The sequence below is a fragment of the Saccharopolyspora sp. NPDC050642 genome, from assembly GCF_040654735.1.
In the GTDB taxonomy this organism is placed as follows: domain Bacteria; phylum Actinomycetota; class Actinomycetes; order Mycobacteriales; family Pseudonocardiaceae; genus Saccharopolyspora; species Saccharopolyspora elongata.
This window is the reverse complement of sequence record NZ_JBFAIN010000017.1, coordinates 1-162,337: the sequence shown is the minus strand read 5'-3', so window position 1 is coordinate 162,337 and position 162,337 is coordinate 1. Positions and strand designations below refer to the sequence as shown.

The 162,337-nt window shown below is 70.7% G+C and carries 141 protein-coding genes, 4 tRNA genes, 1 pseudogene and 2 riboswitches; of the genes and pseudogenes, 83 read left to right on the top strand and 63 right to left on the bottom strand.

Translation table 11 applies throughout. The features are described 5' to 3' along the window. A partial coding sequence (locus AB0H93_RS25260) for a DUF222 domain-containing protein (RefSeq protein ID WP_358575616.1) occupies positions 1-1,263 on the top strand: 1,263 nt, incomplete at its 5' end. A 23-nt stretch (positions 1,264-1,286) separates the two neighbouring features. On the opposite strand, the gene AB0H93_RS25255 is transcribed toward AB0H93_RS25260, so the two are convergent. Both AB0H93_RS25255 and AB0H93_RS25250 read right to left on the bottom strand, forming a co-directional pair. Continuing rightward, positions 1,287-2,453, bottom strand: coding sequence for an FAD-dependent oxidoreductase (locus AB0H93_RS25255; protein WP_358575614.1), 1,167 nt, complete (start codon positions 2,451-2,453; stop codon positions 1,287-1,289). Further along, positions 2,450-2,764, bottom strand: a complete 315-nt coding sequence (locus AB0H93_RS25250) for a bifunctional 3-phenylpropionate/cinnamic acid dioxygenase ferredoxin subunit (RefSeq protein WP_093261410.1) — start codon at positions 2,762-2,764, stop codon at positions 2,450-2,452. Before AB0H93_RS25250 ends, AB0H93_RS25255 begins: the two co-directional genes overlap by 4 nt. A gap of 282 nt (positions 2,765-3,046) precedes the next feature. On the opposite strand from AB0H93_RS25250, the gene AB0H93_RS25245 reads away from it, so the two are divergent. Then, complete coding sequence (locus AB0H93_RS25245) at positions 3,047-5,485, top strand: FAD-dependent oxidoreductase (protein WP_358575613.1); 2,439 nt, start codon at positions 3,047-3,049, stop codon at positions 5,483-5,485. 10 nt (positions 5,486-5,495) lie between these two features. Beyond that, positions 5,496-6,617: an aromatic ring-hydroxylating dioxygenase subunit alpha gene (locus tag AB0H93_RS25240; protein WP_358575611.1), complete on the top strand. Its 1,122-nt coding sequence runs from the start codon at positions 5,496-5,498 to the stop codon at positions 6,615-6,617. A gap of 1 nt (position 6,618) precedes the next feature. Here AB0H93_RS25240 and AB0H93_RS25235 read toward each other — a convergent pair whose 3' ends face one another. Next, entirely contained in the window at positions 6,619-7,266 is a 648-nt protein-coding gene (locus AB0H93_RS25235) for a DedA family protein (protein ID WP_358575610.1), read from the bottom strand. 99 nt (positions 7,267-7,365) lie between these two features. On the opposite strand from AB0H93_RS25235, the gene AB0H93_RS25230 reads away from it, so the two are divergent. Both AB0H93_RS25230 and AB0H93_RS25225 read left to right on the top strand, forming a co-directional pair. Continuing rightward, positions 7,366-8,520 carry a histidine kinase gene (locus tag AB0H93_RS25230; protein WP_358575609.1) on the top strand — a complete coding sequence of 385 codons (1,155 nt, stop codon included), beginning with the start codon at positions 7,366-7,368 and terminating at the stop codon, positions 8,518-8,520. Continuing rightward, complete coding sequence (locus AB0H93_RS25225; RefSeq protein ID WP_358575608.1) at positions 8,511-9,152, top strand: response regulator transcription factor; 642 nt, start codon at positions 8,511-8,513, stop codon at positions 9,150-9,152. The genes AB0H93_RS25230 and AB0H93_RS25225 overlap by 10 nt, the downstream gene beginning before the upstream one ends. A gap of 8 nt (positions 9,153-9,160) precedes the next feature. Here the strand turns inward: AB0H93_RS25225 and AB0H93_RS25220 are convergent, their stop codons facing one another. The 4 genes from AB0H93_RS25220 to AB0H93_RS25205 form a co-directional block, all read right to left on the bottom strand. Next, entirely contained in the window at positions 9,161-10,543 is a 1,383-nt protein-coding gene (locus AB0H93_RS25220) for an amino acid permease (RefSeq protein WP_358575607.1), read from the bottom strand. 210 nt (positions 10,544-10,753) lie between these two features. Further along, complete coding sequence (gene glyA / locus AB0H93_RS25215; RefSeq protein WP_358575606.1) at positions 10,754-12,034, bottom strand: serine hydroxymethyltransferase; 1,281 nt, start codon at positions 12,032-12,034, stop codon at positions 10,754-10,756. Positions 12,035-12,059: 25 nt separating this feature from the next. Continuing rightward, complete coding sequence (gene gcvT / locus AB0H93_RS25210; protein WP_358575605.1) at positions 12,060-13,163, bottom strand: glycine cleavage system aminomethyltransferase GcvT; 1,104 nt, start codon at positions 13,161-13,163, stop codon at positions 12,060-12,062. A 115-nt stretch (positions 13,164-13,278) separates the two neighbouring features. Next, positions 13,279-13,379: riboswitch (glycine riboswitch) on the bottom strand. Continuing rightward, a riboswitch (glycine riboswitch) is annotated at positions 13,380-13,479 on the bottom strand. Between the two features lie 76 nt (positions 13,480-13,555). Beyond that, positions 13,556-14,182, bottom strand: coding sequence for a TetR/AcrR family transcriptional regulator (locus AB0H93_RS25205; protein WP_358575604.1), 627 nt, complete (start codon positions 14,180-14,182; stop codon positions 13,556-13,558). Between the two features lie 101 nt (positions 14,183-14,283). Here AB0H93_RS25205 and AB0H93_RS25200 point away from each other — a divergent pair, with 101 nt between their 5' ends. From AB0H93_RS25200 to AB0H93_RS25160, 9 genes are all read left to right on the top strand, one after another. Continuing rightward, entirely contained in the window at positions 14,284-15,462 is a 1,179-nt protein-coding gene (locus AB0H93_RS25200; RefSeq protein ID WP_358575603.1) for an acyl-CoA dehydrogenase family protein, read from the top strand. A gap of 61 nt (positions 15,463-15,523) precedes the next feature. Further along, entirely contained in the window at positions 15,524-15,679 is a 156-nt protein-coding gene (locus tag AB0H93_RS25195) for a hypothetical protein (protein WP_010306908.1), read from the top strand. Positions 15,680-15,786: 107 nt separating this feature from the next. Beyond that, on the top strand, positions 15,787-16,089 hold the full coding sequence (locus tag AB0H93_RS25190; protein ID WP_358575602.1) for a YbaB/EbfC family nucleoid-associated protein: 303 nt from the start codon (positions 15,787-15,789) through the stop codon (positions 16,087-16,089). An 83-nt stretch (positions 16,090-16,172) separates the two neighbouring features. Further along, on the top strand, positions 16,173-17,375 hold the full coding sequence (locus AB0H93_RS25185) for a Tm-1-like ATP-binding domain-containing protein (protein WP_358575600.1): 1,203 nt from the start codon (positions 16,173-16,175) through the stop codon (positions 17,373-17,375). Between the two features lie 8 nt (positions 17,376-17,383). Beyond that, on the top strand, positions 17,384-18,214 hold the full coding sequence (locus AB0H93_RS25180) for a phosphoenolpyruvate hydrolase family protein (protein WP_358575598.1): 831 nt from the start codon (positions 17,384-17,386) through the stop codon (positions 18,212-18,214). Between the two features lie 9 nt (positions 18,215-18,223). Then, complete coding sequence (locus AB0H93_RS25175; RefSeq protein WP_358575596.1) at positions 18,224-18,661, top strand: SRPBCC family protein; 438 nt, start codon at positions 18,224-18,226, stop codon at positions 18,659-18,661. A 50-nt stretch (positions 18,662-18,711) separates the two neighbouring features. After that, complete coding sequence (locus AB0H93_RS25170) at positions 18,712-19,665, top strand: NAD-dependent epimerase/dehydratase family protein (RefSeq protein WP_358575595.1); 954 nt, start codon at positions 18,712-18,714, stop codon at positions 19,663-19,665. Beyond that, positions 19,662-21,083 carry a hypothetical protein gene (locus AB0H93_RS25165; protein ID WP_358575594.1) on the top strand — a complete coding sequence of 474 codons (1,422 nt, stop codon included), beginning with the start codon at positions 19,662-19,664 and terminating at the stop codon, positions 21,081-21,083. The genes AB0H93_RS25170 and AB0H93_RS25165 overlap by 4 nt, the downstream gene beginning before the upstream one ends. A gap of 3 nt (positions 21,084-21,086) precedes the next feature. Beyond that, positions 21,087-21,902 carry a glycosyltransferase family 2 protein gene (locus AB0H93_RS25160; RefSeq protein ID WP_358575592.1) on the top strand — a complete coding sequence of 272 codons (816 nt, stop codon included), beginning with the start codon at positions 21,087-21,089 and terminating at the stop codon, positions 21,900-21,902. Here AB0H93_RS25160 and AB0H93_RS25155 read toward each other — a convergent pair. Then, the gene (locus AB0H93_RS25155; RefSeq protein WP_358575591.1) at positions 21,809-22,276 is read right to left on the bottom strand and encodes a GtrA family protein; all 468 of its coding nucleotides are present in this window, start codon (positions 22,274-22,276) and stop codon (positions 21,809-21,811) included. The genes AB0H93_RS25160 and AB0H93_RS25155 overlap by 94 nt on opposite strands. A 165-nt stretch (positions 22,277-22,441) precedes the next feature. On the opposite strand from AB0H93_RS25155, the gene AB0H93_RS25150 reads away from it, so the two are divergent. After that, entirely contained in the window at positions 22,442-23,611 is a 1,170-nt protein-coding gene (locus AB0H93_RS25150; protein ID WP_358575590.1) for an NAD-dependent epimerase/dehydratase family protein, read from the top strand. Positions 23,612-23,886: 275 nt separating this feature from the next. Here AB0H93_RS25150 and AB0H93_RS25145 read toward each other — a convergent pair whose 3' ends face one another. Beyond that, positions 23,887-24,792 carry a sulfite exporter TauE/SafE family protein gene (locus AB0H93_RS25145; protein WP_358575589.1) on the bottom strand — a complete coding sequence of 302 codons (906 nt, stop codon included), beginning with the start codon at positions 24,790-24,792 and terminating at the stop codon, positions 23,887-23,889. A 771-nt stretch (positions 24,793-25,563) separates the two neighbouring features. Between AB0H93_RS25145 and AB0H93_RS25140 the strand changes: the two genes are divergently transcribed. Continuing rightward, positions 25,564-26,328 (top strand): M23 family metallopeptidase, encoded by a 765-nt coding sequence (locus AB0H93_RS25140; RefSeq protein WP_358575587.1) that lies wholly within the window; start codon positions 25,564-25,566, stop codon positions 26,326-26,328. A gap of 75 nt (positions 26,329-26,403) precedes the next feature. Here the strand turns inward: AB0H93_RS25140 and AB0H93_RS25135 are convergent, their stop codons facing one another. The 4 genes from AB0H93_RS25135 to AB0H93_RS25120 form a co-directional block, all read right to left on the bottom strand. Then, on the bottom strand, positions 26,404-27,222 hold the full coding sequence (locus tag AB0H93_RS25135) for a SigB/SigF/SigG family RNA polymerase sigma factor (protein WP_358575585.1): 819 nt from the start codon (positions 27,220-27,222) through the stop codon (positions 26,404-26,406). Beyond that, positions 27,219-27,659 (bottom strand): ATP-binding protein, encoded by a 441-nt coding sequence (locus tag AB0H93_RS25130; RefSeq protein WP_358575584.1) that lies wholly within the window; start codon positions 27,657-27,659, stop codon positions 27,219-27,221. The genes AB0H93_RS25135 and AB0H93_RS25130 overlap by 4 nt, the downstream gene beginning before the upstream one ends. A 94-nt stretch (positions 27,660-27,753) precedes the next feature. Then, positions 27,754-28,383 (bottom strand): vitamin K epoxide reductase family protein, encoded by a 630-nt coding sequence (locus AB0H93_RS25125; RefSeq protein WP_358575583.1) that lies wholly within the window; start codon positions 28,381-28,383, stop codon positions 27,754-27,756. Next, on the bottom strand, positions 28,380-29,126 hold the full coding sequence (locus AB0H93_RS25120; RefSeq protein ID WP_358575582.1) for a thioredoxin domain-containing protein: 747 nt from the start codon (positions 29,124-29,126) through the stop codon (positions 28,380-28,382). The genes AB0H93_RS25125 and AB0H93_RS25120 overlap by 4 nt, the downstream gene beginning before the upstream one ends. A gap of 178 nt (positions 29,127-29,304) precedes the next feature. Here AB0H93_RS25120 and ligD point away from each other — a divergent pair, with 178 nt between their 5' ends. Beyond that, positions 29,305-30,300, top strand: coding sequence for a non-homologous end-joining DNA ligase (gene ligD, locus AB0H93_RS25115; protein ID WP_358575580.1), 996 nt, complete (start codon positions 29,305-29,307; stop codon positions 30,298-30,300). Positions 30,301-30,546: 246 nt separating this feature from the next. Here the strand turns inward: ligD and AB0H93_RS25110 are convergent, their stop codons facing one another. Beyond that, positions 30,547-31,284: a GntR family transcriptional regulator gene (locus AB0H93_RS25110; protein ID WP_358575579.1), complete on the bottom strand. Its 738-nt coding sequence runs from the start codon at positions 31,282-31,284 to the stop codon at positions 30,547-30,549. 80 nt (positions 31,285-31,364) lie between these two features. Between AB0H93_RS25110 and AB0H93_RS25105 the strand changes: the two genes are divergently transcribed. Then, complete coding sequence (locus AB0H93_RS25105; RefSeq protein WP_358575578.1) at positions 31,365-32,213, top strand: acyl-CoA thioesterase II; 849 nt, start codon at positions 31,365-31,367, stop codon at positions 32,211-32,213. 35 nt (positions 32,214-32,248) lie between these two features. Continuing rightward, positions 32,249-33,457 carry a helix-turn-helix domain-containing protein gene (locus AB0H93_RS25100; RefSeq protein ID WP_132492089.1) on the top strand — a complete coding sequence of 403 codons (1,209 nt, stop codon included), beginning with the start codon at positions 32,249-32,251 and terminating at the stop codon, positions 33,455-33,457. Here the strand turns inward: AB0H93_RS25100 and AB0H93_RS25095 are convergent. Further along, complete coding sequence (locus tag AB0H93_RS25095; protein ID WP_358575577.1) at positions 33,454-34,488, bottom strand: Lrp/AsnC family transcriptional regulator; 1,035 nt, start codon at positions 34,486-34,488, stop codon at positions 33,454-33,456. The two genes, AB0H93_RS25100 and AB0H93_RS25095, sit on opposite strands and share 4 nt — an antisense overlap. A gap of 105 nt (positions 34,489-34,593) precedes the next feature. Here AB0H93_RS25095 and AB0H93_RS25090 point away from each other — a divergent pair, with 105 nt between their 5' ends. Both AB0H93_RS25090 and AB0H93_RS25085 read left to right on the top strand, forming a co-directional pair. After that, the gene (locus tag AB0H93_RS25090) at positions 34,594-35,868 is read left to right on the top strand and encodes an MFS transporter (protein WP_358575576.1); all 1,275 of its coding nucleotides are present in this window, start codon (positions 34,594-34,596) and stop codon (positions 35,866-35,868) included. Between the two features lie 18 nt (positions 35,869-35,886). Next, a complete protein-coding gene (locus AB0H93_RS25085; RefSeq protein ID WP_358575574.1) occupies positions 35,887-37,092 on the top strand; it encodes a M20 family metallopeptidase in 1,206 nt (401 codons plus the stop codon). A gap of 32 nt (positions 37,093-37,124) precedes the next feature. On the opposite strand, the gene AB0H93_RS25080 is transcribed toward AB0H93_RS25085, so the two are convergent. Further along, positions 37,125-38,165, bottom strand: a complete 1,041-nt coding sequence (locus AB0H93_RS25080) for an Lrp/AsnC family transcriptional regulator (RefSeq protein WP_358575573.1) — start codon at positions 38,163-38,165, stop codon at positions 37,125-37,127. 115 nt (positions 38,166-38,280) lie between these two features. Here AB0H93_RS25080 and AB0H93_RS25075 point away from each other — a divergent pair, with 115 nt between their 5' ends. From AB0H93_RS25075 to AB0H93_RS25050, 6 genes are all read left to right on the top strand, one after another. Then, a complete protein-coding gene (locus AB0H93_RS25075; protein WP_358575621.1) occupies positions 38,281-39,570 on the top strand; it encodes an MFS transporter in 1,290 nt (429 codons plus the stop codon). Beyond that, on the top strand, positions 39,567-40,790 hold the full coding sequence (locus AB0H93_RS25070; RefSeq protein WP_358575571.1) for a M20 family metallopeptidase: 1,224 nt from the start codon (positions 39,567-39,569) through the stop codon (positions 40,788-40,790). Before AB0H93_RS25075 ends, AB0H93_RS25070 begins: the two co-directional genes overlap by 4 nt. Before the next feature lie 326 nt (positions 40,791-41,116). Then, positions 41,117-42,577, top strand: a complete 1,461-nt coding sequence (gene lpdA, locus AB0H93_RS25065; protein ID WP_358575570.1) for a dihydrolipoyl dehydrogenase — start codon at positions 41,117-41,119, stop codon at positions 42,575-42,577. 22 nt (positions 42,578-42,599) lie between these two features. After that, positions 42,600-43,700: a pyruvate dehydrogenase (acetyl-transferring) E1 component subunit alpha gene (gene pdhA, locus AB0H93_RS25060; RefSeq protein WP_358575569.1), complete on the top strand. Its 1,101-nt coding sequence runs from the start codon at positions 42,600-42,602 to the stop codon at positions 43,698-43,700. A gap of 111 nt (positions 43,701-43,811) precedes the next feature. Next, a complete protein-coding gene (locus AB0H93_RS25055) occupies positions 43,812-44,810 on the top strand; it encodes an alpha-ketoacid dehydrogenase subunit beta (protein WP_358302905.1) in 999 nt (332 codons plus the stop codon). A gap of 25 nt (positions 44,811-44,835) precedes the next feature. Continuing rightward, positions 44,836-46,101 carry a pyruvate dehydrogenase complex dihydrolipoamide acetyltransferase gene (locus AB0H93_RS25050; RefSeq protein WP_358575568.1) on the top strand — a complete coding sequence of 422 codons (1,266 nt, stop codon included), beginning with the start codon at positions 44,836-44,838 and terminating at the stop codon, positions 46,099-46,101. Positions 46,102-46,222: 121 nt separating this feature from the next. On the opposite strand, the gene AB0H93_RS25045 is transcribed toward AB0H93_RS25050, so the two are convergent. After that, on the bottom strand, positions 46,223-47,614 hold the full coding sequence (locus AB0H93_RS25045) for an aspartate aminotransferase family protein (RefSeq protein WP_358575567.1): 1,392 nt from the start codon (positions 47,612-47,614) through the stop codon (positions 46,223-46,225). Between the two features lie 139 nt (positions 47,615-47,753). On the opposite strand from AB0H93_RS25045, the pseudogene AB0H93_RS25040 reads away from it, so the two are divergent. Further along, positions 47,754-48,152: pseudogene (locus tag AB0H93_RS25040) on the top strand (aldehyde dehydrogenase family protein); the annotation flags it as partial. A 24-nt stretch (positions 48,153-48,176) separates the two neighbouring features. Here the strand turns inward: AB0H93_RS25040 and AB0H93_RS25035 are convergent. Together AB0H93_RS25035 and AB0H93_RS25030 are read right to left on the bottom strand one after the other, a co-directional pair. Further along, positions 48,177-48,671, bottom strand: coding sequence for an Lrp/AsnC family transcriptional regulator (locus tag AB0H93_RS25035; RefSeq protein WP_132492105.1), 495 nt, complete (start codon positions 48,669-48,671; stop codon positions 48,177-48,179). Positions 48,672-48,720: 49 nt separating this feature from the next. Continuing rightward, positions 48,721-49,749, bottom strand: a complete 1,029-nt coding sequence (locus AB0H93_RS25030) for an iron-siderophore ABC transporter substrate-binding protein (protein ID WP_358575566.1) — start codon at positions 49,747-49,749, stop codon at positions 48,721-48,723. A gap of 205 nt (positions 49,750-49,954) precedes the next feature. On the opposite strand from AB0H93_RS25030, the gene AB0H93_RS25025 reads away from it, so the two are divergent. From AB0H93_RS25025 to AB0H93_RS24990, 8 genes are all read left to right on the top strand, one after another. After that, positions 49,955-50,173, top strand: a complete 219-nt coding sequence (locus AB0H93_RS25025; protein ID WP_132492109.1) for a hypothetical protein — start codon at positions 49,955-49,957, stop codon at positions 50,171-50,173. A gap of 79 nt (positions 50,174-50,252) precedes the next feature. After that, positions 50,253-51,020: an EI24 domain-containing protein gene (locus AB0H93_RS25020; RefSeq protein ID WP_358575565.1), complete on the top strand. Its 768-nt coding sequence runs from the start codon at positions 50,253-50,255 to the stop codon at positions 51,018-51,020. A 36-nt stretch (positions 51,021-51,056) separates the two neighbouring features. Further along, positions 51,057-52,370, top strand: a complete 1,314-nt coding sequence (locus AB0H93_RS25015) for a M20 family metallopeptidase (RefSeq protein WP_358575564.1) — start codon at positions 51,057-51,059, stop codon at positions 52,368-52,370. 195 nt (positions 52,371-52,565) lie between these two features. After that, positions 52,566-53,543, top strand: coding sequence for a LacI family DNA-binding transcriptional regulator (locus AB0H93_RS25010; protein WP_358575562.1), 978 nt, complete (start codon positions 52,566-52,568; stop codon positions 53,541-53,543). Between the two features lie 49 nt (positions 53,544-53,592). Beyond that, entirely contained in the window at positions 53,593-54,300 is a 708-nt protein-coding gene (locus AB0H93_RS25005) for a M50 family metallopeptidase (RefSeq protein ID WP_358575560.1), read from the top strand. 46 nt (positions 54,301-54,346) lie between these two features. Next, positions 54,347-55,249, top strand: a complete 903-nt coding sequence (locus AB0H93_RS25000) for an oxidoreductase (protein ID WP_358575559.1) — start codon at positions 54,347-54,349, stop codon at positions 55,247-55,249. A 146-nt stretch (positions 55,250-55,395) separates the two neighbouring features. Continuing rightward, entirely contained in the window at positions 55,396-56,205 is an 810-nt protein-coding gene (locus tag AB0H93_RS24995; protein WP_358575557.1) for an SAM-dependent methyltransferase, read from the top strand. An 89-nt stretch (positions 56,206-56,294) separates the two neighbouring features. After that, on the top strand, positions 56,295-58,454 hold the full coding sequence (locus tag AB0H93_RS24990) for an EAL domain-containing protein (RefSeq protein ID WP_358575556.1): 2,160 nt from the start codon (positions 56,295-56,297) through the stop codon (positions 58,452-58,454). A 64-nt stretch (positions 58,455-58,518) separates the two neighbouring features. Here AB0H93_RS24990 and AB0H93_RS24985 read toward each other — a convergent pair whose 3' ends face one another. Further along, positions 58,519-59,964 (bottom strand): hypothetical protein, encoded by a 1,446-nt coding sequence (locus AB0H93_RS24985; protein ID WP_358575555.1) that lies wholly within the window; start codon positions 59,962-59,964, stop codon positions 58,519-58,521. A 143-nt stretch (positions 59,965-60,107) separates the two neighbouring features. On the opposite strand from AB0H93_RS24985, the gene AB0H93_RS24980 reads away from it, so the two are divergent. Together AB0H93_RS24980 and AB0H93_RS24975 are read left to right on the top strand one after the other, a co-directional pair. Next, positions 60,108-60,737 carry a DUF305 domain-containing protein gene (locus tag AB0H93_RS24980; protein WP_358575554.1) on the top strand — a complete coding sequence of 210 codons (630 nt, stop codon included), beginning with the start codon at positions 60,108-60,110 and terminating at the stop codon, positions 60,735-60,737. 184 nt (positions 60,738-60,921) lie between these two features. Then, positions 60,922-63,072 carry a WD40 repeat domain-containing serine/threonine protein kinase gene (locus AB0H93_RS24975; protein WP_358575552.1) on the top strand — a complete coding sequence of 717 codons (2,151 nt, stop codon included), beginning with the start codon at positions 60,922-60,924 and terminating at the stop codon, positions 63,070-63,072. Positions 63,073-63,255: 183 nt separating this feature from the next. Here AB0H93_RS24975 and AB0H93_RS24970 read toward each other — a convergent pair whose 3' ends face one another. The 7 genes from AB0H93_RS24970 to AB0H93_RS24940 form a co-directional block, all read right to left on the bottom strand. Further along, the gene (locus AB0H93_RS24970) at positions 63,256-64,458 is read right to left on the bottom strand and encodes a cytochrome P450 (RefSeq protein WP_358575551.1); all 1,203 of its coding nucleotides are present in this window, start codon (positions 64,456-64,458) and stop codon (positions 63,256-63,258) included. Between the two features lie 305 nt (positions 64,459-64,763). After that, on the bottom strand, positions 64,764-65,963 hold the full coding sequence (locus AB0H93_RS24965; RefSeq protein WP_358575550.1) for a cytochrome P450: 1,200 nt from the start codon (positions 65,961-65,963) through the stop codon (positions 64,764-64,766). Positions 65,964-66,115: 152 nt separating this feature from the next. Next, positions 66,116-66,472, bottom strand: coding sequence for a GntR family transcriptional regulator (locus AB0H93_RS24960; RefSeq protein ID WP_358575548.1), 357 nt, complete (start codon positions 66,470-66,472; stop codon positions 66,116-66,118). Between the two features lie 116 nt (positions 66,473-66,588). Then, complete coding sequence (gene meaB, locus AB0H93_RS24955; RefSeq protein ID WP_358575547.1) at positions 66,589-67,575, bottom strand: methylmalonyl Co-A mutase-associated GTPase MeaB; 987 nt, start codon at positions 67,573-67,575, stop codon at positions 66,589-66,591. A 2-nt stretch (positions 67,576-67,577) separates the two neighbouring features. Beyond that, positions 67,578-69,782 carry a methylmalonyl-CoA mutase gene (gene scpA / locus AB0H93_RS24950; protein WP_358575545.1) on the bottom strand — a complete coding sequence of 735 codons (2,205 nt, stop codon included), beginning with the start codon at positions 69,780-69,782 and terminating at the stop codon, positions 67,578-67,580. Next, a complete protein-coding gene (locus AB0H93_RS24945) occupies positions 69,779-71,644 on the bottom strand; it encodes a methylmalonyl-CoA mutase family protein (protein ID WP_358575544.1) in 1,866 nt (621 codons plus the stop codon). Before AB0H93_RS24945 ends, scpA begins: the two co-directional genes overlap by 4 nt. Positions 71,645-71,764: 120 nt before the next feature. After that, entirely contained in the window at positions 71,765-72,703 is a 939-nt protein-coding gene (locus AB0H93_RS24940) for a hypothetical protein (RefSeq protein ID WP_358575542.1), read from the bottom strand. A 345-nt stretch (positions 72,704-73,048) separates the two neighbouring features. On the opposite strand from AB0H93_RS24940, the gene AB0H93_RS24935 reads away from it, so the two are divergent. After that, positions 73,049-73,996, top strand: a complete 948-nt coding sequence (locus AB0H93_RS24935; protein WP_358575541.1) for a M23 family metallopeptidase — start codon at positions 73,049-73,051, stop codon at positions 73,994-73,996. A 60-nt stretch (positions 73,997-74,056) separates the two neighbouring features. On the opposite strand, the gene AB0H93_RS24930 is transcribed toward AB0H93_RS24935, so the two are convergent. From AB0H93_RS24930 to AB0H93_RS24920, 3 genes are read right to left on the bottom strand one after another with little or no spacing between them, the layout of a single operon-like run. Further along, positions 74,057-74,317, bottom strand: a complete 261-nt coding sequence (locus AB0H93_RS24930) for a type II toxin-antitoxin system RelE/ParE family toxin (RefSeq protein ID WP_358575540.1) — start codon at positions 74,315-74,317, stop codon at positions 74,057-74,059. Continuing rightward, entirely contained in the window at positions 74,314-74,595 is a 282-nt protein-coding gene (locus tag AB0H93_RS24925; protein WP_358575539.1) for a type II toxin-antitoxin system prevent-host-death family antitoxin, read from the bottom strand. The genes AB0H93_RS24930 and AB0H93_RS24925 overlap by 4 nt, the downstream gene beginning before the upstream one ends. Before the next feature lie 46 nt (positions 74,596-74,641). After that, a complete protein-coding gene (locus AB0H93_RS24920) occupies positions 74,642-74,839 on the bottom strand; it encodes a hypothetical protein (RefSeq protein ID WP_358575538.1) in 198 nt (65 codons plus the stop codon). Between the two features lie 145 nt (positions 74,840-74,984). Between AB0H93_RS24920 and AB0H93_RS24915 the strand changes: the two genes are divergently transcribed. From AB0H93_RS24915 to AB0H93_RS24905, 3 genes are all read left to right on the top strand, one after another. After that, entirely contained in the window at positions 74,985-77,513 is a 2,529-nt protein-coding gene (locus AB0H93_RS24915) for a DUF3516 domain-containing protein (RefSeq protein ID WP_358575537.1), read from the top strand. 101 nt (positions 77,514-77,614) lie between these two features. Next, entirely contained in the window at positions 77,615-78,028 is a 414-nt protein-coding gene (locus AB0H93_RS24910) for a universal stress protein (protein WP_358575536.1), read from the top strand. A gap of 37 nt (positions 78,029-78,065) precedes the next feature. After that, positions 78,066-78,653 carry a DUF1349 domain-containing protein gene (locus AB0H93_RS24905; protein WP_358575620.1) on the top strand — a complete coding sequence of 196 codons (588 nt, stop codon included), beginning with the start codon at positions 78,066-78,068 and terminating at the stop codon, positions 78,651-78,653. Here AB0H93_RS24905 and AB0H93_RS24900 read toward each other — a convergent pair whose 3' ends face one another. Both AB0H93_RS24900 and AB0H93_RS24895 read right to left on the bottom strand, forming a co-directional pair. Next, positions 78,654-79,508 carry an SAM-dependent methyltransferase gene (locus AB0H93_RS24900; protein ID WP_358575535.1) on the bottom strand — a complete coding sequence of 285 codons (855 nt, stop codon included), beginning with the start codon at positions 79,506-79,508 and terminating at the stop codon, positions 78,654-78,656. A gap of 65 nt (positions 79,509-79,573) precedes the next feature. Next, on the bottom strand, positions 79,574-81,472 hold the full coding sequence (locus AB0H93_RS24895; protein ID WP_358575534.1) for a heavy metal translocating P-type ATPase: 1,899 nt from the start codon (positions 81,470-81,472) through the stop codon (positions 79,574-79,576). A 98-nt stretch (positions 81,473-81,570) separates the two neighbouring features. Here AB0H93_RS24895 and AB0H93_RS24890 point away from each other — a divergent pair, with 98 nt between their 5' ends. From AB0H93_RS24890 to AB0H93_RS24870, 5 genes are all read left to right on the top strand, one after another. After that, positions 81,571-81,915 carry a metalloregulator ArsR/SmtB family transcription factor gene (locus tag AB0H93_RS24890; RefSeq protein ID WP_132483370.1) on the top strand — a complete coding sequence of 115 codons (345 nt, stop codon included), beginning with the start codon at positions 81,571-81,573 and terminating at the stop codon, positions 81,913-81,915. 373 nt (positions 81,916-82,288) lie between these two features. Then, positions 82,289-83,653 carry an MFS transporter gene (locus AB0H93_RS24885; protein WP_358575533.1) on the top strand — a complete coding sequence of 455 codons (1,365 nt, stop codon included), beginning with the start codon at positions 82,289-82,291 and terminating at the stop codon, positions 83,651-83,653. 126 nt (positions 83,654-83,779) lie between these two features. After that, positions 83,780-84,550, top strand: coding sequence for an IclR family transcriptional regulator (locus AB0H93_RS24880; RefSeq protein ID WP_358575532.1), 771 nt, complete (start codon positions 83,780-83,782; stop codon positions 84,548-84,550). Then, entirely contained in the window at positions 84,547-85,773 is a 1,227-nt protein-coding gene (locus tag AB0H93_RS24875; protein ID WP_358575531.1) for a CoA transferase, read from the top strand. The genes AB0H93_RS24880 and AB0H93_RS24875 overlap by 4 nt, the downstream gene beginning before the upstream one ends. Continuing rightward, complete coding sequence (locus AB0H93_RS24870; protein WP_358575530.1) at positions 85,770-86,618, top strand: citryl-CoA lyase; 849 nt, start codon at positions 85,770-85,772, stop codon at positions 86,616-86,618. The genes AB0H93_RS24875 and AB0H93_RS24870 overlap by 4 nt, the downstream gene beginning before the upstream one ends. A 4-nt stretch (positions 86,619-86,622) precedes the next feature. Here AB0H93_RS24870 and AB0H93_RS24865 read toward each other — a convergent pair whose 3' ends face one another. The 5 genes from AB0H93_RS24865 to AB0H93_RS24845 form a co-directional block, all read right to left on the bottom strand. Next, positions 86,623-88,320: a formate--tetrahydrofolate ligase gene (locus tag AB0H93_RS24865; RefSeq protein WP_358575528.1), complete on the bottom strand. Its 1,698-nt coding sequence runs from the start codon at positions 88,318-88,320 to the stop codon at positions 86,623-86,625. Then, on the bottom strand, positions 88,317-89,159 hold the full coding sequence (locus AB0H93_RS24860) for a methylenetetrahydrofolate reductase (RefSeq protein WP_358575527.1): 843 nt from the start codon (positions 89,157-89,159) through the stop codon (positions 88,317-88,319). Before AB0H93_RS24860 ends, AB0H93_RS24865 begins: the two co-directional genes overlap by 4 nt. A gap of 16 nt (positions 89,160-89,175) precedes the next feature. After that, the gene (locus tag AB0H93_RS24855) at positions 89,176-90,369 is read right to left on the bottom strand and encodes a glycine cleavage T C-terminal barrel domain-containing protein (protein ID WP_358575526.1); all 1,194 of its coding nucleotides are present in this window, start codon (positions 90,367-90,369) and stop codon (positions 89,176-89,178) included. Positions 90,370-90,470: 101 nt separating this feature from the next. Continuing rightward, the gene (locus AB0H93_RS24850) at positions 90,471-92,942 is read right to left on the bottom strand and encodes an FAD-dependent oxidoreductase (RefSeq protein ID WP_358575524.1); all 2,472 of its coding nucleotides are present in this window, start codon (positions 92,940-92,942) and stop codon (positions 90,471-90,473) included. Between the two features lie 333 nt (positions 92,943-93,275). Continuing rightward, positions 93,276-93,932 carry a GntR family transcriptional regulator gene (locus AB0H93_RS24845; protein ID WP_358575523.1) on the bottom strand — a complete coding sequence of 219 codons (657 nt, stop codon included), beginning with the start codon at positions 93,930-93,932 and terminating at the stop codon, positions 93,276-93,278. Between the two features lie 96 nt (positions 93,933-94,028). Here AB0H93_RS24845 and AB0H93_RS24840 point away from each other — a divergent pair, with 96 nt between their 5' ends. The 4 genes from AB0H93_RS24840 (at position 94,029) to AB0H93_RS24825 (ending at position 99,030) form a co-directional block, all read left to right on the top strand. Continuing rightward, positions 94,029-95,249, top strand: a complete 1,221-nt coding sequence (locus AB0H93_RS24840; protein ID WP_358575521.1) for a sarcosine oxidase subunit beta family protein — start codon at positions 94,029-94,031, stop codon at positions 95,247-95,249. Positions 95,250-95,313: 64 nt separating this feature from the next. Next, complete coding sequence (locus AB0H93_RS24835; protein WP_132483390.1) at positions 95,314-95,580, top strand: sarcosine oxidase subunit delta; 267 nt, start codon at positions 95,314-95,316, stop codon at positions 95,578-95,580. Continuing rightward, positions 95,577-98,429 (top strand): 2Fe-2S iron-sulfur cluster-binding protein, encoded by a 2,853-nt coding sequence (locus tag AB0H93_RS24830; RefSeq protein ID WP_358575519.1) that lies wholly within the window; start codon positions 95,577-95,579, stop codon positions 98,427-98,429. The genes AB0H93_RS24835 and AB0H93_RS24830 overlap by 4 nt, the downstream gene beginning before the upstream one ends. Continuing rightward, positions 98,416-99,030 (top strand): sarcosine oxidase subunit gamma family protein, encoded by a 615-nt coding sequence (locus AB0H93_RS24825; protein ID WP_358575518.1) that lies wholly within the window; start codon positions 98,416-98,418, stop codon positions 99,028-99,030. The genes AB0H93_RS24830 and AB0H93_RS24825 overlap by 14 nt, the downstream gene beginning before the upstream one ends. Positions 99,031-99,040: 10 nt before the next feature. Here the strand turns inward: AB0H93_RS24825 and AB0H93_RS24820 are convergent, their stop codons facing one another. After that, positions 99,041-100,213 (bottom strand): FAD-dependent oxidoreductase, encoded by a 1,173-nt coding sequence (locus AB0H93_RS24820; protein WP_358575517.1) that lies wholly within the window; start codon positions 100,211-100,213, stop codon positions 99,041-99,043. A gap of 219 nt (positions 100,214-100,432) precedes the next feature. Here AB0H93_RS24820 and AB0H93_RS24815 point away from each other — a divergent pair, with 219 nt between their 5' ends. Next, the gene (locus AB0H93_RS24815) at positions 100,433-101,176 is read left to right on the top strand and encodes an IclR family transcriptional regulator (protein WP_358575516.1); all 744 of its coding nucleotides are present in this window, start codon (positions 100,433-100,435) and stop codon (positions 101,174-101,176) included. A 17-nt stretch (positions 101,177-101,193) separates the two neighbouring features. On the opposite strand, the gene AB0H93_RS24810 is transcribed toward AB0H93_RS24815, so the two are convergent. Continuing rightward, positions 101,194-102,759, bottom strand: coding sequence for a Na+/H+ antiporter (locus AB0H93_RS24810; protein WP_358575514.1), 1,566 nt, complete (start codon positions 102,757-102,759; stop codon positions 101,194-101,196). A gap of 106 nt (positions 102,760-102,865) precedes the next feature. Here AB0H93_RS24810 and AB0H93_RS24805 point away from each other — a divergent pair, with 106 nt between their 5' ends. Beyond that, the gene (locus AB0H93_RS24805; RefSeq protein ID WP_358575512.1) at positions 102,866-103,129 is read left to right on the top strand and encodes a UBP-type zinc finger domain-containing protein; all 264 of its coding nucleotides are present in this window, start codon (positions 102,866-102,868) and stop codon (positions 103,127-103,129) included. 67 nt (positions 103,130-103,196) lie between these two features. Here the strand turns inward: AB0H93_RS24805 and AB0H93_RS24800 are convergent, their stop codons facing one another. From AB0H93_RS24800 to AB0H93_RS24780, 5 genes are all read right to left on the bottom strand, one after another. After that, a complete protein-coding gene (locus tag AB0H93_RS24800) occupies positions 103,197-104,696 on the bottom strand; it encodes an amino acid permease (protein ID WP_358575511.1) in 1,500 nt (499 codons plus the stop codon). A 111-nt stretch (positions 104,697-104,807) separates the two neighbouring features. After that, on the bottom strand, positions 104,808-105,374 hold the full coding sequence (locus AB0H93_RS24795; protein ID WP_358575509.1) for a TetR/AcrR family transcriptional regulator: 567 nt from the start codon (positions 105,372-105,374) through the stop codon (positions 104,808-104,810). Between the two features lie 40 nt (positions 105,375-105,414). Beyond that, entirely contained in the window at positions 105,415-106,431 is a 1,017-nt protein-coding gene (locus tag AB0H93_RS24790) for an ABC transporter permease (protein WP_358575507.1), read from the bottom strand. Next, positions 106,428-107,342 (bottom strand): ABC transporter ATP-binding protein, encoded by a 915-nt coding sequence (locus AB0H93_RS24785; RefSeq protein ID WP_358575506.1) that lies wholly within the window; start codon positions 107,340-107,342, stop codon positions 106,428-106,430. Before AB0H93_RS24785 ends, AB0H93_RS24790 begins: the two co-directional genes overlap by 4 nt. A gap of 78 nt (positions 107,343-107,420) precedes the next feature. After that, complete coding sequence (locus tag AB0H93_RS24780) at positions 107,421-107,843, bottom strand: hypothetical protein (protein WP_358575505.1); 423 nt, start codon at positions 107,841-107,843, stop codon at positions 107,421-107,423. Positions 107,844-108,259: 416 nt separating this feature from the next. On the opposite strand from AB0H93_RS24780, the gene AB0H93_RS24775 reads away from it, so the two are divergent. After that, on the top strand, positions 108,260-108,664 hold the full coding sequence (locus AB0H93_RS24775) for a hypothetical protein (RefSeq protein ID WP_358575504.1): 405 nt from the start codon (positions 108,260-108,262) through the stop codon (positions 108,662-108,664). Here AB0H93_RS24775 and AB0H93_RS24770 read toward each other — a convergent pair. Further along, positions 108,612-109,391 (bottom strand): cupin domain-containing protein, encoded by a 780-nt coding sequence (locus AB0H93_RS24770; protein ID WP_358575503.1) that lies wholly within the window; start codon positions 109,389-109,391, stop codon positions 108,612-108,614. The genes AB0H93_RS24775 and AB0H93_RS24770 overlap by 53 nt on opposite strands. 241 nt (positions 109,392-109,632) lie before the next feature. On the opposite strand from AB0H93_RS24770, the gene AB0H93_RS24765 reads away from it, so the two are divergent. After that, entirely contained in the window at positions 109,633-110,979 is a 1,347-nt protein-coding gene (locus tag AB0H93_RS24765) for an MFS transporter (RefSeq protein ID WP_358575502.1), read from the top strand. A gap of 82 nt (positions 110,980-111,061) precedes the next feature. Here the strand turns inward: AB0H93_RS24765 and AB0H93_RS24760 are convergent, their stop codons facing one another. Next, entirely contained in the window at positions 111,062-111,622 is a 561-nt protein-coding gene (locus AB0H93_RS24760; protein ID WP_358575501.1) for a TetR/AcrR family transcriptional regulator, read from the bottom strand. Between the two features lie 71 nt (positions 111,623-111,693). Here AB0H93_RS24760 and AB0H93_RS24755 point away from each other — a divergent pair, with 71 nt between their 5' ends. Beyond that, the gene (locus tag AB0H93_RS24755; protein WP_358575499.1) at positions 111,694-112,554 is read left to right on the top strand and encodes a hypothetical protein; all 861 of its coding nucleotides are present in this window, start codon (positions 111,694-111,696) and stop codon (positions 112,552-112,554) included. A gap of 96 nt (positions 112,555-112,650) precedes the next feature. Here the strand turns inward: AB0H93_RS24755 and AB0H93_RS24750 are convergent, their stop codons facing one another. Continuing rightward, complete coding sequence (locus AB0H93_RS24750) at positions 112,651-113,697, bottom strand: LLM class F420-dependent oxidoreductase (RefSeq protein WP_358575497.1); 1,047 nt, start codon at positions 113,695-113,697, stop codon at positions 112,651-112,653. A gap of 252 nt (positions 113,698-113,949) precedes the next feature. On the opposite strand from AB0H93_RS24750, the gene AB0H93_RS24745 reads away from it, so the two are divergent. The 6 genes from AB0H93_RS24745 (at position 113,950) to AB0H93_RS24720 (ending at position 119,758) form a co-directional block, all read left to right on the top strand. Beyond that, on the top strand, positions 113,950-114,915 hold the full coding sequence (locus AB0H93_RS24745; RefSeq protein WP_358575496.1) for an exopolyphosphatase: 966 nt from the start codon (positions 113,950-113,952) through the stop codon (positions 114,913-114,915). Between the two features lie 93 nt (positions 114,916-115,008). After that, positions 115,009-115,398, top strand: a complete 390-nt coding sequence (locus tag AB0H93_RS24740) for a phage holin family protein (protein WP_358575494.1) — start codon at positions 115,009-115,011, stop codon at positions 115,396-115,398. Positions 115,399-115,491: 93 nt separating this feature from the next. Next, positions 115,492-116,232, top strand: a complete 741-nt coding sequence (locus AB0H93_RS24735) for an ESX secretion-associated protein EspG (RefSeq protein WP_358575493.1) — start codon at positions 115,492-115,494, stop codon at positions 116,230-116,232. 54 nt (positions 116,233-116,286) lie between these two features. Further along, on the top strand, positions 116,287-117,024 hold the full coding sequence (pepE, locus tag AB0H93_RS24730) for a dipeptidase PepE (protein WP_358575491.1): 738 nt from the start codon (positions 116,287-116,289) through the stop codon (positions 117,022-117,024). 127 nt (positions 117,025-117,151) lie between these two features. Next, the gene (locus AB0H93_RS24725) at positions 117,152-119,302 is read left to right on the top strand and encodes a nitrate- and nitrite sensing domain-containing protein (protein WP_358575489.1); all 2,151 of its coding nucleotides are present in this window, start codon (positions 117,152-117,154) and stop codon (positions 119,300-119,302) included. Between the two features lie 30 nt (positions 119,303-119,332). Next, positions 119,333-119,758, top strand: coding sequence for a roadblock/LC7 domain-containing protein (locus AB0H93_RS24720; RefSeq protein WP_358575487.1), 426 nt, complete (start codon positions 119,333-119,335; stop codon positions 119,756-119,758). Between the two features lie 421 nt (positions 119,759-120,179). On the opposite strand, the gene AB0H93_RS24715 is transcribed toward AB0H93_RS24720, so the two are convergent. Together AB0H93_RS24715 and AB0H93_RS24710 are read right to left on the bottom strand one after the other, a co-directional pair. Beyond that, a tRNA-Val gene (locus AB0H93_RS24715) sits at positions 120,180-120,251 on the bottom strand. A gap of 58 nt (positions 120,252-120,309) precedes the next feature. Beyond that, positions 120,310-120,699 (bottom strand): TIGR02611 family protein, encoded by a 390-nt coding sequence (locus AB0H93_RS24710; protein ID WP_358575619.1) that lies wholly within the window; start codon positions 120,697-120,699, stop codon positions 120,310-120,312. A 951-nt stretch (positions 120,700-121,650) separates the two neighbouring features. Here AB0H93_RS24710 and AB0H93_RS24705 point away from each other — a divergent pair. The 7 genes from AB0H93_RS24705 (at position 121,651) to AB0H93_RS24675 (ending at position 126,015) form a co-directional block, all read left to right on the top strand. Beyond that, positions 121,651-122,076: an SsgA family sporulation/cell division regulator gene (locus AB0H93_RS24705; RefSeq protein WP_093261194.1), complete on the top strand. Its 426-nt coding sequence runs from the start codon at positions 121,651-121,653 to the stop codon at positions 122,074-122,076. Positions 122,077-122,216: 140 nt separating this feature from the next. After that, positions 122,217-122,289, top strand: a tRNA-Gly gene (locus AB0H93_RS24700). Between the two features lie 47 nt (positions 122,290-122,336). After that, positions 122,337-122,408, top strand: a tRNA-Cys gene (locus AB0H93_RS24695). Between the two features lies 1 nt (position 122,409). After that, positions 122,410-122,484 (top strand) — tRNA-Val (locus AB0H93_RS24690). Positions 122,485-122,806: 322 nt separating this feature from the next. Further along, positions 122,807-124,642 carry a glycoside hydrolase family 15 protein gene (locus tag AB0H93_RS24685; protein ID WP_358575486.1) on the top strand — a complete coding sequence of 612 codons (1,836 nt, stop codon included), beginning with the start codon at positions 122,807-122,809 and terminating at the stop codon, positions 124,640-124,642. Further along, a complete protein-coding gene (locus AB0H93_RS24680; RefSeq protein ID WP_358575485.1) occupies positions 124,639-125,121 on the top strand; it encodes a hypothetical protein in 483 nt (160 codons plus the stop codon). The genes AB0H93_RS24685 and AB0H93_RS24680 overlap by 4 nt, the downstream gene beginning before the upstream one ends. A gap of 114 nt (positions 125,122-125,235) precedes the next feature. Next, positions 125,236-126,015, top strand: coding sequence for an enoyl-CoA hydratase (locus tag AB0H93_RS24675; RefSeq protein ID WP_358575484.1), 780 nt, complete (start codon positions 125,236-125,238; stop codon positions 126,013-126,015). Positions 126,016-126,020: 5 nt separating this feature from the next. Here AB0H93_RS24675 and AB0H93_RS24670 read toward each other — a convergent pair whose 3' ends face one another. From AB0H93_RS24670 to pruA, 5 genes are all read right to left on the bottom strand, one after another. Then, positions 126,021-126,797: an SWIM zinc finger family protein gene (locus AB0H93_RS24670; RefSeq protein ID WP_358575483.1), complete on the bottom strand. Its 777-nt coding sequence runs from the start codon at positions 126,795-126,797 to the stop codon at positions 126,021-126,023. Positions 126,798-126,849: 52 nt separating this feature from the next. Next, positions 126,850-129,705, bottom strand: a complete 2,856-nt coding sequence (locus tag AB0H93_RS24665) for a DEAD/DEAH box helicase (RefSeq protein ID WP_358575482.1) — start codon at positions 129,703-129,705, stop codon at positions 126,850-126,852. Between the two features lie 283 nt (positions 129,706-129,988). After that, positions 129,989-130,792, bottom strand: a complete 804-nt coding sequence (locus AB0H93_RS24660; RefSeq protein WP_358575481.1) for an alpha/beta hydrolase — start codon at positions 130,790-130,792, stop codon at positions 129,989-129,991. A 139-nt stretch (positions 130,793-130,931) separates the two neighbouring features. Next, entirely contained in the window at positions 130,932-131,861 is a 930-nt protein-coding gene (locus AB0H93_RS24655; protein WP_358575480.1) for a proline dehydrogenase family protein, read from the bottom strand. Between the two features lie 167 nt (positions 131,862-132,028). Continuing rightward, complete coding sequence (pruA, locus tag AB0H93_RS24650) at positions 132,029-133,657, bottom strand: L-glutamate gamma-semialdehyde dehydrogenase (RefSeq protein WP_358575479.1); 1,629 nt, start codon at positions 133,655-133,657, stop codon at positions 132,029-132,031. 205 nt (positions 133,658-133,862) lie between these two features. On the opposite strand from pruA, the gene AB0H93_RS24645 reads away from it, so the two are divergent. After that, positions 133,863-135,473: a helix-turn-helix domain-containing protein gene (locus AB0H93_RS24645; RefSeq protein ID WP_358575618.1), complete on the top strand. Its 1,611-nt coding sequence runs from the start codon at positions 133,863-133,865 to the stop codon at positions 135,471-135,473. Between the two features lie 3 nt (positions 135,474-135,476). On the opposite strand, the gene AB0H93_RS24640 is transcribed toward AB0H93_RS24645, so the two are convergent. The 4 genes from AB0H93_RS24640 to AB0H93_RS24625 all read right to left on the bottom strand — a co-directional run bounded on the left by AB0H93_RS24640 (position 135,477) and on the right by AB0H93_RS24625 (position 139,110). Continuing rightward, positions 135,477-136,049: an SMI1/KNR4 family protein gene (locus AB0H93_RS24640; protein ID WP_358575478.1), complete on the bottom strand. Its 573-nt coding sequence runs from the start codon at positions 136,047-136,049 to the stop codon at positions 135,477-135,479. Positions 136,050-136,182: 133 nt separating this feature from the next. After that, positions 136,183-136,350: a hypothetical protein gene (locus AB0H93_RS24635; protein WP_358575477.1), complete on the bottom strand. Its 168-nt coding sequence runs from the start codon at positions 136,348-136,350 to the stop codon at positions 136,183-136,185. Between the two features lie 63 nt (positions 136,351-136,413). Continuing rightward, on the bottom strand, positions 136,414-137,346 hold the full coding sequence (gene coaA, locus AB0H93_RS24630; RefSeq protein ID WP_358575476.1) for a type I pantothenate kinase: 933 nt from the start codon (positions 137,344-137,346) through the stop codon (positions 136,414-136,416). 312 nt (positions 137,347-137,658) lie between these two features. Next, complete coding sequence (locus tag AB0H93_RS24625; protein WP_358575475.1) at positions 137,659-139,110, bottom strand: amino acid permease; 1,452 nt, start codon at positions 139,108-139,110, stop codon at positions 137,659-137,661. Between the two features lie 337 nt (positions 139,111-139,447). Here AB0H93_RS24625 and AB0H93_RS24620 point away from each other — a divergent pair, with 337 nt between their 5' ends. The 6 genes from AB0H93_RS24620 (at position 139,448) to AB0H93_RS24595 (ending at position 148,327) form a co-directional block, all read left to right on the top strand. Continuing rightward, complete coding sequence (locus AB0H93_RS24620) at positions 139,448-139,900, top strand: universal stress protein (RefSeq protein WP_093275862.1); 453 nt, start codon at positions 139,448-139,450, stop codon at positions 139,898-139,900. Further along, positions 139,881-140,858: an adenylate/guanylate cyclase domain-containing protein gene (locus AB0H93_RS24615; RefSeq protein WP_358575474.1), complete on the top strand. Its 978-nt coding sequence runs from the start codon at positions 139,881-139,883 to the stop codon at positions 140,856-140,858. The genes AB0H93_RS24620 and AB0H93_RS24615 overlap by 20 nt, the downstream gene beginning before the upstream one ends. A 234-nt stretch (positions 140,859-141,092) precedes the next feature. Further along, complete coding sequence (locus AB0H93_RS24610) at positions 141,093-142,472, top strand: FAD-binding oxidoreductase (protein WP_358575473.1); 1,380 nt, start codon at positions 141,093-141,095, stop codon at positions 142,470-142,472. Positions 142,473-142,491: 19 nt separating this feature from the next. Further along, the gene (locus AB0H93_RS24605; protein ID WP_358575472.1) at positions 142,492-143,721 is read left to right on the top strand and encodes a cyclopropane-fatty-acyl-phospholipid synthase family protein; all 1,230 of its coding nucleotides are present in this window, start codon (positions 142,492-142,494) and stop codon (positions 143,719-143,721) included. Positions 143,722-143,878: 157 nt separating this feature from the next. Then, on the top strand, positions 143,879-144,361 hold the full coding sequence (locus AB0H93_RS24600; protein WP_358575471.1) for a VOC family protein: 483 nt from the start codon (positions 143,879-143,881) through the stop codon (positions 144,359-144,361). Positions 144,362-144,439: 78 nt separating this feature from the next. After that, complete coding sequence (locus AB0H93_RS24595) at positions 144,440-148,327, top strand: tetratricopeptide repeat protein (protein ID WP_358575470.1); 3,888 nt, start codon at positions 144,440-144,442, stop codon at positions 148,325-148,327. Here AB0H93_RS24595 and AB0H93_RS24590 read toward each other — a convergent pair whose 3' ends face one another. Further along, positions 148,328-149,740 carry a lipase maturation factor family protein gene (locus tag AB0H93_RS24590; protein WP_358575469.1) on the bottom strand — a complete coding sequence of 471 codons (1,413 nt, stop codon included), beginning with the start codon at positions 149,738-149,740 and terminating at the stop codon, positions 148,328-148,330. It abuts the gene before it with no gap. A gap of 64 nt (positions 149,741-149,804) precedes the next feature. Here AB0H93_RS24590 and AB0H93_RS24585 point away from each other — a divergent pair, with 64 nt between their 5' ends. Next, entirely contained in the window at positions 149,805-150,629 is an 825-nt protein-coding gene (locus AB0H93_RS24585; protein ID WP_358575467.1) for a putative RNA methyltransferase, read from the top strand. Between the two features lie 68 nt (positions 150,630-150,697). On the opposite strand, the gene AB0H93_RS24580 is transcribed toward AB0H93_RS24585, so the two are convergent. Further along, the gene (locus tag AB0H93_RS24580) at positions 150,698-152,167 is read right to left on the bottom strand and encodes an aldehyde dehydrogenase (NADP(+)) (protein ID WP_358575466.1); all 1,470 of its coding nucleotides are present in this window, start codon (positions 152,165-152,167) and stop codon (positions 150,698-150,700) included. Positions 152,168-152,470: 303 nt separating this feature from the next. On the opposite strand from AB0H93_RS24580, the gene AB0H93_RS24575 reads away from it, so the two are divergent. Next, positions 152,471-152,767, top strand: a complete 297-nt coding sequence (locus AB0H93_RS24575) for a hypothetical protein (RefSeq protein ID WP_358575465.1) — start codon at positions 152,471-152,473, stop codon at positions 152,765-152,767. Positions 152,768-153,015: 248 nt separating this feature from the next. Here the strand turns inward: AB0H93_RS24575 and AB0H93_RS24570 are convergent, their stop codons facing one another. Then, a complete protein-coding gene (locus AB0H93_RS24570) occupies positions 153,016-154,365 on the bottom strand; it encodes an FAD-dependent oxidoreductase (protein ID WP_358575463.1) in 1,350 nt (449 codons plus the stop codon). 342 nt (positions 154,366-154,707) lie between these two features. On the opposite strand from AB0H93_RS24570, the gene AB0H93_RS24565 reads away from it, so the two are divergent. From AB0H93_RS24565 to AB0H93_RS24550, 4 genes are all read left to right on the top strand, one after another. Continuing rightward, the gene (locus AB0H93_RS24565) at positions 154,708-155,514 is read left to right on the top strand and encodes an SAM-dependent methyltransferase (RefSeq protein WP_358575461.1); all 807 of its coding nucleotides are present in this window, start codon (positions 154,708-154,710) and stop codon (positions 155,512-155,514) included. 5 nt (positions 155,515-155,519) lie between these two features. Further along, positions 155,520-157,634, top strand: coding sequence for an EAL domain-containing protein (locus AB0H93_RS24560; RefSeq protein WP_358575460.1), 2,115 nt, complete (start codon positions 155,520-155,522; stop codon positions 157,632-157,634). Positions 157,635-157,901: 267 nt separating this feature from the next. After that, positions 157,902-159,917, top strand: coding sequence for a threonine--tRNA ligase (gene thrS, locus AB0H93_RS24555; RefSeq protein WP_358575617.1), 2,016 nt, complete (start codon positions 157,902-157,904; stop codon positions 159,915-159,917). After that, entirely contained in the window at positions 159,914-160,489 is a 576-nt protein-coding gene (locus AB0H93_RS24550; protein ID WP_358575458.1) for an HIT domain-containing protein, read from the top strand. The genes thrS and AB0H93_RS24550 overlap by 4 nt, the downstream gene beginning before the upstream one ends. An 89-nt stretch (positions 160,490-160,578) precedes the next feature. On the opposite strand, the gene AB0H93_RS24545 is transcribed toward AB0H93_RS24550, so the two are convergent. Further along, positions 160,579-161,106 (bottom strand): YceI family protein, encoded by a 528-nt coding sequence (locus AB0H93_RS24545; RefSeq protein WP_358575457.1) that lies wholly within the window; start codon positions 161,104-161,106, stop codon positions 160,579-160,581. A 184-nt stretch (positions 161,107-161,290) separates the two neighbouring features. Between AB0H93_RS24545 and pgsA the strand changes: the two genes are divergently transcribed. Beyond that, a complete protein-coding gene (gene pgsA / locus AB0H93_RS24540; RefSeq protein WP_358575455.1) occupies positions 161,291-161,896 on the top strand; it encodes a phosphatidylinositol phosphate synthase in 606 nt (201 codons plus the stop codon). A gap of 45 nt (positions 161,897-161,941) precedes the next feature. Here pgsA and AB0H93_RS24535 read toward each other — a convergent pair. After that, on the bottom strand, positions 161,942-162,337 hold a 396-nt coding region (locus tag AB0H93_RS24535), incomplete at its 5' end, for a transposase family protein (RefSeq protein WP_358575454.1).

The following is a 162,337-nucleotide window of genomic DNA, read 5'->3' as shown; positions in this document are numbered from 1 at the left end:
ACCCGCATCCAAGAACTGGAGAAGGAGATGCGGGTGCTGCTGTGGGAGCAACTGCAATACATCGCCGAAGCCGACCACCGCGCCATCCACACCGACACCACCGCCCGATCACTGCAGGTCTGGTTGCAAGGACTGCTCAACATCGACCCGCGTGACGCGAAAACCCGCGTCACAGTCGCCCGCAACATCGAAGACCGGCAAACCTTCCACGGCGAGCTCATGCCTCCTGACCTCCCTGACACGGCAGCCGCTTTGGCTGAGGGTGCGATCGGGCTGGACCACGCGCGTGTCATCGTCAACGGAATCCGACGCCTGCCCGACTACGTCCGCTGCCACCAGGTCGCCGAGGTCGAATCAACTCTCGCCGGGTTTGCGCGGACGATGTCGCCGAGGGAGTTGGAGAAACTCGCCGAACGCATCCGCTACCTGCTCGACCAAGACGGCGCCTACCGCGACGAAGAAGCCCAACACGAGGCAAGGGAGTTGTACTACGCGACCACCCGGGACGGGATGACCGTCATCAAAGCGAAGCTGGACCGTGAAACCGGGGCGAAGTTCGCCGCGCTCATGCAACCCCTCGCCGCGCCCCGACCCGAGATCGACGGAGAGAAGGACCCGCGCACGGTGGGGCAGCGGAACGCCGACGGGTTCGCCGCATTGCTGGATCTGGCGCTGGACCACGACGGAATGCCGCGCACCAGTGGACAGCGGCCGCAGATGACCATCGCGATCGACTTCGACGACTTGAAGCAGGGCCTCGGGCTCGCCGACGAGGACCGCATGCCCGGCACACTGAACACCGAACGCGCCATCACCGCCCAGAACGCACGCAGGATCGCCTGCGACGCCGAAATCCTGCCGATCGTCCTCGACGGTGACAGTCTCCCGTTGGATGTGGGCAGGGCGAAACGAACCGCGCCCACGCACATTCGAGCCGCGTTGCTTCGGCGCGATGGGGTGTGCGCGTTCCCGGGATGCGACCGGCCGCCGGGGACACCGGAAGCACACCACGTCCAACACTGGGCCGACGGTGGTGCCACTGACTTGGCCAACATGGTCATGCTCTGCGGTCACCACCACCGCACACTCCACAACCAACGCTGGGACATCGCCATGCGCGACGGGCGGCCCGAGTTCATCCCACCATCCACAGTGGACCCCAGGCGAATACCACGACCAGGCGGCAGAGCGCTACCCGCCCAACACCGCGAGTACCTCCGGGAGCTCATCCCCGCACCACGGGGCCCGGCGGGCGATTCGTGACGCCCGGATGTGGCGGTGTGAGGTCAGCCGACCGGTGTTGTGGGTTTTGCGGTTAGTTTTCTGCGGTGTTTGGTGAACAGCTTCGGGTTGTTCATCGCTAGGAATGCCGTGGTTTCGTTCGCTCGGTGGAACCGGGCTACGAAGCGGCGGTCGTCCGGTGCTCCGTCGACTATTTCCACTTCGTCCTTCGGGCTCGTGTGGCCCGCGAACTGGATTCGTACTCCGTACTGCTCCGACCAGAAGTACGGCACCGTCGTGAAGTTCCGCGCCGTGCGTCCTGCGAGGAGGTTGTGGATCGCCGTTGCCGGTTGTTCCAGCGCCGTTGTCCAGTGCTCGAACCGTTGCGCTCCGTTCGGCGAGCCGTAGCTGGCCACGTCGCCGACCGCCACCACGTTCGGCAGGTTCGTGACTCCGCCTGCGTCGCACTGCACGCCGTTCGACACCGTCACGCCCGAGCCGTGCAGCCAGTCGGTGTTCGGACGGGCTCCGATGCCGATCACCACCACATCGGCCGGGAGGACGGTGCCGTCCGTCAGCTCGACCGCCGTGACCCGGTGCTCCCCGTGCAGCCGCTCGACGCCTGCTCCGCAGAGCAGTCGCACGTCGTGGTCCGCGTGCAGGGCTGCGCACACCGCGCCCAGTTCCGGGCCCACGACGTGCGCGAGCGGGACTTCGAGCGCCTCCACCACCGTCACTCCGAGGCCGAGCATTCGGCAGGTCGATGCCACTTCGGCGCCCACGAACCCGGCGCCGACGATCACCGCTCGCGCTCCCGGGCGCAGGTCGTCGCGCAGGGCGATCGCGTCGTCGAGGGTGCGCAGCGTGTGCACTCCTGCTGGCGTTGCGGGCAGCGTCCTCGGGGTTGCGCCGGTTGCGATCACCACCCCGTCCGCCCGGCAGCGGGTGCCGTCGTCCAGTTCGATCGCACCGTCCGCCGTCGACAGGGCGACTGCGCGGCGGCCCAGGCGCCAGGTCGCGTCCACTTCGGCGAGGTCCGGTTCCTCCGCCAGCGCGAGGTCGCTCGCTTCTTGCTTTCCGGCGAGGAAGTCCTTCGACAGCGGCGGTCGGTCGTACGGCCGGTGCGGTTCGTCTCCGATCAGCTCCATCCGGCCCTCGAAGCCCTGCGCGCGCAGTTCCTGCGCCGCTCGCCAGCCTGCCAGGGACGCGCCGACGATCGCGACCGCCCTCATGCGACTTCCTGCGCTTCGGTCTCGACGTAGATCGTTCCGTCCGCGACCTGCACCGGGTACGTCCGCACCGGGCGCTTCGCCGGCAGACCGCACGGCAGGCCCGTGCGCAGGTCGAACGCCGCCGCGTGCAGCGGGCACTCGACCCGGCAGTCCTCCACCCAGCCCTCCGCCAGCGAGGCGTCCTGGTGGGTGCAGGTGTCGTCGATGGCGTAGAGGTCGCCTTCCACGTTGAACACCGCGATCGGGACGTGCGCCTCGATGCGGACGGACTCGCCGGGCGGCAGATCGGACACTCGGCAGGCTTCGAACATCTTGGACCTCCGTTGCGCTATCCAGAACACGGAGTGCGATGCGCAACAATGTGCGGCTTCGGTCCCGGGCTCGTCAAGGGGTTCGGTCGGCACATCGTGCGCGGCCTCCATTCGTGTTACACGGCCGAAAAACCCGTCGCGCGCTCTTGACGGCCCCCGGCGCTACCGGCGACGGTGTTGCTCTCATCGAAACTTGGCGCGCATAGCGCAACAAAATCCCTGCTGCTTCTTGAGCCGGTGACCCCGTGCTGCCGGCTTCGACGCACCCACCCAGGAGGCCTCATGGGCAACCAACCCCGCGTGGTCGTCATCGGAGCCGGAATCGTCGGCTGCTCGCTGGCCGACGAGCTCACCGAACGCGGCTGGACCGACGTCACCGTCCTCGAACAGGGCCCGCTGTTCGCCACCGGCGGCTCCACCTCGCACGCCCCCGGCCTGGTGTTCCAGGCCAACCCGTGCCGGACCATGACCCGGTTCGCGGCCTACACCGCCGCCAAGTACCGCAGTCTCGACCTCGACGGCGAGTGGTGCTTCCGGCAGCTCGGCGGGCTCGAGGTGGCCGGTTCCGCGGCGCGCTGGGACGAGGTCGAGCGGCGGCACGGCTGGCTCACCTCGTGGGGCGTCGAGAGCCACCTGATCGGCCCCGACGAGTGCGCCGAGCTGCACCCGCTGGTCGATCCGGCGCGGATCCGGGGCGGGCTGCACATTCCCACCGACGGGCTGGCCAAGCCGGTGCGCGCCGCCGAAGCGCAGGCGCGGCGTGCGATCGTTCGGGGCGCGCGGTTCCTGCCCGGGCAGCGCGTCGTTTCCGTCGAGCGCGGCGGCGGGCGGGTGACCGCCGTCGTGACCGAGCAGGACCGGTTTCCCGCCGATGTCGTCATCTCCTGTGTCGGCATGTGGGGGCCTCGCATCGGTGCGCTGGTGGATCTCGACGTCCCGCTCGTGCCGATGGCGCACCAGTACGCCAAGACCGGGCCGGTCGCTGCCATCGCCGGGCGCAACGACGAGCGGACCGAGGCCGGGCTGCCGATCCTGCGGCACCAGGACGGCGACCTCTACTTCCGGGAGCACGTCGACCGCATCGGCATCGGCTACTACGGGCACCGCCCCCTGCCGATCGACGCCGCCGACATCCGCGCCCCCGGCCAGACCGCTGAGATGCCGTCGATCGAGCCGTTCACCGCCGGCGACTTCCGGCCCGGCTGGGAGGAGGCCGTTTCGCTGCTGCCCGCGCTGGCCGGCACCGAGGTCGCCGAAGGGATCAACGGCCTGTTCTCCTTCACCCCGGACGGGATGCCGTTGCTCGGCGAGCATCCCGACCTGCGCGGGTTCTGGCTGGCCGAGGCCGTGTGGATCACGCACTCCGCCGGGGTCGCCCGGGCGATGGCGCAGTGGCTCGTCGACGGGCAGCCCGCGGAGTCCCTGCACTCGTGCGATCTCAACCGGTTCGAACCCGCGCAGCGCAGCCCCGAATACGTGCACGCGCGCAGTTGCCGCAGCTTCGTCGAGGTCTACGACATCCTGCACCCGCTCGAACCCGGGCAGGAGCCCCGGCCGATGCGGACGAGCCCGTTCTACGAGCGGCAGCAGGAGCTCGGCGCCGAGTTCCTCGAAGCCGCCGGGTGGGAACGCCCGCACTGGTACGCGGCCAACGCCGGGCTGCCGGAGGTCGAGGAGGTGCCCGGTCGTGGGGGCTGGGCCTCGCGGTTCTGGTCGCCGAGCGCCGGGGCCGAGGCCCTGGTCACCCGCAAGCGCGTCGCGCTGTTCGACATGACCCCGCTCAAGCGGCTGGAGGTGACCGGCCCCGGGGCGCTGGAATTCCTGCAGTGGCTGACCACCAACCAGCTCGCGAAGAAACCCGGTTCGGTCACCTACACCCTGTCCCTGGACGCCGCCGGCGGGGTGCGCAGCGACCTCACCGTGGCCCGGCTGTCCGAGCAGCGCTTCCAGGTCGGCGCCAACGGGAACCTCGACCTGGCCTGGATGCGGCGGCAGCTGCCCGACGACGGCCGGGTGCAGGTCCGGGACATCACCGGCGGGACCTGCTGCATCGGCGTGTGGGGCCCGCTCGCGCGCGCCCTCGTGCAGCCGCTGACCAGCACCGACTTCTCGCACGAGGGCTTCGGCTTCTTCAAGAACAAGCGTGCGTTCGTCGGCGGCGTTCCGGTGACCGCGATGCGCCTGTCCTACGTGGGCGAGCTCGGTTGGGAGCTGTACACCGACGCCGACCAGGGGCGCAGGCTCTGGGACGCGCTGTGGGACGCCGGGCAGCAGCACGGGATCATCGCCGCCGGTCGCAGCGCCTTCAACAGCCTGCGGCTGGAGAAGGGCTACCGGTCGTGGGGCGCGGACATGACCACCGAGCACGATCCGTTCGAGGCAGGTGTCGGGTTCGCCGTCCGGATGGACAAGGACTTCCTCGGCCGCGAGGCGCTGCAGCGGCGCGAGCCCCGCCGCCGGCTGAGCCCGTTGTTGATCAAGGACCGGGAGACCGTGGTCATGGGGGCCGAGCCCGTTCATGCCGACGGCGCTCCGGTCGGCTACGTCACCAGCGCGGCCTACGGCTACAGCATCGGCGAGAGCATCGCGTACGCCTGGCTGCCCGGCTCGCTCGCCGTGCCCGGCAACGCCGTGGAGATCGAGTACTTCGGTGAGAAGGTGCCCGCGGTGGTCGCCGAGGAGCCGCTGTTCGACCCAGAGATGAAGCGTCTGCGCAGCTGAAAGGGACACCATGACGACCACGGACCAGGAGTCCAGCCTCATCTCCACGCTGCCCGGCCACTACTACACCGACCCCGAGCTGTTCGCGCTGGAGCAGGACCGGATCTTCGGCGCGATGTGGTTCTGCGCCGTGCGCGCCGCCGACCTCGCCGCGGCCGGGCAGTTCCAGACCGTCCAGGTGGGACGGGAGAGCGTGCTGATCGCCAGGGGCCGCGACGGCGCCCTGCGGGCGTTCCTGAACATCTGCCGCCACCGCGGCGCGCGGCTGTGCGTCGCGGACGCCGGGCAGGTGAAGCGGTCCTTCCAATGTCCTTACCACGCCTGGACTTACGGCACCGACGGCAAGCTGATCGCGGCGCCGAACCTCACCTCGATGCCGGACGTCGACCGGACGCGGTACGGGCTGATCCCGGTCGCGCTGCGCGAATGGCTCGGCTACGCGTGGGTCTGCCTGGCAGACGAACCGCCGTCGTTCGAGGACACCGTGATCGAGGCCGTCTCCGGGAGGCTCGGCGGCGACGACGTGATCGGCGGCTACGGCGTCGACGGGCTCGCGCTCGGCCGCCGGATCAGCTACGACGTGCGGGCCAACTGGAAGCTGATCATCGAGAACTTCATGGAGTGCTACCACTGCGCGACGATCCACCCGGAGCTCACCGAGGTCCTGCCGGAGTTCGCCGACGGCTACGCCGCCCAGTACTACGTCGGCCACGGCGCCGAGTTCGGCTCGGACGTCGAGGGGTTCACGGTGGACGGCAGCGGCGGGTTCGGGCGGCTGGACGGCGTCGGCGACGAGCACGACCGGCGGTACTACGCGATCACGGTCCGGCCCCAGGTCTTCCTGAACCTGGTGCCGGACCACGTGATCGTGCACCGGATGTTCCCGCTCGCGGCCGACCGCACGCTCGTCGAGTGCGACTGGCTGTACGCGCCGGAGGTGGTCGAGCAGGGCCACGACGTGTCGCGCTCGGTCGAGCTCTTCCACCGGGTCAACCAGCAGGATTTCGACGCCTGCGAGCGCTGCCAGCCGGCGATGAGCTCCCGCGCCTATGCGAGCGGTGGCGTGCTGGTGCCCTCGGAACACCACATCGGCGAGTTCCACGAGTGGCTGCGCGCCGAGCTCGAACCGTGAGTCACGCCCGGGCCTTGCGCATCCGGACGACCCGCGCGGCCACGAACCAGACGACCGCGACGACCACCGCGACGACGACGACCTTCTGGAAGATCCCCACGTAGGACTCGACGATCCACCAGCTCTGCCCGAGCAGGTAGCCGGCGAGCACCAGCGCGGTGTTCCAGATCAGGCTGCCGAGCGCGGTCAGCACCAGGAAGGCCGGCATCGGCATCCGCTCCACCCCGGCGGGCAGCGAGATGAAGCTGCGGAAGATCGGCACCATCCGGCCCAGGAACACCGCTTTCGTGCCGTGCCGGGCGAACCACGCCTCGGTCCGGTCCACATCGGACACCTTGACCAGCGGCAGCTTCGCCGCGATCGTGCGGGTGCGGTCGCGGCCCAGCCACGCGCCGAGGTAGTACAGCACGACCGCGCCGGCCAGCGAGCCGAGCGTGGTCCACAGGATCGCGCCGAGCAGGCTCATCGTGCCCCGGCTCGCGGCGAATCCGGCCAGCGGCAGGATCACCTCGCTGGGGATGGGCGGGAACAGGTTCTCCAGTGCCACCGCCAGCCCCGCGCCGGGGCCGCCGATGGTTTCCATGAGCCCGGTGATCCAGCCGACCAGTCCATCGGTCTGGGCGGTGCCGGGCTGCGCGAGGACGTTCATGATCCGAACGCTAGGAATCCGCGGCACCGCGCGGAATGCGGTTTCCCGGCGACTCACCTGTGGAAAACCGCAGGTTGCCGCCGTGGCTAGGCTCGGATCATGCGTCGATGGCTGCGAGTGCTCCTCGGCGTCGTGCTCGGTGCGGGCACGGCGCTGGCCGAACTCGTCTTCGTGCTGTCGGCCGGTCTGGCGCTGACCGCACTGCTGATCTTGCCCCGGCTGCGATCCCGGGTCGCCTCGCTGTCGTTCGCCGGCGCGCGGGCGCTGACCGAACTCGAACGGTGGCGCCTGGCGAAGTACCTGGACAGCAGCCATGCAGGCCGACCCGGCGGCGCTCGGGCGCTGCGGTACCTGGCGGTCCGCTGCGCGGTCGGGCTGCTCGGTGGCATCGTGCTCTTCCTGATCGCCTACGGCGCGGTCGGCATGCTGGTCGAACTCGTCGAGCTCTGGACCACCGTCGGGGATCCGCTGGAAGGCCGTTCCGGCACCGAGAAGTTCTGGCTCACGGTCTACCTGATCGTTTTCTGCTCGGTGCTCGGTTTCCTGGCGTTGACCGGGCTCGCTGGCGTCGCGGTCATGGACCGCGCGCTCGGCGAGCGGTTCCTGGAACCGGACCGGGCCGAGCAGCTCCGGCAACGGGTCGAACAGCTCTCCACCACGCGCTCCGATGTGGTCGCCGCGATCCACGAGGAACGCCGCCGCATCGAACGCGACCTGCACGACGGCGTGCAGCAGCGGCTGGTGGCGCTGGGCATGCTGATCGGCCGGGCCCGGCGCGCCGGCGACGGCGACCGGGCCGCCGACCTGCTGCGCCAGGCGCACGAGGAATCCCAGGAAATACTCCGGGATTTCCGCGATGTCGCGTGGCGGGTCTACCCGGCCGCGCTGGACGCCGGGGGCCTGCACCCGGCCCTGGCGGCGCTGGTGGAGCGCGCCGGGATGCCGGTCGAGCTGCGGTACGAGGTGGCGCAGCGGCCGGCCGTGGAGGTCGAAGCCGTGGCGTACTTCGTGGTTTCGGAGGCCGTGACGAACGCGGCCAAGCACTCGGGCGCGGGTATCGTCACCGTCCGGGTCGAACGGGAAGAGGGGTGGCTCGTGGTTCGGGTGGACGACGACGGTGCCGGCGGCGCATCGGTGCGCGGTGCCGGGCTTTCCGGCCTGGCCCGGCGCGTCGCGGCGCTGGACGGGAAGTTCACAGTGGACAGTCCCGTCGGCGGCCCGACGACGATCGTCGCGGAGCTGCCGTGCGGGTGATCCTGGCCGACGATTCCACCCTGCTGCGCGAAGGCCTGGTGCGCCTGCTGGCGGAGGAGGGGCACGACGTGGTGGCCGCCGTCGGGGACGCGCCGAGCCTCCTCTCGGAGGTGGCGGCGTGGCAGCCGGACGTGGCCGTCGTCGACGTCCGGATGCCGCCCACGCACACCGACGACGGCCTGCGCGCCGCGCTGGAGATCCGGCGCCGGTTCCCCGCCGTCGGCGTGCTGGTGCTCTCGCAGTACGTGGAGAAGCGCTACGCGGTCGAGCTGCTCACCGGCGACACCGCGCGGGTCGGCTACCTGCTCAAGGACCGGGTGGTGCAGGTCGACGAGTTCCTCGACGCCCTCCAGCGGGTGGCCGACGGGGGAGTGGCGTTCGACCCGGAGGTGGTGCGGCGCCTGCTGTCCGGCAGCGACCGCGATCCGCAGTCGCTGCTGACGCCCCGCGAACGGGACGTCCTCGAACAGATGGCGCAGGGCCGCACCAACGCCGGCATCGCCGCGCACCTGCACATCTCGCAGAGCGCGGTGGAGAAGCACGCGAACGCGATCTTCGACAAGCTCGACCTCGCCCGCGCCACCGGCTACAGCCGCCGGGTCCTCGCCGTCCTGCACTACCTGGAATCCTGATCAGGCGTTCACCTGTTCGCGGACTCCTGCTGCGGCTGCTTGTTGCGCACCGCGAGGTAGCCGATCACCATCGCGATCGCGAGCACCGGGGTGATGTACAGCGCGATCCGGGTCTCGGCGTCGAAGGCCAGCAGCACCACGACGAACGCGAGGAAGGCCAGCACGACGTAGTTGGAGTACGGGGCGAGCGGCATCCGGAACGGGCCGGCCGGGAGTTCGCCCCGGGCGACCTTGCGCCGGTAGACCAGGTGCGCGATCACGATCATGCCCCAGGTGAAGATGGCGCCGGCGGTGCTGGCGCTGGTGATGTAGGTGAACGCCTGCTCCGGCACGAAGTAGTTGAGCACCACGCCGATCAGCATCGCGCAGAACGTGATCCCGATGGCCCGCGCGGGCACCGCCCGGCCGCTGAGACGTCCCACCGAGCGCGGCGCCTGGCGGTCCTCCGACAGGGTGCGCAGCATCCGCGCGGTGGAGTAGATGCCGCTGTTGCAGGACGACAGCGCGGCGGTGGTCACCACGAAGTTGATCACGCCGGCGGCGGCCGGGATGCCGATCAGGGTGAAGGCGTGCACGAACGGGCTGCCGGTGGTCGGGAACTGGTTCCACGGCACCAGCGCGGTCAGGGCGATCAGCGCGCCGACGTAGAAGATCAGGATCCGCCACATCACCGAGTTGATGGCCCGCGGCAGGACCTTCTGCGGGTTCTTGCTCTCGCTGGCGGTCTGGCCGACCATCTCCACGCCGACGAAGGCGAACATGACGATCTGGAACGCCAGCAGCGACGACGCCGCGCCGTTGGGGAACAACCCGCCTTGGGACCAGATGTTGCTCAGCGACGCGGTGTCCCCGAGGTCGCTGAAGCCGAACACCAGGATCGCGGCGGCGAGCACGATCAGGCCGATGATGGCCAGCACCTTGATCAGGGCGAACCAGAACTCGAACTCGCCGAAGAGCTTCACCGCGATCAGGTTCACGCCGGAGAGCACGATCAGCGCTCCCAGGGCGGGGATCCACTGCGGCACGTGGGGGAACCAGAACTGGAAGTACTCGCCGACCGCGGTGATCTCGGCCATGCCGGTGACGATCCACACCAGCCAGTAGCCCCAGCCCACCGCGAACTTGGCCCACGGGCCCACGAACTCGCCCGCGTACTCCGCGAACGACCCGCTCACCGGGCGGTACATCAGCAGCTCGCCGAGCGCCCGCATCACGAAGAAGATCATCAGCCCGGCGATCGCGTAGATCAGGATCAGGCCGGGCCCGACCTGGTGCAGCGCCTTGCCGGAGCCGAGGAACAGCCCGACCCCGATCGCCCCGCCGATCGCGATCATGTTGATGTGCCGGGTACTCAGATCCTTCCGGTACTCCTCGGCCTCTGGTTGGCTCATCGAAGCGTGACTCCTTAATCGCCAGCGTGTTTCGCTGAAACTGCGCAGATAATCCGGCATTCGGGCAGTGCTGGCAAGCGATTGGGCACAGTTGAAATCGAGCCTTTTCCCAGTTCCAACATAGTCCACTTAGGACGCAAACATGAAACGCCGCATTTCGGTCATTGCGGACCGAAATGCGGCGCTCGGGGGCTGCCCGTCGATCACATGTCAGAGGTTCGGGTACAGCGGGTGCTTGGCGGCCAGGGCCTCCACCCGCTCCCGGAGCTTCGCGCTCGCCGATTCGTCGAAGCCCGGCTTGAGGGCCTCGGCGATGACGTCGGCGACCTCGGTGAAGTCCTCCTTGCCGAAGCCGCGGGTGGCCAGCGCCGGGGTGCCGATGCGCAGCCCGGAGGTCACCATCGGCGGCCGCGGGTCGTTGGGCACCGCGTTGCGGTTGACCGTGATGCCGATCTCGTGCAGCCGGTCCTCGGCCTGCTTGCCGTCCAGCTCGGAGTCCCGCAGGTCCACCAGCACCAGGTGCACGTCGGTGCCGCCGGAGACCAGCTGCACCCCGGCCTTGGCGGCGTCGTCGGCGAGCAGCCGCTCGGCCAGGATCTGCGCGCCCTCCACGGTGCGGCGCTGCCGGTCGGCGAACTCCGGCGACGCGGCGACCTTGAACGACACCGCCTTGCCGGCGATCACGTGCTCCAGCGGCCCGCCCTGCTGGCCCGGGAACACCGCCGAGTTGAACTTCTTCGCGAACTCCGTGTCCGCCGACAGGATCACGCCACCGCGCGGACCGCCGAGCGTCTTGTGCGTGGTGGTGGTGACGACGTGGGCGTGCGGCACCGGGCTCGGGTGCAGCCCGGCGGCCACCAGGCCGGCGAAGTGCGCCATGTCGACCATCAGGTAGGCGCCGACCTCGTCGGCGATCTCCCGGAACCGCTTGAAGTCCAGCTGCCGCGGGTACGCCGACCAGCCGGCGATGATCAGCTGCGGCTTGTTCTCCCGCGCCAGCTTGGCGACCTCGTCCATGTCGACGCGGTGGTCGTCCTCGCGCACGTGGTACGGCACCACGTTGTAGAGCTTGCCGGAGAAGTTGATCCGCATGCCGTGGGTCAGGTGACCGCCGTGCGCCAGGTCCAGGCCCATGATCGTGTCACCCGGCTTGAGCAGCGCGAACATCGCAGCCGCGTTGGCCTGCGCGCCCGAGTGCGGCTGCACGTTGGCGAAGCTCGCGCCGAAGAGCTCCTTGACCCGGTCGATGGCCAGCTGCTCGATGACGTCGACGTGCTCGCAGCCGCCGTAGTAGCGGCGGCCCGGGTAGCCCTCGGCGTACTTGTTGGTCAGCACCGAGCCCTGCGCCTCGAGGACGGCCTGCGGTGCGAAGTTCTCCGAGGCGATCATCTCCAGCGTGCTCTGCTGGCGGTTGAGTTCGGCGCCGACCGCCGCCGCCACCTCGGGGTCCACCGCGGCCAGCTGGTCGTTGAACAGGTCCGGTGTCGACATGGTGTTGCCTCCTGTGTATTTCTCTTCAGGCATTGCGGCGGTAGAACGGCAGCTCGACGACCTGCACCGCGACGGCCTTGCCGCGGATGTCGACCTGCAGCTGCGTGCCGGGTTCGCTGTGGTCGCGGTCCACGTAGGCCATCCCGATCGGGTGGCCGAGCGTCGGGGAGGGGGCGCCGCTGGTCACGACGCCGATCTCGGCGCCGTCGGCGTCCAGCACGCGGTAGCCGTGCCGGGGCGCCCGGCGCTGCTCGGTGCTCAAGCCGACCAGCGTGCGCTCGGTGGGCTTCTCGGCCGCGGCGGCCAGCGCGTCCTTGCCGACGAAGTCGCCGGCCTTGTCCAGCTTGACCACCCGGCCGAGGTTGGCGTGGAAGGGCGTGAGCTCGGCGGACAGCTCGTTGCCGTACAGCGGCATGCCGGCCTCCAGCCGCAGCGTGTCGCGGCAGGACAACCCGGCGGGCTGCAGCCCGTGCTCGGCGCCGGACTCGGTCAGCGCCTGCCAGACCGCCTCGGCGTCGCCGGGCTCGGTGAACAGCTCGAAGCCGTCCTCGCCGGTGTAACCGGTGCGCGCCAGCAGCACGTCCTTGCCCGCGACCCGGCTGCGGTAGCCCGCGTAGTACTTGACCTCGGCGAGGTCGGTGTCGGTCAGCGGCGCGAGGATCGCGACCGCGTTCGGGCCCTGCACCGCGATCAGCGCGTAGTCGTCGGAGACGTCCTGGTGCTCGGCGTCGAAGCCGCCGATGCGCTCGGCCAGCTCGGCGGAGACCACGGCGGCGTTCGCCGCGTTGGCCACCACCAGGAACTCCTCGTCGCCGAGCCGGTAGACGATCAGGTCGTCGAGCACGCCACCGGCGGCGTTGCAGATCATCGTGTAGCGGGCGCGGCCGGGCTTGATCGCGGACGCGTTGGCGACCAGCGCGTAGTCCAGCGCCGCGGCGGCCTGCGGCCCGCTGATCCGGATCTCACCCATGTGGGTCAGGTCGAACAGGCCGGCGCCGGTGCGCACCGCGTTGTGCTCGGCGGTGTCGCCCGAGTAGCGCAGCGGCATCCGCCAGCCGGCGAATTCGGTGAACGTCGCCCCGAGGGCTTCGTGCACGTGGTGCAAGGGCGTCTGTCGTGGCGACGACATGGTGAGACTCCTCCTGGTGGGCGCCGGTCGGCAGTCGAGGGCCGGTCAGCTCACTGAGTCCAACCTTATCGGGGATGCCTCGACCTCGACCTGCGCGGGCTTGCGCTGGTCGGGCGGTCTCCCCGGAGTCATTGGCCTGAGAGTTTCGCCGCCCGCGAGGGGGCGGCTTGCACCGTGGGCGAGAAGCGGGCGCTTCTGCTTTTCTCCGTGTTCGCCTGGTGCCGTGCGGTGCCGGTGCCTGAGAGTTTGCTGGGGAGAATTGCTCCTTCGGCGCTCCGGTCCCGGAACGGGCCGGAGTCTCTCCCGCACGACGTCGTGGGCGCGGTATTCGGTTGTGCGAACAGGACGCTACGAACCGGCGTGACCCACGTCAACCGGGCGGGTGAGTGATCTCAGGCGGAGAGCTCGCCGTACTGCTTCTCCAGGCCGTCGACCAGGGCGGCCAGGGCCAGCTCGAAGCTGTCGGCGTCGATCTCCGCCGCGTGCTCGCGGAGCAGGTGGGCCTTGTTCAGGTGCGGGAAGCGGTCGCCGTAGAGCGCCGCGTCGTCCGGGAAGCCGCCGCTGAAGGAGCCCATCGCCGAGCCCACCACCAGGTACTTCGTCGAGGCGCCGATCATCGTGGCGTAGCGCTGCGGCCAGCCCGCCCTGGTCAGGCCGCCGTGCACCGCGTCCGCCCGGCGCAGCGCGTTCTCCCGGCGGGCCGGGCCGTAGGCCAGGAACGGGACCAGGTTCGGGTGGGCGATCAGGGCGGCCCGGTAGGAGCGCGCCCAGGTGCGGAGGCCGGTCGTCCAGTCCGCGTCGAAGCCGGAGACGTCCACCGCGGTCATCACGTCGTCGGCGATCTCGTGCAGCAGCTCGTCCTTGGTCGACACGTGGTTGTACAGCGACGCCGCGCGGACGCCGAGCCGTTCGGCCAGCCGCCGCATGGACAGCGCTTCGAGACCGTCGGCGTCGATGATCTCCAGGCCGATCCGCCGGATGCGTTCCGGCGACAGCCGGGGGGTGGTCGGTCTGGGCACGTCTTCTCCTCGTCGGATCCCTTGCGGCGGTCGCCGGGACCGCCTTAGGCTGCCACAAAACTAACGACGTTAGTTAGCTGGCCGCAGGAAAGGATCCGGCGATGGTCGACTTCTCGCTGTCCGACACAGAACGCGACATCCGCGACTGGGTGCGCAACTTCGTCCAGCGCGAACTGGTGCCGCTGGAACAGGAGGTGCTGCGCCGCGAGCGCGCCGGGGAACGCGGCCTGACCAAGGACGAGCAGCGGGAACTGCAGGACAAGGCGAAGCAGGCCGGGTTCTGGGGCGTGCAGACGCCCGAGGAGTACGGCGGCATGGGCCTGTCGGCGGTGATGACGGCGCTCATCGAGGTCGAGCTCGGCCGCACCTTCGTGCCGTTCCGCTTCGGCGGCTACGCCGACAACATCCTGTACTACGCCAACGACGACCAGAAGGAGCGCTACCTGCTCCCGACGATCGAGGGCACCCGCAAGTCGTGCTTCGCGATCACCGAGCCCGGCGCCGGCTCGGACGCCAAGAACCTGCGCACCACCGCCGTCAAGGACGGCGACGAGTGGGTCATCAACGGCGAGAAGACCTTCATCACCGGCGGCATCGACGCCGACTTCGTGATGGTCTTCGCCGTCACCGACCGGGAGAAGGGCGCCAACGGCGGCGTCACCTGCTTCCTGGCCGACCGCGACGCGGGCTGGAAGTCCGAGCCGATCGACATCATGGGCCCGTGGGAGCGGCAGCCCGCGGCGCTGGTGTTCGACAACGTGCGGGTCCCGGAGCACAACGTGCTCGGCGAGGTCGGCCACGGCTTCAAGCTCGCCATGCAGTGGATCGGCCGCGGCCGCTACCTGCTGCCCGCGCACGCCCTCGGCGCCTGCGAGCGGCTCGTCGAGATGGGCATGGAATATGCCAAGACCCGCGAGACCTTCGGCAAGCCGATCGCCGAGCGCCAGGCCATCCAGTGGATGATCGCCGACTCCGCGGTGGAGATCGAGGCGCTGCGCTGGCTCGTGCTGCAGGCGGCCTGGCAGGTCGACCAGGGCATGGACTCCCGGCACGCGCAGTCGGTGGCCAAGCTCTTCGGCGCCACCCGCGCCAACGAGATCGTGGACCGGGTCCTGCAGATGCACGGCGGCATGGGCTACACCAAGGAGCTGCCGGTCGAGCGCTGGTACCGCGACCTGCGGCTGCTGCGCATCTTCGAGGGCACCGACGAGATCCAGCGCCGCACCGTGGCGCGGAACCTGCTCAAGGGCCACGCATCGATCAGCGGCGTGCTCGGCTGATTCGTGACCGATTTGTCGGTAGCCTGGTGGTAGCCGTGACTCCGAACCGCCGGGAGCGACGATGTCTCTGTTCAAGAAGGTCGCCGATTTCGCCAGCAGCCCGCAGGGCCGCAAGGTGATCGACCAGGCCAAGAAGTACGCCTCCGACCCGAAGAACAAGGAGAAGATCGACCAGGTCAAGAACAAGTTCTTCGGCAAGGACGGCAAGAGCCACTGACCGAACGGCGAAACGGCCCCCGGCGATCCCGCCGGGGGCCGTTCTCGTGCGCAGCGATTCGCCGGTGTGAGATGGTCGTGGAGGGTTCGGACTTGGGAGGGCACGTGATGGCGGACGACGTCCGTGGCGAGGGCAGTGCTGCCGGGGGCGCCGTGCGGGTGACCGTCGGTGCCGACGGGAAGGTCGACGAGCTGCACCTGGAGCCGCGGCTGCTGGGCAGCGGGGTCGAGGCCATCGCGGCCGCCGTTCGGGAGGCGGTCAACGCCGCTCTCGACGACGTCGCCGGGAAGCCGGATCGCACGATGCAGGCGTTCGAGACGGAGCTGGACAAGCTCAGCGACGGCTTCGAGCGGGCGATCGAGAAGGTCACCAGGAACCTGGCCGAGGCGCAGAAGCGGCTGGAGCAGTAGTCGCCTGATCTGCCGACTGTGCGAGGGCGGCGCCGCCAGTAGAGTTTCGCGGGGTTGACTCGATTCCGAGCCGCGGAGGGCCAATGGGCAGCGCGTACGTCGTCGGGACCTTCGACACCAAGGGCGCCGAGCTGCACTACGTCGCCGCGCTGGTCGCAAGCGGGAATCCCGTGGTCACCGTGGACCTGTCCACCACCGGCGGGAATTCCGACGCGGACGTGCCGGCCGCCGAGGTCGCCGCGCACCACCCGGGCGGGCCCGACGCGGTGTTCACCGGGGATCGGGGCTCGGCGGTCGCCGCGATGGCCGTGGCGTTCGAGCGGTTCCTGGCCGCGCGGGACGTCGCCGGGATCATCGGGCTCGGCGGCTCGGGCGGCACCGCGCTGATCACGCCCGCGATGCGCGCGCTGCCGGTCGGCGTGCCCAAGGTCATGGTGTCCACAGTGGCCTCCGGTGATGTTTCGGCCTATGTGGACGCCACCGACATCGCGATGTTCCCGTCGGTCACCGACGTCGCCGGGCTGAACCGGATTTCCCGCCAGGTGCTGGGGAACGCTGCGAACGCGCTGCTGGGCGCCGTGACGCGTCCGGTGCCCGCGGTCGAGGACAAGCCCGCCGTCGGGCTGTCCATGTTCGGAGTGACCACGCCGTGCGTGACGGCCGTGGCCGAGCAGCTGGCCGCCGACTACGACCCGCTGGTGTTCCACGCGACCGGAACCGGCGGTCGCGCCATGGAGAAGCTCGTCGACGACGGCCTGATCCGCGCCGTCGCGGACATCACCACCACCGAGGTGTGCGACCTGATCGCCGGCGGCGTGATGAGCGCGGGGGAGCAGCGGCTGGACGCCATCGCCCGCACCGGCGTGCCCTACGTCGGCTCGTGCGGCGCCCTGGACATGGTGAACTTCGGCGCGCTGGACACGGTTCCGGCGCAGTACCGGGACCGCAACCTCTACGTGCACAACCCGCAGGTCACGCTGATGCGCACGTCCGCGGCGGAATGCCGGCGCATCGCCGAGTTCATCGCCGCCAAGCTCAACGCCTGCGACGGCCCGGTGCGCTTCCTCCTCCCGGTCGGTGGAGTGTCCATGTTGGACGCCCCGGGGCAGCCCTTCCACGACCCCGAGGCGGACGCGGTGCTGTTCGAGACGTTGGAGGGCCAGGTGCGGCAGACCGGGGACCGGCGGGTCGAGCGGGTGCCGCACAACGTCAACGATCCGGAGTTCGCCGCCGCGCTGGTCGCGGCGTTCCGGGAAGTCGCCGGATCCGCCGGGAGAACCAGGTAGGAGAGAGCATGAGCCGATTCGACCGGGCCGAACTGATGCGCCGGTTCCGCGCCAAGGTCGAGCGCGGCGAGCCGATCGTCGGCGGCGGCGCGGGCACCGGCCTGTCCGCCAAGTGCGAGGAGGCCGGCGGGATCGACCTGATCGTCATCTACAACTCCGGCCGCTACCGGATGGCCGGGCGCGGCTCGCTGGCCGGCCTGCTGGCCTACGGCAACGCCAACGACATCGTGGTCGAGATGGCCCGCGAGGTGCTGCCGGTGGTGCGGCACACCCCGGTGCTGGCCGGCGTCAACGGCACCGACCCGTTCATGCTGCGCGACCGGTTCCTCGGCGAGCTGCGCGACCTCGGGTTCGCCGGGATCCAGAACTTCCCGACCGTCGGGCTCATCGACGGCACCTTCCGGGCGAACCTGGAGGAGACCGGCATGGGCTACGACCTGGAGGTCGAGCTCGTCGCCGCCGCGCGCGAGGCCGACCTGCTGACCACGCCGTACGTGTTCTCCAGCGCCGACGCGCGGGCGATGACCGAGGCGGGCGCGGACATCATCGTGTGCCACCTGGGGCTGACGACCGGCGGCGCGATCGGCGCCGAGACCGCCAAGCCGCTGGACGAGTGCGTGGCCCTGATCGACGAGTGGTCGCAGGCCGCGGCCGAAGTGCGCGACGACGTGCTGGTGCTCTGCCACGGCGGGCCGATCTCGACGCCCGAAGACGCCGCGTACGTGCTGTCCCGGACCAAGCGCTGCCACGGCTTCTACGGCGCGAGCAGCATGGAAAGGCTGCCGACCGAGCAAGCACTGACCGAGCGGACGAAAGCCTTCACACAACTGAAGTTCTGAGGAGGAACGGTGGCGAAGTCCTATACCAGCGCGGTGATCGAGGCCTCTGCCGAGCAGGTGTGGCAGGTGGTGCGCGACTTCGACGGCTTGCCGCGGTGGCACGCGGCGATCGAAGGCAGCGAGATCGAGGGCGGCGGCGTCGCCGACGCGGTGGGCTGCGTCCGGCACCTGACGCTCGCCGACGGCGGCGTGGTCCGGGAACGGCTGGTGTCGCTGGACGACGCCGAGCGCAGCTACACCTACGACTTCGTGGAAAGCCCGTTCCCGGTGCGCAGCTACCGCTCCACGATCCGGGTCGCGCCGATCACCGACACCGGGCACAGCTTCGTCGAGTGGTATTCGCACTGGGACGCCGACGCCGCAGACGAGGAGAAGATGGACAAGACCTTCGCGCACGGCGTCTACCGGACCGGGCTGAACGGGCTCCGGGAATTCCTGGCCCAGTAGTGGGAAGGGTGTGAACCGGGGCGAATTCGGCGGCGGTTAGAGTCGGGCGCGTGCCAAGCAGCGCCACTACTCCCGAAGCAGACACTGCCCAGGCCGATCGCGTCGTCGTGACCGGTGGCACCGGTTTCGTCGGCAGAGCCGTGGTTCGTGCCTTCCTGGAGCGCGGCACGCCGGTCACCACCGTCGGCCTGCAGGACCCGCCCGCCGAGTTGCGCAGCGAGCTGCTGACCCACGTCGACGGCGATCTGCGGGATCCGGCGGTGCGGGAGGCGGCGGTCCCGGCCGGCACGGCGGGGATCGTCCACCTGGCCGCGATCACCTCGGTGCTCCGCTCGGTGGACCAGCCCGCCGAGACCTACGCCAGCAACGTCGCGGTCACCCAGGAACTCCTGGAACTGGCGCGGATCCGCGGCATCGGGCGGTTCCTGCTCGCTTCAACCAACGCGGTGGTCGGCGACATCGGCCGCGGCACGATCTCCGAGGCGCTGCCGCTGCGCCCGCTCACGCCCTACGGCGCCACCAAGGCGGCGTGCGAGATGCTGCTCTCCGGCTACGCCGGGGCGTACGGGCTGGCCACCTGCGCGCTGCGATTCACCAACATCTACGGGCCCGGCATGGGGCACAAGGACAGCTTCATCCCGAGGCTGATGCGCGCGGCCGCGGCCGGCAGCGGCGTCGAGGTGTACGGCGACGGCTCGCAGTCGCGGGACTTCGTGCACGTCGACGACGTCGTGCAGGGAGTGCTCGCCGCGTGGGACAAGCAGTACACCGGCACCGTGGTGATCGGTTCGGGCCGCTCGATCTCGGTGCTGGAGCTCATCGACGCGGTCCGCGCGGCCACCGGCGAGGACGTGCCGGTCACCCACGTGCCGGCCAAGAACGGCGAGATGCCCGCGGTGATCGTGGACGTGTCCAAGGCGCAGCGGGAGCTCGGCTACCGCCCGAGCGTCGAGCTCACCGAGGGTCTGCGCACGGTCTGGGCGGACTTCCGCGGGGCGCGATGAGCGCAGCGCTCGCGCGCGCCCTCCGCCGGCACTGGTTGCTGGCGCTGTTCCTGCTCGCCGGGCTGGCCCTGCGCATCGTCGTGCAGCTGGCCTACCGGCCCGCGCTGCTCTACATCGACTCGTTCCGCTACCTCGACGACGTCGGCGCGTTCTTCCCGGGCGGCATCAACCCGATCGGCTACGAGCTGTTCCTGTGGCCGCTGCTGGCGATCGGCGGACTGACCTGCGTGGTCGTGGTGCAGCACCTGCTCGGTCTCGGGCTCGGCATCGGGATCTACGCGCTGCTGCGGCGTTTCGGGGCCCGGATGTGGCTCGCGGCGCTGGCCGCCGCGCCCGTGCTGCTGGACGCCTACCAGCTGCAGATCGAGCAGCACATCATGTCCGACCTGCTGTTCCAGGTGCTGCTGCTGTCCGCGATCTACGTGCTGACCTGGTGGGGCGCGCCCGGCCCGAGGCTCGCCGCGCTGGCCGGGATCGTGCTCGCCGCGGCGGTGATGGTGCGCGTCGTGGGCGTGACGCTGGTGGTTCCCGCCGCGGTGTTCGTGCTGCTGGCCACCGGTTGGCGGCCGAGGGAGGGCTGGCCGCGGCGGCTGATCGCCGCTGGCGCGCTCGTCGGCGGGTTCGCGGTCGGCGTGTTCGGATACTCGCTGTACCACCTGACGTGGACGGGTTCGCTGGGCCTCGGCGGCTCCGGGGGCGGTGCGCTGTACGGCCGCGCCGCGGCGGTCGCCGAGTGCGAGGACCTGGACCTGACGGTCGAGGAGAAGCTCGTCTGCCCGAACGAGCCGCTGGAACGCCGCGCCGCCAACGGGATCGACTTCTACATCCACTTCTGGAACGTCCAGGAGAACGTCGAGAAGTTCCTGCCTGCGGACATGGACGTCGCCGCCGCGCAGGGCTCGCTCACCCGCAAGGTCCTGCTGCACCAGCCGCTGGACGTGCTCGGCGGGATGGCCGGGGACTTCCTCAAGGGATTCGCCCCGACCCGCACCCAGACCCCCGGCGACGTGCCGCTGGACCGCTGGCAATTCCAGCCGGACTACCCGATGTTCGCCCCCGACTGGTACGTCGCGGAGTGGACGGAGCTCTACGGCGACGGCACGTACTCAGTCGACCCGGCGCTGGCCGGGTTCCTGCGCGCCTACCAGCTCGGCGGCGGCTACACGCCGGGCATCGTCCTGGGCGGCGCGCTGGCGGTCGCGGCGCTCGCGGTGCTCGGCGTCGGCCGGGCCCGCGGCTCCGGGCTGCGGGCGGTGTGCCTGCTGCCCGCCGGATTGGCGATCACCGTGCTGGGCACCGCCGCGGCGATGGAGTTCTCCTGGCGCTACCAGTTGCCCGGCTTGATCCTGATCCCGCTCGCGGGTGCGCTCGGCGTGACCGCCCTGATCGCGCGCCCCGAATCCCCGAAGGAGAGTTGAAGAATGCCCACGACCTTCCCGAGCGAGGTGGACCGGGCGGCGCTGGAGGACTACGCCGCGCGCTACGGCGACCAGCCGTTAGCGCCGGCGGTCGTGCTGATCGCCGCCTACAACGAGGAGGAGTCGCTCGGCGAGGTGCTCGACGGGATCCCGGCCTACAGCTGCGGCCTGGACGTGGACAAGCTGGTGGTGGTCGACGGCGCGACCGATGACACCGCCAAGATCGCGCTGAAGCACGGCGCGCAGACCTGCGTCGTCCCCACCAACCGTGGGCAGGGCGCCGCGCTGCGGCTCGGCTACCACCTGGCGGCCGAGCGCGGGGCGCGCTACATCGTCACCACCGACGCCGACGGCCAGTACGACATCGCGGAGCTGCCCAAGCTGCTGCGCCCGCTGATCGACGACCGCGCCGACTTCGTCACGGGATCCCGCCGGCTGGGCAGCAACGAGCGGCCGGCGCTGGTCCGCCGCGTCGGCACCTACGTGTTCGCCTGGCTGGTCACCGCGCTGACCGGGCAGCACATCACGGACACGTCGTTCGGGTTCCGCGGCATGCGGGCCGAGGTGCCCAACTCGGTGACCCTGGAGCAGCCGCAGTACCAGTCGTCCGAGCTGCTGGTCGGCGTGCTCAGCCGCGGCTACCGGGTGCTGGAGCAGCCGATGCGGATGCTGCCGCGCACGGCCGGGGTGAGCAAGAAGGGCAGCAGCTTCCGCTACGGCTACCGCTACGCGCGGGTCGTGCTCGGCACCTGGTGGCGGGAACGCCGGAACACCAGCCGGTCGATCAGGAAGAACTTGACCACGAACATCACCGCGTAGGTCGCGACGAACGCGCCCCAGACGACGGCGACCTGCCCGGCCCGGGCGTGCGGGAACAGCACGTTCGCCAGCGACTCGGCGTGGTGCGTGGCGAGCGCGGCCAGCAGCGCCGTGCCCACCGAGATCGCGCCGTAGCGCAGGATCTCGCCGCGCAGGGCGGCCCGCCCGCCGCCGCCCCAGGTCCGCCGGTTGAGCACGAAGTTCGGGATCGCGCCGGACAGCCACGCCAGCACGGTCGACGCCACCGGCGTGGCGCCGAGCGAGTAGGACAGCAGGAAGACCAGTTGGCTGATCCCGGTGGCCACCACCGACGCGGCCGCGAAGCGGCTGAGCAGCCGCCAGTACCGGCTCCTGGTGGTGGTCTGCTGCGCCATGCGGTCTCCGTTCCGGTGCGATTCGGCCAGGTCGCACCATACCGAGTCCGGTCTCAGCGGATTCTCAGTGCGGGGCAAGGGAAAGGGGAGTCGGTCATGGAATGGTCACGAGATGAGACCATGCCCGGTGTTTGTATCCAACGGGTGAACTGGAGGAGTTAAGGCGTGCGAATCCTCGTCCTCGGAGGGGACGGCTACCTCGGTTGGCCGACCGCTCTGCACTTGTCCGACCGCGGTCACGAGGTCGCGGTCGCGGACAACTACGCCCGCCGGGGCTACGACCACGAGCTGGGCGTGGACAGCCTCGTGCCGATCGAGCCCATGCAGGTCCGCCTCGATGCCTGGCGCGAGGTCTCCGGGAAGTCGATCAAGTCCTACTACGGGGACCTGGTCGACGGCGAGTTCACCGAGGCGATGATCGCGGACTTCCGGCCGGACGCCGTCGTGCACTTCGCCGAACAGCGGGCCGCGCCGTACTCGATGATCGACCGCCGCCACGCGGTCTACACCCAGCAGAACAACGTGATCGGCAACCTCAACGTGCTGTTCGCGATCCAGCAGGTCGACCCGGACATCCACCTGGTCAAGCTGGGCACGATGGGCGAGTACGGCACGCCGAACATCGACATCGAGGAAGGCTGGCTGGAGGTCACCCACAACGGGCGGACCGACCGGATGCTGTACCCGAAGAAGCCCGGCTCGTTCTACCACCTGAGCAAGGTGCACGACAGCCACAACATCGAGTTCGCGTGCCGGGTCTGGGGCCTGCGCGCCACCGACCTCAACCAGGGTGTCGTCTACGGCCAGGAGACGCCGCAGACCGCGCGCGATGCCCGGCTGGCGACCAGGTTCGACTACGACGCGATCTTCGGCACGGTGCTCAACCGGTTCGTCATCCAGGCCGTGCTCGGCCACCCGCTGACGGTGTACGGCACCGGCGGCCAGACCCGCGGCCTGATCGACATCCGCGACACCGTCGAATGCATCCGGCTGGCCGCGGAGAACCCGGCCGACCGCGGTGAGTTCCGGGTGTTCAACCAGATGACCGAGAGGTACTCGGTGGGGGAGATCGCCAAGATCGTGGCCAACGGCTACGAGGGGCCGACCGAGATCGAGTACCTGGACAACCCGCGGGTCGAGCAGGGCGAGCACTACTACAACGTCCGGCACACCGGCCTGGTCGAGCTGGGGCTGGAGCCGCACCTGCTGTCGAACACGCTCATCGAGTCGCTGTTCCGGGTGGCGGACAAGTACAAGGAGCGGGTCGACATCGCCGCCATGCGGCCGACGGTCAACTGGCGCCACGCCGCGAATCCGCTGCGTGCGGATCGCTGAACGAAGGGTGCTGCAACTGCGCCCACGACTGCGCCGCGTGGCGGCTGGAATATACCAACGCGGCCGGGCACACTTGGGCACTAACGCCGCGGTCGCCGCCGTCGATCGCGGCCGGTAACGGGGAGCGGTGCCCCGGGCGCGGAGCGTGACTTCGCACCCGGGGCGCCTACCGTGTGTCGGGGGGCTTCCACACGGTCTACCGAACAGTAACTCGTTCGGTTGATCTCGGCGATACGGCACGTGGGTAAACCTTCACCGTCCGAAGGCGGATCGGGTCAGTGCCCGACCGGCTCGGCCGCCTGCTCGTCAACCTCGGTAGTCGACCGCCGCTCCGCCCGGATCACGCGGACCGTGTACGCCAGTGCCGCGACCCAGGCCACGACGATCACCGCGTAGATGATGGCCGGCGACGGGGTGGGCAGCTCGAAGTTCTTGATCAGCGTCCGGGCGTTGGTCAGCACGATCAGCCCGCCGGCACCTACCCCGATCAGCCGCATCGGCACGATGCGCACCAGGTAGGCCGCCAGCGGCGCGGCGAGCACGCCGCCCAGCAGCAGCGCGCCGACCGTGGTCCAGGACAGCTCCTGGTGCGACAGCGAGGTCAGGAAGCCCAGGCTCGCCGCGGCGGCGATGAGGAACTCGCTGGTGTCGACGGAACCGATCACCTTGCGCGGCTCGACCTTGCCGGTGCTCAGCAGCGTCGGCGTCGCCACCGGGCCCCAGCCGCCGCCACCGGTGGCGTCCACGAACCCGGCCACCAGGCCGAGCGGCGCCAGCAGCTTCGGGCTGACGCCGGTGAGCTGGCGGCGCTGCAGCGGGCGGATCGCGAACCGCAGCAGCACGTAGAGGCCGAGCGCGAGCAGGATCGTGGACATCCACGGCTCGGCGGCCTCGGTGGAGAGGTTGCTCAGCGCGGTGGCGCCGAGGAACGCGCCGACGGCGCCCGGCACGCCGAGGGTGAGCACCACCTTCCAGTCCACGTTGCCGAACTTCCAGTGCGACAGGCCGGAGGCGACCGAGGTGCCGAGCTCGGCGAGGTGCACCGATGCCGACGCCAGGGCCGGCGTCAGGCCGGCGGTGAGCAAGATCGTCGTGGACGTCACCCCGTAGGCCATGCCGAGTGAGCCGTCGACCAGCTGCGCGACGAAACCGCCGATGGCGAAGATCAGGAATGCTTGCACGATGTCTCCGTAGGTGCGTGCGTGAGTACCGGGGTGGGCGCGCGACGGGCCGCGATGCGGCGCTGCGCAGCCGGGCGAGATCCGGTTCGGGGTGGGGCGATGAGGCGACGGGCGGGTCTACCGCGCGCACCGACACCCTGCGGAGGTGACGCGGAGCAGGTCGACGTGGAGGCGCTGCACGAGCAGCCGCCACTGATCACCAGGCGTCATGCGGGACAGTGAAACAGATCCCGCGATCGAGCGGCACTGCTCTCAAACTGCGGGAAGGTTGCGGCACGGTTTCGCGCTTCGTGTGCCGAAGGCCACTTTCGGGGTCGATTGATCTTGTCGATCGGGTGATCGCGGTAGTTCAGGTGCCGGCGCGGCGCGGTGTCCTTTGTGGACTCGATGGGACGGGTGCCGGGGTGGCGTTGCGGGCGGTGCGCGTCGGCCGGGCCTGATCGTTTCATCCTGGACCAGCGGAAACGATCGGCGCCTTGATCGTTTCGAGTGGGGCGCCCGGCGGGTTCGGGCCGAATCGGTGATCTCTGGATCGGCCGTTATCGAATGGTCATCTTCATGAACCACTCAGTGTTACTGATCGGGTGGCGTTAGTGCCGGTATTTACCGTCAAACGGGTCAACGGTTGCGTCTCTTGATAACCCTCAGCTACGTTCGCGGCTCGTACGTCACGGTTCGGTCACAGGGCATGCCTCATCCCCCGAAGAGGCGGCCACCCCGCAATCCCCCGGCGGGGCAGCGACCGGATCCCCCCCGAGACGGAAGGTGAAGATGGGCAAGCACCGCAAGGAGGGCGGCCATCCCCCGAAGGCCGCCCTCCCGGTTCGCAGCAAGGTCGTCGCGGCCGTCGTCGCCGGCGGCGCCTTCGCCGCGGTGGGGCAGCCGATGGCCGCCAGTGCCGACTCCGAGGTCGACCAGCCCGTGAAGCGGCTCGTCGGTTCGAAGAACCTGAGCCTCGCCGTCACCGGGACCACCGAGAGCCCCGCCGCGGTCCGGCTGCTCGCCGCCGAGTCCCCGATCGACTCGGCCGAGGAGAGCGAGAAGATCGACAAGAGCGAAGCGATCGAGCAGGAGCGCGAGGCCGCCCGCGCGGAGGCCGAGCGGGCCGCCGCCGAGGCCAAGCGAGCCGAGGAGGAGCGGCAGCGGAAGGCGCGCAGCTTCGTCAAGCCCGCCGAAGGCACCTTCACCTCCGGCTTCGGCGCCCGCTGGGGCACCAGCCACCGGGGCGTCGACATCGCCAACAGCATCGGCACCCCGATCCGCTCGGTGGCCGCGGGCAAGATCATCGAGGCCGGCCCGGCCAGCGGCTTCGGCCTGTGGATCCGGGTCCAGCACAACGACGGCACGATCACCGTCTACGGGCACATCAACACCATCGACGTCAGCGTCGGCCAGCAGGTCGATGCCGGTGACAAGATCGCCACGATGGGCAACCGCGGCCAGTCCACCGGCCCGCACCTGCACTTCGAGGTCCACGTGAACGGCACCAAGATCAACCCGCTCCCCTGGCTGAAAGAGCGCGGCATCTCCCTGTAGTGCCCCCCCCGAGCAGCCGCCCGGGACCCGAAACCCCCGACGGGTCCCGGGCGGCTTCCCCATTTCCGGGCCCGGCTACTGCTCGGCGGCGGTTTCGGCCGGTTGGTCTTCCTCCAGGCGTTGCCGGAGGAAGCCGAGCGTTCGCGCCAGCAGGCGGGAGACGTGCATCTGCGAGATGCCGATCTGCTCGGCGATCTGCGTCTGGGTCATGCCGCGGAAGAAGCGCATCACCAGGATGCGGCGCTCCCGGTCCGGTAGGTCCTGCAGGAGCGGCCGGACCATCTCGCGGTTCTCCACCTCGGCCAGCTCGGCGTCGTCGGAGCCGATGGCGTCGCCGAGCGGGATCTCGTCGGTGTCGGTCAGCAGCTCGTCGAGCGAGGCGCTGCGGTAGGCGTTGCCCGCCTCCAGGCCGCGGTAGACGTCGTCGGTGCCGATCCCGAGGTGCTTCGCCAGCTCGCTCGGCGTCGGCGCGCGGCCCAGCTCCTGCGACAGCCGGGCGATCGCCGCCGACACCGACAGGTGCAGTTCCTGCAGCCGGCGCGGCATCCGCACCGCCCAGCCGGTGTCCCGGAAGTGCCTGCGCACCTCGCCCATGATCGTCGGCACCGCGTAGGACAGGAAGTCCACGCCGCGCTCCGGGTCGAAGCGGTCCACCGCGTTGATCAGCCCCAGCGTGGCGACCTGGGTGAGGTCCTCCTGCGACTCGCCGCGGTGGCTGAAGCGGCGGGCGATGTGCTCGGCCACCGGCAGGTGCTCGGTCACCAGCGTTTCGCGGAGCGCGCTGCGGCGCGGGTCCTCCTTGCCCAGCTTCGCGAGCTCGCGGAACAGCGGCGCCAGCCGGTCGTAGCGCTCGTTGCGCGAGTGTGCCGTCGGCTTGGAGTCCGCTCGTTTCACACGTGGGCCGTCCGTCCCTTGGTCAACTCGATCCGCACCAGGTGGCTGCCGTTGACAGCCGGATCCGACTCGACCGAGGTTGACACAACGTCGGCCAACGCGCTCAGCACGCGCCAGCTGAAGGTGTCCTTGCGGGGCCCGAACGCATCGTCGCTGATGACCTCGGCGGTGACCGACAGCCGGTCGCCGGCGAGGCGGAACCGGCAGACGAGCGTCGCGGCCGGGGCGGCCAGCCGGACCAGCGACGAGCACGCTTCGTCCACGGCCAGCCGCAGGTCGGCGATGGTGTCGACGTCGTAGTCGGCGCGCATCGCGAGATCACCGACGACGGCCCGCATGACCGCCAGCTGGGCGGGCTCGGCCGCGATGCGGACCTCGACCAGATTCGCCGCGGCTGTCTCCGGCTCGACGTGCGCGAGCTCGCGTTCCACGCTCATCCCGGGCCACCTCGTCTCGGTCGGTGCGGCGCACACCTCACTCACAGTCACCTGGTACCCGAGGCCCGGACCGAACAAACGGACGGCCCGCCGGTTACACCAGGGTGGTCCAGTAGTCCCAGAACCGCTGCAGGATCAGGACCACGATGACCAGATACCACACCGCGAGCACCACGCTGTGGAACCGGCGCAGCGCCACGCCGATGGATTTGCCGCCGCCGAAGTTGCCCGCCTCGAGGTTGTGCAGCGTCGTGTACCAGAACAGCGGGATGGTCACGACCCACACGACCATGCAGTACGGGCACAGCGCACCGATCTCGTAGAGGCTCTGCACCACCAGCCAGTGGATGAAGCCGACCGCCAGCGTGGTGCCGAGCTGCATGCCCAGCCAGAACCAGCGCGGCGGCCGGAACCCTGCCAGCGCCGCGACCCCGGCGGTGACCACCACCGGGAACGACGCCACCCCGATCAGCGGGTTCGGGAAGCCGAGCACCGCCGCCTGGGCGCTGTCCATCACCGAACCGCACGAGATGATCGGGTTGATGCTGCAGGTCGGCACGTAGCCGGGGTTCGCCAGCTTCTGCAGCTTCTCCAGGATCAGCGCGAACGATCCTACGAAGCCGATGAGGCCGCCCACGACGTACAGCCAGCCCAGGCCGCGCGGCGCGCCGCCAGGGTGCGATCGCTCGGCGGGCGCCGGCTCGACGGCGTGGGCGGTGGTCACTTCGCGAGCTCCTTGTCGACCTCGCCGCGGAAGGCGTCGTTGAGCTGCTGGAAGGTCTGGATGTTGCCCGCGTCGAACTCCTTGCCGTTGATGAAGATCGTCGGCGTGCCCTGCACCCCGGCCTTCTCGCCGTCGGCGACGTCGGCGTCGATCTTGGCGTTGACCTGCGGCGAGTTCATGTCCTGGTGGAACTTGTTGAGGTCGAGGCCGAGCTGCTGGGCGTACTGGTCGAACAGCCCGCGCGCCTTGGCCTCGTCGGTGCTGATGTTCTGGCCGTCGGGCGCCACCGCCCACGCGTCGTAGTTGTCGTAGAGGGCGTGGTACATCTCCTTGTACTTGCCCTGCACCGCCGCGGCCTCGGAGGCCTGCGCGGCCGGCCTCGCCAGCGGGTGCATGCCGAGCGGGAAGTTGCGGGTGATGAAGGTGATCTTGCCCGCGTAGTCCTTCTCGACCTGCTTGGTCAGCCCCGAGTAGTACGAGTGGCAGCCCGGGCACTGGTAGTCGAGGAACTCGACCACGGTGACCTTGTTGTCCGGCGCGGAGGTCAGCACGTGGCTGTCGGGCTTGCGCAGGATCTCCGCCGCCACCGCGGGCCCGCTGGACGCGTTGTCCTCCGAACCGCCGCGGCTGAACAGCAGCACGCCTCCGATCACCACGACGGCTACGACAACCACCACGATGGTGAGGATGACGTTCGTGGACAGCCCGCTCTTCTCGGTCACGGGATTCTTGTTCTTCGACATCGCGTGCTTTTCACCTTCGGCGGTCGGGCCCGCTGGTATTGCGGGTGAGGACGGCGCGTCCAGTTTCGCGCATTAACCCGATTGGGAACTCTCGCGGGGTCCAACTCACAGGCCGTTCACAGCTGGCTCTCAGCTGAACCGGTTTGCGCCGACGAATTCGGCGGGTATTCCGCAAACGATGAACGATCCGCTGCGCCTCCTGGACGATTCCGAACGCGGCCTGCTGCGGTCCTGGCCCGGCGGGACCTGGCACGAGCCGGCCCTGGCGACCCTGACCCACCACCGGTTCTCCGATCCGGACTGGATCTTCGAGCGCAAGCTCGACGGCGCGCGGGTGATCGCCGGCTGCGACGGCGACCGGCCGGTGCTGTGGTCGCGCAACCACAAGCGCGTCGACGCCTCCTACCCGGAGATCATCGACGCGCTCGCCGCGCAGGGCGCCGACCGGTTCGTGCTGGACGGCGAGATGGTCGCCTTCGAGGGCGACCGGACGAGCTTCGCGCGGCTGCAGAAGCGCCTCAACCTCACCGATCCGCGGGCGGCCCGCCGCACCGGTGTCGCGGTTCACTACTACGTGTTCGATCTGATCGCATTCGGCGGCGTCGACCTGACGAGGCTGTCGCTGCGCTCCCGGAAGCGCCTGTTGCGCGAGTGCTTCGACTTCACCGACCCGCTGCGGTTCAGCGCGCACCGCGCGGGCGACGGCGAGGCGTTCTTCCGCGAAGCGTGCCGCCGCGGCTGGGAGGGCCTGATCGCCAAGCGCGCCGACCGGGCCTACCACGGCGGGCGCAGCCGCGACTGGCTGAAGTTCAAGTGCGTCGCCGATCAGGAATTCGTCATCGGCGGCTACACCGACCCCAAGGGATCCCGGTTCGGTTTCGGAGCGTTGCTGGTCGGCTACTACCAGGAATCGCGGCTGCGCTACGCGGGCAAGGTCGGCACCGGCTACGACGAGCGGACGCTGCGGGACCTGCGCGGCAGGCTGGACGAACTGGCCCGCGAGCGCTCACCGTTCGCCGACCCGGTGACCGAGCCCGGCGCGCACTGGGTGGCGCCGGAGCTGGTCGCGCAGATCGGGTTCACCGAGTGGACCGGGGACGGGAAGCTGCGGCACCCGCGATTTTCGGGGCTGCGCAACGACAAGCGCCCGCAGGACGTGGTCCGGGAGACCTAGTGGTCCAGGACGATCGTGGCCTGGTTCGCCGCCGGATTTACCTGTGTTTCCGATTGCGGGGGGCTCCACGTAGCGAGCAGAACGGTCGTCACGACCATCATCACCGTTCCGACAACCGACACGAAGGTGCGGCTGTTGCTCTGCATGGCTGGGGCCCCCGGATTCTCGCGTAGGAACAGAAAAGGCGAATGCGGCGAACGCCACGTTTGGCGTCTCACCTGGGTGTCGCCACGAGGGGGTTTAACGTTAGCGACCTTCGCCATGTTCCAGGTGTGATGCGGAACTCCCTGGTGGGGGTGGGTTTTCGGGAGCCTCGGACCACAAGCCCAGTTGCTGCAGGTGATGGATCAGTAACTGTCCGGTATGGGTGATGTGCTGGTGCATCGCGGCGCGGGCGCCGGCGGGGTCCCGGTGGCGCAGCGCGGTGAGCAGGTTCTGGTGGTCGGCCACCGCGATCTCCCGCCAGCCGGGCACGTCGGCGGTGGTGTTGCGCGGCGTGTAGCGCACCGCGATGCCGAGGAACCAGGCCAGCTTCGGCGACTCGGCGGCCCGGCAGATCACGGTGTGGAAGCGGGCCACCGGCTCGCCCATGTCGAGCAGCGCGAACCGGCTCGCCATCTGGATTTCCTCCAGCAGGGCACCGAGTTCGGCGAGCCGCTCGGCGTCGATCTGGCGCGCGGCGCGGGCCGCGAGCTCGCCCGCGATGGTGGCCTGCAGGCGGTGCGCGTCCTCGAAGTCCTGTCGGCTCAGCGGCGCCACCGTGAACCCGCGGCGCGGTTCGAGGTCGACGAAGCCCTCGCCGCGCAGGGCCAGCAGCGCCTCCCGGACCGGTGTGACGCTGACGCCGAGCTGCTCGGCGAGCCGCTCCAGGTGCAGGTGATCGCCCTGCCGCAGCCGGCCCGTCATGATCCCTTCCCGCAGCCGGCCGGCCAGCTCGTCGGGAAGCCGGGGGGAGCGTGCGCGCATCGCAGCCTCGATCACCACTCGGCCGCTCCTGATCCGCCGGTTGTGTCGCCTGTCACGTGCAACTTGATACCACCCGTTGTGCGTAGTTGATTCGGGTCATGGACGTACCCCGCTTGCAGGACCTGCTCGACCTGGCCGAGCTGGACGCCGACCGGTTCCTCGGTCGCACCCAGCCGATGCCGAAGCTCCGCCTGTTCGGCGGGCTGCTGCTCGCCCAGTCGATCGCCGCGGCGGGGCGCACGGTCGCCGACGACCGGCCGGTGCACTCGATGCACGCGCTTTTCGTCCGGCCCGCGGACCCGACCGACCTCGTCGAGTACACAGTGGACAGAATCCGGGACGGCGGGGCCACCTCGGCGCGGCGGGTGATCGCCCGCCAGGGCGGGGTCGAGGTGTTCACCGCGCTGGTCTCCTTCCAGCGCGGCCGCGACGGCGTGCGGCACCAGGCGGAATTCCCGCGGGCCACCGAGCCCGAGGAGCTGCTGCCGCTGCACGAGCGCTTCGCCGACTCCGACGTGCCGGTCCCGGACTGGTGGCGCAAGCCCCGCGCGATCGAGCTCCGCCACGTCGACGACCCGCCGTACCCGCCGCCGGTCGAGCCGAGCGACGCCTCCCGGCACCTGGTGTGGATGCGCGCCCCGGAGAAGCTGCCGGACGATCCGCTGCTGCACGCCTGCGCGCTGGCCTACGCCTCGGACATGACCTTGCTGGAGCCGGTGTTCCTGCTGCACGGCGTCGACCGGCACGCCAAGGGGCTGCAGCTGGCCAGTCTGGATCACGCGATGTGGTTCCACGAAGACCTCCGCGCCGACGAGTGGCTGCTCTACGACCAGGACTGCCCGGTTGCGGCGGGCGGTCGGGTGCTTGGACGCGGCAACGTCTTCGACCGTTCCGGCCGCCACGTGGCGACGGTCGCCCAGGAAGGACTACTGCGGATCGAGCGGTGAAGAACAGCAGCGGGTGGCCGGTATCGTTCCTGGGTGTGGTAGCAGATCCTGCCGACTCCGCCGCCGAAGTCACCCACGCGCTGGCCCGGGCCCGCCTCGCCGACGTGCCCGCTCTCACCGAGCGGTTGATGGCCGCGATCTTCACCGACAACCCGGAGTGGACCGACTACAGCCCCGTTCCCAAGGAGGACCTCTGGGAGGGCTGCCGGCAGTACCTCGAACGCATCCTGCAGATCCTCAGCGGCGAGGTGTCCGGGCCGGACGGCGACGACGTGGCGGCCGCGATCGGCCGCCGCCGCGCCGAGCAGGGCGTGCCGCTGGAGGTGATGCTGCGGACGTTCCGGTTGGGCGGCCGGATCGCCTGGGAGGCGCTGGTCGACCAGGCGCACCAGGACGGCGCCGACCCCGACTCGGTGCTGGGCGTCGCGACGTCGATCTGGACGGTCATCGACGGCCTGTCCTCGACGCTGTCGACGTCCTACCGCAACACCGAGCTGGAGCGGCTGCGCCGCGACGACCAGCGGCGCCACGCCATGGTCGAGGACCTGCTCGCGGGTCGCGCGCGCGACATCGCCTTCGCGCAGCGCACCGCGAAGGAGCTCGACCTGCCCACCGGCGGGCGGTACCTGGCGATCGTCGCCGACCTGACCAGCGACGGCGGCTTCGCGCTGCGCGGGCACCAGGACGCCTTGAGCGCCCTGCACTTCCGCTCCGTGTGGCAGGTGCGCGCCGATTCGCTGGTGGGCCTGGTGGCGCTGGAGCAGCGGAGCAAGGACCTCGCGCTGGACGCGCTGCGACCGCTGGCGCGCGGCCGGGTCGCGGTGTCGCCGCCGGTGCGCGGTCTCGCGGAGGTGGGGCTCGCCCACCAGCTCGCGCTCACCACGCTGGGCACCTCGTCGTACGGCGCCGCGGAGCTGGTGACCCTGGAGGAGCGGTATCCGGAGGCGCTGCTGGTGCAGTCGCCGGACCTGGCGCAGCGGATGCTGGAGTCCCAGCTCGGCCCGATCCTCGAGCTGCCGGTCAAGGAACGCGACATGCTGCTGGACACCCTGGCGGCGTGGCTGGAGGAGAACTGCTCGACGGCCAACGCGGCGGTCCGCCTCCACTGCCACCGCAACACGGTCCTCAACCGCCTGCACCGCATCACGTCGCTGATCGGCCAGCCCCTCTACGGCCGCTCGGCGTACGTGTCGCTGTCGCTGGCGCTGTCCGCGCTGCGCCTCCGCGACGGCCTCCGCGACTAGGCGGCGGGCAGGGACTTCGGCGGCAGCCAGGGGTCGATCGGGACGCAGCCCCCGGCGTGGCCGTCCTCGTCCAGGAGCCTGCCCATCAGCTTGACCTGCCGGAGCGCCACCGCTCGGTCGACCAGCTGCAGTTGGGGGAGGCGCTCGCCGAGTAGCGCTTCCAGGCGGCCCACGTCCGCCACCGATTTCAGCCACACCGTGAACAGCAGGTTCTGCGGGCCCGTGACGGATGCGCACAGCCTGAGTTCGGGCAGCGCCCGCAGGCCTTGCACCACCTTGTCCAGCTGTCCCGGCGGCACGCTCGCCCACAGGCTCGCCGAGACCGGCCAGTCGGTCAGGTCGCGCGCGATCTCGCAGCGCAGCGACAGGCCGCCGTTGTGCGTCATCCCGGCCAGCCGCCGGCGCACGCTGGGCGCGTTCAGGCCGGTCTCCTGGCCGAGCTCGACCGCGGTCGCCCGGCCGTTGCGGGACAGCGCGGTGATCAGCCTTCGGTCGCGTTCTTCGAGGTCGGTCGCGGGCGGCAGGTCCGTCGCGGTCGGGCGGGCCAGTCGGCGCTGCTGGGACGGTGTCAGCGCGCGGAGCCGCCAGCTGGATCCCTCGGTGAAGACCTTGGTGCCCAGCGCGGCGCGGGTGCGCACGACGCCCGGCAGCGGCGAGATGCGGTCGGACAGCAGTTCGGAGAGCGCGCCGAGATCCCGGATCATCACGGTGATCAGCAGGTCCCGGCCGCCCGCCATGTGCTCGACGGTGATCACCTGCGGGTAGGTCGCGAGCTCGCGGCCGACCGCCACCTGCTGCCCGGACTGCACGTCGATCTCGATGAAGGCCATGCAGATCGAGCCGGCCAGCCGCATCCCGGGGTAGCAGGTCGTCCAGGCGAGACCCGCCGCGTGCAGCCGTTCCCAGCGCCGCCCGACGGTGGCTGAATCCACGCCGAGCACGCCGCCGATCTCGGTCCAGGTGGCGCGCGGCGAGATCTGGAGCGCGTGCAGGATCGAGCGGTCCAGCTCGTCGAGTGACGTTTCGTGCATCCGGACCTGCCCTTCGAGCTTTTCCGTGCATTCTCGCGCGGGTTTCTATCGATCTTCGCCGCCGGGTCGCACGCTGCTCCGAACGAAAGCACCTCGGAGGTGAGCGTGACGCAGGTGGACGAAACCCTGGCAGCGCGACCAGGGAGATCGGCGGCCCCGGCGAAGGGGCGCCGGGAGCTGCTCGCCGGCACGGTGGGCGGCGTCGTCGAGTCTTTCGACTGGACGATCTACGCGGTGCTGGCGCCGTACTTCGCGTCGCAGATGTTCGCTGGGAACAACGAGCTGATCAAGCTGCTGGCCGCCTACGCGGGCTTCGCGGTGAGCTTCGTGGTCCGGCCCTTCGGCAGCTACCTGCTGGGGCGGCTCGCAGACGTGCGAGGCCGCCGGTTCGCGCTGATGGTCAGCATGATCGCCATCTGCCTCGGCAGCCTGCTGATCGCGCTGCTGCCCACTGCGGCGTCGATCGGCGTCGCGGCTCCGGCGCTGCTGGTGCTGCTGCGGGCGCTGCAGGGCGTCGCGATGGGCGGGGAAGCGCCCAGCGTGGCCGCGTACATCAGCGAGACGGCACCGTCGAACCGCAAGTTCTTGTTCAGCGCCCTGTCCTACAGCGGCGTGATCATCGGCAACGTCCTGTGCTTCGCGGTCGTGGGCGTGCTGCTGCTCGTGATGGGCAAGCCCGGCGTCGTGGACGGCGGCTGGCGGATCGGGTTCGTCATCGCGGCGGTGTTCGGCGTGCTGGCGTTCTGGGTGCGCAGCATCGCGGCGGAGAGCGGCGAGTTCGAGAGCGGCAAGCGCGAAGCGCAGCGGCCGAAGCTGGCCGGGCACATGCGGAACATGGTCGCGGTCTTCCTGATGACCACCGGGGTGACGGTCGGCTACTACCTGGGCACGACCTACATGCCGGAGTACGCGACGCAGGTCGGTGCGGCGCCGGCCGCGAGCTCGAACCTGAGCATGATCCCCAGCCTGCTGCTGCTGATCGCCGCGATGGCGTTGTTCGGGATCCTGGGGGACCGCTTCGGTGGCATGCGGGTGTTCCGGATCGGGTTGGTGCTGCTGGCGTTGTGCACGGTGCCGCTGATGACGGCGCTCGCGCAGGGCTGGTTGCCGGTGTGGGCGGTGACGACCCTCTACCTGGTGCTCGGCGTCGCGCCGACCATCGCGCTGGCCAACGTGCTGTCCGCGCGTGGATTCCCGGTCGAGGTACGGGTGGTGTGCATGGGCGTCCCGTCCACCCTCTCGATCGCGTTGTTCGGCGGCACCTTCCCGCTGCTGGCGCAAGGCCTCGGCGCGGCCGGGTACCTCGCCGCGGTGCCCTGGGTGGCCGCCACCGTCGCCGTCATCGCGCTGGTGGGCACCGCGCTGTTCAAACAGGACTGAATTCGGAGAAGGATTGCCATGACTTCCTTGTCGACCTTGCTCGACGACGCCCGTGCACTGCACCCGGATCTGGTGCAGATCCGCCACGGCCTGCACCAGATTCCGGAGCTGGGGTTGCAGCTGCCGCGCACCCAGGAACGGGTTCTGTCCGAATTGGATGGTCTGGGGCTGGAGGTGTCCACCGGGGAATCGGTCAGCTCCGTCACGGCGGTGCTGCGCGGAGCCCGACCCGGCCCGACGGTGCTGCTGCGCGGGGACATGGACGCGCTGCCCGTCGCGGAGGAGACCGGGCTGGACTTCGCCGCCGGCGACGGGCGGATGCACGCCTGCGGGCACGACCTGCACACCACGATGCTGCTCGGCGCGGCGAAACTGCTCGCCCCGCGCCGGGATCAACTCTCAGGCGATGTGGTGTTCATGTTCCAGCCTGGGGAGGAGGGCTACGACGGCGCGGCGCGGATGATCGAAGAGGGGCTGCTCGGCGCCAGCGGCCGCAAGCCCGACGCGGCCTACGCCCTGCACGTGATGTCGTCGTGGATCAAGCGCGGGGTGTTCACGACTCGCGGCGGGCCGATGCTCTCGGCGTCGAACCGGTTGCGGGTGACCGTCCGCGGGCGCGGCGGCCACGGTTCGGCGCCGTTCCGGGCGGTGGACCCGGTGCCGGTGGCGTGCGAAATGGTCACCGCGCTCCAGTCGTTCGTGACCCGCCGGTTCGACATCTTCGACCCGGTGGTGCTGACGGTGGGCATGATCCACGGCGGTACTCAGGAGAACGTCATCCCCGACGAGGTCACCTTCGCCGCGACGGTCCGGTCGTTCTCGCCGCAGGCGCAGGCGGTGGTCAAGGACGGCTCGATCCGGGTGTGCGAAGGCATCGCGGCCGCGCACGGAGCCGAGCTGGACGCGGAGTTCGTCGAGTTGTACCCGGTGACGGTCAACGACGTGGCCGAGACGTCGTTCGTGACCGACACCCTGCGCGAGTTGCACGGCGAGGAGCGCTTCGCCCCGGCGCCCAACCCGGTCGCCGGTTCCGAGGACTTCTCCCGAGTGCTCGACGAGGTGCCGGGCGCGATGATCGCCCTCGGCGCCTGCCCGGACGACCTCGATGTGGCGAACGCGCCGAACAACCACTCGCCGCGAGCCCGATTCGACGACGCAGTCCTCGGCGACGGAGCCGTCGCATACGCGGCGCTGGCGGTGCAACGCCAGCAGTCGGGCGACTGACCCGCAGGGGCGGTGCCGATTCGGTGCCGCCCCTACCCGCGGGGATCCGGCAGCTGCTTCGGCGGGGACCACGGGTCGATCGGGACGCAGCCGGACTCGTGGCCGTCCTCGTCCAGGAGCCGGCCCATCAGCTTCACCATGCGCAGCGTCACCGCCCGGTCCACGAGGTGCAGCTGGGGCAGGCGGTCGGCCAGCAGCGCTTCCAGGCGCGCCAGGTCGGCCACGGACTTCAGCCACAGCGTGAACAGCAGGTTGTGCGGGCCCGTGACCGATGAGCACATCCGCAGTTCGGGTAGCGCGCTCAGGCCCTGCACGACCTTGTCGAGCTCGCCGGGCGGGACGCTGGCCCAGAGGGTGGCGGCGATCGGCCAGCCGGTGAGGCCGCGGGCGACCTCGCACCGCAGCACGGCGTCGCCGTGGTGCGCCAGCCCGGCGATGCGGCGGCGGACGTTCGGCGCGCTCAGCCCGGTCTCCCGGGCCAGCTCGACCGCGGGCGCCCGGGCGTCCCGGGACAGGGCGGTGATCAGCCGGTGGTCGTGCTCGTCGAGGTCGGCGCGCGGCCGGTCGGCGGCCGGTCGGGCCAGCTGCCGCTGCTGGGCGGCGGTGAGGCTGCGCAGTCGCCACCGGGAGCCTTCGGTGAACACCCGGGTGCCCAGCGCGGCGCGGGTGCGGGCGACTCCGGGCAGCGCGGAGATGCGCTCGGACACCAGCTCCGACAGCGCGCCGAGGTCCTGGACCAGCACCATGATCAGCAGGTCCCGCCCGCCGGCGAGGTGTTCGACGGTGGCCACCTGCGGGTAGTTCGCCAGCGTTCGGGCCACCTCCATCGCCCGGCCGGACTGCACGTCGATCTCGACGTAGGCCGTGAAGATCGCGTCGATCAGCCGGACGCCCGGGTAGCAGGTCGTCCAGGCCCGGCCGGTGCCGCGCAGCCGGTCCCAGCGCCGCGCCGCGGTCACCGCGTCCACGTCGAGCACCCGGCCCACCTCGGTCCACGAGGCGCGGGGTGCGATCTGCAGCGCGTGCAGGATCGAGCGGTCCAGCTCGTCCAGCGCCTTCTCCTTTTCCTGCATCGCCCTCCAGTCCTCGCGCTTTTTCCTGCATTCTCGTCCAGGTTCCTTTCGGTGAACTACACCGGATCGCACTCTGCTCGGCACGAACACACCTCGGAGGTGAGTGTTGGCGCAGGTGGATGGGGCCCTGGCAGCGCGGCCAGGGCGAGCGGCGGTTTCCCCGAAGGGGCGTCGCGAACTGATCGCCGGCACGGTCGGCGGGATCGTCGAGTCGTTCGACTGGACGATCTACGCGGTGCTGGCGCCGTACTTCGCATCGCAGATGTTCGCCGGGGACGACGAGCTGACCAAGCTGCTCGCGGCCTATGCGGGCTTCGCGGTGGGCTTCGTGGTCCGCCCGATGGGCAGCTACCTGCTCGGCCGGATCGCCGACGTGCGCGGCCGCCGGTTCGCGCTGATCGTCAGCATGGGCACGATCTGCCTGGGCAGCCTGCTGATCGCGGCGCTGCCCACCGCGGCGACGATCGGGGTCGTGGCTCCGGTGGTCCTGGTGCTGCTGCGCGCCCTGCAGGGGATCGCGATGGGTGGGGAGAACCCGAGCGTCGCGGCCTACATCACCGAAACCGCGCCGCAGCACCGCAGGTTCCTCTACAGCGGCCTCTCCTACTGCGGCGCGTTCATCGGCAACATCCTCTGCTTCGCCGTCGTCGGCGCGCTGCTGCTCGTGCTGGGCGAGCAGGGGGTCGTCGACGGCGGCTGGCGGATCGGCTTCGTCGTCGCGGCCCTCTTCGGCGTCCTGGCGTTCTGGGTGCGCAGCACTGCCGCCGAGAGCGAGGAGTTCGAGGCGGGCAGGCGCGCCGCGGCACCGCGGCCGAAGGCGCTCGATCACGCCCGGGGCATGCTCGCGGTGTTCCTGATGACCACCGGCACCACCGTCGGGGTCTACTTCGGGACCGTCTACCTCCCGGAGTACGCCGCGCAGGTCGGCGTCGCGCATTCCGCGGCGTCCAACCTGGAGATGATCCCGAGCCTGCTCGCGCTGATCGCCGCGATGGTCGTTTCCGGGCTGCTGGCCGATCGTTTCGGCGGCATGAGGGTGTTCCGCATCGGGGCTCTGCTGCTGGCGTTGAGCACGGTTCCGCTGATGACCGCGCTCGCCCAGGGCTGGCTGCCGATGTGGGCGGTGGCGACCTGCTACCTCGTCCTCGGCGTCGCACCCACGACGGCCGTGGCGAACGTGCTCTACAGCGAGGTCTTCCCGGTGGCCGTGCGAGTGGTGGCCATGGGCGTGCCGTTCACCCTCGCGGTGGCGCTGTTCGGCGGCACCTTCCCGCTGCTGGCGGAGGGGCTCGCGGCGTTCGGGCACCTGCCCGCGGTTCCGTGGTTCGCCGCCGGCACCGCCGTCATCACGCTGCTGGGGACCGCGGTGCTCGGTGCCCGTTCCCGAGAGAAGGGACTGTCATGATCGCCCTGCCGGCGTTGGTGGACGACGCCCGCGCCCTGCATCCGGACCTGGTGCGGATTCGCCATGATCTGCACCGGTTTCCGGAACTGGGGTTGCGGCTGCCGCGCACCCAGGAACGCGTGCTGTCCGAATTGGACGGACTGGGCCTGGACGTGTCGACGGGGACCGGGCTCAGCTCGGTCACCGCGGTCCTGCGCGGCTCGCGACCGGGTCCGACGGTGCTGCTGCGCGGGGACATGGACGCGCTGCCGGTGGTGGAGGCGACCGGGCTGGATTTCGCCGCGGACGACGACCGGATGCACGCCTGCGGTCATGATCTGCACACGACGATGCTGCTGGGCGCGGCGAAACTGCTGGCGCCGCGCCGGGATCAGCTCGCCGGCGACGTGGTGTTCATGTTCCAGCCGGGCGAGGAGGGCTACGACGGCGCGGCGCGGATGCTCGAGGAGGGCCTCCTGTCCGCTTCCGGGCGCAAGCCCGACGCGGCCTACGCGCTGCACGTGATCTCCTCGTTGCGCCGTGGTCTCTTCACCACCCGCGGCGGGCCGATGCTCTCGGCGTCCAACCGGCTGGTGGTGACCGTCCGGGGGAGGGGAGGGCATGGTTCGATGCCGTTCCGGGCGGTGGACCCGGTGCCGGTGGCGTGCGAGATGGTCCTGGCGCTGCAGGCCTTCGTGACCCGCCGGTTCGACATCTTCGACCCGGTGGTGCTGACGGTGGGCATGATCCACGGCGGTACCCAGGAGAACGTCATCCCCGACGAGGTCACCTTCGCCGCGACCGTCCGGTCCTTCTCCCCGCACGCCCAGTCGGTGGTCAAGGACGGCTCGGTCCAGGTCTGCGAGGGCATCGCCGCGGCGCACGGGGCGGAGGTGCGAGCGGAATTCGTCGAGCAGTACCCGGTGACGGTCAACGACGAGGCGGAGGCGGAGTTCGTCGCGGACGCCCTGCGGGAGCTGCACGGCGAGAACCGCTTCGCCCCGGCCCCCCAGCCGCTCGGCGCTTCGGAGGACTTCTCCCGGGTGCTCGACGAGATCCCCGGAGCGATGATCTCCCTGGGCGCCTGCCCGGAAGACCTCGACCCGGAGCAGGCGCCGAACAACCACTCGCCGCGAGCCCGGTTCGACGACGCGGTGCTCGGCGACGGCGCGGCCGCGTACGCCGCGCTGGCCGTCCGGAGGCAGCAGGCCGGTCGAGATACCACCGGGTCGGGCGCTTGACTGTGCAAGCGTGACATCCGGTCAAAACGCAAATTTCGGTCTGCTGATGGCGGCGTCGACTTCGAGTCGGCGCCGCCGCTTGCTTTTTCGTGCCTAGGTGTGTCTCGAGTCATGTGATCGGCGTCTCGAGTACTGTCGGTGATGATCGCGTTACATGTTGTGTGTGTCACGCGTGGGAATGTGCGGTTTGCACATCCGTTGTCCGAGAAGTCTGGGCGAGCGGGCATAGCGCGGGAGTGGTCGTGCTCACGACACTCACAGTGAGAATTGCCCGCTCGATCCGGGCTTTCCGTAACCGGCGCGTGCAGTCAAAGGAGCACAGCGAAGTGCAGGAGTTCGACCTTCTCGTGGTGGGCGGTGGCCCCGGCGGATACGTCGCCGCGATCCGGGCCGCGCAGCGCGGCCTCGCGGTCGCCGTGGTGGAAAAGGAGCGGCCCGGCGGGGTCTGCCTGAACTGGGGCTGCATCCCCACCAAGGCGATGCTGCGTTCGGCCGAGGTGTACGAAACCGTGCTGCACGCGGCCGATTTCGGGGTGAACGTCGAGAACGTCACCGTCGACTACGACGCGATCACGCGTCGCAAGAGCGCCGTCGTCAAGGGCCTCACCGACGGCGTCGCCGGCCTGCTCAAGAGCAACGGCGTCACCGTGATCAACGGCCACGCCCGGTTCACCGGCCCGACCACCGTGGACGTCTACGCCACCGGTGAGTCGCCGCTGGGCGCCGACGGCCCGCGCTACGCCGCCGAACCGGCCGGCGCGCAGCCCATCGAGCAGGTCAAGGCCCGCGACGTCATCATCGCCACCGGCTCGGTCCCCGTGCAGCTGCCGCTGCCCGGCGCGGACCTGCCCGGCGTGATCACCTCCGACGGCGCCTTCGGCCTCACCGAGGTGCCGAAGCGCATCGCGATCATCGGCGGCAGCGCGGTCGGCGCCGAGTGGGCGACCCTGTTCGCCACCCTCGGCAGCGAGGTCAGCATCATCGAGATGCAGAAGACCCTGGTGCCCGCCGAGGACGTCGAGGTCGGCAAGGCGCTGGGCCGCTCGTTCACCAAGCGCGGCATCAAGGTGCTCACCGAGGCGACCGTGTCCCGCGTCGACCAGGCCGCCGACGGCCTGAAGGTCACCGTGGACGGCGCCAAGCCGCAGCAGATCGACGCGGACGTGGTGCTGGTCGGCGTCGGCCGCAAGCCCAACACCGCCAACCTGGACCTGGCGAAGACCGGCGTCGCCACCAGCGAGCGCGGCTTCATCACCGTCGACGACAAGCTGCGCACCAACGTCGAGCACGTCTACGCGATCGGCGACGTCACCGGCAAGGCGCTGCTCGCGCACGTCGCGTCGCACCAGGGCGTGGTCGCCGCCGAGACGATCGCCGGGCACCACGCCGCGATCGACTACAACGTCATCCCGGCCGCCACCTTCACCCACCCGGAGATCGCCAGCGTCGGGCTCACCGAGGCCAAGGCGATCGAGGCCGGGCACGAGGTGGTCGCCGCCAAGTTCCCGTTCGCCGCGCTCGGTCGCGCGCAGAGCTACGGCGACACCGAGGGCTTCATGAAGATCGTCGCCGGCAAGAAGTACGGCGAGGTGCTGGGCGTGCACATCATCGGGCACTCCGCCAGCGACCTGATCACCGAGGGCGCCCTCGCCATGGCCCTGGAGGCCACCCTCGACGAACTCGCCGAGACCATCCACGCGCACCCGACCCTGGGCGAGATCGGCATGGAGGCGGCGATGTCCGCGCTCGGCCTGCCGGTCCACGTCGCGCCGCCGAAGAAGCGCTGAGCGAACGAGAAGGGGATCTGTGATGGCACAGACTGCTACCCGCACCAAACCCGCCACTCGCGCCGCCAAGTCGCGCCGCGCCGGTTCGGTACGCGGCTCCGGCGGCGGACGGTTCGCCGGTGAGTCGCCGGAGCTCCTGAAGGACTACTTCTACGAGATGACCCTGATCCGCCGCTTCGAGGAGCGCGCGGCCCAGGGCTACACGCAGGCCAAGATCGGCGGCTACTGCCACCTCAACCTCGGCGAGGAAGCCACCGTCGTCGGCCTGATGCGGGCGCTGCGCAAGAGCGACCTGCTGTTCACCAACTACCGCGAGCACGGCTACGCGATCGCCAAGGGCATCGAGCCCGGCCGCGTGATGGCCGAGCTGTACGGCCGCACCACCGGCACCTCCAAGGGCTGGGGCGGCTCGATGCACATGTTCGACGTCGAGGCCGGGCTGCTGGGCGGGTACGGCATCGTCGGCGGGCAGGTCCCGCTGGCCACCGGCGCGGCGATGGCCATCGACTACCGCGGCGGCGACCAGGTCGTGATGTGCCAGATGGGCGACGGCACCACCAACATCGGCGCCTTCCACGAGGCGCTGAACATCGCCGCGCTGTGGAACCTGCCGGTGGTGTTCGTGGTGATCAACAACCAGCTCGGGATGGGCACCACGGTCGACAAGTCCTCCGCCGAGCCGGACCTGTTCAAGCGCGCCGCCGCCTACCGGATGCACGGCGAGCGGGTGGACGGCAACGACGTGCTGGCCGTCCGCGACGCGGCGACCCGCCTGGTCGAGGAGGCCCGTGAGAACGGCCGCCCGGCGCTGCTGGAGGCGGTCAGCGAGCGGCTGAAGGGCCACTCGGTGGTCGACCCGGCCAAGTACCGCAGCGAGGACTCGATCGAGAAGGCCAAGCAGGCCGACCCGGTGGCGAACTTCCGGGCCGAGCTGATCGAGGCGGGCATCCTCGACGAGGACGCCGCCGTGGAGATCGAGCGCAAGGCGCAGGCCGAGGCCGACGCGGCGGTCGCGTTCGCCGACGACAGCCCGCACCCGGACCCCTCGACGCTGTTCGACTACACCTACGCCACCCCGGTGGCCAACGACTCGCGGCGCCTGCCGGCCGACCCGGTCTTCTGAGGCTTCTGCCCCGCGAATTCGCGACACCCCGCCACAGATCCCGTGGATCTCCCCGACGCCAATGGAGAGATCCACGGGGTTCACCAATGCTTTTGTGCAGGAGAAAAACCCTTGGCCGTCATCTCTTATCGCCAAGCGTTGCACGACACGCTTCGCGAAGAAATGCTGCGCGATGAGGACGTCTTCCTCATCGGCGAGGAAATCGGGGTCTTCGAAGGCTCCTACAAGATCACCGCCGGGCTGCTGAAGGAATTCGGCGAAAAGCGCGTGCGCGACACCCCGATCGCCGAAGAGGGCTTCGTCGGCGCCGCGGTCGGCGCCGCCATGCTCGGCCTGCGGCCGGTCGTCGAACTGATGACGATCAACTTCTCGTTGATCGCGCTGGACCAGATCGTCAACCACGCGGCCAAGATCTACGGCATGTTCGGCGGGCAGACCAGCGTGCCGATGGTGCTGCGCACGCCGGGCGGCGGCGGCCAGCAGCTGGGCGCCACCCACTCGCAGAACATCGAGCTGTACTACGCGTTCGTGCCGGGCCTGAAGGTCGTCGCGCCGAGCACCCCGGCCGACGCCAAGGCGCTGCTGCTGGCGTCCATCCGGGACAACGACCCGGTGCTGTTCCTGGAGAACCTCGCGCTGTACAACACCAAGGGCGAGGTCCCGGACGTCGTCGAGCCCGCCGAGATCGGCAAGGCGAAGGTGACCAAGCAGGGCACCGACATCACCATCATCGGCTACTCGCGGATGGCCATGGTCGCCCAGCAGGTCGCCGAGAAGCTGCAGGCCGAAGAGGGCATCAACGCCGAGGTCGTCGACCTGCGCAGCCTGCGGCCGCTGGACCGCGACACCGTCGTGGAGTCGGTGCGCAAGACCGGCTGCGCCGTGATCGCCGAGGACGACTGGCTGACCTACGGCATCGGCGCGGAGGTCGCGGCGTCCATTTCGGACGGTGCATTCGACTACCTGGACGCCCCGGTGCGTCGCGTCGCTGCGGCGGAGGTCCCGCTGCCCTACGCCAAGCCGCTGGAGCGGGCCGCACTGCCGTCCGCCGAGTCCCTCACGACCGCTGTCCACCAGACGCTGGACGCCGTCGGCCGCCGTCGCCGCTGAGGCCTGTGCTCACCCGAGGAAGACCATGACTGAGATTCAGATGCCGAGGCTCTCCGACACGATGGAGGAGGGCGTGATCTCGACCTGGCGCAAGAACGTCGGCGACCAGGTCAGCCGCGGCGAAGTGATGGCCGAGATCGAGACCGACAAGGCCATCATGGAGCTGGAGGCCTACGACGACGGGGTGCTGGAGAAGATCCTCGTCGAGGCGGGAGCGACGGTGCCGATCGGCACCCCGATCGCGATCCTCGGCGACGGCTCCGGTGCCGCGGCGGAAGCCGCCCCGGCCCCCGCGCCCGCCGCTGCGGCTCCGGCCGCCGAGGCCCCGGCCGCTGCGGCCCCGGCCCCGGCCGAGCCCGCCGCCGCTCCGGCGCCCGCCGTCCCGGCCGCGCCCGCCGAGCAGGGTGCGAAGCCGAAGGCGTCGCCGCTGGCGAAGGCGGTCGCCAAGGAGAAGGGCGTGGACCTGTCCACGGTGCAGGGCACCGGCCCCGGCGGGCGGATCATCCGCGCCGACATCGAGGCCGCCGCCTCGGCCGCCCCGGCCGCCGCTGCTCCGGCTCCCGCCGCCGCGCCGGCCGCCGCTCCGGTGGTGTCCAATGAGGACGTCGAGGAGATCCCGCTCAGCAACATCCGCAAGGTGACCGCGAAGCGCCTGACGGAGAGCAAGCAGCAGGCCCCGCACTTCTACCTGACCAGCGCCATCGACGTCACCGACCTGATGGCGTTCCGGGCGACCCTCAACGAGCGCCTGCAGGCCGCGGGCGGCCCGAAGGTCAGCGTCAACGACCTGATCGTCAAGGCGGTGGCGACGGCCCTGCGCGCCAACCCGGCGGTGAACGTCTCGTTCGCCGGCGACAAGATGCTGCAGCACAAGCGCATCAACCTCGGCGTCGCGGTGGCAATCGACAACGGCCTGGTCGTGCCGGTGATCAAGGACGCCGACCGCAAGAGCGTCTCGGAGATCGCCGCGGAGAGCCGGGAGCTGGCCGGGCGGGCCCGCGAGGGCAAGCTGAAGCTGGACGAGATGTCCGGCGGCACCTTCTCGATCTCCAACCTGGGCATGTTCGGCATCGAGCAGTTCAGCGCGGTGATCAACCCGCCGGAGGCGGCGATCCTGGCGGTCGGCGCGGCCCGCGACGAGGTGCAGGTGCGCGACGGCGAGTTCGTGGCCCGCAAGATCCTGCGGGCGACGCTGTCGGCGGACCACCGGGCGGTGGACGGCGCGGTCGGCGCGGCGTTCCTGCAGCTGCTGACCGGGCTCCTGGAGGACCCGATCCGCATCATCGCCTGACGATCGGCGACGACTTGGGCCCCTTCCGCGACGACACGGTCTCTCGCGGAAGGGGCCTTTTCACGCCCGCACGAGCCGACGGGAAAGGGCGCCTTCCGGTGTGGAAGGCGCCCTTTCGTCGTCAGAGCTCGGCCTGGGCTTCGGTGAGGACCGCGCGGAGGATCTGCTCCACCTCGTCGAAGTGCTCCTGGGTGGAGATCAGCGGCGGGGCCAGCTGGATCACCGGCTCCGCCCGGTCGTCCGCGCGGCAGTACAGGCCGGCTTCGAACAGGGCGGGGGAGACGTGGCCGCGCAGGACGCGTTCCGCGTCTTCCGCCGTGAAGGTCGCCTTGGTCGCCTTGTCCTTCACCAGCTCGATGCCGTAGAAGTACCCGGCGCCGCGGACGTCGCCGACGATCGGCAGGTCCAGCAGCTTCTCCAGGGTGGCGCGGAAGTTCGCCTCGTTGGCCCGGACCCGGCCGTAGAGGTCCTCCGACTCGATGAGGTCCAGGTTGGCCATGGCGACCGCGCAGGCCACCGGGTGCCCGCCGTAGGTCGAGCCGTGCGTGAAGCTGCTGCCGTCGACCAGGAACGGCTCCATCAGCCGCTCGTCGGCGATCATCGCGCCCAGCGGCGCGTACCCGGAGGTCAGGCCCTTGGCGACGGTGATGATGTCCGGCTGGTACCCGTAGCGGTTGGCGCCGAAGTCGTGCCCGAGCCGGCCGAAGGCGCAGATAACCTCGTCGGAGACCAGCAGCACGTCGTGCTCGGTGCAGATCTCCCGCACCCGCTGCCAGTAGCCGGGCGGCGGCGGGAAGCAGCCGCCGGTGTTCTGCAGCGGTTCCAGGAACACCGCGGCGACGGTCTCCGGGCCTTCCCGCTCGATCGCGCGGGCGATCTCGTCGGCCGCCCAGGCGCCGAACGCCTCGTAGTCGTCGGCGTGGACCGGCGCGCGGTAGAAGTTGGTGTTGGGCACCTTGATCGCGCTGGGCACCAGCGGCTCGAAGTCCTGCTTGGCGCCCGGGATGCCGGTGATGGACAGGGCGCCCTGCGAGGTGCCGTGGTAGGCCAGCGAGCGGCTGATCACCTTGTGCTTGTTGGGTTTTCCGGTCTTCTTGAAGTACTGCTTGGCGAGCTTCCAGGCGCTCTCCACGGCTTCGCCGCCGCCACCGGTGAAGAACACCCGGTTGAGGTCGCCGGGGGCCTGGGCGGCGACCCGCTCGGCGAGCTCCACCGCGCTGGGGTGCGCGTGCGACCACAGCGGGAAGTACGCGAGCTGCTTGGTCTGCCGCGCCGCCGCCTCGGCCAGTTCGTCGCGGCCGTGCCCGACCTGGACCGCGAACAGGCCGGCCAGGCCGTCGAAGTAGCGCTTGCCGTGCTCGTCGTAGACGTAGGGACCGTCGCCGCGCACGATCACCGGGATCTCGGTGTCGGCGTAGCCGCTGTGGTCGGCGAAGTGCAGCCACAGGTGGTCGCGGGCTCGGTCGCCGAAGGTGCGGGCGCCGGTTGCGGCGGGCTTGTCCGTCGCGCTCATGATCAACCTCACGCTAATCGGTGTATGCGGAATCCATTGTACTGAGTGTCATGGACAACGGAAAGCGTTGTAAATACCATCTACGGCGATTGATCTAGTGGTCAAGTGCAGTCGATCAACGGAAGAGGTGTCGCGTGGCGGCTCCGTGCGCGCCGGCGTCGAGGTCGCCGGATCGGCGGCGCAGGACCTCAAGCGCGTGCACCTGGAGCTCGGCGGCAAGGCGCCGGTCGTGGTCTTCGCCGACGCCGACGTCGCGGCGGCCGCGGAGGGCATCGCCGCCGCGGGCTTCTTCAACGCGGGCCAGGACTGCACGGCGGCGACCCGCGTGCTGGTGCAGGAAGGGCTGCACGACGAGTTCGTGGCGGCGCTGACCGAGCAGGCGCGCGGCACCCGGACCGGCCCGCCCGGCGACGCCGACGCGGACTACGGCCCGCTGAACAGTGCCGACCAGCTCGCGAAGGTGGCCGGGTTCATCGGCCGGCTGCCCGATCACGCCGTCGTCCACTGCGGCGGATCACGGGTCGGGGAGCGCGGGTTCTGATGTCCAGCCTGGGGTGAGGCCCTACCGGGTGCCCCAGGCGTAGGTCTGCTTGCGGAGCTTGAGGTAGACGAAGGTCTCGGTGCCGGTGACGGCCTCCAGGCTGCGGATGCGGCGGTTGATCACCTCCAGCAGCTGGTCGTCGTCCCGGCACACCACCTCGACGAGCAGGTCGAACGAGCCCGCCGTGATCACGACGTACTCGATCTCCGGCAGCTCCGCGAGCCGGTCCGCGACCTCCTGCACGTCGCCGGACACGGTCACGCCGATCATCGCCTGCCGCAGGAAGCCGAGCTGCAGCGGATCGGTGACCGCGACGATCTGCACCATCCCCGAGTCCAGCAGCCGCTGGACGCGCTGGCGCACCGCTGCCTCGGACAGGCCGACGGCCTTGCCGATCGCGGCGTAGGACCGCCGGCCGTCCTGCTGCAGCTGTTCGATGATCCGCTTGGACAACTCGTCCACGTGGACGGGCGATTTCGCGTCCGGCGAGTCCTGCTCGTGGGGCTTGCGTGTCACAGCGACGTATCGTTGCCGCCGCGCGGGCCGGGTGCAAACCCGGGGTCCGTCAACTCAGCGCGTCGACCAGCTTCGGCGCCAGCCGCTCCAGGGCGAACGGGATGCTGGAGACGGTGGCCGAACCCAGCGCCATGGTCAGGTCGTAGTCGTCCAGCAGCACCAGGGAGCCGCGCTTGGCCGCTGGCAGGTTGTTCAGCAGCGGGTCCTTGCGGACCGCGTCCACGTCGGCGGCCTTGGCGGTCGTCACGATCACGACGTCCGCGTCCAGCAGCCCCACCTGCTCCTTGCTGACCTTGACGTTGAACTTGCCGCCGCTGTCGAGGTTCTCGATGGCCGGCGACAACCGCAGCCCGAGCTGTTCCAGCAGCGCGGTGCGGGCGTCCTGCTTGGTGTAGGCGGCGTAGGTGCCCGCCGAGTCGGTGCGGACCGTCACGTGCGTCTTGCCCTCGAACAGCGGGTTCGCCCGGCGGGTCTGGTCGATGCGCTCCTGGGTGTCGGCGAGCAGCTTGGCGACCTCGGCCTGCTTGCCCAGCGCCTGGCCGATCGTCTCCGCCTGCACCCGCCAGTTCACCCCGTAGTCGATGGAGTTCGGCGGCTGCGCCACCACCGGGTTGAAGGTGCTGAGCCGGTTGTACTGCTCCTGCGTCAGGGCGCTCTGCAGCGCGATCATGACGTCCGGGGCGAGCGCGATGACGCCTTCCACGTCGACCTCGCTGCCGAACACCTTGGGGCGCTGGCCGCCCAGGAACGGCTCCGCCCACGGGCCGACGCCGCTGTCCCACGGGCCCCACTTGGTCAGCCCGGCCGGGATCACGCCCAGCGGCAGCAGCACGTCGTGGTCGGTGATGCCCAGGGTGACGAGGCGCTGCGGCGCGGCCTTGATCTCCGCCGCGCCGTACCGGTTCGGGATGTTCGCCGGGAATCCGGGCCCGGCCTGGGCGTTGCCGGTCCCGTCCGGTCCGCCGGAGCCGCCGCAGGCCGTCAGCCCGGCGGCGAGTCCGGCGGCGAGCACGCCGGTCGTGCCGATCAGGAAGCCCCGACGGCCGAACCGGGCACCAGCTGCTGGGGGAGGCGTCATCACCGAAGTCCTTCGTCGTCCGGTTCGGGCCGACCGCCCGAAGTTCTGGCAAGAAAGGCTAACCTAAGTTGACCTCTTCCGGTCGGGCAACCGCGGACCGCGGCCCGGTGAGACGGATCACCGAAGGTCGTTCGCGGGGTATGGTGTACGGGGAGAGATCGCACGTGCACCATGCGTGAACAGCCGCGGGGATGCTGGAGCCGCCATGAGTGACGATGATGTTTTCGGCCGTCGCTGGGTGCTCGCCGAGGACGAGCTGCTGAGGATGCTCTGGCGCAGCCACGCCGGGGAGAACCCCGACGTCCTGCTGGTGGAGCTGCACGCGAACCACCAGGAGGACCGCCGCAATCCCGGGCCGGCCGACGGTCGGCGGCCCCGGTCGGTGCCGCACCCGCGGCGCAACCGGCACCGCGTGGCGCGCTGATCCGTCGTTTCCCGTCCGGCCGCCGAGCCGCGGCCGATACGGTGGGCGTCGATCGCCACCGCACGGGAGACCAATCCTGATGAGTTCGTTCCTCTCCGGTGTCCGCACGCTCGGCACCGGTTTCGGCATCATCCTGCGCAATCCGAAGCTGCTGTTCCTCGGCGCGCTGCCGGCGCTGATCAGCGCCCTGCTGCTGCTGGGCGGCCTCGGCACGCTCATCTACTTCACGCCCGACCTGGTCAGCTGGATGACGCCGTTCGCCGACAGCTGGGGCGACGCCGCCCGCCAGGCGCTGCGCATCCTGGTGGGCGTGGCGCTGGTCGGCGCCGCCGGACTGCTGGCGTCGGTGTCGTTCATCGCCGTCACGCTGCTCATCGGCGGACCGTTCTACGAGCACATCGCCGAGCAGGCCGAGCAGAAGCTCGGGCTGGACGCCTCCGACGACGGCGCCGGTTTCGCGCGGCAGCTCGGCCGCGGCGTGCGGGATTCGCTGAAGCTGGTGGGCGTGGCGCTGGTCGGCGCGATCGTGCTGTTCGGCATCGGGTTCATCCCGGTGGTCGGGCAGATCGCGGCGCTGGTGCTGGGCGCGTTCTTCGGCGCGTGGCTGGTCACGCTGGAGATGGTCGGCCTGGTGTTCCAGCGGCGCGGCCTGACCTTCCGCGACCGGCGCCGGGCCCTGCGGCAGTACCGGGCGGTGGTCTTCGGCTTCGGGCTGCCGACCTACCTGCTGTGCCTGATCCCGGTCGCGCAGCTCGTGGTGATCCCGTCGGCCGTCGTCGGCGGCACGCTCCTGGCGCACCGGGTGCTCGGACCGGTTCCCCAGCAGGACGGCGCCGCGCGGCGGTGATTCGCCGCGCAACACGTTCGGCCTAAAGTTCGGGGTGTGACACAGCCTACGCAGCCCGATGACTCCTACCTCCGCGCCGTTTCCGCTGCTACCGAGCGGGCGGTGGCCGCCGCCGAGCCGATCCGCTCCGAGTTCGCGGGCGCCGACGAGGCATTGCGCGCCGACGTCGAGCGATGGGTGGACGACAACGCCGACGATCTCGTCGCGCTGAGCCGGGACCTGCACGCGCACCCGGAGGAGGCGTTCGCCGAGCACCGGTCCGTCGCTCAGGCCGCCGAGCTGTTGCGGCGCCACGGGCACGACGCCGAGGTCGGCGTCGGCGGGCTGGACACCGCGCTGCGCGTCGAGGCCGGCGGCGACGGCCCGCACGTCGCGGTGCTGGCGGAGTACGACGCGCTGCCGGGCATCGGGCACGGCTGCGGTCACAACATCATCTGCTCGGCGGCCGTCGGCGGGTTCCTCGCCGCCGCCACCGCGGTGTCGGCGACCGGCGGCCGGGTGAGCCTGGTCGGCACGCCGGCCGAGGAGGGCGGCGGAGGCAAGGAACACCTGGCCAGGGCAGGGCTTTTCGACGACGTCGACGCGGTCGTGATGCTGCACCCGTTCTCCCACGACATCGCCGCGCACCCGTTCCTCGGGCGGCGCCAGCTGGAGGTGGTGTTCCACGGTGTCGCCGCGCACGCCGCCGCGCAGCCGTTCATGGGCCGCAACGCGCTCGACGCGGTCGTGGCGACGTACCAGGGCGTCGCGGCGATGCGGCAGCACATGCCGTCGACGGACCGGGTGCACGGGATCATCACCGACGGCGGCAAGCGGCCCAACGTCGTGCCCGACCGCGCCGCGGCGGTGTTCTACGTCCGGTCCGCCGAGCCGGGCTCGTTGCAGGACCTCGCCGCCCGGATCGAGGCGATCGCGCACGGTGCGGCCTCGATGACGGGCTGCGGCGTCGAGCTGAACTGGGACAACAACCCCGCTTACCTGCCGATCCGGCACAACGACGCGCTGGCGGCCCGTTGGGCGCAGCACCAGGCCCGGCGCGGCCGGACGTCCCTGCCGCGCGGCGTCGTCCCGGAGTACCTCACCGGCTCGACGGATCTCGGCAACATCAGCTACCGGCTCCCGGCGATCCACCCGATGATCGGCCTGGGCGACCCGAACCTCGCCCTGCACACCGAGGAATTCGCCGCCGCGGCGGCGACCCCGGCGGGCGACCGGGCGGTCCTCGACGGCGCGATCGGCCTGGCTCTGACCACAGTGGACTACCTGGCCGACGCGGATCTCCGGCGGGCGGCCCGGGACGAGTTCGAGGCCGCGGGAGGCGCCTTGGACGTCGCCACCTACTTCGGCTGACCGGTCACCGGCCGGCGAGGAGCGCGTCCGGCCGGCATTCGCCGACCCGGTCCGGGTCGCTGGTCAGCACCGGCATCCGGCCCGTGGAATCGGTTTCCGCGAATCGGCGGAATCGAGTTCGGGAATCCCCGATCCTGTGGAGAAAACAGCGCGAAATCGATTACGCTCCAGGCGGTACGAGACCGAGGAGGTGGCGTGGGCGTCACGATCCACGACGTGGCGGCGCGGGCCGGCGTGTCGGTCGCGACCGCGTCACGCGCCCTGTCCGGGCAGCGCGGCGTGCGAGCGGAGAACCGGGAGAAGGTCCTCGCGGCCGCGCGCGAGCTCGACTACGAGCCCAACGTCGTCGCCGCGTCACTGCGCAGCCGCACCACGCACACCATAGGCATGGTCGTGCCGCGCATCGGCAACCCCTTCTTCGCCACGCTCGTCGAATCCGTGGAGAAGCAGCTGCAGGGCGGGCAGCGCAGCCTGCTGCTCGCGAACTCGCACTACGAGCCGGAAACCGAACAGCGCCAGGTCCGCGCGCTGCTGGATCGCCGGGTCGACGCGCTGATCATGATCCCGTGCCACCGCGAACGCAGCGGCGAGGTGCTGGCGGCGGCCGCCGCGCGGGTTCCCGTCATCCAGCTCGACCTGCGGGTGGACGGCTTCGCGGGCAGCTGGGTCGGGGTCGACAACGAGGCCGGGATGAGCCAGGTCGTGCGCCACCTGCTGGGGCTCGGCGCGAACCGCCTGGTGTTCGTCGGATCGCGGCCGACCGACTCGTCGGCGCAGGCCCGGCTGGACGGTTTCCGGCGCGCCGCGGGCGACGGCGCCGACGTGCTGCTCGGCGACTTCAGCAAGGAATGGGGCCAGCAGGCCGGCGAGCGCCTGCTCGCACAAGGCTCGCTGCCGGACGGCATCGTGTGCGGCAACGACACGATCGCCCTGGGTGTGCTGAGCGAGCTGGCGCGGCGGGGCGTCCGAGTGCCCGAGGACGTCCGGGTCACCGGCTTCGACGACATCCCGTACGCCGAACTCGCCCAGCCCGCGCTGACCACGGTGCGGCAGCCGCAGGAGCAGATCGCGGCGGAGACGGTCCGGGTGCTGGGGGCGCACCTGGCCGGCGACGAGGGCGCGTCCCGCAGCGTCGCCATCGCCCCGGAGCTGGTCGTCCGCGCCTCCGGCTGAGCGGCGGCTACGCTGGGCCGCGGTCTGTCGCCGACCTTGGGTGTCTACTGTGGACGATTTAGTGCGGGAATGGTCCGCGCAACTGCTGGATTCGGGCAACGTCGCCGCGCTGGTCGCGGGCGTGCTCTCGCTGCTCCTGGTGCTCAGCCGCAACACCTGGCTGCTGCTGCGCAACGTGGTGACGATCGCCCACGAGGGCGGGCACGCGGTGGTCGCGCTGCTCAGCGGGCGCAAGCTGAACGGCATCCGGCTGCACTCCGACACCTCGGGGCTGACGGTGTCGACCGGCAAGCCGACCGGGCCGGGCATGGTGTTCACGCTGCTGGCCGGATACCCGGCGGTGTCGCTGCTCGGGCTCGGCGGCGCGTGGCTGGTCACCGTCGACCTCGCGCACGTGATGCTGTGGGCGTGCATCGCGCTGCTCGTCGCGATGCTGCTGGCCATCCGCAACGCCTACGGCGTGCTGTCGATCGTGCTCACCGGCGGCGTGATCTTCGCGGTGTCCTGGTTCGCGACGCCGGCCTGGCAGGCGCTGTGCTGCGCGTTGTTCAGCTGGTTCCTGCTCTTCGGCGGCCTGCGGCCGATCGCCGAGCTGCGCCGCAAGCGCTCCGGCGGCCGCGCCCCGAACTCCGACGCCGACCAGCTCGCCCGGCTCACCGGGCTGCCCGCCGGGATCTGGCTGGCGACCTGGTTCCTCGCCGGGCTCGTCGCCTTGGTGATCGGCGGGACCTGGCTGCTCCTGATGCCGCAGATGTGAGCAACGGCTTGTTGCCGTGGCCGGGGTTTTCTAGCAGCATCGCGGCGTGACGAGTGCTTCGACCGCCCTGGGTGGAAAGTTCCCGCTGACCGCGGAGTTGACCGTGAGCCGGCTCGGTTTCGGCGCGATGCAGCTGGCCGGGCCCGGCGTGTTCGGCCCGCCCGCCGATCGCGAGCAGGCGATCCGGGTGCTGCGCCGCGCCGTGGAGCTGGGCATCGACCACATCGACACCAGCGATTTCTACGGGCCGTGGGTGGTCAACGAACTGATCGCGGAGGCGCTGCGGCCCTACCGCGACGGGCTCGTGCTGGCCACCAAGATCGGCGCCTACCGCGACCACGAGGCGGCGTGGCTGCCGCTGAACCACCCCGACGCGCTGCGCGCGCAGGTGCACGACAACCTGCGTCGCCTGCGGCTGGAGACCCTGGACCTGGTCTACCTGCGGCACACCGTCGACCGGGGCATCGCGCTGGCCGACCAGCTCGGCGCGCTGGCGGAGCTCCGCGAGCAGGGCCTGCTGCGCGCCATCGGACTGTCCAATGTGTCCGCCGCGCAGTTCGAGGAGGCACGGCGGCACACCGAGATCGCGTCCGTGCAGAACCTCTACAACGTGGTGAACCGGACCTCGGCCGACCTGGTCGAGCAGACCGCGGCGGCCGGCGCCGCGTTCGTCCCGTTCTTCCCGCTGGGCTCCGGTTTCGCCGACAGCCGCGCCCGCCAGGACGACGTGCTGCGCGCGGTCGCCGAGCGCCGCGGCGCGACCCAGGCCCAGGTGTCCCTGGCCTGGCTGCTGCAGCGCTCGCCGAACATCCTGCTGATCCCGGGCACCTCCTCCCTCGGCCACCTCGAGGAGAACACCGCGGCCGCCGGTGTGGCGCTCACCGCCGAGGACGTCGCCGAGCTGGACGCCCTGGTCGCCGACGGCGAAACCCTCGAAGAGGCGCACTGACGCTCACCGCGGCTGCCTGCGCGATCCTGCACCTGCAGCCGATCTCGATCGATACGGATGGTCGCGGCATGGTCACGCCCGTCAAGCTGTTTGGTGTCACCCAGTAGTCTGGCCGACACGTAACGGCGCGAGAAGTGAGGCGAACCGTGACCGAACAGGCGACGTGGGTACCCCAGGATGTCGACGAGGAGATCCCTAGCGCGGCGCGGCTCTACGACTACTTGCTGGGCGGCGCGCACAACTTCGCCGCCGACCGGGTGTTGGCCGAGAAGTTCCTGTCCGCACTGCCCAGCGCGCGCGACGTGGCGCGGCTCAACCGGGCCTTCCTGCGGCGCGCCGTGGTCCACATGGCACAGCAGGGCGTGCGGCAGTTCCTCGACGTCGGCTCCGGCATCCCGACCGTGGGCAACGTGCACGAGATCGCCCAGGCCGCCGACCCGCACGCGCGCGTGGTGTACGTGGACTACGAGTCGGTCGCCGTCGCGCACAGCCAGCTGCTGCTGGATGGCAACGACAACGCCACCATCATCCAGGCCGACCTGGTCGAGCCGGGCGTGATCCTGGAGCACCCGGAGACCCGGCGGCTGCTCGACTTCGACGAGCCCATCGGCCTGATCATGGCCGGGGTGTTCCACTTCGTGTCGCACGAGCTGGACGCCCCGGCGATCATCGCCCGCTACCGGGACGCGCTGGTGACCGGCAGCTACCTGGCTCTGTCGCACTTCACCGCCGACATCAGCCCGGACGAGATGGCCGGTGTGGTGGAAGTCATGCGGCGCAGCTCGGACCCGATCCACACCCGCACGCACGCGGAGATCACCGAGCTGTTCACCGGATTCGAGCTGGTTGAGCCGGGTGTCGTCGGCACCGCGCTGTGGCGGCCGGACCGGCCCGAACGGGCCGCCGACGAGCCCGGCGGCTCGCAGATCTACGCGGGGGTGGGACGCAGGCTATGACAGGTCACGGGGGGCGTGGCGCTGATTTCCGATGATGCTAGGAAGGTGTGCGACCAGGGCGATTCGCCGAACGTTGACGGACGGGTGAGATGAGCGACGGAACTCCGGACGCCCCGCGCGGGATGCCGGACGTGCTGGACCCGAAGCGGTACGACGCCGACTGGCGGGCCGAGGTGGCGCGCCGCTGGGCGGCGGAGCTCAGCACGGCGTCCTACATCCCGCTGGCCCGCGAGACAGTCGAGGAGACGCTGCAGGAACTCGTCGACCGCGTCGTCGGCGCCCTGGACGATCCGTCCGCGGTGGACGAGGTGGGTCGCACCGTCGGCAGCAGGCTGGTCGAGATGCACGCCACCGGCGAGGACAGCCTGCCGCTGAGCCTGAACCTGCTGCGCGACGAGCTGGTCCAGCTGCCCGGGAACGACGCGGTGCGCCGGATCCTCGGGCTGGTCACTGCGGTCGCGGCCGGCTACGCCGCCGCCGACCGGGAGAGCACCTTCGTCCAGCAGGAGACGCTGAAGAAGGCGCTGCTGCGCTCGAAGCTGAAGGCCGACCGGGAGCTCGCGGCCAGCGAGGCGCGATTCGGCGAGGTGTTCACGACGACGCCCATCGGGGTCGCGATCTGCGACCTGGAGGGGAAGTTCGTCCAGGTGAACCCGGCGTTCGAGAACACCCTGGGCTACCAGGCGCACGACCTGGCGGCGATGACGATCCACGACCTGTTCCACCCCGACGACGCCGAATACCTGGCGGCCGCCTACCGCGAGCTCGCCGAGGGCGGCAGCTCGAAGCGGCTCGGCGACCGCAAGCGCCTGCAGCACGCCACCGGCGAGGAGGCGTGGGTCTACCTGGCGGTGTCGGTGCTGCGGGGCGCCGACGGCGCGCCGCGGCACTTCGTCACGATGGTCGAGGACATCACCGAGCTGCACCTGCTGCAGGACCGCTTCCAGTACCAGGCCCTGCACGACGCGCTGACCGGGCTGCCGAACCGGCAGTTCTTCCACACCCGCCTGGAGACGGCGCTGGCGAACCTGCCGGGCGACACCCGGCTCGCGCTCTACCACCTCGGCCTGGACGGCTTCGAGCTGATCAACGACGGCCTCGGCTACGAGGTCGGCGACCGGGTGATCAAGGCCGTGGCCCGGCGGCTGGAGCAGCTGGTCGAGAACGAGGAGGCGATCGTCGCGCGGTTCGGCGGCACCGAGTTCGCGATCCTGCTCTGGCAGCAGGAGAAGACACCGCCGGTGACGACGTTGACCCAGCAGATCAACGACCTGCTCGCGGAGCCGGTCTACATCGGCGACGACCAGGGCATCGCGGCGTCGGCCGGGATCGGCGTGGTGGAGCGGATGGCGGCCGACGCCGACGCGGCGAACATGCTGTGGGCGGCGGACGTCGCGCTGCGCCGCGCGGAGGCCGCGGGCAAGCGGCAGTGGGCGCTGTTCGACCCGGACACGGCGCCGGAGGAGCGGATCGAGTCGAAGCTGGCCGCGGTGATGCCCGGCGGGCTGGAGCTCGGCGAGTTCGAGGTCCTCTACCGGCCGCTGGCCCGCATGGACAACGGTGCGCTGGTCGCGCTGGAGGCCGAACTCCGCTGGGAGACGAGCGAATACGGCACCCTGGAGCACGGCGAGTGCCAGCGCCTCGCGGAGCGCTCCGGGGTCACCCTGTCGCTGCGGGACTGGATGCTGGAAACCGCGTGGCGGCAGCTGTGCGAGTGGCACACGGCCGGGTACCCGGTGCAGCTGCAGCTGTCGCTGAGCCCGAACCAGGGTCAGGACCCGGACCTGGCGGCGGTGATCCACCGGGTGCTGGACTCCTGCGACATCGACGCGACCTGGATGCGGCTGTGCATGCCGCTGGCCGCGATCAGCGGCGACCACGAGGAAGCCCGGGACAACGTCCGCTACCTCAACAGCCGCGGCATCAAGACCTCGCTGCACAGCTTCCGCGGCTCCGCAGACGAACTGCGCCTGCTGCGCGACCTCCCGGTCGACTCGGTGCGCCTGTCCGACGACCTCGTCGACCTGGTGCACGCGGCGGAGTCCGCGGACGTGCCGGAGGTGCAGGCGATCCGGGCCCTGGTGCCGCTGGTCGACGCCTGCGGAGCCCGCCTGTGGGTGGACGGGATCGACACGGCGGAGCAGGCGGCCATCTGGCGCGAGATGGGCTGCGAGGTCGCCGCGGGAGCCCACTTCGGAGACCCGCTGTTCGCCTTCGACGTCCCCGACTTCCTCGGCGCGAAGGACTAGCCCGGGAACGTGGAACGGCCCCCGCCGGAGGTTCCGGCGGGGGCCGCATCACGTCGCTACCGGCTCAGTTCTGGTACACCGGCTGGGTTTGCGGGTTGAACTCCTCGAAGCGGACCTTCTTCGCCGGGTCCGTCCGCTTGTCCTTGATGTCCAGCACGTCCAGGCCCTCCTGGATGCCGCTGGAGTAGATGTAGCCGTTGTAGTAGTACGCCGACCAGGCCCCCGCCGTCTGCAGCTTCGCCGGGTCGAACGCGCTGCGGTCGAAGAAGCCGATCTCCTCCGGCTTGGTGGAGTCGGTGAAGTCCCACACCGACACGCCGCCCTGGTACCAGGCCTGCACCATGATGTCGCGGCCGTCGACCGGGATCAGCGAACCGTTGTGCGCCACGCAGTTCTCGGTGTCGGCCTGGTGCCGCGGGATCTTGAAGTAGTTGCGGAACTCCAGCTTCGAGTCCGCGCCGGAGCCGACGATGTCGTAGACGCCGTTGGCGCCGCGGGTCGGGCCGGTCGCCTCGTTGCAGGTGGCCGCGCTGCCGCCGCCGAGCTCGTCGGTGAAGACGACCTTGGTGCCCTCGTTGTTGAACGTCGCCGAGTGCCAGAACGCGAAGTTCTCTTCGTCGCGGACCTGGTTGATCACCCGCGGCTGCTCCCGGTCGGAGATGTCCAGCAGCACGCCGTCACCCATGCAGGCGCCGGCGGCGAGGTCCTTCTCCGGGAACGCCGTGATGTCGTGGCAGCCGGTGGTCGCGCTGGTGTCCGGCGTGCCCGGGTTGCCGCCGTCCGGGAACAGCACGGGCGCGTCCACGATCACCGGTTCCGCCGGGTTGTCCAGCGGCACCTTGATGATGGAGATCTTGTCGTGCGGCGGCTGGCACTTCGGGAACTCCGCCCGCGGGCCGTACGACGAGATGTACAGGTACACCGCCTCGCCGGCCTTGTCCGGCACCAGGGTGTGGGTGTGCGAGCCGCAGTCGGTGGCGATCGCCGACACGTAGCGCGGCTTGGCCGGGTCGCTGATGTCGAAGACCTTCATGCCCTCCCAGCCGTTGGGGTCCTTGGCGTCGGTCTTCTCGCTGGTGCACGTGTTGTTCGTGCGCGGGTAGTCGGTGGAGACGAACAGCAGGTCGCCGGAGACGGAAACGTCGCCCTGGCCGCCGGGGCAGAGGACCTGCGTGACGATCTGCGGCTTCTTCGGGTTCTTGATGTCGTAGACGACGAAACCGTCGTAGTTGCCGACGTACGCGTAGTCCTGCTTGAAGGCGATGTCGGTGCCGAATGCTTCGAGCGTGTTGAACGGCGCCTGCTTCGGCAGGTTCGTGACGTGCTCGATGTTCTCGCTCTTGCTGACGTCGCCGGCCGGCGCGGCGACGGTCTGCGCGGAGAGTTCCTCGGGGCCGTTGTTCGGGGGCGTCGCCGCGGATGCCGGGGCGAGCGCTAAGCCGAGAGTCAACACTCCGAGCGCGGCGCCCAGCACGCGCAACCTTCCCCTGGGGCTCGGTTTCAAGACCATCCACTCCCATGCTCGTCGCTGCCCTGAGTCCGGGCAGTCGAAATGGGCGGTACCGAGTACCGCTGGAGATCAGTATTGTTATGTCCGGATCGTGGCCCTATCGGCCAATTGGCCGCAATTGCCTGCAACACGAGGAGGAATCGATGCGCCGGTTAACAGCCGCGTTGCTTCTGGCGGTGGGCGCGCTGGCCGGTTGCGCGACGGAGCAGGCGTCGCCGCCGGTGGTACTGCCGGGTGCGCCGGGCGACCAGCCGCAGGTGGTGGCGAGCGTGGCGCCGGAGCGGAGCACGCCGGTCGAGGTCGAGGCGGACTACGTGCGCATGATGATCGCGCACCACCAGCAGGCGGTGGAGATGACGTCGCTGTCCCCGGAACGCGTGCAGAATCCCAAGGTTCGCGCGCTGTCGGAGCGCATCGGCGGCGCGCAGGGCCCGGAGATCGGCGCGATGCAGGGCTGGCTGGCCACCCGCGGCCTCGACGAGCAGACCGGCCACAGTGGACACAGCGGCCACGGCGGCGGGCACGATCACGCGAGCATGCCGGGCATGGCGACCCCGGAACAGCTGGCGCAGCTCGAGAAATCCAAGGGGGCGGACTTCGACCGGCTGTTCCTGCGGCTGATGATCGCCCACCACGAAGGCGCCCTGACGATGGCCACCGACGTCATGGCAGGCGGCCTGGACGAGCAGGTCCACGCGATGGCCCAGGACGTCCTGGTGACCCAGCAGGACGAGATCAACACCATGCGAGCCCTGCAGGCCGAAGTGGGCTGAGCCGCCCTGTCCTAATTGGGCGGACGGGGTCGCGCAATGCGCCGTTCCGCTTCCAGGCAGGGGGCCTTCCTGGGAAGATCCATGATCTGGATCCGCGCGATCCTGGAGAGGGGATCATGACAGGCGATGCGATGTCCGGCGGTGTTCCGGCCGCCATTTCGGCACTGACTGGAACGGGGTCGTCGTGCGGCCGTTAGGTCTGTCGGGCCCGCGCGAGGTCGGGCAGTACCGGGTGCTCGCGGAGCTGGGCCGGGGCGGGATGGGACGGGTGCTGCTGGGAAGCGGCCCCGATGGCCGGCTGGTCGCGCTGAAGCTGGTGCACGAGCAGTTCGCCGAGGACGACGGGTTCCGGGAGCGGTTCCGCCGCGAGGTGGAGGCATCTCGCGCGGTGTCCGGCGCGTACACCGCCGCGGTCATCGATGCCGACCCGGACGCGCCCACGCCGTGGCTGGCATCGGTTTTCGTGCCCGGTCCCTCGCTGCACGAGACGGCTGCGGCCATCGGTGCGCTGCCGGAGGATTCGGTGCTGCGCTTGGCCGCCGGGCTGACCACCGCGTTGGTCCAGATCCACCGGGCCGGGCTGGTGCACCGGGACCTGAAGCCGTCCAACGTGCTGCTCGCCGACGACGGTCCCCGGGTCATCGACTTCGGCATCGTCCGGGCCGTCAACGGCGACCGGGCCGGCGACCTGACCCGGGCCGGCTGGCTGGTCGGCTCGCCCGAGTACATGTCTCCCGAACAGGCCAAGGGCGAGCAGGTGACCTCGGCCAGCGACGTGTTCTCCCTCGGCTCGGTCGTCGTCGCGGCCTGCACGGGTGCCAGCCCGTTCACCGACACGGCGACCCTGCAAACCCTGAACAACGTCGTGCAGGTCGACCCGGACCTCTCCGGGGTTCCCGGCGCGGTCCGGCGCATCGCCGAGCCGTGCCTGGCCAAGGACCCCGCCGCGCGGCCGACCCCGGCCGAGCTGCTGGAATCGATCGGCCAGATCGCGCCGTCCGCGCGGCCGTGGCCCGCCGGGGTGCACCGGTTGATCGCGCAGCGCAACGCCGACATCGCCCGGCTCCTCGACGCGTCGCAGGCACCGACGGCGATCACCGGCACGCCGACGGTGGTGTCCACCCGGGTGGACACCGGTCCGACCCGCCAGGCCACCGCCGAGGAAACCCCGCCCACGCGCACCGAGCCGACGGCCGACCGGTCCGGGGGGAGTGCCCGGCGGCGCTCGCTGGGCCTCGGCATCGCCGCCGTCGCGCTGGCGCTGGTCGGCGTCCTGATCTGGGCGCTGCAGCCGCCGCCGCAGGTCGCCGCGCCGCCGCCGCAGGTTCCCCAGGTCGGTTCGATGGCCGCTGCCGTCCCGGCCCGGCGTCTGTTGTTCAGCCCGGACGGCCGGACCCTGGCGACCGTCCACCAGGACAGCACCGTGCAGCTGTGGAATGTCGCCGAACAGCGTCAGGTCGGCCAGATCATCGGCCCGCTCGACGGTCTGAACGACCTCGTGTTCAGCCCGGACGGCCGCACCCTGATCGCCGCGATCTACGCCGACGCCAACGGTTCGGTGCGCCAGTGGGACGTGGCCAGCGGCGCCCAGGTCGGCCAGCACCCGATCGTCGGGGTCGGCGAACTGGCCGAGTGGTCCGAGTGGCTGGTGTTCAGCCCGGATGCCCGCTACCTGGCCGTCGGCTACGAGGACAACGAGGAAGGGGACGAGGCCGTGGACCTCGTGCGGCTGTTGGACGTGGCCAGCGGTCAGCCGATCGGCGATATCACCGTCCGGAACGAGGGGTACAGCGGTGGTCCTGGGATCACCTTCAGCCCGGACGGCCGCACCGTCGCGATCAGCGTGCAGTGGTCCGACGAGTCCGGGTCCGAGAACGACGTCAGCGCCGTGATCCTGTGGGACTTGGCCAGCCGCCAGCAGATCGGCGACCCGATCAGCCTGCCCCGGGCCGAGAGCCTCAGCACCACCGCGTTCGGCCCCGACGGCCGCGTCCTGGTGACCGTGGGCACGGCCACCGAGACCACGTCCGACGACGAGACCGAGAGCACGTCCACCGAAACCAGCTGGCTGCGGTTGTGGGATCTGTCCAGCCGCAACCAGATCCGCCAGCCCAGCGTCATTCCGGACGGCTCCTGGCAAGTGCCCAACCCGGACGGAAGTGTGCTCGCCATCGTGGACAACAGCACCGTGCGGCTGTGGAACGTGCCCGGCAACGAGCAGATCGGCTCCTCGATCGACCGCATCACCACCATGTCGTTCAGCCCGGACGGTCGCACCCTGGCAACCGCGGGTGAGGACGGCGTAGTGCGACTGTGGAGCATCCCCGCCAGCTGACCTGGGCTTCGAGTGGGACAAATTCGATGGCTGCGGTGTGCGGCGAAGAACTCAGTGCTGCTCGGCGAGGGGAGACCGATCCGGGTGTAGGCACGGCTATGTGCGCATGATGATCGCCCGCCACGAGGTGCCCTGGTGCAGGACGTCCTGGCCACCCCGCGGGCCGGGGTGGGCCGAGCGGGCTCACCACTCGACCCGGAGCTGGTGCAGGCCCCGGACGAGACCGCCGGTCTTCCAGGACAGTTCGGCGTCGGTCATGCGCAGTTGCGGGAAGCGCCGGGCGAGTTCGCCGAGCCCGATCTCCAGCTCGATCCTGGCCAGCTGCGCGCCGAGGCAGCGGTGGATGCCGTTGCCGAAGGCCAAGTGGCGGTTGGGCAGGCGGGCGGGATCGAAGTCGTCGGGAGCGTCGAACACCGCGGCATCGCGGTTCGCCGAGCTCAGCGAGACGAGCACGGTGTCACCCTCGGCGATGGTCACCCCGCCCAGCTCGACCGTCGCGGTGGCGACCCTGGGGAAGGCCACCTCGTAGCTGAACAGCGGGAGGTAGCGCAGCAGCTCGTCCACCGCGGGCCCCGTGAGCTCGGGGTGCTCGATCAGCCGGCGCCACTGGTCGGGGTGGTCGGCGAGCAGCATGGCCACCGAGTTCGCCAGCTGGTTCTTGGTGGTCTCGTGCCCGCCGATCAGCAGTGTGAATCCGAGCGTCACGAGTTCGCCCTCGGTGAGCCGGTCGTCCTCGTCGCGCGCCGCGATGAGCAGGCTGAGCAGGTCGTCGGTGGGGGTGCGGCGCTTGTCGGCGACGAGTCCGGCGATGTAGCCGCCCATCCGCGCATACCCCGCCTGGACCTCCTCGGGCGGCAGCCCGGTCACGGTGAGGATGCGCTCGGTCCAGTCCTGGAAGTCGTCCCGGTCCTGGTGGGGCACGCCGAGCATCTCGCAGATGATCTCGATGGGCAGCGAGGCGGTGAAGTGCTCGATCAGGTCGACCGGGGGTGTCAGCCCGGCGAGCCGGTCCAGCAGCCGGTCGGTCACTTCCTTCACGCGCGGCCGGAGCTGTTCGATCTGCCGGGAGGTGAACACCTTCGCGACCAGCTTGCGCAGCCGGGTGTGCTCCGGTGGGTCGGTGGCGAGGATCTGCTCCGGCGGCAGCTCGAAGTTGCCCACGCGGGGGATGCCCGGGTCGATGGCGCGGGCCAGGCTGAACCGCGTGTCTAGCAGCACGGCGTTGACCTCGGCGTAGCGGGTGACGAGCCAAACCGGCCGACCGGACAGCAGGACCCTGGTCATCGGCTGCTCGTCGCTCAGCCGGACCAATCGTTCGTGGTGGTCGCTGCTGCCGTCCGCGGTGGTGAACGGGAAAACCGGGAGTTCGCTCTCGGTCGCGCGCACAACGCCTCCTGGGGAGGGATCTGACCGGCCCGGTCGCGCGCGGACCTGGTGGAGCCGTCCGGAGAGGAACCGGTCCGGCGGAACCTTGCCGGTGGCTGAACTCTGGGGACCTCGGTGGTTTCCGCTCGGTGCGGCACCCACCACCAGCAGGCTATCGCCCTGCTGAGCTGTCGTCGATCAATTTAGAATGGCCAGAACCGTTGCCCCGACAGGACGAACCTGTGGCAGCTGACCTGTCCTGGCGATCAACACCATGCGCGCTGCAGGCCGAGGTGGGCTGACCGGCGCGCTCCCCGGCGTACCGGTCACCAGGTGACCGGCAGCGCGTGGAGGCTTCGGATGAACGCGCCGGTCTTCCACGCGACTTCGCCGGTCGCGAGGCGGAGGTTCGGGAAGCGCTGCAGCAGGCCGGTGAGGCCGATCTCCAGCTCGATCTTGGCCAGTTGCGCGCCGAGGCAGCGGTGGACACCGCTGCCGAAGGCGAGGTGGCAGTTGTCGTCGCGTTCCAGGTCCAAGGAGTCCGGGGCGTCGAACACGGCTGCGTCGCGGTTGGCAGAGGTCAGCGCCACCAGCACGGTGTCCCCTTCGCCGATGGTCACGCCGCTGAGCTCGACGGCTGCGGTGGCCACCCGCGGGAAGATCACGCTGAAGCCGAACAGTGGCACGTAGCGCAGCAGCTCGTCGACGGCGGAAGGCACCAGTTCGGGGTGCTCGATGAGGCGTCGCCACTGGTCGGGGTGCTCGTCGAGCAGCGCCAGCACCGAATTGGCCAGCTGGTTCTTGGTGGTCTCGTACCCGGAGGTGAGCAGCGTGAGTCCGAAGAGGACGAGTTCGTCCTCGTCGAGCCGGTCGCCCTCGTCGCGGGCCGCGATCAGCAAGCTGAGCAGGTCGTCGGTCGGGCGGGCGCGCTTCTCGGCGACGAGCGCGGCGATGTATTCGCACAGGCGCACCCACGCCGCCTGGACCTCGTCACCGGAGCGGCCGGTCACGGACAGGATGAATTCGGTCGCTTCCTGGAAGTCAGCGCGGTCGGATTCGGGCACGCCGAGCATCTCGCAGATGATCTCGATCGGCAGCGCCGCGGCGAAGTGCTCGATCAGGTCGATTGGTGGTGGCGCTTCCGACAGCCGGTCGAGCAGCCGGTCGACCACCTCCTGCACGCGGGGCCGCAGCCGCTCCACGCCTCGCGCGGTGAACACCTTCGCCACCAGCTTGCGCAACCGGGTGTGCTGCGGCGGGTCGGTGGTGATCAGCAGCCCCGGTGGCATCTCCAGGATGCCGAGCCGCGGGATGTCCGGTTCGATGGCCCGGGCCAGGCTGAACCGCGGGTCCTGCAGCACCGCCTGCACGTCGGCGTACGTGGTGACCAGCCACACCGGCTGGCCGGACAGCAGCACGCGCGAGATCGGCTGCTCGTCGCGCAACCTGAGGATGCGTTCGACATCCCCGCTGCCGTTCGCGGTAGTGAACGGGAAAGTCGGAAGTTCGCTCGCGGCTGCACGCACAGCGCCCCACCCCGGAGTCTAAGAATCACTTTTGGACAGACGAAATCCCGAAAACTCCGGCATTTCTTGCGGTCTCGCGTTCGTCGGCACGCTAGCACGCGACCGAGCGCCTGCGAGGCGGAACGAAAAGATCGCGCAGCGGGAAGAAGTGATCACGCCTTGAGCGCCGCTTTCACGATCGCCAACGCTTGATCCCTGGAAATTCCCAGGGCGTGGGTGATCTGGGCGTAGGTCGCTGCTGCTTCGGCTGCGCGGGCCGCTGCTTGGTCGCCCGCATCGCTGACGAACGTTCCCGCGCGGCCACGGGTTTCGAGCAGCCCCGCCTGTTCCAGTTCCCGGTAGGCCTTCGCTGCCGTGTTCGCCGCGATGCCCAGCTCCGCCGCCAGGGCGCGGACCGTCGGCAGCTTGGTGCCCACCGGGAGCTCGCCGCTGTTGATCTGCTCCGCGATCGCCGACCGCACTTGCTCGAAGGGCGCGACGCCCGAGGCGTTGTCAACGCTGATCCGCATGGCTCACCGGTTCCGGGTCGAGGTTGGGTACCGCCAGTATCGGCCCCGGCCCGATGCGGATCGCGGCGGGATCAGGCGCTGGTACGGCGTGGAAGGCGCCTGCCGCCAGGTTGCGTTCAGGATTCCCGGAAGGCGTCGAGCAGCTGTTCCGCCGCCAGGCTCGCGGTGAGTTCTCCAGCCCGCACCCGGGTTTCCACGTCGCCGACGATCGCGCGGACCGCCGGGTGGTGGGTGAGTTCCGACATCAGCTGGTCGCGCACCAGGGCCCAGGTCCACTCGACCTGCTGACGGCTGCGCTTGTCAACCAGCTCGCCGCCCTCGTCCAGCGCCGCCCGGTGCTGCTCGATCTGCTCCCACACCGTGTCGAGCCCGAGCTCCTGCAGGCCGCTGCAGGTCAGCACCGGCGGCGTCCACGCGGCGCTGACCGGGGTGAGCAGGCGCAGCGCGCCGCGGAGCTCGCGGGCCGCCTTGCGGGCCTCGGCCGCGTGGTCGCCGTCGGCCTTGTTGACCGCGATGACGTCCGCCAGCTCCAGCACGCCCTTCTTGATGCCCTGCAGCTGGTCGCCGGTGCGGGCCAGGGTGAGCAGCAGGAAGCAGTCCACCATGCCCGCGACCGTCACTTCGGACTGGCCGACGCCGACGGTTTCCACCAGCACGACGTCGAATCCGGCCGCCTCCATCAGCACGATCGTCTCGCGCGTCGCGCGCGCGACGCCGCCGAGCGTGCCCGCCGACGGCGACGGCCGCACGAACGCCGCGGGGTCGCTGGCCAACCGGCCCATCCGCGTCTTGTCGCCGAGGATGCTGCCGCCGCTGCGGGTCGACGACGGGTCGACCGCGAGCACCGCGACGCGATGCCCCGCCGCGGTCAGCATCGAGCCCAGCGCCTCGATGAACGTCGACTTGCCCACCCCGGGCACGCCCGTGATGCCGACGCGGTGCGCGCCGCCGCTGTGCGGGAGCAGCTCGACGAGCAGTTCCTGGGCCAGCGCGCGGTGGTCGGCGCGGGTGGATTCGACGAGCGTGATCGCCTGCGCCAGCTTGGTGCGGGAACCGGCGAGCACGCCCTTGGCGTAGTCCTGGACGTCGATCTGTCGCGGCATGATCAGTGGTCGAGTCGGGTGCGGAGTTCTTCGAGCAGGCCCAGCGCGGCGTCGGCGATCACGGTGCCGGGCGGGAAGATCGCGCTGGCCCCGGCCTGCCGGAGGGCGTCGAAGTCGGCCGGTGGGATGACCCCGCCGACGACGACCATGATGTCCTCCCGGCCCAGCCCGGCCAGCTCGTCGCGCAGCGCGGGCACCAGGGTCAGGTGCCCGGCGGCGAGGCTGGAGACGCCGACGATGTGCACGTCCGACTCGGCGGCCTGGCGGGCCACCTCGGACGGGGTCTGGAACAGCGGGCCCACGTCGACGTCGAAGCCGAGGTCGGCGAACGCGGTCGCGATCACCTTCTGGCCGCGGTCGTGGCCGTCCTGCCCCATCTTGGCGACCAGGATGCGCGGTCGGCGGCCTTCGGCCTCGGCGAAGTCCACCACCTGCTGGCGGGCCGCCTCCAGCTGCTCCGACGGCCCCGACTCGTCCCGGTACACGCCGGTGATCGTACGGATCTGCCCGGAGTGGCGGCCGAAGACCTTCTCCAGCGCATCGGAGATCTCGCCGACGGTCGCCTTCTCCCGCGCCGCGTCCACGGCCAGCGTCAGCAGGTTGTGCGCCATGTCGTTGGGGCGCTGGTCGGACATCGACGCCTCGGCAGCCGCGGTGAGCCGGCGCAGCGCGTCCTCGCAGGCCTGGCTGTCGCGCTCCTCGCGCAGCCGCCGCAGCTTCTCCAGCTGCTGCGCGCGGACCCCGGCGTTGTCCACTTTGAGCACGTCGATCTGCTCGTCGCCGTCGTAGCGGTACTTGTTGACGCCGATCAGCGGCTGCCGCCCGGAGTCGATGCGGGCCTGGGTGCGGGCCGCGGCCTCCTCGATGCGCAGCTTGGGGATGCCGGCGTCGATGGCCTGCGCCATGCCGCCCGCGTCCTCGACCTCGGCGATGTGCGCCCAGGCGCGCTCGGCGAGGTCCTTGGTGAGGCGCTCCAGGTAGTAGCTGCCGCCCCACGGGTCGATCACCCGCGTGGTCCCGGATTCCTGCTGCAGCAGCAGCTGCGTGTTGCGGGCGATGCGCGCGGAGAAGTCGGTGGGCAGCGCCAGCGCCTCGTCGAGCGCGTTGGTGTGCAGCGACTGGGTGTGGCCCTGGGTGGCGGCCATCGCCTCGACGCAGGTGCGCGCCACGTTGTTGTAGACGTCCTGGGCGGTCAGCGACCAGCCGGAGGTCTGCGAGTGGGTGCGCAGCGACAGCGATTTCGGGTTCTGCGGCTCGAATGCCTGCACCAGCTTCGACCACAGCAGCCGCGCCGCGCGCAGCTTCGCGACCTCCATCGCGAAGTTCATCCCGATGCCCCAGAAGAACGACAGCCGGGGCGCGAAGGCGTCGATGTCCAGCCCGGCCTGCCGCCCGGCGCGCAGGTATTCGACGCCGTCCGCGAGGGTGTAGGCCAGCTCCAGGTCGGCGGTCGCCCCGGCCTCCTGGATGTGGTAGCCGGAGATGGAGATGGAGTTGAACTTCGGCATCCGCTGCGAGGTGAAGGCGAAGATGTCGGAGATGATCCGCATCGACGGCTGCGGCGGGTAGATGTAGGTGTTGCGGACCATGAACTCCTTGAGGATGTCGTTCTGGATGGTCCCGGCCAGCTTCTCCGGCGCGACGCCCTGCTCCTCGGCGGCGACGATGTAGAGCGCCATCACCGGCAGCACCGCGCCGTTCATGGTCATCGACACGCTCATCCGGTCCAGCGGGATGCCGTCGAAGAGCTGGCGCATGTCGAAGATCGAGTCGATCGCCACCCCGGCCATGCCGACGTCGCCCGCGACGCGCGGGTGGTCGGAGTCGTAGCCGCGGTGGGTGGCGAGGTCGAACGCCACCGACAGGCCCTTCTGGCCGGCGGCCAGGTTGCGGCGGTAGAAGGCGTTGGACTCCTCGGCGGTGGAGAACCCGGCGTACTGCCGCACCGTCCACGGCTGGTTGACGTACATCGTCGGGTACGGCCCGCGCAGGAACGGCGCCAAACCCGGGTAGGTGTGCGGGAATTCGAGCCCCTCGACGTCGGCCGAGGTGTAGAGCGGCTTGATGCCGATGCCCTCCGGCGCCTCCCAGACCAGGGCGTCGGCCTCCTTGCCGGTGGCGGCGAGGATCTCGGCCTGCCACCGGGCCGGGTCGGCGGCGGGGGTGGCATCCAGCGGGATGTCGGCGAAGTTCGGGATCTGCGTCATCGGCCCACTCCCAGCTTCTCGTGGACGTCGGTGAGGACGGCCAGCGCGTCGCACCCGGCGAAGACGAACCCGTCGACGCCCTCCGGTGGCGGATCGCCCGGTTTTCCGGCCAGCAGCACGTGCTTCGCCCCGGCCTGCTTGAGCGCCGCGGCGGTTTCCGCAGCGCGCTCGGCGTAAACCTTGTCGCTGGAGCACAGGCAGACCACCGGCGCCCCGGCGTACGCCGTCAGAACGTCCTCTGTGGACTCCGTTGCTCCGGCGTCGGTGCTTTCGATGCCGCCCGCGGCGAGCAGGTTCCGCGCGAACGAGGCGCGCGCGTTGTGCGCCGCGAGCGAGCCGAGCGTCGCGAGGAACACCGTGGGGCGGTTGCCCGTCTCGGCGAGCTGCGCGTCGGCGGCGTCGCGCAGCCGCTCGAAGTCCTCGGCGTAGCGATGCACCGGGAGGCCGCCCGAAGGCTGCTGCGGTGCGGGCTCGCGCTCCAGCGGCGCCTCGTCCAGGTTCGGGAACTCGCTGACGCCGGTGATCGCGTCCGCGCGGTGTGCGATCGCCGCCCGGCGCTGCTCCCACGTGGCCGAGAGCCGCTCGGCGACGAGGCCGGATTCCAGCGCTGCGGGCAGCCCGCCCGCGGCCTCGATCTCCTGGAACCACCGCCAGCCGGCCTGCGCCAGCTCGTCGGTCAGCGACTCGACGTACCAGGAGCCGCCCGCCGGGTCGATCACCTGCGCCAGGTGCGATTCCTCCAGCAGCAGGGACTGCGTGTTGCGCGCGATGCGGCGGGAGAAGTCGTCCGGCAGGCCGATCGCGGCGTCGAACGGCAGCGCGGTGACCGCCTGCGCGCCGCCCATCCCGGCGGCGAAGGTCGCGATCGTCGTGCGCAGCATGTTCACCCACGGGTCGCGCCTGGTCAGCATGGCCGCCGACGTCACGGCGTGCTGGGCCTGCGCCCGCGCGGGCTCCGACGCGCCGCAGGCGCGGGTGACCTGCTCCCACAGCCGCCGCGCGGCGCGCAGCTTGGCGATGCCTAGGAACTGGTCGGCGTTCGTGGCGTAGCGGAACTCCAGCAGTCCGGCGGCGGTGTCGACGTCCAGCCCGGCCTCGGTCAGCCACCGCAGGTAGGTCGTGCCCGCGGCCAGCGAGCAGCCAAGCTCCTGCGCGTCCGAGCCGCCCGCCTCGTGGTACGGCAGCCCGTCCACGACCAGCGCCTTCAGCTCCGGGAACTCCGCCGCACAGCGGCGCGCCAACCGCACCGCGCCGTCCCGGTCGCCGGGGCGGCCGGTCCGGGCCTGCACGCCCAGCGGGTCCACGCCGAGGGTGCCGCTGAGCGCGCTGCCGCGCACGCCCTGTTCGGCGGCCACCGCCAGGAACGCCTCGGCGGCGGCGTCGAAGTCCTCGCCCGCGTCCAGGGCCACGCCGATCATGTCCAGGTGGACGCCTTCCAGCGCGTCCGCGAGGTCGTCGACGGCCATTCCGCCGGAGCCGAGCCGGAGCCACAGCGACGACACGCCGTTGTAGAGGTCGGCCAGGACCTCCCGGTTGGTTTCGGCGGCATCCGGGTTCTCATGCCGCTGCCGCACGTCCCAGCCCTCGGCGACGCTGCCCTGCGGGCGGCTGCCGCGCACGAACGGCGCCAGCCCGGGCGAGCCGGCCTCGGGTGGTCCCTCGGTGTAGAGGGGGTGCACGGCTATGCCGTCGTAGGTCGTCGAGGCGAGCACGTCCTCCACCGGACCGGCCGGGGACTGCTCGCCGATCAGCCCGGATCGCTGCAGCACCTTCTTGACCTGAGCCCGCCACTGCTCGCGGTCCACGGGTGTGGCGGAGGAGAGGTCCGGCCCGCCGCCGCTCGACATCGAGTGCGCCACCATGGAGGTGAGGTTAGCCGAGTGCCCGGTTCTGGGAATACCCCTGATCTGTGAATCAGGTCGCAAGACGACCTAGCGGCGATTCACTTAGCGGCGATGTGCGGTAGTCCGGCGGCAGCCCGGTCAGTCCCATTCCCAGGCGATCCCGAGGGTGCCCCGCGGCACGTCGCGGGTCGCGAGGTGCACCGACCGGCCGCCGGTCATGGCCAGCTCCGCGCCGGGGCTCTCGGCGTCGAACGGATCCTGCCGGAAAGAGCGGCACCGCACCGGAAGTGCGGATTCGGCGAAGCGTACCGACATCACGTAGGCATCGGCCGGATACCGGAAGGCGCGGCGGTGGTCCAGGCTGATGGCCGGGTGCTCGATGCGCAGCTCGTACTCCAGCAGCTGCGTCTCGCCGGCCCGCAGGCTGCGGTCGAACAACAGCTCCGCGGCCATGATCGGGGCCGCCGGATGCCGGCTGACCCGGCCCAAGCGGCAGTTCTCGGTCGGCGCCAGCACCAGCGAGCGCGAATCGCTGCCCGGCTCGCCGCGATACACGAAGAGGTGACGGTCGGGGCCGTCCTCCAGTGCCCGCAGCACCGTCCGGGTGCGGACCCGGTGGATCGCGAGGTCCGGGCCGACCGTGGCGATGTCCTCCATCGCGAAGGTGCGCAGCTTGTTGTCCGACGGGCCGAGCACTGGCTCGATCGTCTGCGCCAGGGCGATGGACGGTTCGAGGATCCCGTCGTAGCGGCGGTACTTCGGCGCGCGGTGGACCCACCGGCCGCGCGGGCGCGGCGGCCCGAGCAGCGCGACCAGCGAACGGCCGGGCAGCCCGAGGATGCCCTCGATGGCGCGCAGCGCGCGCAGGGAGTCGGCGCGTTCCGGACGGCTGCGGCCCTGCTGCCAGTAGCTGAGGCTGGCCAGGCTGACCTTGATGCCGCGGCGGGCGAGCCTGCCGCGCAATCCCTCCAGGGTCAGTCCGCTGTCCTCGATCGCGGCGCGCAGCGCGGCGTGGAACGGGCCGGTCCGCAGCAGTGCCTCCAGGTCGGCCCGCGGGCTGGGGGATGCGCCGTTCATCGTGTCCTCCGCATTCGCGAGTCGCTGCGGGTGGAATACGCATTCTGTGGAACAACGAAGTTTTCAACCACGCCGCGCGCCCCGGGCGGCCGGGCCGGATCGACCGCCGGACGAGCCCACCTGCGGCGACTGTCCGATTTTGGTGATTTAACAGTTTTCGCGGCGGGTTTCAGGTCGTCGCCGGGGTCGCGCCGGGCGATCTTGACACCGCCGCGCGCCCGCTATTCGCTGTCGCCGAACCGCTGGCGGCACGCCTCGGCGGAGAGTGCGCCGAACGGCCTTTTCCGTTGTCGCCGAACGGTTTCCGCGAAATACCCCGAGCAGGCGATCTTCCCGGGAGGAAAGATGCATTCGTTGACCAAGCGCGCGCTAGGCGCGGCCGCCGGCGTGGTGGCGGTGACCGTGCTGCTGGTGGCGCCGACGGCGGCGGTCGGCGCGGAGCGGGCGGACCTCGATTCGGCGGTCCGGGACGCGATGCTCGCCGAACGCGGCCCGGCCGCCCTCGCCACGTTCGACGTCCAGGAGCTCGACGAGCCCTGGGTGGAGCCGACCCGAACCAACGAGCAGGGCTGGGCGTTCGGCACGACGACGATCCCCGCGCCCGCAAAGGAGCACGCGACGCCGCAGACCGCGATCTTCGTCGCGCACCGGGACGCGCGGGGCTGGCAGGTAGTGCTCGACGGCACGGCGGAGTTCGTGCAGGTCGCCGAGCGGGCGCCGGCCGACATCGTCAGCCCGGAGGAGAAGCGCCTCTTCGCGCGCAACTACGACAACAGCCATCACATCGCCGCCGACACCGGCCTGGGCCTGCCGTGGGCCGAGGGCGTGGCGTGGTGGATGGGCGGCGGTCCGCACGGCGACAGCGGCGAGAGCCGCCCGTACAGCTCGCTGGACTTCAACGGCGGCAACGGGCAGGTGCTGTCGGCGGGCGCGGGCCGCGTCTACAAGAGCTGCCTGCGCAACGGCAGCGGGCTGGTGCGGGTCGTGCACGAGAACGGCTACAGCACGACCTACTACCACATGACGGGGCTCACCAACCTCGGCGACGGCCAGCCGGTCGACTACGGCGAATACCTCGGCCGCATCGACGTCGGCCTGCCCTGCGGAGGCAGCACCACCGGCCCGCACGTGCACTTCTCGCTGCTGACGGGAAGCTCCCACACGCCGGTCGACGGCCAGACCATCGGTGGCTGGACGTTCTGGGAAGGCCCGCGGGCCTACGGCGGCTACGCCGAGCGCAACGGCACCCAGGTCGCCCCCGGAGGCCGTGTCACCAACTACGGCCCGGCCTGACGCCCCACCCGGGCGCGCCCCGCGCGCCCGGGACGGTCTTGGGCTTCGTCGGCACAGCTGTCAGCGCTCGTAGACCTCGCGACGGTGGCCGACCGCGACCACCACGACGACGAGGCGCCCATCTTCGACGCGGTAGATCACCCGGAAATCCGAGACCCGGATCCGCAGGTAACCGGAAACGCCCTTGAGCGCGATGGCCCCGGCGGGGCGCGGATTCGCGGCGAGCTGATCGATCGCGACCTGCAACCGTCGCCGAATCGGCTTGTCCAGCTTGGCCAGGGTCTTCAGGGCGTCGCGGGTGATCTCGATCTGGTAGGTCACTGATCCCGCTCCAAGGCGACGATCGCCGCTTCCCAGGAAACCGTGCCCGACTCTTCCGCCTCAGCGACGCGGCGCGCCCAGTGCGCGTCCTCCTCGGCTTCCCAATGCTCGGCGACGTCCGCTGCCACCAGTGCGGCAACCCGCTTGCCCCGGTGGGTCAGGTAGACGTACTGGCCCTCGCTCGCCAGCTCGATGTAGTTCGGTAGCTGGGCGCGGGCAGACGAGACGTTGACTTCGATGGCGGCGCTGTCGTCCATGTGTACAGCTTCGACGCTCATGCGCGGATTGTACAGTCGGTACAAGTAGTTGATCGATCACCCTGGGTCACGGGCGGCGGCCGCAGAGGTGGTAGACCCAGCCTGATTCCGGGGTGTAGTGCAGCTCGTAGTGGGTCTCGATCTTCGGGCCGTCGTGCAGGTGGACGTGCCGCAACAGCCGTCCCGCGACCGCCTCCGAGTCGCGCAGGTCCTGGATCCGGCCGTCCAGCGGCCCGCCGACGAAGCGCACGTTCCGGTTCTCCATGACACCCCTCCTCCCGCACGTGCCCCAATGGTCCCCGATCGCAGGTCCCGAGCACCAGCACGCGAACCGGCGTGGCTCCCGGGACCCCGGGTTCGGCCACCCCGGGTCACTCCGGCCCGAGCTGACCAGGGACGATGGGTGACTGATGAAGCTCACCGATCAGCTCCCGGCCCTGACGACCGACACCCCGGACCCCGACGCGCTGCTCGACGCGTTCGTGTCCTGGACCACCGACCAGGGCATCGAGCTCTACCCGGCGCAGGAAGAAGCGCTGATGGAGGTCGTGACCGGGGCGAACCTGATCCTGAGCACGCCGACCGGCTCCGGCAAGAGCCTGGTCGCCACCGGGGCGCACTTCACCGCGCTGGCCGCCGGCAAGCGAAGCTTCTACACCGCGCCGATCAAGGCGCTCGTGTCGGAGAAGTTCTTCTCGCTGGTGGACGTCTTCGGCGCCGAGAACGTCGGCATGATGACCGGCGACAGCAGCGTCAACGCCGACGCCCCGATCATCTGCTGCACCGCGGAAATCCTGGCCAACATCGCGCTGCGCGACGGCGACCGCGCCGACGTGGACCAGGTCGTGATGGACGAGTTCCACTTCTACTCCGAGCCCGACCGGGGCTGGGCGTGGCAGGTGCCGCTGCTGGAGCTGCCGCGCACCCAGTTCGTGCTGATGTCCGCCACGCTCGGCGACGTCACGTTCTTCCAGGAGGACCTGACCCGGCGCACCGGCCGGGAGACCGCCGTGGTCACCTCGGCGGAGCGGCCGATCCCGCTGACCTTCCGCTACGCCAAGACGCCGCTGCACGAGACGATCGAGGAGCTGCTGGCCGGTCAGCAGGCCCCGGTCTACGTCGTCTACTTCAACCAGGCCTCCGCGCTGGAGCAGGCGCAGGCGCTGATGAGCGTCAAGGTCGCCACCCGCGAGCAGCGCGACCAGATCGCTGAGGCGATCGGTGACTTCCGGTTCACCGCCGGGTTCGGCAAGACCCTCTCCCGGCTGGTGCGGCACGGCATCGGCGTGCACCACGCCGGGATGCTGCCGAAGTACCGGCGGCTGGTCGAGCAGCTCGCGCAGGCCGGGCTGCTCAAGGTCATCTGCGGCACCGACACCCTCGGGGTGGGCATCAACGTGCCGATCCGCACCGTGCTGATCACCGGGCTGACCAAGTACGACGGGGTCCGCACCCGGCACCTGAAGGCGCGCGAGTTCCACCAGATCGCCGGTCGCGCCGGCCGTGCCGGGTACGACACCGCCGGTTACGTCGTGGTGCAGGCGCCCGAGCACGAGATCGAGAACGAGCGGGCGATCGCCAAGGCCGGCGACGACCCGAAGAAGAAGCGCAAGCTGGTGCGCAAGAAGGCGCCCGAGGGCTTCGTGTCCTGGAGCGAGAAGACCTTCGAGAAGCTGGTGGCCGCGGAGCCGGAGCCGCTGCGGTCCAGCTTCAACGTCAACCACGCGATGCTGCTCAACGTCATCAACCGGTCCTCCAACGGTCGGCACAGTGACGCGTTCGCCACAATGTCTCACCTGTTGACGGACAACCACGAGGACCGGCCGACGCAGCGCCGCCACATCCTGCGGGCCATCGCGATCTACCGCGCGCTGCTGTCCGCGGGCGTGGTCGAGCAGCTCGACGAGCCCGACGAGCAGGGCCGCCGGGTGCGGCTGACCGTGGACCTGCAGTTCGACTTCGCGCTCAACCAGCCGCTCTCGCCGTTCGCGCTGGCCGCGATCGAGCTGCTGGACTCCGAGTCGCCGGGCTACCCGCTGGACGTGCTGTCGGTGATCGAGTCCACACTGGACGATCCGCGGCAGGTGCTCTCGCAGCAGCAGTTCAAGGCGCGCGGCGAGGCCGTGTCGCAGATGAAGGCCGATGGCATCGAGTACGACGAGCGGATGGAGCTGCTCGAGGAGATCACCCACCCCAAGCCGCTGGCCGAGCTGCTGGAAGCCGCCTACGAGACCTACCGCAAGGGGCACCCGTGGGTCGGCGAGCACGAGCTGTCGCCGAAGTCGGTGGCCCGCGACATGTACGAGCGGGCGATGAACTTCGTCGAGTTCGTCAACTTCTACGGGCTGGCCCGCTCCGAGGGCCTGGTGCTGCGCTACCTGGCCGACGTCTACAAAGCGCTGCGGCACACGGTGCCCGACGACGCCAAGACCGAGGAGCTCACCGACATCATCGAGTGGCTCGGCGAGCTGGTCCGGCAGGTCGACTCCAGCCTGCTCGACGAGTGGGAGAAGCTGCGCCACCCGGGCGCGGAGCCGACGGTCGTGGCGGTGGACGAGGGACCGGAGCGGATCACGCTGAACAAGCGGGCCTTCCGGGTGCAGGTGCGCAACGCGCTGTTCCGCCGCGTGGAGCTCGCGGCCCGCCGCCGCTACGACGAGCTCGGCGAGCTGGACGGCGACAGCGGCTGGGACGCCGACGCGTGGGCCGACGCGCTGGAGGAGTACTTCGAGCAGCACGAGGAGATCGGCGCCGGCCCGGACGCGCGCGGCCCGGCGCTGCTGCTGATCACCGAGGAGCCCGAGCGCTGGCTGGTCCGGCAGATCTTCGCCGACCCGGACGAGGACCACGACTGGGGCATCAGCGCCGAGGTCGACCTCGCCGCGTCCGACGAGGCCGGCGGCGCGGTCATCCGGATCACCGACGTCAACCAGCTCTGACGACCCGTGCGGAACGCGACCGTTCCGGCGGTCGCGGAGCACCCCGGTCTGCCCTACCATCCCGGCGGGATCACCCAGAACGTCGCCGAAGGGAGCCGGGCATGCCGCAGACCATCGCAGTCGGAGTGGACGGATCGGACGAGTCGGTGCGGGCATTGCGCTGGGCGGCCAACCAGATCCGCGAGGTCGGCGGCATCGCCCACGCGATCATGGTCTGGCACCAGCCGGTCCAATTCGGATATCGTCTGCCGACCCCGGACACCGAGCTGGAAGAGCGGGCGAACAAGGCGTTGAACACCGCCGTGAAGGCGGTCGAGGCCGATTTCCCCGACGTGGACCTGCGATCCAGGCTCATCCGCGGGCACGTGGTCGACGAGCTGGTCGGACTGTCCAAACAGGCCGATCTGCTGGTGGTGGGCAACAAGGGGCACGGCGCCTTCACCGGCATGCTGGTCGGGTCGGTGGCGTTGAAGCTCGTGCACCACGCGGCCTGCCCGGTGGTCGTCGTCCGCTGACGACAGCCGGCCCCGGGACAAGTGGAGACGGGTGGGCATGCAGCAGGCCGAGGACATCACGCTGTTCGGGCTCAGTGGGTGGCGGTGGCTCAACCCGCCGGTGAACTGGTTGTCCTACGGGGGTTTGACGGTGACCGCCGACTCCGGCACGGACTTCTGGCGGACCACGCACTACGGATTCGTGCGCGACAGCGGGCACGCGCTGCTGCGGCCGGTGGGGCCGCGGTTCAAGCTCACGACCCGCTTGTTCGGCGACTACCGCGAGCAGTACGACCAGGCCGGGCTGCTGCTGCGACTGGACGAGCGCAACTGGATCAAGGCGGGCATCGAGCTGGTCGACGGAGAGCAGCTGCTCAGCGCCGTGGTGACCCGCGACGTCTCGGACTGGAGCGTGGTGCCGCTGGAGGCGGTGTGCGGGCCGGTCGAGTCGATCACCCTGGAACTGGAGCGGGCGGGCGACACCGTGACGGTCCGCTACGCCGCCGACGGCGGCGAGCCGAAGTCGGTGCTGCGGGTGGCGTACTTCCCGCCGGACCTCCCGGCCGAGGCCGGCCCGATGTGCGCCTCGCCGGACGGCGCGGGCTTCGCGATCCGCTTCTCCGAAGTGTCCCTGGCGGAGGACTGATCAGCGCTCCGCGGTGAGGAAGTCGCCGACCCGGGTCAGACCGCGCCCGCCGGAGGTCAGGGCGCGGCCGAACCGGTCGGCGGCCTCGCCGACGGTCTCGCGCCGCACCTGCCAGCCGAACCCGGTGAGCCGCTCGGCCGGGTCCGGCCGCTCGTCGGGGCCGAACAGCGCGTCCAGGTCGACGCCCCACTTCTCCGAGGAACGCGCCATGTCGTCGCCGAGCAGCGCGCTCCGCTTCGCGGTGGGGTTCTCGATCGCGATCCTGCTGCCAGGTGCGGACATCTCGTCCACCGCCGCCAGCAGCCGCACGTCGGTCTCGACGGGCAGGTAGTAGATCAGCCCTTCGGCCAGCCACGCGGTGGGGAGGCCCGGGTCGAATCCGGCGCGCCGCAGCGCGGCGGGCCAGTCGTCGCGCAGGTCCGCCGGCACCTCGTGGCGGTCGCAGGCGGGTCGGGCGCCGAGGCCGGCGAGGACCGCGCCCTTGTAGGCGAGCACCTTCGGCTGGTCGACCTCGAACAGTCGCAAGCCGGACGGCCAGGACAGCCGGAACGCCCTGGTGTCCAGGCCGGCCGCCAGGACGACCGCCTGCCGCACGCCCCCGGCGCAGGCCAGCTCGAACCACTCGTCGAACAGCCGGGAGCGCAGGCCGATGTAGTCGATGGTGTCCTGCCAGCCCTCGCCGAAGTCGGCCGCCGCCGTGGGCACCGCCGCCCCGGCGGCCTTGGCCAGTGCCGCGGCGTACGGGTCGTCGATGAGCCGGTCGGTGCGTTCGGTCTCCAGCGCCCGGGCCGCGGCGACCATCAGCGCGGTGATCCCGATGCCCGACGCGACGTCCCAATCCTCGTTTGCCGGCACGGTTCCCCCTCCGTTGTCAGCGAAGTGCCGAAGCGCGGTCCGCCATGTGGCGCAACACTAACCGGTCAGCGGCGGCGCCAGGCGCGTTCGCCGAGCAGGCGCAGGCCGTTGAGGCCAACGATGATCGTCGAGCCCTCGTGGCCCGCCACTCCCAGCGGCAGCGGGAGGTTCCCGACCAGGTCCCACACCACCAGCACCGCGATGAAGGTGCCCGCGATGACGAGGTTCTGCTTGACCAGGCGGCGGGCCCGGCGGGACAGGTCCACGACCTTCGGCACCGCGACCAGCTCGTCGCGGACGATCACCACGTCCGCCGTCTGCAGTGTGAGGTCGGAGCCCGTGCGCCCCATCGCCACCCCGCAGTGCGCGGCGGCCAGCGCGGGCGCGTCGTTGACGCCGTCGCCCAGCACCATCGTCCGCCGCCCGGATTCCCGCACGGCCGCGACCTTGTCCGCGGGCAGCAGGTCCGCGCGCACGTCGCCGATGCCGACTTCGGCCGCGACCCGGGCCGCCGCGCGCTTGTTGTCGCCGGTGAGCAGTACCGGCTCGGCGCCGGTCAGTTCCCGCAGCCCGCGCACCGCTTCGGCGGCGTCCGGGCGCAGCCGGTCGGCGATCCCGAGCACTCCGGCGGGGGAGCCGTCGACGGTCACCAGCACCGCGGTGTGGCCCGTGGCTTCCAGGTCGGCGGCGATGTCCGAGCCGCGCGGGCTGGTGACCGCCACGGCACGTCCGTCCACTGTGGCCGATACTCCGAACCCTGGCGTGGCCCGGAAGTCCTCGACGGCGGGGATGGCGAGGCCCTTTTCGCGTGCCGCCGCGACGATCGCGCGCGCCAGCGGGTGTTCGCTGAGGTGCTCGGCGCCGGCCGCCAGCGCGAGGAGCTCGTCGGCGCTTCGGCCGTCGGCCGGGTCGACCCGCACCACGCGCGGCGTGCCTTCGGTGAGCGTGCCGGTCTTGTCCAGCGCGACCCGCTCGACCTCGCCGAGCCGTTCCATCGCCACGGCCGACTTCACCAGCACGCCGTGCCGCCCGGCGTTGGCGATCGCCGACAGCAGCGGCGGCATCGTCGCCAGCACCACGGCGCACGGCGAGGCGACGATCATGAACGTCATCGCGCGCAGCAGGGCGCCCTCCAGATCGTCGCCGAACAGCAGCGGAATCCCGAAGACCGCGAGCGTGGCGACCACGACGCCGATGGAGTACCGCTGCTCGATCTTCTCGATGAACAGCTGCGTCGGCGCCTTCGCCTCGCCGGCCTCCGCGACCAGCGCCACGATGCGCGCGATCACCGACTCCGAGGCGTCCTTCGCGACGCGCACCCGCAGCGCACCGGTGCCGTTGAGGGTGCCGGTGAACACCTCGTCGCCCGGCCGTTTCGCCGCCGGCAGCGGCTCGCCGGTGATGGTCGCCTGGTCGACGTCGCTGGTGCCGTCCAGCACCTCGCCGTCGGCGCCGATCCGTTCGCCGGGACGCACCACGATCACGTCGCCGACCTGCAGCTTCGCCGTGTCGACGGTCTCCTCGACGCCGTCGCGCACTCGCACCGCGGTCTCCGGCGCGAGGTCGAGCAGGCTGCGCACGGAGTCCTCGGTGCGGGCGGTGGCGTAGGCCTCCAGGGCGCCGGAGGTGGCGAAGATGACGATCAGCAGCGCGCCGTCGGTGATCTGCCCGATCGCGGCGGCGCCGATGGCCGCGACGATCATCAGCAGGTCCACGTCCAGGGTCTTCTCGCGCAGCGCCTGCAGCCCGGCCAGGCACGGTTCCCAGCCGCCGGTGGCGTAGCAGACCAGGTACAGCGCCCAGTAGAGCCCGGCGGGGCCGCCGGCGAGCTGCACGGCGAGGCCGAGCAGGAACGCCGCGAGCGCCGCGGCGGCCCACCGCGCCTCCGGGAGCGCGAACAGGCCGCGCCGGGTGCTCGGTGTCTCGGGTATCGGCGTGGTCGTGCGGTCGGTGACGGCGGTCATCGCGAGCACCCCTCCGGAGTCGGTTGTGGTCCGGGCGAGCACGATACATGAACGTCTGATCAATCATTCATATGTCCCAGAACGTTAGACTCCCGGGCATGGGTCACGGGGTCAAGCGCGATGTCACGCCGACTGCGCGGCTGGACGCGGCGTCGGCCGCCTCGGTCGCCGAGACCCTGCAGGCGCTGGCCACGCCGTCGCGCCTGCTGATCCTCAGCGAGCTGCGCCAGCGCGCGATGGCGGTGGGCGAACTGGCGGAGGCGGTGGGCATGGAGCAGTCGGCGGTCTCGCACCAGCTGCGCCTGCTGCGCTCGCTCGGCCTCGTCGTCGGGAACCGCTCCGGCCGCAGCGTGGTCTACTCGCTGTACGACAACCACGTCGCCCAGCTGCTCGACGAGGCGGTCTACCACATCGAACACCTGCGCCTGGGGCTGTCGGACTGACCGTCGGGCCGCCAGGTCGACGAGGTCGACGAGGTCGCACCCGTGATCCGCTTCGCCCGCTCGATCCCGCCGACCGGCTAGATGCCGGGGCGGACAGGCGCCGCGTGAGACGCCCGTGTCGGTTGCCCGGTCGCCGATGCCCTTCATCTGGCGAGCGTGTCTTCTTCCGGGAATCGACGTGCTGCTCGTCGGTGTATCGCGCCGAGCGTGATCGAGCCGATCCGAGGAGTGCCCATGCGATCGGCTTCGCCGCGGGTTTTCCGGCGGTCTCGCCCAACCCTTGTCGGATGGGAGTCCCGCTCGTACTATCGCCCAGCCGCCTGGCGAGACATTAGTGCCACCAGGCGGTACAACTAGGCGACAAGGGAGTCCCATGAGCACGCCAACCGGGCAACGCCCGATGTTTCAGCCGCGGGTGATCTCAGCGGCGGTCTTCGGCACCACGGTGGAGTGGTACGACTTCGCGCTGTACGCGACAGCCGCATCGCTGGTGTTCAACAAGCTGTACTTCCCCGGCGGCGACCCGCTGGTGGGGACGATCGCGGCCTTCGGCACGTTCGCCATCGGTTTCCTCGGGCGCCCGCTCGGCGGCGCCTACTTCGGCGAACTGGGCGACCGCAAGGGCCGCAAGCACGTACTCGTCGTCACGCTGCTGCTGATGGGGATCGCCACCACCGGGATCGGGCTGTTGCCCACCTACGGCTCGATCGGCGCCGCGGCCCCGGTTTTGCTGACGCTCCTGCGATTCCTCCAGGGCTTCGCGGCCGGTGGCGAGAAGACGGGCGCGCTGATCCTGCTGTTCGAGAACGCGCCGCCGCGCTGGCGCGGGTTGCTCTCCAGCCTCCCGGCCATCGGCACGGGTACGGGAACGCTGCTGTCGACGGGTGCGATGGCGCTGGCCTCGACGACGCTTTCCGAGCAGGCGTTCCTGGGCTGGGGCTGGCGGATCCCGTTCCTGCTCAGCGCGGTGCTGACGTTGTTCGGGTTGTGGGTCCGCAGGTCGCTGGACGAGACCGATGATTTCCAGCAGGAGTTGAAGCGCCTGGCGGTCGAACGGCCGGAGCGTGCTGGGAAGGAGCCGCTGCTGCGGCGGCTGGCGGCGAGCCGGTTCGTGGAGTCGTGGCGGAAGTACCCCAAGGAGATGGTCATCGTCATCTGCGCCGGGGCCGCGGAGAATTGCGGGTACTACGTCTTCGGCACCTTTTCCGTTGCGTACGCGGCGGATTCCGGCCTGGCCACCGGTCCGCTGCTCACCGGGATCATGGCCGTTTCCGTTGTGAAGCTCGTATCCGTGCCCCTGTTCGGGGCGCTCTCCGACCGCTGGGGGAGGCGTCCGGTCAGCATCCTGGGCGCGCTGGTGATGGCGGCGGCCTGCTACCCCTTCTTCCGCATGGTCGACACCGAGCAGGCCTGGCTGATCTGGTTGGCGCTGCTGCTGACCCTCGGGATCGGGCAGTCGGCCATCCTGGGATCTCAGCCGGCCTTCTTCGCGGAGCTGTTCAGCACCAGGGTGCGATTCACGGCCGTGGGCGTCGCCAACAACATCGGCACGGTCCTCACCGGCGGGATGGCCCCGTTGCTCGCCAGTGCTCTGCTGCTGTGGTTCGACCACAGCATCGCCGGTGTTGTCGTCTTCCTGTTGCTGACCTGCGGCATCACCGTCGTCACCGTCGCGCTTGCACGTGAGACGAGAGAACGCGAAGGCGTTCATGCTCACGTCGACGACAAGGTCGGTTAGGGCGTGGTCTCCGTGCGGAATCCGCACTGCCGCCGGCTTGTTTCAACGGAGAAGGCGGGTGTCGCAGAATGGTATGGTTGTGCCACTAGATGGTCCATGGTGATATCCGAAGGCAAGGAACGGCCCATGCAGAGCTCAGCAGGAGAAGGCGGCGAGGGAGTGCGCAGCGTGCTGCGCGCACTGGATCTGCTGGCGCTTTTCGATGATTCCCACCGTTCGCGCAGCGTGCGGGAGCTGATCGACGCCACGGGGCTGCCGAAGTCCACAGTGGTCCGCCTGGTCGCCACGCTGGAGCAGCGTGGGCTGCTCTGGTCTCGTGGGGACGGTCGTCTCACCCCGGGTGGCGGGCTGCTGCGCTGGGCGCAGCTCGCGCAGGATGCCTGGCAGCTGCCGCCCGAGGCGGTCGAATGCCTGCGCGTCCTGTCGGTCGAGGCGGGCGGTGAATCCTCGCGCATCTACATCCGGCAGGGCATCTCGCGAGTGTGCGTCGCTCAGCACGAGGGGACTCAGCAGCTGCGTCATGTGGTGCGCATCGGTGCGGCGATGCCCTTGTGGGCGGGCGCGTCCGGGCACGTGCTGCTCAGCGGAGGCGCGGACCAGGACCTGCACCGCGCGGCGCTGGCCGCCGGGCGCGGCCCGGGTTTCGAAGCGGTCCTGGCCGAACGGGTGCGCCGGGCCGGCGACCAGGGCTGGGCGGTCAGCCACGGCGAGCGCGAGGACGGCGTGTCCGCCGTGGCGGCGCCCATCACCGATGCGACCGACCGGGTCGTCGCCGCGGTGGGCCTCGGCGGCCCCACCACCCGCTTCACCGAGGAACGCGTCAGCGCGTTCGTGCCCGTTCTGACGAAGGCGGCCGAGCGGCTGTCGGATCTGCAATTCATCGGAGGTACCGCGTGAGCGAACAGCTCCCCCCGCGTCCCGCCAACCTGCTCGCCGGCGTCCGCGTGCTGGACCTGACCAACGTGCTGGCCGGGCCCTTCGCGGCGTACCAGCTGGCGCTGCTGGGAGCGGATGTCGTCAAGGTGGAGATCCCCGGTGCCGGCGATCTTGCCAGGCGGCTGGGTGCGGACCCGGCGCTGAACGAGGACGGCCTCGGTGCCTCCTTCCTGGCGCAGAACAGCGGTAAGCGTTCGTTGACGGTCAACCTCAAGTCGCCGCGGGGGCGCGAGGTCCTGCTTCGCGCCGTGCGGCAGGCCGACGTGCTCGTGGAGAACTTCCGCCCCGGCGTCCTGGATCGGCTCGGGCTCGGCTGGGACGTGCTGCGGGAAGCCAACCGAGGGCTGGTGTGCTGCTCGATCTCCGGTTTCGGCCAGGACGGCCCGCTGCGCGACCGGCCCGCGTACGACCAGATCGTGCAGGGCCTGTCCGGGATGATGAGCGTGACCGGCACGCCCGAAACCGGGCCGCTGCGCGCGGGCTACCCGGTCGCCGACACCCTCGGCGGCATGGCCGCCGCCTTCTCCATCGCCTCGGCGATCGTGCACCGCGACCGCACCGGCGAGGGCGTCCGGCTCGACGTTTCCATGCTGGAGGCGGCGCTGACCGCCATGGGCTGGGTCGTCTCCAACCAGCTGATCGCCGGTCAAGAGCCGGTCCCCATGGGCAACGACAACTTCACCGCGGCGCCGTCGGGAACGTTCGCCACCGCCGATGGCATGCTCAACATCGCAGCCAACGAACAGCGCCAGTTCACCGCCCTGTGCCGGATCCTGGAACGTCCGGAACTGGCCGAGGACCCGCGTTTCGCCGAACGCGCGGCGCGCAAGACGAACCGCCACGAGCTGACCGCGGAGCTCGAGAAGGCCCTCGTCGCACGGACCGCGCCGGAATGGGAGCGGCTGCTGGCCTCCGCCGGGGTTCCAGCGGCATGCGTGCTGACCGTCCCGGAAGCGCTGGACCACGAGCAGATCGCCGCCCGGGACTTCGTCCACGAGCTGCCCTTCCCCGGCAGCCCGGGGCGCGAGCTGCGGGTGCTCGGCAGCCCGATCCACGTCCGAGGCGCTGCGCCCGGGCCGCAAGCCCCACCACCGCTGCTCGGCGAACACACCGACGATCTGCTCGCCGAACTCGGCTACGGCGTCGAGGAAATCGCCGAGCTGCGCGAAGGAGGAGCGGTATGAACACCCCTGCCTTCGACACCGCAGAGGAGTACGAGGACAAGGTCACCGGCTGGTGGCGCACCGGCGTCAGCCGCATCCGGCCGGGGGAGATCCTGCTCCGCGGTTACCCCGTCGAGCAGCTGATCGGCCAGCTGTCCTTCGCCGACACGATTTGGCTGATGCTGCGCGGCGAACTCCCCACCGCGGCCCAGCGCCGGTTGCTGGAGGCCGCGCTGGTCGCGGCCGTCGACCACGGGCCCCAAGCGCCGTCCATCGCCGCGGCCCGGATGGCGGCCACCTGCGGACTCGGCCTGAACAACGCCGTCGCCACCGGGGTGAACCTCCTCGGCGACGTGCACGGCGGAGCCGGTCAGCAATGCATGCAGGTCCTGGCAGATCTCGAACAAGCCGCATCCCAGGGCGCCGATCTGGACGCGGCGGCCGAACGACTCGTGGCCGACTACCGCGCCGACCGCCGCCACGTTCCCGGATTCGGTCACCGGTTCCACCCGCGCGATCCACGCCGTGACCCGCTGCTGGCGCTGGTGGCGGAGGCCGTGACGACCGGAGAAGTTCCCGGCCGGGCACTGCGCGCCGGAACAGCCCTGGAACGCGCGTTGTCCCAGGGCCGCAGCCGCCCCGTCCCGATGAACATCGACGGCGCGACCGCCATCATCTACCGCGAGCTCGGGTTCCCGCCCGAACTCGGCAGGGGGCTGTTCGTCCTCTCCCGCAGCGTCGGCATCCTCTCCCACGCCTGGGAGGAGAAGTCCCAGAACACCCGCATCAAAGGCCCGCTGCCGCGCCCCCTGCTGCCCGCCTACGACGGCCCCGCTCCTCGCGATCTGGGCCCGCGGCACGCCTGACACCTCAGTTCAGGCCGGTGATCTGGCCGTGGTCGTCGATGTCGATCGTCTCCGCCGCCGGGTGGGAGCCCAGGCCCGGCATCGTCCTCATCTCACCGCAGATCGGGTAGATGAAGCCCGCGCCCACCGAGGCCCTGACCTCCCGGACCGGGAGGGTCCAGCCCGTCGGGGCGCCGAGCAGCGCCGGGTCCGAGCTCAGCGACAGGTGCGTCTTGGCGATGCACACCGGCAGGTCGCCGAAGCCGTTCGCCTCGTAGCCGTCCAGGGCCCGGGCCGCCGCCGGCAGGTACGACACGCCGTCCGCGCCGTACACCTTGGTCGCGATCGTTTCGATCTTCGCCCGCAGGTCCGCCGAATCCGGGTACAGCAGCTGGAAACCGTTCGGCTCCTCGGCCGCCGCCACCACCGCTTCGGCCAGCTCCACCGCGCCCTTGCCGCCCTCCAGGAAGTGGTTGCTGATCGCGACGCGCGCGCCCTCCGCCTCGGCGACCTGCCGGATCGCCTCGTGCTCGCTGCGGTAGTCGGTCGGGAACGCGTTGATCGCCACCACCGGCGACACCCCGTGCAGGCGGATGTTGTCGATCTGCTTGCGCAGGTTCGCCGCCCCGGCCAGCACGTCGTCGGGGTTTTCCGCCAGCATCGCCGCAGGCAGCGGCTTGCCCGCCACCACCTTGTAGCGCCCGGAGTGCGCCTTCAGCGCGCGCACCGTCGCCACCAGCACCGCCGCGTCCGGGCGCAGGCCCGAGGTGCGGCACTTGATGTTGAAGAACCGCTCCGCGCCCATGTCGGCGCCGAAGCCCGCCTCGGTGACCACGTAGTCCGCGCAGCGGCTGGCGAGCCGGTCGGCCACCACCGACGAGTTGCCGTGCGCGATGTTGCCGAACGGCCCCGCGTGCACCAGCACCGGCGTGTTCTCGGTGGTCTGCATCAGGTTCGGCTTGATCGCCTCGCGCATGATCACCGTCATCGCCCCCGCCGCCCGCAGCTGCTCGGCGCTGACCGGCGAGCCGTCGCGGGTGTAGCCGACGACGATGCGGCCCAGCCGCCGCCGCATGTCCTGCAGCGACGTGGAGAGCGCGAGCACGGCCATCACCTCGCTGGCCGCCGTGATGTCGAAGCCGGTCTGCCGCGGCGTGCCGTCGAGCCTGCCGCCCAGGCCCGTGACGATGTTGCGCAGGTCCCGGTCGTTGACGTCCAGCACCCGCCGCCAGGTGATCCGGTTCGGGTCGATGCCCAGCGAATTCCCCTTGTCCAGGTGGTTGTCCAGCATCGCGGCCAGCAGGTTGTGCGCCGCGGTGACCGCGTGCATGTCGCCGGTGAGGTGCAGGTTCAGCGCCTCCATCGGCACCACCTGGCTGTAGCCGCCGCCCGCGGCGCCGCCCTTGATGCCGAACGTCGGGCCCATCGACGGCTGCCGGATCGCGACCGCGGACCGCTTGCCGAGGTGCCGCAGCGCCTGGCCGAGCCCCACCGTCGTGGTGGTCTTGCCCTCGCCCAGCGGGGTGGGCGTGATGGCCGAGACCACGACGTAGCGCGCGGTCGGCCGCTCGGGCAGCTCGTCGAGCGCGTCCAGCGAGATCTTCGCCGCGCTGCGCCCGTAGGGTTCGAGCAGGTGCGCCCCGATGCCCAGCTGGGCCGCGACGTCCTCCAGCGGCAGCAGCGCGGTGGCCCGGGAGATGTCCAAATCGGACGGAATGCTCATGCGGGGACCTCCCGTAGTCTGGCGACCAGGTCGTGGCGCCATTGCAGGGTCTTCGCGATCTCGTTGAACGTGAAGAAGTGCCAGCCCGCGATGCCGAGGTCCGGGTCGGCGAGGTGGGGGGACAGCTCGCCGAGCAGTTCCTCGGGCGTGTAGCGGGTGAGCAGCTTCGACACCACGCCGTGCTGCTTGCGCAGGAAGCGCATCGACTCGCCGAGCCCGATCTTCAGCGAGATCCGCAGCAGCCGGTGCGCGTCCACCACGCCCGGCACCCCGATGTGGATCGGCAGCACCAGGCCGCGGGCCCGCACGGCCTTCACCCAGGCCGCCACGGTGTGCGGGTCGTAGCAGATCTGCGAGACGACGTAGTCGGCGTAACGGGACTTCTCGGCCATCGCGCGGATCGTCGAGGCGTCGGAGATGAACGCGTGCCGCTCGGGGTAGCCGGTGATGCCCACTCGCGCGGGCCGCCTGCCCAGCTCGTCCATCGCGCGCAGCAGCGCCAACGCGTCCGGGAAGTCGCCGCGCGGCTCGGGGGAGTCGCCGGCCACCACGAACACCTCGGACAACCCGAGCCCGTCCGCGCGGTCCAGCAGCGCGGTCAGGTGCGCGTTGTCGGCGATCAGGCGGGCGGCCAGGTGCGGCACCGCGCGCAGGCCGCGGCCGACCAGCTGGGCGGCGACGTCGAGGGTCGCCTCGGTGCCCTTCGACGGGGAGGAGGTGACGGTCACGGTCGTCCCCGCCGGCAGCAGCTCGGCCTGCTCGACCGCGCCGCGCAGCGGCAGCACCTCGAACCGGGCGTTCATCAGGTACTGCTCCAGTTGCCCGACGTTGTCGTCCATCGCGATCACCTCCTCTTCACGCCGTCCGGACGAGTTTTTTCGGGATGTCCTTGGTGGGATCCAGGAACGGCTTCTCCACGACGACCGCTTCCTGCGGGCCGTGCTGGGTGTCCACGACCAGCTCGGTGCCCAGCTCGTGGTAGGCGATCGGCACCATCGCGTAGCCGATGTTGCGGTCCAGCCGCGGCGAGTAGCAGGCCGAGGTGACCTCGCCAATGCGCAGGCCGTGCGGGTCGTGCACGTCGAAAGTGTCGATCATCGCGCCGTCGTTGAACGAACCCACGCTCGGGCCGCCGATCTCGACGCCCACGAGCTTGCGGCTGATGCCCTCGTCCTTGATCCGCCGCAGGGCGGCCTTGCCGACGAAGTCGGCCTCCTGGTCGAGGTCGACCATCCAGGTCTTCTCGAAGCCGTAGCCCACCTCGAACGGGTTGGTGTCGTAGGTGATGTCGCAACCCCAGGACAGGATGCCGGCCTCGATGCGCCGGATGTGGCACGGCCCGATCACCTTCAGGTCATGCGGTTTCCCGGCCTCCCAGATGGCGTCCCACAGCTTCACGCCGTCGCGGCTCGCGTCGTGCAGGTAGATCTCGTAGCCGAGCTCGGCGGTGTAGCCGGTGCGCGACACCACCACCCGCATGCCGTCGAGCTCGCGGTCGACGGCGTAGTAGTAGGGAACGTCCAGGATGGACTCGCCGAACAGGTCGACCAGCACGTCCCGCGACTTCGGCCCCTGGACCTGCACCGGTCCGACGTCCGGCTCCCGGATCTGCACGTCCATCCCCAGGTTGTGCGCCAAGCCCTTCGCCCACAGCAGCACGTCGCTGTCGGCCAGCGACAGCCAGAAGTGGTTCTCGCCGAGCCGCAGCAGCACCGGGTCGTTGATGATGCCGCCGTCCTCGGCGGTGACGAACACGTACTTGCACTGCCCGACCTTGCACTTGGTCAGGTCCCGCGGCACGAGCATGTTGGTGAACTCGAACGCGTCGGGTCCGGTGATCTCCACCTGCCGCTCGACGCCGACGTCCCACAGCGTCACGCCTTCCAGCAGCGCCCAGTACTCGCCGATCGGGTCGCCGTAGTGGCGGGCGTGGTAGGTGTGGTTGTACACGCTGTAGAGGCCGACGCCGTGCCGCCGGGAGGCGTGGAAGAACGGCGACTTGCGCAGGCGCGGGTAGAGCAGGACGCCGGGGTTCGGGTTGATGCTCATGACTGGTTCCTCCTGGTCCGGGTAGCGGGGTGTGCGGCACCCGCACCGCTGGCCGATCACCGCGGCCGGGCGCTTTTCAGGTCTGGCGGGGGATGCGCCGATCAGCAGCGCATTCTGGTCATCTCGGGGTCGAACACGGGGTCAGCGACGACCGTCGCCGGATGTCGCTGGTCGAAGTAGGCCACCCGCACGGGGGTGCCCGGATCGGACAGCTCGGCGGGCAGCCACGCGTAGGCGAGGCTCGCTCCGACGCTGTGCCCATAGCCGGCGCTCGTCGTGAAGCCGACGGGGGCGTCGTCCGCGAACACCGGCTCGGATCCCATCAACACGGTGCCGTCGTCGATCCTCAGACAGCACAACCGCCGCCGCGGGGCCTGCTCCCGGCGCCGCAGCAACGCGTCCCGCCCGATGAACTCGCCCTTGTCCGCCTTCACCGCGAAGGCCAGGCCCGCTTCATCGGGATCGTGCAAGCTCCACATGTCCGCCCCCCAGGCTCGGTATCCCTTCTCCAGGCGCAGTCCGTTGAACGCGCCGCGGCCGCCGGGGAAGATGCCGTGCTCGGCGCCAGCGGCGGCCAGCAGGTCCCACAGCCGCCTGCCGAACTCCGCCGAGGTGTACAGCTCCCAGCCGAGTTCGCCCACATAGGACAGTCGCAGCGCGAGCACCGGCACCTCGCCGACGAACAGCCGCTTCGCGCGGAAGAACCGGAAGGCCTCGCGCGAGACGTCCCGGTCGGCCAGCGCCGCGAGCACGTCCCGGGCCTGCGGCCCCCACAGGCCGATGCAGCAGGTGCCGCCGGTGATGTCGCGGACCTGGACCGTCTCGTCGGCGTGGCGGCGCAGCCAGGCGATGTCGCGCGGGCCGTTGCAGCCGACCTGGAAGGCGTCCCGCGCCAGCCGGGCGACCGTGATGTCGGCCCGGATGCCCGCGGTGGGCTCCAGCATCAGCGTGTAGGTGACGTAGCCGGGCGGCCGGTCGAGCTGGTTGGTGGTCAGCCGCTGCAGCAGGTCCAGGGCGCCGCGGCCGCAGACCTCCGCCCGGGGTAGGGAAGTCATGTCGTACATCGCGACTCGCTCACGGGTGGCCTGGTGTTCGGCGCCGACGATCGGGGACCAGTAGCGCCCCGCCCACGGCCCAGGCTCGGCGATGTCGCGGCCGTCGACCAGGGACTTGTTGCTCTCGTACCAGTGCGGTCGCTCCCAGCCGTTCGCCTCCAGGAACACCGCGCCGAGCTCGCGCTGCCGGTCGTGGAACGGGCTGGTGCGCAGCGGGCGCGGGTGCTCCGGCGGCTGCTGCGGATGGATGATGTCGTAGACCTCGCGGAAGCTCTGCGCGCCGCGTTCGCCCACATAGGACGGACTGTGCGCGAAATCCTCGAAGCGGCGGAGATCGGCCTGCCGCAGGTCGATGCCGGGCACCTCACCGGCCAGCCACTGCGCCATCGCCCGGCCGACCCCGGCGGCGTGGGTGATCCAGACGGCCTCGGCGACCCAGAAGTTGCCGACCTCGTTGGACGGGCCGAGCACCGGCATGCCGTCGGCGGTGAACAGGAACAGGCCGTTCATGCCCTCGGCGATCTCGGTGCGGCGCAGCGCGGGCAGCAGCTCGCGGGCGTCCGCCCACGGCCCGGCGAAGTCCTCGGGCGTGAACGGCTGCACCGACGCCATGCCCTTCCAGCCGCCGCCCTCCGACGGCGCCTCGGCGCCCGCGCCCGGCGCGGCGGTGGGCAGCAGGTCGTCGCTGCGCACCGGGATCGCGCGGTGCTGGTAGGAGCCGATGCCGTAGCGGTCGTGGATCTGCCGGAAGTACATGGAGCTGTCCTGGTGCCGCAGGATCGGCTGCCGGACCTCGCCGTCGCCCGGCTCCAGGCCCGGCACCGGGCTGGTCACGGCGTACTGGTGCGCCAGCGGCTGCACCGGGATCGACACCCCGGCCAGCCGGCCGACCTTCGGGCCCCAGATCCCCGCGCAGCACAACACGGTCTGCACCGCCACGTCACCGTTCGAGGTGTGCGCGGTGCGGACCTTTCCGCCTTGGACGTCGAAGCCGATCACCTCGGTGTTACCGGCGAACCGCACGCCGAGCCGCTTCGCCTCGCGCGCCATCGCTTCCGCTGCGCGGACCGGCTTGGCGATGCCGTCGGTGGGCACGTGCAGGCCGCCGTGGATGCGCGCCGGGTCGATCTGCGGGATGCGCTCGTGCACCTGCAGCGGGTCGAGCAGCTCGCCCCGGATGCCCCACGCGGTGGCCAAGCCGAGCTTGCGCTGGAGATCCGCCCAGCGCTCCGGAGTCGTCGCGACCTCGATGCCGCCGACCTGGTGGAAGCAGGGCAGCCCGTCGAGTTCCAGCCCGGCGTAGCAGCGGACGGTGTCGGCGGCCAGGCGGCTCATCGTCTCGGACGGGTTGGTCTGGAAGACGAGGCCGGGCGCGTGGGAACTGGATCCACCGGTGGCGAACAGCGGTCCCTGCTCCACCACGAGGACATCGGTGATCCCGAGGCGCGCCAGGTGGTATGCGGTGCTGCACCCCACGATGCCGGCCCCGACGACGAGGACTTGGGCGCTCGAATCCATCGCTGCCGCCTTGTTGCGTCTACGACAACTCTCCGCGTGTATCGCAACAGTGCGCTTCGACCGAGGGCCGCGTCAAGGACGCGCGGGAGTCAAATTTCGGCACCGGCCGACCGAGGGCCGGAGACGGCCCGGAGGCCACGCGCGGTGCCCCGGCGCGTCCGTCCGGGCGACGGCGACCGGAACGGATCAACGCGAATCCGCTCCGGATCAACGCGGATCCCGTTGCCGGCAAACGAGATCCCCAGGATCTCGATCAGGTGCACCTGGCCGCGTGCCCGGGTCCGGCCGCAATCCCAATGGAAATCGGATCTTCGATTTCCATTGGGATTGCGGTCAGATCAGCCGGCGGATGGCCTGCTCGAAGTGGTCGACGTGCGCGACCGCGATGCGGTCCGCGCGGTCGGCGTCCGCGGCGATCACCGCCTTGAGCAGTTCCGCGTGCTCCTCGACGTGCTCGGAGACGTCCGGCAGCCGGTCGAAGAACAGGTGCCAGATCCGCAGCGCCAGGTTGTAGTACTGGCCGAGGGTGCCTTCGAGGTAGCGGTTGTGGGTGCAGCGGTAGATCGTGCGGTGCACCCGCGAGTCGACGTCCATGATCACCGCCTGCTCGCCGCCGAGGCCATCGGTCAGCACCCGCAGCTCGTCGAGCTCGGACCGCTCCGCCTCGGTCGCGCGCTCGGCGGCGCGGCGGGCGGCATGTCCTTCCAGGCGCCGGCGCACGTCGGCGATCAGCGCGTGGTCGGTGATGTTGACCTCGGTGACGAAGCTGCCGCGGCGCGGGTAGATCGCCACCAGCGACTCGGCCTCCAGCCGCTTGACGGCCTCCCGGAACGGGGTGCGGCCGATGCCGAGCTCGGTGGTCAGCGGCTCCTCCTGCACCGGTGCGCCGGGCGGCAGCCGCAGGGTCAGGATCAGGTCGCGCAGCGTCAGGTACGCGCGCTCGGCCTGGGAGAGCGGGTCGCCGGATCGGGAATTGACGGCTGCGGGCACGTCTCGTAGCCTACCCGAAAGACTGACATATCAGTTGTCGATGACTTCAACTCATGGCATTTCCCCTGGTAGAACCTGCTCCTGCGGGAGGCTGCGGTGTCACGTCCCCTGCTTCCAGAGCCGCCGCCGCGGCTGTGGCGCACCCCGGAACCCAAGCGGCACTACGAGGTGGTGATCGTCGGTTCCGGCGGCCACGGCCTGGCGACCGCCTACTACCTGGCGCGCAACCACGGCATCACCGACGTCGCGGTGCTCGAACGCGGCTGGCTGGCCGGCGGCAACATGGCGCGCAACACCACGATCATCCGCTCCAACTACCTCTTCGACGCCAGCGCGGCGCTCTACAACCACGCGCTGGACCTGTGGGAGCAGCTGCCCGCCGAGCTGGAGTACGACTTCCTGCTCAGCCAGCGCGGCGTGCTCAACCTCGCGCACACCGAGCAGGAGGTCCGGGACTCCCGGCGGCGGGTGTTCGCCAACCGGCTCAACGGGGTCGACGCGGAATGGGTGGAGCCGGCCGAGATCGCGGAGCTGTGCCCGATCCTGAACCTCTCCGCCGGCATCCGGTACCCGGTGCTGGGCGCGACGCTGCAGCGGCGCGGCGGGATCGCCAAGCACGACCACGTGGCCTGGGCGTTCGCCCGCAAGGCCGACGAGCTGGGCGTGGACCTGATCCAGGGTTGCGAGGTAACGGGATTCGAGACCGACGGCGACCGGGTGACCGGCGTGCGGACGTCGCTCGGCCCGATCGGCGCGGGCCGCGTGGCGCTCGCGGCGGCCGGCCGGACGACGCTGCTGACCGACACGCTCGGGCTGCGCCTGCCGCTGCAGAGCCACCCGCTGCAGGCGCTGGTGTCGGAACTGCTGGAGCCGATCCACCCGTGCGTCGTGATGTCCAACCACGTGCACGTCTACTGCAGCCAGGCGCACAAGGGCGAACTGGTGCTGGGCGCGGGCATCGACTCCTACAACGGTTATGGCCAGCGCGGATCGGTGCACGTGATCGAACGCCAGATGGCCGCGGCGCTGGAGCTGTTCCCGATCTTCGCGCGGGCGCACGTGATCCGGACCTGGGCGGGCACCGTGGACGTCACGCCGGACGCCTCGCCGATCATCGGGCCGACGCCGTTCGAGAACCTCTTCCTCAACTGCGGCTGGGGAACCGGCGGTTTCAAGGCCACGCCCGGCGTGGGCTGGGCGTACGCGCACACGATCGCCACGGGGAGCCCGCATCCGCTCAACGAGCCGTACGGCCTCGACCGGTTCCGCACCGGAGCCCTGATCGACGAACACGGCGCAGCCGCCGTCGCCCACTGAGCTCGTGAGCGTTTTGGACCGCCATGGCAATCCAAAGCGCTCACGACCCCGTTTGGAGGCCCTGATGCTTCTGATCCATTGCCCCTGGTGCGGCGACCGGGACGAGACCGAGTTCCACTACGGCGGTCAGGCCCACGTCGACTACCCCGACAGCCCCGCCGACGTCGACGACGCCGCCTGGGCCGAGTACCTGTTCGTGCGCGACAACCCGCGCGGGTTGTTCCACGAGCGCTGGACGCACTCCGCGGGCTGCCGGCGCTGGTTCAACGTCGTCCGCGACACCGCGACCAACGAGATGCACCCGGAGATGCCCGGAAAGGTGGCGCCATGACACGGCTCACTCCTCCTTCCCGCCTGCCGGAGGGCGGTCGCATCGACCGGACCCGAACGCTGCGCTTCACCTTCGACGGCATGGAGTTCGCCGGGCATCCCGGCGACACGCTTGCCTCGGCGCTGCTCGCGAACGGCCGGATCGAGGTGGGCCCGTCGATCTACCGGGACCGCCCGCGCGGCATCGTCACCGCCGACAGCACCGAACCGAACGCGCTGGTGCAGGTGCTCGATGGCGGCCCGGAGCCGCTGGTGCCCGCGACGCGGCTGGAGCTCTACGACGGCTTGCAGGTCGCGAGCCTCTCGGGCATCGGCTGGCTCAGCAACGCGCCGGATCCCACCGTCTACGACAAGAAGTACGTGCACGCCGACGTCGTCGTGGTCGGCGCCGGTCCCGCCGGGATCGCCGCCGCGCTGGCGGCCGGGCGCAGCGGCGCCCGGGTGGTGCTGGTGGAGCAGGGCCGCGAGCTCGGCGGGTCGCTGCTGGACGGCGGCGAGCGCATCGACGGCCGGCCCGCCGACGAGTGGATCTCCCGCGCGGCAAGGGAATTCGTCGACCTGCCCGAGGTGCGGGTGCTGACCCGCGCCACCGCCGTGGGCCACTACGACCACAACTACCTGCTCATCGCCGAGCGCCGCGGCAACCGCCAGCGGCTGTGGCACGTGCGCGCTCAGCGGGTGGTGCTGGCCACCGGGGCGCACGAGCGGCCGATGGTCTTCGCCGACAACGACCGGCCCGGCATCATGCTCGCCTCGGCGGTGCGCAGCTACATCAAGCGCTTCGCGGTGCTGCCGGGCCGGGAGGCCGTCGTGGTCACGACGTCCGACAGCGCTTACCAAGCGGCGCTCGACCTGGCCGCCGCGGGCGCGCGCGTCCGCGCGGTCGTCGACACCCGGCCCGAACCGCCGCAACGGCTCGTCGAGCAGGCCCGGTCGATCGGCGCCCAGGTGTTCACCGGCTCCGCCGTCGTCGGTACGACGGGGGACCGGCGGGTGTCGTCCGCGCGGATCGCCGAGATCGACGACGCGGGACTGATCGCCGGCCCGCCGGTGGACGTCGGTTGCGATCTGCTGGCGGTGTGCGGCGGCTGGAGCCCGGCCGTGCACCTGTTCAGCCAGGCGGGCGGCGCGGTGCGCTGGGACCAGCTGGTGGCCGGGTTCGTGCCGGCGCAGAAACCCGGGCTGCCCAAGGTGATCGGGGCCGCGCGCGGCACCTACGACCTCGCCGGCTGTCTCGCCCAGGGCCTCTCGGCCGGCGCCGAGGCGGCGACCGCGAGCGGCTTCCGGACCGCCGCGCCGCCCGTCCCGCCGGTGACCGGCGACCGGCCGGTCGCGCAGCCGCGCCCGCTGTGGCTGGTGCCCGGCGAGTCCGGCGAACCGGCGCGGTGGACGGAGCACTTCGTCGACCTGCAACGGGATTCCACGGTCGCCGACGTGTGGCGCGCGGTCGGCGCCGGGATGCGCTCGGTCGAGCACGTCAAGCGCTACACCACGATCGGCACCGGCAGCGACCAGGGCAAGACCTCCGCCGTGAACGCCATCGGCGTGATCGCCGACGCGCTGCTGGCCGAATCGCCGGGCGAGGTGGGCACCACGACGTTCCGGCCGCCCTACGTGCCGGTGTCGTTCGCGCTGCTGGCCGGGCGAGACCGGGGCGTGCTGCACGACCCGGTGCGGACCACGCCGATGCACTCCTGGCACGTGGCGCACGGCGCGGAGTTCGAGAACGTCGGCCAGTGGAAGCGCCCCTGGTACTACCCGCTCCCCGGCGAGGACATGGCCGCGGCGGTGCGGCGCGAATGCCTGGCGGCGCGCACCGGGGTGGCGATGCAGGATGCGACGACGCTGGGCAAGATCGAGATCGTCGGGCCGGACGCGCCGGAGTTCCTGAACCGGATCTACACCAACGCCTTCGCCAAGCTCCCGGTCGGCAAGGCCCGCTACGGCGTCATGTGCACCGCGGACGGCATGGTCTTCGACGACGGCGTCTCGATGCGGCTGGCCGAAGACCGCTACCTGATGAGCACCACGACCGGCAACGCCGCGGTGGTGCTGGAGTGGCTGGAGGAGTGGCTGCAGACCGAGTGGCCGCACCTGGCGGTGCACTGCACCTCGGTCACCGAGCAGTGGGCGACGGTGGCGGTGGTCGGCCCGGACTCGCGGGAGGTCGTCGCGCGCGTCGCGCCCGACCTGGACGTCTCGGCGGAGGCGTTCGGGTTCATGGAGTTCCGGGAAACCGTGCTGGGCAACGGGATTCCGGCGCGGATCAGCCGGATCTCTTTCTCCGGCGAGCTGGCGTTCGAGGTCAGCGTCGCCTCCTGGTACGGCCTGGCGGTGTGGGAGGCGGTGCACGAGGCGGGCCGGGACTTCGGCATCACGCCTTACGGCACCGAGACGATGCACGTGCTGCGGGCGGAGAAGGGGTTCGTGATCGTCGGGCAGGACACCGACGGCACCGTGACCCCGCACGACCTCGGCATGGACTGGGTGGTGTCGAAGCGCAAGGACTTCATCGGCAGGCGCTCGTTCGCCCGCCCGGACACCGCGCGAACCGACCGCAAGCAGCTGGTCGGGCTGCTGCCGCTGGACCCGGCGGAGCTCCTGCCGGAGGGCGCGCACCTGGTCGAGCCCGGCACCCCGCTGGAGCCGCCGGTGCCGATGCTCGGGCACGTCACGTCCAGCTACCGCAGCGCGATCCTGGACCGGACGTTCGCGATGGCGTTGGTGCGCAACGGAAGTCAGCGCATCGGCGAGGTGCTGGACGTGCCGCTCGACGGCCGGTCGATCCCGGTCGAGGTGACCAAGCCGCTGTTCTACGACGTCGAAGGAGCCCGCCGTGACGGTCGCTAGCCCCGCACAGGTCGACACCCTGTCCCTGCGCCGCAGCCCGCTCGCCGGCCGCGCGGCGGAGTTCGCCGCGATCGGCACCGATCGGCTGCGGCTGGCGGAGGAACCGTTCCTGACCCAGGTGAACCTGCGGGTGCACCCCGGCAGCCCGGCGGTGGCGCGCGTCGAGCACGCGCTGGATCTCGCGCTACCGCACCACGAACCGAACCTCGTCTCGGGCGACGAGAACGCCGCGGCCCTCTGGCTCGGCCCGGACGAGTGGCTCCTGGTGGCCCCGGACGGCCGCGCGGCCGAGCTGGTCGCCTCGGTCCGCGGCGCGCTCGCGGACTCGCTGGGATCCACAGTGGACGTATCCGCGAACCGCACGGCGCTGCGCCTGTCCGGCCCGCTGTCCCGCGAGGTCCTCGAGAAGATCTGCTCCCTGGACCTGCACCCGAGGTCCTTCGCCCCGGGCCGCTGCGCCCAGACCCTGCTGGGCAGAACCCAGGCGATCCTCTGGCAGCTGACCCCGGAACCGGCCTACCGGATCCTCGTCCGCAACTCCTTCGCCGACTACCTGGCGGACCTGCTCCTGGACGCGGTGCAGGAGTTCACCGCGCCCTGACCGCGGCGGATCAGCGGCGGGCCAGGGCCGTGATGAGGCGGCGGCGGTGGGTGGCGAACTGCTTGGGGCTGTTCATCGCGAACACCGCGATCGTCCGGCCGCCGCGCTGGTAGGTCGCGACGAACCGGCGGGCCTTCAGCGAGCCGTCCACCACGGTGATCCGGTCCTTCGGCCCGGCGTACCCGGCGAACTGCAGCGTCGAACCGTACTGCTGCGACCAGAAGTGCGGCACCCCGGTGTATGCCTCCGCGGTGCGCCCGGCGAGCAGGTTGCGCACGGCGACCGGCGGCTGGTTCATCGCCGTCGACCAGTGGTCGCTGCGCACCGTGTGCGACCGGTGTGACGGCTGGTAGCGCGCGATGTCGCCGACCGCCACGACGTTCGGCAGCGCGGTCACGCACCCGGAGTCGGTCACGACGCCGTCGCGGAGCTTCAGCCCCGATCCGCGCAGCCACCGGGTGGCGGGCTCCGCGCCGACCTCGACGACCACCACGTCGGCCGGGATCACCCGGCCGTCGGCGAGCTCCACGCCGGTGACCCGGTCGTCGGCGAGCACGCGCTGGGCGGGCGTCCCGCACCGCACGCGAACCCCGTGGTCCTCGTGCTGCGCGAAGCACAGCGGCGCCAGCTCGATGCCCAGGGTGCGCGCCAGCGGCAGGTGCTGGGCGTCGACGAGGGTCACCTCCGCGCCCAGGGACCGGCAGGTCGAGGCGATCTCGGTGCCGATCAGCCCGCCGCCGACGACCACCACCCGAGCGCCGGCGCGGATCTCCCCGCGCAGCGCCAACGCATCGTCGACGGTCCGCAGCCGGTGGCTGCCGGCGGCTTCGGCGCTGCCCGGCAGGCTCCGCCGGGCGGATCCGGTGGCCAGCACGACGCCGTCGGCGCGGACCTCGCTGCCGTCGGCGAGCACCACGGCGCCGCGCCGGGAGTCCAGCCGCGCCGCCGGGACGCCCAGCCGCCACTCGGCGGCGAGGTCGGCCTCCTCCTGCTCGTTGCCCAGCGCGAGTTCCTCCGGTTGCAGCTTCCCGGCCAGGAATTCCTTGGACAGCGGCGGCCGGTCGTAGGGCCGGTGCGGTTCCGCGCCGACGATCACCAGCCGCCCGTCGAAGCCCTGCTCGCGCAGCTCCTGCGCGGCCCGCCAGCCCGCCACCGACGAGCCGACGACGACCACCGTGTTCATGCCTCGGTCACGGCCGGTGGGGCGGCCGCGGTGAGTGACAACAAGCCGACCTCCGTTGCACAATGAGGAACAGAGCGTAGTATTCGCAACAAATCTGACCCTTTTGTTGCGACAACGTCAAGAGGGACAACGGATGGTTCCGGGATGTGCACCTCGAACGGATACGGTTGACCGGTGGGTAGCGCAGCTGAAGCACGCGGAAGGAGTTCTGGCGCTCTGGTGCAGTCCGTCGACCGGGCTGTGACCGTCTTGGAACTGCTGGCGCGCAACGGGGAAGCCGGCATCACCGAGATCGCCGGGGAGCTGGGAGTGCACAAGTCGACGGCCTCCCGGCTGGTGAGCGTGCTGGAAGCCCGGGGCCTGGTGGAACAGCTGGGGGAGCGCGGCAAGTACGCGATCGGCTTCGGCATCGTGCGGCTGGCGGGCGCGGCGACCGAGCGGATGGACCTGCCCCGGCTGGGCCGGCCGTTCTGCGAGTCGCTGGCCGCAGACCTGGGCGAGACGGTCAACATCGCGATCCGGGACAACGACGTCGCCATCAACATCAGCCAGGCCCGCGGCACGGCGGCCGTCACCGCGCACAACTGGGTCGGCCAGCGCACCCCGCTGCACGCCACGTCCAGCGGCAAGGTCCTGCTGGCGCACGCGCCGCGGGAGGACCAGGACGAGGTGCTCGTCCGGCAGCTGGAGCGCTACACGACCAGAACGGTCACCAACGCAAGCGAGCTGCGCAAGGACTTCGAGCTGATCGTCCGCGACGGGTACGCGACGAGCTACGAAGAACTGGAACTCGGGCTCAACGCGGCGGCGGTCGCCGTCTACAACCACGAGGGCGACGTGATCGCGGCGCTGAGCGCCTCCGGCCCGTCGTACCGCTTCTCCCGCAAGCGGATGCGCGAGGTCGTCGGCGCGATGCGCATCGCCGCCAAGGAACTCTCCTCGCAGCTCGGCTTCCTGACGTAGAAGCGGCCACGGGCGTTTCAGTCGCGGGAGAGCCAGAGTTCTTCCAGGTCCAGCTGGTGCATGACGCGGCGCAGCACTTCGTCGTCGATGCGGCGGTCGTCGCGGAACTGCACGAACACCGCCCGCTCCGCGGCCAGCATCTCGCCGCGCAGGCGGCGGTACGCCGCCGTCGGGCTCTCGCCGACTTCGTCGGCGGACCGGCCCAGCCGTTCCCACGCCTGGTTGCTGCGCTGCTGCGCTGCGCGGCGCAGCCGCTCGGCCACGTCGCCTGGCGGCTCCGCTTCCGCGGTGAGCTCGTCGAGCCGCTCCTGCGCGGCGCGGGCGGCGTTGTGCTGCGCTTCGGCTTCGGCGAGCGCGTCGGTGTAGTCCTCGGTGCCCCGCACACCGAGGAATCCGATGAGCCAGGGCAGCGTGGTGCCGTGCAGCAGCAGCGTCGCCAGCGTCACGAAGAAGGTCAGGAACAGGACCTCGTCGCGGTGCGGGAACGGCTCCCCGGCCAGCGTCGCGGTGGGGATCGCGGAGGCGGCGGCCAGCGACACCACGCCCCGCATCCCCGCCCACGACACGATCACCTTGTGCCGCCAGTCCGGGCTGCGCCGCCGGAGGAGTTCCGGCAGGTACATCACGAGGAAGACCCACGCGCCGCGGGCGAGCACCATCCCGGCGGTGAGGGCGAGACCGGCGACGACCAGCGGCCCGAAGCCCGTCGACACGCTTTCCAGGACGCTGCGCAGTTGCAGGCCGATCAGCGCGAACACGACCGCTTCCAGCAGCGTGTCCGCCGCGTTCCACACCGCCCGGTCCTGCAGCCGCGTCGCCGCGCTGCCGGACGGCGCGCGGTGCCCCAGGTACAGCCCGGCCACCACGACGGCCAGCACCCCGGAGGCGTGCACCTCCTCGGCGACCAGGTACGCGAAGAACGGCACGATCAGCCCGACTGCGCTTTCCAGCATGTCGTCGCGCAGCAGCCGCCGGACGCGGTGCACGACCCAGCCGATGGCGTAGCCGATCACCACGCCGCCGACCGCGGCCAGCAGGAACATGCCGACCCCGGCCAGCAGCGAGTAGCCGGTGCCGATCGCGGCCGCCACGGCCACCCGGTAGGCGGTCAGCGCGGTGGCGTCGTTGACCAGGCTCTCGCCGCTGAGCACGGTCATGATCTTGCGCGGGAGCCCGAGCCGGCGGCCGATCGAGGTGGCCGCGACCGCGTCCGGCGGCGCGATGACGGCGCCCAGCACCAGCGCCACGCTCAGCGGCATGCCCGGCACCAGCCACCACGCGAGCACCCCGGCGACGGCGGTGCTGAACAGCACCAGCCCGAACGCGAGCAGCCCGATCGGCCGCAGGTTGGCGCGGATCCCGATGGTGGAGCTGTTCAGCGCGGCCGAGTACAGCAGCGGCGGCAGGATCACCAGCAGCACCAGGTCGGGATCGATCGTGTAGTCCGGCACGCCGGGGATCGACGACACGGCGAGGCCCACCACGACCAGCGCCAGCGGCGCGGAGATCCCGGTCCGGCGGGAAACGGCGGTCACGGCGAGCGCCCCGGCGAGCAGGGCCATCAACGCGGGTAGGTCGTGCATGCTGTCTCCGGTCGAGGCGCCTGCGGAATCCGCAGCCGGTGGCTTACGTTCGACAGCACATTGTCGTTCGAGCAGCAGACGCCGCGCTCAGCACCTGGAGGTTTCGATGAGTTGTGCGCATTTGCGCGAGGCGGCGGACCTCGCGCCGGCACCTAGCCGCGAGGACGGTTGCGAGGACTGCCTCGCCGCCGGCCAGCACGTTTGGGCGCACCTGCGGATCTGCACGCAGTGCGGGCACGTGGGGTGCTGCGACTCCAGCCCCAACCGGCACGCCACCGCCCACTTCCACCGAACCGCCCACCCGGTGGTGCGTTCCTTCGAACCGGGCGAGTCCTGGACCTGGTGCTACGTGGACGAACGGCTCGGCTGAGCCCGCTCGTGAGCGGTGACTCCGGTTCTTACCGGAACCATCGCTCACGAGCGGTCTGCGCAGCGGATCAGCCCTCCCCGGTGGCCTTCTCGGAGCTCTCGCCCTTGCCGACCCTGCTGTGCCTCCTGCTGAACACGAAGTAGACGACCAGGCCGATCAGCATCCAGATGCCGAACCGGATCCACGTCCAGCCGACCAGGTTGAGCATCAGGTACAGGCAGGCCGCCGCGGCCAGGATCGGGATCACCGGCACCCACGGCACCCGGAAGGCCCGCGGCAGGTCCGGCCGGGTCCGGCGCAGCACCAGGACGCCGATGGACACCAGCACGAACGCGAACAGGGTGCCGATGTTGGTCATCTCGGCGAGCACGTTGATCGGCGTCAGCGAGGCGATGGCCGCCACCACGATCCCCGTGATCACGGTGATCCGGTACGGCGTGCGGAACTTCGGGTGCACCTTCGCGAACCACACCGGCAGCAGGCCGTCCCGGCTCATCGCGAACCCGACCCGGGCCTGCCCCAGCATCAGGATCAGGATCACCGTGGTCAGGCCGGCGATCGCGCCGAGCGAGACGAGTCCGGCCGCCCACGGCGCGCCGATCGCCTGGAACGCGGTGGCCATCGGCGCCGCGGTGTCCAGCTGGTCGTACTTGACGACGCCGGTCATCACCAGCGACACCAGCACGTACAGGATCGAGCAGACGGCCAGCGAACCGAGGATGCCGATCGGCATGTCGCGCTGCGGCTTGCGGGTCTCCTCCGCGCCGCTGGCGACGATGTCGAAGCCGATGTAGGCGAAGAACACCAGCGCCGCGCCCGCCACCAGGCCGCTCAGCCCGAACGACCCGGTCTGCCCGAAGAACGCGTTGACCAGCGGTTCGTCCAGCGGCGCCGCGACGGCGCCGGGCTCCGGCGGCTGGTGCGGCGGGATGAACGGGGTCCAGTTGGACGCCTTGATGAAGAACGCGCCGAAGATGATGAAGAACAGCACCACGACGAGCTTGATCGCCACGACCACGTTGGTCACCGCGGCGCTGAGCCGGATGCCGACCACCAGGACGACGGTGAGGATCAGGGCGATGATCGCGGCGGGCAGGTTCACCACGCCGCCGGCGCCCGGGGCGGCGGTCAACGCCGCCGGCAACCCCAGGCCGATCGTGTCGAGTGCCGCGACGAAGTACCTGGACCAGCCGACGGACACGGTGGACGCGCCGAGGATGAACTCCAGCATCAGGTCCCAGCCGATGATCCAGGCCAGGAATTCGCCCATCGACGCGTAGGAGAACGTGTACGCCGAGCCGGCCACCGGCACGACCGACGCGAACTCGGCGTAGCAGAGCGCGGCCAGGCCGCACGCGATTCCGGAGATGACGAACGAGATCGCGATGCCGGGCCCGGCATCGGTGGCCGCGGCGACGCCGGTCAGCACGAAGATGCCGGTGCCGATGATCGCGCCGATGCCGATGCCCAGCAGATCGACCGCGCGCAGCACGCGGCGCAGGCGAAATTCCGGGGCCTCGGCATCTCGGATGGATTGTTCGACCGACTTGACACGCATGATTGACATGGGTGGCCCTCCTCACCCAGGTGCCGGGCGGGCCCTCGGCCCGCTCGCGCCGCATCGGCGTACCTGAAGACAGGATTGTGGCTCAGGTCACTCCGAGCAAGATGATCCGGCTCATCGTGAGGCGGCCGTGATCAGGGCGGCCGCGGCGGCGCGAGCGCTGCGGGCCGGGCCGGGGTCCCCGCCGACGGCGGCCGTGGCGGTCGCGCCGTCGACCAGGACGAGCAGTTGTTCGGTGAGCTGGTCGGGGTCGGCGACGCCCAGTCCGCCGACCAGTTCCCCCAGGTAGCGGCGCAGTTCGGCCTTGTGGTCGCGTGCTGCTGCGGCGACCCCCGGCGAGCTGCCGCCGAGCTCGCCGAAGGAGTTGAGGAACGCGCAGCCGCGGAAGCCGGGCTCGCCGAACCAGTCGTGCAGCCAGTCGAAGACCGCGAGGACGGCCTCCTCGGGAGTGCGGTCGCCCCGCGCGACGTAGGCCGACAGCGCGCTGCGCCAGCGCTCGTCGCGGCGGCGCAGGTAGGCCTCGACCAGCTCCTCCTTGGAGGCGAAGCACTGGTAGAGGCGCTTGAGCGACACCCCGGACGCGGTGCGCAGTTCGGCCATGCCGACGGCCTGGATGCCGCGTTCGTAGAACAGGGCTTCGGCGGTGTCCAGCAGTTTCGACTCGGCCTCGTGGCGCTGCACGCGAAACACTCCGGGGTTGCCGGGAGAACGATCGGCGGCGTCAGGCGATCCGCACGCCGCGGGTGAGCCCGCGCACCGGCGTGCGCAGCCGGTTCGCGCTCAGCCACAGCGCACCGGCCCCGAGCAGCACGTTGAACCCGAGGCCGTAGGGCCAGACGGCCGGGCTCGTCGCCAAGGCATCGCGGTCGTAGCCGTCGTGCTCCGCCCGCATGCTGCGCGCCATCAGGCCGATGGTGCTCAGCGGATCCATCTCGACGATCGGTTCCTCCTCGCCGGTGCGCGGGTTGATCCGGCTCGGCGGGGCGGGCGCGGCGTCGCCGAGCACGATGAACGGGTTCGGTGCCATCAGCCACCAGACGTACTGCGGCTGCGGCACGTCGTAGGTGTAGGGCTCCATGCCGTAGTCGGCTTGCTCGCTGGTCGTCGGCGTGTACGTCTTCTCCGTCATCGTCAGCGACAGGGACAGGCCGAAGACGATCACCGTGCCCACGGTCAGGGCGAACACCAGCAGGTAGGACATCAGCGTCGAGGTGATCCCGCGCGCGAACAGCGCAGAAAGGCCCTGCGCCATCGCGCAGATCACGCCGATCAGCAGCGCGACGATCGCGAGCACCGCGAGCGCGCGCAATGGCCCGAGGCCGCCCTCGAACAGCGCCCACACGACGAACGGCAGCGTCAGCCCGAGGAAGACCAGCCCGGTGATCCAGGCGGCCGCGAACTTGCCCAGCGTGATCTCCCACGCCGACAGCGGCGTCGCCTGCACCGTGGCGAGGGTGCCGCGCTCGCGGTCGCCGTTGATCGACTGCGCCGTCAGCGCGGGCGCCACCAGCAGCGCCAGCGCGAGCACGAACAGCATCACGCCGCCGAACAGCGGGATGCCGGTGTTGCCGTCGGCGATGCCGGAGTCATCGCGGACGATCGCCAGGGAGTACCTGAGCAGGGCGGCGAAGCCCGCGACGACGACGAACCACGCGGCCAGCAGCCACCGCCACCGGCCGGTGCGCAGCCGCACCCGGAACTCCTGCTCGGCCACGATCTTGATGCCGCTCAAGGTCATCGGCGCTCCTCGGTGTAGGCCAGGTAGGCGGACTCCAGGTGGTTGCCGGTCGGGGCGAAGCTGGACACCTGCACGCCGTCGGCGACCAGCCGCGCGAGCAGTTCCGCCGCGGCCTGCTCGGAAGCCACCTGCACGTCGACCCCGGCGGCGTGGGCGGCGTGCTCGATCCCGTGCCGCGCCAACGCGGCGGGCAGGTCGCCGGAGAGCGCGCGCACCCGCCACACCGCGCGGTGATCGAGCTCGTCCATCCGGTGCTGGCCGGCGGTCCGGCCGCCGTTGACGAACACGACCCGGTCCGCGACCTCGGACAGCTCGCTGAGGATGTGGCTGGACACCAGCACCGCGGTGCCTTCCGCCGCCTGGGCGCGCAGCAGGTCGCGGAGCTCGACGCGGGAACGCGGATCGAGGCCCGACGCGGGCTCGTCGAGCAGCAGCACCGACGGCCGGTGCACGAGTGCGCGGGCGACCGCGAGGCGCTGCTTCTGCCCGCGCGAGAGCACATGCACAGGTTGGTCGGCGAATTCCGCCAGGTGCACCAGTTCGAGCAGCCCGGCCACCCGGGTCCGCGCGTCGGCGGCCGGGAGGCGGTAGGCGGCCGCGAAGAAGTCCAGGTACTCGCGGGCGGTCAACTGGTCGTACACGCCGAAGGCGTCCGGCATCCAGCCGAGCCGCCGGCGCACCGCCAGCGGATCCGCCACCGGGTCCAGGCCGGCCACCCGCAGCTCGCCCGAGTCGGGCGCCAGCAGGGTGGCCAGCATCAACAACAACGTCGTCTTGCCCGCGCCGTTCGGTCCGACGAGCGCGGTCACCTCGCCGTAGGGAACGTCGAGGTCCAGCCCGCGCACGGCTTCCACCGCGCCGAACCTGCGCCGCACGTCCCTGGCTAGGACTGCGTGGTCCTGCGTAGCCATCGTGGCACTCCTGGTTGTGGATCTTGCGTCCGTAGGACGCGGCGGAGTGCGCTCAGGTTGCGTGCGATCGGCCGCGGATCAGGCCTGGCGGGTCGACCGGTCGCCGCTCCATTGCGCGTCGAGCGCGTCGAGCGCCGAGGTCTTGGTCTCCTGATCGACGGACTTGGCGGCATCCATCGAGGGCTGGAGCAGCGTGTCCGACGGCGGGGCCGCCACGGGTTCGAGATCGGGCCGGGTGCGCTCGCGGGGCGGCAGCGGGATCCGCGGCCGCGACTCCAGCGGCGGTCGCGACGGCTGCCGCGGCGGCGCGGCCGGCTGGTCGGCGCTGATGTAGAGGGATTCCAGGATCAGCACGATGACCCCGACGGCGAGCGCCCCGATCCCCAGCCACAGGCCGCTCGGGTCGCCGCCGAACCACCACAGCCCGCCCGCGATGCCGCACGCGGCACCGGCCGCGATCGCCAGCAGATGGAACAGCAGGTGGACGGTGTAACCCCTCACGACCCGATTACCTCCCCTGAAATCGCGGCCCGTCGACGATCCCGGTGCGAACAGCGGGTCGCTGTGGAACACGCGCGCCGATCGCGGCGGGTTGCCCGGCGCCGCGCTTTCTCGGGCAGCCGGGTGCCGGCGGTGGCCGGACCGTTTTCGATGGTAGCTCCGGTTCCGCGCGTTTTGCCCGATCAAGAACTGTCCGCCCGATCACGCCGCGCCCGCCGTCCGGCGAACCGGCGAACCTGATCACTTTTCACCTGTTCGGGCGAGTGGGGCCGTTCACACCCGGCGGTCATGAACGTCCCGAATTACGGTGAATCTCCATGGGCCACAGCGAAAACGGCATTGGTGCGGTGCCGTTCCGCGTCGACGGCAAGAGTCGCTAGAACCGGTGGCCCGCTGCGTCGTGGGGGGTGGTGCCGGTGATCAATTCGCTGGCAGGGTTCGCATTGGCGGCCTCGATCGGCATCGGAGCGATCATCGGCTCGCTGATCACGATGTCCTGGGTGGAGCGCAGAATGCTCGGTTCCGGCGTGCCGCGCCGCGAGACCGCGCGGGGCCGGCATCGTGAGACCGGCAGACTCGTCGCCGAGTACCGGCAGCAGCGAGCGGCGCCGGGCGGGCGACCCCGGTGCAACGCCCTCGCCGCCGTGTTCGCGGTGGTCCTCGCGATGCTCCGGACGTCCGCCGAGGCGGTCCGCGGCCGGGCCGCAGCACCTGCCGGCGGTCCCGGCGCGATGCGCCGCCCCGGGCCCCGGCATTCCTTCGACCCGCCTACAGGACGCGGAAGTCGGCGAAGTCGAATCCTGGCGAAACAACGCAGCTGACCAGCGTCTCGGCCGTCGCGGCGGCCTGTGCGCACTGCCAGGTGCCGGCCGGGACCACGGCCTGCGGCGCCTGCCCGGCGCCCGCGCCGAGCACCAACCGCTCGGGCTCGTCGACCGGGCGCGGCCCGTCGCCACCGAGGCAGAGGGTCAGCGGCCCGCCCCGGTGCCACAGCCACAGCTCGTCGGAAGCGACCGTGTGCCAGGCGGACAACTGGCCGGGCGGCAGCAGGAAGTAGATCATCGTCGCGCTCGACCGCGTGCCGCCGTTGTGCTCGATCCGGACCGGTCCGGCCCAGGTCTGCCGGTACCAGCCGCCCTCCGGGTGCGGCAGCAGATCGAACTCCTCGGCGGTCCGGCTGCGCGTCTCCAGGCTCAGGTAGCGCCCCGCCGCGTCGCGCCGGGCGTAGCGCACGCCGATCACCGCCTCCCGCTCCAGCGGCCCGTAGACGTGCGGGAACAGCGCATCCGCCGGCGCGCCGGCCGGGGGCGCCGGGATCGGCTCCTCCCAGCGCACCGGCGCCGACAGCTTCGCGGGGTCCAGCTCCAGCGCCACCATCGGTTCGGTCGTTTCGCGGTACAGGGTGTTCGCCACCGCGAGCACGGTGCGCTCGTCCGGCGAGCAGTGCACGAAGCCCTCGGTCTCGAGGCTGGCGGATCTGACGGGGGAGTTCCGGTCGGCGTGGAAGGTTTTCAGCGGCAGCAGGTGCAGCAGCGTCGATCCAGTCACGCCGACAGTCTCTCCTGCTCGGACCGGCCGATGCGATCGAGTACCGCCCGTCCTGGTGCGGGGTAGGCCGGACGAGTTACTCCGTCGTGACCAGCCGAACGCGCAAGTGGGGCACTGAGACGGCTTCGGTCTGGATGTGAATTCGGTCTTGACGAGAGCAGAGACGCACATCACAGTCGTACCAACCGGTCGGTCTGAAAGTGATCTTGGTCTCCAGCCATCAAGTCAAGGGAGTCTGTCGATGACTGCGAGTGACCCGACGACGCACGCCAGCAGGACCCCCAAGAAGCTGATGATCGCGGCGCTGATCGCCAGCTCCATCGAGTGGTACGACTTCTTCATCTACGCGACGGCCGCGGCCCTGGTCTTCGGCCACCTGTTCTTCCCCGGCGCCAGCCCGCTGATCGGCGTCCTGCTGTCCTTCGCGACGTTCTGGGCGGGCTTCATCGCCCGGCCCGTCGGCGGCCTGATCTTCGGGCACCTCGGCGACAAGATCGGCCGCAAGCCGGCCGTGGTGACCTGCCTGATCATGATGGGCACGGCGACGTTCCTGATCGGCGTGCTGCCCGGCGCGGACTCCATCGGCGTGTTCGCGCCGATCCTGCTGGTGACGCTGCGGTTCCTGCAGGGCATCGCGGTCGGCGGGCAGTGGGGCGGCATCGTCCTGCTGCTCACCGAGAACGCCGGCCGCGGCCGGCGCGGGATGGCGGGCACCTTCGGGCAGATGGGCGTGCCGTTCGGCGTGATCCTCGGCAACATCACGTTCCTCGCCGTCGGCGCGGCGCTGAGCCCCGAGGCGTTCCAGGCGTGGGGCTGGCGGATCCCGTTCCTGGCCAGCGCGGTGCTGGCGCCGGTCGTGCTGTACATCCAGATGAAGATCGAGGACACCCCGGTGTTCCAGGAGCTGAAGGAGCGCAAGGAGAAGGCGGACGCCGAGGTCGTCAAGGCGCCGCTGATGGAGGTGCTGCGCACCAGCAAGCGGACCGTGCTGCTGGGCGCGGGCCTGCTGTTCGCCACCAACTCGATCTTCTACATCAGCATCTCGGGCCTGCTCGACTACGGCACCCGCGAGCTGGGCATGCCGCGCCAGTCGCTGCTGGCGGTGACGCTGGTGTCGTCGGCGGTCGGCATCGTCGTGATCTTCGCCAGCGGCGCGCTGTCGGACCGCTGGGGCAGGCGCCCGCTGATCGTGGCCGGTGCGGTTCTGCTGGCGGTGTGGGCGTTCCCGTTCTTCTGGCTGGTCGACACCGCGTCGATCGCCGGGGTGGCGATCGCGGCGACGGTGGGCAGCATCGGGTCGAGCCTGACCTACGGGCCGCTGGCGGCGTACCTGAGCGAGCTGTTCGCCCCGCGCGTCCGCTACTCGGGCGCGTCGCTGGCCTACCAGCTGGCGGCGATCCTGGTCAGTGGCGGCACGCCGTTCATCATGACCGCGCTGCTGGCGGCCACCGGCAGCTCGGCGTCGGTCTCGGTGTACCTGCTGCTGATGGGCCTGTGCACGCTCGGTTCGGTGCTGCTGCTGCGCGAGACCCACAAGACCGGTTCGACGGAGCCCCAGCACGCCCGCGAAGCGGTGGCGGAGGCCTAGGTTTCGCCTGGTCAGGCCCGTGAGCACTTTGGGTTGCCATGGCAGACCGAAGCGCTCACGGGCATTCACCTGCGGAAACGTCCTAGTCGGGGTCGACGTCGAGGAGCCCGGCGATCTCGCGGAACGCCTCGGCGGGATCCCGGTCGCGCGCCGCCGCCGGGAGGTTGCCGGTCAGGCGGAGCGTCGCGAAGCCGTGCGCGATGGACCACGCCGCGAGCGCGGCCCGGTCGGCTTCGGCGTCGCCGAGTGTCGCGGGCAGGCCCGCCCGCAGGGCGTCCCACGCCCGGGCCTTCGCGGCGAGCAGGTCGGGATCGTCGAGGTGGCACCGGTCCGGTTGGTGCATCACCTCGAAGTGGCACGGGTGCACCACCGCGAAGCCGACGTAGCGGGCGCCGAGCTCGATCAGCGTCAGGTCGTCGGCCAGGGCTTCCGCGAGCAGCCGGTAGCCCTCCGCGGCCAGCGCGGTGAACAGCCCGGCCTTGTCCTTGAAGTGGTGCCGCGGCGCGGCGTGCGAAACGCCGGCGCGCCGGGCCAGGTCCCGGAGGCTCAGCTGCGCCGGGCCGTTCTCGGCGATCATCTCGACCGCCGCGTCCAGCAGCGCCTGGCGGAGATCTCCGTGGTGGTAGGGCCGCTCCGTGCTCATGCGCCCATCTTGCCATTGACAAGATGACACCTGCAGGCCCAATCTTGTCAGCGACAAGATTGGGAGGGGTCATGGCGGACGAACTGGGACTGGCAAGGCGGATGTGGTGGTTGCTGGAGCCCGTGCACGCGCTGCTCTACTACGCGCCCGAGGCGTTCGAGCAGGCGGAAGAACTGGGCTACCGGATCGACGAGCGCTGGCCGAGCTACTTCGCCTGGCGCTCCGCGCCGCTCGGCGCCGCCAGCGCGGAACTGGTGGCTGCGGCGTTCTACAGCTTCGACCCGCAGATGGTCCGCGAGCACGTGCCCGCGGCCTGGGAGATCACCTCGCCGGAGCGCGTCCTCGCGGCGCGCGCGACCGCGATGGACCGGACCTTCCGGAGGCTGCTCGACGGTGTTCCGGTGGCCGAGGCCGCGAAGCTGGCCCGGCGCGCGGCGGAGGCCGTCGACACCGCGGGCCGGCCGCTGGCGGCGGCCAACGCGGGGCTGCCCTGGCCGGACGAGCCGCACCTCGTGCTGTGGCAGGCGGCGACGATCTTGCGGGAACACCGGGGCGACGGCCACGTCTCGGCGCTGCTGAACGCCGGGCTGGACCCGGTCGAGGCGCTGGTCTCGTTCGCCTCGGTGGGCGTGGCGCCCGCCGAGGTGTTCGCCAGCCGCGGCTGGGGTGACGAGCAGTGGTCCGCCGCGCGGGAACGCCTGATCACCCGCGGCTTGGTCGACGCCGACGGAACGGCGACCGAGCGCGGGCGCCGACTGCGGGCGGAGGTGGAGCACCGGACCGATGAGCTGGCCGCCGGGCCCTGGCGGGAGCTGGGGGAGGCGAGCGCGGGAGCGCTGGCCGAACTCGTCGAGCCGGTCTTCGGCAAGGCCATCGGCTCCGGCCTGCTACCCGCCCGCAGCACGCTCGGAGTCGGAACGCGGTTCGCTTGAAGGCGCGAGGTCCCGACACGCCGGAGGCTGTGGACAACTCCCGCAATTTCAATGGAAATCAGAGGTCCGATTTCCATTGAAATTGCGGAACCCCGGTCACACGTCGGTGGCGAGCTGCTTGACCTGCTCGATGAGCTTGGCCCGGCCGGCCGCGTCGCCCGCCAGCGGCGTCACGTTGAGGGTCGTGACGCCCGACTCCTTCAGCGCCGCCAGCCGCTCCTTGACGTGGCTCGCGGTGCCGACCAGCGAGGTCTTCTCCAGCAGCTCGCGGGGCACCGCCGCGGCGGCCTCCTCCTTCTTGCCGCTGAGGTAGAGGTCCTGGATCAGCTCCGCCTCGGCCTCGAAGCCGTAGCGGCGGGCCAGGTTGTTGTAGAAGTTCTTGCCCTTCGCGCCCATCCCGCCGACGTAGAGCGCCACGTGCGGCCGCGCGAAGTCCAGCAGGTCGTCGAGCCCCTCGCCGATGGCCAGCGGCGCCTGCGCGACCACGTCCAGCGGCGGCAGCGACGCGTCGCGCTTCGCCTTGCCCGCCGCCAGCGGCTCGCCCCACACCTCGGCCGCCCGCTCCGGCAGGTAGAAGATCGGCTCCCAGGCCTCGGCGATCTCGGCGACCAGCTCGACGTTCTTCGGCCCGATCGCGGCGATCATGATCGGGATCCGGTCGCGCACCGGGTGGTTGATGATCTTCAGCGGCTTGCCCAGCCCGGTGCCCTGGTCGGCGGGCAGCGGGATGCTGTAGTGCTTGCCCTCGTGCTGGACCTTCTCGCGGCGCCAGACCTGGCGGCAGATGTCGACGATCTCGCGGGTCCGGCCCAGCGGCGCGTGGTAGGGCACCCCGTGGAAGCCCTCGATGACCTGCGGCCCGGACGCGCCGATGCCCAGGGTGAACCGGCCGTCGGAGACGAAGTCCAGGCCGGCCGCGGTCATCGCGGTCAGCGTCGGCGTGCGGGTGTAGATCTGCAGGATGCCGGAGGCGATCTCCAGGCGTTCGGTGCGGGCGGCGATGAAGCCCATCTGGCTGACCGCGTCGAACGAGTACGCCTCCGGGACGTACACGATGTCCAATCCGGCCTTCTCGTAGGTGGCCAGGTCGTCGACGGTTTCCTTGAACCCTCCGCTGTAGTTCAGCGGCATCCCGATGCGCATTGGCCGAACCCTTCCGGTCTGTGGCGAGCGGCGAGGCCGGGGCGTCGGCCACGCCGCCGAGGTAGCCCAGAGGCTACCGCCGGGTAAGTCGCGCCGGGAGACGGTGCCCGACCCCGAGAATGTGACACAACTCTCAAGAAAACCTTGGCGTGGCGGGATTTTCGGCCGAAATGACCCCGACAATGGGAGCATGCCGCCAATTACCTCCACCACGCCGCGCCGCGAGCCGCGTGGTGCGCGGACGGTCGCGGCATGAAATTGGCTCTGCTGGACATCGGGTCCACTGCTGCGCGCCTGGAAATCGTCGACCTCGACCGGTCCCGGATGCCGCGCGCCGACTGGAGCGCGAAGGCCCGGACCAGGCTCGCCGAGCACACCGGGGCGGACGGCCTGGTCACCGAGCTGGGCGTCGAGCACGCGGAGCGGGCGGTGCGGCACTGCGTGAACGCGGCCATCGACGAGAAACCCGACGCGCTGATCGCGTACGGGACCTCGGCGGTGCGGGACGCGGTCAACGGCGCGGAGCTGCGGCAGCGGCTGAGTGAGGCGGCGGGGGTGCGCATCGGCGTGCTCAGCCCGCGCGACGAGGCCGCCGTCACCTATCACGCCGCCCGCCGCTGGCACGGCCGCTGCGGCACCGTCCTGACCATGGTGGACATCGGCGGCGGCACCATCGACGTGGCCACCGGCACCGGCGGCGAACCCGCCGACGTGGTCTCGCTGCCGTTCGGCGCGGCCCGGCTGACCAGGCAGTACCTGCCGGACGATCCGCCGAAGCCGCAGCAGGTCGACGAGCTGGTCGCGGCGGTCCGCGGCGCCATCCCGGGCTCGCTGCGCACCTTCGCCGACCGCGACCTCGGGCATCCGGTGGCGCTGTCCAAGGTGCTGCGGCAGCTGGCCGTGCTCACCGAGAGCTCGCCGGGCCGGATGGCCCGCCACCCCGACCGGCTGCTCCGCGCCAAGCTGCGCCCCTGGATCCCCCGGCTCGCGGAGCTGGGCCAGAAGCAGCGGGCGGCGCTGCCCGGCGTGTCGCGCAGCCGCGCCCGCCGGATCCTGGCCGGGGCCATCGTCGCCGAGCTGATCCTGCGCACCATCGGCGTGGACGAGCTGGAGATCTGCCCCTGGGGCCTGCGCGAAGGCCTGGTCTTCCGGTTCGCCGAGGCGCACGACGACACCGACGGCGACGCCCTCCGGCTGATGGCGACCCTCTTCAGCTGAACCGGAGATCACAACGCCACGCGAGCGCGCGGCCCCCGGACACCGGTAGCGTCGATGATGTTCGTTGCGGAAGCCGGCAAGGAGGGGCGCGTCGTGGCAACGCTGCTGTACATCCTGATCACCATGGTCGCGGTGTGGATCACCACCGCGCTGCCCGGCATCACGCTGGAGGGCGAGGACACCACGGCGAAGATCCTCACGCTGCTGGCGGTGTCGGTGATCTTCGGCATCGTCAACGTGGTGCTCAAGCCGGTCGCGAAGACGCTGGGCTGCCTGCTCTACCTGCTGACACTCGGGCTGTTCGGCCTGGTGGTCAACGCGCTGCTGTTCTGGCTGACCAGCTACCTGGCCGGCGAGCTGCGGCTGCCGTTCCACGTCGACGGCTTCTGGTCGGCGTTCTGGGGCGCGCTGATCGTTACGATCGTCAGCAGCGCCCTGGCAGGCATCGTGCGGCGCACCCGGCCCCAGGTCGAAGAGCGCTGACCCCGTCGATCCCGGCCAAAACGCCGCGAAGCGGGCAGCGCCCCGGTTATCCTGCCGCCCACAGGGGATCTTGATGGACCACGGAGCCGGCCGATGCGATGCAGCCTGCGGGAGTTCGACGGCCTGCTGCGCGATCACGCGGTCGGGCCGGAGGTCGCGGCGTTCCTGATCGAGCGGCCGCAGACCGCCGACGAGCCGCCGGACGGCCCCTGGGCCGAGCTGGCCGCGAACCTGGCGCGCGCATCGGTGTTCGGATTCGCGCAGGTCAACGTCCCCGATGAGGCCGAGCTGCGTGCCGTCGTGGCGGTCGGCAACGGACACGCGGCGCGGGTGCTGGTGCAGGACGGGTCGGTGACCGCGAAGAAGGTCCGCCCCGATGCGCCGTGGCCGGCTCTGGTGGGCTGCCTGCCGGACCGCGAACCGGCCGAGGGCTGCGAGGTCACCGTGCCGACCCGCGTGCTGGCCGAGGCGCGCGCCGACGCCGAGCAGCGCGGAGATCGCCAGGTGGACTGGCTGGCCTACGAGCTCAAGCGCCGCCGCGTGCCGCCGGAAGACGCGCAGGCCATCGGCGACCTGCTGCGGCGCGCGGACGGGATGACCGCCCACCTGACGGTGGGCTTGCGCGTCGCCTCCGGCGCGGTGCGCAGCGGGCCGTTCGGGATCGAGGTGCACCACGCGCCGTCCGGCCGCGCCGCCGTGATCCCGGAGTCACCGGACGACACGTTCACCGTGGTAGCCCCGGCGGGCGCCTACCTGCTCGGCAAGACCCTCCAGGAGTACGTCGAGGACCTGTGGGAAGGCACCAGCGAGCGCACCCAGCCCCTGCCCCGCTGACCCTGTCCACTGTGGATTCCGGTGGGTCGGGATAGCCTGGCTTGGAGGTAGCCGATGGGAAAGAAGGCCGACGTGGAGTTGCTGCTGCTGTCCAGTTCGATGAAGCACGGCACGGGTTTCCTCGAACACGCCATGCCGGCCGTGACCGAGCTGCTGGCCGGTCGCGGGCGGCTGCTGTTCGTCCCGTTCGCCAAGCGCGACCACGACGGCTACGCGGCGACCGTGCAGGCCGCGGTCGCGCCGCTGGGCATCACCGTCGACGGCCTCCACCGGGCCGACGACCCGGTGGCGGCGGTGCGCGAGGCCGAGGCGGTGTTCATCGGCGGCGGGAACACCTTCCGCCTGCTGTCCACGCTGCACCGGCTCGGCCTGGTCACGGCGCTGCGCGAGGCCGTGCGCGGCGGTACGCCGTACATGGGCGCGAGCGCGGGCACCAACATGGCCTGCCCCAGCCTGCGGACCAGCAACGACATGCCGATCGTCGAGCCGCCGTCGTTCGAGGCGATCGGGCTGGTGCCGTTCCAGATCAACCCGCACTACCTGGACCCCGACCCGGGCAGCACGCACATGGGCGAGACCCGCGAGCAGCGGATCGCGGAGTTCCTGGAGGACAACGACGTGCCCGTGCTGGGCCTCCGGGAAGGCTCCTGGCTGCGGGTCCGCGGCGAGCACGCCGAGCTCGGCGGCAGCACCGGCGCGCGGCTGTTCACCCGCGGCGCGGAGCCCCGCGAGCTCGGGCCCGGCGACGACGCCACGTTCCTGCTCCGCACCGAGCCGCACTACGACGCCTGACCGCGGCAACGGTGATGAAACGTTTCCGTGTTTTCATGATCACCCTGTGCTAGTGTTTTGCCGCGCGACCGCCCGCGTTTGGTGCGGGAGCGGGCTGGTCGCAGGGGGTTCGACATAGCGGAGCACTGTGACGCGGACGAGCAGTTCGGGTAGTGACTACAGGACGATCCGGGCCCGCCTGACGCGCATCGGCGTGGTGCCGAGCGTGATCCTGCTGGCCCTCTGGCTCGGGTTCTCGTCGCTGACCGTGTACGACGGCTACAGCGCGAGGGTGATCGCGGTCGGGGTGAAGAACGCCTCGATCCCGGCGGTGAACAGCCTGGCGGCCCTGCAGAAGGAGCGCCAGCTGGCGATGGAGCGGCTCAGCCGCCCGGACATCGACCCGGCCGCGCTGATCGAGCAACGCGCGAGGACCGACACGGCCGTCGGCGAGATGCGCGCCAACCTCGGGCAGCTCGCCGAGGAGGCGCCGTCGCGGATCGCGACCCGGGCGCGCGACCTCGACGCGCTGCTGGTCCAGCTGCCGCACCAGCGCGCCCGAGCGGATGCCGGGAACTCGTCGCGGGCGGAGACCTTCCGCTTCTACAACCGGCTGCTCGACGCCGGTGTCAACCTGTTCGACACCCAGTCGCGGGTGACGCCGGATCTGGCCGTCAGCCAGGCCGCCCTGGTGGCGACCGACGTGTTCCGCGCCGCCGACCAGATGTCCCAGGCCGCATCGCTGGGCGGTGCCGCGCTGGTCGGCGGTGAGTTCAACACCGAGGACCACCTGTCCTTCTCGGCCCTGGTCGGCGCCTACCACTCCAGGATGGAAACCGCGGTGCCCGCGGCCGCACCGAGCACGATCGAGCTGTACCGGCGACTCATCGCCAGCCCCGACTGGCAGCGCCTGGTCGGCTTCGAGAACGCGCTCGTCGAGCACCCGCCGCAGCGCAGCGGGAAGTTCGCCGTCGACGAGGAGGAGTGGCGGCAGTCCACCAACGCGGTCGCCGAGGACCTGGTCGAGATCGCCATCGAGCAGGCCAAGACGACCTCCGACCTCGGCCTGCAGAACGGGACCGACCGGTTCGTCCAGGTGATCGTGGGCAGCCTCGCGGCGCTGCTGGCCGTGCTGGTCGGCATCGTGCTCGCCGCGCGCAACGCCCGGAGGCTGGTCGACCGGACGCTGGTGACCAGGCTGGCGAAGCTGCGCGACGACACGCTGCGGCTGGCCAGCGGGCGGTTGCCCGACATCATGTCCAGGCTCAAGCGCGGCGAGCAGATCGACGTCGAGGCCGAGCTCTCCCCGCTGGAGCACGGCAACGACGAGATCGGGCAGGTGGCGGAGGCCTTCAACACCGCGCACCACACCGCGGTCGCCGCGGCGGTGCGGGAGAACCAGGCGAAGGCCGGCATCAGCAAGGTCTTCTTGGGCATCGCCCACCGGAACCAGGGGCTGGTGCACCGCCAGTTCAAGGTGCTCGACGAGTTGGCGAGAGGGGAGGAGAACCCGCAGCGGCAGGACGCGCTGCTGCGGCTCGACCACCTCGCCACCCGGGCCCGCCGCAACGCGGAGAACCTGATCATCCTGGCCGGCGAGCAGCCGGGGCGGCAGTGGCGAAAGCCGGTGCGGCTGGCGGACGTGGTGGGTGCGGCGGTCGCCGAAACCGAGCTCTACGACCGGATCCGGATACATCCGATGCCCGACGTGTCGCTGGTGGGTGCGCCGGTGGGCGACGTGATCCACCTGCTGGCGGAGCTGATGGACAACGCCACGTCGTTCTCCTCGCCGCGCTCGGAAGTCCAGGTGTACGGCAGCAACGAGCGGCGCGGCGTGCTGGTGCGGATCGAGGACGAGGGGCTGGGGATGCGCCCGGCGGACCGCGACGACGCCAACGTGCGGCTGTCGACGCCGCCGCGGTTCGAGGACATCACGTTGCGCGGCGATCCCCGGCTCGGGCTGTTCGTGGTGGCGCAGCTCGCCGCGCGCCGCGGCATCAAGGTCGTCCTGCAAGAGGCCGCCGAGAACGGCACGGTGGCGACGGTTCTCCTGCCGACCGAAATCCTGGCGACCGAGCCGATGTTCGACACCAGGACGGATTTCACCCGCCCGGCGGAATGGGAGGAAGTCGAACCGAGATTGCCGACCCCGCCGCGAATTCGCCCGGATGCCCGCAATTCGGAGTCGGGTGACGGCGATTCCGGGCGTGCCGGGCACTCGCCGGCGCGAAGCCGTGGCAACATGGCCGCTTTCCAACGCGGCACGCGCGCGGCGCGGCAGGCGGAGGAACCGGAATGACCGGTCCGGCGACGAAGGGGAAGTGCGCGGATGACCGACAGGATCGGCCCCGATGGTGAGCTGAACTGGCTGCTGGACGACCTGGTGGCCCGGGTGGTGGGAGCCCGCGACGGAGTGGTGCTCTCGGCGGACGGCCTGCTGATGGCCCGCTCGGCGGGTCTGTCCACAGCGGACGCGGAGCACTTGGCGGCGATGGCGGCGACCTTCCAAAGCCTGGCGAAGGAAACGGGAAGGCATTTCGGCGGCGGCGGAGTCCGGCAAACGCTGGTGGAGCTGGACCACGCGTTCGTCTTCATTACGGCAGCGGGCGCTGGCGCATGCCTAGCGATTCTGGGAGAAGAAGAAGCGGACGTGGGAACGATCGCCTACGAGATGAACCTCCTGGTGATCAGGGTGGGCAATTACCTGAGCTCGGCCCCAAGAGCAGAAGTCCCAACCCAACAACAAAGGCCCTAAAAAACCCCAACAACCCCAACAACCCCTCACCCCAAACAAAGCGAACGGCGCTGCACCACAACAGAGGGAGCGGCGCTGCACCACCAAACCGAGGCGACGACGGACGCAGCCCAATCCAAGCGCCCCATGCGCACAGTCCAGCCCCGAAGGGGCGAAGACGAGCCCACCGAACCAGCCCGCCACCAAGGCACCCAACACGCTCCACACCGGGCTGCCAAGGTGCCCAACACACTCCACGTCGATGCGAAGCGGCCGAACGGAGGGCTGGTCGGAAATCAGGCCGGGAACGGCTCCCGTCGCAAGGAGCCAACGAAACGGACCACCGCACCGTGGGGGGGAGTGGGGGGTTCGACCCCCCACAGCAAAAACGAGTGAGCCCCGTCTACGCATTCGGTAGACAGGGCTCACCCGGCGAACTCGGTGGGCGATACTGGGATCGAACCAGTGACCTCTTCGGTGTGAACGAAGCGCTCTCCCGCTGAGCTAATCGCCCTTGTTCTGTTGTTTCGTCCCCGTTTCCCGGCGACGAGAAGAACAATACACGATCGTTTTCAGGCGCCGAACAGGGGGGAGGCCAACCACGTCCAGTGCAGGCCAAGCCACCCGCCGACCGTGTTGAACAGGCCCAGCAGCCACAGCGTCGTGAGGACGACGAGGCAGGTGGCACCCATGACGGCGAGCTTGGTGGCGAGGTGCTGGCGGGCGAGCCAGCGCACCCAGCGCTGGTAGTAGCGCTTGGCGAACATGTTGACCCGGTGGGCCCAGTGGAACTCGGTGGCGAGGATCCCGAGGCCGGCGAAGACGACGAGCCAGCCGGGGCCGGGGTAGGGGATCATCAGGATGCCGGCGAGGAGCACGGCGGTGCCGAAGACGCCGAGCACGACGCGGTAGGTGATGTTGAGGCCGGGCTTGCTGCGGACTCGTTCGCGGAAGGCGTGCAGGCGCCGTCGCAGGGCGTGCAGCCTGGGCGCGCGCTGCTGGTCGGTGGTGGGTTCCGCGTCGGTGTCGCGGGGTCCCGACTTGGTCGTGTCGTTCAGGGCTGTCCACCTGCCGGTTGCGAACGGTCGTCGGCGTTGGACACCTCTCGTGGGGCGCCGGTCGCCCGCGGTGTCCGATGTGCGTCAGAATACGGGCCTGGGCCGGTTGTGGCCGTCACCGTGCGGCTGGGGTGTCAAGCGCGCAGTTGGCCGGTGCGGGTTCGCCCGGCGTGGTTCGGATGTGACCGGAATCATCGCCGGTGGTGGGTGGTGCCGGGTCTTTTGGCCCTGTCGCCGGTCTTCGATCCTGGTCACAGTGTGACGCCACTCTCGATCGGGCGTTCGGGTGCACGCGTGGTCGATAACGGAGACGGTTCGGACCATTAGCCCGATAAGGGGAACTGTGGTGGCGAGCGTCTCATCGGAGGGCCTCGCTGCGAGAATGCCGGGTGGTCCGATCGCCTATTCTTGAGCGGACGTCAAGCGAGCTCGACGAAGCGGTAAACCCGGTGGTCAGACCGGGCGCAGCAGCGGGTTCCGCAAGGCGAGGGCGACGGATCGAAGGCCCGGTGCAAGAGCGATTCGCTCGGTTACGGAACGTAGTGGAGTTCGGTCACTGGGTGGAGTGCTGGTCCTGCGACTCAACGTCCTGGAGTCGAGTTCGTTCGCGGCGGATCTTCCTCCGGTGTGGACTTCGGTTCCGGTCCGTCTCGCAATGGGGTGGCCGGATCCGTGTTCGCCCCGAAACCGGAGTCTCGCGAACACGCTGCGCGTTCGCTTGATTGCCCAGCGAATTGGGGCCTGCCCCGTACGGGTGATCTATGCGGGAGTTGCGAGCGTTTCGGCCCGATGAGGCGTCACAACTGTGTTGCTCGGTCGATAAGCGGACCGGGAAGGAGCGGAAAGGGGAGGACAATGCGTAACGATCACGTGACACTCCGTTCGACGGCCGTGTTCGATCTGTTGGCTCCGCAGGCACCTGCCGTGCCGGTTCAGGTCGAGCTGCGTTACGACACCCGGGATCCGTACGCGGTGGTGGCCGCGTTCCGCACCGGCCGCGCCGGCTGGGTCGAGTGGGTGTTCGCCCGCGACCTGCTCGCCGACGGGCTGATCGCGCACGCGGGCGAGGGCGACGTGACGATCCGGCCGGTGGTCGACGACCCCGAGGTCGTGGCGATCGAGCTGAGCTCGCCGTCCGGCCACGCGGTGTTCGAGGCCTCGGCGCAGGAACTCGCGGACTTCCTCGACCGCACCTACGACGTCGTGGTGCCGGGCAACGAGAACCTGTGGGTCGATGTGGACGAGGCACTGACCCGGTTGCTGCCCCACGACCTGGGCTGATCCGGGGGGAGATCGGCCCGGCGCGGCGGCGCGCCGGGCGATGGGACCCCCCTTTGATCGCGGTCGTGGGCGTGGTCTAAAGTTCACTGTGCAACGCGGCGGACGGGCCGGAGGTTCTCCGGCTTCGAAGTCGCAGGCAGGCGGACGTAGCGCAGCTGGTAGCGCATCACCTTGCCAAGGTGAGGGTCGCGGGTTCGAGTCCCGTCGTCCGCTCTGGATTCTCTGGCGGTCCAGCCGACTTCGGTGTGGATGCGGAGTCCGGCGGAGTGGCCGAGTGGCTTAGGCAAGGGCCTGCAAAGCCCTGTACGCGGGTTCGATTCCCGCCTCCGCCTCGCGCGATTAGCTCAGTGGGAGAGCGCTACCTTGACACGGTAGAGGTCACTGGTTCAATCCCAGTATCGCGCACCATCTGTTTTCGCAGTTCGCAGCCCCTGCGGTGGTCATCACCGGCAGGGGCTGTTCGCGTATGGGGGCTCAGGTCTCGCCGCGGGTCGGTTGTCCTTGCTGCGCGTCGCTTTCATCTTGTCGGACGCAGTCTCGAACCGGCGTCGGCGCTGGTGGGCGTAGGGCAGAAAGGCATTGGTCCGGTTCTGCCGCGTTGCCGCAGTCTGGCGTGGTGAGGGCGTCCTGCGATGGCGTAGCCGGGCCCAGCGGTGTGGCCGATGAGCGGGACGTGGATCGCACGGTGACGAACGGCCGCCGGATCTGAGTCGGCAGTTCGGGGGGTTCGATGATCGGGTCGGATCTCGGCAACGGCTCGCGCGTCGTCATGCCGCGCCGGGAGGGGTATGCGCCGCTGCGGGACTACGCGGCGCTGGGCGATGGCCGGACCGTGGCCCTCCTCGCCCTGGACGGCTCGGTGGACTGGCTGGCGGTGCCGGACCTGGATTCGCCGACGGTCTTCGGTGCCGTGCTCGACGCGCGTCGGGGAGGCCGTTTCGCGCTGGAACCGGAGCTGCCCTACCAGGTCAGCCGCCGGTACCTCCCGAGCACGAACGTGGTGGAGACGACGTTCGCCACGGCCGAGGGTGCGGTCCGGGTGACCGATGCCTTGACGCTGCCCGGAACGGCGTTGACGCCAACCCGGGAACTGGTCCGCAAGGTCGAAGGCTTGTCGGGAGCAGTACCCATGCGCTGGTGCGTGCAGCCCCGTTTCGGCTACGGCGCCGCGGGCCTGCGCATCAACCAGCGAGCAGACGTGCCGGTGGCCTCGGCAGGCACGGACGCGGTGGCCGTGTGCACCTGGGGCGCGGGCGAGCCGATGTGCTCCGGTACGGAGATCGAAGGTGCCTTCGAGGTCCGGATGGGTTCGCAGGCCGATCTCGCGCTGAGCTTCGCGCATCAGGAGCCGCTGGTGGTGCCCGCACGGTCGGAGTGCGCGGCGCGGCTGGAGGAGACCGGCCACCAGTGGCGGTCCTGGCTGCGGGATCGCTCCGGCGCCGGGCGCTGGCAGGAAGCCGTGACGCGCAGCGCGTTGGCCCTGAAACTGCTGGTGTTCGCCCCGTCGGGGGCAGTGGCCGCCGCTGCGACCACGTCACTTCCCGAGGAGATCGGCGGCGGGCGCAACTGGGACTACCGGTTTTCCTGGCTGCGGGATTCCGCCTTCACCCTGGACGCCTTCCTCGCGCTCGGGTACCCCGACGAGGCGCAGGCCTACTTCTGGTGGCTGATGCACGCCACCCAGTTCACCGAACCGCGCCTGCGCCCGCTGTACCGGCTCGACGGCGGTGTCCGCGCACCCGAGCACATGCTCGCATTGGCGGGGTACCGCGGGTCGGCGCCGGTGCGTGTGGGCAATGCCGCAGTCGCGCAGCTGCAGCTGGACACCTACGGCGAACTGCTGCAGACAGCCTGGCTGTACGCGACGGCCGGCGGCCGGCTCGATGCCGACATCGCGCGGCGGTTGGCGAGGGTGGCCGATTTCGTGTGCGCGAACTGGCGGCAAGCGGACGCGGGGATCTGGGAAGTCCGCAGCGCGCCCCAGCATTTCACCCAGTCGAAGATGATGTGCTGGATCGCCCTCGACCGCGCGCTGGGCTTGGCCGAACGAGGGCTCCTTTCCCGCCGGCACGCACGCGCGTGGCGGCGCGAGCAGGATGCGATCGAGGACTTCATCGAAACGCGGTGCCTGAGCGAGGACCGGAGCAGCTACGTGCGCAGCGCCGGCGCAGAGGAGGTGGACGTCAGCGTCTTGCTCGGCCTGCTGCGCGGTTATGCGGGTCCGCAGAACCCCCGGCTGCACGGCACGATCGAGGCCATTCGCCGACAGTTGGCGAGCGGACCGTTCGTGTACCGCTACGGCGGCGACGACGGTCTGCAGGGGACTGAGGGAGCGTTCGTGGCCTGCTCGTTCTGGCTGGCCGAGGCCGTTGCGCGCTGCGGGCATGTCGAAGAGGCCGCGGAGTTGATGGACCAACTGGTAGGGCTGGCCAATGACGTGGGCCTCTACAGCGAGGAGATCGACCCGGCCACGGGGGAATTCCTGGGGAACATGCCGCAGGGCCTGACCCATCTGGCGTTGATCAGCGCGGCCTGTGCGATCACCGAGCAGGCGGTGGCGCGGTGACGATCTGGGGAGCGCTCGCCGGCGGGTTCATCGGCACCCTGGTGCTGACCACGGCATTGCGCGCGGCGAACGAGTTCAAGCTGACCCGCATCGACATCCCCTTCCTGCTCGGCACCTGCCTCACGGTCAACCGCTCGCGCGCGAAAGCCCTCGGCTACCTGGCGCACTTCCTCTTCGGGGAGCTGTTCGCCCTGGGCTACTTCGGGCTGTTCGTCGCGCTGGGAACCAGCAGCTGGTGGTTGGGGGCGTTGTTCGGTCTGGTCCACGGCCTGTTCGCCGGCACCGCGTTGGTGAACCTCCTGCTGCCGGTGGTGCACCCGCGGATGGGAACCAGCCTGACCAGCGCTCCCCGCACCGCGCTGCTCGAACCGCCGGGGTTCCTCCTGCTCAACTACGGGGTGGTGACACCGGTGGTCAGCCTCGTGGGGCATGTCCTCTACGGCGCCCTCGTCGGCGGATTCATCTCCTACACCAGCTGACCTGGTCGCCGGCGGAAGCTCGCCGCCTCGACAAGGCAGCGTGAGGCCTGGTTCCCGGCGGGGCGACGGGTTAGGGTTCGGCCACGGTACTTAGGACGGCTAACGGGAGTGGCATTGGCGGAGATCACCAGCACCCAGCACGCGGTCGCGGAACTGACCGCGGACGGCATCGCCACGGTCACCATCAGGAACGCGAAGGTGCTCAACATCGTCGGCACGCCCGTCATCGAGGACGTGACGGCCGCGATCAACGGGCTCGCCGACCGCGCCGAGGTCCGGGTGCTGGTGCTGCGGGGAACCGGCGAGCGGGCCTTCATCGGCGGCGCCGACATCAACGAGATGTCCACACTGGACCGGGCGACCGCCGAGAAGTTCATCGAGGGGCTCAGCGGCCTGTGCGAGTCGGTGCGCCGGTTCCCGGCCCCGGTGATCGCCCGGATTCCCGGCTGGTGCCTCGGCGGCGGCCTGGAGGTGGCGGCCGCCTGCGATCTGCGGATCAGCGGCAGCGATGCCCGCTTCGGGATGCCCGAGGTCGCGGTCGGCATCCCGTCGGTGATCCACGCGGCGCTGCTGCCGCGGCTGATCGGCACCGGCCGCACCGCCTGGCTGACCCTCACCGGCGATCACATCGACGCCAACACCGCGCTGTCCTGGGGCCTGGTGCACGAGGTGTGCGAGCCGGCCGCTCTCGACGCCGCGGTCGAGCGCATGGCGCGGAAGTTCGTCGAGTTCGGCCCGGCCGCGGTGCGCAGGCAGAAGGAACTCCTGCGGTCCTGGGAGGACCTGCCGATCGACCAGGCCGTCGCGAACAGCGTCGCCGAGTTCGGCGCGGCCTTCGACACCGGCGAACCGCAGCGGTACATGTCGGAGTTCCTGAACCGCAAGCGTTCCTGACCTGTTCACGCTCCTTCGGCGAGCGTCCACGCGCGGTTGCGCGCGCGCTGGCCGGCGGACACGAGGTGCTGCCAGCTTTCCCGGTCGATGCCCCGGATCTCGCCGAGCTGCCGCAGCGCTTCCGGCACCCGGCCGTCCGGCCGGTGCGGGTGGACCGCGATCGCTGCCAGGTCGCCGCGCGCGGTGAACAGCGTTTCCGGGTCGAGCCGGTCGATCGTCGGGCGCTCCGGTTCGGCCGAGCCGGAGCGCGCCGCGCGCAATGCGGCCAGCAGCGGTTCCCGGTCGCGGCCGCGCAGCCTGGTGAGCAGGAACGGGTCGGCGTCCAGCATCGGGGCCAACACGTAGTGCACCGCCGCGGCGTGCGCGCACGGCTCGTTCTTGCTGGTGCATGTGCACGTCGAGCCGAGTTCGCCGGTTCGCGGGAACAGCGACAGATCGACCTCGCGCAGCGTGTCGTCGACGTCCTCCGGCAGCTCGCCCTGCAGCAGGGCGGCGGCGTGCCGGAGCTGACCGGCGAGCGCCTCGACGGCCCTTTCCCAATCGGCGTCGGAGAAAACCGGAAGCGTCAGGACGATGTCGTGCGCCCGGCCGCGCCCGTGCACCTGGGCCCGGATCCGGCCCGGCTCGACGACCAGGTCCTGCACCGCGCCGTTGCGCGCCAGCGATCTTCCGTGGGGTAGGCGCGGATTGGGGTAGGTGGCGCCGAGCGACTCCAGCGCGCGCCGCCAGCGCCGTCCCCACCACGTCGCGCCGAAGGATTCCGTCCGCTGCTTGCCGCTCATGAGTCCTCCGTATCTTGCGGGCGGATCTCATGAGCGGGGAAGCCATTTTCGCTCATGAGTCCTCCGTGGACAGTTCGACGAGTTCGCGCAGCGCGTCGTCGGTCAGTTCGGCCAGCCACGTCTCGCCGCTGCCGATCACCGCGTCGGCCAGGGCGCGCTTCTGCTCCAGCAGGTCGGCGATCCGCTCTTCGAGCGTCCCGTGCGCGACCAGCTTGTGGACGTGCACGCGGCGGGACTGGCCGATCCGGTGCGCGCGGTCGGTCGCCTGGTCCTCCACCGCCGGATTCCACCACCGGTCGTAGTGCACGACGTGCGTCGCGCGGGTCAGGTTCAGGCCGGTGCCGCCCGCCTTCAGGCTGATGATCAGCAGCGGCGAGGCGGTGTCGTCGTGCTGGAAGGCGTCCACCATCGCCTGCCGCCGCGCCGTCGAGACGCCGCCGTGCAGGAACGGCACCGCGGGCAGGCCCAGCTCGGCGGCCAGGTGCTCGGCGAGCAGCTCGCCCATCGCCCGGTACTGGGTGAACACCAGCGCCCGGTCATCGGCCGCCACCACCTCGGCCAGCATCTCGGTGGCGCGGGTGAGCTTCCCGGAGCGACCCGGGAGCGGCCCGGTCTCGCCGAGGAAGTGCGCGGGGTGGTTGCAGATCTGCTTGAGCGCCGTCAGCAGCTTGAGGATGCGCCCGCGCCGCCCGATGCCGGCGCCCAGGCCGTCGTCGAAGGTTTCCCGCACCGTACGCCGGTACAGCGCGGCCTGCTCGTCGGTCAGCGTGCAGGTGACCACCGACTCGACCTTCGGCGGCAGGTCGGTCGCGACCTCGGTCTTGAGGCGGCGCAGCAGGAACGGCGCGACGACCGAGCGCAGCCGCCGCGCGGCGTCGGCGTCCTGCCAGCGCTCGACCGGCACCGCGAACCGCTCCTTGAAGCGGGGAAAACCGCCCAGCAGGCCGGGATTCGCGAAGTGCATGATCGACCACAGCTCGGCGAGCCGGTTCTCCACCGGCGTGCCGGTCAGCGCCACCCTGGCGCCCGCGCGCAACCGGCGGGCGGCCTGCGCGGTCTGCCCGGCGTGGTTCTTGATCTGCTGCGCCTCGTCCAGCACCACGACCTCCCAGTCCACTTCGGACAGGAGTGCGGCGTCGGTGCGCAGCAGGGGATAGGTGGTGATCACGACGGAGCCGGGGGCGAACGCCCCGGGAGTGGTGGGCCGCCGCGGGCCGTGGTGGCGCACGACCGGCAGCTTCGGGGCGAAGCGGTTGAGTTCGCGCTGCCAGTTGTCGACCACCGATGTCGGGCACACCACCAGCTGCGGCCGAGAACCGGCGCGGGCGGCCAGCAGCGTGATGGTCTGCAGCGTCTTGCCGAGCCCCATGTCGTCGGCGAGCACCGCGCCGAATCCCAGCTCGGCCATGCTCTGCAGCCAGGCCGCGCCGCGCTGCTGGTAGCCGCGCAGCGTCGCGTCGATGCCGGCCAGCCGCGGTTCCCGGGACGGCTCGCCGAGCCGCTCGACCAGCGTCCGCAGCCGCCCGCCGGCGGACACCTCGACCTCGCCGAGCTCGGTGGCCCGGCGCCCCTCCAGAACCGCCGCCAGCGCTTCGGATTCCGACAGCGTGTGCGTTTTCCCAAGCACGGCGCGGACGTTCTTCGCCTCGTGCACGTCGACGCGCACCCAGTGGCCGCGCCAGCGCACCAGCGGGCGGCCCGCCGCGATCAGCTCGTCGAGCTCGTCCGCCGTCAACGCCTGGTCGCCGATGGCGGCCTCCCAGCGGAACCGCGCCGAATCCGGGGAGTGGAGGCGCGCCCGCAGGCGGCCCACCCCGGTGAGATCGGTCGGCACGTCGACGGCGATGCCCGCGGCGGTCAGCTCGGCCTCGCCGGTGGCCAGGAACTCCGCCGCCTGCGCGACGTCCAGCAGGGCTTCGGTCGGGCACTGCTCGGACAGCGCCGCGTCCAGCGGCCGGAAGATCCGGGCCGCCTCGGCCAGCCCGCGCACCAGCGAATCCTGCGGCGCGCCGATGGAACCGCCCGGCAACCGGATCGTCGCGGAGCCCGCCGACCAGGCCCGCGCGGCCGGCACCGACCCCGTCCGGTCGGCGGCCTGGAGGTGGAAGCTCAGCGCCCACGGCGCGCCGTCGTCGGCGGGTACCTCCAGGCGCAGGCGGAGCCGGCCGCCGAGCGGACCGGCCGGGCTCGCCGGAAGCGGCCGGGCCCAGGCCAGGACCTCGGACCTGGCCTGCTCGTCGAGCCGCACCGCCGGATCCGGGCCGGTCAGCGCGGTGACCCACCTGCCTCCCCAGGAGTCGTTCCCGGCGATCGCGGTGCTCCGCGCGCACGCGTCCGCGACGGCGTCGCCGAAGGCGGCGAGGAGTTCCGCCGCGGTCCAGAGCGCGTCGCCGCGGCGCAGCCCGTGCGCGGCCGGGGGCAGGGCCTCGGCGAGCGCGGCGAGCCGATCGTCGTGCGGGTTGGCCAGGCGCCAGCAGGCGATGTCGTCGCGCACCTCGGGCACGAGGTGCCCGGCGGCGACATGCTCCAGGGCCAGTTTCGCCGCGACGCTCCAGGCGATCAGCGAGTCGCCGGGGCGGCGCCAGCCCGGCCACCGGTCCGGGCTGGGCAGCGCCGCCAGCGGCGCGAGCGCTTCGCCGACCGGGATCAGCACGACGGGCACGTCGGCCGCCCCGACCCCGCGTCCGGACGGCAGGACGGTCGGCAGTTCCCTTTGCACACCAAGGGGAAAGCCGAGCTCGGTCGCCGCCGCGGACGGGTCGTCGGTGCCCCACAGGGCGAGCTGCCCGGCGGACGGCAGCGGGCCGTGCGGCCGGAAGGTCGCCTGCAGCCGCGCCGGGATGCCGGTTCTTCTGGTGCTTGCCGGAGCGGTAATGGGTGTCCTCCGTTCAGGCCGGTCGGCGGGCACAGTTGTCCCCCGACCGCGATGCCACGATTTCCCCGCTGCCGGACAACGGTACCCAAGAATCGTTGTGCTGCCCAGAAATCCAGCTCAGCGCGCTATTTGACAAATGCCGCAGATTCTGGCCGCGAAGCGATTTGACAAATCGCCTCGGATGCCTTCTAGGAAGTTGCTGACCTGCGGTTCCGCTTCTGTGTTGGTGCCGCGGAAAGCGTGATTCCGGTCGTTTTCCGAACGGGCCTTTCGGGGCGCATTGCCGATGCAGAACCCCGGAGCTGCCGGAAGTGGGCTAGCCGAAGAAGTCGAGCAGTGCCGCCGCGGTTTTCCGCGGCTCGTCCTCGGCGATGAAGTGCCCGGCATCGGGCACCGTCGCGCGGCGGGCGCCGGGAATGGCCGCGGCCAGGCGATCGCCGACCGAAGGGTCCAGCCACTCGTCCCGCTCGCCCCACAGCACCAGGGTGGGCGCGGTGATCTCGCCGAGCCGGGCCACGACCTCCCGGGTGTCCTCGAAGCTCACGGCGGCCACCTGGTCGATCCAGCGCTGTTGCCCGGCTTCGCCGCTCCACGGCGCGAGGTACGCCGCCGCGGCGGTGCCGGACATCCGGTGCGCGGCGGTGCTGAAGCGCGCGGCGATGATGTCGCCGAAGACGTGCGGCGGCATCGTGCGGTAGGCGTCCTCGTGGGTCTGCATGTGCTCGGTGAACGGGGTGTTCCACGGGCCGAGCACGGCGGCGTCGAGCAGCGCGAGGCTCCGGGCCGGGACCTGCTCGACCAGGTGCGCCCGCAGCACGATCCCGCCGCCGATGTCGTGTCCGACCAGGCTCGGTTCGTCGAGCCCCCAGTGCTCGACGAGCTCGGCGAGCGTCCGGGCCTGGCGGGCGATCGACGGTGCGACACCGGGTTCCGCGCGGGAATCGCCGAAGCCGAGCAGGTCCCACACGTGGACGGTGTGCCGCCGCGTGCCGTGGACCAGGACCACCGGCGGCCCGTCGCCGAAGACGCCGGTGGCGACCTCGCCGCCCGGACACCTCGACCCGCTCGGTGAGCCGCCACGTCTCGGGATCCGGAAGAGCGTTGCGGCCGGCCTGCGCATGTTGTCCCACCCAGAAACGCGAAGAATCTTTCAAGATTCAGATTAACGAGGCGAACCGGGCGTGCCGACGTGATCTGCGGCGCATGGGAAACGGCCCGGCCCGAAAGGGAATCGGGCCGGGCCGTTCGGGGGCGCCGGATCAATTCTGGGAGATCAGCGAACGCAGGAAGAAGACCAGGTTGGCCGGGCGCTCGGCGAGGCGGCGCATGAAGTAGCCGTACCACTCGTCGCCGTAGGCCACGTACACCCGCAGCTTGTTGCCCTCCGCGGCGATCCGCTTCTGCTCCTCGGCCCGGATGCCGTACAGCATCTGGAACTCGTAGCTGTCCGCGCTGCGCCCGGACCGGGCGGCCAGGTCGGCGGCGATCGCGACCATCCGCGGGTCGTGGCTGGCCACCATCGGGTAGCCCTCGCCCGCCATCAGGATCTTCAGGCAGCGGACGTACGAGCGGTCCACCTCGGACTTGTCCTGGTAGGCAACCGAAGCGGGCTCGGAGTAGGCGCCCTTGCACAGCCGCACCCGGGAGCCCTCGCCCGCCAGGTCGCGGCAGTCCTGCTCGGTGCGGTGCAGGTACGCCTGCAGCACCGCGCCGACCCACGGGAAGTCCACCCGCAGGTCGCGGAGGATGCCCAGCGTCGAGTCGGTGGTGGTGTGGTCCTCCATGTCGAGGGTCACCGTGGTGCCGGCGGCGGCCGCGGCCTCGCAGATCAGCCGCGCGTTGTCCAGGGCGATCTTCTCGCCGTCGCTGGGCAGGAACTGCCCGACCGCGGAGAGCTTCACCGAGACCTCGGCCCGGTCGGCCAGGCCCTCGGCGGCGAGCACCTCCAGCATCTGCTGGTAGGCGCGGACGGTGTCGGTGGCCTGCTGCGCATCGAGGGTGTCTTCGCCGAGGTGGTCGAGCGTGACGTACATGTCCTGGTCACGCAGGGCTCGGGTGGCCCGGACCGCGTCCTCCGGCGTGGTGCCGGCCACGAACCGCTCGACGACCGGCTTGGTCAGCGGGTTGGCCTCCACGAGTCGGCGCACGCCCTGGGAACGGGCGGCGGCCAGCAGGGTGCTGCGCAGCATCGTGGTCTCCTTCTTTGCAGCTGTGCTCGGGGTTTCGGGGATCTCCTGCCTTCCGCGTTGCCTGCAGTCGAAAGTGCGTGCCGCGGTTCGCCGAACGGGGCGAAGGGTTCGGAGTGGGGAACTGCTCGGGGATTCGGGGCGCCCTCGGCCGAGGGCGCCCCGAACGCTCAGCCCATGTGCGGGTAGGAGATACCGGTGGGGGCGTCCCAGGTTTCCTTGATCGCCCGCGGGCTGGTCCACCGCTGGATGTTCAGCAGCGAACCGGCCTTGTCGTTGGTGCCGGAGGCGCGGCTGCCGCCGAAGGGCTGGCGGGAGACGATCGACCCGGTGGGCTTGTCGTTGACGTAGAAGTTGCCGGCCGCGCCGCGCAGCTTCTGGTGCGCCAGCTCGATGGCGCTGCGGTCGGTGGCGAACACCGCGCCGGTCAGCGCGTACGGGCTGGAGGAGTCGACGACGTCGAGGACCTCGGAGTACTTGGCGTCGTCGTAGACGTGCACGGCGATGATCGGCCCGAAGTACTCGGTGGTGAACACCTCGTCGGCCGGGTCGTCGCAGACCAGCACGGTGGGCTCGACGAAGTAGCCAACCGAGTCGTCGTAGCCGCCGCCGGCGAGGACCTCGATGGAGTCGGTCTTGGCCGCGCGGTCCAGGGCCGCCTTGTGCTTGGCGAAGGCGCGGGCGTCGATGACGGCGCCGCCGAAGAAGGAGAAGTCGGTGACGTCGCCGTAGCGGACGGAGCGGGTCAGGTCGGCCAGCTCGTCGCGCAGGCCGCCTTCCCAGATCGAGCGCGGGACGTAGGCGCGGGACGCCGCCGAGCACTTCTGGCCCTGGTACTCGAACGCGCCGCGGGCGAACGCGGTCGCCAGCGGGACCGGGTTGGCCGAGGGGTGCACGACGATGAAGTCCTTGCCGCCGGTCTCGCCGACGATGCGCGGGTAGCTGCCGTAGCTGTCGAGGTTGTCGCCGACGATCCGCCACAGCTTCTTGAAGGTGGCGGTGGAGCCGGTGAAGTGCAGGCCGGCGAAGCCCGGGTCGGTCAGCGCGACCTCGCTGACGGCCTGGCCGTCACCGGTGACGAGGTTGATCACGCCCGGCGGGAGCCCGGCGGCCTCGAACAGCCGCATGGTGAAGTGCGCGGCGAACTGCTGCGAGGGGGTCGGCTTCCACACCACGGTGTTGCCCATCAGCGCGGGCGCGGTGGGCAGGTTGCCGGCGATGGCGGTGAAGTTGAACGGCGTGATCGCGGTGACGAAGCCGTCCAGCGGGCGGTAGTCCATGCGGTTCCACTCGCCGGGAACCGACCGCGGCTGCTCGGCGATGATCTGCCGCGCGTAGTGCACGTTGAACCGCAGGAAGTCGATGAACTCGCAGGCGGCGTCGATCTCGGCCTGCTGCACCGACTTGGACTGGCCCAGGATGGTGGCGGCGTTGATGGTGTCGCGCCACGGGCCGGCGAGCAGGTCGGCGGCGCGCAGCAGCACGGCGGCGCGCTCGTCGAACGACGTCGCGGCCCACGCGGGGGCGGCGTCCTTGGCGGCCTGCACGGCGTCGGCGACGTCCTGGGTGGTGGCCTGCGCGGCGGTGCCCAGCACGTGCTGGTGGTCGTGCGGCTGGACCACGTCGAACTTGTCACCGCCGCCGAGGCGCTGCACGCCACCGATGGTCTGGGTGAGTTCGATGCGCTCGGACTCCAGCTCCGCGACCCGCTTCTGCAACGACTCCCGCTCCGGCGAGCCGGGCGCGTAGCCCTTGACCGGCTCGTTGTAGGGCACCGGGACCGAAGTGATGGCGTCCATGGCCAATTTCGCCTCCTTGCGAGAGTCGCTGTCTGGGACAAGGGTCCTGTTACTTGGGAGATTAAGGTTTCGTTAGCGCCCCGGGCTTGTCCATTCGGCTATCGTTGTCAATATCGGATTGTCCGCTTGAACAAGTGGGGTTCCTGGGTTGCACGAGGTCGAAAGCGCCCCGGCGGTGGACGCGGTGGGCGTCGCCGTGGTGGGGGTGCCATTGCGCCAACTCCTGATCGCGGTGGGTGAGCCGCTGGTCGACGTGCTCGCGGCGCCGCGCGGCTTCGAGGTCGAGGTGCGCGACGTCGTCATTGTCGACCCGGAGGAGGAGTCCGGCAGCGGGCGCAACGGCGACTTCGTGCTGGTCATCGGCGCACGGGGCCGGGCGGCCGCCCGGCTGGTGCGCGCGGCGGCGCGCGACGGAGCGGCGGCCGTGGCGGTGAAGGTCGACTCGGAATCCGATGCGCGAGCCCTGCGGGACACCGCGATCGACTGCCGGATCGCGCTGCTGGGCGTGCGGCCCGAGGTCCGCTGGGAGCGGCTGGAGTCCTTCGCGCGCTCGGCCGTCGACAACGCCCGCCTGACCACCGACGCGGACCTGGGCGAGGCGCTGGGCGACCTGTTCTCGCTGGCCCAGACGGTGGCGGCGATGACCGAGGGCATCGTCGCGATCGAGGACACCGCGAGCCGGGTGCTCGCCTACTCCCGCTCGGACGACGAGGTCGACGAGCTGCGCCGGCTGTCGATCCTGGGCAGGCAGGGACCGGAGCCGTACCTGGCGATGCTCCGGGAGTGGGGCGTCTACCAGCGACTGCGCGCCGGCGAAGACGTCGTGCGGATCGACGAGCGGCCCGACCTGGGCATCCGCCGCCGGATGGCGGTCGGCATCCACGCGGGCACCCAGCCGCTGGGCACGATCTGGGTGCAGGAGGGCAAGCGACCGCTGTCGGAGCACTCCGAGCGGGCGCTGCTGGGCGCGGCGCGGGTGGCGGCGCTGCAGCTGATCCGGCAGCGCACCGAGGCCACCGCCGGGCCGCGGTTCCGGGAGAACCTGCTGACCGGGCTGCTCGACGGCCTCATCGACGCCCAGTCGGTGGCCGACAACATCGGCGCGGACCCGGCGAAGCCCGCAGTGGTCGTGGTGTTCACGCTGCGCCCGCCGGACGCCAGCGCGGACCGCTCCGAACTGGAGCTGCAGCGCGCCGAGATGACCAGCCTGATCTCGGTGCACGCCTCGGCGTACCGCCGGAGCGCGCTGGTCACCACCATCGGCTCGCGGGTGTACGTGCTGCTGCCGGACCTGCCGGAACGCTCGGCGGTGGCGTCGGCGCTGAGCCTGACGCGGGAGATCGTGGCGGCGGCCAAGCAGCACCTGCGGGCGCGGGTGCAGGTGGGCGTGGGCTCGGCGGCGCGGACGCTGGACGAGGTGGCGGAGTCGCGCACCGAGGCGGACCGCATCCTCGACGCGATGACCCACGACCTGCGCGCGGAGATCGCGACGATCTCGGACGTCCGGGCGCAGGTGGTGATCAGCGAGATCCTGACGGTGCTGCAGGGCAACGAGCGCTTCCGCGACTCCCGCCTGGCGGTGCTGCACGAGCACGACGCGGAGCACGGCACCGATCTGGCCCGCTCGCTGCTGGCGTACCTGGAGGCGTTCGGCGACGTCCGGGGGGCCAGCGACGGCCTGCACGTGCACCCGAACACGCTGCGCTACCGGGTCCGCCGGGCCGGCGAGATCACGGGCATCGACCTCACCAACCCGACGGAACGCCTGAGCGCCCACCTCCAGCTGCTGCTGTCCCGCCGGGCCGCCCGCCGCTGATCGCTATTCGGTGGCGCCCTTGCGGGTGGTCGCCACCAGCGCGGCGAAGCCGTCGTGCGGCTCCGGGGCATCGCCGTCGCCGGGCCACCAGTCGTACGCGGTCCACTCGCCGTTCTCCGCGGCGCTGCCCGCTTCCAGCAGCCAGTAGTTGCCCGCGCCACCGTCGTCGATCGACACCAGCAGGCAGCGCTCGACCAGCTCGACCCATTCGCCCATCTCGGCCGAACGCCAGGCCTCGACCAGCTCGGGCTCCAGATCGGCGAACCACCCGACCTGCTCGGTGTTCAACAGGTCGACGGCGCAGGAGATGGTGCTCCAGCCGTTGCTGGCCAGCAGGAAGTTGCGGTAGCTCGGCGGCAGCCGAACCCCGAGGCGCGCTTCGGCGGCGCGGTCGGCTTCCTCGCCGGCGGGCTCGTAACCGAGCCACCGGGCCTCGCGCTGGGTCTCGTTCACCAGCCACTTCGCCCGGCCGTCCGCCTCGGCTTCGCGCAGGTAGGACGAGGCCAGGAACTCGGTGCTGTAGTCCTGGAGGAATTCGCGCCACTCCGCGACGGTCGAGGGCTGAGACGGATCCATGGGTGAAACTCCTTCGGCGGTACGTGCGGGCCAGTCTCGCGGAACCCCTGGGCGTTCCGGGCGGATTTGCCCCTTCAGGCCCGGCTTCGTGCCCACCCGTCCCCGGCGATCGTCCCTCCACATAGGACCCGGCTCACGTCGGGCGCCGACCTTGGGCGTCGGATTCCACCGCTTCCACGTAGCGGCCCGCGATCTCGGCGGCCGGGGTGCGCGGGGTGCCGTCCATCCCCAACCGCGTCCGCGCCGGGATCTTCTCGTGCTCGGTGGGGTTTTCGACCGTGGTGCCGTCAGCGAGCTGCACGCGTTGCTCCAGTTTCGGTGTGGCCGACCGGAGGTTGCTGGAGCCGCGTGATCGTTCCTGCGATCAGAGCTTGCGGAGGCGGACCCGGTTGATCGAGTGGTCGATGTCCTTGCGCAGCACCAGGGTCGCGCGGGGGCGGGTCGGGAGGATGTTCTCCACGAGGTTCGGCTCGTTGATCGTGCGCCACAGGTGCTCGGCCTCGGTGCGGGCCTCCTTGTCGGAGAGCTCCGAGAAGTGGTGGAAGTGCGAGTCCGGGTTCGCGAACGCCGTGCTGCGCAGCGCCAGGAAGCGATCGGTGTACCAGCGGGCGATGTGGTCGGTGTGCGCGTCGACGTAGATCGAGAAGTCGAACAGGTCCGACACCGCCAGGCTCGGGCCCGGCTGCAGCACGTTCAGACCCTCGATGATCAGGATGTCCGGCTTGCGGACCACGTTCCGCTCGCCGGGCAGGATGTCGTAGGCGACGTGCGAGTAGACCGGCGCGGTGACCTCCGGGGCGCCGGACTTCACCTCGGTGACGAAGCGCAGCAGCGCCCGCCGGTCGTAGCTCTCCGGGAAGCCCTTGCGGTGCATCAGGCCGCGGCGCACCAGTTCGGCCTTCGGGTACAGGAACCCGTCGGTGGTGACCAGGTCGACTCGCGGGTGGTCGGGCCAGCGCGCCAGCAGGGTGCGCAGGATCCGCGCGGTGGTCGACTTGCCGACCGCGACGCTGCCCGCGATGCCGATCACGAACGGCACCTTCGTGCCGTTCGTCTCCTCGCCCAGGAACGTCGTGGTGGTCTCGTGCAGCCGCTGGCGGGCCGCCACCTGGAGGCTGATCAGCCGCGACAGCGGCAGGTAGACGTCGGCGACCTCGGCGAGGTCGACCGGCTCGCCGAGCCCGCGCAGGGCGACGAGCTCGTCCTCGGACAGCGGTAGGGGCAGGGAATCGCGCAGCTCCCGCCACTGCGCTCGGTGCAGCTCGACATACGGGCTCAGTTCGCGAACGCGCGTCACAAGCACCCCTCGGCATTGAGGCCCGGCAGGAACTCCAACGCCCCCGGGAACTTCCGGCGACGCCCGGGAAAACCCTAGGACGCCGGAGCCCCGCCGCGCTGTGATCCAGTGCACGCTGAGACACAGCGAACACCCTTGATCGATCGCGACTCATTCCGCTTCGCGGACAACAACTTCCATTTCCGCAATTTCAATGGAAATCGGACCTTCGATTTCCATTGAAATTGCGCCGGAACGCCGGAACGCCGGACGACGCAGGGGGAGGGCGTCATCCGGCGTTCCGGGTTCCGGTCGTGGACCGGGGTCAGCAGGTCACTTCGGCGGCTCGGTCGTGGTGGCCTCGTTCAGCTTCGACTTGCGGTAGCCGTAGGCGAAGTAGATCACCAGGCCGATGGCGAACCAGGCGGCGAACCGCAGCCAGGTCACCGGGTCGAGGAACGTGACCAGCCAGATCGAGAACACGATGCCGATGATCGGCACGATCGGCATGCCCGGGCACTTGAAGCCGCGCGGCAGGTCCGGCCGCTTGTAGCGGAGCACGATCACGGCGGCGCACACGATCACGAACGCCAGCAGGATGCCGATGTTGGTCAGCTCCGCGGCCTCACCGATCGGCAGCAGGCCGGCGATCCCGGCCGAGGCGATGCCGATGAGCCAGGTGAAGCGGCTCGGCACCTGCTTCACCGGGTGGGTCTTGGAGAACCACTTCGGCAGCAGGCCGTCCCGGCTCATCGCGAAGCCCACGCGGGTCACGCCGAGCATGAAGGTGAACAGCACGGTGAGGATGCCCAGGATGGCGCCGACCGCGATGATCGCGCCGAGCACCGGCAGGCCGACGTCGGCGAAGGCGGTGGCGAACGCGCTCTCGCTGCTGATCTGCTGGTACGGGATCATGCCGGTGAGCACCAGGCAGGCCAGCACGTAGAGCACCATCGAGATGGCCAGCGAGTACATGATCGCCTTCGGCATGTGCCGCTGCGCGTCCTTGGACTCCTCGGCCGCCGTGCTCATCGCGTCGTAGCCGAACACCGCGAAGAACACCGTCGCCGCACCGGCGAACGCGCCGCTGATGCCGAACGGGAAGAACGGGTTGTAGTTGCCGGCGTTGATGTGGAAGGCGCCGACGACGATCACGACCAGCACCACGGCGACCTTCAGGTACACCAGCAGCGTCTCGAAGCGCGCCGCGCTCTTCATGCCCTGGTTGAGGATGAAGGCGATCAGCAGGCACAGCAGCGCCGCGAACAGGTTGATCTTGTAGCTGCCCGCCGGTACGCCGGCCTCCTCGGTGCCCGGCGCGCCCATCATCCACAGCGGTAGATCGATGTTCAGGAAGCCGAGCAGTTCGTTGAAGTACCCGGAGATGCCGATGGCGACCACCGCGACGATCGCGGTGTACTCCAGCAGCAGGTCCCAGCCGATCAGCCACCCGACGACCTCGCCGAGCACCGCGTAGCCGTAGGTGTAGGCCGAACCGGCCTTGGGGATCATGCCCGCGAACTCGGCGTAGGAGAACGCCGCGGCCGCGCTGGCGATGCCCGCGATCAGGAACGAGATCAGCACCGCCGGCCCGGCCTTCTCGTTGGCCACGGCGCCGGCCAGGGAGAAGATGCCGGCGCCGATGATGCCGCCGACACCGATCGCGGTGAGCTGCCACAGGCCCAGCGTTCGCTTGAGCCCGGTGTCGCCGCCGTCCTCGACGATCGAGTCGATCGGCTTGCGGCGGAATATCCCCCGCCCGGGGTGGAGACTTGGTGTGGTCACGGCTTCTCCCGATGCATTTGTTCTCGCGAAACGGTACGTACATGGCGTGATCCGGCCCGGTGGACGTCCCGCGCAACGTCGTCCGTGTCCTGCATCACCAATGGGTTTGCACGTTGCGGCGAAACCTACGCGTCGACGACGCGCAATCTGCTTGTGGGGTCGGATGAGAGTTTCGCGGCCGGTTTGGCCGACCGGACAAATTGGCCGGTGGGGGGTCGAAGCCTGCCTCACAGCCGGGCTTGATCGGTAGCGACCCGTGACCCGCGGGCATCGCGATCGTTAGTGTTCACGCCGGAGTCCACCCGAGGCCAGCCCCGCGGCGGAAGTGAGAGTTGTGATGTCCAGTTACCGAACCGTCGTCGTCGGGACCGACGGCTCGGCGCCCTCGTTGCGCGCGGTGGCCCGCGCCGCCGGGGTCGCCGGCGAATCGACGGCACGGCTGGTGATCGTCTGCGCCTACTACCCGAGCAGCGCGCGGGAGGTGGAGGAGGCGAAGGACGCGCTCGGCGACGAGGCGTTCCAGGTGATCGGTTCGGCCCCGGCCGAGGACACCCTGCGCGAGGCGGCGGACGTCGCCCGCTCGGCGGGCGCGGCGGCGGTCGAGACGTTCGCCTCGGTCGGGGCGCCGGTGTCGGTGCTGCTGGCCGCCGCCGAGAAGGAGGCCGCCGACCTGCTGGTGGTGGGCAGCCGCGGGCTGAACACGTTGAAGGGGCGCATCCTCGGCTCGGTGCCGTCCGAGGTGTGCCGCCGGGCCGATTGCGATGTGCTCGTTGTCCGAACCGCGCGGTAAGCCGTCGATGCGCGGTCACGAGGTCGAGGAGACCATCCTCGGCGGGCCCGCGCGCTACACCAAGGACGAGGTCGCCGCGGCGGCCGGGGTGCCCGTGAGCCGCGCCGAGCAGCTGTGGCAGGCGATGGGCTTCGCGCACGTCGAAGACGACGCCGTGGTGTTCACCGACGCCGACGTCGCCGCGCTGCGCTCGCTGGTCGAGCTCGTCTCGGCGGAGGTGATCCCGCCGGAGCTGGAGTCGGCGGTGGCGCGGTCGCTGGCCCAGACCATGTCCCGGCTGGCGGAGTGGCAGGTCGGGATCTTCAAGTCGCTGCTGGGCGAGCAGTTCGCGGTGGACGTGGCGACCACCGCGCAGGTCGCCGACGTGATCCTGCCGGTGATGGAGCGGATGCAGGACTACGTGTGGCGGCGGCACCTGGCGGCCACCGCGGCGCGGGAGCTCGCCGAACGCGATCCCGGCGCCGACGAGCGGGTGCAGGTGATCGGCTTCGCCGACATCGTCGGCTACACCCGGTTGATCCGGGACTTCACCGAGCTGGAGCTGGCCCGGCTGATCGACGGCTTCGAGTCGCTGGCCGGCGGCGTGGTCGCCGAGAACTACGGCCGGGTGGTCAAGACGGTCGGCGACGAGGTGCTGTTCGTGACCGACAACGCGGCGGAGGCCGCCGAGATCGCGCTGACGCTGAACGAGGAGATCGCCAAGACCGACCTGCTGCCGCCGCTGCGGATCGGGCTCGCGATGGGCCCGGTGCTCGCGCGCTTCGGCGACGTCTACGGGTCGACGGTGAACATCGCGAGCCGGCTCACCTCGGTCGCCCGCCCCGCTTCGGTGCTGGTGGACCGGGAGGTGGCGGCCGCCCTGCGGGGGCGTGCCGAGTACCGGCTGATCTCGGTGGGGCCGACGAAGGTGCAGAGCTTCCGCGGCCTGCGGGCCTGGGCGCTGCGCCGATCGGAGTGACACCACACGAACGGATGTATTCGATGTGATCTAAATCCCGTTTCACTTGCATGTGACAAGCAAGTATGCCTGATATAAGGCCGCTCGGCGTTGATCACCTGGCCTTTTGCGATCTCCGCCGGTCGGCGGCCTCGTTCCGGCCGGGTCGATTTGGCCTCTTTGTCCGCGTTGCGGTCGTGTTCGCGCCGCGTAAAGCGGGATGCCTGCTGGCTTGACCGGCAATAGAGTCGGGACATGGCCGATCGGGGAACAGTCGCGGCAGGAAGCCATTCCGACGAAGTATCCGCTCTGGTGGCGCAGTACGGCCGGTTGCCGGCCGGCGCGCCGGTGCGCCTGGCCAAACCGACCTCGAACCTGTTCCGCTTCCGCGCGCCGTCGCAGGGGCCGGGGCTGGACGTCGGGCGGTTCAACCGGGTGTTGGAAGTGGATTCCGCCGGGCACACCGCGCAGGTGCAGGGCATGGCGACCTACGAGAGCATCGTCGACGCGCTGCTGCCGTCCGGGCACATGCCGTTCGTGGTGCCCCAGCTCAAGACGATCACGCTGGGCGGCGCGGTCGCCGGGCTGGGCATCGAGTCCACCTCCTTCCGCAACGGCCTCCCGCACGAATCCGTGCGGGAGATGGAGATCCTCACGGGTTCCGGCGAGGTCGTCCGGGCCCGCCCGGACAACGAGCACGCCGACCTGTTCCGCGGATTCCCCAATTCCTACGGCACGCTCGGCTACGCGCTGCGGCTGGAGATCGAGCTGGAGCAGGTCAAGCCGTACGTCCGGCTGCGGCACGTGCGCTTCGGCTCCGCGCAGGAGTGCGCCACCGCGATCGCCGAGATCTGCCGCGACCGCAGCTACGACGGGGAGCCCGTCGACTTCCTCGACGGCACCGTGTTCGGCGCCCGCGAGCAGTACCTGACGCTCGGGTCCTATGTGGAGAAGGCGCCGTTCGCCAGCGACTACACCGGCCAGCAGATCTACTACCGGTCCATCCAGCAGCGGCAGGTCGACTACCTGGGCATCCGCGACTACCTGTGGCGCTGGGACACCGACTGGTTCTGGTGCTCCCGCGCGCTCGGCGCGCAGCACCCGCTCGTCCGCCGGTTCTGGCCGCAGCAGTACCGCCGCTCCGACGTGTACCGCCGGATCGTGGCCTGGGACCGCCGCCACGCGGTCACCGACCGGATCGCGACGCTGCAGGGCAAGGGGCTCAACGAGCCGGTGATCCAGGACGTGGAGATCCCGGTCGAGCGGCTGCCGGAGTTCCTGGAGTTCTTCCACCGCGACATCGGGATCGCTCCCGTCTGGTTGTGCCCGGTGCAGCTGCGTGATGGCAAGGGCTGGCCGCTGTACCCGATGGATCCCGACGCGCTGTACGTCAACGTCGGCTTCTGGGCCACGGTGCCGCTGCGGCGCGGCGAGGCGCCGGGCCGGTTCAACCGGGCCATCGAGCGCGCGGTGACCGAGCTCGACGGGCACAAGTCGCTGTACTCCGACTCCTACTTCGAGGAAGCGGAGTTCTGGCAGCTCTACAACCGCCCCGCCTACCAGCAGCTGAAGGAGCGCTACGACCCGCAGGGCCGGCTTCCCGGCCTCTACGAGAAATGCGTGGGGAAAAAGTGAGCAGGAAGGAGATCCGCTGATGGGCTGGGCAGAGGTGTTCGCGCGCATCCTCGGAAGCGACCTCTCGGTGGAGATCCGCGCGTTCGACGGCAGCCGCGCCGGACGACCCGGGGCGGACGCGTGCGTGGAAATCCGTTCACCGCTTGCGCTTTCGCATCTCGCCGCCGCGCCGGGCGAGCTCGGCCTGGCGCGCGCCTACGTCACCGGGGCGATCGAGGTGCACGGCGACATGTACACCGCGCTGGCGGCGTTCCCGGCCGTCGCGCTCAACGACATCCCGCCGAGCCTGCGCCGCGAGCTGGCGGTGAAGCTCGTCGGATACCGGCTGTGGTGGCCGGTGCGCCCGCCGGTGGTCGAGCACCGCCCGCGCGGCTGGCGGCACTCGAAGCGCCGCGACAGCACGTCGATCGCGTACCACTACGACGTGTCCAACCGGTTCTACGAATGGGTGCTGGGCCCGTCGATGGCCTACACCTGCGCCGTCTACCCCGAGCAGACGTCCACTTTGGAGGAAGCGCAGTTCGCCAAGCACGACCTGGTGGCGCGCAAGCTCGGCCTGCAGGGGGGCATGCGGCTGCTGGACGTCGGCTGCGGCTGGGGCGGCATGGTGATGCACGCGGCCGAGCACTACGGCGTGCGCGCGCTCGGCGTGACGCTGTCGCGGCAGCAGGCGCAGTGGGCGCAGAAGGCCATCGCCGAACGCGGCCTCGCGGACCTCGCCGAGGTGCGCTACCTGGACTACCGCGACGTCGCCGAGACCGGCTTCGACGCGGTCAGCTCGATCGGGCTCACCGAGCACATCGGCCTGGCGCAGCTGCCGGGCTACTTCTCGCTGCTGGCGAGCAAGCTGCGTCCCGGGGGGCGGCTGCTCAACCACTGCATCACCCGGCCGGATGGCAGCCACGGCTCGCGGCCGGGGAAGTTCATCGGCCGCTACGTGTTCCCCGACGGCGAGCTGGAGCCGGTGGGCACGCTGGTGTCGGCGATGAACGACAACGGCTTCGAGGTGCGCCACGAGGAGAACCTCCGGGAGCACTACGCGCTGACGCTGGCCGGCTGGTGCAAGAACCTGGAGGAGCACTGGGACGAAGCGGTCGCGGAGGCCGGGCTCGACCGGGCGCGCGTGTGGCGGCTCTACATGGCCGCCTGCCGGCTGGGCTTCGAGCGCAACATCGTCCAACTCCACCAGGTCCTCGGCGTCCGGCTGGACGACACCGACGCCCACTACCCGCTCCGCCCGACCTGGTAAGCGCCGTTTCCGCTGGTCAGGGCCCGTGTGTGTGGTGTCGCTATAGCAGCACAACGTACGCACGGGCCCTGACCTGCGTCCGGGGCGATGAGTTCTGCCGCGGTCGCCGGTCTACCCGTCTGCAGCCAGCATGGTGGCGACGGGACGGGAGACGGGCATGTACGAGATCAAGCAGAAGATCATCACCAACCTCTGGTTCGACACCCAGGCGGAGGAAGCCGCGCAGCACTACGCCGGCATCTTCGACGACTCGCGCATCGTGCACGTCCAGCGCTACGGCGACGCGGGGCCGGGCGAGCCGGGAACGGTCATGACCGTGCTGTTCGAGCTGGCCGGGCAGCAGTTCGTGGGCATCAACGGCGGTCCGGAGTTCAAGTTCACCGAGGCGATCTCGCTGGAGGTCCTGTGCGACTCGCAGGACGAGGTGGACCGGCTGTGGCAGCGGCTCGGCGAGGGCGGCGAGCCCGGCCCCTGCGGCTGGCTGAAGGACAAGTACGGCCTGTCCTGGCAGATCGTCCCGCGCCGCCTGTACGAACTGATCACCGACCAGGACGAGGCCAAGGCGCAGCGCACGATGAAGGCGATGCTGAGCATGGGCAAGCTCGACATCGCGGCCCTGGAAGCCGCCGCCGAGGGCTGACCCCGCCGATCCGCGCATTCCTCCCCCGGAAAGGTGTTCGCTGCTGGCAAACTGCCGGTGGCCGACACGAGGTGAGGGATGAGCGAGATTTCCGGGGAAGCGCGCGATCTCAGCGACATCGACCTGCTCCGGCGCCGCTGCGAGTTCGACGCGGCGCAGCAGGCCGCCGACGCGGCTCTCGCCTTGGCGGACAGCGCCGAACTGCGCATCCTGCGGGGCCGGGTGGCGCTGGACCGGATCGCCGTCGGAACCGCGTTGATCGAGTTCGAGCGGGCGGTCGAACTCGAGCCGGATTCCGAACGCGCGCACGCCTGGCGCGTCGCCGCGTTGGCACGCGACTACCGCTACGACGAGGCGCTGGAATTCGCCGAATCCGGGATCGAGCGCTTCCCGGACGGCGTGGTCGTCCGCGTGGCGCTCGGGCGCCTGCTCCTCGGGATGGAGCGCCCGGATGACGCGATGCGGCACCTGGAGAAGGCACTCGCGATCGCCCCGGATGACGTCAACGCCATCGAATGGCGATGCCTGGCATTGCACGCGGCCGGCGAGCTCGACGCCGCCGTGGCGGCTATGCGCGAAGCGCTGCGACGGCTCCCCGACGAGGCGGATCTCCTGGATTCGCTGGCTTACCTGGAGATCGAGCAGCTCAGCTACGAGTCGGGGTTGCGCACCCTGGAGCGCGCGCTCGAAGCGGACCCGTGGCACGCGCTCGCGCACGAGCGCAAGATCTCGCTCCTGAGGCTGCTGACCAGGTTCGATGCGGCCGAACAAGCGGCCGCCGAAGCGCTGGGCCGGCTTCCGCGCTCGCCGGACCTGCTGATCGAGCACGCCCTGATCGCAAGCCGGCGAGGCCAGGACGAACTGGCCGTCGAGCGCATCGAGCGGGCCGTCGCGCTCGCCGCGGGCAACCCGCTCGTCGCGGACTGGCACGCGACGTTCCTCCGGGACGCGAAGCGGACCGAAGACGCCGAAACCGTGCTCGACGCGGCCCTGGCCGTGAACCCGGAATCGCCCCGGCTGCTCCTGGAACTCGCGTGGCTGCGCGCCTCCCAGGACCGGCACGACGAGGCGGTCGAGTTGGCGCGGACCGCGGTGCGGATCGATCCGTACCGGATGTACGCCCGCACCGTGGAGATCGGCGTGCTGCGCGGCGCGGGCCGGTCGGAGGATGCGGAGAAGGCGGCCCGGTCCGCACTGCGGCAGTTCCGCTCCGGCGAAGACATCCGGCTCGATTTGGTCAACGTGCTCAGCTCGCAGGGCCGGAACGAGGAGGCGTTGCAGGAGTGCCTCCGCTTCCTGGACGACTGCCCGTACGCCCTCGATCTGATCTTCGCCAGGTGCAACCTGCTCGACCGGCTGCGCCGCCACGAGGAAGAGCTGGCCGCGGCGCAGGACGCGCAGCGCCGGTTCCCGGACGTACCGGCACTGCGCTACCTGGTCGGCCGGATCCACCGGTCCCGGGCGGACTACGACACCGCACTCCAGTGGGTGGAGCGCACTCTCGACGTGGCGCCAGCCCATGTCGACGCACTGGAATCAAGGGCGTTGATCCTCCGCGTGACCAGGCGGTTCGACCAAGCCGAAGAGGCCGCCCGGGCGGGCTTGCGCAAGGTGCCGACCGCCCCCGAACTGCACGAGGAACTGTCCCTGGCCTTGTCCTGCCAGGGCCGGTACGACGACGCGGTCGCTGCGCTGGAGGACGGCCTCAAGGCATGCGGTGAGACGTGGTACCTGTGCGTGGCACTGATCGCGGAGCACACCCGGCAGGGTCGTCACGAGGAGGCCCTCCAGACAGCCGATCGCGCCTTGCGGCTGGATCCCGGGAACGTGTCGGCCCTGTTGGAGCGCTTCGACGCACTGGTGGAGCTGCGCCGGTTCGACGAGGTCGACGCCCTCGCGGCCCGGCTGGCCGCGGAGTTCGGCGAGGACGAGGACGTCATCCGGAAACTCGGTTGGCGGGAGTTGCTCCTCGGCCGTGTCGATGCGGCGATCGAGTTATTCCGCCGCAACCGTGGCGGCAACAGTCCGATGGTCGCCGTGCAGGACCAGGTCAAGGCGCTGCGCATCGCCGATCGTTACGACGAGGCCGCCGCGTTGCTGCGCGAGGAGTTGGCGCTGGATCCGGATTCCCGGTTCCTCCTGCTGGAACTGAGCCGGACGTTCCGCCAGGCCGGCCGGTTCGAGGACGCCCTCCAGCTGGCACGCCGGGCGCAGCGGGTGGAGCCGCACTCCCTGGTCGCGGTGTGGGACGAGATCATCGCCCTGCAGCGGATGCGCCTGGCCGCGGAGGCCGAAGCGGCCACGCTGGCCGCGATCGAGCGATTCCCCCACGACCTGGACTTTCCGCGGCTGCTGAGCGAGATCTACGCCGACACCAACCGTTCGGAGCAGGCGCTGTCCTGTTTGGACAAGATCCTGGCGGTCAGCCCGTACAGCTCGGACGTCGTCGTGCTGAAGGCCGGTGTGCTGCGCAAGCAGCGCAGGTATCGCGAAGCGGAGCGCGTCGTCCTCGGTTACCTGCGGCGATATCCCCGTGACCGGTCGTTGCTGGTCGAGCTGGGCTGGATCCAGCTCGCGCAACGGCGGTTCACCGAGGCGGAGAAGCATTTCTCCGGGCTGCTCGACGACGTGTTCAGGCCAGGCGAGCGGATCAACCCGCTCCTGGGCTTGGGCTGGGTGTCGTTGCACGGCAACGACGCCCAGAAGGCGCAACGGCATTTCCGGGCGGCGCTGGAGATCGACCCGCGCGACGACGAAATCAGGCTTTCGCTGGCCGCCGCCCTGCTGCGCGATGTGGGAACGGCACAGCACGACGAGGTGGAGCGGTTGTGCCTCGGTGTTCTGGAAGACGACCCGTGCGACGACGAGGCGCATGCGCTGCTGGGCGTGCTGAACTTCCGGCGCGGCAACCACGCCGCCGCCGAGCACCACCTGCGCACCGCCGTCGAACTCGTCCCCGGCGGTGGTCCCGTCGTCGACCTGGCCGCGCTGTACAGCCAGCTCGGGCGTTTCGACGAGGCGGAGAAGCTGCTGGACCAGGCCGTCGAGCGGGACTGGTACGACGTGCAGGCGCACGTCGAGCTGGGCAACGTCTACCTCCAGCGGGACGTCGACGGCGGAGAGCCGGGCGAGTGGGCCGGGCAGGCGGCGCAGCAGTTCCGCCAGGCGACGGTCCTGGCTCCGGGCAACGGGACGGCCGCGATCGGGCTGACCCGTTCGGTGGTGCGGTCCTCCGGCGACCTGGTGAGCGCGGAGGAGCCGCTGCGCTACGCGCTCGACCGGTCGGACTGCGACCTGCCGAAATGGCGCCTGCAGGTCGAGCTGGCCCGGCTGCTGGTTCAGCGCGGCGACGCGACCGGCAGCGAGGACCTCTACCTGGAGGCGCTGGCCGTCGCCCGGGAGGCGATCGGTTCGGCCTCGGACCAGGCCGAACCGTACTTCGTGGCGGGTGTTGCGGCGTACAAGATCGGGGAGAGCGGCGACGTGCAGCTCTCGTCGCTGCACTTCCGCCGGGCGATGCGCTACTTGCGCCGGGTGGAGAAGTTCGACAGCCGGAACTCCGAGGCGCACCGGGTCCGGGTGCTCGCGCAGCAGCGGATCCAGCGTGCCCGCTCCAGCCTGGTCGGCAGCACCGCGCTGATCACTGTGTCGCTGGTGATGCTGGCCATGCTCTGGAGCGCGTTCTTCCTGCGGTACCAGGTGCCGACCGTGCTGCTCGGCACCTTGACGCCGGTGCTCGTCGCGATGGTGGCGATCGGTTTCCTGCTGCCGCTGCTGGTCCGGCTGAAGCTGCCCGGCGGCCTGGAGGCCGATCTTTCCGCGAGCCTGCACCAGGTCTCCTCCGGCCCGACCGGCGAGGTCACCCTCGGCTCCGGGCGTTACGGGAGCCGGCCCAACGAGCAGGCGCGGTCCCGCCCGGCATCGCTGAGCGAAGGCCCGCGCGGCGAGCTCTCCGGCCGCAGCTGACTACTCCAGGTCCTCCAGGGTCAGGGGCGGGACGAAGTCGCCGATGCGGCTGCGGATCCAGAACGCGCCCGTTTCGCGGCGCTCGGCGCGGGTCGCGAAGCGGTAGCGGTAGAACTGCGCCCGGACCAGCCGCGGCGGCGACTCCGGGAACGGGTTGTGCCGCAGCAGCCGAAGCACGTGCTCTTCGTTGCGCAGCAGCGCTTTCACCAGGTTCGGCAGCCAGGACCGGCCGTAGCTGGGGGAGATCGCGAGGAACCACATCAGCCAGTCCAGGCGGAGGTGGTACGGCGCCACCTGCGGCGGCCGCCGGTGCGGGTCGCCGGGCTTGCCCTTGAACTCGTACGCCAGCCACTCGCCGTCCGCGTCGGCCGCGCCCTCGATGATCACCTCGTAGCGGGTGCGCGTGACGCTGCCGAAGGCTCCGTAGGTGTTGCCCAGGTGCAGCCTGTTGAAGCTGCGGTTCATCACCTGCCGCCGCCCCAGCATGTTCCGCACCGGCCAGTAGCTGAGCACCACGAACACCACCGCCACGACGAGCACCGCGGCCACGAACCACGGCGGCGGCGCGGCCAGCGGCGGCGGTTCCGGCGTCACCCAGCGCAGCAGCCACGAGCCCATCGCGGAGAAGGCCAGCGTGATGGTCACCCAGTTCAGCCATGCGAAGTTGCCGCTGAGCATCAGCCAGCCCTGCGTGACCACGACGACCAGCGCGGCCACCGTGGCGGCCGGCTGCGGCGCGAACAGCACGAACGGCACCACCAGCTGCGTGCCGTGGTTGGCCGCGACCTCGACCTTGTGCAGCGGGCGCGGCAGCCAGTGGAACCAGCGGCTGAGCGGGCCGGGCATCGGCTGCGTCTCGTGGTGGTAGTACAGCGCGGTGAAGTCGCGCCAGCAGGAGTCGCCGCGCAGCTTGATCAGCCCGGCGCCGAACTCCACGCGGAACAGCAGCCAGGTGAGCAGCCACAGCACCGGCGCGGGCGGCGCGAGGGAACCGGGCCCGAGGAAGATCGCCAGGAATCCGGCCTCCAGCAGCAGCGATTCCCAGCCGAAAGAGTACCAGACCTGCCCGACGTTGACGATCGACAGGTAAAGCAGCCACAACACCAGCCACAGCACGATCCACACCCACAACGGCGCGAAGTCGACGACCAGCGCCAGCACGCTGCCGGCGATCCCGACCCAGCAGACGCCTGCGAAGAACCGGTCGGAGTAGTGCAGGTGGAACAGGCTCGGCGAGCCGCGGAACGGGACGCGCGCCGCGTACCGGGGGATCGGTGTGAGACCGCGTTCGCCCAGCAGGCCGCGGAACTGGCGCAGTGCGCAGGCGAAGGCCACCAGGTAGCCGACCGCGAGGAGGTGCTGCACCGCGAACCGCGCGGCCCAGTAATCGGGAGCCGAGAACCAGTCCCACATCCTCCCCACCATCCCTGCCGGTGGACGGCTCCTAGAATCTCGTACCGACGGTGTGGAGGCGAGCTTGCTGGACGACGTGGTGGCGGTGCTGGCCTGTCCGCACTGCGGTGCGGACCTGAACAGGGCCGGGAACAGCCTGCGCTGCGCGGCGAACCACGTGTTCGACATCGCGCGCCAGGGCTACGTGAGCCTGCTGCCGGGCGGCACGAAGGTCGTCGGTGACACGGCGGCGATGGTCGCGGCGCGAGCGGAGTTCCTCGAAGCGGGTCACTACGCCCCGATCGCCGACGCGGTGGCATCGGCGGTGGCCCCGCTCGACGGCTGCGTCGTGGACATCGGCGCCGGTACGGGCTACTACCTCGCCCGGGCCCTGGCGGATTCGGACCGCATCGGGGTCGCGCTGGACGTCTCCAAGTACGCCTGCCGCCGTGCGGCGAAGGCCCACCCGCGCATGGGTGCTGCGGTGGCCGACGCATGGCAAACGCTGCCGCTGCGCAGCGGCGCGGCGTCGGCGGTGCTGAACGTCTTCGCGCCGCGCAACGCGGCGGAGATGCACCGCGTGCTGCGCCCCGGCGGCCGGCTGGTGGTGGTCGTCCCGAACCCGGGCCACCTCGGTGACCTGGTGTCGGCGCTCGGCCTGCTCAACGTGGACGAGCGCAAGCAGGAACGGCTCACCGAACAACTGGCCGACCACTTCGACCTGGTCGAGCAGGAGACGTGCGAGTTCAACCTGTCGCTGGCGCAGGAAGAGGCGGAGTCGGTGGTGGCGATGGGCCCCAGCGCCTGGCACGCCGACCCCGGAGACCTGCGGGCCCGTATCGCGGCCCTGCCGAAGCCCCTCACCCCGACGGCCTCGGTCACGGTCGCGGTGTACCGCCGTCGCGGTTGATCCGGAGGTGCCCTTCGCCCACCGTCGAACGCGGGATGGGCGAAGGGCATCCGCCTGATGCGGCCGTCCTACTTGGGTTCGTGGATGGTTTGGGGGATGTTCCAGGGGTTTTCGTCCCGGAGGGCTTCCGGGAGGAGGTTCTGCGGGACGTTCTGGTACGTCACCGGGCGCAGGAAGCGGTCGATCGACGCCGTTCCCACCGAGGTGAAGCGGGCGTCCGTCGTCGCCGGGTACGGGCCGCCGTGCTGCATCGCCGGCGACACCGCCACACCGGTCGGCCAGCCGTTGAACAGCACCCGGCCCGCGCGCTCGCGCAGGCGGCTCACCAGGGTCGCCGCGAACTCCGTGTCGTCCGGCTCGGAGTGCAGCGTCGCCGTGAGGTTGCCCTCGAACGCCTCGGCCGCGCGCCGCGCGTCGTCCTCCGAGGCATAGGTGACCACAATGGACAGCGGGCCGAAGACTTCCTCGAGCAGCGCCTCGCGATTCGCCAGGAGCGTCTCGACGTCGGTGGCCAGCAGCGTCGGCACCGCGCCGTCGTCCACGCTGCCTTCCGCCAGCACCCGCACGCCCGGCACCTCGGTGACGGCCGCCCGCCGCCCGCAGTAGCCCTCGTGCAGCCGCTCGTTGAGCAGCTTGTGCGCCGCGACGGCCTTCGACTCCGCCGCCAGCGTCTCGTCCAGGCCGTGGTCGGCGGGCAGGAACAGCAGGCCCGGCTTGGTGCACAGCTGCCCGGCGTTGCCCGAGTACGACGTCACGTAGCCCTTGGCGATCTCCTCGCCGCGGGCGCGCACCGCACCGGGCGTGGCGAACACCGGGTTCAGGCTGCCGAGCTCGCCGAAGAACGGGATCGGCGTCGGCCGCGAGTTGGCGATGTCGAACAGCGCGCGACCCGCCGGGACCGAGCCGGTGAACGCCGCGGCCTTGATCCGCGGGTCCTGCAGCGCCGCGGTGCCGACCTCGAAGCCCAGCACGACGGCGAACGCACCGTCCGGTGCCCCGGCGGAGCGCAAGGCATCGACGATGATCTCGCCGGTGCGCACGGACAACTGAGGGTGCCCGGGGTGGCCCTTGAGCACCACCGGGCAGCCCGCCGCGAGCGCCGACGCCGTGTCGCCGCCGGCGACGGAGAACGCGAACGGGAAGTTGCTCGCCGCGAACACCAGGACCGGGCCGACCGGCTGCAGGATCCGGCGCAGATCCGGCTTGGCACCCAACGGGAATCCGGCGTCCGCGCGGTCCAGGGTGGCCTGCAGGTAGCGGCCCTCGTCCAGGACCTCGGCGAACAGCCGCAGCTGGAACGTGGTGCGCTTGAGTTCCCCGGTCAACCGCCCCTCGGAGAGGTTGGACTCGGCCATCGCCAGCGGCACCAGCTCGCCGGCTGCGGCGTCGAGCGCGTCCGCGACGGCGCGGAGCTGCCGGGCGCGGGTAGCGGGCGGCTGCGCGCCGAAGGCATCGGCGGCGTCAGCGGCTCGCTGCAGGACGGTGTCGAGTTCGGCTCGGGTGGTGTCCGGGATCTCGGTCGCGGTCAACGTGCCCATCCTTTGCGCGTTGCGGGTGCGGTCCCCCACACCGTAATACGCCTGGCTAACGGCCCGCCGCACGCTGTTCGAAATCACGCACCGGGTGGAATGCGTGGGGGCACCCTTTGCCAAGCAACTTGGCTGTGCAACTTGGCAAAGGGTCCCCCTATCGCAGAACTACAACCCTGTGCGCTGTGTCTTTGCTGTTATCCCAAGTCCGTGCGCCGGTTCATTAACGAGCGTTTAGTGAATCGCTAGCGATGATCAATAGGATCCTGTGACATGTTCACACAAACGCCGTAGCGTAGGGAGGCTGCGATCATGGAGGTCAGCCCCGTTGATGAGCGGGACGTGACGATCGAGGATGACCACCCTGTTTTCCGGGTGTACATGTGGTCGCAGCCCTTTCCTGACGTCCACGTTCCTCCGGAACGGGCTGGGTGGTGGAACTACGCCTACGAGCTCAAAGAGTGCGACGTGCACCAAGCGATTGCGTGGGCGCAGGACAACCTTGCCGAAGGCGGCCGGTACACGTTGTACGTGTGTTATCGGCGGGAGGACGGCCGCCTGACGGCAGTCCGGATCGCAGGCACGGAGCCGACACGGATCGACTCGTAGCGTCCTGTCAGCCGGGAATCCGTTGCAGATCTGCGGAGCACGCTGGTGTTGGCCGAGGAGACCGTACGCCGATACGAGTTGTCATGAGCGCAGCGCACGGGCGAGCCCAGCCCAGGAACAGGCCCGGTGATGATCTTGTGTAGCGCTACAGGTAGCAGGCGCCCGATCAAGATCGCCTACACCGGTCCTGAACTGGGAGGGCACTTCTGGCCGACTTATCGGCCAGAAGTGCCCTTCACAGGAAAAGATCACTCGGCGCGGGAGATCCGCACCATCTCCTCGCGCGGCACGACCTTGACGCGCTCGCGGCCCTGGGCCTCGCCCAGCGCCTTCTCGTGCGCGTCCAGGCGGCCCCAGCCCTCCCACGTCGTGTACTCCACGCCGCGCTCTTCGAGCAGCCGCAGGATGCTGTCGTTCGCCGGCTCCTCCGCCTGCGGCATCGTCGGCAGGTCGGCGAGCAGGTTGTTGATCGTCTCCAGCGCGTCGCCCTTGGTGTGGCCGATCAGGCCCACCGGTCCGCGCTTGATCCAGCCGGTCGCGTAGACGCCCGGGATGTGCTCGCCGTCCAGGTCCAGCACCCGGCCGCCGGCGTTGGGCACCGTGCCGGTGCCGTGGTCGAACGGGATGTCCGCCAGCGGCGAGCTCAGGTAGCCGACCGCGCGGTAGACCTGCTGCACCGGGTAGGTCTCGTACTCGCCGGTGCCGCGCACGTTGCCGTCACCGGTGAGCTCCATGACCTCGACCTTGAAGCCCTCGACCCGGTCGGTGCCCTGCACCTCGACCGGCGACCGCAGGAAGTGCAGGTGCAGCCGCCGCGCGGTGTCGTGCTTCGGGTCCCGCAGCGCCCAGTCCTGCAGCGTCTTGACGATCGTCTTCACCTGGTTGTTGGTGCGGATCGCCTCCTCGCTGGCCTCGTCGAGCTCGAAGCCCTCGGGGTGCACGATGATCTCCACGTCGGCCTGGTGGTCGAGCTCGCGCAGTTCCAGCGGGGTGAACTTCGCCTGCGCCGGGCCGCGGCGGGCGAACAGGTGCACGTCGGTGACCCGGGAGTCCTTCAGGCCCGCGTGCACGTTCTCCGGGATCTCGGTGCTCAGCAGGTCGTCGGCCTGCTTCGCCAGCACCCGGGCCACGTCCAGCGCCACGTTGCCGGCACCGATCACGGCGACCTTCTCGCCGTCCAGCGTCCAGTCGCGCGGGGCCTCCGGGTAGCCGTCGTACCAGTAGACGAAGTCGGCGGCGCCATAGCTGTGCGGCAGGTCGATGCCCGGGATGCCCAGCTCCCGGTCCTTGTCCGCGCCGGTGGCGAAGATGATCGCGTCGTAGTGGTGGCGCAGGTCGTCCAGCTTGACGTCCACGCCGTAGTCGACGTGCCCGACGAACCGGATCTCGGGCTTCTCCAGCACCCGGTGCAGGGCGCTGACGATGCCCTTGATGCGCGGGTGGTCGGGGGCCACGCCGTAGCGGATCAGGCCGTAGGGCGCGGGCATCCGGTCCAGCAGGTCGATCTCGACCGGCGTCTCGGACTTGGTCAGGATGTCGGCGGCGTACACGCCGGCCGGCCCGGCCCCGACGATCGCTACCCGCAGTGGGCGAGTCATTCAATCTCCTCCTACGCCCGCTCCGGGCCGAACGGGGGTCGGCCGGATGGCGGCGCTTGCTTGCTGGCCCACGACTGGGCCCGGTGGCCGTCCACCAAGACCCCACCAGCTTAGGTATCCCTTACCCCGGATCCCGCGATGCGGACGGTGACAATGGTCATACCGGTTCCGCGGGCCTGGAGGCGGCGACGCTGAGTACGTGACTAGACGCCCTGGGTGACAGTAAGATCGCCGCTTGATCAACGCTCCGGTCGCGGCGACGTCGAGCTCGAACGTTCCAGATGATCCTGATCACGGCCGTGCTTCGGGGCGCCGGAAGACCGAGCCCTGGAGGTCCCGCGGATGCAGCGGCCGGACTGGATACCCGAAGGCGTCGACCTGGAGAAGCCCAGCGCCGCGAGGTGCTACGACTTCTACTTGGGTGGGGCGCACAACTTCGCCGTCGACCGCGAGCTCGGCCGCAAGGTGATGGAGGTCGTGCCCAACGTGCAGGAGGTCGCGGTGAACAACCGCGCGTTCCTGCGCCGCGCGGTCCGGTACTGCCTGGACCAGGGCGTGCGGCAGTTCCTGGACATCGGCTCCGGCATCCCCACCGCGGGCAACGTGCACGAGATCGCCCAGGCCGTCGACCCGGGCACCCGCGTGGTCTACGTCGACAACGAGCCGGTCGCCGTCGCGCACAGCCGGTCGATCCTCGGCGACAACAAGAACGCCACGATCGTCCAAGCCGATCTGGTCGACGTCGAGGACGTCCTGGACGCGCCGGAGACCCAGCGGCTGCTCGACTTCTCCCAGCCCATCGCGGTCATGATGGTCGCGCTCGTGCACTTCGTCCCGGACGGCAGCAAGCCCCGGGAGGTCATCCGCCACTACTACGACCGGTTGCCGGCCGGCAGCTACCTCGGCTTCTCCCACGTCACCGGCGACCACTACCCGGAAGGCGTCCAGGGACTGGTCGAGCTGTACAAGAGCAGCACCAACCCCGTCACCCTGCGCACCCGCGACGAGGTGGCCGGGATGCTCGACGACTTCGAGATCGTCGAGCCGGGCGTGGTCTACGTGCCCGACTGGCGCCCCGACACCGAGGACGACGTGTGGGAGAACCCGGAGCGGTCGATCGTCTACGGCGCCGTGGGGCGCAAGGTGTGACCCGGATGCCAGGTATGGGGGGACCGGCGGACGGGCAGCCGCGTGCGGACGAGGTGGTCCGGCAGTGGGCCGGCCAGATCATCAACACCAGCTACGTCCCGATGGGCCGCCGCGATCTCGAAGCCTTCCTGGGCAAGTGCTTCGAGGAACTGCTGGGCGAGCTCGACGGCGGCGGGGTGGAGGCCGCGCGCGACGTCGGCGAGCGGCTCGTCGGCGCGCACCTCACCAACTCGACGGCCCTGGCGCGCACGCTGCGGCACCTCGCCGCGGAGCTCCCGCAGTTCCGCGAGGCCGAGCCGGCGAGGCTGACCGCGGTGCTCGGCGAGCTGGCCGCCGGGTACGCCGGCGCGCTGCGGGAGCAGACGCTGTGCGAGCAGGAGGTGATCCAGAGCGCCGTCTCCGATGCCCGCGACGCGGCGGAGGAGGCGCTGCGCGCCAGCGAGGCGCGCTCGCGGGCGGTGTTCACGGCGTCGGCGCTGGGCATCGCGATCGTCACGCTGGACGGGGTGATCGAGGAGACCAACCCGGCGCTGACGCGGATCTTCCGGCGGCCGGCGGGTGAGCTCGTCGGCGGCACGGTGTACGAGCTGGCCGACGAGGGCTGGCTGATCAAGCTCGCCGACACCGTCGCCGTGCTGGCCGCGGGCGACACCGACCAGGACTTCCTGGACATCCGCTTCACCGAGCCCAACGGCTCGCACGTGTGGACCCAGCTGTCCGGGTCGCTGGTCCGCGACGCCCGCGGCGAACCGGACTACCTCGTGCTGCTCTACGAGGACATCACCGACCGGCACATGCTCCAGGAGCACTTCCGCCAGCAGGCCGTCCGGGACCCGCTAACCGGCCTGGGCAACCGGACCAAGCTGGAGTCGAGCCTGGCCGCCGCGCTGGAACCGAACCGCCCGGGCCGCCGGGTCGGGCTGTGCTACTTCGACCTCGACGGGTTCAAGGCGGTCAACGACAGCCTCGGCCACCCGATCGGCGACCGGCTGCTGCGGCAGGTCGCGCAGCGCCTCGAAGCGCTGGCCGCGGAGGCCGGTGCCGAACCGGCGCGGATGGGCGGCGACGAGTTCGTCGTGCTGGTGCCCGACTCGTCCGGCGCCGGGCCGGTGATCGACCTGGTGGAACGCCTGCTGCGGGAGATCACCCGGCCGGTGCTGATCGGCGCGCACGAGCTCCGCGCTTCGGCCAGCGTCGGCGTCGTGGAGCGCGAGGTGGCCGGCACCGACGCCGAGGCGCTGCTGCGGGACGCCGACATCACCCTCTACCGGGCCAAGAGCGACGGCCGCGCGCAGTGGGTGCTGTTCGACCCCGAGCGCAACGCCGAGGCGCGCGACCGGTTCAGGCTCTCGGCGGAACTGCCCGCGGCCGTGGACCAGAACGAGCTGTTCGTCGAGTACGAGCCGATCTCGGACCTGGCCACCGGCGCGCTGGCGGGCGCCGCCGCGGCCGTGCGCTGGGACCACGCGGAGTTCGGCGAGCTGGGCGACGAGCAGTTCCTCGGGCTGGCCGAGGAGACCGGGCTGATCGTCCGGCTCGGCAGCTGGGCGCTGGAGCAGGTGTGCGAGCACGCGGCGAGGTGGGTGCGGCAGCTCGGCGCGGACGCGCCGGTGCCCACGGTGAACCTGTCGCTGCGGCACTGCCGCGACCCCGAGCTCGTCGCCGACGTGCAGGAAATCCTGCGGCGCACCGGGCTGCCGCCGGGCGCGCTGGCGCTGGGGCTGCCGGAGTCGGCCCTGTTCGACCACCAGGACGACCCGGTCGACACCCTGGAGATCTTCGCCGACATGGGCATCGAGCTGGTGGTCTACGAGTTCGGCGACGACTACGCGCGGCTGGGCCGGCTGCGCGGCCTGCCGCTGGCCGGGGTGCGCATCGACGGGCCGCACCTGGCGAGCCTGGCCGATCCGGACGGCCCGGACCCGCTGGACCGGCACCTGGTCCTCGCCGCGGTCGGCGGCGCACAGCTGCTGGGGCTGCCGGCGCTCGCCACCGGCGTGCGCACCGAGCTGCAGGCCGACCGGCTGCGCGAGCTCGGCGTCAGCAAGGTCCAGGGCCCCTACGCCGGGGACCGCGCCTCGGCCCTGGAGATCGAGCAGTTCGTCGCGGCGAGGAGCTGAACGTCGCGGGCAGCCTGCTCGGCGCTCCGTTCCCTCTTCCGCCACGCGCGCAACTCGCACCGCCGCGGGTTCTCAGAAGTCGTCTGCGCGGGCAGACGTGTGCCGGGGATCCCACCGCTACCTGCGCCGCTGCGGGGAGCGGCCGAAAACGGGTCGCGACTGGCCGATAGCATCGGTATCCGAAGAGTATCCGCGCCGGTCCGCGGCCGGCCCAGCCTAGGAGTGATCGTGTCCGTACAGCCTTCCCAAGCTCAACAAGCTCTCCGGGTGAAGGTTCCGGCGGGCACTACTGCGGGCGCGGCGGTCGCCGAGGCAGGGCTGCCGTCGAAGGGGCCGGACGCGATCGTGGTGGTCCGCGACGCCGAGGGCGACCTGCGCGACCTCGCGTGGGCGCCGGATGCCGACGTCGAGGTGGAGGCGGTCGCCGCCGACACCGAGGACGGTCGCAGCGTCATCCGGCACTCCGCGGCGCACGTGCTGGCCCAGGCGGTGCAGAACCTCTTCCCCGACGCGAAGCTGGGCATCGGCCCGCCGGTCCGGGACGGCTTCTACTACGACTTCGACGTCGACCGCCCGTTCACCCCGGAAGACCTGCAGGCGCTGGAGAAGCGCATGAAGCAGATCATCAAGTCCGGGCAGAAGTTCTCCCGCCGCCGCCTGGAGTCGGTCGAGGCCGCCAAGGACGAGCTGGCGAACGAGCCGTACAAGCTGGAGCTGGTGGACATCAAGTCCGATGTGGACACCAGCGAGGTGATGGAGGTCGGCGGCGGCGAGCTGACCGTCTACGACAACATCGACCGGCACGGCGAGGTCGTCTGGGGCGACCTGTGCCGCGGGCCGCACGTGCCGCACACCCGGTTCATCCCGGCGTTCAAGCTGATGCGGGTGGCTGCCGCGTACTGGCGGGGCGACCAGAACAACCAGCAGCTGCAGCGGATCTACGGCACCGCCTGGGAGTCCAAGGAGAAGCTCGACGAGCACCTGGAGTGGCTGGCCGAGGCCGAGCGCCGCGACCACCGGCGGCTCGGCGCGGAGCTGGACCTGTTCTCCTTCCCGGACGAGATCGGCTCCGGGCTGCCGGTGTTCCACCCCAAGGGCGGCATCATCCGGCGCGAGCTGGAGGACTACTCGCGGAAGCGCCACGAGCAGGCCGACTACGAGTTCGTCTACAGCCCGCACATCACCAAGGACACGCTGTTCAAGACCTCCCGGCACCTGGAGTGGTACCGGGACGGCATGTTCCCGGCGATGCACCTCGACGAGGAGCGGGACGCCGACGGCGAGCTGCGCAAGCCCGGCGTCGACTACTACCTCAAGCCGATGAACTGCCCGTTCCACAACCTGATCTACCGCTCGCGCGGGCGTTCCTACCGGGAGCTGCCGCTGCGGCTGTTCGAGTTCGGCTCGGTCTACCGGTACGAGAAGTCCGGCGTGGTGCACGGGCTGACCCGGGTGCGCGGCATGACGCAGGACGACGCGCACATCTACTGCACCCCGGACCAGCTGCAGGACGAGCTGAAGTCGCTGCTGAACTTCGTGCTGGACCTGCTGCGCGACTACGGCCTGGAGGACTTCTACCTCGAGCTGTCGACCCGCAACGAGGAGAAGTACGTCGGCAGCGACGAGAGCTGGGCGGTGGCCACCGAGGCGCTGCGCACGGCCGCTGAGGACTCCGGGCTGGAACTGGTGCCCGACCCGGGCGGCGCGGCCTTCTACGGCCCGAAGATCTCCGTGCAGACCAAGGACGCGCTGGGCCGCAGCTGGCAGATGTCGACCATCCAGGTCGACTACCACCTGCCGGAGCTGTTCAACCTGGAGTACACCGCGCCGGACGGCAGCAAGCAGCGGCCGGTCAAGATCCACCGGGCGCTGTTCGGCTCGATCGAGCGGTTCTTCGGGGTGCTGACCGAGCACTACGCGGGTGCCTTCCCGGCCTGGCTGGCGCCGCAGCAGGTGGTCGGCATCCCGATCGCCGACGAGCACGTCGAGCACCTGCAGCGGGTGGCGAAGACGTTGCGCGCCAAGGGAATCCGCATCGACGTCGACACCAGCGACGACCGCATGCAGAAGAAGATCCGCACCCACACCACGCAGAAGGTGCCGTTCCTGCTGCTGGCCGGCGGCAAGGACGTGGAGGCCGACGCGGTGTCGTTCCGGTTCCGCGACGGCAGCCAGATCAACGGCGTGCCGGTGGACGCCGCGGTGGCCGCGCTGGAGGACTGGATCGGGCGCCGCGAGAACGCCTCGCCGACCGCGGAGAACTTCCAGGCGGAGCGGGCGTGAGCGGAGTTCGCGGCCCGGAGGGCGTGGAGCTGACCGAGCAGTCGGGTGTCGGGGTGCCGGACGCGTTGCAGCGGCTGTGGACCCCGCACCGGATGGCCTACATCCAGGGCGAGAACAAGCCGGAAGGCGACGACAGCGACGGCTGCCCGTTCTGCCGGCTGCTCGACTCGGGGCGGCCGGACGACGAGACGCTGATCGTCGCGCGCGACGAGCTGGTCTTCGCGATCCTCAACCTGTACCCGTACAACCCGGGGCACCTGATGGTGCTGCCGTACCGGCACGTGGCCGACTACACCGAGCTCAGCGCGGCGGAGACGGTGGCGGTCGCGGAGTACACGCAGCGGGCGATGCGGGTGATCCGGCGGGTTTCCGCGCCGCACGGGTTCAACATCGGGCTCAACCAGGGGCCGGTGGCGGGGGCGGGCATCGCGGCGCACCTGCACCAGCACGTGGTGCCCCGCTGGGGCGGCGACTCGAACTTCATGCCGGTCATCGGCCACACGAAGGTGCTGCCGCAGCTGCTCGGCGAGACCCGCCAGCTGCTCGCCACCGCCTGGCCCGAAGTGGGCTGATCGGGTGGTCCGCAGTTTCAATTGAAACTGCTCCCGGACGGCGACGGGCCGAGGACGTGATCGTCCTCGGCCCGTCGTGCCGTCGTCGCTCAGCCGCGGAGCTTGGCCTCGATGTCGAGCGTGATGGTGATCTTCTCGCCGACCATCGCGCCGCCCGCCGGGCCGACGCCGAAGTCGGTGCGGTTGAGGACCACCTTGGCCGACAGGCCCAGCAGGCCGTCCTCGGTGAAGCCGCCCAGCTCGGTCTCCAGCGACACGGGCTTGGTGACGCCGTGCAGGGTGAACTCGCCGTCGATCACGAAGTCCTCGCCGTCCTGGCGGACGCCGGTGGAGCGGAAGGTCGCGGTGGGGAACTGCTCCACGTCGAGGAAGTCGGCGTTGCGCACGTGCGCGTCGCGGTCGGCGTTGCCGGTGTCGATCGACGTGGCGTCGATGGTGGCGGTGACGGTCGACTCCAGCGGGTCGGCCGCGGTGACGATCTCGCCCTGGAACGCGCCGAACCGGCCACGGGACTTGCCGACGCCCATGTGCCGCACGGTGAACTGGATGTCCGAGTGCACGGTGTCGATGTCCCAGGTGCCCGCGACGTAGCCGGGGATCTGCGCGGTTGCGGTCATGCTGCCTCCAGGGGAGAACGAAGTGGAAATCTCGCCCGTAGAACAATATTGAAAGTTCAATTATTCCGCCTGTGTTCGCAGTCACGGCACCCGGATGTTCTCGCACACCTGCCGTGCGATTGATCAGCTGCGGCTAATCTGCAGGAAACGACACTCGGTGCACAGGCGGCTGACACTTCACGCAATGCTCAACATCTTCGCGCGGGCTTCCATTTCGCGACTGACCGACCCGATCGGCGCGGGGTTGGTCCGCCTCGGGCTGTCGCCGAACGCGGTCACGGTGACCGGCACGGTCGCCAGCGCCGGGGCGGCGATGTGGTTCTTCCCGCGCGGCCAGCTGTTCGTGGGCACCGTGGTGGTCGCGGTGTTCCTGCTCTTCGACATCCTCGACGGCGCGATGGCGCGGGCCGGCGGCAAGGCGACGCGGTTCGGCGGCGTGCTGGACGCGAGCTGCGACCGGCTGGTCGACGGCGCGTTGTTCGGCGCGCTGGTGTGGTGGGCGCTGGTCGTCGACGTGAACCACCTGCGCGGCCTGGCGCTGCTGATCTGCCTGGTGAGCGCGCAGGTGATCTCCTACGTGAAGGCGCGCGCGGAGGCCAACGGCCTCAGCGCCGACGGCGGCCTCGCGGAGCGGGCCGAGCGGTTCCTCGTGGTCCTGGTCGGCACCGGCCTGCACGGCCTGGGCGTGCCGTACGTGCTGGACGTCGCGGTCTGGCTGCTGGTGGCCCTGTCGCTGGTCACGATCGCCCAACGGCTGATCGCGGTGCACACCTCCTACCGCGACCGCTGACGCGGCCCCGCCGTCGGCGTCCCCCGCAATTTCAATGAGGTGATCTCAGTGGATTCGGTTGTGTTCGTGGTGGGTGAGGGTGAGTGCGGCGCGGACGATCGCGGTGATTTTGCGTGGGCTGGCGGTGATGCGTTTGAGTGTGCGCCAGCGTTCGGTGAGGAGCGCAAAGCCGCGTTCTCCTTGGGCTCGTAGGCCTCTGAGCAGGGCGTTGTAGGTGCGGTTGTCGGCCTCGAGTGGGTGGCCTGTGAAGGATTTGTGGTGTTTGATCGGTGTGTGGATACCGATGCCGGCGCCCTGGAAACCGCCGTCGGCCAGCGTCGGTAGATCGAGTTGGGAAGCCGCCCAGTAGAGGGCGCCGAGAACGTGGTTTTCGGCGGTGGTGAGGTCGTGGACGCTGCCGGGCTCGACCGGTGAGGACCAGAGCGGGAAGCCGGTCGGGTC

Excerpts from the sequence above, each read along its gene's own strand:
- AB0H93_RS25255 (WP_358575614.1), bottom strand. The coding sequence starts at position 2,453 with ATGAGGGCGGTCGCGATCGTCGGCGCGTCCCTGGCAGGCTGGCGAGCG.
- AB0H93_RS25250 (WP_093261410.1), bottom strand. The coding sequence starts at position 2,764 with ATGTTCGAAGCCTGCCGAGTGTCCGATCTGCCGCCCGGCGAGTCCGTC.
- AB0H93_RS25245 (WP_358575613.1), top strand. The coding sequence starts at position 3,047 with ATGGGCAACCAACCCCGCGTGGTCGTCATCGGAGCCGGAATCGTCGGC.
- AB0H93_RS25240 (WP_358575611.1), top strand. The coding sequence starts at position 5,496 with ATGACGACCACGGACCAGGAGTCCAGCCTCATCTCCACGCTGCCCGGC.
- AB0H93_RS25235 (WP_358575610.1), bottom strand. The coding sequence starts at position 7,266 with ATGAACGTCCTCGCGCAGCCCGGCACCGCCCAGACCGATGGACTGGTC.
- AB0H93_RS25230 (WP_358575609.1), top strand. The coding sequence starts at position 7,366 with ATGCGTCGATGGCTGCGAGTGCTCCTCGGCGTCGTGCTCGGTGCGGGC.
- AB0H93_RS25220 (WP_358575607.1), bottom strand. The coding sequence starts at position 10,543 with ATGAGCCAACCAGAGGCCGAGGAGTACCGGAAGGATCTGAGTACCCGG.
- glyA (WP_358575606.1), bottom strand. The coding sequence starts at position 12,034 with ATGTCGACACCGGACCTGTTCAACGACCAGCTGGCCGCGGTGGACCCC.
- gcvT (WP_358575605.1), bottom strand. The coding sequence starts at position 13,163 with ATGTCGTCGCCACGACAGACGCCCTTGCACCACGTGCACGAAGCCCTC.
- AB0H93_RS25200 (WP_358575603.1), top strand. The coding sequence starts at position 14,284 with ATGGTCGACTTCTCGCTGTCCGACACAGAACGCGACATCCGCGACTGG.
- AB0H93_RS25195 (WP_010306908.1), top strand. The coding sequence starts at position 15,524 with ATGTCTCTGTTCAAGAAGGTCGCCGATTTCGCCAGCAGCCCGCAGGGC.
- AB0H93_RS25190 (WP_358575602.1), top strand. The coding sequence starts at position 15,787 with ATGGCGGACGACGTCCGTGGCGAGGGCAGTGCTGCCGGGGGCGCCGTG.
- AB0H93_RS25185 (WP_358575600.1), top strand. The coding sequence starts at position 16,173 with ATGGGCAGCGCGTACGTCGTCGGGACCTTCGACACCAAGGGCGCCGAG.
- AB0H93_RS25180 (WP_358575598.1), top strand. The coding sequence starts at position 17,384 with ATGAGCCGATTCGACCGGGCCGAACTGATGCGCCGGTTCCGCGCCAAG.
- AB0H93_RS25165 (WP_358575594.1), top strand. The coding sequence starts at position 19,662 with ATGAGCGCAGCGCTCGCGCGCGCCCTCCGCCGGCACTGGTTGCTGGCG.
- AB0H93_RS25160 (WP_358575592.1), top strand. The coding sequence starts at position 21,087 with ATGCCCACGACCTTCCCGAGCGAGGTGGACCGGGCGGCGCTGGAGGAC.
- AB0H93_RS25155 (WP_358575591.1), bottom strand. The coding sequence starts at position 22,276 with ATGGCGCAGCAGACCACCACCAGGAGCCGGTACTGGCGGCTGCTCAGC.
- AB0H93_RS25140 (WP_358575587.1), top strand. The coding sequence starts at position 25,564 with ATGGGCAAGCACCGCAAGGAGGGCGGCCATCCCCCGAAGGCCGCCCTC.
- AB0H93_RS25130 (WP_358575584.1), bottom strand. The coding sequence starts at position 27,659 with ATGAGCGTGGAACGCGAGCTCGCGCACGTCGAGCCGGAGACAGCCGCG.
- AB0H93_RS25120 (WP_358575582.1), bottom strand. The coding sequence starts at position 29,126 with ATGTCGAAGAACAAGAATCCCGTGACCGAGAAGAGCGGGCTGTCCACG.
- ligD (WP_358575580.1), top strand. The coding sequence starts at position 29,305 with ATGAACGATCCGCTGCGCCTCCTGGACGATTCCGAACGCGGCCTGCTG.
- AB0H93_RS25105 (WP_358575578.1), top strand. The coding sequence starts at position 31,365 with ATGGACGTACCCCGCTTGCAGGACCTGCTCGACCTGGCCGAGCTGGAC.
- AB0H93_RS25095 (WP_358575577.1), bottom strand. The coding sequence starts at position 34,488 with ATGCACGAAACGTCACTCGACGAGCTGGACCGCTCGATCCTGCACGCG.
- AB0H93_RS25085 (WP_358575574.1), top strand. The coding sequence starts at position 35,887 with ATGACTTCCTTGTCGACCTTGCTCGACGACGCCCGTGCACTGCACCCG.
- AB0H93_RS25080 (WP_358575573.1), bottom strand. The coding sequence starts at position 38,165 with ATGCAGGAAAAGGAGAAGGCGCTGGACGAGCTGGACCGCTCGATCCTG.
- AB0H93_RS25070 (WP_358575571.1), top strand. The coding sequence starts at position 39,567 with ATGATCGCCCTGCCGGCGTTGGTGGACGACGCCCGCGCCCTGCATCCG.
- pdhA (WP_358575569.1), top strand. The coding sequence starts at position 42,600 with ATGGCACAGACTGCTACCCGCACCAAACCCGCCACTCGCGCCGCCAAG.
- AB0H93_RS25050 (WP_358575568.1), top strand. The coding sequence starts at position 44,836 with ATGACTGAGATTCAGATGCCGAGGCTCTCCGACACGATGGAGGAGGGC.
- AB0H93_RS25045 (WP_358575567.1), bottom strand. The coding sequence starts at position 47,614 with ATGAGCGCGACGGACAAGCCCGCCGCAACCGGCGCCCGCACCTTCGGC.
- AB0H93_RS25030 (WP_358575566.1), bottom strand. The coding sequence starts at position 49,749 with ATGACGCCTCCCCCAGCAGCTGGTGCCCGGTTCGGCCGTCGGGGCTTC.
- AB0H93_RS25025 (WP_132492109.1), top strand. The coding sequence starts at position 49,955 with ATGAGTGACGATGATGTTTTCGGCCGTCGCTGGGTGCTCGCCGAGGAC.
- AB0H93_RS25020 (WP_358575565.1), top strand. The coding sequence starts at position 50,253 with ATGAGTTCGTTCCTCTCCGGTGTCCGCACGCTCGGCACCGGTTTCGGC.
- AB0H93_RS24990 (WP_358575556.1), top strand. The coding sequence starts at position 56,295 with ATGAGCGACGGAACTCCGGACGCCCCGCGCGGGATGCCGGACGTGCTG.
- AB0H93_RS24985 (WP_358575555.1), bottom strand. The coding sequence starts at position 59,964 with ATGGTCTTGAAACCGAGCCCCAGGGGAAGGTTGCGCGTGCTGGGCGCC.
- AB0H93_RS24980 (WP_358575554.1), top strand. The coding sequence starts at position 60,108 with ATGCGCCGGTTAACAGCCGCGTTGCTTCTGGCGGTGGGCGCGCTGGCC.
- AB0H93_RS24960 (WP_358575548.1), bottom strand. The coding sequence starts at position 66,472 with ATGCGGATCAGCGTTGACAACGCCTCGGGCGTCGCGCCCTTCGAGCAA.
- meaB (WP_358575547.1), bottom strand. The coding sequence starts at position 67,575 with ATGCCGCGACAGATCGACGTCCAGGACTACGCCAAGGGCGTGCTCGCC.
- scpA (WP_358575545.1), bottom strand. The coding sequence starts at position 69,782 with ATGACGCAGATCCCGAACTTCGCCGACATCCCGCTGGATGCCACCCCC.
- AB0H93_RS24945 (WP_358575544.1), bottom strand. The coding sequence starts at position 71,644 with ATGGTGGCGCACTCGATGTCGAGCGGCGGCGGGCCGGACCTCTCCTCC.
- AB0H93_RS24940 (WP_358575542.1), bottom strand. The coding sequence starts at position 72,703 with ATGAACGGCGCATCCCCCAGCCCGCGGGCCGACCTGGAGGCACTGCTG.
- AB0H93_RS24935 (WP_358575541.1), top strand. The coding sequence starts at position 73,049 with ATGCATTCGTTGACCAAGCGCGCGCTAGGCGCGGCCGCCGGCGTGGTG.
- AB0H93_RS24925 (WP_358575539.1), bottom strand. The coding sequence starts at position 74,595 with ATGAGCGTCGAAGCTGTACACATGGACGACAGCGCCGCCATCGAAGTC.
- AB0H93_RS24920 (WP_358575538.1), bottom strand. The coding sequence starts at position 74,839 with ATGGAGAACCGGAACGTGCGCTTCGTCGGCGGGCCGCTGGACGGCCGG.
- AB0H93_RS24915 (WP_358575537.1), top strand. The coding sequence starts at position 74,985 with ATGAAGCTCACCGATCAGCTCCCGGCCCTGACGACCGACACCCCGGAC.
- AB0H93_RS24910 (WP_358575536.1), top strand. The coding sequence starts at position 77,615 with ATGCCGCAGACCATCGCAGTCGGAGTGGACGGATCGGACGAGTCGGTG.
- AB0H93_RS24905 (WP_358575620.1), top strand. The coding sequence starts at position 78,066 with ATGCAGCAGGCCGAGGACATCACGCTGTTCGGGCTCAGTGGGTGGCGG.
- AB0H93_RS24895 (WP_358575534.1), bottom strand. The coding sequence starts at position 81,472 with ATGACCGCCGTCACCGACCGCACGACCACGCCGATACCCGAGACACCG.
- AB0H93_RS24890 (WP_132483370.1), top strand. The coding sequence starts at position 81,571 with ATGGGTCACGGGGTCAAGCGCGATGTCACGCCGACTGCGCGGCTGGAC.
- AB0H93_RS24885 (WP_358575533.1), top strand. The coding sequence starts at position 82,289 with ATGAGCACGCCAACCGGGCAACGCCCGATGTTTCAGCCGCGGGTGATC.
- AB0H93_RS24880 (WP_358575532.1), top strand. The coding sequence starts at position 83,780 with ATGCAGAGCTCAGCAGGAGAAGGCGGCGAGGGAGTGCGCAGCGTGCTG.
- AB0H93_RS24870 (WP_358575530.1), top strand. The coding sequence starts at position 85,770 with ATGAACACCCCTGCCTTCGACACCGCAGAGGAGTACGAGGACAAGGTC.
- AB0H93_RS24865 (WP_358575528.1), bottom strand. The coding sequence starts at position 88,320 with ATGAGCATTCCGTCCGATTTGGACATCTCCCGGGCCACCGCGCTGCTG.
- AB0H93_RS24860 (WP_358575527.1), bottom strand. The coding sequence starts at position 89,159 with ATGGACGACAACGTCGGGCAACTGGAGCAGTACCTGATGAACGCCCGG.
- AB0H93_RS24855 (WP_358575526.1), bottom strand. The coding sequence starts at position 90,369 with ATGAGCATCAACCCGAACCCCGGCGTCCTGCTCTACCCGCGCCTGCGC.
- AB0H93_RS24850 (WP_358575524.1), bottom strand. The coding sequence starts at position 92,942 with ATGGATTCGAGCGCCCAAGTCCTCGTCGTCGGGGCCGGCATCGTGGGG.
- AB0H93_RS24835 (WP_132483390.1), top strand. The coding sequence starts at position 95,314 with ATGCTTCTGATCCATTGCCCCTGGTGCGGCGACCGGGACGAGACCGAG.
- AB0H93_RS24830 (WP_358575519.1), top strand. The coding sequence starts at position 95,577 with ATGACACGGCTCACTCCTCCTTCCCGCCTGCCGGAGGGCGGTCGCATC.
- AB0H93_RS24820 (WP_358575517.1), bottom strand. The coding sequence starts at position 100,213 with ATGAACACGGTGGTCGTCGTCGGCTCGTCGGTGGCGGGCTGGCGGGCC.
- AB0H93_RS24810 (WP_358575514.1), bottom strand. The coding sequence starts at position 102,759 with ATGCACGACCTACCCGCGTTGATGGCCCTGCTCGCCGGGGCGCTCGCC.
- AB0H93_RS24805 (WP_358575512.1), top strand. The coding sequence starts at position 102,866 with ATGAGTTGTGCGCATTTGCGCGAGGCGGCGGACCTCGCGCCGGCACCT.
- AB0H93_RS24800 (WP_358575511.1), bottom strand. The coding sequence starts at position 104,696 with ATGTCAATCATGCGTGTCAAGTCGGTCGAACAATCCATCCGAGATGCC.
- AB0H93_RS24790 (WP_358575507.1), bottom strand. The coding sequence starts at position 106,431 with ATGACCTTGAGCGGCATCAAGATCGTGGCCGAGCAGGAGTTCCGGGTG.
- AB0H93_RS24785 (WP_358575506.1), bottom strand. The coding sequence starts at position 107,342 with ATGGCTACGCAGGACCACGCAGTCCTAGCCAGGGACGTGCGGCGCAGG.
- AB0H93_RS24765 (WP_358575502.1), top strand. The coding sequence starts at position 109,633 with ATGACTGCGAGTGACCCGACGACGCACGCCAGCAGGACCCCCAAGAAG.
- AB0H93_RS24760 (WP_358575501.1), bottom strand. The coding sequence starts at position 111,622 with ATGAGCACGGAGCGGCCCTACCACCACGGAGATCTCCGCCAGGCGCTG.
- AB0H93_RS24755 (WP_358575499.1), top strand. The coding sequence starts at position 111,694 with ATGGCGGACGAACTGGGACTGGCAAGGCGGATGTGGTGGTTGCTGGAG.
- AB0H93_RS24750 (WP_358575497.1), bottom strand. The coding sequence starts at position 113,697 with ATGCGCATCGGGATGCCGCTGAACTACAGCGGAGGGTTCAAGGAAACC.
- AB0H93_RS24745 (WP_358575496.1), top strand. The coding sequence starts at position 113,950 with ATGAAATTGGCTCTGCTGGACATCGGGTCCACTGCTGCGCGCCTGGAA.
- AB0H93_RS24735 (WP_358575493.1), top strand. The coding sequence starts at position 115,492 with ATGCGATGCAGCCTGCGGGAGTTCGACGGCCTGCTGCGCGATCACGCG.
- pepE (WP_358575491.1), top strand. The coding sequence starts at position 116,287 with ATGGGAAAGAAGGCCGACGTGGAGTTGCTGCTGCTGTCCAGTTCGATG.
- AB0H93_RS24720 (WP_358575487.1), top strand. The coding sequence starts at position 119,333 with ATGACCGACAGGATCGGCCCCGATGGTGAGCTGAACTGGCTGCTGGAC.
- AB0H93_RS24705 (WP_093261194.1), top strand. The coding sequence starts at position 121,651 with ATGCGTAACGATCACGTGACACTCCGTTCGACGGCCGTGTTCGATCTG.
- AB0H93_RS24685 (WP_358575486.1), top strand. The coding sequence starts at position 122,807 with ATGATCGGGTCGGATCTCGGCAACGGCTCGCGCGTCGTCATGCCGCGC.
- AB0H93_RS24670 (WP_358575483.1), bottom strand. The coding sequence starts at position 126,797 with ATGAGCGGCAAGCAGCGGACGGAATCCTTCGGCGCGACGTGGTGGGGA.
- AB0H93_RS24660 (WP_358575481.1), bottom strand. The coding sequence starts at position 130,792 with ATGCGCAGGCCGGCCGCAACGCTCTTCCGGATCCCGAGACGTGGCGGC.
- AB0H93_RS24655 (WP_358575480.1), bottom strand. The coding sequence starts at position 131,861 with ATGCTGCGCAGCACCCTGCTGGCCGCCGCCCGTTCCCAGGGCGTGCGC.
- pruA (WP_358575479.1), bottom strand. The coding sequence starts at position 133,657 with ATGGACGCCATCACTTCGGTCCCGGTGCCCTACAACGAGCCGGTCAAG.
- AB0H93_RS24640 (WP_358575478.1), bottom strand. The coding sequence starts at position 136,049 with ATGGATCCGTCTCAGCCCTCGACCGTCGCGGAGTGGCGCGAATTCCTC.
- AB0H93_RS24620 (WP_093275862.1), top strand. The coding sequence starts at position 139,448 with ATGTCCAGTTACCGAACCGTCGTCGTCGGGACCGACGGCTCGGCGCCC.
- AB0H93_RS24610 (WP_358575473.1), top strand. The coding sequence starts at position 141,093 with ATGGCCGATCGGGGAACAGTCGCGGCAGGAAGCCATTCCGACGAAGTA.
- AB0H93_RS24605 (WP_358575472.1), top strand. The coding sequence starts at position 142,492 with ATGGGCTGGGCAGAGGTGTTCGCGCGCATCCTCGGAAGCGACCTCTCG.
- AB0H93_RS24600 (WP_358575471.1), top strand. The coding sequence starts at position 143,879 with ATGTACGAGATCAAGCAGAAGATCATCACCAACCTCTGGTTCGACACC.
- AB0H93_RS24595 (WP_358575470.1), top strand. The coding sequence starts at position 144,440 with ATGAGCGAGATTTCCGGGGAAGCGCGCGATCTCAGCGACATCGACCTG.
- AB0H93_RS24590 (WP_358575469.1), bottom strand. The coding sequence starts at position 149,740 with ATGTGGGACTGGTTCTCGGCTCCCGATTACTGGGCCGCGCGGTTCGCG.
- AB0H93_RS24580 (WP_358575466.1), bottom strand. The coding sequence starts at position 152,167 with ATGGGCACGTTGACCGCGACCGAGATCCCGGACACCACCCGAGCCGAA.
- AB0H93_RS24575 (WP_358575465.1), top strand. The coding sequence starts at position 152,471 with ATGGAGGTCAGCCCCGTTGATGAGCGGGACGTGACGATCGAGGATGAC.
- AB0H93_RS24570 (WP_358575463.1), bottom strand. The coding sequence starts at position 154,365 with ATGACTCGCCCACTGCGGGTAGCGATCGTCGGGGCCGGGCCGGCCGGC.
- AB0H93_RS24565 (WP_358575461.1), top strand. The coding sequence starts at position 154,708 with ATGCAGCGGCCGGACTGGATACCCGAAGGCGTCGACCTGGAGAAGCCC.
- AB0H93_RS24560 (WP_358575460.1), top strand. The coding sequence starts at position 155,520 with ATGCCAGGTATGGGGGGACCGGCGGACGGGCAGCCGCGTGCGGACGAG.
- AB0H93_RS24545 (WP_358575457.1), bottom strand. The coding sequence starts at position 161,106 with ATGACCGCAACCGCGCAGATCCCCGGCTACGTCGCGGGCACCTGGGAC.
- pgsA (WP_358575455.1), top strand. The coding sequence starts at position 161,291 with ATGCTCAACATCTTCGCGCGGGCTTCCATTTCGCGACTGACCGACCCG.